Here is a 227,364-nt window from a genome sequence, read left to right on the forward strand (position 1 = left end):
GGTCTTCACCCGCTGGTACTCGAGGACATCCTCAACACCCACCAGCGGCCCAAGATCGACAACTACGGCGACTATCTGTTCTTCGTCACGCGGGTCTTCGAGTACGACCCGGACAACCGCACGCTGGTCTCGGACCAGATCAGCATCGTCCTCGGCAAGGACTTCGTGCTCAGCTTCCAGGAACGCCGCTCCGGCGTGTTCGAGCCGATCCGCGAGCGGCTGCGCTCTGATCGCGCCCCACTGCGTCGCAACGGGGTCGACTACCTTGTTCATGCGCTGCTCGATGCCGTCGTCGACCGCTACTTCGTCGTGCTCGATCAGCTCGGCAACACCGCGGAAGATCTCGAAGACGCAGCCATCGGAAATCCCACTCCCGACCTGCTCAAGACCATCAACCTGGTCAAGCACGACTGTCAGCTCATCCGCCGGGCCATCTGGCCGCTGCGCGATGTCCTCAACGGCCTGATCCGTGACGACCACGCTTTCTTCACTGCGGACAGCAAGCTCTACCTGCGGGATATCGCGGACCACACCATCCACGTCATCGAGACACTCGATACGGTGCGGGATCTGCTCAGCGACCTGATGGACATCTACCTCTCGGCAGTAAGCAACCGCCTCAACCTGCAGGTCCGGATCCTCACCGTACTGACGACGATTTTTCTTCCCGCGACGCTGATCGCCGGAATTTTCGGCATGAACTTCGAGTACATGCCGATCATTGACCGCAGCGGCGGGTTCTACATTGCACTCGGTCTGATGGCCGTGATCGCGATCACCATGGCCATCCTCTTCTGGCGGCGAAACTGGCTGAAAGCCTGAGTTGTCTCGGCTGCACCGACACCTCCCCAAGCAGCATGCGCCCCCTTGACCGCCATCTACGACAGGCGTGCTCATCGAGTGCGCCACGAGCATGATCATGAGCGGCATCCGTCTGCTCGAAAAGCTCGGCGGCAAGTCCGGCCACTGGACGGCAAGCGGCTCTGCTGCGTAGTTTGCGGGCGTGACATCCCTCCCCATGGCGTCTAGGCTGTCCAGGCTTGCTGGACCAATGACGACAGAGGGGGAGGCTGCATGGACCCGAAAGACGACAACGGAAACAGCGGCGCGGCCCCACGGCCCCGCATCCTGATCAATCCGCCGGTTTTCATCCTTTCCGGCCTCCTCACCCTGCTCTTCGTCGGCTTTGCCGCCGCGATGCCCGACACCGCAAACGCGCTGTTCGGCGCCATCCGCGACTGGACCATGCATTCGGCCGGCTGGTTCTATGTGCTGGCGGTAGCCGGCTTTCTGGTCTTCATCGTCGCGCTGGCGGCGTCCTCGTTCGGCACCATCAAGCTCGGTCGCGATCACACCTCGCCGGACTACAGCTACACCTCGTGGTTCGCGATGCTGTTCTCGGCCGGCATGGGCATCGGGTTGATGTTCTTCGGTGTCGCCGAGCCGATCATGCATTACGTCAGCCCCCCGGTCGGCGACCCGGAAACCGCCGCAGCCGCGCGCCAGGCGCTGCGCATCACCTTCTTTCACTGGGGCGTGCACGCCTGGGCGATCTACGCCGTGGTGGCGCTGTCGCTGGCCTATTTCGCGTTCCGCCATGATCTGCCGCTGACCATCCGCTCGGCGCTCTACCCGCTGATCGGCGAGCGCATCTACGGCCCCATCGGCCACGCGGTCGACATCTTCGCCGTGCTCGGCACCATTTTCGGCGTGGCCACCTCGCTCGGCTTCGGGGTCATGCAGGTCAACGCCGGCCTCGACTACCTGTTCGACGTGCCGGTGAACACGACGGTCCAGATCGTGCTGATCGCCGTCATCACGGCCATCGCCACCCTGTCGGTCGCGCTGGGCCTGGACGGCGGCATCCGTCGCGTCTCCGAGCTGAACATGGTGCTCGCCGCCGTGCTGGTGATCTTCGTGCTGGTGGCCGGACCAACCGTGTTCCTGCTGCAGACCTTCGTGCAGAACACCGGCATGTATCTGTCCAACCTGTTCTCCATGACCTTCAACCTCTACGCCTACGAGCCCACCGGCTGGATCGGCGGCTGGACGCTGTTCTACTGGGCGTGGTGGATTGCCTGGTCGCCCTTCGTCGGCATGTTCATCGCGCGCGTTTCGCGCGGGCGCACGATCCGCGAATTCGTCGTCGGCGTGCTGTTCGTGCCGGTCGGCTTTACGTTCATGTGGATGACGGTGTTCGGCGACACGGCCATCCACATGGTCATGATCCAGGGCATCCAGTCGCTCGCCGCAGCGGTTGCAGCCGACACCTCGGTGGCGCTGTTCCAGTTCTTCGAGCACCTGCCGTTCTCGTCGGTCATGTCGCTGGTGGCCACGCTGCTGGTCATCACCTTTTTCGTGACCTCATCGGACTCAGGCTCGCTGGTGGTCGACATGCTGACCAACGGCGGCCACGACGATTCGCCGGTGTGGCAGCGCGTGTTCTGGGCCGTCGTCGAGGGCATCGTCGCCGCCGCGCTGCTGGTGGCAGGCGGCCTGGGCGCGCTGCAGACCGCCACCATCGCCGCTGCCCTGCCCTTCGCCATCATCATGGTGTTGATGTGCGTGGGCCTGTTGCGTGCGCTGCGCATCGACCACGTCAAGCGGCTGAGTCTGCGCGACGCACGCGTGCGCGCAATCGGTGGCGAGGCAGCACACGACTGGCGGCGGCGGTTGCGCACGCTGGTGCACCAGCCGCGCCGCAACGAGGTGCGCCGCTTCATGCTCGAGGTCGTGCGCCCGGCTCTGGCCGAGGTCGCCGGGGAATTGCGTGAGCACGGCATCGACGCCCGTCTGGCCGAGGAGGAATCCCCCATCACGCGTACCTGGGTCGAAGTGCGCCACGGTGACGAGATCGACTTCTTCTACTCGGTACACGTGACGGCCTACGAACCACCCAGCTTCGTGATGCGCGACACCCGCCGCGAGCGGCAGGACCGCCTGCGCTACTTCCGCGCCGAGGTGCATCTGCGCGAAGGCGGTCAGGACTACGACATCATGGGCTGGAGCCACGAGGACATCATCGGCGACGTGCTCGACCAGTACGAACGCCACATGCACTTCCTCGACGCCGTGCGCTGAACCGGGGAGAAGACGTCATGACCAAGCTCACCCATCCCGCACTCGCCGCCGCCTGCCTCACGGCCCTGCCTGCTCTGGCCGAAGAGCCCGGCTGGTCCTGGGACTTCTACGCATCGCTGCGCACCCACGCCGAATACGTTGAACCGGACAACCGCGACGTGATCGATCGCTACACCGGGCTGCGCGACGCCTACTCGCGCTTCGGTGCCAACCTGGCCTATCGCTTCGACGACGGCCCACGGCTGTTCGCGCAGCTCGAAGTGCCGTTTGACTCGGCCAACTTCCGCCTGCGCGATCCCTACGACCAGGGCGGCTTCGGCCGCGACGAGGCCGAGCCGCTGCGCATCGCGCGCATCGGCGTCGAGGGGGGCTTGGGCACGCTGTCGCTGGGTCAGCAGTGGATGCCCTACTACAACGCCATCGCGGCACCCGTCGACTGGTTCAGCAGCTATTACAGCGGCTTTGCCACGTACACCACGCCACGGGTACGCAATACCGTGGCGTGGAGCAGCCCGCGCGTGGCGGGCTTTGGCGTGGCCGCATCGTGGTCGTCTGCGCACGGCAACAAGAAATCCACCGCGCGCATCGAAGATCGCCGCATCCAGGCCACCGCGAGCTGGACCGGCGGACCGTGGGTGCTGGCACTCGGCATGGATGACCGCGGCAACCCGGACGGCTACCGCGACCGCCTCTACGGTGCCACCGCGACGTGGACGCAGGGCGCGTGGTATGCCGCCTTCAAGTACGAACGCACCGACACCAACGTACCCGGCGCGTTCTACGGCGACGACCAGCAGGCCTTCAACCTGCTCGGGGCCTACACCGCCGGGCGCAACGCCTGGAAGCTGATGCTCGCGCGCGTCGAGGGCTATGGCGAGCACACCGTGCATGCCGGCGTGGATCATCGCTACAGCGAGAAACTGACGCTGTTCGCCGAGTTCTATCGCGAAGGGGCCACCTCGGGCATCACCGCACGGCGCCACGGGCTGGACCGCTTTGACGCCGCCACCAGCGGCGGCCGGGCGTTTGCGCTGGGGGTTCGTTACGATTTCTGAGACGGCCCCGAAAAGGCACAACGTATCCAGGTGTAACGACAGGCAACGAAAGCCGCGGAACCCGCCCGGCGGTTCTACACTCCATGTGTTTTCACATGAATTCAATCGTCGAGCCGCACATGCGCAGCCGAATCATGAGAATGCACAACGCTTTGACCAGGAACCCTCGCGCTTGCGGGCTTTCACTGCTGGCCGCCTGTAGCGTTGCGCTCTTTGCCCCGACAACGCAGGCCGGCACGGGCTTGAGCGTGGGCGAGGCCTCGCAATGGCGCAGCGGTGTTACCGCCTTCACCGAAATCGGGCCGTCGCCCCGGCAATGGAATGCCACCCCGCTCGACTATGGCCCTGGCCTGCGGCGCGCCGATGAAATACGCGTCACGCGCATCGGACTGCGTGGCGGCTTCGGCACCCTCTCCGTCGAACAGCAATGGCTGCCGCGCATCAACGATCCGGCGACCGCCGCATTTCACCCGCCCACGCACGATCTCCAGTACACCGGCGGCGTCACGGAACGCTCTTTGTCGTGGAGCAGCCCGCGCCGCGATGGCTGGAGCATCGGCGCAACCTACACGCATACCCCCCGGCAATGGCTTCATCGCTCCCCGGACGAGAACCGCATGCTTGGCGGCGTGAGCTACAGCCGAGGGGGATTGACCCTGTCCGGCGCCAGCGACGGCTCACGCGACTGGAATCTGCTCGGTAGCTACACCGAAGGCCGCAACACCTGGCGCCTGATGCTGACCCGCTTCGACGGCGAAGACGACACGGCGGTGCAGTTTGGCCTCGACCACCGCTACAGCCGCGCCCTGACCTTCTTCGCAGCATTCCAGCACGACGACGAAGACTACCCTTCACTGCGCCGGCGTCAGTCCGGCCTGGATGCCGGCCTGCGCAGCGGACGCGGCATCATGACCGGCTTGCGCTACGACTTCTGAGCATCCGCCGGGGCTACCACTCCATCGGTGTCGATCATGTCGTCGTGCTCGTTCATCTTCCACGGCAGAACGCCCGGTGAAATGTGCAGGAAGTGCAGGTAGTTGCCGAACTGGCTCAGGATGTCGTCGATGATCTCCTGCATGGAACTGCCATACATGTCGTAGGCCAGCCCACCGTTGCGCAGGAACACTTCGGCGCGGTAGTACAGCTCGTCACCGTCCTCGTCGCGCGCCATCTGCGGGTAGGCGAAGCTCGGGCGGGAATAGCCGCGCAAGCGGATTTCGTAGATGAAATCGATATCGGCCTCGCGCACGATCTCGATGTAGCTGCGCTGGTTGGCAACATCGAAGCACACCTCGGCCGGCCACCCCTTCTCGCGCAGGGCCGCCCCCACCGTTTGCATCGCATCGAACGCACGGGTGTTGATGAAGCGCTCGACCTCGACGCGCGACGGGAAATCGATCATTTCCGCCAGCCGCTTCTTCCAGCCTCCCGGCTCGGCGTGGCGGATGCCCTGCATGTGCGACTGCAAGCTGAATTCGCGATGGCTCTCGATGGACAGCGCACGCCACATTCCGAGCGCTGCGATGAGCAGGATCACGGCGAAGGGCAAGGCACTGGCAATGCTCATGGTCTGCAGCGCGGACAAACCACCGGCCACCAGCAGCGCCGAGGCCACGACCCCCTGCAGCGTGGCCCAGAACACGCGCTGCCACACCGGCGTTCTCGTCGCACCACCGGAAGCCAGCGAATCGATCACCAACGAGCCGGAGTCTGCAGAGGTGACGAAGAAAGTCACGATCAGCAGTACCGTCACGAACGACACGAGCGCCGACCATGGCAGCAGCTCGAACAACTTGAACAGCGCGATGGCGGTATCCGACTGCACGTCGTCGATCAGGCTGGTGTAGCCCTCGACCATGATCATGTGCAGCGCGGTGTCACCGAAGATCGAGAACCACAGGAAGGTGAACAGCGTTGGCACCAGCATCACGCCCACGACGAACTCGCGGATCGTGCGGCCACGGCTGATCTTGGCGATGAACAGGCCCACGAAGGGCGCCCAGGCGATGGTCCAGCCGAAGATGAACAGCGTCCAGTTGCCGATCCAGTCGCTGCGCGAATAGGCCTGCAGGTTGAAGGTGCGTTCGACGATGTTGGACAGGTAGCTGCCGGTGTTCTGCAGAAAGGTCTCGAGGATGAAGATGCTGGGGCCAACCAGGAACACGAACAGCATGAGCAACCCGGCCAGCCCCATGTTGAGGATCGACAGCCGCTTGACGCCCTTGTCCAGCCCGGCCGCCACCGAAAGCACGGTTAGGCCGGTAATGACTGCGATGGTGATGACCTGCACCGTCGTGCCGACCGGCACGCCCGGCCACAGGTAGTTCATGCCGGCGTTGATCTGCGCCACCGAGAGGCCCAGCGTGGTGGCAATGCCGAACAGCGTGCCGAGGATCGCGAAGACATCCACCGTATGGCCGACCGGACCATGGATGCGCTCGCCGATCAACGGATACAGCGCCGAGCGCATCGACAACGGCAGACCATGGCGGAAGGCGAAGTAGGCCAGCACCAGGCCGGTCAGGCCATAGATGGCCCAGATGTGGAAACCCCAGTGGAAGAAGGCAATCTGCATGGCCTGCTTGGCCGCATCCACGGTCTGCGCGGCGCCGACTGGCGGCGAGGCGTAATGCAATACCGGCTCGGCCACCCCGAAGAACAGCAAGGCAATGCCATAGCCGGCCGAGAACAGCATCGCGAACCAAGCCGGAAAACTGTACTGCGGCTCACCGTGGTCAGGGCCAAGGCGGGTGTTGCCCCATTTCGACATGGCCACACCAACGATAAAGATCAGAAACAGTGCAACCGCAAGCATGTAGAACCAGCCGAAGGTGCGCGTGATCCACGCCAGCGTCGCGCTGAAGGCTTCACCGGCCAGTTCCGGATTGCTCATGGTGCCGATGACCAGCAGTGCCGCAACCACCACCGCGGGCACGAAAACCGGCGCCAGCAAGGTCGATTTTTCCAGCGCCGTCCGGCCCGATTCCTGAGTGTCCATGCTCCTCTCCGGGGGCCTCCCCCCATGGCAACCCGACCCATGGTAAGCGCTCAAGGCCGCTCGTCCAAACCCGGACGCGGCGCCCGGCGCGCCATCTTGATGATTTCTTGACCTTGCCTCGACGGCCACTTGATGCGCCCCTGACTAGGCTGAGCGCATTCAAATGGCAGTGAGATCCGGGATGTCGAACAGCACTTCGAGCGTGAGCCTGCCGTTCTCGGGCAAGTACGACCGCGAACATTCGCTCAACTACTTCCGCAAGCACCAGGACGGTTTCTTCCGGCGTCTGTCGAACTGGCGGGACATGCAGATTGCGCGCCGTGCACTGGCACTGGCTGGCCAGCCCGAACTGGTACTCGACCTGCCCTGCGGCGCCGGCCGCTTCTGGCCGCTACTGGCCGAACACCCCGCGCGGGTCATCATCGGCGCCGACAACTCGACCGATATGCTGCAGGTCGCACGCACCGTACAGTCGCCCGAAGTGGTCGAACGCGTACAAACCATGCAGACATCGGCCTTCGCCATCGACCTGCCCGACGCCTCGGTGGACAGCGTGTTCTGCATGCGGCTGATGCACCACATCGGAGAAACAGAACACCGCCAGCTCATGCTGCGCGAGATGCACCGCGTCAGCCGTGACACCCTGATCCTGTCACTGTGGGTGGACGGCAACCTCAAGGCCTGGCGCCGCCGCAAGCTCGAGGAGCGGCGCGCCCGGCGCGGAGAAGCGGCCTACCAGAACCGCTTCGTGATTCCGGCCGATGTCGTCGAGGCCGAGTTCCGGCAATGCGGCTGGGACCTCGCCGCAAAGCTCGATTTCCTGCCGCGCTACGCCATGTGGCGCACCTATGTGCTGCGCAAGAGGGCAGCATGAACCACAGCATCGCCACCACCGCGCCATTCACCCGCCCCGCAGCCGCCAGCCCCTGGCGGCTGTTTGCATGGGCAGGCCCATACGCACCGCTGCTGGCGCTGTACGCGATGGGACTGGTGCTGCTGTCGCTCTCGCGCATTGCGCTGATGCTGTGGCAGTCCGAGCGCGTGGCCGACGCCGGCATCTGGATGACCATGCTGGTGCAGGGCGTGCGCGTGGACATCATCCAGCTCAGTCTGCTGGCCTTCATCCCGGTGCTGCTGCTACCGCTGTTCTCGCTGCGCCGCACCTGGCCGGCGTGGCAGGGCTTCACCCGCATTTGGGTCATCGCCAGCATCGCTGCGCTGGCCTTTCTCGAAATGGCCAGTCCGCCCTTCCTCAACGAATACGGCGTTCGCCCCAACCGTTTCTTCATCGAATACCTCAAGTACCCGCGCGAGGTGTTCGCCATGCTGTGGGGGGGCTACAAGCTGGAACTGGTGGCCGGCGTGCTCGCAACAGCGCTGTGTGGCTGGCTGGCGGCGCGTTTCATCGCGCCGTGGCGCACGCAGCCATCGCGCTGGCCGTGGTGGGCGGTGCTGCTGAGCTGGCCGCTGATGGTGCTGGTCGTGGCCTTCGGCGTACGCTCCACGCTCGACCACCGTCCCGCTAACCCGGCCCTGTTCGCGCTGACACCCGACACTCTGGTTAACAGCCTGATCCTCAACTCGGCCTGGTCGGTAACCTACGAGGCCTACCGCATGAAGGACGAGGCGATCTCCAGCGAGATCTACGGCAAGCTGCCGGAAGCCGACATTCTCGCCGAAGTCCGCACCGCCACCGACAGCTTCGGCGGCCCGCCGCGCCAGTGGCTGTCCGACGACATCCCGACGCTCAACCGCCTGACGCCCACGCGCCAGCGCGAGAAGCCGCTGAACCTCGTCATCGTGCTGCAGGAGAGCCTGGGCGCGACCTTTGTCGAATCGCTCGGCGGCGTGCCGGTGACACCCGAGCTGGAGAAGCTCAAGCACGAAGGCTGGTGGTTCGAGCAGCTGTACGCCACCGGCACGCGCTCGATCCGCGGTATCGAGGGCGTCACCACGGGTTTTCTGCCCACGCCGGCTCAGGCCGTGGTCAAGCTCTCGCTGGCCCAGCAGGGCTTCTACACGCTGGCCGAGACGCTGCGCCGCGAGGGTTTCCACACCGAGTTCATCTACGGTGGCGAATCGCACTTCGACAACATGCGCAGCTTCTTCAAGGGCAACGGCTTCGTCTCGATGGTCGACCAGAATGATTACGTGAACCCGGTGTTCATGGGCAGCTGGGGCGCTTCGGACGAGGACCTCTTCAACAAGGCGCATGAGCGTTTCAGCAAGCACCACAGCCAAGGCAAGCCCTTCTTCGGCTTGGTGTTCACCTCGTCCAACCACTCGCCCTTCGAGTTTCCGGACGGGCGCATCGAGCTGTTCGATGCCGACAAGGCCACCGACAACAACGCCGTCAAGTACGCCGACTGGGCCATGGGCCGCTTCTTCGAGCAGGCCAAGGCCAGCCCCTACTGGCAGGACACGCTGTTCCTGGTGGTGGCCGATCACGACATCCGCGTGCGCGGCAATACGCTGATCCCGGTCGAGCGTTTCCATATTCCGGGGCTGATCCTCGGCGCCGACATCGAGCCACGCCGCATCCGTACCGTCGCCAGCCAGATCGATCTGGGCCCGACCGTGCTGTCGCTGATGGGCGTGGCCACGGAAACGCCGATGATCGGCCGCGACCTCTCCGCCGAGCCGGCCGGCCATCCGGGCCGAGCCATGATGCAATACGAGCAGAACTACGGCTTCATGGAAGGCCATGAACTGACCGTTCTGCGCGCCGAGCAAGCACCGGTGGTCGCACGCTATGATCCGGTGGCCAAGCAGCTCGGCACGGATCACCCGCTCACGCAGGATGACCCTCGCGCGCGCCGCGCGCTGGCGCACGCACTGCTGCCGTCTTGGCTATACCGCGAGCAAGCCTATCGACTGCCGGACGAGAACTGACGACCATGGCGGCGGTCCATCGGCAAAGCCATGAACCGCCGCCCCATGCCCCACCACAGAACCCTTCTGCTCCCCGCCCTGCTGGTCTGCCATACGGCGCTGGCTGATGAGGCCCGGCTGCCCGAGGTCGTCGTCACCGGCACCGCGAGTGAGCAGGACCGCTTCGACACACCACTGGCCATTGACCGCATCGACGTGCAGCCCGCGCTGCGCAACCGGCCCGGTATCGATGCCTCCGAGCTGCTGTCCGGCATTCCCGGCGTGCACGTCGCCAACCGCCACAACTATGCGCAGGACCTGCAGCTTTCCATCCGCGGCTTCGGCGCACGCTCGGCCTTCGGCGTGCGCGGCGTGCGGCTGGTGGCCGACGGCGTCCCGGCAGGTACACCGGACGGCCAGGGCCAGCTCGCCACCTTCGATCTGGACAGCGCCGAGCGCATCGAGGTGCTGCGCGGCCCGTTCGCGACGCTGTACGGCAACCATTCGGGCGGCGTGGTGCAACTGTTTTCCGCCCCCGGCGACGGCTCGCCCTCACTTGGCGGCGGTTTCACGGCCGGCAGCTGGGGCACCACGCGTTCACGCGTCCGCAGCGACGGCGAGCGCGACGGTTTTGCCTGGCGCGCCAACGCCGCGCGCTTCAAGTCCGACGGTTTCCGCCGCTACAGTGCGGTACGGCGCGACCAGAGTTTCGCCCGACTGGACTTCAGCGCCACGCCCGACCGGCGCATCACGCTGCTCGCCAGCCACCTCGACCAGCCCTTCACCGAAGACCCGCAGGGCCTGAACTGGAACACCTTCCGGCGCGACCCGCGGGCGGTCGAAGACCCGGCGCGCGACTTCCGCACACGCAAGACCATCAAACACACCCAGGTCAGCCTGCGCTTCGAGCAGGATTTCGGCCCTGACCGCCTGACGCTGCAGGGCTGGACCGGGCGGCGCGCCGTGGTGCAGTTCCTGTCGATCCCGATCGCCGCGCAGGCGGCTGAGGGCAGCGCCGGTGGCGTGGTGGATTTCGACCGCGATTTCCACGGCTTGGGCGCGCGCTGGAGCCGCGTCTCGGACCTCGCAGGCGGCACGCTGACGGTTTCGACCGGGCTGGATGTGGAGCGCTCAGTAGATGAACGACGCGGCTACGAGAACTTCGTCGGCGGCACGACGGGCGTGCGCGGCGCACTGCGGCGCGACGAGCGCAACCTCGTCACCTCGACCGCGCCCTATGTGCAGGCGGTGTGGGAGCGCGGCGACTGGCAGTGGTCAGCCGGCCTGCGCCACAGCACGGTGAAGTTCCGCGTCGAGGACGACTACCTCATCGGCGCCAATGGCGACGATTCGGGCAGCGTCACCTACCGCCGCGCCACGCCGGCCGCCGCCCTGCTGTGGAAGGCTCATCCCGCGCTCAATCTGTATGCCAGCCTCGGCACCGGCTTCGAGACGCCAACGCTCGGTGAGCTGTCGTACTCCGGTGCCGGCGGCGGTTTCAACTTCGAGTTGCGCCCGGCCACCAGCCGGCAGTTCGAGCTCGGCGCCAAGGCCTTTGTCGGCGCGGCCACACGTGTGAACGCGGCGCTGTTCGCAGTGCGCACGAAGAACGAGATCGTCGTTGCGCAATCCTCGGGCGGGCGCACCAACTACGCCAACGCCGCGCGCACGCGCCGCCACGGGCTGGAACTGGCGCTGGAGTCCGAACTCACGCCCACGCTGATGCTGCGCGGCGCGCTGACCTGGATGGAGGCCGAATATGCGTCCGGTTTCACGGGCAGCGGCGGAACCGTAGCAGCCGGCAATCGCCTGCCCGGCGTGCCGCGCCTGAGCGCCTCGGCGGAACTGGCCTGGCAGGCGATGCGTGGCGTCACACTGTCGGCCGAGGCGCTGCATCGCGGCGACATGACGGTCAATGACGGCAACACCGCCCGTCGTGCCCCGGCTCACACACTGCTCAACCTCGCGCTGGCCGCCGAGCAGCGGCGCGGGCCGTGGATGTTCGAGCAGCTGCTACGGCTCGACAACGTCTTCGACCGCGAATACGTGTCGTCGGTGATCGTCGGCCAGGCGCAGGGGCGCTTCTACGAGCCCGGCCCGACACGCAGCTGGTTTGCCGGCGTGAGCCTGCGCTACGGCTTCTGAAGTTTCGGCGCGACCAGCGGCAGATCAAAGCCACTCCAGTCCGGCACGCCGCCCTCGAATGCAACCGGCACTTCACCCCCGACCAGCGGACGCAGGTAGTCCAGCGCCGCCGGCGTGACGTGCAGGCCGTCTTCGCGGATGAACGGCGCCGGCACCAGGCGCTCGCGGTTGCCGACGGCATCCGCCGGCACCGGAACGATGTCCCAGCGGTACGGCGCATCGGACAGACGCCGGATGGCCGGCATCATGCCGTCCTGCCCGGCCAGCGCATATTCCACCGCGGCCGCGCCGACCGCACGAGCCTGCGCCGCATCGGTGGCCGACACCAGATGGCCGGCCGCGCGCTGCAGGTAATCGGGAATCGCCCAATGGTGCTTGTAGCCGAACTCGGCACTGATCAGCCGGGCGATGGTCTGCCCCGCGCCACCCAGTTGCACATAGCCCTTGGCATCGACGTTCTGCTCCATCACACGCGTGCCGTCGGCCCACGACACGCCTTCGGACACGGTCACCGCGCAGTAGCCGATGCGCGCCACCGTGCGTTCGACCTCAGCGAGGAAGCGGGCACGGTCCACCGGCACCTCGGGCAGCAAGATGATGTGCGGCGGATCGTCCTCGTTGCGCCGCGCCAGCGCCGTGGCCGCTGCCAGCCAGCCGGCGTTGCGGCCCATGACTTCCAGCACGAAGGCGCGGCCGATGCGGCTGGCCATCGCGCGCAGATCCATGCCGGCTTCGAGCATCGAGGTGGCGACGTACTTGGCGGCCGAACCAAAGCCCGGGCAGCAGTCCGTGGCCTCGATATCGTTGTCGACCGTCTTCGGCACACCGACGGTGACCAGCGGAAAGCCGCGCCGCCTCGCCTCGCGCGCAATCTGCGCGACGGTGTGCATGGAGCCGTTGCCGCCGTTGTAGAGCAGCCAGCCGATGTCATGCGCGGCCAGTACCGCGAACAAGCGGTCATAGGGGGCGACATCATCCTGCGGCTCGGGCAGGTCGAAGCGGCAGGAGCCGAAGGCACCGCCCGGAGTACGGGCGAGGCGCTCGACCTCGTCGGCGGAAAGACCCGAGGTGTCGAACAGCGCTTCGTCCAGCACCCCGACCAGGCCGTGCCGCCCGGCCAGCACCCGCCCGACCTGCCCGCTCGCACGCGCGGCCTCGATGACGCCGGCGGCACTCGCGTTGATGACGGCGGTGACACCGCCGGACTGGGCGTACAGCAAATTCTTCATCGCATCGCCATCAAGAAAACGGCAGGGCTGAAGCGCCCTGCCGATTGGAACCTGCACCGCTTGCGGGTCGGGTCACAACCCGCGAAAGCGCCTTACTTCAACGCATCCATTGCGCGCCGCGTGATCTCGTCGACCGCACCAACGCCGGCGATCTTGCGCACTTTCGGCGCCGCGGCATCGCCCGAGGCTGCCCACTGGCTGTAATACTCGACCAGCGGCTTGGTCTGGGCGTGATAGACCTCAAGGCGCTTCTTGACCGTCTCTTCACGGTCGTCGTCGCGCTGGATCAGGTCTTCGCCGGTGACGTCGTCCTTGCCGGCCACTTTCGGCGGGTTGTACTTGACGTGGTAGGTGCGGCCCGAGGCCGGGTGCACGCGGCGACCGCTCATGCGCTCGACGATCTCGGAATCATCCACCTCGATCACCAACACGAAGTCGAGCGCGACCTTGGCGTCCTTCATCGCGTCGGCCTGCGGGAGGGTGCGCGGGAAGCCGTCGAACATGTAGCCGTTGGAGCAATCGTTGTGCATGAGGCGATCCTGGACCAGTCCGATGATGATGTCGTCCGACACCAGACCACCCGAATCCATGACCTTCTTGGCTTCGATGCCGAGCGGTGTGCCATCGCGCACGGCGGCGCGCAGCATGTCCCCGGTGGAAATCTGCGGAATGCCGAAGCGCTCCTTGATAAAGCTGGCCTGCGTGCCTTTGCCGGCGCCCGGCGGTCCGAGAAGAATCAGTCGCATACAACCTCCCTGTTGCGCGGTCCGCCTCTTGCGGCCGCGTTGTATTGCCGCCAGCCGCTCAAGGCGACCACCGGTTCATTGTTCCTGTGCGAAAACGGCGCGTACGCGTGCCAGATCTTCGGGGGTATCCACCCCGGCGGCCGGGGCCTCGTCGACCACGCGCACCGCGATGCGATGGCCATGCCACATCGCCCGCAGCTGCTCCAGCGCTTCCCACTGCTCCAGCGGCGAAGGCGCGAGCCGGGTATAGCGCTTCAGAAAGCCGGCGCGGTAGGCATAGATGCCGACGTGACGCAGCACCGGCAAGCCGGCCGGCAGCGCGGCCCGGCTCTGCGCAAGATCATCGCGCGCCCACGGAATCGGAGCCCGCGAAAAATACATCGCGTGGCCGCGCGCGTCGCACACCACCTTGACCACATTCGGGTTGAAGAAGCTCTCGGCGTCGTGGATGGCGTGCGCCGCGGTCGAGATCGAGGCTTCCGGATCGTCCGCCAGCGCTTCGGCCACCAGACGGATCAAGGCCACATCGATCAGCGGTTCGTCACCCTGCACGTTGACGATGATCTCGTCGTCTCCCCAGCCGCGCGCATCGACCACTTCGGCCAGCCGGTCAGTGCCGCTGGGATGGTCGGCTCGTGTCATCAGCGCCTGACCACCGGCCGCCTGCACGCTGGCGAGCACCTGCTCGTCGTCGGTGGCCACCAATACCTCGGCTGCACCGGAGGCGATGCCGCGCTCCATCACGCGCACGATCATGGGCTTTCCGCAGATGTCGGCAAGCGGCTTGCCGGGCAGGCGTGTCGAAGCGAAACGCGCCGGAATCACGACGCGAAAATGCGTCATGCGCCGCGCTTCCGCACCGCCTCGACTTCCTCGGCGGTCATGGCACGGGCTTCGTCCTCGAGCATCACGGGGATGCCGTCACGGATCGGGAAGGCCAGACGGTCGGCCTTGCACACTAATTCCTGCTCCTCGCGCAGGTTGTCGAGCGGCCCCTTGCACAGCGGGCAGACGAGGATGTCAAGCAGGCGGGATTCCATGCGTCAGCTTCTCCACGATGCGTTGCGACGCGGTCGCGTCGATGCTTGCAACCACCGGCAAAACCCACGTGTCCGATGGCGCGAATGCCGCGCATTTTACCGCATCCTTGGCAGTGAGGATTTTCGGCGCCACCTCATCGAACACGAGGTCTGCCGGCGAATAAGCGTGGTGGTCGGGAAACGCATGCGGGATGACCTCCAGCCCGGCGGCCGCGAGCTGTTCGAAGAAGCGCTGAGGGCGTCCGATCCCGGCCACGGCATGCACACGCTGGCCGGCAAACGTGGTCAGCGGACGGCATTCAGAACCATCAATGCGCTCCAGCGTTTCCCCGCTGAGCCGCATCGACGCGACAGGGACATTGCCCGCCGCAGAACGCAGGCGGGCCGAAAGCGCACCGTGGGCCAGCACCAGATCGGCCTGCGCGAGGCGGCCCAGGCCTTCACGCAGCGGCCCGGCCGGCAAAGGCAGGCGATTGCCCATGACCTGCTCGTCGACCACGACGATCTCGACATCACGCGCCAGCGCGTAATGCTGCAGGCCGTCATCGGAAATCAGCACATCCACGTCCGGATGCGCCGCCAGCAAGGCACGCCCGGCCGCCGGACGATCCCGTCCGACCGCCAGCGGGCAGCCGGTCAGGCGCGCCAGCAACACGGGTTCATCACCAAAACGCGTCGCCGCGCCATCAGCCGGTACCAGTGCCACTGATTCGACCGTGCCGCCATAGCCACGGCTGATGATGCCCGGATGAAATCCCGCTTCACGCAGCTGCTCTGCCAGCCAGACCGCCACCGGCGTCTTGCCGCTGCCGCCGACCGCGATATTGCCGACGACGATGACCGGTACCGGCAGCCGCTCGACGCGCAGCATACCGACGCGGTACATCGCGCGACGCAGCGCGGCAAGCAGCATGAAAATCAGGGAGAGCGGCACAAGCAGCAGCGCAACGCCACCGCTACAACTCCAATAAGGCGGGCGCTGGGCGCTCATGTCGACAGCAGAGATGCGCGCGGCCTCACTGCTCCGGCGTCTGGATCGCGAAGGTAATCTGCGGCAAGCCGGCGCGCTGCGCAGCCTGCATCACGTCGATCACGCTCTGGTGCGTGGCGCGGGCGTCCGCACTGATGACGACGATGGGATTTGCGTCTTCGGCCGGCACGGCCTGGCCCAGCGCCTTGGCAATCGACACCACGTCGCGCGCACCGACGGCGCGGCCGTTGACGAGGATGTCACCATCCGGCGTGACCGCCACGGAGATTTCCTTGGGCTGGATCTCGGCGGGCTCGCCGTCGCCGGTTGGCAGGTTGATCTGCAAGCCGGAGACGCGCGTGAAGGTGGTGGTCAGCATCAGGAAAATGATGATCACCAGCACCACGTCAATCAGCGGAATCAGGCTGACCTCGGGTTGCTCGTGCTGGACGCCGCGCTGGAAGTTCATGCCGGGCTCCGTCAGCGCGCCCGCTCGCCGTGCACCACTTCGACCAGACGGATGGCCTGCTGCTCCATGTCGATCACGAAGGTATCGACCAATGCACGGAAGTGACGCCAGAAAATGGTCGCCGGAATGGCGATGATGAGGCCGAAGCCGGTGGTATTGAGCGCGATCGAGATGCCCTGCGCGAGCTGCTGCGGATTGGCGCCGCCAGCCCCCTGCGAGGCAAAGATGTCGATCATGCCGATGATGGTGCCGAACAGTCCGAGCAGCGGACTGACCGCGGCGATGGTGCCCAGCGTGGTCATGTAGCGGCCCAGATCGTGGGCCACGGCGCGACCCGTTTCCTCAATGGCCTCCTTCATGATCTCGCGCGAGCTGTTGACGTTGCGCAGGCCGGCGGCCAGCACGCGGCCCAGCGGCGAATGCGCCGCCACACGGTCGGCCATGCCGGGGCTGGCGCCGTTGCGGGCGAGGTCGTCGAGCACCTTTTCGAGCAGGTCGGGCGGCACCACCTTCACGCGACGCAAGGTGATGGAGCGCTCGATGATCAACGCCACGGCGATGATGGACGTGAACAACAGCGGCCAGATCGGCCAACCGGATGCCTCGATGATCGCGATCACGCGCGCATGCTCCCCAATCGGAAAGCGGCCACTCTAGCGCCCACACCCCCGAACGGCAAGGGTGCCGGCGTCATGTCGTAACCGGATGGCGACGCGACTGCCACCAGTTGAAGCCCAGCACCAGCACCATGCCGACAAAACCGGCGACTTCAACGGTGAAGCTGGGCCAGAAGATGGCGATCACGGCCGGCACGATGAGCAGGCGCGAAACGATATCCATGGGCCCGAACAGGTACCCCTCCAGCGCTGCGGCGAATGCTGCCAGTGCGGTAAAGGCGATGATCACGGTCCACAAGACGATCGGCCAGGGCCCGCCCATGATGAGTTCGGGGTTGAACACCATGAAGCACGGGATCAGGTACAGCCCCTTGGCAAACTTCCAGGCCTGCACGCTGGTGGCCATCGGTTTGCCACCGGCGATGGCCGCCCCGGCAAAGGCCGCCAGCGCCACCGGCGGGGTAACGTTGGAATCCTGCGAATACCAGAACACCACCAGGTGCGCGATCAGCAGCGGAATGCCGAACTCGGTGGTCAGCGCGGGCCCGACCAGCACGATCAGCACGATGTAGGCCGCCGTCACCGGCAAGCCCATGCCCAGGATCAGGCTGGCGATGATGACCATCAGCAGCGCCAGCACGATGTTGCCGCCCGAAAACGCCATCATCATCGACGAGAATTTCAAGCCCAGCCCGGTCAGTCCCACGACCCCGACGATGAGGCCAGCCACCGCGCAGGCCATGCTCACCGCCACCGCGTTGCGTGCGCCCAGCGACAATGCATGGATCAGGCCCTGCCCAGCCTTGACCACCAAGCCGCCGAGCATCGCGCCGCTGACCCTCTGCCCTTGCTTCGGCCCCTGCCAGAACGCCCAGGACAGATGTCGTATGGCGGCCACCACGGCCACCGACGTCACGGCGTAAAAGCCCACCCGCATCGGCGACGTATGCAAGGCCAGCAGATAGATCAGCACCGCAAGCGGAATCAGGTAGTACCAGCCCGAACGCATTACCTCACGCACCGTAGGCAGTTCGGATGCCGGCAGGCCCTTCATGCCCTGCTTGACCGCAATCAAATGCACGAACAGATAGACCGTGGCGAAGTACATGATGGCCGGCAGGATGCTGACCTTGACGATGTCGATGTAGGGCACGCGCGTGTATTCGGCCATCAGGAAGGCGCCGGCGCCCATCAGCGGCGGCATGATCTGCCCGCCGGTGCTGGCCGCGGCCTCCACGCCGCCCGCCTGTTCCCGGCTGTAGCCCAAACGTTTCATCAACGGAATGGTGAAGGCACCGGTGGTGACGACGTTGGCGATCGAACTACCCGAAATCGAGCCCATGCCGGCCGAGGCAATCACCGCCGCCTTGGCCGGGCCGCCGCGCTGGCGCCCGGTGGCCGCATAGGCCAGATCGATGAAGAATCGCCCGGCGCCAGTCACTTCCAGAAACGCCCCGAACAGCACGAAGACGAAGATGAAGGTTGCCGCGACGCCCAGCGGCAGACCGAACAGCCCCTCCTGCCCGAGGTAGAGCTGCCCGACCACACGATCAAAGGTGTAGCCGCGATGCGCCAGGATGCCCGGCAACCACTCGCCCAGCCAGGGCAGCTCGCCTCGCGGGCCGGCAAAGGCGTACAGCACGGCAATGATGCCGATCACGGTCAGCCCCAGACCGACGGCTCGGCGACTGGCCTCCAACACCGTGACGATGGCGATGCTGCCGACCACGATATCGGTGGTGTTCCAGAAACCGGCGCGGTTGATGATGTCGTCGAGATTGATGCTCAGATAGGCGCCGGTCAGCACGGCACAGCCGAAGAACACCACGTCGATGAGCGCACCAGCCACGCCCTTGAGCGACCATTCGCGCTGGCCGAACAACGGAAACATCAGAAAGGCCAGCATCATGATCGCAGCGATATGGATGCTGCGCTGGTAGAACAGACCCAACGTCTGGAAGCCGGCGGTGTAGAGCTGGAACAAGGACAGCGCGACCGCCACCAGCGTGATCAGCCACAGGATCGGGCGCGGCTGCGGCGGACCTCCGGCGAACTCCTTGACGGGCGACGGACGCTCTTCACTCATTGCTCTGACTCCAAGACGGCGGCCGGCCCGACCACCCTTAGTTCGATTCGCTCACCGGCGTGCGCAGCACTCAGCGAATGCACGCGCCCGTCGATTTCAATTCGGTGATTCACGGCCCGCGAGCCCACCCGCAAGGGCAGCCGGTTGCCCGCCAGCGGCTGGTCGATGCCGTCAATGATGTAGCCCCCGGCGCCGTCACTGCGCTGCACGCCGCGCCCCTCGATGTGACCGAGGCCGGCAGCGAAATCAGGCTGATGACTGTCGGTCAGCAGCAATTGCGGCGGACGCCAGACGAAACAGTCACGCACGGTAAAGCCCGCTACGGAATGATTCCACAACAGACACCAGCGCTGGTCCGGCTGCAGCGCAAATCGCTGCGCCACGACGCCCGCGGAATTCGCCACCTCAAGCAAGACGGGCCCCGCCTGAGCGAAGCCCGTCCAAGACAGCAGCCACAGGGCGCAGCACCGCTTGAGCACGCGCGGCGCCCGCCCGGGCTCAGGGCTTGAGGTTGTCCGGCACCTTGTGGCCGGCACCCTCGTAGTAGCGGATGGCGCCCGGATGCAGCGGAATCGGCGAAGAACCGAGGCTGAAGTCCACCGTGGTGTCATTGGCCGCCGGGTGGATGGCAATAAGATCCGCGGTGCGCTCGAAGATCAGCTTGGTAATGGCGTGCGCCACCTCATCGGACATCTCGGCGCTGACCACCAGCACGTTGGGGATACCGATGGTCGCCACGTCGCCGACCTTGTCATAGGTACCCTTGCGCAGCGTGTACGCAGCGAAGACCGGCTCGGCCTTGCGTGCGTTGGCGATCTCCTCGGCCGTCAGCGACAGCAGCTTGATGTCACGCGTTGCGGCAAGGTTGAGGATGGAGCTGGTCGGGGGACCCACGCTCCAGAAGCCGGCGTCGATCTGGCCATCGCGCAGCGCATCGGCGGTTTCGTTGAAGTTCAGGCGCTGCACCGTCATGTCTTCGTACTTGAGGCCATTGGCTTCAAGCAGTGCCTTGGCGTTGACCTCGGTACCACTACCCGGCGCACCCACCGAAACACGCTTTCCTTTCAGATCCTTCAGCGACTTGATGTCCGAGTCGCCCAGCGTGACGATCTGTACCGCGTTCGGATACACCGCCGCAATCGCCCGCACCGGCAGTTTGCGGCCGTCGAAACGGCCCGTGCCGTTGTAGGCCTGGTAGACCGTATCGGCCAGCGCAAAGGCGACGTCAGAGTCACGGCGCGCAATCAGGCCCATGTTCTCGACCGAGGCACCGGTCACTTCCGCAACCGCCTTGTAGCCCGGCATGTGCTTGTTGATCAGCTCCGCGATGCCGCCACCGAGCGGGTAATAGGTACCGCCCGTACCGCCCGTGGCGATGGACAGCTGACTTTGCGCTGCGGCGAGCGGCGCCATCAGCGCCAGCGCCGAAGCGCACAGAATGCGACCGATTTTCATTTTTGGTTCTCCTGTCTGCGGCGGACGCGGAGGCGTCCGGTGCGTTCTTTGTCTCCTCCCGTGGCCGCCAAGCCTGCCTGCAGGCTCAAGGTCACGCGGCAACCCTAGCATACGACGGCATGCATCAAATCCGTGATATCCGCAGATCATTTCGAGCGCGGTACGGGATATCCACAGAAGCTGTGGACAAGTGTGTGGAAGATTCGGGCACAAGAACAAAAACCCCGGTTCGATCAAGCCCTTGGCTGACTCGCCTCATCTTTGCGCAACAGAAAAAACACATTATTTTTCAGTGAGTTAAACAAATCCCATTGTTTTTCATGAACTTTCATCAAACGGCGTAACGGTTCGGGGCCGTTAGAATGGCGCCATGCACGACACACCCGAGCCACCCCCGGCAGACACTCCCATCAGCGTCAGCGCCCTCAATCGCCAGGCGCGCAGCCTGCTCGAACACGGCTTTCCGCTGCTGCGGGTCGTCGGCGAGGTCTCCAACCTCGCGCGTCCGACTTCCGGCCATCTGTACTTCACGCTGAAAGACGAAAACGCCCAGGTTCGCTGCACCATGTGGCGCAATCGTGCACAAGCACTGCCGTTCCGGCTCGACAACGGCATGCGCGTCGAGGCCCGTGCCAGCGTCACGTTGTACGAGCCGCGCGGGGACTTTCAGCTGGCCATCGACGGCCTGCGTGCCGACGGCACCGGGAACCTGTTCGAAACCTTCCTGAAGCTCAAGCTCAAGCTCGAAGCCGAGGGCCTGTTCGACGTCGCCCACAAACGGCCGCTGCCACGCTACCCGCGCTGCATCGGCGTAGTCACCTCGCCCGCCGCGGCCGCCTGGCAGGATGTGCTGGCCGCCCTCGTCCGCCGCGCCCCCGGCATCGAAATCGTGCTGTACCCGGCCCAGGTACAGGGCGACAGCGCCCCGACCCAGCTCGTTCAGGCCATCGAAACCGCCTCGCGCCGCGCCGCAAGTGACGGCATCGAAGCCTTGCTGGTCGTCCGTGGCGGCGGCAGCCTGGAAGACCTTTGGGCCTTCAATGACGAGGCCCTTGCGCGCGCCATACGCCGCTGCGCGATCCCCGTGGTCAGCGGCGTCGGGCACGAAACCGATTTCACGATTGCCGACTTTGCTGCCGATCTGCGTGCCCCCACCCCGACCGCCGCAGCCGAACTGGCCAGCGCCGGTTATCACGCGGCCGCAACCGAGCTGCAGTCGCTGCAGCGCAGCCTCATGCGTAGCCTGGAGCGGCAACTGGATACGGCAACGCAACGACTCGATCGGGCCGCACTGCGTCTGGTGCACCCGCAGGAGCGGCTGGCGCGCGCCGGTGAACACGTCGGGCGACTGGAGCAGGCGCTGAGACAAGGCGTTGTCCGGTGCATTGAACGCGAACGCGGCCGCGCCGAGACGCTCGACCAGCGTCTGCGCACAGCCCGCCCGCGCGTGGCCGATGCGGCCCTGTTGCAGCGACGCCTGGCCGAACGACTGCAGCTCGCGGCAAGCCGCATCACAAGCCCACGTCAGGAACGGCTGGACGCACTGGCCGCCCGCCTCGAAGCCCTCTCGCCGGCGGCAACTCTCGCGCGCGGCTTCAGCATCACACGCGACGCGGGCGGCGCGATCGTGCGCGACGCCGCAACCGTATCAGCGGGCGCGATACTGTCGATCGAAGTCGCACAGGGACGCATCGAGGCTGAAGTGCGTGCCGCCGAGCGCGGCAAAGCGCCGGACCCGGGATTGTCTTGACGCGGCTTTCCCTACTAGAATGGTCGGGTTTTCGCGCTGACGAAATCCCTCGCAAACCCATAAGGAGAGACTCATGGAACACACGCTTCCGCCCCTTCCGTACGCCAAGAACGCCCTGGCTCCGCACATCTCCGAAGAAACGCTGGAGTTTCACTACGGCAAGCATCACCAGGCCTACGTGACCAACCTCAACAACCTGGTCAAGGGCACGGAATACGAGAACCTCGACCTCGAAGCCATCGTCAAGAAGGCTCCGGCCGGCGGCGTCTACAACAACTCCGCGCAGATCTGGAACCACACCTTCTTCTGGCACAGCATGAAGCCGAACGGCGGCGGTGAAGCTTCCGGCGCGCTGGGCGACGCCATCAAGGCCAAGTGGGGCTCCTTCGAAGACTTCAAGAAGGCCTTTGCCGCTTCGGCCGTAGGCAACTTCGGCTCGGGCTGGACGTGGCTGGTGAAGAAGGCCGACGGTTCGGTCGACATCGTCAACATGGGCGCCGCCGGCACCCCGCTGACCACCGGCGACAAGGCCCTGCTCTGTATCGACGTGTGGGAGCACGCCTACTACATCGACTTCCGCAATCGTCGCCCGGACTTCGTCGCGACCTTCCTGAACCACCTCGCCAACTGGGACTTCGCTGCGCAGAACTTCGCCAGCTGATTTCCGGCGCACTCAGGACGAATGGCCCCGCAAGGGGCCATTTTCATTTGCCCATGCTCGATATCCTGTACCAGGACGATCTGCTCGTCGCCGTGCACAAGCCCTCCGGCCTGCTGGTGCACCGCTCCATGCTGGACCGCCACGAGACACGCTTTGCGCTGCAGATGGTGCGTGACCAGACCGGGCGCCACGTGTACGCCGCGCATCGTCTTGACAAGGGCACCTCGGGCGTACTGCTGTTCGCCTTCGAGCGCGAGGTCGCCGCAAGGCTCTCCACGGCCTTCGAGCAGCGCGAGGTCGACAAGCGCTATCTCGCGGTCGTACGCGGCCACCCGGCCGAGTCCGGCTGCATCGACCACGCCCTGGTACGCCGCGACGACGAAGCCGGTTCAACGCGCACAGACGGCCCGCTGCAGGCGGCCGTCACGCACTATCGCCGGCTCGAAACCTTTGAACTGCCGGTGTTCGTGGACCGCTACCCGAGCAGCCGCTACGCACTGCTCGAACTCGAGCCGCAGACCGGCCGCCGGCACCAGATCCGACGTCACCTCAAGCACATCGCCCACCCCATCATCGGCGACAGCACCTGGGGCAAGGGGCACCACAACCGCATGATCGCGCAGCGTTACGGCAGCGCACGCATGTTGCTGGCGTGCACAGCACTGTGTTTTGCACATCCGGTAACAAGCCGGCGCGTACACATCGAAGCCCCGCCAGCGGCGGACTTCATGCGTGTGCTGGAGGGCCTGCGCGCGGAAAGCCGTCTATCGGCTGTAACGGAATCGCGGCACAATGACAGCCCCATCTCTTGCACTCCCGACGATTCATGAACCCGCTGCTCCAGCTCAAGCAACACGGCCAGCAGGCCTGGCTCGACAATCTTTCGCGCACGCTGCTCAATGATGGCCATCTCGAACGGCTGGTGATGGACGACGGCATTTCCGGCGTCACCACCAACCCGGCGATCTTCCACAAGGCCATCGCGGACGGACGCTACTACGAGGACGACCTCGCGCGGCTACGCGAACAGCCGCTGACCGCCGAAGAGCGTTACGAACAACTGGTGATCCCCGATGTGCAGCGCGCGTGTGACCTGCTGCTGCCGACCTGGCGCGAGAGCCACGCCGACGCCGGCTATGTCAGCCTGGAGGTGTCGCCCACACTGGCGCATGACGCTGCAGGCACGCTGGCGGCCGGGGAGCGCCTGCACGCCGCCGTGGCACGCCCCAACCTGCTGATCAAGGTGCCTGCCACGCAATCGGGCATTGAAGCCATCGAAAACCTCATCGCGCGCGGCATCAGCGTCAACGTCACGCTGATGTTCTCGCTCGATCATGTCGATGAAGTCGCGGCGGCCTATGAGCGCGGTATCCGCCGCTGGATCGCGGTGGGAGGCGACCCACGCATCGTGATGTCGGTGGCCAGCCTGTTCCTGTCGCGCGTCGATTCGCGCGTGGACAAGCGACTGGAGATTCTCGGTGGCGAGGCCCTGGCCCTGCGCGGCCGAACGGCGGTGTCCATCGCCAAACTCGCCTACCAAAGCTATCGCGAGCGCTTTTACGGAGCCGGCTTTGCCGACTGCGCAACACACGGCGCCCGCCCTCAGTACATGCTGTGGGCCAGCACCGGCACCAAGAACCCGGAATACAGCGACCTGCTGTATGTCGAGCCGCTGATCGGCCCTGAAACAGTCAACACGCTGCCCGATGCGACGCTGAGCGCGCTGCGCGATCATGGTCGCGTAGCAAACACGCTCGAACAGGGCGTGGACGAAGCCGAGGCCTGCCTGCGTGCCCTGTCGGCGCAGGGCATTGATCTGAGCGCGGTCGGTGAGGAGTTGCAGGAGGAAGGCCTGCGACAGTTCGACGTTGCCTTTGCCGAACTGCTCAAACTGACTGCCTGAGCATTTTTCGACCGCAATAAAAACGGGGCCTCACGAGGCCCCGTTTTTATTGCTTCAGCCCGCCTCAGCTCGCCGTTGGCGACGGCAGCTGCTTGGGCGCTGCCGCTGAAGACGACGGCGCCACCAGCAACTTGCGCGAGATGCCGCGCTGGTCGCCTGCGCTGCCAAGGAGTTCCTTCATGTCGAGGATCAGCACGATCTGACCGTTGGCCAAGGTCGTGACGCCCGCCACACCTTTCGGGCGGAAGTCATCGAGCGACTTGATCACCGCATCCTCGCGACCTGCGAAGGTATCCACGGCGAGAATGAAGGACAGCTCGGCGGTGTGCATCAGCACACCATACTGCGGGCGCTGCGACAGCGGCCAGCCCAGCAGGCCGGCCAGCGGCAGCACCGGCAGGACCTCGCCACGGATCACCATGGTTGCACGGCCGCCGACCTCGCGGATGTCGTCCCCGCTGATCGGAAGGATCTCGCGCACCATCGACAGCGGCACCGCGAAGGGTTGCTCACCCAGGCGCACCAGCAACACCGGCAGAATCGCCAGGGTCAGCGGCAGGCTGATGACGAAGGTCGTACCCTTGGCCGGCTGCGAGGTGATCTCGATGCTGCCGTTGAGCTTCTGGATGTTGGTACGCACCACGTCCATGCCGACACCGCGGCCGGACACATCGGTCAGGGTCGAGGCCGTCGAGAAACCGGGCAGGAACACCAGGTTATAGCTCTGGCGCTCATCCATGGAGTTGGCTTCCTCATCGGTGATGAGGCCCTTCTCCAGCGCCTTTGCGCGCAGACGCTCGGCGCTCATGCCACGACCGTCATCGGCCACCAGGATGACGATGTGATCGCCTTCCTGACGCGCCTCAAGCCGCACGACCGACTTGACCGGCTTGCCGTTGGCTCGGCGCTCGGCCGGGTCTTCGACGCCGTGATCGACCGCGTTGCGGATGAGGTGGATGATCGGATCGCCGAGATCCTCGATCATGGTCTTGTCGATCTCGGTTTCCTCGCCGACCAGTTCCAGCTCGACGTCCTTGCCGAGGTTGCGTGCCAGATCACGGGCAATGCGCGGGTACTTCTGGAACAAGCGCCCGATCGGCTGCATGCGGGTCTTCATCACCGCGTTCTGCAGATCGGACACCAGCAGGTCGAGCTGGCTCACGGCCAGATCAAGCGCATGCAGGGTCTCGTTGTCGGTACGGCCGGACAGGATGTCGCTGCGCAGCGCATTCAGACGGTTCTTGGTCAGGCCGATCTCGCCCGACAGGTTCAGCACCTGATCGAGGCGCGCGGTATCGACGCGGATGGAGGTATCACGCTGGCGTTCGGTCTCTCGGCGACCGACCGGTCCGCCGCCGCCGGGACGGTCCGTGGCGCGACGGCCCAGTGCCTGCTGGATGACTTCTTCCGGGGGCCGCTGTTCCTCGGATACGGTCACGGCCATTTCACCGCCGGTCGCTGCAGCATGCAGCAGCTCCCAATCAGGATCGCCCGCTGCGCCCTCAGCCTGCTTGGCCTTGGCGACCTTCTTCGGCGCTGCAGCCGCCGGCGCAGCGCCGGAACCGAGCTTGCCGTCGATGGCCATGCCCAGACGCTCCATCAGCCCCGGATCGGCCGCTGACGGCTGAACGCCCTGCGAAAGCTGGCCGAACATGTCGCGGATCGTTCCGGTCGCTTCGAGGATCGCGTCCATGATCTCGGGTTCGAGCTGGATCTCGCCGGTACGCAGCTTGTCGAACAGGTTCTCGGTGAGGTGGCACAGCGCCACCAGCTCGGTGGCATTGAGGAAGCCGGCACCGCCCTTGATGGTGTGGAAGCCCCGGAAGATATCGTTCAGCAGGCCCTTGTCGTCGGGCGTGCGTTCGAGATCGACCAGCTTGTTGTCGACACCCGACAGCAGGTCTCCCGCCTCGATCAGGAAGTCCTGCAGCAGATCTTCCATTCCCGCGAAATCACTCATGATCGTCTCGCTTCATCTGGGCGTCCGGCCCTTGCGGTCCCGGACGCATCGCCTCGGTCCGGATCAGAATCCGAGGCTGTCGAGCAGGTCATCGACCTGCTCCTGGGTATTGACGACATCCGAGCGGCTGGAATCCATCACCGGCCCGTTCATCAGCCCGTCGTTCTTGGCCGCCGGGCGCTTCTCTTCCGGCATGGTCTCAATGAGCAATTGCAGCAGCTCGGTTTCCAGCGCCTGGGCCAGATCCACCACCTTCTTGATGACCTGGCCGGTCAGATCCTGAAAATCCTGCGCCATCATGATTTCCATCAGCTGCGCGTTGGTAGCCTCGCCGGTGGAGCGAACCTGACCAAGGAAATCACGCGTCTCACCTGCCAACAGTTTGAAATCCTCAACCGACAGATCGTTGTTGAACAGACGGTTCCAGCGCGTCTCGAGCATCTCGGCATCGCTGAGCATCTTGTCCTGCAGCGGCTGGACCAGATCCGTGGCGTTGAGCACGCGCGAAGCGGCCTGTTCGGTCATGTGCGCGATGTAGCTCAGCCGCTGGCGCGCGTCAGGAATGCCCTGCACGGCATCGGTGAGGGATTCGCTGTCCAGGCCCAGGGCGCGCAAGGTGTCGTGCACCTGACGGGTCATCTGGCCGATGCGGTTGAAGACCTCCCCACCCTCTTCGGCACCTTCCCCTAGCGGAGCTTCGGCGGACGTGGATGTCTCAGGCGCGGCAACTGTCTCGAAGGTCGCCGAGACTTCGTCAAACAGCGCCTGCAGACTGTCGTCATCGCTGCCCGAAGCGGCCGCCGCCGGTGCTGCCGGGGCGGGCTTGGCTTCGGGTTCCGATACGTCCGAGGCGATGCTGTCGAACAGCGCCTGCAGGTCGTCGTTGTCGCCGATCTCGTCCGTTTTCTGTTTTCTGGTCATTCTGAGGCTCCCCTACCTTGCTCACCACCCGTCGCGGGGCGCGCTTACTGGCCCATCTTCTCGAAGATCTTCTGCAACTTCTCGGCCATCGTAGCGGCCGTGAAGGGCTTGACGATGTAGCCGCTGGCGCCCGCCTGCGCGGCCGCGATGATGTTTTCCTTCTTGGCTTCCGCCGTGATCATCAACACCGGCAGATGCTTCAGCGAATTGGTCTTGCGGATGTTCTGCAGCAGCGTCAGGCCGTCCATGTTGGGCATGTTCCAGTCGGTCACGACAAAGTCGAAACCACCGGCCTCAAGCTTCTGCAGGGCCACCAGCCCGTCTTCGGCCTCGTCCACGTTGGTGTAGCCGAGCTCTTTCAACAGGTTGCGCACGATGCGGCGCATGGTCGAAAAATCGTCTACGACGAGGAATTTCATCTTGGGGTCAGACATTCAGTTCTCCGTTATCTCGTGCTGGCCACAAGTGTTCAATGGCCCCGGACCAAAAGGGGCCGCAAGGTATCGGCCAGCGCGTCAGCGTCGAATTTTGCCACGTAGCTGTCCACCCCGACCTGCTTGCCCATCGCACGGTTGGCCTGCGAAGACAGCGAGGAGTGCATGACCACGGGAATTCCCTCGAAACGGTTGTCGGTCTTGATGCGCCGCGTCAGCACATAGCCGTCCATTTCAGGCATTTCGGCGTCGACCAGGATCACATCGACTTCATCGCCGACGTGACGTCCGACCTGCTGCGCATGCGCCGCCATGTTGTCCAGCCGGTTCCAGGCCTCGAGACCGTTGACGGCGTGCTTGTGCTTGACGCCGAGCTTGTCGAGCACTTCGGTGATCTTGCGGCGCGCCACGGCCGAGTCATCCACGAAGAAGACGTTGCGGTCATGACCGCCATGGATCGGCGCAATGGCCCCGACCACCGCCTCTCCGAAGGTGTTGGCCAGCACCGTCTCGACGTCCACGATCGACACCAGCGTGCCGTCCTGCAGTTCGGTAATGGCGGTGATGTAACTGTTGCCGGAGGAGCCGCCCATGTTGTCCGGCGCGCGTACCCGATCCCATTCGACGCGCACGATGCGGTCCACCTCGCTGACGAGGAAGCCCAGCGTGCGCTTGCTGTACTCGGTCACCATCATGGAGCTGCCGAGATCGCTGTCGGGACCAGCCAGGCCCATGATCTTGGCCAGAGACAGCACCGGAATCACGTTGCCACGCAGCGAGATCAAACCCTCCACGCCGGTCGGCATGTTGGGCGAACGCGTGATGAAAGGCGTTGCCGACACTTCACGGACCTTGAACACGTTGATGCCGAAGGTCTCCCCGGTCCCGAGCGAAAACAGCAGGATCTCCATCCGGTTGGAACCGGCAAGACTGGCCCGTGCATCGACGGCATCAAACAGGGCGCTCGGCGTACCTTTGTTTTCAGACATGATCACTCCTCATTTCCGGTCCGGACGGCTTTCGGCAATCATGCGGCGCAGGGTAGCGGCGAGCCGTTGCGGTTCGAACTTGGACACGTATTCGTCAACACCGACCGATTTACCCAACGTCTGGTTGGACATGCCGGACAGCGATGAATGCATGACGATCGGGATACCGGCAAAGCGGGAATCGGACTTGATCGTCTTGGTCAGGATGTAGCCATCCATCTCGGGCATCTCGACGTCGGTGAGGATCACGCTGACCAGCTCGCGCACGCTGCGGCCCGTGGCCTGCGCATGGGCGGCGATCTTCTGCAGTTCCTCCACCGCACGACGCCCGTTGATGGCGCTGACGTACTTGATCTCGAGCACGTTGAGGGTCTTCTCGATCTGCCCGCGCGCCACCGCCGAGTCATCGGCGAAGACCACCATGCGCTCGTCCTCGACCGGCTCGATGCCATTGAACAGCATGTCTTCGTCGTACTTGGCGGTTTCGGCCAACACCTTCTCGACGTCGAGCATCATTACCAGACGATTGTCGGGGAGTTCGGTGATGGCAGTCACCAGACCGCCCATCTTGGCCGTCAGCATTTCCGGCGGCACGCGCATCTGCGCCCAGTCCAGCCGCAGGATGGTGTCGACCGCTTCGACCAGAAAACCCTGGGTATGCCCGTTGTACTCGGTCACGATCATGATGCCGCGCGGCGTATCGGCGTTGATCCCGACGTATTTGGCCAGATCCACCACCGGCACCAGCGTACCGCGCAGGCTCACCATGCCCTCTACACAGTCGGGCATCTCGGGAGCGGACGTAATCTCCGGGGTTCGCATCACTTCGCGCACCTTGAAGACGTTGATGCCGAAGGTTTCCTTGCGCCCCGTGCGCGCGTCAAAACCCAGCGTGAACAAAAGGATTTCCAGTTTGTTCGTGCCGGCCAGACGCGTACGCGCCTCGATATTGCTGAACAGGTTTGACATTTCACTCTCCGCGCTGAGCGGTCTGATTCAAGGGGTCGGATGCCTCGCAGGCCACGCCGCGCCGTGCTTCGACCACTGTGTCTGACTACTTATCGGTCGATGGATCCGATTTCTTTAGTCGATTGTGCGCCCCAGATGAAACCGGTATGCCGCAACACGTGCGAGGCAATTTCGCCAAGCGGCAAAACCTCGTTTGCAGCCCCCAGCGCAACCGCTTCGCGGGGCATGCCGTACACCACGCTGGAGCCTTCATCCTGGGCGATGGTCCAGGCGCCGGCACGGTGCATCTGCAGCAGACCGTCAGCGCCATCCTTGCCCATGCCGGTGAGGAGCACGCCGACCGCGGCATCCCCGAACTCTCGTGCCGCCGAACGGAACAACACGTCAACCGAGGGCCGATGCCGGTTCACCGGATCGCTGCGCTCCAGCACGCACACCAACTGCCCGCCCGTTTTACGCACCGACAAATGCGAATGCCCGGGCGCGATGTAGGCCGTGCCGCGCTGCACGCGCTCGCCGTCCTCGGCCTCCTTGACGCGGATCGCGCACACGCTGTCGAGCCGTTTGGCAAAGGTGCCGGTAAACATCTCCGGCATGTGCTGCACGATCAGCACGGGTGGCATGTCTGCGGGAAAGCCCTGCAGTACCACCTTGACGGCCTCGGTTCCGCCGGTCGAAGCGCCGATGCAGACATGAGTGCGGGGCTTGGCGCGCGAGGTACTCATCTCACACCACCGGGGTATATACGGTCCGCCCGACCAGACGGAACAGGTCTGCAGCGTGCTGGAAGCTTTCGGAGTGACCGGCATACAGCGAACCATCCCGCCCGAGCAGGGGCGCGAAACGCTTGAGGATGGCGTACTGCGTCGGCTTGTCGAAATAGATCATGACGTTGCGACAGAAAATCGCATCCAGTGGGCCGCGCACCCCCCAGTTGGTCTCCAGCAGATTGATCGGGCGGAAGGTGATCAGGCGCTGCAATTCCGGTTTGACCTTGACGCAACCATCGGCCTCGCGCGTGAAGAACTGCTGCATGCGCGCCGGCGACATGCGTGCCACACGATCCTGTTCGTATATGCCGCGCCGCGCCGTCGCCAGCACCTCGGTATTCACGTCAGTCGCCAGAATGGTGACCGGCGGATTGAGCGTCTTGAAGGCCTCACAGGCCGCAATCGCCAGCGAATACGGCTCTTCGCCGGTAGACGCCGCACAGCACCAGATGCTGCTGCGACGCGCAGAACCGATGGCGCGCAACTGCTCGATCAGGATGTCGAAGTGGTGCGCCTCGCGAAAGAACGAGGTGAGGTTGGTCGTCAGCGAGTTGACGAAGGCCTCCCACTCCGGGCGATCCCGCTCCAGGCGCGCCAGATAGCCCGCAAAGGTGGTCTCGCCGCACAGACGCAGCCGTCGCGTCAGTCGGCTGTACACCATGTCCTGCTTGGCCGGCGACAGCGCAATCCCGACGTGATCGTGAATCAGCTTGCGGATACGCTCGAAGTCCTCCGAGGAAAACGCAAATTCGCGAGCTCCTCCGGCATGCGCCGATCCCGCTGCCGGCAGCGGCGATCGCGTACCGGACTGTGCCACCCCCGTCCTGCGATCCTGAATGCTCATGCGCTTGTATCCTTGATGGTCTGAGCGGGCTACCTGGCCCGTTCGATGGAGTTCAGCAAACTCTCCGGATCGGGATCCGGCGCACCTTCTCCGGAATCGTCCGCCGGGTCCGGCGCTATGCCGAGCACGGCGTCCTCGGTGCGCTTGTTCATGACGATGATGGTGATGCGCCGGTTCGACGGATCGAACGGGTCGTCGGCATTGAACGGAATGGTCTCGGCCAAGCCGACCACGCGTAGCACCTTTGCCGGATCCAGGCCTCCGGAAATCAACTCACGGCGCGAGGCATTGGCCCGGTTGGCCGACAATTCCCAGTTGGAGAAACCGCGGTCTCCACCCGGAAACGGCTTGGCATCGGTATGGCCGGACAGGCTCAAACGGTTGGGCAAGTCGTTGAGCGCGCGTCCGATGGCGCGCAACAACTCGCGCGTATGTGGACGCAACTCAGCACTCGAGAGGTCGAACATCGGCCGGTTCTGCTCGTCGACGATCTGCACGCGCAAGCCCTCCGGCGTGATGTCGATCAGGATCTGGTCGCGAAAAGCACGCAGATTGGGGTTGGCCTCGATCAGGGCCTCGATGCGCCCCTTCATGCTCACCAGTCGCGCGCGCTCGCGCGAATCCTGTCCCTCGATATCCACCGGCACGGCTTCGCGCGCGCGCGCGGCCTCGAGGTTGATCATGCGGCGCTGCGGCTCCACGTCACCGCGCTTGACCTGACCGACCGAGCGCGAAAGGTCCTCGCCTCCGCCGGGAATGATGCTGGAACTGTCACCTGCGCCGCTGCCGCCACTCTGGGAGACTTTGAGCGGACTCTGAAAGAAATCGGCAATACCCTTGAGGTCACCGTCCGCGGTGGAACCCAGCAGCCACAACAGCAGGAAGAAGGCCATCATCGCCGTCACGAAGTCGGCATACGCGATCTTCCACGCCCCGCCGTGGTGGCCTCCATGTCCGCCCTTGTTCACACGGCGGACAACGATTGGCTGCTGGGTATCGTCGCTCATCGCTCAGGCCGACGTCGCGGAAGAAGTCCGACGCACGTCGCTCATGTTCACTTCTTGCGGCTCTTGATGTCTTCCTCAAGCTCGAGGAAGCTCGGACGGTCAGCGGCAAACAGCACTTTACGGCCGAATTCCACTGCAACCTGCGGCGCATAGCCATTCATGCTGGCCAGCAGCACGACCTTGATGCACTGGTACACCTTGCCTTCCGCCTCCACGCGCTGCGCGAGCTGGCTGGAGATGGGCTGCACAAATCCGTATGAAAGCAGGATGCCGAGGAAGGTACCGACCAACGCCCCACCCAACATCTTGCCCAGTACTGCGGGGGGCTCACCCACCGAGCCCATGACGTTAACCACCCCCATCACCGCCACGACAATACCGAAGGCCGGCAGCGCGTCACCGACCTTGGCCATCACGTCGGAGGGTGCCTGTGCCTCATGGTGGTGGGTTTCAATCTCGACGTCCATCAAGGCTTCGATCTCGAAGGCATTGAGGTTGCCGCCAACCATCATGCGCAGGTAGTCGGTGAGGAACTCGACAGCGTGGTGGTCAGCCACCACGTCAGGATATTTGGAGAACAGCGTGCTCGACTCTGGATTCTCGATGTCGGCCTCGATGGCCATGAGGCCTTCCTTGCGAACCTTGGCCAGCACCTCGTACATCAACGCCAGCAGGTTCATGTACAGCGCCTTGTTGTAGCGCTGCCCCTTGAGCACGCTGGGCAGCGCTCCAAGGGTGGATTTCATGATGCGGGGCGAGTTGCCGGCGACGAAGCCACCGACCATCAGACCGAAGATGGCGATGTACTCCAGCGGCACCCATAGGGCCATCAGGCTGCCGTGCACCGCATAGGTGCCGATCGAGGACAACAGAACGATTACATATCCGACGAGTAGAAGCACCCAGACACCTCGACCGCTACATGCACAAACAAACCCCGGAGCGCACGCCTAGCCGGGAACGGTATCTTAAAGTAACGGTAGTACCCGTGGAAACTTGACCCAAAAAAAGCCGCCCGAAGGCGGCTTTTTTTAACGAACCGGCAGATGATCAGTCCACCAGCGCTGCCTGACCGCGTACGGCGCGCGCATTGATGCTGACCTTGCCCTGCTTCTTGCCCTTGCCAGCGCGTGAAGGCATGTTGCACAGACCGCAGGTGTAATCGTGCACCGGGTCATAGGCATGGGCGACGTACTTGCCGCCGCAGCTGCCGCACTGCGCGAGCTGCATCATGTCGGCATCGAAGAAGCGCACCAGCGTCCACGCCCGCGTGATACTCAACACCGGCTCCAGCGCAGCGGCGTCGATGTGATCCAGATACAGGTGGTAGGCCTTGATCACGGCATCCAGCCCGCTGAGGCCCGGACGCTGACGGAAATAAGCGTGAAAGGCCATGAACAGCGAACCATGCACGTTCGGCTGCCAGGCCATGAACCAGTCTGTAGAGAACGGCAGCATGCCCTTGGGAGGCGACATGCCGCGCACCTCCTTGTAGATCTTGAGCAAACGCTCACGACTGAGACCGGTTTCGGCCTCCAGCATCTGCATGCGAGCCCCCAGGCTCACCATCTCGACGGCCCGACGGACGTCCTCGGCATCAGCAATCACGCTCTTGTTCTTCATTTCCGGTTCCTCACGACGATTCATCCGTCGGTTTGCTGGCCGCCACGATGGCGGCGTGGATGCTCGAGCTGGCGGCATCCCTTCCTTCCCCTGCGAGCAGCCCCGCAAGCAATACGTCGTCAAAGCGAAACGCCGGCAACACCATCTGACTGCTGGCCATGCGTACCAGGCGTGCAGCCGACATCGCGATCAGCAGATCAGCCACTGCATCGCTGATACCGAGCCGGAACATTGCGGTCTCACGATCCTCACGCAGCATCTTCTGCGCGAGCATCAGATACGCAAGATTGAGTTCGCGGATTTCGTCCTGGTAATCGCTTCGCTTCAACTATGTCGGCACTTTTAAATGCGTACGGCCCGAACTTAAAGTGATTTCTCACCAAACACAACCGGATACATCCGCGCTTGGCAAAAAAGCCACAGCAGCATCAGGGTTGAGCAGCGCGGATCAGGGCTGCTGAACAGCGTGAATCGCATTGCGACCACCCTGTTTCGACACATAAGCCCCCTGGTCGGCCAGCTTGATCAAGGCCGCCGCATTCTCCACGTCAGGACGCAGTTCGGCAGCTCCGATGCTCACGCTCAAGGGCGCCAGCACCCCCGCAAAATCGAGCGGCGTTTCACGTACGGCACGACGCGCGCGCTCCGCGCCCGCCCGCACGGACTCCAGATCCGCACCGGGACAGATGACCAGAAACTCGTCGCCACCAATGCGGCAGATCACGTCATGCACGCGCAAGGCCTTGCGCAGCGTATGCGCCACATGCGTCAGAGCCGCATCGCCGGCGTCATGACCGAAGCGATCATTGATCTCCTTGAGGTAATCGACGTCGATTGCCAAGCACGACAGCGGTCGGCCGCTGCGCTCGGCTACCGCCCATTCCTGCTCAAGGCGGTTCATGGCATAGCGGCGATTGTGGAACCCCGTCAGCGGGTCGGTCAGCGCCATGTCCTGCAAGCGCCGGTTGGTGATCGCCAATTGCGCCGCAAAGCCATGCAGTTCCTGACGATCATGCTCCAGCTCACGCTGCAGGCGCACTTCGCGCAGACCTGCCCGCAGACGCGCTTGAAGCAGCCGCGGCACCACATCCATCGGCACCGCATCGTCGCCGCCAGCCTCCAGCAGCACGACCAGGGCCTCATCGCTGCGCTCGACCACCCGCAACAGCAAATGCATCACCCGACCGGCGCTGGTGCGCCGCAGCGCCCCCACCAGATCCTTGACCTCGCAACTCGCATCGGTACAGCCCAGCACCATCATGTGTGGCTGCAACTCCAGCGCGAACTCAAGCGCGTCGCTGACATCCCCGCTCTCAACCACCGAGCAATCCTCGGCCTTCAGCAACTCGACCACCTGGCGGCGGCGTCCGCTCTCACGATCAACCACCAGCACCAGCGGCTTGTCGGGTGCCACCGGAACGGCCAGGCGTTCCCGGCCGCGGTCGGATTGTGACAAGACGTGCGCCTGCGGAGCAGACACGGTGACGGGATCAGGCACCGAAATGTCGGGGAAGCGGAGTGACACCTGCGGGTCAAGCTGCAACAGCTCCATCCATTCGACCCACAGGCTGAACATGCGCGACGCATCGGCGAGCATTTCTTCCCGCAGGATACCGAGCGCCTCGCCGCGAGCCTGCATGGCTTCGAGCAGTTCGGTACGGCGCGCATCCCCGGCCAGACAGAAATCAGAAAAAATGCGCGCAAGTATCACGGACTCGAGCAGGCGGCCGCGCCGGCTGCCCAGCTCAAAACCGGCCTGCTCCGGGCAATCGGCATGGCGCAGTACCTGGCTGAAGATCGACGGCACGCCCCAATGCTCGACCATCTCGGCACCAAGTTCACCATGATGGATGGCGAAGGCCTCCTTCTCGGCCGTAAGCATCCGCTCGCGGTCCGTGAATGCCTGATCCAGCAGCCCCGCATACTCATCGGGATAGACGGTGGCAAGCGCCAGCTCTCCGACCCGCATCAGCAGACCGAGACTGAACGCTTCGTCGCTGGCCGCAGCACGCGTGTATCCCACGACGACCTGCATGCCCAGCGCCAGCGCGATCGACGATCCCCAGTAACGCTCATAGTCGAATGCCGAGCAGCGCCCCTTGCGGTGATCGGACAACAGCGCAAACCCCGTCGCCAGTGCACGCACGGCGGGCACACCGAGCACCATCAGCGCCTCGGCCACGGACAGTACCGGGCGACGCGTCCCGTTGAGCAATCCGTTGGCCGCCTTGAGCACGCGTCCGACAAATGCCGGGTCGCCGCCGATGGCACGTGCCAGCTCCGGAATGGATACCTCGTCCTGACGCGTCAGCTGAATCACGCGCGTCGCGGCCCCCCGTGGTGACGGCAGGCGCCCGGAGGCATGCAGCAGTTCGAATGCCGACTTGCCACGCCCGGCTTCGATGAGTTTGTCTACAGGCTCCATACCTTCCATATCCGGGTAAGTGGGTAAGGCACGCCACATCGACTTTATCCGATTATCCTGAGCTTGCACCCTCGCACGCAAATCAGCGTGAGGAGGGGCTAAAATCAGGCTCGCTCGTACCCTGTCGATCCAAGATGAATTTCTGTTCCCATTGCGGCGCTGGCGTGAGCCTGCGCATCCCGGCTGGCGACAGCCTGCCACGTCATGTCTGCGGCGACTGCGGCAGCATTCATTACTCCAACCCCAAGCTGGTCGTCGGCACCGTGACCGAATACGGCGATCGCATCCTGCTGTGCCGACGGGCCATCGAACCACGCCACGGTTTCTGGACGCTGCCTGCCGGTTTCATGGAAAACGGCGAGAGCACGGCTGAGGGCGCAGTCCGTGAAACCCTGGAAGAGGCCTGTGCCAACGTCGAAATCGGCGATCTGTTCACCCTCATCAGCATTCCACACATCGACCAGGTGCACCTGATGTATCGCGCGCGACTGCCCGAACCGGCTTTCGCGGCGGGCGAAGAATCGTTGGATGTCGCGCTGTTCGCCGAACACGAAATCCCCTGGTCTGCCCTGGCCTTCCGCACCATCGAAGTCACTCTGCGCCACTATTTTGAAGACCGGCGTGCGGGCCGTTTCGAGCTGCATTGCTGCGATCTTCGTCCGACCGGGCGCTGAACGCTCAAGGTGTCACAAAGCTCTCCCGCCACAAGCGTTCGAAATCCTGGACCGGCAACGCCGGCGCAAACAGGAAACCCTGCATGTGGCGGCAGCCTGCCCGCTGCAAAAAGTCCAGCTGCTCTTCATTCTCGACCCCTTCGGCGATGACCTGCAGCCGCAGGTTGCGCGCCAGCCCGATGATTGCATCGACAATGGCCGCGTCGTCCGGGTCTGTCACCACATCACGCACAAAGGTCTGGTCGATCTTCAATGCGTCGATCGGCAGACGCTTGAGGTAGGACAGCGACGAATAGCCGGTGCCGAAATCGTCGATCGAGACCCGCACTCCCATGCGCCGGACCTCGTCCAGCACCGAAATGTTGCGCTCCACCGCCTCCAGCATGACGCGCTCGGTCAGCTCAAGCTCCAGGCATTCAGCCGGCACGCCGCTGCCGGCAATGACCTGACGCAAGGATTCGACAAAGCGCGGCTGGCGAAACTGCTGCGCGGAGATATTCACGGCCACCGTCAGCGCCGGCAGACCGGCATCGCTCCACTCACGCAGCTGACGGCACACCTGCTCCAGCACCCACTGCCCGATCGACAAGATGAGCCCCGCCTCCTCAGCCACCGGTATGAAACGCGACGGCGGCACCAGCGTGCCGTCCTGGTCACGCCAGCGCAGCAGCGCCTCGGCCCCGATCATGCGCCGCGTCACGCCGTCGAACTGCGGCTGGTAGTACAGCTCGAAGGCGTCGGCATCGAGGGCGTTGCGCAGGGCACTCTCGAGCAACATGCGCTCGAACACCCGCTCGTTCATCTCGACGTGGAAGTAATGGTAGGTATTCCGGCCGGAATCCTTGCTGTGGTACATCGCCGAATCGGCATTGCGCATCAGCGTTGCGATGTCATCCCCGTCTTCGGGGTACAGACTGATGCCGATACTGGCCGTCACCAACAGCTGTCGCCCGGAGATATGGCAGGGTTCGGCCAGCGTGTTGATGAGTTTCTCGGCTACGCGCGCCGCATCTTCGGGGTCACCGATCTCCGACAGGAGCAGCGTGAACTCGTCTCCACCGGGGCGGCTGACGGTATCGCTCTCACGCACGCAGGCGACAATGCGCCCCGCCACCACCCGCAACAACTGGTCGCCGATGTGATGCCCCAGGGTGTCGTTGATGTTCTTGAAACGATCGAGGTCGACGAATAACAGCGCAAACCGCCGGTCCTCGCGACGGCAGCGGGTCAGCGCCTGATTGGCGCGATCGTTGAACAACATGCGGTTGGGCAGATCGGTCAGCGGGTCGTGCTCGGCCAGATGGCGGATACGCTCTTCGCTGAGCTTCTGCTCCGAGATGTCCTCGATCAGCATCACCGGCCCCTTCTCGGGCCGGGCGGGGTCCAGCGCCCGCACATAGACGTTGGCCCAGAACCACTGCCCGCGACTGTCGACAAAGCGCTGCTCGAAGCGCAGCACGCGCGCCTCATCCAGCCCGCTCTCGATGCGACGACACATTTCGATGAAGGCCGCCTGATCTTCGAAGTAGGCCTCCAGCGTACGCTCCATCGCGTCTGCAGCCGCACAGGCAAACATGCGTTCGAATGCCGGATTGGCCAGCTGGACACGGTGCTCGCGCAACATGACGATCGCGATCGGACTCGCATCGAGGACGGACTGCAGCTCCTCGGCGCGCGCCACGCTCTCTTCGCGTGAGCGCGACAGATCCTCGAACAGGCGGTAGAAATCGCCGGCCACCTCGCCGACCTCGCCCTCTCCGACCGGCAGTTCGTGCACGCGGCTGGGGTCGCTGCGCAAGGCCACTACGTTGTCGCGCAACGCAAACAATGGGCGCAGAAAACCGCGCATCGCGAACCACACCAGGAACCCGACGAGCACCGAGGCCACCAGCAGAAGCAGCATGGCAACGCGCTGGGATCGCACGATGGGCGCAAAGGCGTCCTCGACCGGCAGCACCACCCCGGCCACCCAGTTCAATTGCTCGACGGTACGGAAACTCATGAGCATGCGCCGCCCGGCCGGATCGATCCCCTGATCGGTACCTTCCCAGCCTTCCACGGCACGGTCGTACACCGGCATCACACCCGGCTCGGCATAGCTCGACAGCATCAGGCGGGAGGTATCGCCGACGATGGTGGTGCGGTCGCGGGTGGTCAGCACGAACTGCCCGTGCTGCTCTGAGTGGCCGCGGTTGATACCGCCCAGAAAGGCCGGACTGAGGATGTCCAGCGTGCCCGAAACGATGGCAATCAGATTGCCCACCGAGTCGTACACCGGCACCGACATGGCCAGCAACGGCTGCCCGGTGACGACGCCGACGAAGGGGCGTGAGACCACCGGCAGACCGGTGTCGATCACGCGGCGCAGATGTTCGAGCGAGGAGACGTCGGCTCCGACGCGCCCCTGCCGGGTCGGGTTGTCGGCCAGCACCGTGAGGGTCGGACTGACAATGATCAGGGCCTCGAACAGCGCCAGCGCACCCTGGTTGTCATGCAGATAGTTGCGCAGGCGGTCGGAGTCGCTGGTGTGACGGAAGTCCAGCCCGGAGGCCACGCGCTTGAGCGTACCGAGGCTGACTTCAACCCGCCCCGAGACCTCTGCCGCGAAACGCGACACCAGCGCGTACTGCTGGTCGGCAATGGTCTTCTGCAGCGAATTGCGGACAAGGTAATCCTGGATCACCATGCCCACGCCGAATACGACCAGCAGCAGGCCCACAACGGCAAGCGAGGATTTGGTTTTCAGATTCACCGGAGAGGCCCGCCGCAATTACCCTACTCTGGCCGTTTATAAGACCCGGCACAGTTCAATACAACCGTGATAACCGCAAGCAGCGCGGTCAGTCACGCCCACCACGGTCATGCCGCGCGAGCAACGGCAAGGCGCGATGCAGGTAATAGCCCATGGACCACAGGGTCAGCGCCGCCGCGACATAGATCAGCACTTCGCCCAGCAGCGCCACGGGCAGGCCGAGGGCATTCTCGTAATAGAGCAGCAGCGGGATCGCCGTCATCTGCGCAGCGGTCTTGAACTTGCCGACGGTGGCCACCGCCACACTGGCCGACTGGCCGATGCGCGCCATCCATTCGCGCAGCGCCGAGATGGTGATCTCGCGGCCGATGATGATCACCGCCACGATGGCATCCGTGCGTCCTAGCTGCACCAGCAGGATCAGCGCAGCGGCCACCATCAGCTTGTCGGCCACCGGATCGAGGAAGGCGCCAAAGGCCGAGGTCTGGCCCAGCGTGCGCGCGAGATAGCCATCCAGCCAGTCAGTCAGCGCAGCCAGCACAAACAGCACCGTGGCGATCAGGTTCATCTGCGGATCGGTGAGCCAGCTCGCCGGAAGGTAGAACACGCCCACAAACAGCGGGATCACGGCGATCCGCATCAAGGTCAGCGTATTCGGAATGTTGAAATGCATGAACGTCGTATCCGGGAGGGGCTTCAGCGCAGCGACGAGTATATCTGCTCGGCAAGCTTGCGGCTGACGCCGTCCACACGACAGAGGTCTTCCACCGTGGCAGCGCGCACGCCGTCCAGCCCGCCGAAGGCCTCGATCAGCTTGCGCCGCCGCGTCGGGCCGACGCCGGGAATATCATCGAGCTTCGAGCCGATGCGCGCCTTGCCGCGACGCGCACGGTGTCCGGTAATGGCAAAGCGGTGTGCCTCGTCGCGGATTTCCTGGATCAGGTGCAGCGCCGGCGCGTCCGACGCCAGATTCAGCGGTGCGCGTCCGTCGGCGAAGATCAAGGTCTCCAGCCCGGGCTTGCGCCCCTCACCCTTGGCCACACCGACCATTGCGACGGATTCCAGACCGATGTCGCCAAGCACCCCGAAAGCGGCACTCACCTGCCCCTTGCCACCGTCGATCAGGATCAGGTCGGGCAGCACGCCGTCGCCCTCCACCAGCTTGCCGTAGCGCCGCTCCAGCACCTGGCGCATGGCGGCGAAGTCGTCGCCGCCGGTGATGCCGGCGATGTTGTAGCGGCGGTATTCGGAATTCTTCATCGCACCATCAACGCACACCACGCAGGAGGCCACCGTGGCTTCACCCATGGTGTGGCTGATGTCGAAGCACTCGATGCGCGCCGGCACCTCAGGCAGGTCGAGTGCCTCGCGCAGCGCTTCGAGCCGCGAGCCGATGCGTCCGGCGTCCTGCAGGCGCGCGCGGATGGCGGTGTGCGCGTTGCCTTGTGCCATCTCCACCCAGGCCTTCTCGGCGGGCGAGCGCGGAGCGACTGCGCCGGCCGGCTTGTCACTGACTTCGGCCAACGCAGCGCGTACCGCATCCACACCCTGCGTCACCACAATGCGTGCCGGCATCGGATGCTCACGGTAGTGCTGATCGACAAAGGCCAGCAAAGCGTCGTCTGCGCTGACCCCCACGGCACTGCTCGGAAACAGCGGCCGGTCACCCAGATGTCGTCCGCCACGCACCATCGCCAGGTTGAGGCACACGACCCCACCCTCCTCGACCGCCGCGAGGATGTCGACATCCTCATCGCGCCCGCTGTCGACGAACTGACGGTGCAGCACCGATTGCAGCGAACGGATCTGATCGCGGCAGGCCGCCGCCTCCTCGAAGGCCAGGCGTTCGGCGGCGGCGTTCATGCGCGCACCGAGATCATCGATGACTTCGTTGGTGCGCCCGTCGAGGAAACGCGCGGCGAGCTTCACGTCCTTGGCGTAATCAGAATCCGAAATCAGACCTACACAGGGCGCGGTACAGCGCTTGATCTGGTGCAGCAGGCACGGGCGCGAACGGTTCTGGAACACCGCGTTCTCGCAGGTACGCAGGCGGAAGATCTTCTGCAGCAGGTGGATGCTCTCGCGCGCCGCACCGCCGTTCGGAAACGGCCCGAAATAACGCGCGCCCTTGGCGAAACCGCCGCGGTGATAGGCCAGACGAGGGAAGGCGTCACCGGTCAGGCAGATGTAGGGGTAGCTCTTGTCGTCGCGGAACAGGATGTTGTAGCGCGGCGCGAGCTTCTTGATGAGGTTGTTCTCGAGGATCAGCGCCTCGGCCTCGGAGCGCGTGGGCGTGATGTCCACGCGCAGGATCTGCGCCACCATCATCGCGATGCGCGGGCTCGGCTGCGTGCGCTGGAAGTAGTTTGCGACGCGCTTCTTGAGGTTCTTGGCCTTGCCGACGTAGAGCACCTTGTCGTCGGCGCCGATCATGCGATAGACGCCCGGCTGCTCGGGAACCGTCTTCAGGAAGGCGCGGGCATCGAAGGGGGCGGCTTCGCTCACAGCACCTCAGGCCTGCAAGGCCATGACCTGCTCGCGCGCGGCGTGATACGGCGCGGCAAGCTCCAGCGCCAGCGGATCCGGGAAGCGCGGCGCAGCGGCCAGTGCGGCGATGCGTGCAGTGGCTTCAGCGGACACCTGTGGCTGCCAGCGCGCCAGCAAGTCGTCGGCTAGATCAGGGCGGTTGCACACCAGCACCATGTCGCAACCGGCCTCGAAAGCCGCCGAGGCGCGCGCCACGATGTCGCCAACTACCGTGGCTCCTTCCATGGTCAGGTCGTCGCTGAAGATCACGCCGCCAAAGCCGAGACGGCCACGCAGAACATCCTGCAGCCAGAAGCGCGAAAAGCCCGCGGGTTGCGGATCGATATGCTCGAAGATGACGTGCGCCGGCATCACACCCGACAGTTGCTTGCCCAGCCGATGGCGATAGGGCGCGATGTCTTCGGCCCACACCGCGTCGAAGTCGCGCGGATCGACCGGAATCTCGACGTGCGAATCCGCCTCGACAAAGCCATGCCCCGGAAAATGCTTGCCCACGCAGCCCATGCCGGCCTCGCGCAGGCCGGTGATCAGCGCCGAGGCGAGCGAAGCCACGGCCTGCGGATCACGGTGGAAGGCACGTTCGCCGATTACACGGCTGCCGCCATAGTCCAGATCCAGCACCGGCGTGAAAGACAGATCCACGCCATGCGCCAGCAGTTCGGCCGCCAGCACGAAGCCGCAGGCGCGCGCGGCGTCCAGCGCGGCGACGTGGTCCTCGTCCCACTTGTTGCCAAGCACGCGCATCGGCGGCAGATGCGTGAAGCCGTCGGTGCGAAAACGCTGCACGCGGCCACCCTCATGGTCGACGGCAATGATCAGCGCCGGCTCACGCAGGGCGTGAATCTCGGCGGTCAGCGCAGACAGGGTCTCGGCGTCGCGGAAGTTGCGTGCAAACAGGATCACGCCACCGACCAGCGGATGGCGCAGGCGCTCACGCTCCTCATCGGTCAGTTCGCAGGCAGCAACGTCGACGAAGACCGGACCGCGCGGCAGCAGCGTTACGCTCATTGGCGTTCAAGCACCACGAAGGCCACGACGTAATCGGTCTCGTCAGTCAGTGTCAGGTGGGCGTGCAGGCCCTCCTGCTCCATGTGCGCGGCCAGCTCCGCACCGAAGCGAAAGATCGGCTTGCCGCGCACATCGTGATCGATGATCACCGCGTGCAGCGTGGCCGGCGCCGCGACGCCGGTGCCCAGCGCCTTGCCGAAGGCTTCCTTGGCAGCGAAGCGCTTGGCGAGAAAACGCTCGGGATCATTGCGCGCGGCAAACGCGGCACGCTCTTCGGGTGCGAGGATACGATTGGCAAAGCGCTCACCGTACTTGGCCAGCACGGTGCCCATGCGCGGGATGCGAACGATGTCGGCACCGACTCCGTGGATCATCGTGTGCCTCCTTCGGGCTGAGCAGCGGCTTCGCGCATCAGACGCTTCATCTCGCTCACCGCCTCACGCAGGCCGACGAAGACCGAGCGGCTGACGATGGCGTGACCGATGTGCAGCTCACGCACGCCGGCCAGACGCGCCACCGGCTGCACGTTGTAGTAGTTCAGCGCATGGCCGGCGTTGAAACGCATGCCCAGCGCGCGGATGGCTTCGCCGGCCGCACGCAGTTTGGCCAGCTCCGCCAGCACGGCGGGCGCCTCGGCATCGCGCCCGGCGTCATGAAAGGTGTGGGCATAGGGTCCGGTGTGCACCTCGCACACTTTCGCGCCAATGCGCGCAGCGGCCTCGATCTGCTCGGGAATGGCATCAATGAACACGCTGGTGACGATGCCCGCATCGGCCAGCCTCGCCACCACGTCGGCAAGGCGCGACTCGTCTGCGAGCACGTCCAGCCCGCCTTCTGTGGTGACCTCCTGCCGCCCTTCCGGCACAAGCATGGCCATGTGTGGCTTGAGCCCGCAGGCAAATCCGACCATCGCGTCGGTGGCGGCCATCTCCAGATTGAGCTTGATCTGCGTGAGTTCGGCCAAACGCCGCACGTCCGCATCCTGGATGTGGCGGCGGTCTTCGCGCAGATGCACGGTGATGCCGTCGGCCCCGCCCAGATGAGCTTCGACGGCGGCCCACTGCGGGTCCGGCTCCCAGGTGCGGCGCGCCTGACGCAAGGTCGCGACGTGGTCGATATTGACGCCGAGTTCGATCACAGCTCCTGCAACTCCTTGAATACGCGGCGCGATTGCAGATCGCGTCCGCCCAGATGATGGTTGATCAGCATGCGCAGCAGCGCCTTGGCCTCGGCCAGCGTGCGCGCACCGGAGAAATCATGGTGAGCCAACGCCAGCAGCGTTTCTCCGCTGACCGAAACGCTGCCCGACACAGCCTCGCCGCGCACCGGACCGCGTTCGATTATATAGGCGTAGCGTTGCCCGGCCTCGATGACGGCACCGCTGCCGGCTTCGTGCTCCAGCTCCACGCCATAGCCCAGTTCGCGCAGCAAAGTCAGCTCAAAGCGGCGCAGTACCGGCGCCGGCTCGGGGTCGGCGGCCAGCGCGGCAACCGCCGCAACGTAGGCTTCGAACAGGCCTGGATGCGGGTCTTCACGCGCCGACAGATGCACGACCAGCTCATTCAGGTAATAGCCGCATAGCAGCGCGCCCCCATTCAGCAGGGGCTGAAAGCCGTCGCGCTCGGCGCGGATCAGGGTCTTGACCTCGCCGCCGCCGGACCAGTCAGCGAGCAACGGCTGAAAGCCCATCAGCACGCCGCGCAACGCAGAATGCGGCCGCCGCGCGCCCTTGGCGACCACCGCCACACGGCCGTGATCGCGCGTGAGGAGTTCGACCACAAGACTGGTCTCGCGCCACGGGCGGGTATGCAGAACGAAGGCAGCTTGCTGGTCGATGCGTTGCTTGGGGTTCACGGGAACACCCGGGGGCTATTCGTAGCCGAGGCTCTTGAGCGCGCGCTCGTCGTCGGCCCAGCCGCTCTTCACCTTGACCCATACTTCCAGATAGACGCGGGCATCGAAGAGCTTTTCTAGTTCAACGCGAGCCTCGGAGGAGATGCGTTTGAGCTGCTCGCCGTTCTTGCCGATGACCATGCCCTTGTGACTGTCGCGATCGACGACGATGGCCGCGAAGATGCGGCGCAGATTGCCTTCGGTCTCGAACTTCTCGATCTCGACGGCGATGCCATAGGGCAACTCGTCGCCGAGCAGGCGGAAGAGCTTTTCACGCAGGAATTCGGAGGCGAGAAAGCGCTCACTGCGGTCAGTGATGTCGTCTTCCTCGAACACCGGCGCACCTTCAGGCAACAGCGCCTGGGAGGCCGAGATCAGGCTATCAACGTTTTTCCCGCGCTCGGCCGACAGCGGTACGATGGCAACAAAATCGCGCAATTCACTCATTTTCTGCATGAAGGGCAACAGCGCGGTCTTGTCCTTTAGGCGGTCGATCTTGTTGATGACCAGCACCACCTTGGCGTCGTCGGGCAGCAGGCTGAGCACTTTCTGATCGTCCTCGCCGAAACGCCCCGCCTCGATGACGAAAAACACCGCATCGACATCACCCAGCGCCTGTGTGACGCTGCGGTTCATCGTGCGATTGAGCGCATTGCGGTGACGCGTCTGGAAGCCCGGCGTATCCACGAAGATGAACTGCGCGTGTTCGTCGGTACGGATGCCGGTGACGCGGTGACGCGTAGTCTGCGCCTTGCGCGAGACAATGCTGATCTTCTGGCCGATCAGCTGGTTCAACAGCGTGGACTTGCCGACGTTGGGCCGCCCGACGATGGCAACAAAGCCGGTACGGAACGGGGTGGATTCTTCGTGTGCTTCGCTCATCGTTCCCTCAAGGCCACCAGCGTGCGCTCCGCGGCCTGTTGTTCGGCCGCACGTCGACTGGCGCCACGCCCGGTTGCCGATACGCCCAGCGCATCGACGCCACAGCGCACCTCGAATTCCTGCGAGTGGGCCTCGCCCAGTACCCGCACGGTTTCATATGCCGGCAATGCCAGCTTGCGCGCCTGCAGGTACTCCTGCAACGCGGTCTTGGGGTCTTTCAGCGCAATCGCCGGATCGATCTCGGCAATTGCCGACGCGTAGAGCCGGTCGATGACGGCGCGCGCCGCCTCGAAGCCGGCATCCAGGTAGACCGCCGCAAAGATGGCTTCGAGGGCATCTGCCAGAATCGACGGACGACGGAACCCCCCGCTCTTCATCTCGCCCTCGCCAAGCCTCAGCGCCGCCCCGAGATCAAGCTCTAGGGCCACGCGGTGCAGGCCCTCCTGGCGCACCAGAGAGGCGCGCAAACGCGACAGCTCACCCTCGCGCAGATCACCAAAACGCGCGCACAGCGCGATCGAGATGACGCAATTCAGGACACTGTCGCCGAGAAACTCGAGCCGCTCGTTATTGGGCAGACCGAAGCTGCGGTGGGTCAGCGCCTCTTCGAGCAGTGCGACATCGGAAAAATCGTGCCCCAGCTTCCGCTGGAGCAGGCCAAGCTCCGGGCGCACTCAGCGCCTCGACGTCACGTAGAACTCGAACAGCAGGCTGACATTACCGGCGATCGGCACCTTGCGCTCGTAGGCTGTTTCAATGACGGCAACACCGCCCGCGCGGGAAATACGCAAATCGGTACCGCGCACACTGGAAATGTCGTCGGTATACGCGAAGCGATCGAAACTGCGACGTAGGTCCGCAGGCGTTGCCCCGCCACTGGCCTCAGTTGCCATCACACTGACCACGCGCTTCAGCGCGAAATACTCATTGAATACCGGGATGCAGCGGAAGCCAATGAACAGGACAAACGCCAACAGACAACCGATGATCAGCGTACTGATCAAGGACACCCCATCCTGGCTGCGTCGCGGAGCGGATCGGTTCATCGCCATCAGTGAAATCCTCCTATGCGCTTCATGTCGCCGAAGTTGAACCAGATGAAGAAGGCGCGGCCAACGATGTTCTCTTCGGGCACGAAGCCCCACTCACGACTGTCGCTGCTCCCGTCGCGGTTGTCACCCATCATGAAGTAGTGCCCTTCCGGCACCGTGCAACGCACTCCGGCCGTAGTATAGGTACAGCGATCGCGATACGGGAAGTCGGCCACCCTGCTGACATACGGCGGCACATCGCGCTCGATCAGCACGGCATGCTCACGCTCCCCGAGCTTCTCGTCGAACATCGGTGAAAAATACATGCGCTCGGGATGCAGGTAATCGCCGGCCGGGGCCATCGGCACTTCCTCGCCGTTGATGGTAAGACGCTTGTCGATGTACTCGACGCGGTCGCCCGGGAGGCCCACCACGCGCTTGATGTAATCGAGCGACGGATCACGCGGATAGCGGAACACCATCACGTCACCGCGCTTGGGCTCCCCCAGTGACACGACTTTCTTGTTGATGACGGGCAGACGGATGCCGTAGGTGAACTTGTTCACCAGGATGAAATCACCTACCAGCAGGGTCGGAATCATCGAGCCCGAGGGAATCTTGAACGGCTCGACAATGAACGAGCGCAAGGTGAACACGATCAGGATGACCGGGAAGAAACTTGCTCCGTACTCGACCCACCACGGATTGGGCTCACCCTGAGCACGCTGTTTGCGTGCATAGAAACGATCGGCGGCCCACAGTGCGCCGGAAACCACGAGCAACACGAACAGGATCAGTGCGAAATTCACGGCGACTCCATCAGCAGGTGAAACGGGCGGGTGCGCACGGCACCCTCACTTGCCCTCGTCGGTACGCAGCACGGCAAGGAAGGCTTCCTGAGGAATCTCGACGTTGCCGACCTGCTTCATGCGCTTCTTGCCTTCTTTCTGCTTCTCGAGCAGCTTCTTCTTGCGCGTGATATCCCCGCCGTAGCACTTGGCCAGGACGTTCTTGCGCAAGGCCTTGATGGTCTCGCGCGCGATGATGTTGGAGCCGATCGCCGCTTGCACCGCCACGTCGAACATCTGGCGCGGAATCAGCCCGCGCAGCTTGGTGGCCAGTTCGCGGCCGCGGTACTGCGCGCTGGCGCGGTGCACGATGACCGACAGCGCATCGACCTTCTCGCCACCGACCATCAGGTCGAGCTTCACCAGATCGGCCGGACGGTATTCCTTGAACTCGTAATCGAGCGAGGCGTAACCACGCGAAACGGACTTGAGCCGGTCGAAGAAGTCCATCACCACTTCGTTCATCGGCATGTCATACACCAGCTGTACCTGGCGACCGTGGTAGCGCATGTCGACCTGCATGCCACGCTTCTGGTTGCACAGCGTGATCACCGGACCAACGTAGTCCTGCGGCAGGAAGATGGTCGCTGTGATGATGGGCTCGCGGATCTCGGCGTACTTGCCGACCTCGGGCAGCTTGGAGGGATTCTCGATATTGATCGTGGATCCGTCGTTGAGCACGACCTCATAGATCACGGTGGGTGCCGTGGTGATGAGGTCCATGTCGAACTCGCGCTCCAGGCGCTCCTGCACGATGTCCATGTGCAGCAAGCCAAGGAAACCGCAGCGGAAACCGAAGCCGAGCGCCTGAGACACTTCCGGCTCGTACTGCAGGGCGGCGTCGTTCAGGCGCAGCTTCTCGAGCGAATCACGCAACTGGTCGTACTCGGATGACTCGACCGGATACAGTCCGGCAAACACCTGAGGCTTGATTTCCTTGAAGCCCGGCAGTGGCTTCGGCGCGGGGCGGTTGGCCAGGGTGATGGTGTCACCGACCTTGGCAACCGCCAGCTCCTTGATGCCGGCAATCACAAAGCCAACCTCGCCCGCCGACAGTTGCTCGCGAGCCACCGATCGCGGCGTGAACACCCCGACATGGTCACACGGGTATTGCGCGCCGTTGGACATCAGCAGGATGCGGTCTTTCGGGCGCAGCACGCCGTCGATGACGCGCACCAGCATCACCACGCCGACGTAATTGTCGAACCACGAATCGATGATCAGCGCCTTGAGCGGAGCCTCGGGGTCGCCCACCGGCGTCGGCACCCGCGCGATGACCGCTTCAAGCACTTCCTCGATACCGACGCCGGTCTTGGCCGAGCACAGGATGGCCTCGGAGGCATCGACGCCGATCACGTCCTCGATCTCGCTACGCGCGTTCTCGGGGTCGGCCGCCGGCAGGTCGATCTTGTTGAGCACCGGCACGACTTCGACGCCCAGTTCGATGGCGGTGTAGCAGTTCGCCACGGTCTGGGCCTCGACGCCCTGAGAGGCATCGACCACCAGCAGCGCGCCCTCGCAGGCGGAGAGCGAACGGCTGACTTCGTAGGAGAAGTCGACGTGTCCCGGCGTGTCGATGAGGTTCAGGTTGTAGACCTTGCCGTCGCGCGCCTTGTAATGCAGCGCCGCGGTCTGGGCCTTGATGGTGATGCCACGCTCACGCTCCAGATCCATGGAGTCGAGCACCTGCTCTTCCATTTCACGGTCGGACAGGCCGCCGCAGAACTGGATCAGGCGATCGGCCAGCGTGGATTTGCCGTGATCGATGTGGGCAATGATCGAGAAGTTGCGAATATGCTGCATGGGTCAATAAAAAAGGGTGCCTAACGACACCCGTTGCGGTTGGACGACCGGACGCCGGATTCTAGCCGAAATCGCGCACATGAGCACGGATCGCCGCTTCATCAAGGTGGTAATGGCAGAGTTCGCGTTCGCCAGCCAACACCACCGGCACCAGCTCGTCCCAGCGCGCTTCCAGCGCAGGCTCGGCATCGACATCGAGCACCCGGACCGTCCAGCCAAGTTCAGTCGCCAGCGGTTCGAGCGCAGCAACCAGTTCGTGACACAGATGACACCACTCACGGCTCAGCACCGTGAACTCATGCCTGCTCACCGGCCGGCCCGCAGACTGACAAACGAAGTGCCCGAACCGCGCTCGACCAGTAGCGTCAGCGCCTGACCGTCAGACAGTTTTGCGACGATCTGCTCGAACTGCACGACCGACTCCAGTCTGGTCGTCCGCCCGCCCGCCACCACAGCAAGAATGAGATCGCCGACCTGCAGTTCCGACCTCGCGGCCGCCCCCTGAACGCCCTCGACCAGCAAACCCTGTGTAATGCCGCGAGCGCGACGCTGCTCGGCAGTCGGCTCGGACAAGGCCAGACCCAGACGTTCCGGCGCGGGCGTCGCCGGCTTCTTCGCCGCAGACAGCCCCGCTTCACTCCACTCGCCCACCGTCACGCGCAGCTCCATCAGCTTGCCCTCGCGCACCAGGCTCAGCGCCGCTGCGCTGCCGGGACGGCGCTCGGCGATGATCAGCGGCAATGCCGTCGACCCCGGAACGGCACGCCCATCAACGCGCAGGATCACGTCCCCGACTTTCACTCCGGCCCGCTCCGCGGGGCCGCCGGGTTCGACCGCGCTGACCAGCGCGCCATCCACAGACTGCAGACCAAAACTCTCGGCCAGTGCGCGCGTAACTTCCTGCACCGCCACCCCGATGCGTCCGCGTCGCACCCGCCCATCCTTGCGCAGCTGCTGGTACACGCCCATGGCCACATCGATCGGGATGGCGAAGGACAGTCCCATGAAGCCGCCTGTCTCGCTGTAAATCTGCGAGTTGATGCCAACCACCTCGCCACGCAGGTTAAACAGCGGACCGCCCGAATTGCCCGGATTGATCGCTACGTCGGTCTGGATGAAGGGCACGAAGTTCTCGTCCGGCAGCGCGCGCCCCTTGGCGCTGACGATGCCAGCCGTAACGCTGTGATCGAAACCGAACGGTGATCCGATGGCCAGAACCCACTCCCCGACCTTGAGACGGTTGGGGTTACCCAGACGCACTACCGGAAGCTGCTGTGCCTCGATGCGAATCACCGCCACATCGCTGCGGGCATCGGTGCCCACCACGCTTGCGTTGAACTCGCGCTTGTCACTCAGACGCACGATGATCTCTTCAGCACCGGCCACCACGTGGGCGTTGGTCAGGATGTAGCCGTCGTGACTGATGATGAAACCGGATCCGAGCGAACGGCTGTCGTCGTCGGGCATCTCGGGAAGCTGCGGCAGAAAGCGGCGCAGCAACTCCATCCACTCCTCACTGCCCTCCATCCCCGGCAGCGTCGGGAGCGCCGACAACGCCGAGTCGGGCGCCTGGGTGGTACTGATATTGACTACCGCCGCCCCCTGGGAGTCGACGATGGCGGAAAAATCCGGGAGATTTGCACCGGCTGCCGCAGTGGCAACACAGGCAGAACAGAACAGGACCAGAAAGGGACGCAGGCAGATCCGCAGAACGCTCATCAAACTTTACCGAAATCGTGCGCGCACACGGCGCCCGGGCGGGACATTTCCACCCGCAGCGCGCCACGCCAGCGACGACTGCGGTGCAACACACGATTGAGCACGTAAGCCGACATCAAGCCGACCAGCGCACCACTCAAAGCCCAGCCATCACTGCCGCCAAGCACCTGCCCCAGCCCTGCACCGGCGATCATCGCCACCGCGCCCAGGCCGTAACTGACCAAGGCTCCGCGCAACGAAGCTCCATCAGGCAAGACCAGGACAACCTCATCGCCCACTGCCACACCCAAGGTATCCGGAAGGGAAAACTCGGAAACCGGCGGGCGCATGGCATAGGCCAGTTTCACGGAGCGGCAGCCCCCCGGCTCGTCACAGCGCCCACAGCCTTCCTGGCGGTCAATGACCCGTACGCGCGCATGGCCGTCGGCCACACCGACCACGACCGCACGCGCCTGGATCATCGGGGCGCCATCTCCATGGCCTCGCCCAGCCCCTGCAGGGCGCGCATCGGCACCTCGCCCAAGGCGGTCAGAAGATGCCCGGAGACTTCACGGCGGTAGATGTTGATGGCGCCGCTGCTCATCGGCCCAGTCGCGCCGGCGGCCGACTCGCCCAACGGCTCGACGAAGACCGAGATGGAGGCCAGACCATCACTGAAGACCATGTGCAGCACATCACGCTGATCGCGCCCGAGCGGACGGTGCATGACCGATTCGAGCGCATAACCTGGCAGCGGCCGCGTCAGGCGCCAGCCGCTGTGCCCCACTTCAATGCTCGAACCATGCGCAGAAACGATGTTCCAACCAGCATCCCCGGCGAACGACGGACGCGAAGTATCCGCCGTCACTCCTTCGCCGATCCGCACATCGCTGAACACGAATTGCTCGATGGTCGCACCGGATTCATCGACCATGCGCGCCTTGAGCAGCAGACCGGACTTCACATCAGCCCACAGCAAGTGACCGTAGCGCAGATCATCGCGCGGCTTGAGAATCACCAGCTGGGCGTCGAAACCCGCCACGCGCGACACCGGCCCCTTGCTGACCGCGTAGCTCTCGGTGACCCGACTCAAGGCGGTAGGCAGGCGCGCCGGAAACGAACGCTGATTGCGCGAACGGTCGGAAATGACGGTCTTCTTCTCGGGGAAGACGCACCACACTTCGTCATTGTTGCGAATCACCTGGCGCGGACTGCCGTCGAGCACCTCAAGGCGTTCATGCTCGCCACTGGCGTCTACCACATGCGTGATGCGCGACGTCTCCGCAATCGGCCCGGACTGATAAATGAAGGTGCCGGAATAATTCAGTTCGCTGGCTGCCGAGGCAATCCGCCCAAGCCACGCCAGAGGATCTCCGGCCTTGTCGGCCAGGGCGGGCTGGGCGAGCGTCAGCACAAAACTCAGCGCGACGACGAGCGCCTTCATCAACGCTGATCTCCACGTGCATCCGAAACGGTACGCACGTAGTGCGCGGCACCCGGAATCGGACCGCCGCCGCTCATGGCCTGATGCACGAACAGGTATTCGCGATGCGAATCCTCACCGAGCGTCGTCACCAGCTGAACCTTGCCGCCCGTACCCAGCGCAGCTTGCCCGGCGGCAGGTGCGGTGGCGACCATGCCGGCCACCGGAATACCGTCCGACTGCGTGCTCGGAATCATCGAAAAAGCCACCAGCCCGACGGCAACCACGCCCATCACAGAGGCGGCGATGGCCATCGCCGGACGCCCCGCCCACGACATCAGCGGATTGCGTGCAGGCGGCGCCAGCACGGTCGGCTCGGCGTCCAGACCGGCCATCACCCGCGATACGAAATCCGGCTGATGATCCGGCTCGCCGCGCAAGGCATCCCCGATCAGACAATACGCGTCCCACTGGCCGCGCAGATCCTGGTCCTTGCGCAAGGCTTCGAAAAGCTGCGCGGAGCGGGCAGTGTCGATGTCACCATCGAACAGTGAGGAGAGTCTTTCCTTCATGAGTACCACCTACCAACGTTTGTCGGGAGCCGTATCGAGCAGGGGCCGCAGCCTTTCGGCAATCGCCTCGCGCGCACGGAAGATGCGCGAACGCACCGTACCGATCGGGCAATCCATGATGCCCGCGATTTCTTCGTAGCTCAGCCCTTCGAGCTCGCGCAGCATGATCGCCGTGCGCAGTTCTTCGGGCAGGGCCGCCATGGCGTCTTCGACCGTCTCGCCGATCTGCTTGGTCATCAACAGCCGTTCGGGCGTATTGACGTCTCGCAGTTGATCGGCATCCTCGAAAGTCTCGGCTTCGGTCGAGTCGAAACTGGTCGAAGTCGGAGCTCGCCGCCCTTGGGAGACCAGGAAGTTCTTCGCGGTATTGATTCCGATGCGGTACAGCCACGTATAAAAAGCACTCTCGCCACGAAACGACCCAAGCGCGCGGTAGGCCTTGATGAAGGTTTCCTGCGCGACATCCTCCACTTCGGCTGGATCACGAATCAGGCGCGACAAAAGCCTGTGCAGCTTCCGCTGGTATTTGGATACCAGCAGGCCGAATGCCTGCTTGTCGCCGCGCTGTACGCGTTCAACAAGCACCTGATCAATTTCGCGATCGCTCATGCGCGGGTCGTTATCCGGGAATCGGGGCAAAAAACCCCGGCAGTATAACGAGGCGCCATGGGGACGGCAAAACCGAAGCTTGGCAAACAGACCGGGGACCTCGCGAATAGTTCATACGCCTGCGTGGTTTTGTCTTGCCGGCAACCCGGGACACGCCAATCAACCTCACGTCGTGATACGCTAACCACGCATCCTCGCCCACTCGCGAAAGCCCCCCACGTGCTCAAGAACTACGACGTACTCATTCTCGGCAGCGGCACCGCCGGCCAGTCCATGGCCTTGCGTCTCGCAGACCACATGCGCGTCGCGCTGGTCACCAAACGCGCGCTCTCCGACAGCGCCAGCGCCTGGGCACAGGGTGGCATCGCCGCCGTGCTCGACGCCACAGACAGCACGGAAGCGCACGTCGAGGACACCTTCATTGCCGGCGCCGGCCTGTGCGACGAAGCCGCTACGCGCTTTGTTGTGGAACATGGCCGCGACGCCATCCAGTGGTTGATTGATCGTGGCGTGCCGTTCACGCGCGAAGAAGGCTCGGCGCTGGGCTACCACCTGACACGCGAGGGCGGACATTCGGCGCGACGCATCATCCACGCCGCCGACGCCACCGGCGCAGCCGTGCAGCAGACCCTGACCGAACAGGTGCGCAAGCACCCGAACATCGAAGTGCTCGAACACCATATCGGGCTCGACCTCGTCACCGGCGCCAAGCTTGGACGCCCCGCCGCAGGCTGTCTGGGCGCCTACGTGCTCGACATCCGCAGCGGCCGCGTAAGCACCATCGGTGCGCGCCATACCGTGCTGGCCACAGGCGGCGCAGGCAAGGTCTATCTGTACACCACCAACCCCGATGTGGCGACAGGCGATGGCATCGCCATGGCCTGGCGCGCGGGCTGCCGCGTGGCCAACATGGAATTCATTCAGTTCCATCCCACCTGCCTGTACCACCCGCGAGCCAAGTCCTTTCTGATTACCGAGGCCGTGCGTGGCGAAGGCGGCATCCTTCGCCTGCCTGACGGCACACGTTTCATGCCCGAGCACGACGCGCGAGCCGAACTCGCGCCACGCGATGTCGTCGCCCGCGCCATCGACTTCGAGATGAAAAAGCGCGGCCTGGACTGCGTCTATCTCGACATCTCGCACAAACCGGCCGACTGGCTGCGCGAGCATTTCCCGAACATCTTCGCGCGCTGTCTGGAACTGGGCATCGACATCTCGAAGGAAGCCATCCCGGTGGTTCCGGCGGCGCACTACACCTGCGGCGGCGTGCTCACGGATCTGGCCGCTCGCACCGATTTGCCCGGCCTGTATTGCGTTGGCGAAAGCGCTTACACCGGCCTGCACGGCGCCAACCGTCTGGCCAGCAATTCGCTGCTTGAATGCGTGGTGTTCGGCGAGGCGGCTGCGCGTGACATCCTCGCTCACCCGCGCCCGGCGCCTGGCAGCCTGCCGATATGGGACGAATCGCGCGTCACCGACGCCGACGAAGAAGTGGTGATCTCGCACAACTGGGACGAGCTGCGCCGCTTCATGTGGGACTACGTCGGCATCGTGCGCACCACCAAGCGTCTGCAGCGCGCGCAGCACCGCATCCGCCTGCTTGCACGCGAGATTCACGACTATTACTCGAACTTCCGCGTCAGCAACGACCTGATCGAACTACGCAATCTGGTCGTCACCGCCGATCTGATCGTACGTTGCGCACTGCGCCGCAAGGAAAGCCGCGGCCTGCATTTCTCGCGTGACTTTCCCGAGACACAAAGCCGCGCACGGCCGAGCGTACTCACGCCGCGTCGCTGACCCGCGACGCGGCAGGCGCGGCCTTGTGCCGCAGCCACACCCCAAAAGCCCGCCAGTCTTCCGGCGAACATTGCGCGCGCCACAACATCAGTGCGTGACGGTGACGCCCTTCCCGCCATTCCACCCAGCGCAGCGGGCCGAAATCGGCCAGCCTGCCGCAAGGCGCGCCCTCCTCGTCACGCTCCGGAAAACGCAGCAGACCGTCATCTCCGAGCTCGATGGATGCCACCGCGCGACGCCGCTCGGCGCGCCATGACATGCCCAGGCTGAGCACGAGCAGGCACAGGCCAATCACAGCCAACCAAGGCCTGAACATCAGATGCGCAAAAGAAATCGCCGCGACCAGATGGATCGCGGCGATCAGGATGAAGCTGCGTGGAGAGGCGCGCACGGCAATCAGTCGCGGATAGCGCATCTCCGGCGCGGGCGCTTACATCTTGCGGAACACCAGGGTTCCGTTGGTGCCACCGAAACCGAAGTTGTTCTTCAGCGCGACATCAATCTTCATGTCCCGCGCGGTGTTGGCGCAGTAGTCCAGATCACACTCCGGATCCTGCTCGAAGATGTTGATGGTCGGCGGGGAGACCTGGTTATGCACGGCCAGCACCGTGAACACCGACTCCAGACCGCCCGCGCCACCCAGCAGGTGACCGGTCATGGACTTGGTGGAGTTGACCACCAGGCCCTTGGCCACGTCGGCACCGACCGCCAGCTTGACCGCCTCGGTCTCGTTCTTGTCGCCCAGCGGCGTGGAAGTGCCGTGTGCATTCAGATAGTGAACCTGATCCGGATTCACGCCCGCGTTCTTCATGGCGTTGACCATGCTGCGACGCGGGCCGTCCGTATCGGGGGCAGTCATGTGATAGGCGTCACCGCTCATGCCGAAACCGGATAGTTCGGCGTAGATCTTCGCGCCGCGCGCCTTGGCGTGTTCGTACTCTTCGAGCACCAGCACGCCGGCACCTTCGCCCAGTACGAAACCGTCGCGATCCTTGTCCCACGGACGACTGGCCGTGGTCGGGTCGTCATTACGGGTGGACAGCGCCTTGGCCGATGCGAAACCACCGATCGCCAACGGCGTGACGGTGGATTCAGCGCCACCGCAGACCATCACGTCGGCGTCGCCGTATTCAATCATGCGGGCGGACAGGCCGATGGCGTGCAGGCCGGTGGTGCAGGCTGTGACCACGGCAATGTTCGGGCCACGCAGGCCGAGCATGATCGACAGGTTCCCGGAGATCATGTTGATGATCGTGCCGGGAATGAAGAAGGGGGAAATCTTGCGGTGACCGGCGTTGAGGAAGTCGCTGTGCGTATCCTCGATCATCGGCAGACCGCCGATGCCGGAACCGATGTTTACACCGATACGGTGGGTGTTGGCCTCGGTCACTTCCAGACCGGAATCACGGAAAGCCTGGACGCCCGCGGCAAGCCCGTAATGGATGAATGAATCCATGCGGCGCGCCTCTTTCGGAGAAAGATAGGCAGCCACATCGAAGCCTTTGACCTCACCGGCAATCTGCACCGGAAAGGCCGAGGCATCGAAGCGCGTGATCGCGCCAATACCGGAGCGACCATTGACGAGATTCTCCCAGGCTTCGGGAACCGTATTGCCGACCGGGGAGATCGCCCCCAGGCCAGTCACGACAACTCTGCGACGGGTCAATGTTCGCTCCGGGTGAAAAATTACTTCTTCAGATGGGCATTGACGTAGTCAATTGCCTGCTGAACGCTGGTGATCTTCTCGGCTTCTTCGTCGGGAATTTCGCACTCGAACTCCTCCTCCAGCGCCATCACCAACTCGACCGTGTCGAGCGAATCTGCGCCGAGATCGTCAACAAACGACGAATCGTTCTTGATCTCCGACTCGTTGACGCCAAGCTGCTCGGCAACGATCTTCTTGACGCGCTGTTCGATGTTCTCCATGGAGAGACTCCTTCCCTGATATGTAGAAATATGAGTGAAACCAAAGCCGCGACATTCTACCAAAAACGCCGGCTGCCGCTATCGTGACCGCTGATCAGGCCATGTACATGCCACCATTGACGTGCAAGGTGGTACCCGTGACGTAACTTGCTGCCGGCGAGGCCAGGAAGCCGACCGCCGCGGCAATCTCCTGCGGATCGCCGAGCCGGCCCAGAGCGATCTGCCCCAGCAGCCCTTCACGCGCCGACTCAGGCAATGCCTTGGTCATGTCGGTATCGATGAAACCGGGCGCCACGCAGTTGACGGTGATGCCGCGGCTGCCCAACTCACGCGCCAGCGCGCGACTCATGCCGGCAACACCGGCCTTGGCAGCAGCATAGTTGGCCTGACCGGGATTGCCTGCGCTACCCACCACCGAGGTGATGTTGATGATGCGCCCGCTGCGTGCCTTCATCATGCCGCGCATGACCAGCTTCGACATACGGTACACCGCGTCGAGGTTGGTGCTGATGACATCGGACCACTCGTCGTCCTTCATCCGCATCGCGAGGTTGTCACGCGTGATACCGGCGTTGTTGACGAGGATGGCAACCGTACCGAATTCCTTCTCGATCGCTCCGAGCAGCGCCTCACAGGCTGCGGCGTCGGTGACGTTGAGCATACGGCCCGCGCCCTTCACGCCTGCAGCGGACAGCCCGGCTGAAATATCGGCCGCCCCCGCCTCGGAAGTGGCGGTACCGATCACCGTAGCGCCCATGGCGCCGAGTTCAAGGGCGATGGCACGGCCGATGCCGCGCGACGCGCCAGTGACGAGGGCAACCTGCCCTTCCAGTGATTTGCTCATGACCTTACCTCGCCGCTGCAACGGCCTCGCCGAGGCTCGCCGCATCGTGAATGGACGCGCACGGCACTTCGCCGGCGCTGCGCTTGCTCATGCCAGCCAGCACCTTGCCCGGCCCGCATTCAAAGATATGGGATACACCACGCGCCGCAATCGCTTCAATCGTCTCGATCCAGCGCACCGGCGAATAGGCCTGACGGATCAACGCATCACGAATGCGCTCCGGATCGGTCTCGATGCCGACATCGACGTTGTTCACAACGGCAATCGAAGGCGCGGAAATCGTCACGGAGGCCAGACGCTCGGCCAGACGCTCGGCGGCGGGGCGCATCATTGCGCAGTGGAACGGCGCACTCACCGGCAGCGGCACGGCGCGCTTGGCACCGCGCTCCTTGGCCAGCGCCATGGCGCGCTCAACCGCCGCAGTCGCACCGGCGATCACGACCTGACCGGGCGCGTTGAGGTTGGCGGCGGACACCACCTGACCCTGCGCCACTTCGGCACAGACTTCGTCAATGATGGCCGGATCAAGCCCGAGCAGCGCAGCCATGGCGCCCTCACCGGCCGGCACGGCTTCCTGCATGGCCTGCGCGCGAAAGCGCACCAGAGGCACGGCATCGGCAAACGACAAAGCGCCGGCAGCCACCAAGGCGGAATACTCGCCAAGACTGTGACCGGCCACCACCGACGGCGCCGGACCACCAGCAGCCAACCAGGCGCGGTACACCGCTACGCCAGCGGTCAGCATCAGCGGCTGGGTGTTCACGGTCAGCGACAGACGCTCGGCCGGACCTTCCTCAACCATCGCCCACAGATCCTCGCCAAGCGCGGCAGAGGCTTCTGCAAAAGTATCGCGAACCACGGCGAGGTCGCCGTAGGCGGCCATCATGCCGACCGACTGCGAACCCTGCCCCGGGAAAACGAGTGCTACGGACATTCTTGGAACTCCCTTCAGAAGCGGAACAGCACCGCGCCCCAGGTGAAACCACCACCGACGCCTTCGAGCAGCACGCGCTGACCGCGACGGATACGACCGTCACGCACGGCGGCGTCGAGTGCCAGCGGGATCGACGCGGCGGAAGTATTGCCATGACGGTCGACGGTGACGACCACGTTGTCCATCGTCAGCTTCAGGCGCTTGGCGGTGGCCTGCATGATGCGGATATTGGCCTGATGCGGAATCAGCCAGTCGATGTCCTCGAGCTGCAGGTCTGCTGCATCAATGACTTCCTGTGCAACTTCGCCCAACACCTTGACCGCCAGCTTGAACACCGCCTGACCGTCCATGCGCAGGAAGGGGTCACCGATCACGCCACCAGCGGCAACCGTCCCCGGTGCGCACAGGATCGGCGAATGACTGCCGTCGGCGTGCAATGCAGTAGCCAGCACGCCCGGCTCATCGGCCGCCTCCAGCACCACGGCCCCGGCGCCGTCACCGAACAGCACACAGGTGCCGCGATCTTTCCAGTCGATGATGCGCGAGAACACCTCCGCACCCACGACCAGCGCACGACGGTTGCTGCCCGAACGGATGAATTTCTCGGCAATGGTCATGCCGTAGACGAAACCACTGCACACCGCCTGCACGTCAAAGGCCGCACAGCCGTTGTCGATACCGAGCTTGGCCTGCAGCAGTGCGGCCGTACTCGGGAAAATGCAATCAGGAGTCGACGTGGCAACGATCACCAGGTCGATGTCGTTCGGCTGCAGGCCGGCCGCTTCCAGCGCCCGGCGACATGCTTCGGCGGCCAGATCACTGGTGACCACGCCCTTCTCGGCAAGATGGCGTGCGCGGATACCGGTGCGCTCGACAATCCATTCGTCCGAGGTCTCGATGCCCTGCTCGACCAGATTCTGGTTGGTAACCGGTTCGCCCGGTACGAAACTGCCGGTTCCCGCGATGCGCGCGAATGTCATGCCTCACTCACCCCTTCCACTGCGGCCATGCGGTCGCCGATTCGTTCGATGAGGCGATTCGCTGCCGCCTCCGCTGCACGGTAGATGGCCTGCTCATAGGCAAACACATCCGCCGAACCATGACTCTTCACCACCACGCCGCGCAAACCGAGCAGCACCGCGCCATTGTAGACGCGATGATCAACACGCCCTTTGAAGCGCTTCAGCACCGGCATGGCTGCCAGCGCCGAAAGCTTCGAGAGCAGACCGCGCCCGAATTCCTCGCGCAGGAAGCTCGCCATCATCTGAGCGATGCCCTCTGAAGCCTTGAGCGCGACGTTGCCGACGAAACCGTCGCACACCACGACGTCGCTCTTGCCCTTGTAGATGTCGTCCCCTTCAACGTTGCCGATGAAGTTCAGGCCGCTGTTGCGCAGCAACTCACCCGCCTGCTTGACGACTTCGTTGCCCTTGATGACTTCCTCGCCGATGTTGAGCAGCCCCACACGCGGACGCTCGATGTGTTCGATGGCCGCCACCAGGGAGGCGCCCATCACACCGAACTGCAGCAGGTGCGCAGCCGAGCAATCAACGTTGGCACCCAGGTCCAGCACGTAGCACTTGCCTTTCATGGTCGGCAAGGCAGTAGCAATGGCCGGGCGATCGATATCGGGGAGGGTTTTCAGGACGAAGCGCGAGATCGCCATGAGCGCGCCGGTGTTGCCGGCGGACACAGCCGCATCGGCACGCCCGGACTTGACGAGCTCGATCGCGACCCGCATTGACGAGTCCTTCTTGTTCTTCATCGCGCTGACCGGAGACTCGTCCATGCCGACGACCTCGGTCGCCACTTGCGTGGAAAAGCGCTCAGCAAACTCGTTGCCAAGCTCGGCAGCAGCCGCGTCTAGCGCCTCCGGACGGCCGACCAGAATGGCCCTGGCGCCCGGATGACTACGAAGAAACGCGCGGGTGGCAGGCACGGTCACAACCGGCCCGTGATCGCCACCCATGCAATCTATTGCAACGGTGACATCCATGCGTGTGTCTTGGACCTTCCGAAGGTGGACAAGAAAACGGCGCAGTCGCGCGATGCGCTGCGCCGTTCGAGTCGGGCCAGCTTACTCGCCCTTGGTCTTTACGACCTTGCGGCCGCGGTAAAAACCATTCGGGCTGATGTGGTGACGCAGGTGCACCTCGCCCGTGGTCGACTCGACGGCCAGCGGGGGCGCGGTCAGCGCATCGTGCGCACGGTGCATGCCACGCTTGGACGGGGACTTCTTGTTTTGTTGAACGGCCATGGAAATGCTCCTGGTAACTGGCTATACGTTTATTGCAGCTTGTTCGAGCCTCGCAGCGAAGCGAGTACGTCGAACGGCGATTTTTTGTCATTCCCGCCATGCGGGCGCGGCGGCTCGCAACTTTCATGCACCGGGGCAAGCGGAAGCGCGAGCAGCATTTCTTCCTCGAGCAGCGCGATCACGTCCAGATCGGGCTGCGCCTCGATGGTGTCGTATTCGTCGTTCTCAAGATCCTCGTCACCGATCGGCGTCCCCGGCCTTACCAGCCGCAGCACCGACACATGATCGAAGTCCCATTCCAGCCCGTTCAGACAACGCTGGCAGCGAACCACCGGCTCCGCCCGGACTTCCAGCCGCAGAAACGGCTTGCCGCCGACATCGCGCTCTCCGGTCAATGTCCAGACTGCTTCGCCAACCGCCTCAACCAGCACGTCGGAAAGTCGCGCCATGTCGGCCAGCGCCACCCGCCCTTGCAGACTGCGCTCGTCTAGAGCAAAGCGGATCGGATCGGAAAGGACGCAGCGTCGCGACATAAGGGCGGGATGATACCATTTCGGACTTTCCTGTCAAAGAGCATTTCCGCAGCCCGATGAGACTCGTCCTCGCCTCGACTTCCGCCTACCGCCGCATGCTGCTCGAACGCCTGCACATCCCGTTCGAGACCGCCCGACCCGAAGTGGATGAAACCCCGCTGAACGGGGAAACGCCCGAGGCTACCGCCAACCGCCTTGCGCTCGAAAAGGCCTTGGCCGTTGCAGCGCGATTCGACGACGCACTGATCATCGGCAGCGACCAGGTCGCCCACATCGGCCGCGAAGTCTTCGGCAAGCCAGGCAGCGTCGAGCGCGCTCACGCGCAACTGCGCCGCATGAGCGGCCAGACCGTGATCTTTCACACCGCACTGGCACTGGTAAACACGCGCAGCGGCGAACGGATGACCGACAGCGTGCCGACCCAGGTGCGTTTTCGCACACTGAACGAGACCGAGATCGTGCGCTATGTAGACAAGGAAATGCCGCTCGACTGCGCCGGCAGCGCCAAATCCGAGGGCCTCGGCATTACGCTCCTCGACGCACTGTCGGGCGACGACCCCACCGCACTGGTGGGCCTGCCGCTAATCGCGCTCTCGCGCATGCTGCGCAGCCAGGGCCTGGAACTGCCTTGAGTCGCTGACTCAGGCGTTCGCGCGCAGCCAGTCTGCCAGCGCCGCGGTCGAATCCACCATCCCCAAGGGCGCCGCTTCGAGCAGCGCCTGGCGCGGATGCGCGCCGAACTCCACCGCCACAGCGTCCACCCCTGCGTTGCGCGCCATCAGCAGATCGTGCGTGGTATCGCCGATCATCAGCGTGCGTTCGGGCAACACACCGCACTCCGCCATGACCTCTTCGAGCATCTGCGGGTGCGGCTTGGAGAAACATTCATCCGCGCAACGCGTGACATGAAAGAACGGGCCAAGCCGACTGTGGCCCAATGCGCGATCAAGCCCCTTGCGGCTCTTGCCGGTGGCAACCCCGAGGAAACGCCCCGAATCCGCCAGCGACTCGACCAGTTCGAACGAACCCGGAAACAGTTCCAGTTGATGGTCGGCGGACAGATAGTGATGGCGATAACGCTCGACCATGTCGGGATAGCCCGCAGGATCGAGCTCCGGCACCGCATACGACAAGGCCTCCTGCAGGCCCAGACCAATGACGTGGCGCGCCCGCGCCTCGGACGGCTCGGGCAGGCCAAGGTCGCGCGCCGAAGCCTGGATGGCACGCACGATGGCGCCGGCCGAGTCCATCAAGGTGCCGTCCCAGTCGAACACGATCAAATCAAAGCGGCGCTTCATACCCGCCCCGCTTCCAGTCGCACGAGGAACTGTTGCAGCTCGGGCGGCAACGGCACTTCGAGATCAAGCATCTCCCCGCTCACCGGATGCGCCAGGCGCAGGCGCGCCGCGTGCAGAAACATGCGCTTGAGCCCTTCACGCTCCAGCGACTTGTTGAGCGCAAAGTCACCGTACTTGTCGTCACCCGCCAGCGGAAAGCCAAGGTGCGTCAGATGCACGCGAATCTGGTGCGTACGCCCTGTCTTCAGCTCCACTTCAACCAGACTGAAACGGTCGTAGTTCCTGACCAGCCGTACGATCGAGTGCGAGGGCTTGCCTTCGTCCGAAACACGCACGCGGCGCTCACCGTCAGCCTGCAGATACTTGTACAGCGGCAACTTCACGTGCTGCAGACGATTCTTCCACTGCCCAACGACCAGGCTGAAGTAATGCTTTTCGATGCTGCCGTTGCGCTGCATGTCATGCAGCACCTTCAGCGCGGAACGCTTCTTGGCGATGATCAGCAAGCCGGAGGTCTCACGATCCAGACGGTGCGCCAACTCCAGCATGCGGGCATCGGGGCGCTGAGCCCGCAACTGCTCGATCACCCCGTAGCTGACGCCACTACCGCCATGCACGGCCGTGCCGGCAGGCTTGTTGACCACCACCAGCGCTTCATCCTCGAACACCACGGGCAGCGGAGTGCCGACCGGAACGGGCGCATTGTTTTCACGCTGCGCGATGCGCACCGGCGGAATGCGCACTTCGTCGCCATCGGCCAGACGGTAGGTGGGGCCGATTCGCCCGCCATTCACACGCACTTCGCCGCTGCGCAGGATCCGGTAGACGTGGCTTTTGGGCACACCCTTGCACACCCGCAACAGATAGTTGTCGATGCGCTGCCCTGCGTCCCCTTCATCAATGCGCACCCGCGTCACCGCAGGCGCTGCGCCTTCAGCCACACTTCCCCCTGTCATTTTATTTCGCACCGCAACATCACGCCCATCAAACAAGCCTCTTGTTCATAAGAACTTTGCGTTGCAGCACACTGATGAAATATACTCTGCGCTGGTTTTGCCGGTGATGACCGGATTCTTTGGCACCCGAAGGTGTCGGAATCGGTCCGGAAATGAGCCCACAAGCGAGCTCCCGACAAACCACAAAGGCTTGCCTCGCGCGCGGCAAAAGCGGCGATGGTAACCCAGACGACGAACCTCGATCCACAGGATCGAGACCTTGGACCCACAAGCGTTAAGCACATGCAGGATCAAGAGTTCCGGCCTACGCGCGGGAACTCCGGAAAACGACCAGCCCGACCCATCAACGCCACAGAATCCCGGATGAAAGCAGTCTCAACAATCGGCTCCTGAACCCGTAAGCGCGATGGTGCGCGCCGTTCGTCCTGCCCGTGTGACAACGCGGGAGTACGAAATACATGAAGCGCATGCTTTTCAATGCGACGCAAGCCGAGGAACTCCGCGTCGCGATCGTCGATGGTCAGAAACTGATCGACCTCGACATCGAATCGGCATCGAAGGAAGAGCGTAAGAGCAACATCTACAAGGCGGTCATTACCCGCATCGAACCGAGTCTCGAAGCAGCTTTCGTCGACTACGGTTCGGAGCGTCATGGCTTCCTGCCCTTCAAGGAAATCTCGCGCAGTTACTTTTCCGGCGGCGGTGATGCCGGCAAGGCGCGCATCCAGGATGTGCTGTCCGTTGGCCAGGAACTCATCGTTCAGGTCGAGAAGGATGAGCGCGGCAACAAGGGCGCAGCACTCACCACCTACATTTCGCTGGCCGGCCGCTACCTGGTCCTGATGCCCAACAACCCGCGCGGCGGTGGTGTATCGCGCCGTGTCGAGGGTGACGAGCGCGCTGAACTACGCGAAGTCATGGATCAGCTTGAAGCCCCTGCCGGCATGAGCCTGATCGCGCGCACCGCGGCGATCGGCCGTTCTGCCGAAGAGCTGCAGTGGGACCTGAACTACCTGCTGCAACTGTGGCAGGCCATCGACGGCGCAGCGACCTCACAGAATGGCGCGTTCCTGATCTATCAGGAAGGCAGCCTCGTGATCCGCGCGATCCGCGACTACTTCCAGCCCGAGATCGGCGAACTGCTGATCGACACCGACGAGGTCTATGAGCAGGCGCGCCAGTTCATGGCCCACGTCATGCCCGACAACGTCGACAAGGTGAAGCGCTACAGCGACGACGTTCCGCTGTTCTCGCGCTTCCAGATCGAGCACCAGATCGAATCCGCCTACGCGCGGCAGGTCACGCTGCCCTCGGGCGGTGCGCTGGTGATCGACCACACCGAAGCGCTGGTGTCGGTCGACGTCAACTCCGGCCGCGCCACCAAGGGTGCGGACATCGAAGAGACGGCGCTGCGCACCAACTGCGAAGCCGCTGACGAGATCGCCCGCCAACTGCGCCTGCGCGACCTGGGCGGCCTGATCGTCATCGACTTCATCGACATGGAATCGCAGAAGGCCCAGCGCGAGGTAGAGAACCGCCTGCGCGACGCCCTGCACCACGACCGCGCCCGCGTTCAGACCGGCAAGATCAGCCGCTTCGGCCTGCTCGAGCTGTCGCGCCAGCGCCTGCGTCCGGCCCTGTCCGAAACCAGCTACGTGCCCTGCCCGCGCTGCCACGGCACCGGCCATATCCGCGGCACCGAATCGTCGGCCCTGCACATCCTGCGCATCCTCGAAGAGGAAGCGATGAAGGAGAACACCGGCGCCGTGCACATCCAGGTGCCGGTTGACGTTGCGACCTTCCTGCTCAACGAGAAGCGTAACGACATCGCACGCATCGAACTGCGCCACCGCATCCAGATCATCATCGTGCCGAACCGGCACATGGAGACGCCGCACCACGAGATCGTGCGCCTGCGTCACGACCAACTCGACGCCGAAGACATCGCGCTGGCGAGCTACCAGATGGCCGCTCAGCCGCCGGCCGTCGACATGCGCCTGCCCGACGAAGGCAGCAGCAAACCCGCCCGTCCAGAAGCCGCCGTCAAGGGCATCGCCCCCGGACAGCCTGCGCCGACCTCCGCAGCTACCGCAGCGGCGGCTGCGCCGGTGGTGGCCGCCGAAGGCAAAGGACTGATCACTCGCTTCTTCGGATGGCTGAGCCGCAGCAATGCACCGGTTCCGGCCCCCGCCGAACCTGCCGCCAAAACCGCCGAAAAGCCCCGTCGCCAGGAGAAGGCTCCGTCCCGCGGCGAGCGCGGTGACCGCGGTGAGCGTGGCGACAATCGTCGCAACGGCCGCAACAACCGCCGTGGTGAAGGCCAGGGCGATCGCACCGAACGCCAGGAAGAGAACCAGAACCAACGTGGCCGTCAGGCTCGCAAGCCGGAAGCCGCCGAGCGTGAAACCCCGGCAGCTCGCGAGAACACCGAATCGCAAGGCGGCCGTAACCGCCGTGGCCGTGGTCAGCGCGCCGAGCCGCGCAAGGAAACGGAGATCGCCGAGGCTGTCGAACTCGCGGAAGTTGCTGCCGCAGTGGTCGTAGCCGAAGCCGCCGTCGAGGCGCAAGCGACGGATGCCGGCGAGAACGGTGACGAAGCTGCTCCGGCACGTCGCCGTCGCCGTCGCGGTCGTCGCGGCCGTGGTGGTGCGGATCGCCAGGATTCCGCCAACGCAGGTGAAAACGAAGGCGCACTCGACAGTGAAGCTGCCCTCGATACCGAAGAATCCGTGAGCGCGGAGGCTGCGGAAGCTGCCGAAACGCAGCAGCCCGTTGCCGCAGCACCCGTAACGGAGAACGTGCCGGACGTGACGGCCATCCCGGTCGAAGAGCAGCCGGCAGCACCGGCGGCTGAGGTTCCGGCGCTGGAAGTCGCCCCGGTTGAACCGCTGCAAACGCTGGCCGAAGAGCCCATGCCGGCATCTCAAGCTGATGCACCGACGGCTGAAGTGGCTGAAATCGCTGAAGTTGTCGAAGCGCCGAAAGCCGCCGAGGCGGAAGTCGTTGCCGAACAACCTGCTGCGGTCGTTGAGGAAGTCGAGCAAGCGCAGCCCGAGCCGGTCAAGCCGGTCGAAAAAGTGGCGGCTCCGAAGTCCCGCCCGAGCGATCCGATCTCGGTGACCGTGCCGCTTGCACAAGTCGGCCTGGAGCTGGTCGAGACCAAACCGGGGGCCGCTCCGGTGGCTGAAGCTCAGCAGACGGTGCCGCTCGGCCGGACACCACGCCGCCCGAAGACCGTGCCGGACGAGCCGCTCCAGCAAGTCGAGACGCGCGACAAGTAATCCGGACCATTCCGGATTCGTATAAAGGGCCACCTTCGGGTGGCCCTTTCTTTTGGCACCCGGGTTCAAGCATGGGCACTGTGCGGACAGGTCAATCCAGCCGCATGGAATGAAAACGGGCGACCCGCAGGCCGCCCGTATCTTCTCAGAACCGTGCTTCAGAAACCCGCTACAGCTCCGTCGCTGCGGGGATCGAAGGCGCCTTCCATCATCCCGCTGGGATGATGCACCAGCGCCCCGGCATGGCCCACTGTTTCGTCGAATGCGTCGATGACATCCACCCTGTGGTGACGGCGTCGCAGCTCTTCGGCCACGCGCGGCGCAAAGCGTGACTCGATCTTGAGCGATTCGGACATGCTGCCCCAGGTACGCCCGAGCAGCCAGCGCGGCGCTGTGACGGCCTGCTGCAGGCCCATACCCATCTGCACGTAGCGCGTGAACACCGCTGCCTGCGTCTGCGGCTGGCCATCGCCCCCCATGGTGCCATAGACCATGCTTCGGCCGTCGTCGAGCAGGGCCAGCGCGGGGTTGAGGGTATGGAAAGGCTTGCGCCCCGGTTCGAGCGTGTTGAGCGCCTTCGGGTCGAGCGAGAAGCTGCAGCCGCGGTTCTGCCAGTTGATGCCCGTATCGGGCAGCACCACACCGCTACCGAACTCGTGATAGATGCTCTGGATAAAGGACACAGCGCGTCCTTCTCCGTCGATCACGCCCATCCAGATCGTGTCGCCCGGCTCCGTCGCACCGCCCCAGGCCAGCGCGCGGTTGCGGTCGACATTGCCGGCCAGGGCATCGAGCTTGTCGGCATCAAGCAGAGACTGCGCGTCGACGGTCATGTAGGCCGGGTCGGTGACGTGCTCGTCACGTACCCGGAAAGCCTGCTTGGTGGCTTCGACCGCGAGGTGGATGTAATCGGCCGACATCGGATCAACCTGTTCCACGCCAAGGCGGTCCAGCGTGCCGAGAATGGCCAGCGATATCACGCCCTGCGTCGGCGGCGTCATGTTGTAAACCTTGCCCCGCGAGTGCTTCAGCTCAACCGGCGTGCGCAGCTCGGCGCGGTGCCGCGCCAGATCTTCCGCGCGTAACGGGCTGCCCAACTGCTGCAGATCGGCGGCGATACGCTGGGCCACTTCCCCCTCGTAGAAATCGCGCAGGCCCGCGTCGGCAAGCCGTTCTAGCGTTGCCGCCATGCGCGGCTGACGGAACACGCTGCCCTCAGCCGGCGCCGAGCCCTCCACCAGAAAGGTATCCGCAAAGCCCGGCTGCCTGTGCAGCTCGCCGAACTTGGCGCTGGTGCTGGCCGCTTGGCTGCGGGTCACCGGAATCCCGTCGCGTGCATAACCGATGGCATCAGCCAGCAAACGCTGCAGCGTCAAGCTGCCGCCCCACTCGCGACTCACCTTGAAAGCCAGATCCCAACCCGAAATCGTGCCGGCCACCGTATTGGCCGCCAGCGGGCCACGCATCGGAATCGACGACATGCCCTTCTCGGCATAGAACTCCCGCGTCGCACCAGCCGCCGCGGCGCCGCAAGAGTCGATCGCGCGCGGCGCCTTGCCCGGCTCGGAGAACAACCAGAAGCTGTCACCGCCGATGCCGTTCATGTGCGGATAGACCACCGCGATCGTTGCGGCCGCCGCAATCATGGCCTCCAGCGCATTGCCCCCATCGCGCAGTACGGCCGAGGCCGACTGGGCAGCCATGGCGTGCGACGCCACCGCGATCCCGCGCGTTGCGCGGACCGGATTGATCATCTCGTCTTCTCCTTGCTTGTTGTTATTTGTGAATGCGCGGCGCTACTTCATCCAGCCGATGGCCTTGGGCAGCCAGGTGGCGATATCCGGGAAAGCCATGACCAGGCCGAGACCCAGAACCTGCAGACCGATGAAGGGGATGACGCCCTTGTAGATCTCCATCACCTTGACCTCGGGAGGCGCGCAGCCCTTCAGGAAGAACAGCGCCCACCCGAATGGTGGTGTCAGGAAGGAGGTCTGCAGGTTGATGCAGATCAGGATGCCCAACCACACCATGTCAACCCCGGCCGCCACGAAGAACGGCAGCAGCAGCGGCAGCACGATGTAGGAGATTTCGATCCATTCAAGGAAGAAGCCGAGGATGAACAGCAACACCATCATGAAGATGATGGTTCCCCACAGCCCGCCCGGCACAAGCTCCATGAACTCGGCAATCAGGTCTTCGCCGCCCAGCCCGCGGAAGGACAGGCTGAAAGCCTGCGAGGCGAGGATGATGAACATGATCATGGAGGTCGTGATCAGCGTCTGGCGCAAGGTATCGCGCAGCACGTCCATGTTCATCTTGCCCAGACCGATGACCAGCAGGATGGCGCCGAAAGCGCCCATCGCAGCCGCTTCGGTCGGCGCCGCGACGCCGCCGATGATCGAGCCAAGTACCGCACCGACCAGCGCCATCGGCGGCAGCACACCGCGCAGGAAAGCCTTGAGCAGATCCATGCGCGACATCGTGTCGAGCTCCTCCTCGGTCAGCGCCGGCGCAAGTTCGGGCTTAATCCAGGCGATGAACAGGATGTAGAGCACGTACAGGGCCGCCAGCATCAAGCCCGGCATCAGCGCCGCCGCGAACAGCGTGCCGACGGATTCACCCATCAGGTCGGACAGCAGGATCAGCACCAGACTGGGCGGGATGATCTGCCCCAGCGTGCCGGAAGCGCAGATCGCACCACTGGCCAGACCGTGGTCGTAGCCGCGCTTGAGCAGCGTCGGCAGCGCAATCAGACCCAAGGTCACGATGGTGGCGCCGACAATACCGGTGGCCGCGCCCATCATCACGCCCACGAGCACGATGGCCATGCCCATGCCGCCGCGCAGCCGGCCGGCCAGATGGCCCATGACGTCGATCATGTCCTCGGCGATGCGGGACTTCTCGAGCATCACCCCCATGAACACGAACAGCGGCACCGCCAGCAGCGTGTAGTTGGTCGCCGCCCCGTACAGACGCGACGGCAGCAGATTGAACAGCAGCGGCCCGAAACCGATCAGGCCGAAGACGATGCCTGACACTGCAATCGCGTACGCCACCCTCACGCCCAGCGTGAGCATGACGACGAAGCTGACCAGCATCAGGATGGCAAGAATTTCATTGGTCGGCATTGCGCGCTCCCGTGCGATGACCCATCACGGCTGCGAGCTTGCGCAGCGCCATGGCGATGCTCTGTATGCCGAGCAGAGTGAAGCCTGAAATCACGAAGGACTTGAGAATCCATCGGTGGGTAAGTCCGCCGGGATCGGGCGAAATCTCACCCATGTCGTGGGACTGGGTGACGAAACGTATGGCCAGCCACGCAAAGTAGAAGGACATGGGGGCCATCAGCAGTGCGGCACTGAGGAACTCCATCCAGTCCTTGGTCTTCTGGCTGAAGGTCTGATAGACGATGTCGACGCGCACATGGGCGTCGTGCTTCTGCGTGTAGGCGATGCCCCACAGCGAAATCACCGCCAGCAGGTGCCACTCCAGCTCCTGCGCCCACACGGCGCCGAAACTCATCGTGTAGCGCAGCAGCACTTCCGCCGCGATCAGCACCACCAGCGCGAGGATCAGCCAGGAAGTGAAGCGGCCAGTCCAGTCGATGAACGACTCGATCCTGTCGGCCGCTCGTTCGAGTTTTGTCATGGAAGGACTCTCTCGATGTTCGGAAAAACCGTGGCGACCGACCGCTTGCGCGTGCCGGGCGCCACGGCGGAGGCACCGCTTAGCGGACCGTCGTGGCGAAGGTCGTTTCGCTGATCTGGTTCCACTTGTCGTGCTTCGCCTTGAACGCGAAGAACGAGTCATGGACCTTCTTGACCATCGGATCCTTGGCCGCGGCGTCATTCAGGATGCTGCGGCTGGATTCGCGCAGGGCCTTGATGACGTCCTCAGGCAAGCGCGCCACCTTGACGCCGGAGTTTTCGACCAGATCGGCCAGGGCCGGACCGTTCTGCGCCTCAATCCACAGCATGCCTTCCTGGTTGGTGGCGTCTGCCGCGGCCTGCACGATGGCCTTCAGATCGTCCGGCAAGCTCGCCCAGGCCTTGTCGTTGATGACGATTTCGGAGGTCGTTGCAGGCTCATGCCAGCCGGTCGTGTAGTAGTACTTGGCTGCGTTCTGCAGGCCCAGACGCTTGTCGAGGAAGGGGCCGACCCACTCCGCGGCGTCGATCACGCCACGCTCCAGCGCCGGGAAGATCTCACCACCGGGCAGCAGCTTCACGTCCACACCCAGCGCGGCGTACATGCGACCCGCCAGACCCGGGATGCGCATCTTCAGGCCTTTGAAGTCGGCCGCACTCTCGACCGGCTTCTTGAACCAGCCCGTCATCTGCACGCCGGTACAACCGGCTGCCATCGGCACCACGTTGAAGGGCTTGTAGACCTCGCGCCACAGCTCCATACCGCCGCCGTGATAGAGCCACGAATGGTGGCCGACAAAGCTCATGCCGAAGGGAACGGTGGCGAAGTACTGTGCGGCAAAGGTCTTGCCGGCCCAGTAGTAGGACACGCCGTGGTTCATCTCGACGATGCCGGCCGAGCAGGCGTCAAAGCCCTCGAAAGCCGGCACCAGTTCGCCCGCGGCATACACCTTGATCTTGATGCGGCCGCCGGACATGGCTTCGACGCGCTTGGCGAAAGCCTCTGCGCTGCCGGGACCGGACTGGTAGTAAGGCGTACCGGCCGGCCAGGTGGTGGTCATTTTCCAGTTGAAGTTTTTCTGCGCACTCGCGATGAGGGGAAAACCTGCCGTAGCGGCTGCGCCGCTCGCGAGAAGGGTACCTTTAAGCATGCCACGTCGATTCATATCACTCTCCATTACCGAAAAGGAAAATCCGGGATCGACCGCCCACGTCCGGCGCACCCTTGCAGGCTTGCACCACTGCGGACAACACGACCGCCCCACTCGCGACTACTGCAAACTCCGTACCAGCTTTTCTAAGTCAGACAAAAAACATTCTCGGGACGTCGATGTCGGGTTGCGGACATCTCCAGCCCGTCTGCATCCTGACACATCAGATGCCCCCGCTCATTTGGAAATTTCCCCAAATGGCGATCCGCCACAACTGACATGTCAGAATGCCAATTGCCATGCAAGTTTAGGATTCGTGCGGATTGAGTCAAGCAAATTGTTGTGCCGGTGAAATCCAGCCGCGCCCCCGGGCATGCTTCTCACCACCTCACCACCATGCTCGTGAGCCGCCATAAATGGGGCTGCTGCAGGTTTGCAACGCTTGTACTGCACGGGAATACTCTTTTCCAATCAATGCACTGAATTCGTGCAAAAGCAGCTCTGAGCGCACTTTATTGGGGCGCCGTCAGAGCGCACAGAAACGTGGCGTGAATACGCCACGTCAGGAATACTTCGTGGGGAATGCCCGCAGAAAGGCAGACAGCAGCGCTCAATCTGCCATGTCAGAAATCAGGCGGGACGTCAGAGCAGCGCCCGCATGGTGCGGTAGGTGTACTGCTCGACATAGTCGACCAGACGGTCGGAAGCCTCGCGCGCGCGCTTTTCATCCTTGCGCCCGATCGCCTCGGCGATCTCGGCATGCAGACCGGATACCTGGGCCAGATCGCCGACCTGACGGAAGTAGAGATACCAGAAACGTCGCGTCTGCGCCTGCAAGGGCCGCATGGCCGCTGCAGCGTAGTCGTTGCGCGCGGTCTCGGCAACCAGCGCGTTGAACTCGGCGTCGGCAGGCAGGAAGATGGCTTCGTCGTCGTGCTCGGCCGCCTCGAAGAAACGCCCGGCCAGCTCGGCAAAACGTTTGCAGGTGGCGGGCTCGGCCAGCCGCGCGGCACGCCCGACCAGAATCCGCTCCAGCTCGCGCCGCACCTCGATGAGCTTGAAGTGTTCGGCGATATCGATCTCCGACACAACCGCACCCGAGCGCGGCAACACCTTGATGGTCCGCTCGTAGGCCAGACGCTGCAGGGCCTCGCGCACCGGCGTACGGCCGATACCGAGCTGCGCGCTGATGGATTTCTCGGAAATCCGGCTACCCGGGGGCAGCGACAGCTTGACGATCATCTCCTCGATCTGACGATACGCGTACTGCGCCTGGGTTTCGGAATCGCGCGCGACAGGCGCTCCGATGTCGTTGCGGTTGGATCGGGACATGAGCGTGGTCAGGGGCGCCGGCAGGACATGTGAATGAGTTTGTGAAAATACGCGGCGGCGAGAGGCCGGTCAACGCGAGATCAAACGCGGCCGCCCCCGGCAGCGATCCGTTCAAGCAGCCCGCGGACACCGGCTTCGCACAGATCCAGCACGTGCTCGAATCCTCCGCCATCACCGTAGTAGGGATCGGGAACCTCATCGGCTGCCGCCTGCGGCGCACAGGCCATGAACAGATCAACGCGCTGCTGCAGGTGCGGCGGGCATATTCTCTGCATCTGCTCCAGGTGCCCGCGATCCATCGCAAGCACCAGATCAAAACGCTCGAAGTCCGCCAACTCCAGACGTCGGGCACGCTGGGACGAGAGGTCGTAGCCACGTCGCGCGGCCGCCTCCCGGGTACGCGCGTCGGGCGCCTCGCCGACGTGATATCCCTGCGTGCCGGCGGAATCGAACGTCACCGCCACGGACAAGCCTCCTTCGGCAAACATGCGCCGCGCCACCCCTTCGGCGGTTGGCGAGCGACAGATGTTTCCGGTGCATACAAAGAGCACGCGCATCGAACCCTCTGCACTCATGCGTCCCCGCCTCCGTCGTGCACATCCGCGCCGAAGGCGCGCTGACGCAGGCGGAAGAGCTCGTCGCGCATCGCAGCTGCCTGCTCAAACTCAAGATTGCGCGCATGCACCTGCATGGCCTTCTCGAGCTTTTGGATCTCTTTTGCCAGCCCTTTCTCGTCCAGCAGGGCGTAGTCGATGCGGGCGCTGTCGGCTACCCGCGAGGCCTTCACATCGTCGCCGCCGCTGGCATACACGCCGTCGATGATGTCCTTGATGCGCTTGGAGACACTGCGCGGCGTCACGCCATTGGCCTCGTTGAAGGCAATCTGCTTGTTGCGGCGCCGCTCGGTCTCGTCCATGGCGGCCTTCATGGAGCGCGTGACGCGGTCGCCATACAGAATGGCCGTGCCATGCAGGTGGCGCGCGGCGCGGCCGATGGTCTGGATCAGCGAGCGCTCGGAACGCAGAAAGCCCTCCTTGTCGGCATCCAGAATCGCCACCAGCGACACTTCGGGTATGTCCAGCCCCTCGCGCAGCAGGTTGATGCCGACCAGCACGTCAAATTCGCCCAGGCGCAGGTCGCGGATGATCTCGACGCGCTCGACGGTGTCGATGTCCGAGTGCAGGTACCGCACGCGGATGCCGTTCTCCCGGAAGTACTCGGTCAGGTCCTCGGCCATGCGCTTGGTCAGCACCGTGACCAGCACGCGCTCCTCGACCGCCACGCGGCGCTTGATCTCGGACAGCAGATCATCGACCTGCGTGGTCGCCGGGCGCACCTCGATCAACGGGTCGACCAGCCCGGTGGGCCGCACCACCTGCTCGACCACCTGCCCCTGATGCTGGGCCTCGTAGTCGGACGGCGTGGCGGAAACGAACACCGTCTGCGGCATCAGACGCTCGAACTCATCAAACTTGAGCGGCCGGTTGTCCACGGCCGACGGCAGGCGGAAGCCGTACTCGACGAGGTTCTCCTTGCGCGAGCGGTCGCCCTTGTACATGCCGCCGATCTGCGGAATCGCGACGTGCGATTCGTCGACGAACAGCAGCGCGTCCGAAGCCAGGTAGTCGATCAGTGTCGGCGGCGGCTCGCCGGAGGCGCGCCCGGAGAGATGGCGGGAATAGTTCTCGATGCCCTTGCAGAAGCCCATCTCGGCCAGCATCTCGAGGTCGAACAGCGTGCGCTGCTCGATGCGCTGGGCCTCGACCAGCTTGCCGGATCGGTGAAACTGCTCGCGCCGCTCCTTCAGCTCCTGCTTGATGCCCTCGACGGCCTTGAGCACTGTCGCGCGCGGCGTCACGTAATGGCTGGACGGATACACCGTAAAGCGCGCGAGCTTGTGCTTGAGATGCCCGGTCAGCGGATCAAACAGCGTCAGATGCTCGACCTCGTCGTCGAACATCTCGACACGCACCGCCAGTTCGGCGTTCTCGGCCGGGAAGACGTCGATCACATCTCCGCGCACGCGAAAGCAGCCGCGCTGGAAATCAACGTCATTGCGCGTGTACTGCATGGCCACCAAGCGCTCGATCAGATCGCGGTGCGCCATGCGCTCGCCCTCGCGCAGGTGCAACACCATGGCGTGGTAATCGGACGGATCACCGATACCGTAAATGCACGACACGGTGGCCACGATCACCACATCACGACGCTCCAGCAGACTCTTGGTGGCCGACAGGCGCATCTGCTCGATGTGTTCGTTGATCGAGGAATCCTTCTCGATGAACATATCCCGCGACGGTACGTAGGCCTCGGGCTGGTAGTAGTCGTAGTAGCTGACGAAATACTCGACGGCGTTCTCGGGGAAGAACTCGCGAAATTCCGCATACAGCTGCGCCGCCAAGGTCTTGTTCGGGGCAAGCACCAGGGCCGGCCGACCACTGCGTGCAATCACGTTGGCCATGGTGTAGGTCTTGCCCGAACCGGTGACGCCGAGCAGGGTCTGGAACATCAGCCCGTCACCGATGCCTTCGAGCAGCTTTTCGATGGCCGCAGGCTGGTCGCCAGCAGGCGCAAACGGCTGATGCAGACGGAAGGGGCTACCTTCGTAGGTGATGACGCTGTCCGTGCCCGTGGGGCTTGTCATGGTAGACTCTTGCTCCTGTACGTGGGCTGAAAACCGGCAATTCCAGTGGGCATGCGCTGCCCGGCCCCGACCGCCAATTATTTCGCAAATCGTCGCTCAAAGCACGGCCTCATCGCCCCGCCAGGGTAAACGGCTCATGCCTCGCGGCACACCACTCAAAGGGAATGGACATGTCTGCATCGATCTTCGCCAACGTCGAAATGGCCCCGCGCGACCCCATCCTGGGGCTCACCGAAGCCTTCAACGCCGATACCCGCACCGAGAAGGTGAACCTCGGTGTCGGCGTGTACCAGGACGACAACGGCAAGATCCCGCTGCTGGCCTGCGTCAAGGCCGCCGAGAAGGCCCGCGTCGAAGCCGGCCTGCCGCGTGGCTACCAGCCCATCGAAGGCGCAGCCGCCTACAACGGCGCGGTGCAGAGCCTGCTGTTCGGCGCGGACTCCGAAGTGGTCAAGTCCGGCCGCGTGGCCACGTTCGAGACCCTGGGCGGCACCGGCGCACTCAAGGTCGGCGGTGACTACCTCAAGCAGCTGCTGCCGAACGCCACGATGTACCTTTCCGACCCGAGCTGGGAAAACCACCGCCAGGTGTTTGAATCCATCGGCTTCAAGGTCGAAACCTATCCGTACTACGACGCGGCCACCCGCGGCGCGAACTTCCCCGCCATGAAGGCCAAGCTGGCCAGCCTGCCGGCCGGCTCGGTCGTGCTGCTGCACGCCTGCTGCCACAACCCGACCGGCGCCGACATCACCGAAGCGCAGTGGGGTGAAGTGGTCGAGGCCTGCCGTGCGCAGAAACTGGTGCCCTTCCTCGACATCGCCTACCAGGGCTTCGGTGACGGCCCCGAGGCTGACACCGCTGCGGTACGCATGTTTGCCGACAGCGGCATGCAGTTCGTCGTCGCCAGCTCCTTCTCCAAGAATTTCTCTCTGTACGGCGAGCGCGTCGGCGCGCTGTCCATCGTCACCGAGAGCAAGGAAGAAGCCGGCCGCGTGCTGTCGCAGGTCAAGCGCGTGATCCGCACCAATTACTCCAACCCGCCGACCCACGGCGGCATCGTCGCCGCAGCCGTGCTCAACTCCCCCGAGCTGCGCAAGCAGTGGGAAGAAGAGCTGGCCGGCATGCGTGATCGCATCCGCGCCATGCGCACCGGCCTGGTTGAAAAGCTCAAGGCAGCCGGCGTGAAGCAGGACTTCTCCTTCGTCATCGCGCAGCGCGGCATGTTCTCCTACACCGGCCTCACCAAGGACCAGGTGGAGCGTCTGCGCGAAGAGTTCGGCATCTACGCCGTCGGCACCGGCCGCATCTGCCTGGCCGCGCTGAACAGCCGCAACATCGACTACGTTGCCAAGGCCATCGCCGCAGTCGTCCAATAAGTCGCATCGTTTCTTGACCATGAGGCGTGCGTTGCCTAGAATGCGCGCCTCTGTTCCCCGATAGCTCAGTTGGTAGAGCAACGGACTGTTAATCCGTGTGTCCCTGGTTCGAGCCCAGGTCGGGGAGCCAAACAGCGTGTCACGCCGCCTGGCGGGGCACATGCAGTACCCGGAAGTACCTCTTTATTCCCCGATAGCTCAGTTGGTAGAGCAACGGACTGTTAATCCGTGTGTCCCTGGTTCGAGCCCAGGTCGGGGAGCCAGAAACAAGCAAGACGCCGCCTCCGGGCGGCGTCTTGCTTTTGCCCCGGCAATATCCACTTTTTCGCCCACCCGAAAAGCCACTCAACAAATTCAGGCTGGTAGTGCTGCCCCTGCTCGCGCAGAATGCGCAGGATCCGGAACTGCAGAGCACGGCCGCCGCGAAGAACAAGACGCCTCGGCACTCTTCGCCAACACATCAGGGCCTTCCTCGATAAGCAATGCTGACCCGCTACACACTCCGAAAGTATGCGTCGGCCTTGCGTACCGACCCCCTCCGCAAGCTGCTGCGGCATCGACACCGCCGTGAGGACGAACTTCGCGCGGAGTACGAAAAACTGTCGGTGAGTGAGCAGCCGGACACCTACGCTCTGTACCGCATCATCGGCAACGACCTCCCCCCGCGACACACGGCCGGTCAGACCGAGAGCAATCTCCGCTTCATCCTGGAACACGAGCCCCGACTGGAGGCTTGCGAGAAGCGCTGGATCGTCAACCGCATTCACAACCCGGCCCGCGAAGAGATGGTCCTGCGGCTGCTTGATGAGTTTGAGCAGCCCTACGAGCACATCCCGTTTGTTGCCGAGGAGTATCGACAGATCGGCCTGGACTACAGCTGCCTGCCGGACCCGGACTATCTCGAAAGCGCAGCCTGCCGCCGCCTGACCGAAGATCAGCGCACCCGCCTGACCCTCGCACTCAATCGCCTCAAGACCAACTACATCATGAATGTGAACGGGGCGCGCAACCTGGCATTGAGTCTTGGCTCGCAGCGCAGCAAATGGGTGCTCCCGCTCGATGGCGGATGCTTCTTCACGGCACCTGCCTGGTCGGAGCTGACCCACGCAATCGGGCAGCGCCCGTGGTACCCGTACGTTCTGATACCAATGTGCCGTATCGAGGACAACCGCCAGTTGCTCGACCCTTGCTTTTACGCACGCCCCATCGACGAACCTCAGATGGTGTTCCGCCGCGACACTGCAGAGAGGTTCGACCCGACTTTCACCTATGGACGCCGTGACAAACTTGAGCTGTTCTGGCGTCTGGGCGTGCCGGGCCCATGGCACGACCTGCGCGACGACCCATGGGACTTGCGCCGCAACCGAGTCTCAGCCGACGAAGGAATCTTTACCGCGGCCGGCTGGATATGCCGTCTGTCCAGTGGCGAGCCCCCTCCGTCTGACCCGAAAATCTCCACGAGCAAGCGCTTTCGCCAACGCCAGATCGCAATCCTCGCAATGATCGAACAGGCCGACGCCGGTCTCGCCAAGGACTGAACGCATGCAGCTGATTCTTCATATCGGGATGCCCAAGACCGGCTCCACCGCCCTGCAGAATGCCCTGACGGCCATGAGCCCAGCTCTGCGCGAGCGTGGCATCTTGTTTCCAACGCCGACGACAGGCTTCAACAACCACAACTTCCTGTGGTTGTTGACCGAGAATCCGGACTGTCTGACAGGCATGTTTCGCGACAAGATCCGGCGAAATCCAAACTATCTGACACACACGATTCCGGCGGCATGGAACACCGTTCGTTCGGACATCCAGCAATACAGACCGCACAAACTCATACTGTCTAGCGAGATGCTGTTCTATGCGCTCTCGCATGATCATCGCGGCTTGCTGCGCGAGAAACTGCGCAGCCTGAGCGATGAAATCGTGACGATTGCCTACTTCCGGCAGCCCTCCCGTCAGTACCTCTCGGCAACACAACAGCGATTGCGCGAAGATGCCGGCAATTTCGCACCTCCTGCACCGGTTTACACCAGAAACTTCATCGAGAGTTGGGAAGAATGCATGAGCAACAAGCTGGTCGCGCTACGCTATGATCGCTCAGCATTGCTGCACGGGGACATCACCGCCGACTTCCTGTCCCGCTGCCTCGAACCCACCGAATCCGCCGGTATAGAAATCCCTCACGTTTCGGCCAATGAATCGCTCAGCGCTGAATCGATGGAGATTCTGCAAGACTATCGTCGCACCATCCATCCAAAAGGCGATGACGATCGATTCGACGACATCATTGCCTTGCGCCGTGCGCTCGTAGAGGTCGAGGCCTCGGGTGTACCCAGCAGCAAGCCAGAGCTGCATCCCGAACTTGCGGAGTACATCGATTACTCGAGTACCGATCTGTGCTGGCTACGCGAACGCTATGGCCTGACTTTCCCCAGTCTGGACTACGCACGCATCGCCGATCGGCCCATTCCTCCCTTACCAAAGAATCTGCGCGTATCGGACATCTGTCCGTTAGACCCGCGCAAGAAGGACGCGCTATACGCGCATGCACTCAAACTCATCCATGACAAGCTCACGCATCGGCTGGAAAAGCGCAAGCGCAAACAGCGCTCACTGTTCGGCTGGTTCCGTTGAAACTCATGCCCTGGACCTACAAGCTCAAGAAGCGCTTGTCCGAAATCACCGGAGACCCGTTCCGGGCTCTGCGTCGACGCAGGCATCGTCAGGATGCGTCGCTGCGCGAGGAATATGGCAGCCTGGGTATCAGCCAGGAAGCCGACACCTACGGGCTCTACCGCGTCATCGGCAATGACCTGCCGCCGCGACACCACAATGGCCAGACCCTGGAGAGCCTGCGCTTCATCCTTGAGCACGAGCCGGTGCTGGAGCGGTGCGAGAAGCGCTGGATCATCAACCGCATCTACGACCCGCAACGCCAGGCCGACATCATTGCGCTACTTGAACGCTTCGGACAACGCTACGACCTCATCCCCTTCGAGTTCGACGAGTACCGCAAGCTCGGCACTGATACGAACTGCCTGCCTCACCCCGATTACCTCGACAGCTGGGAGTATCGCCGGCTCGACGAACGTGCACGCTTGCGGCTTGAGCTCGCCCTGTTGCGCCCGAAAGTCCTGTACGCGATGAACATCAATGCAGCACGCAACCGGGCCCTGCATGACGGCAAATGCCAGTTCAAATGGGTGCTGCCCTGGGATGGAGCGACCTTCGTCACCACCAACGCATGGAACGATATCCGGCGCTCCATCGAAAGTCGCCCGCATCTCCGCTACTTTCTAGTCCCGCTGACGCGCATTGAGGAGAACCGCCTTCTTCTCAAAGCCGACTTCTACCGGACACCACAGGATGAACCGCAGATCATCGTGCGCCGCGACAGCCGGGAAGAATTCGACCCTGAGTTGCCCTACGGCAACCGCAACAAGATCGAGCTGTTCGCACGCCTGCGCGTCCCTGGCCCGTGGCTGACGCTCACCGACGACCCCTGGGATTTGCCGCGCAAGAGAATATCGCCCGAAGAAGGTCAGTTCGCGTTCGCCGGCTGGGTTGCCCGGCTTGCCAGCGGGACTTCAATCACCAGCAGTACCCACCCTCTCCGGCAAGACATGCGCAAGATTCACGACCTGCGCCTGCAGGGCATCCGAACCATGATCGAACAGATCGACCGTGATGCCGCCGTTCCCGGAACCGTCGCTCACCAGGCGCTCGGGTAAAGTGAAGCCCAATCTGCACTTGCCCACAGCCTGATGACACGAAGACGCGACAGCAAACCCGCTACTTCGGACATGGCCCTGTTCCGGCGCTCGGCGTCGTTGCTGGTGCCCTACTGGCCGCTGTTCGTGCTCAGCATCGCTGGCTTCAGCCTCTACGCTTCGGGCCAACCCGCGATGGCGTGGATCCTCAAAGGCTTTGTGGACGGCATCAACAACCCGGAGCAAGCCTTTGTGCTCGGCATGCCGATGCTCTACGGCTTCCCGCTGATCCTGATTCTTGTCACCGTCTATCAGGGCGTTGGCTCCTTCATTGGCAGCTACACCCTCACCCGGGTCTCGCAGATGATCGGCCACAACCTGCGCAAGCGCCTTTTCCGGCACTTGCTGGCGCTGCCCGAGGAGTATTTCGACGCCCACAAGAAAGGACACATCCACACGCGCGTCACGGCCAATGTCGGCACGGTTGTCAGTTCGGTCACCGAATCGCTGCAGATCCTGTTCAGAGACGGCCTCAGCGTCATTGCACTGCTGGCCTTTCTGATGTGGCAGGACTGGCGTCTGACGCTGACGCTGTTCCTCGCCGCCCCACCCCTGCTGCTGTTGGCACGAAGCGGTGCGAAGCGCTTCCGCTCCATCAGTCGCGATATCCAGAAGGCGATGGGCAACGTCACCCAGGTGCTGACCGAAGTCGTTGGCGCCCATCGCACGGTACGCAGCTTTGACGCGTCGGAGCAGGAGTATCAGCGCTTCCGCAGGACACTCAAGGAGAACATGGCACGCCAGCTGCGTCTGGTGAAGATCAGTGCCGTATTCACTCCCATCGTCCAGCTCATCACGGCCGTCGCGCTGGCCGGCGTGATGTTCATGGTGCTCTATTTCCGCGCCGAAGCCACCGCCGGAGACCTGATCGCCTACATCACCGCTGCTGCGCTGCTGCCCAAACCGATGCGTCACCTGTCCGAGCTGAGCGTCAACCTGCAGCGCGGGCTGGCAGCGGCCGAGAACGTTTTCGGATTCTTCAACGTTGCCACCGAGGGCGAGGGCGGACCCCGTCGCGTCGAGCGGGTCGCAGGCTCGATTCGCGTCGAAGGCCTTGATTTCGCCTACGCCACGTCGACATCGCCGGTGCTGCAGGGCGTGTCGTTTGGAATCCCTCCCGGCCAAACCTGTGCGCTGGTCGGCCGGTCGGGCAGCGGGAAATCGACCCTGGCGACGCTGCTCCCGCGCTATTACAGCTGTGCCGATGACCAGATCTTCATCGACGATGTCGACATCAATCAGTACAACCTCAAAGACCTGCGCCGACAGATTGCGGTGGTGTCACAGGAAGTCCAGCTTTTCAATGACACCATTCACAACAACATCGCCTATGGCGAGCTGGCCAACGCCACACCGGAAGCAGTCGCCGCGGCGGCGCAGGCTGCCCATATCGCTGAGTTCATCGAAGGCCTTGAGCACGGTTACCAGACGCTCATCGGCGCACATGGCACACAGCTGTCCGGCGGACAGCGCCAGCGTATCGCCATCGCCCGCGCTTTCCTCAAGAATGCGCCGATCCTCATCCTCGACGAGGCCACTTCGGCGCTAGACAACACCACTGAAAGTGCCATCCAGAAGGCATTGGCCGAGTTGCGCGCAGGGCGCACGACCATGATCATTTCGCATCGCCTGTCATCGGTCATGGATGCGCAGCAGATCCTCGTGCTCGAAGACGGCCGCATTGTCGAGCGTGGTACCCACGAGCAGTTGCTACGCGCCAACGGCGCCTACGCCACGCTGTTCCGACGCGAGAGCGCCGACGGCGAAGCCGCTCTGTAACCGAAACGGAAACGGCCACCGACAGGTGGCCGTTTCCGTCGCGTGAGCAGCAACAAGGCTCAGTGAAACTGCTCTTCCTCGGTCGAGCCGGTCAGCGCAGTCACGCTGGACTTGCCCCCCTGGATCACCGTGGTCACGTCGTCGAAGTATCCGGTGCCGACTTCCTGCTGATGCGACACGAAGGTATAGCCGCGATCCCGCGCGGCGAACTCGGGCTCCTGCACTTTCTCGACATAGGCGCTCATGCCGCGACGGGCATAGTCGTGCGCCAGATCGAAGGCGTTGAACCACATCGAGTGGATGCCCGCCAGCGTGATGAACTGGTACTTGTAGCCCATCGCGCCAAGCTCACGCTGGAATTTGGCGATGGTCGCGTCGTCCAGGTTCTTCTTCCAGTTGAACGACGGCGAGCAGTTGTAGGCCAGCATCTTGCCCGGGTGCGCACGCTGCACCGCCTCGGCAAAGCGCTTGGCAAAGTCCAGGTCCGGCGTGCCGGTCTCGCACCACACCATGTCAGCGTACTCGGCGTAGGCCACGGCGCGCGATACCGCCTGATCGAAGCCCTTGTAGGTGCGGTAGAAACCTTCCGGCGTGCGCTCGCCAGTGATGAAGGGTTTGTCGTTCTCGTCGTGGTCGCTGGTCACCAGATCGGCAGCCTCGGCATCGGTGCGGGCAATCACCAGCGTCGGCACACCCATCACGTCGGCCGCCAGTCGCGCCGCGATCAGCTTCTGGTTCGATTCATTGGTCGGCAACAGCACCTTGCCGCCAAGGTGGCCACACTTCTTCACGGACGACAGCTGATCCTCCCAGTGCACCCCGGCCGCACCGGCGCGGATCATCGCCTTCATCAGCTCAAAGGCATTCAGCACGCCACCGAAACCAGCCTCGGCATCCGCCACGATCGGCGCGAAGTAATCAACGTAGCCAGCATCGCCCGGATTCACGCCCTTGCTCCACTGGATCTGATCGGCGCGCTCAAAGGTGTTGTTGATGGACTGCACCACCTGCGGCACGGAATTGACCGGGTACAACGACTGGTCCGGGTACATCGCGCCATAGGTGTTGTTGTCGGCCGCCACCTGCCAGCCCGACAGGTAGATGGCCTTAACGCCGGCCTTGACCTGCTGCATGGCCTGCCCGCCGGTGAGCGAGCCCAGGCAGTTCACATACGGCGTCTCGGTGACGAGCTTCCACAGCTTTTCGGCACCGACGCGGGCAAGCGTGCTTTCAGCCTGGATGGAGCCGCGCAGACGCACGACGTCTTCTGCCGAATACGGGCGCTTGATGCCCTTCCAGCGCGGGTTGGTTGCCCAGTCGTGTTTCAGGGCGGCGATCTGCTGCTCTCGGGTCATGGTCATGGCGTACTCCGTCAGGCCGGTTATGGATCACGAAGGCCGCCGCGCCGCTGACCTGGTCACGCTTGCACGGTCTTGCCTCCTGCCCCCGCTGTCGGCATCGAAACCGGCAGCGCGTGAGAAACAGTATAGGCATCATGCGGCGGCGCAACAACAACTCTTATATAAGACATAAGATTTATATTTTTATTTATTTTCAATGCTATAGAGAGTTATTTTTGCATTACGAAACCGTATTTGACTTCATGAAATGACTCTCTCCTGCGTCGCGGCAGGAACCGGCCGCACAGACACGCCCCCGGTCCAGCTGGACGCCTCACACCCGGCAGCCCCCATGAACCAGCGACTCACGCATCAGCCGGTGTGGTCACGATGTGAATCGGCTCAACCAGCGTGCGATGCACCGGGCACTTGTCAGCAATCTCCATCAGGCGCTCACGCTGCTCACCATCCAGATCACCCGTGATACGAATCTCGCGCGTGATCTCGGTGATCTGCCCGTTTTTGTCTTCACATGCCTCACAGTCCGCCGCGTGCACGCGGCGCTGGCGCAGATGCACCGTAACCTCGTCCAGCGCCATCTTCTTGCGGCGTGCGTACATGCGCAGCGTCATCGCCGTGCAGGCGCCCAGACCCGCCAACAGGTAGTCATAGGGCGATGGCCCCAGATCCGCCCCACCCATGGCCGCCGGCTCGTCGGCAATCTGCGTGTGACGGCCCGCCCGTACCGTGCACGTGAAGCCCTCCGGATCGACTTGCGAAACCGACACCGCGCCCTCTTCCGGCGCGGCCTGCTCGGCCACCTCCGGCAGATAGCGCTCCGCCCACACGGCAATCACGCGGGCCACGTAGGTGGCGTCTGCATGCTTGCGCAGCAGGTGGTCGGCAGTATCGAGCGACACAAAGCTCTTCGGATGCAGCGCCGCCTCATAGATGCGGCGGGCCTGATCGACGTCCACGATTTCGTCACGCGGTGAGTGCATCACCAGCAACGCGCGCCCCAAATGCGAGACGCGGTCGCGGATGCGAGTGGCCTCCAGATCATCCAGAAAGGCACTGGTGATCGTGAACGGTCGCCCGCCCAGGTCGACCTCGAGCGCGCCTTGCTTGCGGATCGCCTCTTCGTGCCCTTCGAACAGATGCTTCACGTGCACCGGTTCCGCAGGCGCTCCCACTGTCACCACCGCCTTCGCTTCAGCAATGTGCTCAGCAGCTGCCAGCACAGCCGCCCCGCCCAGGCTGTGCCCCACCAGTACCGTTGGCGCCTGATGGTGCTCGCGCAGATGCTCAGCCGCACACACCAGGTCAGCCACGTTCGAGCTGAAGCTGGTGTTGGCAAACTCGCCTTCACTTGCCCCCAGCCCGGTGAAGTCAAAGCGCAGCACCGCCAGGCCGCTCTCCACCAGACCGGCGCTGATACGTGACGCCGCGAAGATGTCCTTGCCGCAGGTAAAGCAGTGCGCAAAAAGCACCCACGCGCGCGGCACCCCGGCCGGCAAGTCCAGCCGCGCCGCCAACAGGCTTCCGTCGTGACCGGGGAATTCGAGTTTCAGCGATTTCATGTCGTCACCTCGTGATGGGCCCCATCCGGACCAGATTCAACTGCAGCAGAAAACCTCTCCTTGACCAAGTGCGCACAACACCGGCCCGCGGTGGGCAACGCAGCCAGCAACACGCACCATAGCGCGCGCGTGTTTCCGAAAACGCACTTCCCGGGGCGACCAGGACATCACGGCGCTATCCTTTACGCTCTCAGCCTCGGAGGCGACCATGCAGCCAAGCACCGGCAAGTTCGAACGTATCCTCGAATCCACCATCTTCGCCAGCCGCTGGCTGCTCGCACCCTTCTTCATCGGCCTGATCCTGGCCATCGGCGTACTGCTCATCAAGTTCGCCAAGGAACTGATCGCGCTGTTTGGCGGAGCACTCGGCATCATCGAACACGACACGGTGATTTCCATCCTCACCCTGGTCGACACCGCCCTGATCGCGGTGTTGCTGCTCATCATCGTGTTCAGCGGTTACGAGAACTTCGTATCTAAACTCGCCATCGGTTCACACGAAGATCGGCCCGCCTGGATGGGCAAGGTCGGCTTTGCCGACCTGAAGATGAAACTCATCAGCGCCATCGTCGCCATCTCGGCGGTCGAACTGCTCAAGGCTTTTCTGGTGAGCACCACGCTGACAAGCGAACAACTGATGTGGAAGGTGCTGATTCACCTGACTTTCGTCGTATCGGGGCTGCTGTTTGCAGTGTCGGACTGGATCAGTGAGAGCAGGAAGCAGGGCAAATAAGCGGGAACGTGCGCTTCACCACGCATTGAGACAGTGCGCTCCCACCTCACACCCACCCCGTACTAAGATGGAGCCACACCAATCGCTACGACAATGACATGCAACCCGAAAATGCACGCCATAGCCGGATCATCAACGGGTATGTCGTTCCACCCACACACCTTGAACTGATCGCCGTCGACCACTGCAACATCACCTGTGCGGGCTGCAACCACGCCTCCCCCGCCATGCCGCCCTGGTTCGCTGACCCCGATGTCGTGCACAGGGATTTCTCGATCCTTGCGCGCATCTATCAACCAAAGTTCATCAAGCTGCTTGGAGGTGAGCCGCTGATGCACCGTGATCTGCCGGCCCTGATCGACGCAGTACGCTCTGCCGGCATGAACTGCCCGATTTCCCTCGTCACAAACGGCATGCTGCTGCACAAGGCACCGGACGCACTCTGGCAGGCCATCGACCAGATCGAGCTATCGGTCTACCCGGGTGCAGGGCCGGCGGAAAATCTCGATCTGGCTCGCGAACGGATGGCTGCAATGGGCAAGCCACTGAAGGTATTCCACTACGACACCTTCCGAGCAACGTTCACCCTCAAGGGCACGCAGGATCAAGCACTCATCCGCAGTATTTACACAGCGTGCAAGGTCGCCAATTTCTGGGGATGTCACGGTGTGCGTGACGGATTCTTCTACAAATGTCCGCAGAGCATGTACGCCGGACGGCTGACGGGCGGCATCAGCGCGCGTGACAGAATTTCGATCAGTGATCGTCCGACACTGCAGGCCGAATTGTTCGAATTCGTCAATTCCCCCGAGCCGCTTGATGCCTGTTCCCATTGCCTTGGCACCGTCGGCATCCAGGAGCGACACGCCCTGCCGCAGCGCGGGCGCTGGCGCGAATCCATTGATCGCAGCTCAGAGGAACTGACTGACTACACCTGGCTGGAGCAGTCACTCGTCCGCTTTGACGAACCGGATGATTGCAAGATCCCTGGCCCCTCGAAGTCGCCCTCCCAAAACCGCCTTCGCGCCTTGCTCGCCCGCTTGTCGGGCAGACACCCCAAGCCCACACGCGGGCGGAGGCAGAAAGTCATTCCGATCCGAGAAGAATAGCGAGCAATAGCCTCGCGCTCACCCCACCGGCAACGCCCCCCGATCCACCACCCGCCGCATCACAAAGCTCGAATGCACCCCCGTCACCCCTTCAATGCGGGTGACGCGGTTGAGCAGCAGGTTCTGGTAGTCGTCCATGTCGGTGACCACCGCCTTCAACTGGTAGTCGGCTTGCTGACCGGTGATGAGCAAGCATTCGACGATGTTGGGGATTTCGGCGATGCGCGCCTCGAAGTTGGCGAAGCGCTCGGGCGTGTGTTTATCCATGCTGATGTGGATCAGCGCCATCAGCGACAGGCCCAGCGCCTTGGGGTCGAGCACAGCGCGGTAGCCGATGATCAGGCCGGATTCTTCCAGCGCGCGCACGCGGCGCAGGCAGGGTGAGGGCGACAGGCCGATGCGGTCGGCGAGGTCCTGGTTGCTGATGCGGCCATCCTGCTGGAGGACTTCAAGAATGGCGCGGTCGTAGCGGTCTAGATTCATGCTTGCGTAGCCCGAATGCGTTTGATGGGCAATTTATACGCCTAAATTCAATTAGTGCGCAACAATCTGCCAACTCCACCCCGATTCAAAACCGGATTCGCAAGCTCATGCCTGGAGCACAGGCGTAAACTTCTCCCATCGAAGTGACGGCCATGCCCGCGGCAGATCGAGACCCGACACCCCGCGCACCGCCACCCGGCCACAAGCCAGGGGCGACAGGCAGAGCGAAGCGCCACCCGCGTTTTCGCCCCCTGCCCGGCTGCCCGGCACTCCTACACCAGCCAAAGCGAGCGCGAACATGTTGAGAGATCCGTCCACCAAGTACCACGCCTACCCGCCGGTCAATCTTCCCGACCGTACCTGGCCGAACAAGACGATCACCAAACCGCCGATCTGGATGAGTACCGATCTGCGCGACGGCAACCAGGCCCTCTTCGAGCCGATGAATGGCGAGAAGAAGCTGCGCATGTTCAAGATGCTGTGCGAGATCGGCCTGAAGGAGATCGAGGTGGCGTTCCCTTCGGCTTCGCAGACCGAGTTCGATTTCGTGCGCAAGCTCATCGAAGAAGGCCACATCCCCGAAGACGTGACCATCGAGGGCCTCACGCAGGCACGCGAGCCGCTGATCCGCCGCACCATCGAGTCGCTCGCCGGTGCACGCCGCGCCATCGTGCACGTCTACAACGCCACGTCGGACCAGTTCCGCGAGGTGGTGTTCGGCTTCAGCCGCGAAGAGGTCAAGGCCATGGCGGTGGACGCGGTCAAGCTCATCAAGGAGCTCACCGCGCAGCACCCGGAAACCGAGTGGGTGTTGCAGTACAGCCCCGAGACCTTCAGCGACACCGAGCTCGAGTTCGCCAAGGAAGTGGTCGATGCAGTCACCGCGGCCTGGGGCGCCACGCCGGACAACAAGGTCATCATCAACCTGCCGGCCTCGGTGGAAGTGGCCACGCCCAACATCTACGCCGACAAGGTCGAGTGGATGCACCGCAACCTCGCCCGCCGCGACAGCGTGATCCTCAGCCTGCATCCGCACAATGACCGCGGCACCGCCGTGGCCGCAGCCGAGCTCGGCATCATGGCCGGCGCGGATCGTGTGGAAGGCTGCCTCTTCGGCAACGGTGAGCGCACCGGCAACGTCGACCTCGTCACTTTGTCGATGAACCTGTACACCCAGGGCATCTGGCCGGGGCTGGACTTCTCCGACATCAACACCATCGCGCGCACCGCCGAGCACTGCACGCAGTTGCCGGTGCATCCGCGCCATCCGTGGGTCGGCGATCTGGTCTACACCGCCTTCTCCGGCTCGCACCAGGACGCCATCAAAAAAGGCTTCGCCAAGCAGAAGCCGGATGCGAAATGGAACGTGCCCTACATGCCGATGGACCCGGCCGACGTGGGCCGCAGCTACGACTCGGTGATCCGCGTCAACAGCCAGTCCGGCAAGGGCGGCATCGCCTTCCTGCTCGAAGCCGAGTACGGCATGGTCATGCCGCGCCGTCTGCAGGTGGAGTTCTCGGCCGAGGTGCAGCGCGTCACCGACACCGAAGGCGGCGAGATGACAGCGGAGTCGATCTGGAAGCTGTTCAACCAGACCTACCTCGACACCGCCAGCCCGGTGCGCTACGTCGAGCACCACCTGTTCGAGCAGGGCAAGGTGCAGGGCATCCGCATCACGGTGGAGAAGGACGGCGTCACGCACATGCTCACCGGCGAGGGCAACGGCCCCATCGACGCCGCCGTGCATGCCTTGCGTGCGCAGGGCTTCTCGATCGACGTACGCAGCTTCGAGGAGCGTTCGATGCCGTCGGTGGGCGAAGGCAGTCACGCCCAGGCCTGCGCCTTCATCGAAGTGACGGCGCCCGGCGTGGCCGGCGACCGCTACGGTGTGGGCATCGACCCCAACATCGTCACGGCCTCGATCAAGGCGCTGATCAGCGGTGTGAACCGCGTCACCGGCCACAGCGTGGGCGAAGCCAAGGCGGCCTGAAGCTGCTCGGCTGACAACTGCAAGGGCGACGGTGCAGACCGTCGCCCTTTTTCATATGGCCGACTGCGTCAGCACCGCCGCCAGCGCACGGGCCTCGGCCTCCAGCGCTTCATCGGGGCCGGATACCTGCGCCGCCACCGTCAGCCCTTCTCCGAGCAGGAAAAGCTGCATGCCGGTCGACTCCGGTGCGGGCAGCCCTGCCTCGCGGCACACGCTGACGAGGTAGTCACGCAGCAGCCGCTTGTGCTCGGCGGCAATGCCGTGCGCGGCATCCGACGCCGCCGGAAACTCGGCTGCGGCGTTGATGAAGGCACAGCCGTGAAAGCCGGGCTCGCGCGTCCATTCGATGACGAACTCCACATAGGCCGCCGGCCGCGCAGGCACCGGCGCGGCTTCCACACGCGTCTGCATCTTCAGCAGGAACTGCTCGTCGCGATGGCGCAGCGCCGCCTGCACCAGTTCTTCCTTGGTCGGGAAATAACGGTACAGCGTGCGCTTGGTGACATTGCCCTCGCGGCTCAGCTGATCGACACCGGTGACATGAAAGCCCTGTCGATAGAACAGCTCAAAGGCGCTCTGGACCAGATCTTCACGTTTTTTCATGGGTCGAGTATGGCGTGCGCACGTAAAAAAGTACACCGATCGGTTTACTAAGTAGACAGATCGGTGTACTTTTGCATCAGGCCATTTCCGGCCCATCTCTGGAGATCATCATGTCCAACAGCCCGCGCACGGTTTCCGCACCCGCCCCCGTCACGCTGCCGCCCGCCCCGCCGCTGCGCTTCCTCCTCATCTCGACGATTGGCGCGATTCTCGCCATCGCCATCACCGGCTGGCTGACCGAGACCTCCGGCTACATGTGGCAGATGGCACCATTCGGCGCAACCTGCGTGCTCGCCTTCGGGCTGCCCGACAGTCCGTTGGCACAACCGCGCCACATCCTCGGTGGACATCTGGTCGCCACCACCTTTGGTCTGCTCGCCCTGTGGCTGATCGGTGACGGCTGGCTCAGCATGGCCATTGCCACCGGCCTGTCTCTGGGCGCAATGCAGGCGCTGCGCGTGGTTCACCCGCCGGCGGGCGCCAACCCGATGGTCGTCATCGCCAGTCACGCGACGCCCGAATTCCTGCTCACGCCGGTACTGCTCGGCTCCCTCGCAATCATTGCCGTGGCATGGGTGGTGAACAACCTGCGCAAACGCGGCAGCTACCCGCGCTACTGGTTGTAAGTGCGTACTCCATTGAGGAACCCGAGAGCAGCGCAGCGCCTCCGACCTGCATGATCGATGTGGTCGTGAAACTGCTGAACTGGTTCTTCAACTCTTTTGAGCGCCGCTTTCTCCTGCATCTGGGACGCAAGCCGGCCCCGAAGGGACGGGTCTGCCCGAATTGCGACGGTTCAGGCCTGCTCAGCGACAGCGGAGATGTCTGCCCGGCCTGCAATGGCAGCGGGCGGGTGGATGCGTGAGACGCGGGAGATTCATTTGGCGGCGTCGTGCACCGGCAACTCGACGATCACACTCAGGCCACCCAGGGCGGAGTCGCCAAAACGCAGGCGCCCGTCGTGCAATTCCACTACACGCCGGGCGATCGACAAGCCGAGCCCCGCGCCGCCGCCCTCGTCCAGCCGACAGAAGCGCTCTGCAAGACGCACACGGTCAGCCGCGGGGACACCGGGGCCATTGTCTTCGACGCACAAACGCAATACGTGCTGCTCGCGTTCCAGACTGACCCGCACGCGCCCGCCTTGCGGCGCGTGCCGGATGGCGTTGCCGACCAGGTTCCGGACCAGAGTGCCGATGCCGGCTGCGTCGCACGCGATGCGCAGATCGAGCGCATCGTCGGCACAGTAGTCGATGTCCTGCCCGCGTGCCAACGCCAGCGGGGTCAGTTCCGCCAGCTCCTCGCGCACCAGCGCACCGAGATCATGTCGCGCATGCTGCAGCCCGGCCGCACCGGGCTCCAGCCTCGCCAAGGTCAGCAATTGCTCGACCACCCGGGTGGCACGCTCCACCCCACCACCCAGCGCATGCAGCGATTGCGCACGGTCCGCCGGATCTGCCGCCTCAACCGCGTTCTGCGCCTGGATGCGCAGCACGGCCAACGGCGTACGCAACTCGTGCGCGGCATCGGCGAGGAAGCGCTTCTCGCGGCCCAACACCGCATCAACCTGTGCCAGCAAGCGGTTGAGCGCAGCGATCACCGGCTCCAGCTCGGCGGGCAGCGGTGCCATCGACATCGGCGCGAGATTGTCGGCGTCGCGTGCGCGAATGGTGGCCACCATGCGCTGCAGCGGCGCCAGCCCCCAGCCAATGGCGAGCCACACCAGCAAGGCAATCAAGGGCAAGCCGACCGCATCGGGCAACAGGCTGCGCAGCGTGATGCTGCTGACCAGCTCCCCGCGCACGTCGTCGCGTTCCGCAACCACCACCGAGCGCGCCGTGCCCTCTTCGCCCAGTACGAACACACGCCAGCCGTGGCCAGCCAGCCGCACATCGTAGTAACCCGGCGCCCGGCCCTGAGGCAGCGCCTCGACCAGCCCTGGCGGAGCGCTGGCCGAGTCCAGCAGCACCTCTGCGTTTTCATCGAGGAGCAGGAAGGCCAGTTTGGTTTCGTAGCGGTGTCCGGCTTCCGGGCTCCCGCTGCGCGCAATCGCCGCGTCCAGTGCGCGCTGCACGGCCTGACGCCCCTGAGGATCAAAGCCGGCATCGAGCATGCCCAGAATCAGACGGGCACTGCGCGCAAGCTGGGCGTCGAACAGCTCTTCGGTTTCATGACGGGCATCGAAATAGCCCTTGGCCGAGAGCAAGGTCATGGCCACGGCGAGCAGGCCAAGCACCGAGAACATCACGCGCGAACGGATCGAACGCCTCATGCCTTGTCCGCCAGATAGCCCACGCCGCGTACGGTACGGATCAGGTCCGGGAAGAACTTGCGTCGCAGGTGATGGACGTGCACTTCGAGCGCGTTGCTCTCGACCTCTTCATCCCAGCCGTACAGCACCTGTTGCAGCTTGTCGCGCGTAAACACCCGCCCCGGCTGGCTGAGCAGCTCGTGCAGCAGCAGAAACTCCTTGCGCGTCAGCGATATGGGTTTGTCGTCGAGCGTGACGGTCTGCGCAGCCGGATCAAGCGCGATATTGCGGTACACCAACGCCGGCTGCGGACGGTTGAAGCTGCGCCGCAACAAGGCGCGCAGACGCGCCTTGAGCTCGGCCACGTCAAACGGCTTGATCAGGTAATCGTCGGCGCCGGCATCCAGCCCGGCAATACGGTCTGAGGTGGCGTCACGCGCCGTGAGCACCAGCACCGGCAAGGGATTGCCCGCTGTGCGCAAGGCGCGCAACACCTCCAGCCCGTCCATGCGTGGCAAGCCAAGGTCGAGGATGACGATATCGAAGCTCTCGGTGGTGAGGGCATGCAGCGCACTGCGGCCATCCTGCAACCAGTCGACGGTATAGCTCTCCGGCTTGAGCGCTACCCGGATACCCTCGCCCAGATCCGCGTCATCTTCGACCAGCAATACCCGCATTCACCCTCCTCTGGTTACCGAGTCAATTCAGCTTCTTGTCCAGTTTGGCCAGCAGCGCGCTGATCTCCGCGCGACGCCCTTCGTCTGCCACTTCGCGGCCCGGCCGCGCGGCCGCAGTCTGCGCTCTGAGCAAGGCCACGCGCGATTCATCATAGCGTTTCTCGCGGAACAGATAATCGCCATAGAAGTAGTTCGGGTCGATGCCATCCGGATTGAGATCGAGCGCCTTCTTCAACAGCTCCTCCGCGCGTTTGTCGTCCCCGAAGGCCACCGGCCAGCCCGGCACCTGGTAGTACAGCGAGCCCAGACTGGTATAGGCCGAGCCGTCGAGCGCCGCGGGGTCGAGGGCCAGCGCCGCCTCGAAGTTGGCACGCGCCTGCTTGACCAGATCGAGTGCCCCCAGACCACCTTTCTCACGCGCCCAACTGGCCTGGATGATGCCGTGCCAGATCAGCAGTTCGGGGGAGTCAGGCGCATCGGCCAGCGCCTGACGCGCCTGCTCGTCGAGACGTTCGAAGGCAGCTTTGCGCTCGTCCGGCGACATGCGGTAGTTGATGGCAGCCCAGCTCTGCTGGAGGTAATCGAGCCGCTGTGCACCACGCTCGTCGAGCGCGAAGGCCGACAGATTCCACAGGCAGGCGGTGAGCAGCAGGATGTTGCGGACGGTCTTTTTCATAGCGGGGTTCTCTCGGTTGCGGGGTCACGGGCAAAACGCAGGATGGTCGGCAGACGTCGGCGCAGCGCCTGGTCTACGCAGCGCGGCAACAATCCGTTGAGCCGCACGAACAGCCGCTCGGGCCAGCCGATGTAGGTCTCGTCACGGCCGCTGCGCAGCGCGGCATACACCGCAGCCGCCACGCGCTCGGGCGGATCCATGGCGACATCGAGATCGCGGTTCATGGCCACCAGACGGGCGGGATTCATGGGCGTCTGCGTGGCGCGCGGCGCAACGTACAACACGCGGATGCGCGTATCGGCCAGCTCCCGGCGCAGCGCTTCGGACAGGCCGCGCAAGGCAAACTTGCTCGCGCAGTAGGCGACAAATCCGGGGTGGCCGATGGAACCGAGCGTGGAGCCGACGTTGAGGATCACGGCCTCGTCGGCCTCGCGCAGCAGCGGCAGCAGGCGCCGGGTGAGCTGCAGTACGGCGGTGACGTTGGTGTCGATCAGCGCAGCCAGCATGGCATCGTCCTGCTCGTCGAGCAGCCCGAAACCACCGGCGCCGGCGCACTGCACCAGTCCATCCACGCCGCCCCCAGCGCGCGCCGCCGCCAGCACCGCATCACGCCCCTCGGCCGTGTTGAGATCGGCGCATACCGTCTGCACACGATCAGGCGCCTGCGCCACCAGCACATCGAGCGCAGCCTGCTGGCGCCCGACCAGCAACAGCCTTGCGCCGTCGGCACTCAGGCGTCGCACCAGTTCGCGCCCGATGCCGCCGCTCGCGCCGGTGACAACGATGCGTTTGTCTTGGATGTTCATCATCGCCGCTCAGGCCGCCAGCGCCATCTTCGCGCGCGGCAGCTCGCGCAGCATGTCGCCGTAGAGGCGATACACGACGCTTGCGGTGTGCACCACGGCTTCGCGATCTTCGGGGTGATAGAGCTTGTCCATCAGGCCACGGAAGACTTCCAGATGCCCGACATCGAGCGCACCGTGCGAGCGCAGGTAGGAAAACGCCTCAGCCGGCAACCCCAGACGCTGCTGCACCACATCTGCAGCGCGGCTGGCGAGCTGCACGCTGGTACCTTCGAGCACCAAGACCATGCCGAAGACACTGACCGGGTTGATGCGGGCGATGCGGTCATGCACATAGCTCACCAGCAACTCGATGGGCAGCGACGGACGGCCTTCGCGAACTTCGCGCACATCGGCACCGCAGGCATGGAGGTCATCGAGAATCCACTGTTCGTGACCAGCCTCTTCCTGCACGTACTCGACCACCGCCATGCCCAGCCAGTCGAGGCGCTCGGGCAAGCGGGCGCCGCAAGCCATCAGCAGCGGCACGGTGTGACGCACGTGGTGGTAGGCATTGGCGAGAAAGGCGATGTAGCTCTCGCGCGTCACCCGGCCTTCGGCCAGGTCCGCGAGGATGGGAGCCGCCAGCAGATACTCGCGGTCGGCGGCGGTGCGTTCGATCAGGCTGTCATGGAAATTCATGTCGGTTCTCCTTGCAGTACGGGGGAGTGGAATGACGCGATCACTTCGCGATAGCGCTGTGCGAGGGCGTCACGACGCAGGCGGCCGTTATCGGTCGCCAGGCCATTGGCTGGCGTGAAAGGTTCATCTGCGCGCAGCCAGCGATGCACGCGCAGGTAATCGGGTAGATCGCGATTGACGGCGGCCACGGCGGCCGCCAGCGCTTCATCGCTCACGTCGGCGCGACGCGGAACGATCAGCGCGAGGTTCTCGGGCAAGGCTTCGCCGTACAGCCAGGCCTGCGCAATCGGCGCCTGGCCGACCAGCTCGGCCTCGACCCACTCGGGCGACACGTTGCGCCCCCAAGCGGTCACGAAGAGGTGCTTCTTGCGCCCGCTCAGCGTCACCATGCCGTCCGCGTCGATGGCACCGAGATCGCCGGTCGGCAGCCATTCTCCGGACGGCGGCGCTTCGCCGAGATAGCCCAGCATGCGGGGCCCGCGCACCAGCAGTTCGCCGTCGGCGGCGACACGCAGCTCGCAGTGCGGCAAGGGCCGACCGACGGAACCGTTGCGACGCCGCTCCGGCGTGGCGAGGCACACCACCGAAGCGCATTCAGACAGACCGTAGCCTTCGAACACCGGCAACCCCACGTCCGCCGCGCGTTGCAGCAGCCCCGGCGCGGCGCACGCGCCGCCCAGCGCGACAAAACGCAGGGAATCCGGGCCGCGTGCGCCACGTTCGAGTGCCGTGACGACCTCCAGCAGCATTTGCGGCGTCAGGATGATGCTGTTGGGGCCGCGGTTGCGCAGCAGTGCGAGCAGCCGCACGGCGTCCAGACGGCTCGAACCGCTCAGGCCCACCTCGGCAAGCGGCGCGAGGTCGACCTCGATCCCCGCCAACAGCGGCGCATACAGGCCGGCAATGTTCTCGAGCAGCAAGGGCAGCGGCAGCACCGACAGATGTCGGGCCACCCCCGCACCCGCTGTGGCCAAGCGCAGGCTGTCCGCAACGGCAAGCTGTGTTGCTGCGTCCAGGCACACCCCCTTGGGGCGGCCGGTCGTGCCGGAGGTAAAAGTGATCTTGACGGTGCCGGCATGCAGACGTGGCGCATCGGGCAGTTCACGCAGCGCAAGGCGGTCATCCTCCGGCCGGAAGCCGGCCTCCTCCAGCGCATGGACTTCAGGCCCGATCACACAATCAACCCCGGCTGCGTCCAGCACATGGCGCCGTTGTTGCGCAGAGAAGAAGGTCGGCACGGGAACCGCCACGATCCCGGCATGCAGCAGCGCCAGATCCCACAAGGCCCAGTCCAGACCGTTGTCGAGTGCCAGCGCGACGCGGCGGCAGCCCAGGCGGCGCAGGCGAGCCACGCGCAGGGACACCAGCTCGGCCACCTCGGCGCCGTCGAGCCGCATGTCACCCTCAACCAGCACCGTCTGCTTGCGTCGGCGGGCAATCGCGGCGAAGAGCGCATCAGGCCGTAAGGACATGATTGCCCTCCCGCCCGGTCAGGCCCGGAGACTGCTTCTCGCCAAGGAGCGCGGCACAGCCTTCTGCGATGCGGCCAGCCATCACGCAGGGCTTGTGCGCGTAGTAGCTGCCCCAGTCTTCCCGCTCGATGCCAAGCCGCTGCGGGTCGGCCTCGGTCAGGTAGATGGGGGCGAGACCGTTGCGATGGAAGGCATTACGCAACAACTCGGTGCCGGTGAATACCACCCATTCGTAACCGGCCTCGGCAAGCCGGGCTGTCAGCGGCGCCAGCAGCAGACGCACGCCCGACGGCCCCGCCACCGCGAGATTGCCTACCTCGACAATGCGACTGCGCTCGACCTCGTGGCCCAATCTGGCCGACAACACCTGCTCGACCGGTCGGTCGAGGTAGCGCTCAAGGAACAGCGCATCGGACGCCGCCGGGCACAGCCCGACCACCGCACGCAGATTCGCATCGGTATCGACGAAGCCAAGCAGTTCCGGCATGAAGCGCGAAATGCGGGCGCCGAAACGGTCGGCAAACTGGCGCGCGACGAAACGCTCGAACGGCCTGCGCAACATCGAGCCGGGACGCGACACGATCCAGCAGCCGGAGCTTGCCTGCCGGGCATCCGGCACAAAGCGGAAAGAACTCATTGGCTTTACTCCGTTGAACACGGAAGCCATTCTCGAAGCCGATTCTTAGGGAAACCTTAAGGCGTGCGGAGCGCAGACAAAAAGGGCCCGGCGGATGCCTCCGCCGGGCCCGAACGCCGCCCCGGAGCGGGCAGCGAGGAGGGGAACGCGATTACTTGGCGCGATAGAACACGTAGTCGGCCTGATAGCGCACGGTCTGCTCGGCACCGACATTGGACTTGTCGCAGCTCGCCGCCGGGGCCACACCGCCTTTGGTGTTGAGGCGCTGGATGTAGCTCACACCCTTCATGGCGCCCATGCCTTCGGCCGGAGCGGCCTGCACCAGTTGCAGCGCGATGTTGCCGTCGCCACCGGACGCCGTACCCACTTGCTTGCCGGTGACCTTGGAGCCATCAGCCGCTTCCCAGGTCGGGCCGCCGTAGTACTTGCCGATGGCTTTCTGATCCTTGTCGAACAGGGTCGCGACCGGCGCAACGAAGGCCCATGCATACGTACCCGGCTTGTCTGCCTTTTCGCGGCAGGCGTAGGTGATGTCGCCGATGCCGGTGGACCACAGCGAGATTTCCTGGCCGGCCGGCACGCGCACCGGCTCGGGCAGTTTGGCGTTGTCGACCATGGCCATGGCCGAAGAGGCCGAGACGATCAGCGAAACAGCAACAATGGAGCGAAGTTTGGACATGTGAATCTCCTGTGAGGTCTGGACACGTCGTTTGAAAACAGGCGGTCCCGCTTGGGGTACCTGCTGGCTTTACGCAAGCAACGCCCGACCGGATGCAACACGAGATGTAAGGAAATTTTTCACGGATCGCTGCATCCGCCCGCTGATTTGCTGCGTATCAGTGAGTGAGCGGCGCCAGACCCCGGCGACCGCCATAGAATGACGGGACTCGCGCATGACAAGGCACACCGCTTGCTCACTGACGGACACGACGACACTGAAGGGCCCGCAGCCATTGCGCCGGGCGGTGCCGTCACGTCCGGTGACGACGATGCCCGCCTGCGCGACTGGATCGAGCGCATCGTCGAGCAAGACGAAGCCGCGCTCGGTGAGCTCTATGAAGCCCTGCACGGCAAGGTCTATGGGCTGGCGCTGCGCATCGCGCGCTCACGCGAGCTGGCCGAGGAAATCACCGAAGACGTGTTCTGGCAGGTGTGGCGCCAGGCCCCGCGCTTCGACCCTGCGCGCGGACTGGCCGTGGCCTGGATCATGACCATGACCCGCTCACGCGCGCTTGATACGCTGCGCCGCACCGCCTCACCGGAAATCTGTGACGACGACGCGATTGCGGCGGCAGCGGACACCGACGGCGGCGCCAACCCGTACGACCTGCTCAGTGCGGTCAACGAGCACAATCGCCTGCACGCGGCGCTGCAGACCATCGACGCACAGCCGCGCCAGCTGCTTGCGCTGGCCTTCTTCCGCGGCCTCACGCACGAGGAGATCGCGCTACATGTCGGCTTGCCGCTGGGCACCGTGAAATCGCACCTTCGGCGCAGCCTGCTGCAGTTGCGCGAAACCCTGCAAGCCACCATTACACGAGGAAGCAGCACGCCATGAACGAGCGCGACGACCACGACGCTCTGGTCGACCTGTTCGCACCGGCCCTGGGCGACCTGCCCCCGCCGGCCGGCAGCGGCATACGCGAACGCCTGATGGCGCGTGCAGCCGCGAGTCGTGCCCGCCACGCCGGACAGCGCACCGTGCGCTCAAACACCGGCGAATGGCGCACGCTCAAGGCCGGCGTACGCGCCAAAACGCTGTACGACGGCGCACACGGCAGTTCGGTCTTGATTGAACTCGCCCCCGGTGCAAGCCTGCCGCCGCACCGCCACCGCCACCTCGAAGAAGGCATCGTGCTGCGCGGCTCGATGCAGATGGGTGAACTGGATCTCGGCCCCGGCGATTACCACGTCTCCGCGCCCGGCAGCCGCCACGCCACCATCACCTCGCGCGACGGCTGCCTGACCTATCTGCGCGGCAGCTCACTGGGCAGCACGGTCGGTCTGGTGATCGAACTGCTCGGAGGACTGCTGCCCGGAGAAGGCTCTGCACCGATTACCGTCACCATTGAGGACGGCATCTGGCGACCGCTCACCGACGGCGTGGAGGAGAAGGGCTTGTGGCACGACGACACGCTGATCTCGCGCTTCCTGCGCTTCGCCCCCGGCGCGAGCCTGCCCGCCGTGACCTGCACCCAGAACACGGAAGTGCAGCTGGTATCCGGCGAGGTGTTTTGCGGTGACATCCTGTTGTGCCGCGAGGACTTCCACCTGCTTCCGGCCGGCAGCGAACTGCACGAGCTGTCGAGCGACGTCGGCGGCGTGGTGTTCATCCACGGCCGCTTCAGCTAGGGCCTGTTCACAATTGCGCTGGCGGATCGCGTGGGTCTGTATGGCTGTGCCGGCAAGGCGCGCGAAGCCGTCAATGGCCATTCCCTTGACAATGAGCGCAACGCCGCCGGCGCGGCCATACAGACCCACCCGCAGGGCTTGGTCCAAATGGCCCGCATTTCGGCGTTGCGGCTCCTTGCAAGACACCCGGTATTGCGGCGTCGCCGCGCCTTGATCTGCGAGCCATTTGGACCAAGCGCGACCGCCATGGCAAATGTGAACAGGCCCTGGCCCCTCAGGGCTCAAGCTCGACCAGCGCCTTGCACGTCTCCGGATCGAAAGGCACCGAGCAATGGTCGTGCGCGATCTTCCATTCGCCGTTCACGCGCCGGTAGCACGCCGTGCCGCGCATCCAGCCCGAATGCGTGGTGCCGTCCGGCAAGGTGGCGCCGCAATGCAGCAGGAAGCGCGAGAAGGCCACGTCTCCGCCGACCTCGACGTGAATGTCGTCGATGCGGAAATGCATGTCGCCCGGATATTGCTCCATGCAGCTCTGCCAGTGCGCGCGCCAGGCCTCGATACCACGCACCTGCAGCGGGCCGATGGCATCGAAGGACACCACGTCGGATACATACAGCGCCGTCACGCGCGGTACGTCGCGGTGCAGCGTGGCGTCCACCCAGGAGTCGATCAGGGAACGGATACGGGCTTCATCGTTGTTGGTGTTCATGCGGGTCTCCTGCGAGGTGTGACGCGGCACATGCAGCGTCTTCGATGACTGGTCGAACGGCGCACACGCAAATCGACATTCAGGCGCCCAGTTCTGCCATGCGCCGTTCGATATGTCGCCGCTCGGCGCCCTGGCGTGTCAGCGCCAGTGCCCTGCCCCAGGCGGCAAGCGCATCGTCGCGCCGTTCGAGCCGCCCGCACAGTTCGCCGCGGGCCGCATGGGCCAGCGCGTAATCAGCCAGTTCGCCGCGTTCGAGCAGCGCGTCAATCTGCAACAAGCCGGCTTGTGGCCCGTCACGCATGGCCACCGCCACGGCGCGGTTCAGTTCCACCACCGGCGAAGGCTCCACGCGCAGCAACACGTCGTACAGACCGACGATCTGGGGCCAATCGGTATCTTCTGCCCGCGCCGCCTCGGCATGCACGGCGGCGATGGCGGCTTGCAGGCAATAGGGACCAAAGCGACGCGAAGTCAGCGCGGTCTCGACCAGCAGACACCCTTCGGCAATCAGCTCGGCATTCCACAGCTCGCGGTCCTGCGCATCGAGCAACACCAGTTCGCCGGCCGCATCGGTGCGCGCGGCACGGCGCGACTCGTGCAGCAGCATCAGCGCCAACAGGCCGGCCACCTCCGGCTCGGGCAGCAGGCGCAGCAGCAGACGGGCGAGGCGGATGGCCTCGGCGCAGAGGTCGGCGCGGGTCAGCGCATCGCCGTCGGACGCGGCATAGCCTTCGTTGAACACCAGATAGATCACGCGCAGCACGCTCACCAGACGCTCGGGCAGCTCCGACGCACCCGGCACCTCGTAGGGAATGCGCGCGTCGCGGATCTTGGCCTTGGCACGCACGATGCGCTGAGCAAGCGTGGGCGCCGGCACGAGAAAGGCGCGCGCCACCTCCTCGGTAGCCAACCCGCACACTTCGCGCAGGGTCAGCGCAATCTGCGCGTCGGCCGCGATCGCGGGGTGGCAGCAGGTGAAGATCAGACGAAGCTGGTCGTCTTCGAGCAGTTCCGGTTCGGCGGGGTCGAGGCTGGCTGGATCGACCTCGGCATCGGGGTCTTCCAGCGGCTCGAAACGGCGCTGGCGGCGGATACCGTCGATGGCGCGGAATCGCCCGGCAGACACCAGCCAGGCCGCCGGATTGCCCGGCACACCGTCACGCGGCCACTGTTCCAGCGCGGCGCGAAAGGCCTCGTGCAAGGCTTCTTCGGCCAGATCAAAATCGCCCAACAGGCGGATCAAGGTGGCCAGCACGCGACGCGAGTCGGCCCGCCAGACGGACTCGATCACGTCGCGTGCGACGTCGCTCATTGCGGTTTGCAGCAGAACTCGGCACCGGCGCGCTCGATCTCCTCGGGCGACACCTCGCGCACGTGCTGGGCCATCGACCAGCGGTGACCGAAGGGGTCTACCACCACCGCGTAGCGATCACCCCAGAACATGTCCTCGGGCGGCATCTGCGCGGTGCACCCGGCATCGAGGGCGCGCTTGAAAGCGGCATCGCAGTCGCTAACCGGCAAGTTCAGCGTCACGCCACTGCCGCCCAGATCGGCCGGCGACGGGCAGCCATACTCAGGCGCAGCCTCGCCGAGGTAGAACATCGCGTCACCCAGGCGCAGCGCGGCGTGCATCAGCATGCCGTCGGGCAGCTTGTGCGCCGCCAGCACTTCGGCGCCAAAGGCCTTGCGGTAGAACTCGATCGCGTCCGTGGCCTTGCGACACGAAAGGTGGGCAATCAGGGAATGGGCGTTATCGCTCATCGGGGCTCTCCTGGTCAGTCGGGCTGCAGTTCGCGAATGGGGCGCACTTCGATGCTGCCGATCTGTGCCGGAGGGATGCCGGCCGCGACCTGGATCGCCGCATTCAGGTCGGCCGCCTCGATCAGATAAAAACCGGCCAGCTGCTCACGCGTTTCGGCAAACGGCCCGTCGGTGACCGACACCTTGCCGTTGCGCACGCGCACGGTTGTAGCCGTCTCGACCGGCTGCAGCGCCTGCCCGGCAACAAAGTGGCCGCTGGCGATGAGTTTCTCGACGTAGTCCATGCAATGGCGGTCGCGCTGCTCACGCATCGGCGCTTCTTCGCCATAAACCAGACACAGGTATTTCATGTTGTTCTCCGCTGGATCGGGGGTGTTCCCGTAAGCTTGTCGAAAAGCCTCGATCAAAATCGACACGTTTTACGTAATTTTCCGAAACCGATGAATCCCGAAGATCTCGAACTGCTGCTGACCCGCCAGATGCCCTACGGGAAATACAAGGGTCGGGTCATCGCAGACCTGCCCGGCAACTACCTCAACTGGTTTGCCCGCGAAGGCTTTCCCAAGGGCGAAATCGGCCGTCTGCTGGCACTGATGCAGGAGCTTGACCACAACGGCCTCAGCCCCCTGCTCGACCCGCTGCGCCGCTGAACCGTGCGTGCACCATGGTGCCGCGAACGGATGTCATGCGGATGAAGCCTGCGCTTCAAGCTCGGCCCGCAGGAAATCCCGGAACACCCGCACCCGTGCGGGGGCATCGCGCCCGCCAAGGCTGATCGCGAACAGGCGGGCATCGGCCACCCGCCACTCGGGCAGCACACGCTGCAAGGCCCCGGCCGCCACCCATGCAGCGGCCACCGGCCCCGGAATCGAGGCAACGCCACCGCCAGCCACGGCCAGTCGCAGCGCGCTGGCAAAGTCCGAACTGCGCACTGCCGCGGGCAGGGTGACCGCTTCGACCTTGCCCCGTCGATCAAGCAGACGCAGGCTCACCGCCGCACCGGATTCACGCGAAGCGACCAGCACATGCCGCGCCAGATCGGCCGGCGAGGCGACCTCGCCATGTGCGGCCAGATACCCCGGCGCGGCATACAGGTTTATGCTGAACGCAACCAGCTGGGATGCGCGATAACCCATGTCCGGCAACTCGCCGCCGGTGGCACGCAGCGCAAGATCGATGCGGTTGGCCGCCAGATCCAGCGAAGCGTCATTGAGCAACATCTCGATCGTGATACGCGGATGCAGTTCGCGAAAACGCACCAGCAACGGGGGCAGCACATCCATGCCGAAATCGATGGGCGCCGTCACACGCAGATGGCCTCGCGGCTCGGCCCGCGAGGCGTGCGCGGCTTCAACTGCGTCGTCGAGCAGCCGGAGCGATTCGCGCGCACTGGCAAAAAAGGCCTCGCCCTCGTCGGTGGGCGACACCGCGCGTGGGGTGCGCGCCAGCAATCCGACTCCCAGGCGCCGCTCCAGCCGGGACACGCGCCGGCTGATCGAGCCCTTGGTCTCGCCAAGCAGGCGCGCCGCGGCAGAGACCGTGCCGAACTCGACCACCGCGCAGTACGCACGCACGTCGTCCAGCGCGCCGCCGAAGGTTTCCGTTTCATCAACCATGAGTTGCATATTAGCCGTCTTCACGCAGATTCAGAACCACCGCATCATGCACTCCAGCAACACACAAGAAACATCAAACCCACGGGAGCAACCAACATGAGCACGAACAATTCCGCACTGGCCGGCATCGGCCGCAGTCTTGATGGGCTGGCGCCGCTGGCCTGGCCGATTGTCCGCATCACCACCGGCCTGCTGTTGATGCCGCACGGCGCGCAGAAGCTGTTCGGCTGGTTCGGCGGCCACGGGTTGGAAGCGACCGGCCAGTTCTTCGCCGGCAACCTCGGCCTGGAGCCGGGCATCGTGTTCGCCTTCCTCGCCGGCTTTGTCGAATTCTTCGGCGGTCTGGCGCTGGTGCTGGGCCTGCTGACCCGACCGGCCGCGCTCGGTGTGGCCGTGTTGCTGGGCGTAGCGCTGACGGTGCACCTCCCCAACGGCTACTTCTGGAACGCTGGCGGCTACGAATACCCGCTGATGTGGCTGCTGCTGGCCGTGGCGATCTTCCTGCGCGGCGGCGGTGAAGCCTCACTCGACCGCAAGCTGGGCCTGCCCTTCTGAACATCGCCTGAAAGCACAGCAAAGGCCCGGCGAGTCCGGGCCTTTTTTGTCGCCGGGCCCCAAGGCAAAGCCGGCACTCCCGACGCCGCGCAGCGACAAGCGTGGGAGCCTTCTTCATTCATGGAGTACGTCATGAGCACATCACAACGTCTGCCCACCCTGTTCATCCCGCACGGCGGCGGCCCCTGCTTCTTCATGGACTGGAACCCGCCCGACGCGTGGCATCGCATGGGCGAGTGGCTGCGCGCCGTGCCGGATCTGATCGGGCGGAAACCGCGCGCAGTGCTGGTGATCTCGGCGCACTGGGAGGCGCCGGCCTTCACCGTCAATGCGCGCGAACAGCACGAACTGCTGTTCGATTACTACGGCTTCCCGGAACACACCTACCGCCTGCAGTGGCCGGCGCGCGGCGATGCTGCGCTGGCCGAACGCGTCAATGATCTGCTGACGGACGCCGGCCTGCCGGTGGCGCGCGACGACCGCCGCGGGCTCGATCACGGCGTATTCATCCCGTTCAAGCTGATCGACCCCGAGGCTTCGGTGCCGGTGGTGCAATTGTCGCTGCGCGAGGGACTGGACCCGGCCGAACACCTGGCCGTCGGCCGCGCGCTGGCGCCGTTGCGCGACGAGGGCGTGCTGATCGTCGGCACCGGCATGAGCTTTCACAACATGCGCCGTTTCCGCCGTGACAACACTGGGCTGGACGCCGATTCGGTGGCTTTTGACGACTGGCTCACCCAAGCCGTCGCCCTGCCCGCGGCGGCGCGTATCAAGGCACTGACGGAATGGGAGCAAGCCCCTTCGGCACGGGCGTCCCACCCCGAGGAAGAGCACCTGCTGCCACTGCACGTAGTAGTTGGTGCGGCCGGCGAAGACGCCGGAAGGCAGGCGCTGTCGGACCGCGTGCTGGGCAGCGCGCAGTCGGCCTACCTCTTCGGGTGACTCAGGCCTGCTGCGTGGCGGCCACCAGATGACAGGAATGCAAGCGCGCGGCGTGGTCGAAAATGTCCGACACCACGATGAGTTCATCGGCGCCGGTTTCCGCCAGCAAGGCGTCAATACCGGCGCGCACGGTGTCGGGCGAGCCGACGATGGAGCGCTCAAGCATGCGCTGGGCGTGCATCTTCTCGGCACCATTCCAGTAGGTGTCGATGTCATCAATCGGCGGCCGGCTCAGCGCACGCGTGCCGCGCACCAGATCGGTGAAGGCCATCTGTTGCGTGGTGGCGAGCCGGCGCGCGGCAGCATCACTGTCGGCTGCGATGATGTTTACGCCGATCATCGCGTACGGGCGATCGAGCTGGCGCGAGGGCTTGAAGCGCGCGCGATAGGTTTCCAGGGCCGGCAGCAACTGCTGCGGCGCGAAGTGCGAGGCGAAGGCATACGGCAAACCCAGCTCGGCCGCCAGCATGGCACCGAACAGGCTGGAACCCAGAATCCACAAGGGCACTTCGCTACCGGTCCCCGGCACGGCCTGCACGCTGCGGCTGGCCGCCTCGCGCGACAGCAAGTGCTGCAGCTCCAGCACGTCCTGCGGGAAGTGATCGGACGCGGACGGCGTGCGCCGCAACGCGCGCAGCGTGTCCTGATCGGTCCCCGGTGCACGGCCCAGGCCCAGATCAATACGCCCCGGAAACAGCGCATCGAGCGTGCCGAACTGCTCGGCGATCAAGAGCGGCGAGTGGTTGGGCAGCATGATGCCGCCCGCACCGACGCGGATCGTGCGTGTACCGGCCGCGATGTGCTGGATCACCAGCGAGGTCGCGGCACTGGCGATGCTCGGAAAGTTGTGGTGCTCGGCCACCCAGAAGCGCCGGTAGCCCCAGCGCTCGGCGTGGCCGGCCAGATCGCGCGCATTGTCGAGCGCCGTGCGCGCATCTGCGCCGTCGGTGATGCGGACCAGATCGAGGATGGACAACGGTGTGCGTGACATGACCCGCCCTAGAACTGTTGGCTCGGCGAGTAGTACAACACCTGCCCGCACTCCCCGCAGAAGTGTTCGCGCATGTGCGTCGGGTGCGGCAAGGCGCGCGGACGCACATCCTCCTTGCGGCAATACACACAGCGCACGCGCCTGCCATGCACGAAGCCCGGATAGTGCGTGCGGTACCAGCGCAGATCGCGTTGCTGCATGTGCTGATACGCGCCCCAGCGAATGGCGATCTGCACCAGCACGGCCGCCACGCCTGCACCACACACCAGAGCGGTCAGCGCCGAAGTGTGGAACAGGTCATGCACGACCAGCAGCGAGAACGCCACGATCAGCGGAATGACGCCACACAGGGACAGCAGCAGATAGGTGTAGAACGAAGTACGGTGCACCGCAGGACCAGCGAAACGTGAATCGGATTGCGCCCTCATTCTAGCGGCAAAGCCGGCCACTGCCCCGCCTGCGTGATAGCATCGGCGCACCAACGCCGGGCAATCCGGCTCCGCAACAGCGAACGGAAACATCATGGCAAAACAGAAAAACGATTACGCCTACGTCGAAGGCGTCGGCCTGTTCAAGAGCCGCAACTCGGCAATGATCTACGACTACTTCACGCAGAATGCACAGGATGGCGTCACCGAAACCTTCGACTGGACCCGTCTGCGCGACGCGATGTTCGGCGAGCTTTCGTTCATGGAACACGACGAGTTCGTGCTGTTCGAAATCGAGGTGCTGAATCCGACCCTGTCGGAAATCCACAAGCGCACCGGCGACCTGATCGAAACCGAACTCATGGAAACCGAAGCCGGCGCCAACCAGCGTATTCGCTTCGCGCAACGCAAGGACTGAGCGCGCTTGCGTTCCTGATCGGCGGTTTGCAGGAGAAATGCCCGGCACGACAGTGACCGGGCATTTTTTGCGCCAGACAAATGATCGCCCGAACGGCATCACCCGCAGCTGCAGAGCTCAGCGCACGGAGAGCGCTGCCATCAAGCGACGCGTGACTGCGCCCGCTTCATAGTGCTTGAGCACCTTGAGGTGACCGGCCTCGCCAAGCCGGCGGCTCAGCTCGGGAGAGACGGCCAGGCGGTGCATCGCCTCGGCCAGCGCATCCACATCGCCCTCCGGCACCAGCAGACCGTCCACGCCGTCCTCGATGAGGCCGGCAACGGCGCCACACGCATAGGCCACGACCGGTTTGCGGTAAGCCCAGGCTTCGATGACTGCACGCCCAAAGGTTTCCGGCCCGCCGGAATGCGAAACCGACGGCACTACAACCGCCCGGCATTGACGCAGCAGCGCTTGCGGGTCGTCCGTGTATTCGTTGAGGCTGTAGCAATCGCCGATGCCCAGCGTATCGATAAAACGGCGCAGATGCGCGTTTAGGGCGACATCCCCGACCACGCCATGGGAGGACGCCGGGACAGTACGCCCCTGGCGCTGCAGGGTTTGCAGCGCGAGCATCAACTCCACATGGCCCTTGAAGCGGTTGACCGTGGCCAGATGCAGCACAGGGCCGTCGTAGCTCACTGCGCCGGCGGGCACTTCGACCATATCGGGGACCACACTACAGACCGCGGCCCCGGTCGGCTGCACGTAAAAAGGCGCGAGGTATCCCTTGCGCTCAAGCACCGCCGAGGACGGCACCAGCACCCGGGCTCCCGCCAGCCGACCCAGAATGAAATCAAAGTCGTGCCACGCAAAGTCACGCACATACAGATGGCAGCGCGCCCCCAGACCGGGCACCAGTCTGGCGGCCATCGCAGCCACCAGCGCCGATGCATGGGTATTGACCAACAGCACCGCACCCGGATGCCGCAGGCAATCGAAGGCCAGACGCAGCGCGGCACGGCGTCGGCCCCACGCGCTGTGCGTACTCGCAACGCGCGCCAGCCGCGCGCCGGCAGGTAAGGCGTCTAGCCGCGCAAGTTGAGCAAGGTGGAAGGGACTTTCGGCATACACCCGCAACACACTCTCCGCGGGGAGATGACGCAGGATCAGCTCCATGCTGCGCTCGGCGCCGCCGTAGCCGGTGGCCATCGACAGCACGATCAGTTTCGTCATCGGCGGGCGTAGCTCCGTGCGCACAGCGCATAGCCGGCATCGGCAATGCGACGGGCCAGTGCCGGATCATCGGCCAGGCGGGCGATGGCGCGCGCGAACTCGACGGGCGTCTCGGCCGGCAGATAGTGCTCGTCGGCCGTGACGTCGAGTCCGCGTACGCCCTGCGCCGTGGACACCACCGGCCGTCGGTAAGCAAAGGCTTCGAGGGTTTTCAGCTTGGTACCCCCACCGGCGCGGAGCGGCACCAGCACGACCTGCGCAGCGGCATAGCAGGGCGACAGCGCCTCGACGTCGGACAGAAATTCGACCCGCGGCGCAGCACGCAGCAGGGCCGATAGTTCCGGCCCGGCACGCCGCCCCACCACGCACAGCACCCAGGGCTGGCGCAGACACCGCTCCAGTTCGGGCAGCACCTTGCTCACCAGATCGCGCACGGCTTCCTCGTTGGGTGCGTAGCCGAGGGTGCCGACGAACAGCAGACGCAGCGTGCCGTCGCTCGGGGGCGGCACCTCACCATCCGGCAGAGCCACCCGGTTGGGGCGCAGCCCGCGTTGCGGTGCAAGGCGGGTACGCAGCCGTTCCACGTCCTCGGCAGCCGCCAGCCAGAGCGTGTGGTAGCGCGCTTGCAGCGTGCGTTCGAGCAAGGCGTACTGCAGCGCCGTCGCGGCACAGCGTATGGCCGCAGCACGACGGCCCATGCGCCACACCGCCCCCGCCACGCTCCAGCGGGTGTGGGACTCCAGATCGTCCATGTCGAGTTCCAGCCGGGCCTGCGGGCAGTGTTGCGCCACGCGCTGGGCCAGATCGTGCAGGTACAGACGAAACACCACGATGCGCTCGACCGGCGCAGCCGCCAGGCCGTCCAGCGCCTGCGCAAGCACCTCGCCGCCGCGCGTGCGGCGCCAGTCCGCCACCGTGCGACGCTCCAGCAGGCACACCGGCGGCAACAACCACCCCAGCGCACGCAGCCAGCGTGACGGCCGGCGGGCAGTCCGCGGCAGCGGCCAGACGGCTTCTGCCGGGTAATCCGCCGGCAGCTCGGCCGTCGGCGCCCACCCCGCCACCAGCACGTGCACGCGGTGGGTGCGCGCCAGCTCGGTCAGCCAGTCCCAGGCCCGCATGGCCGGACCGGATCCGCCAGCCAGCGGCAGAACGGGCGTCAGAAGGACCGCAACCGGTCGCGGCTGAGTCATCCCTCCCCCTGTGCGGGGCGTTCTTCGAGGAAACCGCCCGGTCCGATGTGCAGCACGCGGTCGGCAAAGCGCAGGCTGCCACTGCGATGCGTGATGAACACCACGCTCATGTCGGGCCGCTCACGCCGGATGTTGGACAGCAGCCGCGTTTCGGTGGTTTCGTCGAGCCCGGATGTGGCCTCGTCGAGTAGCAGCAGATCAGGCTTGCGATACAGCGCCCGCGCCAGCGCCAGACGCTGCCGCTCGCCACCAGACAGGCGCACGCCGTCGGCTCCGATGCGGGCCTGATGCCCGCCCGGCAACCGACCCACCACTTCGTCCACGCAGGCCAGCGTCAGGGCTTCGTCGATACGCGCCCGATCCCCGGCATCGAAGCCGAAAATCACGTTTTCGGCGACGCTGCCATCGAGCAGCGCCACGTGTTGCGGCAGGTAGGCCAGGCGCGGCGGCGTCTGCCCCGGCCATGCATGCACCACACGACCCGTTTCCGGCAAGTGGATGCCGCACAGCAATTCCATCAGGGTGCTCTTGCCGGCGCCGGAAGCGCCCGTCAGCGCAACCCAGGAAGGGTGGGCAATGCGCACGCTGGCCCGCTCGATGACCGGACCCTGGGTGGCGGCGTGTCGAAAGCTCACGTCCTCCAGCGCAAAAGCGGCCGACGCAGCCGGCTGCGGGCGGATGCCGATCCGTTCGGCATGCCTCGCCTGCGCCCAGGCGAGCTCTTGCAGCACCAGATCGATGTTGACGACCGAACCGGACAGCGCAGCGCGTGTCGCCAGCACGTTGACCATCGCAGGCATCAGCGCACGCGCCACCACGGCATAAAACACCAATTGCGGCAGCAAGTCGGCGATCGGACGTTCCAGCAGCACCCACACCGAGACCACCACCAGCAGGATCGTCAGGATGGCGAAGTCAAGCACCATGCGCGGCAGGGCCGGGAGAAAATTCAGACGTTTGTTGGCATGCGCCACGCCGTGGATGGCGCGGTCCAGATGGTCGAGGAAGAAACGCTCGAGGCCATACACCCGGATCTCGCGAAAGGACCCGAGCGCTTCGGCCATGCCGATGTTCCAGCGCTGCATGGCGGCCTCCCGCTCGTGGGCGAAGCGGTGCTGGGTGCGCCCGATCAGGCGTTGCGTCAGCACGCCCAGCAGCAGGAAGCAGGCGCCCAGCGCGAGCGCCGTCTGCCAGTCCTGCCACAGCATCAGCGCGCTGAGGAACAGCAGCATCAGCAGGGAAGAAATCAGGGTAATGCACTGCTGCACGGCAAAGGCGGCATCCACCGAGGTCGTGAAGCAGCGCCGCAGGTAATGGGCGCGGTGCTGACTCTGGAAACTGCCCCAGTCGAGATGCAGGTAGCCCTCCAGCAGACGGCTGACGGTGTCACGCTGCACCTGCTGATGGAAGCCGGCCGAACTCCACGCAAAAAAGGCCTGCACCGCCAGCTTCAGGGTAATCAACAGCAGCAAGCCGGCGCTCAGCAAGGGCACCAATGGCCACCCGCCAACCCATCCTGTCACGACCGGTGGGCATTGCCCGCCTACACACTGCACGTAGGGGATGACCGCCCCGGCCACCGCCATTTCGAGCAGCGACAGGGCGCACGCCCAGACGGAGACGAACAGCAGCCTGCGCTTCTGATCCGCCGACAGCAAACGCCCCAGCATGGTGGCCAGGTCGCGCACCTCACGCAGTGACATCAACGCGCCCAGCCCGCCGCGCATCACACCCTCAGCCAGCTGCGCAGACTGCGCAGCGGATGGCGCAGCACCGATGCGGCGGTCTGTCGCAGGTAAATTTCACGGCACCCCTGCGCATCGTCGGGCAGATGCATGCGTGCGTGGCGGGCGTAGGTGGTGTCGGCATGACGTACGTAATCAACGTTCAGCAGACCGGCATGAAAATGGCTGAAGTCGAGCCGGTCCGGCGCGAACCACAGGTGGTTCCAGAGATGCAGGCTGTAGGACTGCTGCGGCAACTGGACGTTGCGCAGGAACAGGTCGTTGATGCCGCGCGAGGTCCAGTCCAGCGCATAGAAGGCGCTTTCCGGCTCGACATCGAGGAGTTCCGGGTCTTGCTGCCACAGCCGGTACGGCAGCAGCGTGGAATGGTTGCTCCAGGTACCGTCAAAGGCCTCATGCAGGCCATCCAGCCAGCGTCGGCAGAACTGCGCGCCGGGCGCGGAGGCAATCCACGCGTTGCACAACGATCCGCCGGCACACGCAGCCGGCGGCGCCTTTTCCTGCCCGAGGATGAATTCCCGCGTCAGCCATTCATCCGGAAACGGCCGCAGGAACAGCGTGTCGATGTCGGCATAGATGCCCCCCTCTTCAAGCAGGATCTGCAGGCGCGCGAAATCGGCGAGGTGGGCATAGCGGTACTGGTTCAGCGTCGGGTCAGCGTAGCGGTAGTCGGCAATCGCCTTTTCCGGCTCGATGCGGCGCAGGGTCAGCTGCGGCTTGATGCGCTCCCACCACTCGCCCCACGGTTCATTGTGGTAATGGAAATGGACGGCATCCGGACGATTCACGTTGATGCACGAAGCCAGGCACAGGTAGTACATCAGGTGGAAGGGTTCGGTCTGCTCGCGCAGTCCGAACACGAAATGGAATACCCGCGGGATCATGCGCCGGCCTCCGCATGCAGGGCCCGCGACAGCGCCCCGGTAATCGCCTCACGCGAAAAATCGCGACCAATGCGCTGCGCGAGCCGGGCAGCGCGCGCGCGCGCCTCGTCACGCTGCTCAAACACTTCTCGCATCAGCGCAGCCGCATGCTCCACGGAAGGCTCGGCCCACCGGTCGGTCGGCCGATAAATTGCCGACCAGCCGAGCTCACGCGCCCGAATCAGGCGGTAATCGACCAGATAGGCCAGTTCCGGATCAAGGAAATCGAGCTGGCCACCGTAGCCGGTCATCACCACCGGCTTGCCCAGACGCGCGGCCTCGAACGCACCCAGGCCCCAGCCCTCCGTGCGCGTCAGGGAGACAAAGCAATCACCCATTTCGTGCAGCGCCAGCATCTGCCCGTCGGTCAGGGTTTCGTCATCGATCAGGCTGATCGACGGCGGCGCCGGATGACGCGACAACATGCGCTCCACGGCCAGGCGGGTCGGCGGGTGGTGCCGCCGGAAGCCGTTGCGCCAGTGGCGATGGGTACGGGTGATGTCCTTGGCGCTGGTCTTGACCACCAGATGCACCGGGTCATCCGCGGTGAACGCGCGCAGATACGCCTCCAGAACCAGATGGGGGGCCTTGCGATTGGACCAGAAACCGACGGTGTAGAAGGTGAAACAATCCGCGTTCGCCGACTCGGGGTGCAGCCGTTGCCGGACCGCCGCCCGGTCCGCTTCGCTCGCCCGCTCGAGCTCTTCGAACTGCGACAGATGCGGCACTACGGAAATCGGCACACGCACCCCGGAACGACGAAACACCTCGGCATTCCAGTGGCACGGCACGATCACGCCGTCGAGCTGGTTCAGGATGTCCGGCCACTCGTCGGGCAGGTCTTCAAGCTCCCACACGGTGTAGCCCAGGATGCGCCGACCCGGCTTGCGCTCGCGGTCGATCCAGTCCTGGAAATACCCGGGCACGGTGTGGATCACGACGGTGTCGTAGTCGATCGCCCGGTTGCACACCGGCGCCAGCTTCGGGCAGGGCCAATCCGCCCCATCGTAAGGCTCGTAGGCACGCCGTCCGGGCAGCATCGGAGCCCAGCTCAGATTCACTCCGGCATCCATCAGCGCACGGACATAGGCCTTGCCGGCAATGGCGTAGCCGGTCGTATCACCCCACGAAACAAACTTCAGACCGCGCATCTCAGCCCCGTCCCGAGCGCAGGCGAAAGACACGCACCCCCGCATACAGGCCCTGGAAGAACCCTCTGAAACGGGCGGCAAAAGCCGCGCCGCGCCAGCCCCGGAAAACCAGTGCCTGGACAACCGAACCGATGATGATGCGGCCTCCCCAATAGAGCATGTGCGGCGCCGGATTCTTGGCAACCAGTGCCCCTGCGCCACACGCATAGCTATGGAAGCGGGCGGCCACCCAGCGATTCCAGGGCGGAACCTTGGTCGGGTGCTGCATGCGTACGCGCGGGCTGTAGCAGGCCTCGCCATCGCCGATGCAGGCAAACAGCCGATTCATCAGATCAACGCCTTCGGCGGCCGGAAACATGGCGCCCGGACCGAAACGTTCATCGAAACCTCCGGCCTGCTGGAAGAGATCACGCCGCACGAATAGCGTCGCCTCGGTCACACGGCCAAACATCGTCCAGCGCGAGAACCTGGAGGAAGCCGGCTTCCAGCGCAGCAGATTGGGCGCGCCGGAAGCATCGACGGTCTGCCCGGTCACGACACGCACCTGCGGATCGCGGCTCAGGCACTCGACTTCGGTCAAGGTATCCGCAAACAACTGGCAGTCGTCGTCGGGAAATCCGAGCCACTCCCCTCGCGCCAGCGAAACGCCGAGATTGCGTGCCCTGCACGCGCCGCGGAACGTCACCTGCTGATGCACGATGGAGAGCCTGTCCGCATAACGCCCCAGCAGGTCGACCAAGCGGTCATCACCGTTCTGATCCACGATGATCACCTCAAATCGCGGCCGTACGTCCAGCGCTGCCAGACTCGCCAGGCAATCGCTAAGCTCGCCATCATCATGCAGGGTCGCGATCACCAGCGAGTAGCGGAAGTGCGCAGGAGGGCTGGCCGGCTGGTGATCTGCGCTCAAGGGGAAAGACATCCAGAGGAATGTGCAAGTGGCGACATTCTACTGCCTGGGCTCGCCACCTGGATGACAGCGCGGAGACCATGCCCGCCTGTAATTTCTGCAATGCAAACACCGGCGTTGGGAGACCGTGCGCTCCGACTCACCCACCCTCTATGTCCGCCGCGGCGCCAGCCCAGTGGCCGCTCACCAGGTTGTCGGGGCGGCGGCTGGCGCTCACCGATGCACTGCTTGACCAGAACTCGCGCATCACGCTAGTGCCCGCGAACACCCCGAACCCGGAGCCGGCACGGAGTTCACCGCCGGCACGAATGCTTTCACCGGCAATGATCACGCCACCGGCGAACACCCCGCCACCGGCCTGGATGCCCCAACCCGCCTCGACATGCAGACCACCGCGAATCATGTCACCGACCAGCAGCCCATGGCCGACCTTGACGGTGTCCAGCACCATGAAACTCCGATCCACCTTGACGCTCTTGGCGCACTCGACCACGCCGCTGACAACCAGGTCGTGCCCCACCGTAGTCTGTCCCGCCACGCTCAGCGCCTCGCCACAGCTCACCCCCCAACCCGCCTTCAGATCACCACCACATTGCAGGCGCCCTTGAACCTCAACGCCCCACTCCGCCCGCAGGGAGCCCTCGGTGGTGAGGCGGCTACCGCAGCTCAGGTTTCCGCCAATGACCATATCGCCTTGAACATTGATTTCACGACCGACCCTGACGCTCCCGTGAACACGTAACGAACCACCCACCCGCAGGATGCTTTCGCAGTGCAGATTTCCATGTATTTCCACATCACCAGCAAATACCAACGCATCACAATCCACTCCCTCCAGCACCAGCCTGCTATTGACCACACCGAAGTTGTCGACCAGCCAGCAGGCGTCGAGCAGACGCCCCTCGTCGACCAGCGCATCAACAAGCGACTGGTATTCGGCGCCCTCGGGGCTGTGATGAAGAAACCAGCGATAGCCGCTGGAGCAAGGCCGTTTGGCCTTGATCGCACTTTTGTTCAGATCCACATCGACCTCAATGGACGAGCTTCCGTACCGCGCAATCAGGCGGTGCGGAAATCATTCAGGGGAACGACGGACGTACGAGAGCGGCCCTCACAGGGCGAAGCTTCAACGCGTCCGTGTTGATGACGTCAGGGGCGGAGAGCCCTTACGCCGTGCGAGAGGAAATGGAGCGGAAGATCAGTCGCCGCGCCTTTCCTGTCGCACGGCGAAGGAAAGTACGGCGAGCCACCTTTGGAACTGCGGAGTAAGGAGGATCGGGCAAGTACCGGCATGCCCCAGCATCAGACTGGTCACGCTGTTGCTGCTGGCGTGAATGGCACTTTTCATTCCGGCACGGCCCAAAAGAAAAAAGCCAACCGTGAATGATTGGCTTTTTTCGTGAATCTGGTTGCGGGGGCAGGATTTGAACCTGCGACCTTCGGGTTATGAGCCCGACGAGCTGCCAGACTGCTCCACCCCGCGTCTGGAAGAACGAGACTATAGACGGTGATTCGCCTTTCGTCAAATCCGTTTCTGCGATAAGCGGCAGATCAGGTGTTCTGGATGACGATCTTCGGAAACTTGTGGGTCATGTCCTTGGCTTTTTCGGCCACGCTGACGGCAACCTTGCGGGCAATCTCGCCGTAGATCGCGGCAATGCGGCCATCCGGCTCGGCCGCCACCGTGGGCGTACCGGAATCGGCCTCGGTGCAGATCTGCATGTCGAGCGGCAGCGCGCCGAGGAAGGCGACATTGTAGTCGGCGCACATCTTCTCGCCACCGCCAGAGCCAAAGATGCGCTCTTCGTGACCGCACTTGGAGCAGATGTGCACGCTCATGTTCTCGACGATGCCGATGATCGGCACGCCGACCTTCTCGAACATCTTGAGGCCCTTGCGTGCGTCAAGCAGCGCGATGTCCTGCGGCGTGGTGACGATCACCGCGCCGGTGACCGGCACCTTCTGCGACAGCGTGAGCTGGATGTCGCCGGTGCCCGGCGGCATGTCGACGATCAGGTAATCCAGATCGTGCCAGTTGGTTTCGTTGAGCAGCTGCGTGAGTGCTTGCGTGGCCATCGGGCCGCGCCACACCATCGGCGTCTCGGTATCGATCAGGCAGCCGATGGACATGACCTGCAAGCCGTGGGCTTCCAGCGGCTCCATGCGCTTGCCGTCCTGCGACTGCGGGCGCTGGCCGGCCACGCCCAGCATCTGCGGCTGCGAGGGGCCGTAGATGTCGGCATCCAGCACGCCCACGCGCGCACCCTCTGCGGCCAGTGCCAGCGCGAGGTTGGCGGCGGTGGTGCTCTTGCCGACACCGCCCTTGCCGGAAGCCACGGCAATCACGTTCTTGACGTTCGGCAGCAACTGCACGCCCTGCTGCACGGCGTGTGCAACCACCTTCCAGCCCACCTCGACATCCACGCCGGTCACGCCGTCGAGCTTGCCAACCGCGTCGCGCACCAGCGTGGCGATGACTTCCTTCTGGCTGTTGGCCGGGTAACCGAGCTCGACGACCACGCGCACGCGGCCATCAGCCACCTGCACGTCGCGCACGGCACGCTCCGCGACCAGATCCTTGCCGGTATTGGGGTCGATAACGAACTTGAGGACTTCGGAAACGGATTCCCGGCTGACGCTCATGGCTTGCATCCTTCTGAATGGAACGGCGCCCGCACAGGCGCAAGCTGTGCATGATACCCAAGCGTTCGCCGTGACTCACCCATGGCGTGAGTACGGGAATCGCCGGTCGGCACGCGGCGCGTACCGCCGCTTTGCTAGAATCACGCCTTTATCCCGGATTTCAGTCCACATGCCGCGCAACATTCTCGTCACCAACGCCCTGCCCTACGCCAACGGCGACATTCACCTCGGCCATCTCGTAGGCTACATCCAGGCGGACGTCTGGGTGCGCTACCAGCGCATGCGGGGCAATACGGTGCATTACGTCTGCGCCGACGACACGCACGGCACCCCGGTCATGCTGCGCGCCGAGAAGGAAGGCATCACGCCCGAGGCGCTGATCAACCGCGTGCATGGCGAGCACCTGCGCGACTTCACCGGCTTCAACGTCGCCTTCGACAACTACCACTCCACGCATTCGCCCGAAAACCGCGCCTACGCCGAAGACATCTACGGCAAGCTCAAGGCCGCCGGCTTCATCGACACCCGCGCCATCGAGCAGTACTACGACCCCAAGCGCGAGATGTTCCTGCCGGATCGCTTCATCAAGGGCGAATGCCCCAAGTGCGGCGCCGAGGACCAGTACGGCGACAACTGCGAGGTGTGTGGCGCGGCCTACGCCCCCACCGACCTGAAGAACCCGCGCTCGGCAGTGTCCGGTGCCACGCCGGAACTGCGCACTTCCGAGCACTTCTTCTTCCGCCTGTCCGACCCGCGCGCGGTGGCCTTCCTGCGTGAATGGACGCGCGGCGCCAACACCGCCGGCACGCGCCGCCTGCAGCAGGAAGCTGCCAACAAGATGCGCGAATGGCTGGGCGACGAGGGCGAGAACAAGCTCTCCGACTGGGACATCTCGCGCGACGCGCCCTACTTCGGCTTCGAGATTCCGGGGGCGCCGGGCAAGTACTTCTATGTCTGGCTGGATGCGCCGATCGGCTATCTGGCGAGCTTCCGCAACTTCGCCGACAAGACCGGCGGACTGAACGTCGAGGACTACACCGACGCCGCCAAGGCCGAGGCCGCGGGCACCGAGATGGTGCACTTCATCGGCAAGGACATCCTGTATTTCCACGCCCTGTTCTGGCCGGCCATGCTGCACTTCGCCGGCTTCCGCGCGCCCACGCAGCTGGCTGTAAACGGCTTCCTGACCGTCGACGGCGCCAAGATGAGCAAGAGCCGCGGCACCTTCATCACCGCGCAGTCGTATCTGGAGCAGGGGCTCAACCCGGAGTGGCTGCGCTATTACTTCGCCACCAAGTCCAACTCCACCATGGAAGACGTGGACTTGAGCCTTGACGACATGATCGCCAAGGTCAATTCGGATCTGGTCGGCAAGTACGTGAACATCGCCAGCCGCTGCGCCGGCTTCATCGCCAAGCGCTTCGACGGCAAGCTCGCCGCCACCGAAGACGCCGCCTGCGCCGAATTCCGCGCCGCCTGCGATACCGGCACCATCGCCCGGGCCTATGAAGAACGCGACTTCGGCCGCGTCATGCGCGAAATCATGCGTCTGGCCGACATCGCCAACCAGTACGTGAATGACCACAAGCCGTGGGAACTGGCCAAGCAGGAAGGTCAGGAAGCGCGTCTGCACGAGGTGTGCTCGACCGCGCTGACGATGTTCCGCGACCTGTCGCTGTATCTGAAGCCGGTGCTGCCGGCCATGGCCGAAAAGGTCGAGGCCTTCCTCGCCATCGCCCCGCTGAGCTGGCCGCAGACCTGGCAGCCGCTGCCGGCTGGCCACACCATCACCCCCTACCAGCACATGATGACCCGAGTGGAACGCAAACAGATCGACGCCCTGATCGAGGCCAACCGTGACAGCCTCGCCCCCGCCCCCGCCGGCGTGCCGACTTCCGAGCAACGCCACGCCGAGCGCCAGCAAGCTCAGGCACAGGCGGCCGAGACGAGCGAGCCCTTCATTTCCATCGACGACTTCGTCAAGGTCGACCTGCGCGTGGCGCGCATCGCCTCCGCCGAACACGTCGAGGGCGCGGACAAGCTGATCCGCCTGTCGCTCGACATCGGCGAGACCGATGCCGAAGGCAACCCGAAGCCGCGCCAGGTCTTCGCCGGCATCAAGTCGGCCTACGACCCGGCCGCGCTGGTCGGCCGGCTCACCGTCATGGTCGCCAACCTCGCGCCGCGCAAGATGAAGTTCGGCATGAGCGAGGGCATGGTGCTGGCCGCCTCGGACGAGAACGACAAGGCTTCCGGCCTGTACATCCTGTCGCCGGACTCCGGCGCCAAACCGGGCATGCGCATCCGCTGACATCGGCGCCACAGCGGGCTTGGTAGTAGCCCGGGCAAGGGCTTGTAGCGCAGAATGAGCCTGGCGCGGCAATGAGAGCCGCGCCAGGCACTCCCTCCTCTGCCGGCGAGCGTACCGATGCAAACGCCCACAATTCCCGACGACGAGGCCGTCCGGCTTGGCGCCCTGCGCGCAACCGGCCTGCTCGATTCCCTGCCGGAAGAGCGCTTCGACCGCCTGACCCGCCTGGCGCGCCAATTCTTCGAGGTGCCGATCGCGCTGGTGTCGCTGATCGACGCAGAGCGGCAGTGGTTCAAGTCGCGACAGGGACTGGACGCCTGCGAGACCTCACGCGATCTGTCGTTCTGCGGTCACGCCATCCTCGACGACAGCATTCTGGAAGTACCCGACGCCACCCTCGACGCGCGCTTTGCCGACAACCCCCTGGTCACGGGTCCGCCCGACATCCGCTTCTATGTCGGCGCGCCGCTGCACACCCGCGACGGACATCGCATCGGCACCCTGTGCATCATCGACACCCGCCCGCGCGCCCTGAATGAGGCCCAGCGGCAGAGCCTGCGCGATCTTGCCGACTGCATCGAACGCGAAATCAACAGCGCCAACGAGGCGCAACTGCAGGCCCGCCTGACCCGCTCACTGCTGCGCAGCAAAGCCATCCTGCACAGCCTGCCCGACATGGTGTTCGTCGTAGACCGTGCCGGCACCCTGCTCGAAGTCAACGAGCATCCCGACCTGCTGCGCAGGCGTGCAGAACTGCTCGGCCGGCAGCTCGACGCCGTGCTTCCGGCACCTCTTGCGCAACGCTGCATGGCCGCCATCACCCAGACCCTGCGCGGTGGGGCGCTGGTTCACCTGGAGTACACACTGGAAGTTTCCGGCGCACCCGCCGACTTCGAGGCGCGCTTCCGGCGTCTGGACGACGGCGAGGCGCTGGTGCTGATCCGCAACGTCACGGCCGAACGGGCGGCGGTGGCCAAGCTGCGCGCCAGCGAGCAGCGCCTGGCCAGCGTGATCGATGGCACCCACATCGGCACCTGGGAATGGAATATCCAGACTGGCGAGACCGTGTTCAACGAACGCTGGGCCGAAATCGCCGGCTACTCCCTCGAAGAACTGCAGCCCGCCAGCATCCAGACCTGGCTGGATCTGGCCCACCCTGACGACCTGCTGCACTCCGGCTCGATACTGGAAAGACACTTCAGCGGTGAACTCGACCATTACGACGTCGAGTGCCGCGTGCGCCACAAGGACCGACACTGGGTGTGGGTGCACGATCGTGGCCGTGTAGTCACGCGCACGCCGGACGGGCAGCCCGAGCGCATGTTCGGCACGCATGCCGACATCACCGAACAGAAGCTGGCCGAGCAAGCCCTGCGCGACAGCGAACAGCAGTTCCGCTCGCTGGTGGACAGCATTCCCGGCATCACCTTCCGCTGCCGCCTCGACGAACACTGGACCATGCTGTTCATGAGCGCCCAGATCGATCCGCTGTCCGGCTACCCGGCCTCAGATTTCATCGACAACGCAGTGCGCAGCTACGCCAGCGTGATCCATCCGGACGACCGCGAACACACCGAGCAAACGGTATGGAACGCGCTGCGCGGCAACGGCCGATGGGTTGCCGAGTACCGCGTGCTGCATCGCGACGGCTACGTACGCTGGGTGCAGGAGCGCGGCTCCGTGATACGTGATGCACAGGGCGAAGTCGCCTATCTGGACGGCTTCATCCTCGACATTTCAGCCGAGCGCAACGCCCGTCTGGAGATCGAGCGTCAGCTTGAAGCCTTCTCCGTCCTCAACGAGATCGCTGCGGCCGAACCGCGGCCCCTGACCGAGCAGATCTCCCATGCCCTGCGGCTGGCGGCCGACTATCTGGGACTGGAATGCGGCATCGTCAGCCGTATCCGCGACGACGACTACCAGGTGCGGGCCTTCGTCGCCCCGCCGGAGATGCCGCTGCAGCTACGGCAGCATTTCCCGCTGGGGCAGACCTACTGCGCCCTCACGCTGCACAGCGACGACCTGCTCGCTATCGACCGCATGGGCAGCTCGCCCCACCGCTCGCACCCGTGCTACCGGAGCTTCGGTCTGGAATCCTATCTCGGCATCCCGCTCACAGTCGGCGGCGAAGCTTACGGAACCCTCAATTTCTCGGCGCGCGCGCCGCGTGAAACGCCTTTCCGCGAAAGCGAGAAACTTTTCCTGCGGCTGCTCGCTCGCTGGGCGAGCAGCACCATCGAACGCGAGCGCGCATTGCAATCCCTGCGCTTGGGAGAAGCGCGCCTGCGCGGGCTTTTCGAGCTGTCGCCCATCGGCATTGCGCTGAATGACTTCGCCACAGGCGCCTACCTCGAAGTCAACGACGCGCTCCTCGCGCCCACCGGCTACACCCGCGACGAGCTACTTGCGCGGACCTACTGGGACCTGACACCCCCGGAATACCGGGATCACGAGAACGAGCGACTCGTCCAGCTCGAAAAGACCGGGCGCTACGGCCCCTACGAGAAGGAATACATCCGCAAGGACGGCAGTCGCTACCCGGTGCTGCTCAACGGCACGCTGTTGCATGACCCTGACGGCCGCCGTCGCATCTGGTCGATCGTCGAGGACATCTCCGAGCGCAAGCGCATGGAGCAGATGAAGAACGAGTTCATCTCCACGGTCAGCCACGAGCTGCGCACCCCCGTCACGGCACTATCCGGCGCGCTCGGCATGCTGCGCCACGTCAGCGCACACACCCTGTCCGACTCGGCACGCGAGCTGCTCGGCATCGCCGAGAAGAACAGCCAGCGCCTGGGCCTGCTCATCAACGATCTGCTGGACATGGAGAAACTTGCCGCCGGCAAGCTGCGGCTTGATCTCCTCACCCAGCCGCTGCGCCCCATCGTCGAACAGGCAGTAAGCGACAACCAGGTCTATGCTGACCAGTTCAGTGTGGTCTTCGAGCTCGCGGCCGGCCCTCACCCGGTCACCCATGTCGACGCCAACCGGCTCCAGCAAGTGCTCGCCAACCTGCTCTCCAACGCCGCCAAGTTCTCGCCGCGCGGCGGGCGGGTCCAGGTCAGTCTCCAGACCACTGCAACGCACGCCAGCGTGAGCGTCACCGATCACGGCCCCGGCATCCCGGCGGCCTTCCGCGACCGGATCTTCCAGAAATTTTCCCAGTCTGATGCGTCCGACACCCGTCAGCGCGGCGGCACCGGCCTCGGACTGGCCATCTCGCGCGAGCTTGTCGAGCGCATGGGCGGCACCATCGGCTTCGACTCCATCGAAGGGCTCGGCGCGACGTTTCAGGTCAGCTTTCCACTGCAGGAGCCGACGTGAAGCCAAGCGACGCAAGCACGCAAACAAAGAAGCATCCGGGCCGCCTGGCGCGGCTGACGCTACCGTTGCTCATATTCTGCAGCGTCGTTATCGCGACCGAGTACGTTGCACGTCAGGCGGACCGCGAAGCGCACGCGCAAAGACACCAGCAGCTGCTGCAACAGGCCAGCAGCGTGCGAGTTGCGTTGGAGTCCGAGCTCAACGCGATCGCCTTTCTGGCGAATGGCATCGAGTCCTACGTTGTTGCCCGCAACGGCGACATCGACGGAGCAGAGATCGAACCCATGCTCGCCTTGCTGTTCGAGCGCGGCCGCCATTTCCGCAATATCGGCATCGCTCCGGCCAACGAGCTGCGCTACATCTATCCGCTCGCGGGAAATGAGGCGGCAGTGGGCCTGCGTTACGAAGACAATCCGAAGCAATGGCCGGCCGTACTCAACGTCATCCAGAGCGGCCAGCCCGTGCTGGCCGGACCGCTCGATCTCGTCCAGGGCGGCCAGGCGCTCATCTACCGGGCACCGATCTACATCAACGGCACCTACTGGGGGCTTCTGAGCACCGTCATTGATTCCGCAAGCATCCTGGAGATCACCGCACCACTCATGAACCACCCGGCTTTGCGGTTCGCGCTACGCCATGCGGAACCCATTTCAGCCGGTGAACGGGTATTCATCGGAGAGCCGGAAACATTCGAGAACGCGCCGATACTGCTGGACATCACCGTGCCTGGCGCGCATTGGCAGATGTCCGTAGCACCAATACACACCGCTGCCAGCCTATCCACAGACATCCGAGTTGCGGGCTACTTGCTGGCATCACTGGCATTCCTGCTCAGCGGACTCGCATTGCGCTACCTGCTGCAGCGGACTCAGCTGGCTCAGATGGAGATCGCCGTTGAAGACAGTTCAGAGAATCTGCTGCGCACGACCCGGATGCTGCGCTCGGTACTGGGCGCGGCAACCCGCTTCTCGATCATCGCGACCGACCAGCACGGCAGCATCACGCTGTTCAATCGCGGCGCTGAGCTGATGCTCGGCTACGACGCGGCGGAAATGATCGACGTACACACACCGGCCGTGCTGCACCTCCCGGAAGAGGTCGCAGCCCGGTCTGCGGAGCTCACACGCTCGCTGGGGCATCCGATCGACGGCTTCAGGGTATTCACCGAGCAAGCCGAACTCGCTGGTTTTGAAACGCGTGAGTGGACCTATCGGCACAAGGACGGACATTGCATTCCGGTCGTACTGACCGTAACCGTGCTGCGCGACCCGCGCGATCAGGTGACCGGCTATCTGGGCATTGCCGAGGACATTTCCGAGCGCAAACGCACACAGCGCCTGAAGGACGAATTCATTGCCACTGTCAGCCACGAACTGCGCACTCCGTTGACCGCCATTTCCGGCGCGCTGGGCCTGGTCGCGAGCGGCCGACTCGGCGCACTGACCGAACCGATGAGCGAAATGCTGATGGCAGCAGTACGCAACGGCAAACGGCTCGAACTGCTCATCAACGACCTGCTTGACATGGAAAGGCTGGCCTCCGGGAAGCTGCGCCTCGATCTGCGCCCTCAGGCATTGCGCCCGCTCCTCGAACAGGCCGTGCGCGACAACCAGGCCTACGCCGATCAGTTCAACGTCACCCTCGAACTGTTTCCGGGGACTGACGTGATTGCTGAAGTCGACGCCAACCGCTTGCAACAGGTACTCGCCAACCTGCTCTCCAACGCCACAAAGTTCTCTCCGCACGAGGCCAGCGTCGAGATCAGCCTCGAAACCCACGCCGACCACGCCCGCATCCGTATCACCGACCACGGACCCGGCATACCGGCCGCCTTCCGCGAGCACATCTTCCAGAAGTTCTCGCAGTCCGATGCCTCCGACACCCGCCAGCGTGGCGGCACCGGCCTCGGGCTGGCCATCACGCGCGAACTGGTCGAACGCATGGGCGGCATCATCGGTTTCGACTCGACGGCAGGGCTGGGTGCCAGCTTCTGGGTGGAATTCCCCCGCCAGACACAGGATCTCCACTCATGAACACGCAGGGCATTCCCGACGGCAGGCAGAACAGCGGCTTGAAGGTGTTCGGCACGGCTTTGGCCAGCCGGCGCGGGCTGATCGCCTGGAGCACGCTGCTGCTTGGACTGACACTCACGTGGCTGGTCTCGGCACACCTGCGTGAACAGGAGATGCGTGCGGCGGACCAACAGTTCAGCCTGCTGGCGCGGAAGGTGGTCAACGAGATACGCCAGCGTCTGCTCGATCACGAGCAGATCCTGCTCGGTGGCGCAGGGCTGCTCGATGCAACGGGTTCGGCAACCCGGGAGCAATGGCATGACTACGTGTCACGCCTGAAACTGAGCGAACGCTACCCCGGTATCCAGGGCGTAGGCTTCAGTCTGGCGATCCGGCCGGAAGCACTGGGCGAGCACGTAGACGAAATGCGCCGCAGCGGATTTCGCGACTATGCGATCAAGCCTGCCGGAGAGCGCGACCTGTACACCTCCATCGTTTTCCTGGAACCCTTCGCTGGCCGCAATCTGGCCGCTTTCAGCTATGACATGTTTTCGGAGCCGACCCGCCGCACGGCCATGGCCAAGGCGGTGGACGAAGCTCGTACAACCATCTCCGGCAAGGTCCGCTTGCTGCAGGAAACGCACGGGCGTGAGCAGGCCGGCATCCTGATGTACGTACCGGTGTACCGGCCCGACCAAGCGACCGATACGCCACAGGCGCGCTGGCAGGCTTTGCACGGCTTCGTGTATAGCCCCTATCGTATGGACGACCTGATGCACGGCGTGGTCGGAGAACAAAACGAACACATCGACTTCAGCCTCTATGACGGCGACGCCGCCGACGCGCAAAACCTGTTGCATCAGTCGGACGCTGATGAAGCAACGCCACACGCCCCCGCTTTTTTCCGGACCCACCGCATCGAGGCCTACGGTCGCATCTGGACCGCCGTCACCCGCAGCCGCGCAAGCTTCGAGAAAGGCTTTGACGAGACGCTTGACTGGCTCGCACCGTCACTGGGCGCCGGGATCAGCCTGTCCCTGTTTGTCGTGCTGCTTGTGCTGCTCGGCCACCGGGAGCGAGCCATGGAACTCGCGCATGAAATGGCCATGCGTCAAGCCGCCTCGGAGCGCCGCTTCCGCCACCTGTTCCTCAACATGGGCCAGGGCGTACTGATTCACGGCCCGGACGGCCGCATCGCGGAAGCCAACCCGGCGGCCGAACGCATCCTGGGCCAAGCCCGCGAGAGCCTGCTGGACAGTCCTTCGGCATTTGCAGAACGTGACACGGTGCACGAGGACAAATCGCCCTGCGCTCCCGACCAGTTTCCGGCACAGCGGGTCTCGCTGGAGGAAGGACAGGCGGTGACCGGCGCGGTGCTCGGCATCCGCCGTACGCCCGACGACGACTGGCGCTGGCTGCGCATCGACGCCTATGCCTCACGCATCAGCGAACACGACACCGCGCCGGAGATTTACGAGGTGTTCGCCGACATCACCGACCAGAAACTGATCGAGCGCATGAAGAACGAGTTCGTGTCGACCGTCAGTCATGAGCTACGCACACCACTGACCTCGATCTCCGGCGCGCTGGGCATGATCGACGGAGGCAAGGTCGGCGAGATGACTGACCAGATGCGCCAACTCGTGTCGATTGCGCTTAAGAACAGCAGACGTCTGAGCCAGCTCATCAACGATCTGCTCGACATCGAGAAGATTTCGGCCGGCGGGGTGGAATTCGCAATGTCGCCCCAGGCACTTGCGCCGCTGGTGGCGCAGGCCGTCGAGCACAACCGCCCGTTCGCGGATGAACGCGCGGTGACGCTCGAGGTGGAAGCTCATGAAGTGGACTGCACGGTACGTGTCGACAGCCAGCGACTGGCTCAGGTCATGGCCAACCTGCTCTCCAATGCCATCAAGTTCTCACCCGAAGGAAGCCGGGTGCTCGTTGCGCTGGAGCTCGACCAGGAATGTGTCAGGGTGAAGTTCACCGATCAGGGCTGCGGTGTTCCGGAGTCCTTCCGCGACCGCATTTTCCAGAAATTCTCACAAGCCGACGCATCCGACAGTCGCAGCAAGGGCGGCACCGGGCTCGGGCTGTCAATCACCCGCGAGCTGGTCGAGCGCATGGGCGGGCGCATCGGTTTCCAGTCGCAGGAAGGCCGCGGAAGCGTGTTCTGGTTCGAGCTGCCGATCCTGCGCGACGCCCCGGAAGAAGGCGGCGCGAGTACCGCCGGCAGTGCTCCGGCGGAGCACTCCGCGCGTGAATCGGCGGTATCCTCGACTAGCTCTCCGGATACGGCAGCCTCAGGGGGAAAACCGAATGGAAACGCTTGAACGGGTGTTGTATGTCGAGGACGAAGCGGATATCCGCGTCATTGCCAAACTCGCCCTGGAGACCATCGGCGGCTTCAACGTCCTGACCTGCGCCTCGGGCGAGGAAGCGCTGCGCGAGGTCGAACACTTCGCCCCCGACATCATCCTGCTCGACGTAATGATGCCCGGCATGGACGGGCCCAGTGTGCTGTATGCCCTGCGTGCCCTGCCGAGCCTGACCAAGGTACCGGTGGCGTTCATGACCGCCAAGGTGCAACCGGCCGAAGTGGAACATTTCCGCTCACTGGGCGCGCTCGACGTCATCGCCAAGCCCTTTGATCCGATGACGCTGTCAGACCATGTCCGCAGCATCTGGGAGCGCGCCTGCGATGAGTGAGGACCCTGCCCAGAAGCTGGCCGCACAGCTGGATCGCCTGCGCCAGGAGTATGCCGCCCGACTGCCGGCGCAGATCGCCGACTTGCTGGCACTGAGCGAGCGCCTGTGCGGCGCCGAGCCGGCCGACGCGGACCTTCACGAACTTCACCACGGCTTGCACAAACTCGCCGGCTCGGGAGGCACGTTCGGCTTCTCCGCACTGAGCTCTGCAGCGCGTGCGCTTGAACTGCAGACCAAGTACTGGCGCGAAGTCGGCGCCGGGAATATCGAAATCTCGACACGCCAGGCCTTGTCGAAGGCCATCTCCGGCCTCGACAAGACGGCGCAAGCCCCCCCCCCTGTCCACAACCGCCAGCACGCAACCGCGGCCTGCGGCGGCCAGCAATTCCGCGCAGCGAGCCTGGAGCCTCTGGCTGATCGAAGACGACGAGCTGATCGGGCGCGAGCTCAGTCATCAGATCGAAGCCTTCAATTTTGTGGTGCGGCATTTCACCCGCATCGAAGACGCCGAACAGGCCGCGCACAGCGCCTGCCCCGACTTGCTGATCGCGGACATCGTGCTGGAGGCGGGTAGCGACTCGACCTTGACGCTGGGAGACTTTCCGCGCCTGTCGGCCTGTGGCTGCCCGCTGATCTTCATCAGCTCGCACGACGATTTCGCCGCACGCGTGCGGGCAGTGCGCATGGGCGCCAGCGGCTATCTCCTCAAGCCCATCGACACGCCTCGCCTGATCCGCCGCATGACCCAACTTCTGGAGGCCCGCGACGCCCCGGCCGAGCGGGTACTCATCGTCGAAGACGATCAGCCTCTGGCCGAGCACTACCGACTGGTACTGCAGGCTGCCGGGACCGAAGCGCATTGCCTGCACGACCCCGAACTTCTGATCGAAACGATCGCGACCTTGCGCCCCGAGCTGATTCTCATGGACATGCACATGCCGCGCTACTCCGGCCCCGAACTGGCCGGCGTGGTGCGTCAGCACGACAACTGGGCAAGCCTGCCGATCGTCTATCTGTCGGCCGAGACCGACCTCCTTCAGCAGATTCAAGCCATGCGCCACGGCGCCGACGACTTCCTGACCAAGCCGATCTCGGACGCGCAGCTGGTTGCCACCGTGCGCAGCCGTGTCGAGCGGGCCCGCGTGCTCGAAGGCCTGATCAGTCTGGACAGTCTCACCGGCCTGCTCAAACACTCGGCCATCAAGGATGCCGCCGCCCGCATGCTGGCGCGTGCCCGGCGCAATGGCAGCACGGTCACGGTGGCGATGCTCGACATCGATCACTTCAAGCGCGTTAACGACACCTACGGCCACTCCGTGGGCGACATCGTCATTTCCTCACTCGCCACCCTGTTGCGCCAACGCCTGCGCACCACCGACATCATCGGACGCTACGGTGGCGAAGAGTTCGTCGCCGTACTGCCCGAGTGCACGTCCGAACAGGCTCGCAAGCTGATGGACGACATCCGCGAGCGCTTCTCCCAGCTGCATTTCAGTCACACCGGGAAATCCTTCAGCTGCTCGCTGACGGCCGGCCTGGCCGCCTCGGGCGACCATCCATCGCTGGACGCCGACGGGCTGATCGAAGCCGCCGACAAGGCCCTGTACGAGGGCAAGCATGGCGGTCGCAACCAGATCCGCATCGCACACGCGACGCCGCCCGGATGCCGCTGACGCCTTCCAAGCGCTGGATGGTTCGACGGCGCAGACAACGACGAACGGCCTGCCCGGCCGCCGTTGTTGTTGCGCCCTCGAACCCCGCTGGAGAAGGCCCCGATGTTTCACTTCCGTCCCAAGCTGCTCGACACCCTTCCGGGCTATGACCGGGAGACGCTGACCGGCGACCTTGCCGCCGGCATCACCGTCGGCGTGCTCGCGCTGCCACTGGCCATGGCCTTTGCCATCGCGAGCGGAATGAGCCCGGCCGCCGGCATCTGGACCGCCATTGTGGCGGGTCTGCTGGTTTCGCTGCTGGGCGGCTCGCGCGTGCAGATCGGCGGGCCGACCGGGGCTTTCATCCCCATCGTCTACGTCATCGTGCTCGACTACGGCGTGGCCAACCTGCTGGTTGCGACCATGATGTCGGGCGTGATGCTGTTCGCGATGGGCGCCTTCAAGCTCGGCACGATGATCCGCTTCATCCCGATCTCGGTCGTGATCGGCTTCACCAACGGCATCGCCGTGGTGATCTTTCTCTCGCAGATCAAGGACTTCCTCGGTCTGCGGATCGAGCAGATGCCGGGTGAGTTCTTCGGCAAGATGGAGGCGCTGACTGGCGCGCTGCACAGCGCGCATGCGCCCACCATCGCGCTGGCGGTGGCTTCCGTGGCGGTGCTGGTGGCCTGGAATCGCGCCGCAGCACACATCCGATGGATGCGCCGTGCGCCGGGGCCTCTGGCTGTACTGGTGCTGGCCACCGTCGCCAATGCGCTGTTCGTCTTCCCGGTAGACACCATCGGCAGTCGCTTCGGCGGCATTCCGCAGGGCTTGCCGGACTTCGGCCTGCCGACCATCGAACTCGGCACGCTCGGCAAGCTCATTGCGCCAGCGCTGACCATCGCCCTGCTCGGCGCCATCGAATCGCTGCTCTCGGCGCGGGTGGCCGACAACCATATCGGCGACCGCCACAACCCCAACCAGGAGCTGATGGCACAAGGCGTGGCCAACATCGCCGCACCGCTGTTCGGCGGCTTTGCCGCCACCGGCGCCATCGCGCGCACCGCCACCAACATCCGCAGCGGCGGCCGCACGCCGGTGGCCGGCATCGTGCACGCCAGCGTGTTGTTATTGATGGTGCTGGCGCTGGCGCCGCTGGCCAGCCACATCCCGCTCGCCACGCTGTCAGCCATTGTCGTCATCGTGGCGATCAACATGGGCGAATGGCACGCCTTCCGGCTGGCCGAACTGCGGCGCCACAGCCGACCGTACGCGGCCACCCTGCTGACGACCTTTGCGCTGACGGTGCTGTTCGACCTGACCTTGGCGGTACAGGCCGGACTGGTGATGTCGGCGCTGGTGTACCTCTTCCGCATGTCCGACCTGACCCGGCTGGAAGCGGTGGATCTGTCGGCGCACCTGGACACGCGTTTGCCGGACGGCAGCCCGCGCGTACTGGCCTTCCGCCTTGTCGGCAGCCTGTTCTTCGGTGCCAGCCACAAGCTTGACGCGCTGCTCGCCGACATCGGCCAGCCACAGGTGCTCGTGCTGGACCTCGACCGCATGGTGCACATCGACACCACCGGCCTCGATATCCTGCACACGCTGCATCACGATCTGGCCCGGCGCGGCATCCGCCTGATGCTTGCCGGCCTGCAGACGCAGCCCGCCCTGCTGCTGCGCCGCGCAGGCTTCGATGCCACGCTGGGCGCGGACACCATTGCACGCGACCTCGACGACGCGCTGTCACGCGTCCGGCAGAGCGCAAGCGACGTTCCCTACAACTGAGGGCGAGCCGCCCGGCGCAGGCCTCAGCCGCGCGCATCCCCCCAGCGCAAGGCGGTGTTGTCGTCGCCGACGTACAGCGTCTTGCCGGAACGATCCACGCAGTACTGCGGCGAGAGGATCTTCTCCTTGAAGACCTGCCCCTCACCCACGCGGGTGTGCTCGAACAGGATGCTCTGCTCCACCCTGGAGCCCGCGCGCAGGTGGCTGCCGTGCCCGATCCAGGTCGGCCCGATCACCGACACGCCAGGCTCGATGCGCACGTTGGAGCCAATGTAGACCGGCCCCACCACCTGCACGCTGTCCCAATCGATCGAGGTATTCAGCCCCTGCCGCACGCCCGGCTTGACCTCCTTGCCGGGCATGTCCATCTGCGCCACTTCGCCACGCAACACGCGCTGCAGCACGGCCCAGTAGTCGGACAGCCGCCCGATGTCGATCCAGTTGAAGAAGCGCGTCTGGGCGTAGAACGGCAGCTCCTTTTCGACCAGCAACGGAAACAGCTGGCTGCCGATATCGAAGACTTCTCCCGAGGGGATGAGGTCGAGCACTTCCGGTTCGAGCAGATAGATGCCGGTACTCGCGAGGGTGGATTTCGCCTCCTCGGGCTTGGGCTTTTCCTGGAACGAGCAGACCCGCCCCTTTGCGTCGGTCACGACGATGCCGTAGTTGCTGACCTGATCGCGCGGCACCTCCAGCGTCACGACACTGGCCATGGCCTTCTTCATGTGGTGTTCGTCGAGCGCAGCGCGGATGTCGAGGTCTATGATGGCGTCCCCGCAGATCACCAGCGTGGTCTCGTCAAAGAAACCGCCGAAGTCCTGGATCTTGCGCATGCCCCCGGCCGAGCCCAGCGGCTTCGGCACGATCTCGCCGTGGTCGCGCACGCCTTCGTAGGAGTAGCCGATATCCACGCCCCAACGGTGGCCATCGCCGAAGTAGTTCTCGATCTTGTAGTGGTTGTAGGCCACGTTGATCATGATCTCGCGGATGCCGTAGCGCTCGAGATGCTCGATCAGATACTCCAGCACCGGTTTTCCGAGGATGGGCACCATCGGCTTGGGCATGTTCTTTGTGAGCGGTCTGACACGCGTTCCCTGTCCCGCAGCCAGAATCATTCCCTTCGCCATATTCAATCTCCCTCGCGCGCTCGCGCAATCACACTCAAAAATGCGTTCTCACCCGGTGCAGGCACGCGCCGGATGTCCAAGAGACTCCGCCGGACGGCGGGCCCCGTTAAGCCTGCTCAGCCGGCCACACGTCCGTAGGTATCCTCGAAGCGGACAATGTCGTCCTCGCCCAGATAGCCGCCCGACTGCACCTCGATCAGCTCCAGCGGCACCTTGCCGGGGTTGGCGAGACGGTGGGTTTGCCCCAGCGGGATGTAGGTCGACTCGTTCTCGCCCAGCAGGAATACGCGCTCACCGCAGGTCACCTCGGCCGTACCCTTGACCACGATCCAGTGTTCGGCCCGGTGGTGGTGCATCTGCAGACTCAGCGACGCGCACGGATTGACGACGATGCGCTTGACCTGGAAGCGCTCGCCGAAGTCGATGGAGTCGTACCAGCCCCATGGGCGATAGACCTTGCGATGGGTCTGCGTCAGCTGCCGGCCTTCGGCCTTAAGCCGCTCCACGAGCTTCTTCACGTCCTGCGTGCAATCCTTGCGCGCGACCATCACCGCATCGGCGGTTTCGACGATCACCATGTCTTCGCAGCCCAGCGCGGCCACCAGCCGGTGGCCGGCATGCACCAAGGTATTGCGGCTGGCTTCGAGCATGACCTCGCCGCGGGCGGCATTGCCGTCGGCATCCTTGTCGGACACCGCCCACAGCGAATCCCAGGCTCCGACGTCGGACCAGCCGGCCTCCAGCGGGACGACCACGCCCTGCCCCACCTCCGGGGCGGAGCCGAGCTTTTCCATCACCGCGTAGTCGATCGAATCCGACGGGCAGGCGGCAAATGCGGCCGCCCCCACGCGCAGGAAGTCGGCGTCGACCTGACGCTGCGCGAAGGCCTCGCGGCAGGCGTCCGCAATATCGGAGCGAAAGTGCGTCAGCGCCTGCAGCCACACCGATGCCCGCATCATGAAGATGCCGCTGTTCCAGAAGTACTCGCCGCTCGCGACGTAGCGCGCGGCCGTTGTCGCATCGGGCTTCTCGACGAATTCCTCAAGCGCCCTGGCGCTGCTTGCGGCTTCATCACGCCCCGCCCGGATATAGCCATAGCCCGTTTCGGGCCGGTCCGGGACGATTCCAAAGGTCACCAACTTGCCGGCGTCGGCCTCGGCCACGCCCACGGCGATGGCCTGGCGGAAGGCCGCAAGGTCCGAAACCACATGGTCGGCAGGCATTACCAGCAAGACCGGATCGTCCCCATCGAGCATGGCCGCCAAAGCCGCCAACGCCAACGCAGGCGCCGTGTTTCTCCCTTCGGGTTCGAGCACGATCTGCGGCGAGCGGATGCCGATCTGACGCAGCTGCTCCGCCACCAGAAAACGGCACGCCTCGTTGCTGACCACCAACGGGCGCGGATCAACCACAGCCCCTTCCAGCCCGACGAGTCGCAGCGCAGTCTCCTGCAGCAGCGAGTTCTCCCCGGTGAGCGGCAGCAACTGTTTTGGATAGGACTCCCGCGAGGCCGGCCACAGCCGGGTACCCGACCCTCCCGAGAGGATGACGTTTCGGACGCTGATCATGTTCTGCCTCTGCCTATTGCGTAGTATTCGATGCCCTGTGCGCGAAGCTGCGCAGGGTCGTACATGTTCCGTCCGTCGAAGATCACGGGGTGCTTCAAGCGGCTCTTGATCGCATCGAAGTCAGGGCTGCGGAATTCCTTCCATTCCGTCGCAATGACCAATGCATCGGCGTCGTCGAGCACACTTTTCGGTCGCCCGCCGTACTTCAGCCGCGGTTCATCCCCGAAGATCCGCTCGCTCTCCTGCATGGCGACCGGATCGTAAGCCGATACCGTGGCGCCGCGCTTGAACAGCTCGGCAATGAGTACGCGACTCGGCGCATCCCGCATGTCGTCGGTATCGGGCTTGAAAGCCAGCCCCCACAGTGCGAAACAGCGGCCCGACAGATCTTCGCCGAAGCGCGCCACGATCTTGTCGATGAGCACGCACTTCTGTCGCTCGTTGGCACGCTCCACGGCCTGCAGGACCTGCAGGTCCTGCCCGTGTTCGCTGGCCGTCCGGATCAGGGCCTTCACGTCCTTCGGAAAGCACGAACCGCCGTAACCGCAGCCTGCGTACAGGAAGTGCCGGCCGATGCGCGGATCGCTGCCGATACCTTGCCTCACCAGCTCGATGTCGGCGCCGAGCACTTCGGCCAGATTGGCCAGCTCGTTCATGAAGCTGATGCGCGTCGCGAGCATCGCGTTGGCGGCGTACTTGGTCAGCTCGGCCGAGCGCACATCCATGAACACCAGACGCTCGTGACTGCGCTGGAACGGCGCGTAGAGCTCGCGCATCAAGCCGATTGCACGTTCGTCGTCGGCGCCGACGACGATGCGGTCAGGGCGCATGAAATCCTCGATCGCCGCCCCTTCCTTCAGGAACTCGGGATTCGACACGACACTGAAGGCCGCCTCGCTGCCGCGAGCCGCAAGTTCCTCCGCAACCGCTGCCTGCACGCGATCGGCGGTCCCGACGGGCACCGTCGACTTGTCGACGATCACCCGGTAACCATCCATATGCCGGCCGATGCCGCGCGCGGCGGCCACCACATACTGCAGGTCGGCCGAGCCGTCCTCGTCGGGCGGCGTACCCACCGCAATGAACTGGATGGTGCCGTGCAGCGCCCCCTTCTCCACATCGGTGGTGAAGGATAGGCGCCCGGCCTCGACGTTGCGGCGCACTACCGCGAGCAACCCGGGCTCGTGAATGGGAATGCCGCCTTCCTCGAGGATGCGGATCTTCTGCGGGTCCACATCCACGCACAACACGTCATTACCCATGTCGGCAAGACACGCGCCCGACACCAGACCGACATAGCCGGAACCAATCACCGAAATTTTCATATCACCATCAACAGGTCAGAAATTACGTGCGCGCCGCCGGACAAACCCTGCGCTTCACCGCTCGACACACCATACGAAACGAGTGCAACGCCAGAATGATCTGCGCCCTCAGAATTGAAAATAGATGAAACCCGAAACCCCCGGCGACACGGCCACCAGCCCGTAAAAGGTCGCCACCAGCATCCCCGCCTGGGCCGGCACGGGCAGGCCCATGAAGCGCTCCGCGCAGGCCGGGTACAACCCCCGAGGCAGCAGATGCAGCAGTGCCGCAACGGCCAGTGCCGCCAACCCGAGCGTCGGCAATGCCCCCGCCACCGCGGGGCTCGTCAGGATGCTCAGCAGATACTGACCTGCCTGCTCCAGATCCGGCGCCCTGAACAGCACCCGCGAGAAGGCCACAAAGTGAAACACTGCCACGATCAGCAGCACATGCGCCCACACCGGATAAACGGTGGCGGTATCGGCGTGCCGGCTGGCAGCCCGTCGCGTGCGCAGCCACCGCTCGAAGGCGACCAGCGATCCGTGCAGGAAACCGTACAGCAGGAAGTTCCAGCCCGCGCCGTGCCAGAATCCGATGGCAATGAAGGTGATGTACAGGTTCAGGTAAACATTGCCGTGACGTGAACCGCCCACCCCAAAGTACAGATAGTCGCGGAAGAAGCTCGACATCGAGATATGCCAGCGCTGCCAGAAATTCGACACGCTGGTAGCCAGGTACGGCCGGTTGAAGTTCTCGACCAGATCGAAGCCAAGCATCCTCGCCGCGCCCCGCGCGATGTCGGTGTAGCCGGAAAGATCCATGTAGATCTGAAAGCTGTAGGCATATACGGCGAGTACCAGGAACAGCGTGGAATGTTCGCCGGGAGCGGCAAACGCCGGGTTCACCAGCTGAACCGCCAGCACGTCGGCAAAGGCGACCTTCTTCACAAAGCCGCGGACCATCAACAGAAAGCCTTCGCGATACGAGGCGTCGCTCGGCACGAAGGGACGTGTCAGCTGCGGCAGGAACTGGTTGGCGCGGGTGATGGGCCCCGACAGCAGCGTCGGGAAGAACGCGACGAACAGCGCAAAGTCACGCAGGCTGCGCGTCGGCTGCTGCTTCTCGCGGTAGATGTCCAGCGGATAGGTCAGACTCTGGAAGGTGAAGAAGGAAATGCCGATCGGCAGCACGATCTGCAGCAACTGCACGTCGGCCTCGAAGCCGAGTGAGCGTGCAAATCCCGCCACACTCTCGATGAAGAAATTGGCGTACTTGAAGTACGCCAGCACCCCCAGCGATCCCGTCAGGGCGACACCCAGCCAGAGCTTGCGCCCGCCCGGCCGACGCGCCGCGGCAATCCCGGCGCCGGCCACAAAATTCACGAGCGTGACGAACAGCAACAGCAGCGCAAAGCGCCAATCCCAGCACATGTAGAAGTAGTAGCTGGCAAACAACAACATGTTCTTGCGGGCGTCGGCACGCCCCGCCAGCCAGTGATTGAGCAGGATCACGGCGGTCAGGAAGGCGAAGAAATGCAGCGACTGGAATGACATGCGCTACTCCCTGAACACCACGAGATCATTGGCGATCAGAAAATCGCGCAGATGCTGCGCGACCCGTTCCTCGCCTTCCACGGTGAAGTGCGTGGCGTCCACGAAATACCGCGGGTCTTCGGGCAACACGGCGGACAGATCGAACACCATGAAACCGTGCCGGTCGCCGGCCTGGCGGATCGCATCGTTGTGGATGTCGTACAGGTCCAGCATGCCGGCCAGATCGAAGCACGGCGTGAAGCGCAGCTGGTTGCCCGCCAGACGCATCTGCTCCTCGGGCGGATGGGCACGGCCATAGGCCTTGGCGTTGGTGAGCAAGACCAGTGAGACGCCCCGGGCCTGCGCCAGATCCGCGATCTGTTCGAGCTCGCTGCGGTAGCGGTCGAGGTCCACCTGTTCGGGCGGCAGGATCTCGGCGCTTTGCGCGGGCGGGCGCAGGAAGCGCGTGTGACGCTTGATCGCGTCGATGCTGAGCACCCAATCGGGCAGCTTCAAGGCCGGCAGCCCCTGACTCATGCGCTTCGCCGGACCACTACGGCAGTAGTCGGCAAAATCGTTGAAACCGGAATACATCACGATCAGATCCGGATCGTGATCGAGCACGGCAAACTCGATCATGCGTCGCTGATCCGCCAGACGATGCCCCGAGATGCCGGCATTGATCACGTCGATCCGCGCATCGGGGAAATCCGACCTCAGCTTGCGCTCCAGGATGTACGAGAAGGTCGCGTCGTTGGAAGCCGCCATCTCGCCCATCACGGACGACGCGCCCACCACCGCCATCCGGAAGCTGCGCGGTTGCCGCTCCAGCGCAATCTCGGGGCTGCGCAGGCCGAAGCTGTTGGTGTCGATCGTGATGTTCGAGCCGGCCAGACTACTGCTGGGACGCAGCGTCTTGACCCCCATGGCCGAATTGAACACATAGCGCGTCTGGTCGGTAAGCAGATTGAACACACTCTGGCCGTTGCGGAAATGCGATCTGACCTGCAGTGCGAACTCCAGCGACAGGATCATCAGCACCGCCAGCACCACGACCCTGCCTGCACGCCCCCGCTGCTTTCCGCCCCTCGCTTCCTGCGCCCCCGTTTCCGTCTGAAATGCCATGGCCTACATCACGTCGACAAGCGCTTCCGCCTTGTTCAGGCGGTACCAGTTCCAGCGCCGGATCGTGTCGTGCACCCGGATCTGCGGCGCCGCCGCGCCGTGCTTCATCAGGTAGATCAGCCCGAGCAATGAGGCATCCACGCTGTCGAGCTTCTCGATGCTGATCTGGCACGAAACGCCGCGCTGATCGACGCCCCCGAGCGCCCTCACCAGACCCGCCCGGGCCGAGCAGCCCCAGTGGCCGCTGATTTCCACGGTGAGCTGCCCCGCAGACTCTTCGAGCAGGGTCGAGCAGGACTGCAAGGCAGCCGCGCGCGCCCGCCGGTTCAGCAGCATCAGCGGCAGCACATTGCCAAAGCCCAGCCGCAGCAGCGCCATGCCGTCTTTCATGTAACGCTGCGCCAGCTTCGGCTCTTCCTTGATACGCCACAGCCATTCCAGACCGGTCTTCTGCATCCATCGCGGCGCCCGGCTGACCGTGCCGGCCGCAAAATTGATGACGGCACCGAGGTGACTGATCACCGGCGCGGACAACCGCGACCGGTTGTGCTCGATCCACGCCTGGCCCTTGGCCGCCCCCAGCGCAACGAGCACGAAGTCAGGCTCGCAGGCGTTGATGTGTTCGATGACCTCCGGCGCGCTCATCTCGTCGATGCTGCCGAAGCCCGGGCAATGGTGGCCCACACACTGCACGGCGCCGCCAGCTGCGTTGATGTTGGCCGCTGCCCGCTCGGCAACGCCCTCTTCCCCTCCGAACAGGAAGACCTTGATCGGGCCGGCCTCCCCGCGCATCAGCGCCTCGAAGATGTCCGAGCCGGCCACCCTCTCGGGCAGGGAGATGCCAAGCAATCGCGCAATCCACAGGATCGGCATGCCGTCGGCCACCGAGAGGTCGCTGTTGAGCACCGAGCGCTGAAAGGCCGGGTCGCGCTGGCTGGCAATCAGGAAGTTGAGGTTGGGCGTCGACAGAAAGAGCGGTGTGCGCTCCTTCACCGCCACCGCGATACGGTGCACCGCCTCGTCCAGCGTGACGGCGTCAAACGGCAGACCGAGCAGCCAGTGCACCGGGCGGTCCAGTTGGCGGGACGTCGGCGGACGTTCCGGAAGCGTTTCAATCAGCATGTTCGGCATCCCTCTTCGACCTGACCCAGGTGACCTGGCGGCGCACCAGAAAGGCCGCGTACAGCGGCAGCTTGCGCAAGGCATAGCCCACGGCCAGCACCAGCGTTGAGAACCCCACGATCTCGCGCCCGAAGCGCATCCAGGCGAGCCCCACCGCCAGCACCAGCATGGCCAGTACCAGCGTCGAGAACAGGAAAGGCCCATACGAAACCCCGACCAGCGTCACCAACCCGGCGGCCAGGAATACGGCAGCGACAAGCATCACAAGCAAGGCCAGCGGTGGCACGCACAGGTCGAGCGCGAGTGCCAGAACGGCGGGACGACGTCGGGTCACGCCTTCAACGAGCATGCTCGGCACGGCCGTCGCGATCATGCCTAGATGGCCATGCTCCCAGCGCTTGCGCTGGCTGTCGGTGCCCTCACGGTTGGCCGGGAATACGCTCTCCACCACGGCTTCCGGGCAGAACAGCGGCGCCGCACCAGCACGCGCCAGATCCACGCCCATCTGCATGTCCTCGACGATGTGGCCGGTCGCGAGCTGCGCGTTGGCAATGCACGCCCACGGAAACGCCATGCCGCTGCCTGTCAGCTGGCAGGGGCAGCCCAGGCGCAGGAAACCGAGCGGGCGCGCAAGGTTTCTCACCACCCAGGCGAATTCGGCGATGCGCGCAAAGCGGCGCCCCCCGGGCGGCGTCTTCATCAGATACAGGGCCTGCACCGGACGCCCGGTTGCACCGCTCAGGCGAACGATGCGATCCAGCGCACCGGGCAGCACGATGCAGTCGGCGTCGACGATCACGACGGTCTCGGGCGGCTCTGTGGCGAGATGGCGCACCCCGAAATCAAGCGCATAGCCCTTGCCGCGCAACACTGCGTCACTGCGCTCGATCACCTCTGCGCCGGCATTGCGCGCCACCGCAGCGGTGTCATCCGTGCAGTTGTCGGCGACCACCAGCAGCCGGTCCCCAGCCTGCAGCTGCGGCGCGAGCGCGCGCAGCGTGGCCGGCAAGCCCGCGGCTTCGTTGTGGGCCGGGATAAGCACCACGGCGTTCGGGCGCGAACCGACCGCCGTTGCGACCGCGGCACGGCGCGGCAGCGCGCAGACGATCTGCAACAGCAGTACGGACACCGGGATCAGCAACACGCCGGCCGCAAGGTACAGCAGCGCTTCGACCAACAGCATCACGAGCACGCCTCCCCGACAACAGCGCTGGCCGGGCCACGCATCAGCGCCGCCAGCCTGGCGGACTCGCGCTCGATGTCGTGCCGGGCCAGCACGCGTTGGCGTGCCCGTTCGCCCATCTCTTCGAGCTGCTCCCGCGGTGCTTCGAGGCAGGCACGCATCGCACGCACCAGTTCGGCTTCATCGCCGGCCGGAAACAGCCAGCCGTGCTCGCCTGCGTGGACCAGCTCGGGAATGCCGGCGATGTAGGTCGTCAGCACCGGCCGCCGCAAGGCCATGGCCTCCATGATCACGATCGGCAGGCCCTCGCCGAAGCTCGGCAGCACCAGCGCGCGCGCATCCAGCAGCTCGTCGCGCACCTGTGCGCTGCTGATCCAGCCGGTGATCCTGACCTTGTCGTGCAACCCGCCCGCGGCAATCTGCGCCTCGATCTGCGGCCGCATTTCGCCATCCCCGGCGAGCACCAGCTCGAAATCCACGCCGTCACGCGCCAGCACGGCCGCCGCTTCGATCAGCAGCATCTGGCCCTTCTGCTCGCACAGCCGGCCGACGCAGACCAGACGCGGGCGCGCCGGGATCGGCACATGCGGCACCTCGTGAAACGCACGCTCAAGGCCGCAATGCACCACCGCCACCTTGTGCCAGTGCTCCGCGCCAACCCATCTGAAAAGCTGGCTCCGGCAGAACGAGGTGATCGCGACCACGAAGGCCGCCCGCTGGATCTTCTCGCCCAGCCGGATGAAGCATGGCTTGTCGAACTCCTCCGGCCCATGCACCGTGAAGCTGAACGGAATGCCGGCCAGCAGGCCCGCGAGCAGCGCCACTTCGGCCGAGTTCGTGCCGAAATGCGCGTGCAGGTGCTGCACCTCGGCCTCTTCAAGCCACGTCGCCACCTGGCAGGCTTCGGCCAGATAGATCAGATGAAAGGGCAAGGCGCGGTCCGCCCGCCAGCCCATCGACAGCGCCTGCCTGAGCGCCTGCGCAAAACGGCGCGGATGGCGGATCAGGCGCTGCAGCAAGGCCCTGACCAGCCCGCGCGCGCCGTCCTTCAGCACGTAAGCCGTTTTCGTCTGCTCCTGCACGTCCTCGGGATCGACGAGCACCTCGCCCCACCCCCGTACCGACAGGCGCAGCACCTCGATCCCCTGCTGCTCCAGCGCGAGAATTTCCCTGCGGATGAAGCTGTGGCTGACCTTGGGGTACTGATTCACCAGATACGCGACGCGCATCGCCGCCTGCGGCCGCAGCGGCACCCGTTCATTCATCATGTTTCACCCCGAATGATTCGCGCCGGCGAACCGACCGCGGTTGCGCCGTCCGGCACATCGCACAGCACCACCGACAGTGCGCCGATGCGGCAGTTGTTCCCGATCCGGACACCGCCCAGCACCTGGGCATAGGCGCCGAATTCGACGTTGTTGCCGATGACCGGAGCCGGGCCGTCCTCGTAGCGATTGCCGATGGTCACGCCCTGACGCAGCGTGCAGTTCGAACCCATCACGACCTCCGGGTGGAGAAATATCCCGCCGAAGTGCCAGATGCGCAGGCCCGGGCCGATCACCGCAGACTTGGGCAGGCCGATGCCGGTGACGGTCTCGACCACACGCTGGGCCGCCCAGTACACCGCGGTCAGCCCCCTGCGTCGCCAGCCCTCGGGCCGCCCTTCCACGTAGCGTCCAAAGCGGTACACGGCGAGCGCCCAGATCGACTGTTCCTTGAGGAAGGGCCTGCGTTGTCCACAGCGGCGCAGGTCGGCCTGCCAGGGCGATTCCTCGCTGACCCTGCGTTGCGGGTTCGCGGTGTCCATGTCGTGCCTCTGCACCCTAGTCCACATGCACCAGCTCACCGGCCACCGACGATTCGCCGGCCTCACCGCTGATGGCATGCAGCACAGGCCGGACCAGGCCCTGCGGCCAGATCAGATCTGCCGTCTCCTCATCGGCCAGCGGCCCGCTGTCGAAGATCGTTTGGCCATCGTCAGGTCTCACCAGACGCAAGCGGAACAGCCCGCCTCCGGTGTTGCGGGCGCGCACCTGATAGGCCGCCCCGGCCTCGGGCACGGCCCAGCTCACGGGCTGCATGCTGCGTCCGCTGGCATTGGTCTGCTCGACGCGGCCCGCTCCGGGCGGGAACACCACGGCTTGCTGCCAGCTGTCGAAAACGCCGGCACGACCGCCCTTGGGCACGCTCCACGGGCCGCGCATCGACAACAGGTTGAAGCGCATGTCACGCTCGTAGCCGCGGCCCTCGCCGTCGATCCATCCGTCCGTGGCCACGACCTGACGCAGGCCGATGCGGATGCGCTCCAGATCGTTCGCCGCCACCGAATTCCAGCCGCCGCGGTGCAGGTTGAAGCCCGCCCCGTTTTCCACATAGATGACGTACGGCGTGCCGTGATTGCGGTCGACCACGTAGGCGCCGTACTCCATCAGCGTTGCGGCAATCTTGCGCACCGCCGGTGTGCGGATGGTCTGGAGGTCGAAGCCGGGCGGCAGCATCAGCAGCGCGCCTTGCGGAATCTCGCCGCTGTTCTTCCCGGCATCGTGGTCAGCGGACGTGGCCGGAAAGACATAGGCCGGCTCGGACGCGAGGCCATTGAAGGTCAGCGACATGGCGAGCGCGTGGTGATACATGCTCTCGCCGTCATTGACCTCGTGCTTGCGGATCAGCCCTGCCATGGTCGGAACAGCGGCCGCCCGCGCGCCCTGGAAATAGTGGGCGGGATCCCCCCAGCCCCTGCCGTCGAGGCGCGTCCACGCGTACTGCGCAGCCACCCATCCGCCGTCGCGCCACCGCAGCTTCCAGAAGGAATGGACGATGCCCGCCACCGGATCGACGATGTCTGCATGGCCGTCCGCGCCGGATGCCGGCTCCACGCCCTCCGGCCAGTGCGGAAGCGTCACGTTGCCGTGGGTCTCCGCGTCGGGCTGCCACAGCCCCTTGGTATTGGGCAGCCCCTGCACGGTCACCGGGGGATCGGACGGACCGGCTTCGAACACGCCGGTGGACCACTTGCCCTCGGCAACCGCGGGGAAGTAGTCGGACGGCGGAATGACGAAGCTCCCGAAGCGCGGATTGACCGGCTTGCTGTTCCACGGCGACGCCTTCGAGAACGGCCGGGAAGCACTGCCGAATTCGTCCTCTGCCGCCTGGACGACAGACACCGCGCCGGCGACCAGCGCCAGCATCAGCCAGTGGCGCGTACCCCGCATGAAATCACCTCCCGGAACAAAGCCGGAACGCCTGAGCCTTGAAACAAGCATGCGACCCTCACCTCCTTTAATGCTGAACAAGCTGTGCCGGCCGAGCGTGCGTGGCCGCCGTTTCAACCACCTGCGCCCTTCTTGCCACCACCGCAACCGCAGCCCCCGCGATGAACCACACGTACCAGTTGTATGCGAGGTAACTGAGCATGTTGTCGGAGCCAGAAATGATGGCGTACTGCACGATCAGCGCCGACGCGACGAAGGCGCCCAGCCGGTCCTCTTCCGCCACGCGGAAGATGGTCCGCAACAGCCCCCACAACAGCGCCAGATAGGCGACCAGGCCCACGATTCCGAGATCGAAGAACAGCTGGACGTACACGTTGTGGGCGCCGAAGCGCGTGCCCCCGGACATCGAGAAGAAGCTCGGCGAGTAGTGCGTGAAAGCGCCCACGCCATAGCCAAATGCGTAGCGCAGCGACTCCATCCAGCGCAGGCCGTCTTCCCATATGAGCTGACGCCAGGCAAAGGAATTGAGCCGCGCATAGGGGTCGAAGGGATTGCTCGCGCCAAGGTCAAGCAGGCGCTCCTGCACGGACGGCACGCACAACGCGGCCAGCGCGGCCAGCGTCAGATAGATGAGGTAGCGCCGCTCGAAGATCAGCGCATACAGCACGAACATCGCAAAGCAGGCGACCCAGGCGCTGCGCGTCTTGGTCATCAGCAGCAAGCCGGCAAGCAGCAACATGTACGCCCACAGGGCGTTGCGCATGACGGGCGTCACCTTGAAGCGCTCGGACTTCACGGCGTAGAGCACCACCGCGATGACCAGGATCAGGTAGAACGCGAAGATGTTCGGGTGGGTGAAAGTGCTCTTCAGGCGCAGGCCATGCAGGCCCATCGCCCCCTGATTCAGTGCGAGATCGACAAAGGCGTACAGCACCGGAATCACGGACGACCACAGCACGAGCCGGAAGCACTTGCTCAGGTCGTCGGCGGACTGGACATAGAAGTAGGCCGCCATGAAGACCGCGAAATAGGAGCAGATCGCCAGCGCCAGCCGGATCGCATCCCCCGGCGTCGGCGAATAGGCCACGCCGGCAAAGAACACGCACAGGAACGGCAGCCAGATCTTCACGCCGGGCCAGTTGATGCGGTCCTTGTGCTGCAGGACGATCAGCGCCGCGATGAGGCACACGCAGGCATTGATCAATCCGCCGACGCCGATGGCGTAGCCACCGACCGCAAAGCGCGTGGTTTCGAACACCACATCGCCCGATGCGCGGAACAGCAGGATCAGCGTCAGCAGCAGAAAGCGGTTGAAGATCAGCAGGAACAGCAACGCCAGCGCGGCCGGCAACACCAGCAGCCGGGACAGGCTATCGCCCATGGCCTGGCTGTAGGCCGGAATCGCCGCCCCCACCAGCACGGCCACCGCGAGGCAGGTGGCCAGCGGCAGCATGTCGGCCAGGCGCGCGGGCACGCCGCCGATGCTCGTCGCGCCTCCGTTAGCGCTCCCGTGTCGCGTCCACATGCGCATCCCCTAGCGCAGCAGCGAGCGGCTGCGCAGCACCGCCACCACGCTTTGACGGAACGCCGGCCAGACGGCGCACAGCACACCGAAGGCAGCGAGCATGCCCGCCACCCCGACCGCAAGCTGCCCCGGCAACGGCAGTGCGAACTGCGCGCTCACCAGCACCGACACCGCCCCGCAGACGCCATAGCCCACCAGCAACAGCAAGCCGTTGCGCAGCATGCCGCCCACCGGCGCGCCCGAATGGCGCAGCCAGTACAAGCCCGCCAGCCACTTGAGGCCCAGGCTGGCGGAGTAGGCCACGGCCACGCCGAATACGCCCCAACGCGAACCGACGAGGATGGCCGTGATGAGCAACAGCCGCGTCAGCATCACGTAGTGCAACTGGGAACCGGTCAGCCCCTTCGACAGGAACACCCAATAGGTGGCGTAGCTCGCCGCCTGGAAAGCTCCGCCGATTGCGAGTATCTGAAAGATCGGCACCGCGCCGGCCCACTGGGGGCCGAGCACGAGCAGGATCAGCGGCTCGGCCTGCGCGCAGGCAAACGCGAACACGGCCACGACCAGATGCAGCAGGGCCGCCTGACCATGCAGCAGGAAGTTGTCGTAGCGAGAGACATCGGTCTGCAGACGCGACAGCACCGGCAGTGCAATGGTGGTGGCCGGTGCGTTGATCTGGTTCAGCGGCAACATCAGGATCTGATAGGCGCGGTTGTACAGACCGAGCGCTTCCGCGCCGAAACGCTGGCCGATGATCAGGGCATCGACGTTGCGGCTCAGATAGGCGATCAACTGCGTGAGCATCAGGTTCGAGCCATAGCGCAGAAACGCGCCCATGCCGGCGCAGCGGCGCGGCAGGCCGGGCCGGAAGCCGGAGAGCACGGCAAAACAGACCAGCAGCATCAGGGCGTGACTCAGCTGCTGGGCAACCAGCGCCCAGTATCCGTAGCCACGGAGGGCGAGCACCACGCCGGCGACGAGCCCGACGGCCTGACCGGTAATCTCGGCGGCGGCGAGGCGCCCGAAGCGCATGTCGCGGTTGAGCTGGGCACGAAACTGGGTGGCCAGACCGTTCAGGAAAAACGTGACGGCCAGCGCCTGGGCGATCGGTTCGAGCAGAGGCTGATCGTAGAAGACGGCGATCCACGGCGCCGCCGCCACCACGGCGCAGGCCAGTGCCAGCCCGATGACGCTGTTGATCCAGAACAGGTTGCTGCGTTGCGCCTCGGACACGCTGGTGGCCTGGATGGACGCTGAGGACAGGCCGAAGTCGCGCAGCACCTCACCGATGCCGACCACAGCCACGACCATGGCCAACAGGCCGTAGTCACTGGGCGAGAGCAGGCGCGCCAGAATGATGATCCCGCCGAACTGCAGCAGGATCTTGCAGCCTTGCCCGCCCATCGTGACCAGCGCGCCGCGTGCCGCCAGACGCCCCAGAGGCTTGCGCTCGGGCATGACGACCCCGCTGTCCGGGCTTGCCGGCGTGCTCATGCGCCACCCACCGCATAGCCGCGCAGCGCAGCGATGTAGGCCTGGCAATGGCTGGCCCCGGCCTGCGCCCAGTCCCTCCGCGAAAGATCCGGCGCTGGCGTGCGCCCGGTGCTGCGTACCCGCTCAAGCGCCGAGTGCAGCGTCGCTTCGCTCAGCTCGCCGTCGTACAGATGGATCCAGTCCGGCCCGACCTCCTCGGCCAGCGCGGTATTGGCCTCATTGCGCGGCACGAGGACCGGCCGGTTCAGCGACAGCGCCAGCAGCAGCGAGCCCGAGTTGTGCATCTGGCGGAAGGGCAGCACGACCAGCTCGGCCTGGCCGATCTCGCAGGCCAGCGTCGCGTCGTCGACATATTCGAGCAAGGCGCCCACCCGTGCGTCCGCCGCGCAGGCGGCCTCGATCTGGCTGCGCAAGGCCGCTGTGGACGGCTGTCCGACAATGCGCAGCGAAATCTGTGCTACGGAGGCCGACGCCGCGCCGTCGAAACAGCCCAGCAGCGTCTCGATGCCCTTGTAGGGACGGATCAAGCCAAAGTACAGCAGACGCCCCGGCTCACTCGGCGGCACGTCGAATCCGGCAAACCAGTCACGGTAGTGCCCGTGCAGGATGGTTGCCGTCTGCGGCAGACGCGCTGGCGTCGTCTCGTTGATGCGGACCCAGACCTTGGTGCAGGCGTCCAGCATCTGCAGCAGGCGGCGCTCCAGCGCACCGACCCCCTCATGCGGCTCAAGGTTGTGCAGGGTCCGGACCGCAGGCCTTCCCGACACTTTCAGGCGCAGCACGAAGGTAAGGAACAGCAGGTATTGCACAAACCGGTTGCGGCCCTGCTCGCGCAGCAGGAACTCGGGCCAATGCACGTGAAAGACGTCATACCGCCCGAAGAGCGCCTTGCCCCACGAGAAGAACTCGACCTCCGCATGCGGCTCGATCGAGCGGATCAACTGCTTTACATAGGGGTTGTCGTTGCGCGTGGGGGGCCGCAAGGACTGCAACACCACGATCCGTGGCGGCACATGGGGTCGGATACTTTCTGCTGCGCTCATTCTGCGTCTCCGCTTCGCACCGGGCGGGCCGACTGCATCCACGACATCGCCGCCATGCACGTGATCCCGCAGTTGCGACGGCAAACTCCGTAAAAAATCATTGAACCTTCAGCTTCCTCGGCCACCGTTTAGCCAACGCTGGCGCGGGTCATGCGCAGCAGGCCCGGCAGCCACACCCCGAGGCGGAGAAACTCCAGGTAATCCCTTGCCGTCGGGCGTATGCCGTACAGCCTGGCGAAGAGCTGCAGGTAGAGCAGCTGCGTCAGCCTGCGGTCATCTCTCGCATGGGCGTCCCGCACAATCTCGAACGCCTCGCGCAGGTTCTCTTCGCTCTTCTGCGAAATGCGGTCCTGCCTGGGCGAGTTCTCGAAGTTGTAGGTCGCCTTGTCCACCAGCCGGCCCGGCCCGAACACCTTGAGCACGCGCATGAAGAACTCCAGGTCCTGCCACGCGGGCAGATCCGGGTTGAACAGGCCGGCTTCGATGAAGTGCTTTCTCGGCGCGAAGATCTGGTTGCCGACGACGTTCCCGCCAAACATGTCCTCGAAACGCGCGATTTCGGGCTTCTGGGTCCGCTGGGTGATCTTCCCGAACTCGACGACATTGAGCTGGGAGTACAGGCAGGACGGCAGCTCGCTGAAGGTGAGGACATGGGCCTGCCATTCCTCGACGAAGACCTCGAGGCGATTGGGCGTGAACACGTCGTCGTCGTCCAGCCCGGTGACGAAATCGCCTTGCGCGTCCATGATCGCGAGATTGCGCGCGGCGGCACCGCCGACCGACTTCCGGTTGTGGATCACCCGGATGCGCGCATCACGCGCACACGCATTGCTCAGCACGCTGGCCGTGTGGTCTTCCGAACCGTCATTGACCACGATCAGCTCGAACTGGGCATAGGTCTGCCTCAGTACCGATTCGATCGCGGCTTCCACCATCTCCGCCCGGTTCTTGGTGGGCATGTAAACGCTGATCAACATGTCGTACTCATCCGCCTTTCGCTTGAACACCTGTGTGGCCGGGGACGCCCCGGAAGCCTAGCGATGTGGGTTCATCACCGTGCCGACCAGCCGCGCGTTCGCCGCGCGCAAGGCTTCGGCACACGCGCGCAAGGCGCCGGCCCGGCTCACGTCCTGCTGCGCCACCATGACGCCCCCGCCGGCCAGCGCCGCCACGGTCTGCATGTCGGCAAAGCGCGAGGCCGCAGGCGTATCGATCAGGATCACGTCGTAGGCCGTGACGAAATCGCCAAGCAGACGCTGCAACTGCGGGCGCGACAGCAGTTCCTGCGGGTTGGGGGGCACGGCACCGGCGGGGAGCACCGACAAGTCCACCAGCTCGGGAATGCGCTGCACGACGGTCTGGTTGGCGCGACCGGACAGAATCGAGGACAGGCCGGCGTGCTCGTCCAGCCCGAACAGCCGGTGCTGACTCGGGTTGCGCAGATCGGCGTCGATCAGCAGCGTGCGTTCACCCAGCTGCGAGAAGACCACCGCGAGATTGGCGGCCAGCCAGGAGCGCCCTTCCCCTGCTTCGGGGCTGACGATGGCCAGCGTGTTCGGCGTGGCCGCTTCGCGGAACCAGCGCAACATGAGCTGACTGCGCAGTGCCCGCAGGGCTTCGACCTTGGGCGAAAAGGGCTGATAGGCAGCGACCACCGATGGCGCCACCCTGCTCTCGCCGGGCTGCAGATAGGGGTAATCGAACTGTCGCGACAGGGCGAACTTGATGTCGGCGTCCGCCAGCAGACCGATCTGGATGGCGGCATCACCGAAGCGCAGACCCTGGTCACGCTGCACCCGCAGAATCCGTTCGGCGTCCTCCGGCTTCAGGCGCCCGGCGTCGATCAGGATTGCCCCGATCGAACGCCCGGCCATGGGCAGAGTATTGGGAGCATTCATGGCATTGACCTCACGCGGTTGCCGGATCTGGAATTACGCCAAGCAGCGGCGCACCGGAGATCGCCGGCAGATCCTCCGGCCGACGCACCCGCGGATCGCGAAACTCGAGCAGCAGCGCCGCTGCGATGCCGAGCAGCCCGCCGACGATGCCGGCCAGCGCGAGCACGATCAGCTTGCGCGGCCCGGAGGCATGCATCGGCGCCGTCGCCCCGGTGAGCACCGACACGTTGGTCTGCTGGCTCTGGCTTTCGAGATTGGTGTAGGCCAGACGCTGCGCCACCAGGTCATGCGTGCGCTGGGCACTCTCGACATCGCGTTGCAGCACGGCAATCTGGTCCCGATGGGATTTCAGCTCGAGCACCCGGGCGTGCTGTTCCTGCACCGCCGCCGCGATCTCGGCCTCGTTCGCAGAACTGATCAGCGTCGTGGTGTCGAGCGAACGCGCGATGCGCTGGATCTCTTCGGACAGCCGCTGACGCATGGAAGCGATCTCGGCGTTGCTTCTGCCCAGTTCGGGGTGGTTGGGGCCAACCCGGCCGGCCAGCTGCTGTCGTTCGGCTTCCTTCTTGGCGAGCTCGCCCTTGAGATTGGCGATCAGCGGGTTCTGCATCACCTCGGGCAGCGCGTCTCCGGCGTCGGCCTGGCTCTGCCGCGAACGGCTGTCCGCGCCCTGCCCCTGCGCCGCCACGAGCTGCGTGGACAACTCCACCAGCCGCGCCGTCTCCAGGTCCAGCCGCCCGGCCGTCGCGACGATGCCGTGTTGCTGCTCATACTCCGAAAGGCGGCGCTGGGCCTGCTCGAGATCGTTGCGCAAGCTCTGCGTGCGCTCGTCAAACCAGGCGGCGTACTGCCGCGCCGGCTCGACCTTGAGTTCGAGCGTCGTGTCGATATAGGCCTGCGCGAAGGCGTTGGCGATCATCGCGACAAAGCCCGGATCGCGGCCCGAATACGCAATGGTGACGACGCTGCTGTCGCGCGACGGAATGACCTCGATCTGGCTCTTCAAGGCTTTCGCCAGCCAGGTCTCGATCGCCCCTTCGCCCTCGGTTGCCTCAAGCCACTGGTCCTGCACCGCCGGCAGCTCATGCATGCGCGTGCGCTCCACCACGCGCTGGGCAACCCGGTCGGAACGAATGATGTCGACCTGCGTCGCCAGGTAGCCGGGTGCCATCTGGCTTGGCAGCAAGGCGCCGCCGACCGGATCGACGGACTTGGTGTCGATGATCACGGCCGTCGAGGCGGTGTACTTCGGCGGCAGCACCAGACTGACCACCAGCGCACTGACGACAACCAGCGACGCGACGGCCACGATGATCCACATGCGGGCGCGCAGGATCGAGATGAGCTGGGGAATGGACATGCTATCGCCCCCCGATCAGAACAGGCTTTCGCGCAGATGCACGACATCGTTGGGCTGCAGCAGATCGTCTAGCCCCGGCTCGATGATCTTCAGTTCGCCGTCTGCGCCGCGACGATGAACCCGCAGCCCCCGCATCGTCCCGCGCGCGGTCAGGCCTCCGCCGGTCGCCAGCGCCTGGATGACGCTCATGTCGCGCTCTAGCCGGAAGGCGCCGGGGCTCTGGACCTCGCCGTAGATGTAGAACACCGGCGCGCGTTCGACGTAGATCATGTCGCCGCCGACCAGCGGCAGATTGCGGGTGTGCCCGCCCTCCTCGAAGATCGAAGCCAGATCAACCTCGATCCGCACCGGCTTGCCGTCGCGCACCCCGCTGAGGACCACCTGCCCGGAGCCGTGCTCGGCAACCCCGCCGGCTGCCGCCACCAGGTCGGCGAGTCGCTGATTGAAGGTCTCCAGCGGATAACGGCCCGGCCGCTCCACCTGCCCCAGCACGACCACCTGATTGCCGCGCATCTCGATGGGCAGGATGTTGACGTGGGGTTTGAGCACAAAGCCGCCGTCGCGCAAGCGCGCGGCGATGATGGCTTCGGCCCCCGACACCGACTTCCCGCCGACGCGCACCGAGCCGAGCAGCGGGAAGGTCAGCGTGCCCGATTCCGAAACCCGCGCCTCGGTCGTCAGATCCGGGTTCTGGAACACCGTGATGCGCACGACATCGCCCGGACTCAACACGTATTCCGGCCCGTCGGCCCATGCGGCTGACGAGACGAACGCGGCAAACAGGAGCGCCAGGATCGGACGGTAAAAGGAACTTGCATTCATGTTTTCCAGCCTCGAATGATTGAATCTAGGAAACCGCCGGCGCGCGCCACCGGGCGGTCGGGAATACACCAGTGCGGGGTGGCTCACTTCAGCCCCGCAACCCCGCGCTCGAAGGCGGCCTTGATCGGCTCGTTCGCCACGGGGTCGTCGCCGACAGAAGCCTTTGGAACCGCGGCGGCCACTTCTTCTCCACCCGGGCCGCCGGCCTCCTGAATGAAGTCATCGCCATAGCGGATACGCGCGGCACTGCGCAGACGGGCGAGTTCGGCACGCGCCGCCTCGACCCTCCGGTCGTTCATCAGGTAGTCCTCGATGAGGGGCCGTGCGGCAGCGAGATCCATGGGCTCGTTGCGGGCGCTGACGAGGTGGATCAACTGCGCACCGCTCGGCGCGGGCAGCAGCACCAGATCCCCGCTGCGCATACCGGAAAAACCTTCGAGGCTGTCGATCGGCAACTGCTCGGCAGCACGCACCACGTTCGCGCTCCGGAATTCCAGGCCTCGGTCGCGGAGCCAGCTCAGGACGTCTTCGACGCTACGTGCCCCGGACACCACCGCCTGCAGAGCCTCCCGATTCGGCTCATCCATCTGCACGGCGATCTGCTGCAGTTCGTAGATCCGGCGCCGCTCGAACAAGGCCGGGTTGGCCTCATAGAAGGCGCGAATCTCGTCTTCCGACGGACGCGCCGCCGCACCCACAACGCGATCGAGATACGCCCGTACCAGAATCTCGCGCCTGGACGCCTCCAGCTCGCGAGCGACATCGGGATCCCGCTCCAGATGGCGCTGCCGGGCCTTCTGGACGATCAACTCCTGATCGATCAGCCGCTCCAGCGCCACCGCATCTTCCGGCCCGCCCGACTGCGCCCCGGTCTGCTGCTGCGGTTCGAGCATCTTCTGCACCTGATGAACGCTGATCTCGGCGTTATTGACCTTTGCCGCCACAACCGGATTCGGGCTCTCGGCGTCGCCGCCGCACCCGGCCAGCACGACGGCCATGCCGAGCACACAAAATCGCTCCAGGTGAAGAACAGACTGCATGGGACACGCCTCTTCGGTGCAATGAATTTGTGCACTTGCACAAACAATCAGGCTCGCACCTTAGCATTCACAATTGACTCAATTGATCGATCGGGTGCTACCGTTTGAAACCAAAAGAAAGCCAATTCCATTCACCACGGTTTTCACTGAAATGAAATGAATCCTCGAATGAACGCGGCTTCATTCAGCTGCGCTCATTCGCTGCCGGGCCATCAGCACGACCAGTAATAGCGCTGCAAACAACATCGCATACACATCCGGCTGCCGGCTGGCCACCACGCGCGAAGCACTGCCAAGCTGATCCATGAAGGCCCGCCCCGGCGCATCCCGCATCAGGGCCAGCGGCTCCGGCGCGTCGTAACGCGCCATGAGTACCGGGTCGGATGCGTCCAAGCCTGCAAGGCCGAGGTCGCGGTCGGCAGCTGTCCGCGGCAGAAACTCGCTCTCCCAACGCCCCGGACTGGCCGCAGACTGGAAAGAATCCGGCGCAATGAGCGCGGTTGAGGCCGCACCACCCAGCGGAGGAACCGATGCCGAGAGGGCATCGGTGGCCCGCATCACGGCACCGCGCGCATCGGTCGCCCCCTGCAGGGCCACCGCAGACGCATCACCGCCGAAGCACGTCAGGACGGTCGCAAGTGCCAGCCACAACGCCGCAACCCGGACCTTCACGAAGCGCACGGCACATGGGCCTGCTCCCTGTCCCTCAAATGAAATAGGCATCATTCGGGCAGCCTCCAGAGCACATTAGAAAATTGCCATAAGGCAATACCGCATTCCGGAATCAGGAATGCATCGGCATGACTTGTGAAACACCCACCCGTGAAGCATAAGAAAAATCCGCGCGAAGTCCTCTTCCGCGACGCGGAACATGTTACGAAAATACATTTCGACGACAGTCCATTTCAGCCGGATAAAGCCGTGCTGAAAGGGAAATCATTTCGCGGCAAAACTTGTGCGTCGCAACATTTGAATTGAATTGTTATAAATCGACGCATCGGCTTACAGAGTGTCTGGCCCGCAGGCGGCCCTTGCCTCCGCGCGGGGGCGACGCCTGAAATGCGTGAAGGTGGCTGCGTGGCGGGGGCCACCACGCGGAGGTCTTGCGGAAGTTGCCGGAGAAGCCCGCGACTGCGCGGGAGTGACTCAGAACGCGAAACGCAGCGAGACGCTGGCTGAATCGGACTCGTACTCGCGGGATGCGACGCTGGCTTCACGCTCCTGATGGCGGAGCATCACGGTCAGCGTGAGGGCGTCGATGGGCTTGTAACGCAGACTGAGCCCGTAGCGCTGCGTGACGTCGTCGCGCGACGGCAGGTCTTCGGGGGCCACATCCAGACCGGAGTCACCGCGGAAATCCCGCCGCCAGCGCTGGTATTCGGCCCCCAGCGTGACTTTCTCGGAGATCTTCCAGGACGGGCTGATCTTGACCGCCCGGGTGACCGCGAAAGTCGTCACCAGATCATCTTCCGAGCCAAGCTCGCGTCTCAGCGTCAGGTTGACGGAGAGCTTTCCGGTCGGGACCCAGTCAAACTCGATCCGCCCCGTTGCCCCGCTGAAATCCCGGTTCGGCGCAAGATCATGGGTACGCCGGGTTTGCCCGACGTAACCGCTCATGCGCAGCGCTCCGGTCATCTGCCAGCGGGTGTTCAGGCGCAGCTCGCGCTGCCGGTAGTCGCGCGTGGAACCCGGCACGCCGGGGCGATTGATATACACGCCGTCGGTATCGTGGTGCGACACGCCCAGCTTGTTGCCGCTGGCCGGATGCCAGCCCAGGCTGAAGATCTTCGTGCGGGCGTCGAACTCGGCGCCGCGACGGGTATCGCCGGTGAAACGGTTGGTCGCGTCGTCCACACCCACACCGACTGACCAGCTCGGATGCCACTTGAAACGCATCTCGCCGGCCTTGCGCCGGTAGGTGTTGATGCTTCGCTCGGTATCGACGAAGTCGTCGAAGCTGGCGAGCTGTTCAATGCTGTCATAGCTGAAGCGGCCGCTCCATCGCTTGCCGAGTTCCCAGTCCCATGCCGCGCGCGCGTCATGGGCGTTGTGATTGAGATTGCGGTTCACATCGTATCGATTGCGCGCCATGCCCAGGCTGGCGCTCAGGCGTTGCCGGCTGTACGTCTGGTTGAAATCCAGACCGGCAAAGGTACTCGTGACGTTGTCGTGGCGCTTTCCGTTGGGGCCGGTTCGCCCCTCGCCGACGCGATAGAGATTGCTGTCGTAGTAGTGGCTGTATCCGATCTCGGCGCTGAGCGATTCGAAACCTTCGGCCCAGGCCGGCTGTACGAATCCCTGCCCGGCGATCAGCAATCCGGCGGCGAAAGCCGGGCCTAAGCCGGGCCCGAAGGCGTTGTTCGATGAATTCATGCGCGCTTGGTGTAACCCGAAGTCATGGGAGGTACAGGCCCCAATCATCATAGACACGCCGACCGGAACCAAAGCGCTGCGTTGCAACATGAAATGTCTGCGAGGGCTCGCAAGGCCTCATACCGCCGCTTGCGAGTAGTGATTGCTTACACAAAGCGAGGCGTCTGCAAGACCCCGTGAGTTAGTTTTTCCGCATCCCGGCACGCCCCCGCTACTAAGGTTGCGGGGCTTGGCCCACGCTCGATACAACGGAACCAGACCGTCCATGCTTTTCGCCCTGGAGAAACCGACCCGTCTGCTGCGCACCGGCTTCACGCTGACCGGCGCGATCGAGGCTTTCCTCGACCCGATGGTGGTGGTCTCCGTGCTGTTTGCCTGTGCGTATGTCGTGAGCGGGCAGCTGGCACCCCAGTATCTGATCCTCGGGCTCTTGGTTTTCGCCCTGAGCTTTCCGGGAAACATCGGCTTTCACGAGCCGGCCACGCGCATGCTGCGCAAGGTCTTCGCGAACTGGCTGTTGCTGGCGATGGCACTGGCGGCTTTCGGCTACGCCACGGGCTACACCACCTACTTCCTGCCGGATGTCCTGATCGCCTGGGGCCTGATCACGCCCTTCGCACTGGTGGCCGGCCATGGATTGGCGCGTTACACGCTGTTGCGGGTGATTTCCTCCGGCGCACACTGCCGCACGGCCGTGGTGGTGGGTGCGAACGACATCGGCCTGCGACTTGCCGCGCAGTTCCACGACAACCCTTATCTCACCACCCGCGTAACAGGCTATTTCGACGATCGCGGCAGCGAACGCCTGAGCAAGACCGACTCTCTGCCCGTGCTCGGGCGGCTCAAGGATCTGGCGCGTTACGTCAAGGCCAAGAACGTCGACGCCATCTATGTCGCGCTGCCGATGGCCACCCAACCGCGCATCCTCGCGCTGCTCGACGATCTGAAGGACACCACGGCGTCGATCTATTTCGTCCCGGACATTTTTGTAACCGACCTGATCCAGGGACGGATGCGCGGCGTGGGCGGCATGCCGGTGGTCGGTGTGTGCGAATCCCCGTTCACGGGCCTCAACGGCGTGCTCAAACGCCTGTCGGACATCGTGCTGTCGAGCGTGATCCTCGTCCTGCTGGCGCCGGTGATGGCAGGCCTGGCGCTCGGGGTGAAGCTCTCGTCACCCGGGCCGATCGTGTTCAAGCAGAAGCGCTATGGCCTCGATGGCCGGGAAATCCTGGTCTACAAATTCCGCTCGATGACCACCACCGACAACGGCCCCGAGATCAAGCAGGCCACCCGTGGCGACCAGCGCATCACCAAGTTCGGCGCGTTCATCCGGCGCACCTCACTCGACGAGCTGCCCCAGTTCGTCAACGTCATCCAGGGGCGCATGAGTATCGTCGGGCCGCGTCCGCACGCAGTCGCCCACAACGAGATGTACCGCAAGCTCATCAAGGGCTACATGGTCCGGCACAAGGTCAAGCCCGGCATCACCGGCTGGGCTCAGGTCAACGGCTACCGGGGCGAAACCGAAACCATCGACAAGATGGAGAAGCGCATCGAGTACGACCTGGAATACCTGCGCAACTGGTCGATCGTCCTGGACCTGTGGATCATCCTCAAGACCGCCATTCTGGTTGTGACGGACCGCCACGCGTACTGACCGGTGGGAGGTAGGGCCGCTGGCCGCCCCTCACCGCTTGTTACGGCTTTTCGCCCGGCGTGGGGCCAAGGTAGGCGGCCCTCTCCACACAGGAACCCGAAGCGTGTTGCCCCGACTGCTTGAACAACTCAAACGCCGCCGCGTTGTCGCGCCCCGTCTGCCCTATGCCCATGTGGACCTGTTTCACTGGTCGCCCGAAAACGGAAGCATCAACTTCGGCGACCGCCTGTCCGAAGTCATCTGCCGCCAGCTGCTGGCCCGCCACCAGTTGAGCCTGGACGATCAGGTGCCGCAGCCGGCACGACTGCTGGCCGTTGGTTCCGTGCTGCATTTCGCCGGGGAAGGCGACCATGTCTGGGGCTCCGGCTGGAACGGCAAGGTGGCCGAAGAACACTTCAAACCGGGGCAGCTCGCCGTCCATGCCGTGCGCGGGCCGCTCACCGCCGAGTTCCTGCGCAAACGCGGCATCCACGTACCCGAGGTGTTCGGCGACCCGGCCTTGCTGCTCCCGCAGCTGTTCGCCGACCGGTTCCGCCCGCAGCCGGCCGAGGACTACGTGTTCGTTCCGAACCTGCACGACATCCGCCTGGTCGAGCATCAACCCAGGGTCGTATCGCCGCTGTGGGGGTGGAACGTCGTCGTCGACGCCATCCTGAACGCCCGGCAGGTGCTGGCCAGTTCGCTGCACGGCCTGATCGTGGCCGAGGCATTCGGCGTGCCCGCCCGCTACGTCCGCCTGTCGGAGACCGAAGACCTGTTCAAGTACAAGGACTACTACTTCGGCAGCGGCCGGACCGAAGCCGAGTTCGAGTTTGCCCGCTCCATCGATGAAGGGCTGGAGATGGGCGGCGCACCGCCCCTTCGACACGACCCGGCCCCGCTGCTGCAGGCCTTTCCGGTCGAACTCTGGCGCAGCGCAACCTGAAAACATGGCCCGCAGGGCCACCCGCTGTTGATTGCCCGCACTACACTTCCGGGGTACGCCGACGCGAGTGCCTCCGCCGCCCCGCCCTGCGGCACGTCGGCCCACAGCGCCCGCACGTTCCAGGAAATCTCATCATGACTGACAGACACCGCCAAGCCGCCGCCCGCCACCTGCTCATCCACGGCAAGGTGCAGGGCGTGTATTACCGTGCCAGCGCGGAGCAGGAGGCGCAGCGCCTGGGCCTGTCCGGCTGGGTTCGCAACCGCTTCTCGGGCGAAGTCGAAGCCGTGGTGTACGGCCCCGAAGACAAGGTCGAGGCCTTCATCGACTGGGCCCACGAAGGCCCGCCGGCGGCGCAAGTGACGCGCATCGAAATCTCGTCGGCAGAAGCGCCGGAGGCCGGCTTCGGCGTACTGCCGACCGCTTGAAAGCCACGCCTTGAGCGGCCGGCGGGCACTTGCACGACAGGCCCCGTCGAGCGCTCACGGATCGGGTAAACTCCTTCGCCATGGACGCCCGCACCCCCCGCTTCGTACACCTCCGCCTTCACTCCGAATACTCGATCCAGGACGGCATCGTCCAGACCGACAAGGCCATTGAGCGGGCTGCGCAGGACGGCATGCCCGCACTGGGCATTTCCGATCTGGCCAACCTCTTCGGCATGGTCAAGTTCTACAAGGGCGCGCGTTCGGCCGGCATCAAGCCGGTCATTGGCTCCGACGTTTGGATCACCAACGAGGCCGACCGCGACAAGCCGCAGCGCGTGCTGCTGATCTGCCGCGACCGCAGCGGCTACGGCCAGCTCTCCGAACTGCTGACCCGCGCCTATCTCGAGAACAAGCACCGCGGCCGCCCCGAGCTGCGCCGCGAGTGGTTCGACGAACAGCCGGTGAGCGGCCTGCTGTGCCTGTCCGGCGCGATGTCGGGCGACATCGCCCAGGCGCTGATGAACGGCAACCGCGACACCGCCGACGTGCTCGCCAAATGGTGGGCCGCGCGCTTCCCCGGTGCCTTCTACGTCGAACTCCAACGCGCCGGGCATCCGGGCACCGAAACCTATATCGCCGAAGCCGTGCTGCTGGCCGGCCGGCTCGACCTGCCGGTGGTGGCCACCCATCCGATCCAGTTCATCGCGCCGGATGACTACATGGCGCATGAAGCGCGCGTGTGCATTGCGCAGGGTTACGTGCTGGCCGACAAGCGCCGGCCGCGCGACTTCACGCCCGAGCAGTACTTCAAGAGCCAGGACGAGATGTGCGCGCTGTTTGCGGATCTGCCCGAGGCGCTGGAAAACGCCGTCGAGATCGCACGCCGCTGCTCGCTGAGCGTCGAACTGGGCAAGAACTACCTGCCGCAGTTCCCGACGCCCGAGGGCATGACGCTGGACGATTTTCTGGTCGCCGAGGCAAAGGCAGGTCTTGAGCTGCGCCTCAAGGAGCTGTACCCCGTTGAGGCCGAGCGCGAACAACAACGCCCACGCTACGAGGCGCGGCTGCAGATCGAGACCGACACCATCATCCAGATGGGTTTCCCCGGTTACTTCCTGATCGTTGCCGACTTCATCAACTGGGCCAAGGAAAACGGCGTACCGGTGGGCCCGGGGCGTGGCTCGGGTGCCGGCTCGCTGGTGGCTTACAGCTTGCGCATCACGGATCTCGATCCGCTTGAGTACGCGCTGCTGTTCGAGCGCTTCCTGAACCCGGAACGCGTGTCGATGCCCGACTTCGACATCGACTTCTGCCAGGACAACCGCTACCGCGTCATCGAATACGTGCGCGAGCGCTACGGCAAGGAGGCGGTCAGCCAGATCGCTACCTTCGGCACCATGGCTTCGAAGGCCGTGGTGCGCGACGTCGGCCGCGTACTGGATCTGCCGTACGGCCTGTGCGACCGACTGTCCAAGCTGATCCCGGTCGAGGCCAACAAACCGGTCTCGCTCAACCGCGCCTACGAGATGGAGCCGCAGATCGGCGAGATGATGGCCGACGGCAACGACGGCGAATCGGTCAAGGAACTGTGGGAACTCGCGCTGCCGCTCGAGGGCCTGTCGCGCAACGTCGGCATGCACGCCGGCGGCGTGCTGATCGCACCGGGCAAGCTCACCGACTTCTGCCCGCTGTACATCGCCGATGGCGAAGACGCCACGCCGGTATCGCAGTTCGACAAGGATGACGTCGAAGCCGTCGGCCTGGTGAAGTTCGACTTCCTCGGCCTGCGCAACCTCACCATCATCGATCTGGCGGTGAAGTACGTCGAGCGCCTCACCGGCGAGAAACCCGACCTCAACGCACTGCCCTTCACCGACCCGGCGGCCTACAAGATCCTGAAAGACGCCAACACCACGGCGATTTTCCAGGTGGAATCGGACGGCATGAAGAAGCTTCTCAAGAAGCTCGGCCCTGACCGTTTCGAAGACATCATCGCCGTGCTGGCGCTGTATCGCCCTGGTCCGCTCGGCTCGGGCATGGTGGATGACTTCATCCTGCGCAAGAAGGGCCAACAGGCCATCGACTATTTCCACCCCGATCTCAAGCCCTGCCTGGAGCCGACCTACGGCGTCATCGTGTACCAGGAACAGGTCATGCAGATCTCCCAGATCATCGGGGGCTACACGCTGGGCGGCGCCGACATGCTGCGCCGCGCGATGGGCAAGAAGAAGGCCGAGGAGATGGCCAAGCACCGCGAGACCATCGCGGATGGCGCCGCCAAGAAGGGCTACGACCCGGAACTGGCGGTCCAGCTCTTCGAGCTGATGACCAAGTTCGCGGAGTACGGCTTCAACAAGTCGCACACCGCCGCCTATGCCGTGGTCACCTACCACACGGCCTGGCTCAAGGCTCACCACTGCGCGGCCTTCATGGCGGCGACCATGTCGGCGGACCTGGACAACACCGACACCATCCGCATCTTCTTCGAAGACACGGTGGCCAACGGCGTGAAGGTGCTGCCACCGGACGTGAACGAATCCGACTACCGCTTTGTGCCAACGGATTCCAAGACCATCCGCTATGGCCTCGGCGCGGTGAAAGGCTGCGGCGAACCGGCCGTGCGCTCCATCGTCGCCGCGCGCGAAGCGGCCGGGCCGTTCCGCGATCTGTTCGACTTCTGCGAGCGCGTGGATCGTCGCATGGTGAACAAGCGCGTGGTCGAGGCGCTGATCCGCGCAGGCGCCATGGATACGCTGCCGGGCCACGCCGGACGCGACCGGTCTGAGCTCATCGCCACAGTGGGCCTGGCCATGGATGCCGCCGACCAGGCGGCCGCGAATGCCATGCAGGGCGGGCTGTTCGACATGATGCCGGAGGCCGCAGGCGCGGCGCCGCAATTCGTGTCGGTACGCCCGTGGAGCGAGCGCGAACGCCTCAAGGAAGAAAAGACCGCCATCGGCTTCTTCCTGTCCGGCCACCCGTTCAACTGCTTCAAGCCCGAAGTGCGTCGCTTCATCCGCCGTACGCTGGCCGACCTGGAGCCGTCGCGCGAGCTGGTTACCCTCGTCGGCGTGGTCATGGAAGTACGTACCAAGGTCGGCAACCGCGGCAAGATGGCCTTCATCCAGCTCGACGACGGCACCACACCTCGCGAAGTGGCGGTGTACTCCGAAGTGCTCGACGCCAGCCGCGGCAAGATCGTTACCGACGAAATCCTCATCGTCGAAGGCAAGGTCAGCCGTGACGACTTCAACGGCGAAGGCGGACTGCGCATCATTGCCGACAAGCTGATGACGCTCGGCGAGGCGCGCAGCCGCTTCGCCACCGCACTGCAGCTGAAGCTCAACGGAGAAGTCGGTGAAGTCGGCGGCGCCATCGCCGCCGTCGAACGCCTGCAATCCCTGCTCGGCCCCTTCCGCGACGGCGCCTGCCCGGTACGCCTGCGTTATCGCAACGCCGTAGCCGAGGTCGACCTGCCTTTCGGTGAGTCCTGGCGTATCCGGCCCGAGGATGCCCTGCTGGAGAACCTGCGCGAATGGTTGCCGGCAGATGCGGTGGAGTTGCTGTACCGGAGTTGAGGCTAGCTGCGCAGCTACCGCCGCATTCAGGGCGAGTCGGTGACTCAGCCCTCGACCGGCCGTGATTTCGCCCCGGCGGGCGACCTACTTTCTTGTCGTGCAACAAGAAAGTAGGCAAAGAAATGCACCCTCCTCACCGCCCCTTCGGGGTTCCTTCGCTGCGAGCACTCCCGGCGGCCGGCCTTGCGAACTCGCTTCGCTCAAACAGCAAGGCCGGAAAGCCCCGCCGTGAGCACTCTCCGCTCAGCGGCTCAGAAGGGGGGATGCTCTCCAGAATGGCCGTGCCATTCCCGTAGGGCGGACTAGCGCGGCGTAATCCGCCGGACGCTTGGCCCATCTACCCCTGTAGGGCTCGTCAGTAAAGTTGCCCGCGCTTAGCCTGTGCCCTCCTTCCATCGGAGCACACGCATGTTCACCATTCCTGTTAAATGCAAAGAGATTGAACCCGGAATTTTCTACTTCGAAACGCTTGGGCGTAAGAATGAATTCCAAGCCATGTACAGCCGTTCACCATCATGTCAGCAAGCATTTCGAGAATTCAGCCAGTACTGCGGCGGGCAAAATAACCTTCATTGCATCCCTCTGAAAACAGAGGAATGTGTTGTCTTCGTCATAAAACCCAAGAACATAAGAATTCCAACCTTGGTAATGGAGCGCGCCATCTCGGCTTACGAAGACATGCTGGAGGAAGAGGAGATCCGCAACCTCGGTCGCCGAATCTCGCAAGCCCAATCAGGCTTAGACGACCTCCCCTCTGACTCGCCGAGCGCAGGGTGATTTTTCCGGGGAAGTCCGGCTCTGCTGTTTGAGCGAAGCGAGTTCAGAGCCGGCCGGGAAAATCACCCGGAGCGAGGGAAGCCCGAAGGGCCGAGACGGCGGGGCACGTTTCTTTGCTTCCTTTCTTGTCGTGCAACAAGAAAGGAAGTCGCCCGCCGGGGCGAAATCCCGGCCGGTCGAGGCCCAACGCACCGACTCCCGCCAAACAACCACAATCACGGCAGCAACACACTCGCCCCCGTCGTACGCCGCCCCTCCAGCGCCCGATGCGCCTCAGCCGCATCACGCAGCGCGAAGCGCTGGTTGACGTCGATGCGCACTTTGCCGGTCAGCACGGCATCGAACAGATCCGCCGCCATCTCGTCGAGCTCCGCACGCGTGGCGATGTATTGCGCAAGAATCGGACGCGTCAGGAACAGGCCACCCTTCTGCGCCAGCAGAAGCGGGTCGAAGGGAGCCACCGCGCCCGATGCGTTGCCGAACAGCGCGACCAGCCCAAGGCGCTGCATGCAGTCGAGCGTGCGCAGGAAGGTGTCCTTGCCGACCGAGTCATAGGCCACGCGCACACCACGCCCGCCGGTGATCTCCTTCACGCGGGCAACGAAATCCTCGCGCGAATAGACGATGACGTGATCGCAACCCAGGGCCTTCACGCGCTCGGCCTTCTCGTCCGAACCGACCGTACCGATCACGGTGGCGCCCAGCGCCTTGCCCCACTGCACGAGGATGGAACCTACGCCGCCGGCGGCGGCATGCACCAGGATGGTTTCTCCCGCCTGGACACGATGGGTGCGCCGCAACAAATACTGTGCAGTCAGCCCCTGCAGCATCATTGCCGCGCCCTGCTCGAAGCTCAGCGCATCGGGCAGTTTCACGGCGCGATCGGCCGGCAGGTTGCGCAGCTCGGCGTAGGCGCCGAGCGGGCCATGGGCGTAAGCCACGCGATCGCCAACGCTGAATCCGGTCACGCCTTCGCCCACGGCTTCGACTACGCCGGCGCCCTCCAGCCCGATACCCGAGGGCAGGCTCGGCACCGGGTACAGGCCGCCGCGGTGATAGGTATCGATGTAGTTCAGGCCTACGGCGTGCTGACGCAGACGAAGCTCACCCGCAGCAGGGGCGGAAACTTCGACTTCGTCCCAGCGCAGGACTTCGGGACCGCCGGTTTGATGGAAGCGGATGGCATACGACATGGGGCTCTCCTGATCGGTGGCTGCAGATGAATGCCGGCAACGCTAGAACGCCTGTTCGGCCGTGCCAATGCGGAATGTCCGCAAGCGGGCTGCACGTGATCGCGCTTGCTGATATGCTGCAGTGCAATATTCATTTGCACGAGGCCGGCCATGCGCAGAGTCATCTTCAACCAGAAAGGTGGGGTTGGAAAATCCACCATCGCCTGCAATCTCGCGGCCATCGGAGCGCATCGCGGCAAGAAGACACTGCTGATCGACCTGGACTCCCAAGGCAATTCCACGCATTACCTGCTGGGCGGCGGAAACTCGCGCCCGGAAGGCTCGGTTGCGGACTTCTTCGAGCAGACCCTGAGTTTTCAGCTCGAAGCGCGCCCGACCTCAGCCTTTGTGCTGCCGACGCCCTTTCCCCGGCTGTCGGTCATGCCCTCGCATCCGACGCTGGAAGACCTGCACGGCAAGCTCGAGTCGCGCTACAAGATCTACAAGCTGCGCGAAGCACTCGAAGAATTGACGGAACAGTTTGACGAGATCTGGATCGACACGCCGCCAGCGCTGAATTTCTACACACGCTCGGCGCTGATCGCAGCCGATGGCTGCCTGATTCCGTTCGATTGCGACGAGTTCTCGCGCCGCGCCTTGTATGCCCTGCTCGGCAACGTGCGCGAGATCCACGCCGACCACAACCCTGCTCTGCGCGTCGAAGGCATTGTGGTCAACCAGTTCCAGGCCCGTGCGGCCCTGCCCCGCAAACTCGTGGCCGAACTGCTGGGCGAGGGCCTGCCCTTGCTGGCGCCGTATCTGTCGGCTTCGGTGAAGATTCGCGAATCACACGAACAATCGCGCCCGATGATCCATCTGGACGCCCGGCACAAGCTCACCGGGGAATTCGAGGCGCTCTATACAGCGCTCGCGACCGGCATCAGCGCACCCGCCACTTGACCCGGTTACGCCCGGCGAACTTGGAGGCGTACAGCGCCGCATCAGCACGCGCCATCGGCATGTCGACATTCTCGTCATCGGCATGCAACAGGGTCACACCGAAACTCGCCGAGAAGCGCAGGGTTTCGGCGTCTATCGGGATGGCGGCTTCGGTCACGGCAATGCGCAAACGCTCGGCCAGATTGAGCGCGGCCTGAAGATCGGTTTCAGGCAACAGCACACCGAATTCCTCGCCACCAAGCCGCCCGACCAGATCGGTCTCACGCACCGCCTCCCCCAGCACCAGCGCCATGCGACGCAGCACCGCATCCCCGGTGGCATGTCCCCAAGTGTCGTTGATGTTCTTGAAGTGATCGATGTCGAGCATGATGAAGGCCGACGGCGTGTCATAGCGCCGCACGCGACCCAGCTCCTGCTCAGCACGCTCGAGGAAATGACGGCGGTTGGCGAGGCCGGTCAGCGCATCGGTGGTGGCCAGCCGGCGCAGATCGGCCTCGGCGCGTTTCTGCTCGGTGACGTCGACGGACAGACCGACGATCATCTCGACCCGCCCGTCGTCGCCAAACACCGGCGCGAGCGAAGTGGCCCAGTAGCGGGTCCCGGCGGGTAGCGTCAGCTCCTCTTCGTAGCGGATGGTCTGTCGCTCGGCCACGCAGCGCCGATAGTTGGCGGATACGGGCTCTACCAATTCGGGCGGCAGGATATCCTGCGGACGCGCCCCGCGCAGGCGCTCGGCAGTCAGGCCGGTCGTTTGCTCATGACGCGGATTGTTGCCGACATAGATGAAGTCATCTCCCTCGACCCGCACGAGGAAAATGGCCTCCTGCACGTTGTCGTGAATGCTGCGGTACAGACGTTCGCTGGCCGTCAGCGCACGTTCCATGTCGTGACGCTCGCTGATGTCGCGCTGAAAGGACACGAAGTGCGTGATTTTGCCGTCACGGCCGGTCACCGGCACGACTGCATGCGCCTCCCAGTAGAACGAACCGTCCTTGCGGCGGTTCTGCAGGTCGCCGCGCCACTCCTCGCCGGCGGTCAACGCCCCCCACATGCCGCGATACACCTCGTCCGGCGTGTTGCCCGACTGCAGCATGCGCGCGTTGCGCCCGACCACCTCCTCGGGCTGATAACCCGTGACCTCACAGAAACGCGGATTGACCTCGACGATGGTGCCTTGCGCATCGGTCACCAATACCGAATCGGGCGACAGCGAGAACAAGGCGCTGCGGAAACGCTGCTCGGCCGCGAGCGCCTCTTCCGTCGCCGCAACCCGCCGGAGCACCCGCCAGGCGATCAACAGTGAGATGCCATAGGCGAAGACCAGCCCGACGGCCAAACGCATGCGCTGGCTGCGATATTTCGCCACCAGATCCGTGCGGTCGAAGAACACGAACACGCTGCTCTCGAAAGACCGCATCTCACTCGTGCTCAGCGCCTCGCCCAGCCCCGACAGCAGCACCCGGGCGACACCGAACCAGCGTCCGTCGACCGACACCAGACGATAGGCCTCGGGCCGGACCGAGGCCAGATTGCCCAATGCGCCGAGCAAAGGCACGGCAGCTTCGGAGCCGAACACGTCCACATAGCAGCCGCAGGATTCGCTCCAGTTCAGCAGCGCGCGAATATCGTCGGGGCTCATGACGTCCTCGACCATGCGACGGTCGAGCGCCATCACGTATTCGGCGCCAAAGCGCGCGCCGGCGCCTGAAAGAAGATCGCGCATCGACACGCCGACCTCGACACTGCCGATGGTCACCAGCTCACCGGGCCTCAGATTCTCGACACGCAGCGGATACACGCCACGCACGCCGGCATAGGTACGCCCTACCTCGAAACCGGAAATCGGGATGTCGAACTCATGTGCCGTCGCAACCATCGGGCGCAGCTTGCCCACCGGATCGCCAAACAGCCGGGGATCGTCGGTGCGCAGAAAGTTGTCCCCATCCGGCAGCAGATGAAAGGCAATCATCCGGGACGAGAATTCGTTCGACCACACGCTTGAGCGACGCTCTCGCAGATTCTCCGCCAGCGTATCGCGGATGGCCGCAGTGCGCGGCCCGCCCGTCCCGCCACCTTCCGCATCCCTGGCGACGTAGGCCTCCCGCATTTTCTCGCGCAGCACAGGCTCGGAGCCGATCAGGGCTGCAAGATGCACCATTTCGTTGGCGGTCACCCCAAGCGTGGTGCGCAACCCGACCTGCAGGCTTTGTGCGGACTCGGTCATCTCGCGCTCGAAGACAATTCGTTCGCGATAGGACTCGACAATTGCCACCAACACGAATGCCACAGCCAGCAGAAGGCCCAGCGCGGTCAAGCGCCAACGCACGCTCTGGCCGGCAACCCTGGTCCAACGCCTCTTCGGTTCCGTCATCACGGTTACCCTTGTCCGCCGGACTTTCTGCACACCGAGGCCGACGCCTCAGCACACCTCGAGTTTCGCCACCGACAGCAGCAGCCACTTCATACCCGCAGTGCCGAAATTGACTTGCACGCGAGCGTCCGAGCCAGAGCCCTCGGTCGCCACGATGACACCTTGCCCGAACTTTGCATGCTCGACCACCTGCCCCACCCGCAGACCGCCTTCATCACTGCGACGCGGCGGCACAGGCGCCCGCACAGGTGTGGACGACGGGCGGAAGTAGGCGTTCCCGGGCATCTGCGGAATCCGCTTGGGCGTGAGCCATTTCACCAGCGTCTCGGGGATTTCCTCGAGGAAGCGCGACTTCAGGTTGTAACGCGACTGCCCGTGCAACATGCGGCTCTGCGCAAACGACAGGTACAGGCGCTGCCGCGCCCGCGTGACGGCCACATACATCAGGCGCCGCTCTTCTTCGAGCCCGTCGGCTTCGAGAATGCTGTTCTCGTGCGGAAACAGCCCTTCCTCCAGCCCGGTCACAAAAACCACGTCGAACTCCAGCCCCTTGGCCGAATGCACGGTCATCAGCTGGATCGCGTCGGCGCCGGCCTCGGCCTGATGGTCGCCCGCTTCGAGCGAGGCATGGGATAGGAAGTCTGCCAGCAGCGCATGATCAGTCGGCTCTTCAGGCGCGCCGAACTCGGCCAGGAAATTGGTGGCGGCGCTGACCAGTTCGTCGAGGTTCTCGAGCCGGTCCTGCCCTTCCTTCTCGTTGCGGTAATGGTTGCGCAGCCCCGAGGTGTCGAGCACGTGATCCACCAGCTCGGGCAGGCTCAACTTGACCGTGTCGCGGCGCATGTCCTCGATCATGCGCACGAAGCCGGCCAGCACCGTGCCGGGCTTGCCGGACAGATGCGGCACGGTGGCGTAGAGGCTGCCGTTGTAGGTGCGCGCCGCATCGGTCAGCCCCTCCAGCGAACGCGCGCCGATGCCGCGCGTCGGGAAGTTCACCACGCGCGAGAACGAGGTGTCGTCGTCCGGGTTGGCGATCAGGCGCAGGTAGGCCAGCGCGTGCTTGATCTCCTGGCGCTCGAAAAAGCGCAGGCCGCCATACACGCGGTAGGCGATGCCGCTGGAAAACAGCTGGTGTTCGAGCACACGCGACTGCGCATTCGAGCGGTACAGCAGCGCGATGTCGGAGCGGCTCATGCCCTCGCGCACCAGTTGCTGGATCTCTTCGACCAGCCAGCGCGCCTCGTCCAGATCGGCAAAACCTTCGTACACGCGAATCGGCTCGCCCTCGCCCTGCTCGGTCCACAGGTTCTTGCCCAGCCGGTTGGCGTTGTTGCGGATGATGGCGTTGGCGGCATCCAGGATGTTGCCGTGCGAGCGGTAGTTCTGCTCCAGCCGGATCACGTTGGCGACGCGGAACTCGCGCTCGAAATCACGCATGTTGCCGACGTCCGCACCGCGAAAGCGGTAGATCGACTGGTCGTCGTCTCCCACACAGAACATCGCCCCACCACCTTCACGCCCCTCGTCCGCAAACTGCTTGAGCCAGCGGTACTGCAGGCTATTGGTGTCCTGGAACTCGTCCACCAGGATGTGACGGAAACGCCGCTGATAGTGCTTGCGCAGCGGCTCGTTGCGCTCCAGCAGCTCATAGCTGCGCAGCAGCAGTTCAGCGAAATCCACCACGCCCTCGCGCTGGCACTGCGCCTCGTACTCCTGATACAGCGCCACGCGCCGACGCGTGTAGTCATCCCACGCCTCGACCGCCTGCGGACGCAGACCGGCTTCCTTCTGGCCATTGATGAAGTGCTGCAGCTCGCGCGGCGGAAACTTCTCGTCGTCGACGTTGAGCACTTTCAACATGCGCTTGATCGCCGCCAGCTGATCCGCCGAATCGAGAATCTGGAACAGCTGCGGCAGGTTGGCATCCCGCCAGTGCGCGCGTAGCAGCCGGTTGGCCAGCCCGTGAAAGGTGCCGATCCACATGCCGCGCGTATTGATCGGCAGCATCCCGCCCAGCCGCGCCAGCATCTCGCGCGCCGCCTTGTTGGTAAAGGTCACTGCCAGCACGCCCTGCTGTTCGAGCTGCCCGGTCTGCAGCAGCCACGCAATGCGCGTGGTCAGCACGCGTGTCTTGCCCGAGCCGGCGCCGGCGAGGATCAACGCGTGTTGCGGCGGCAACGTAACTGCCTGGAGTTGTTCGTTATTGAGATTGGCGAGGAGGTCGGACATGCAGGGCACCTATGGTTGGGTGCATTGTACCTGCGCAGCGCCGCCCCTCCGGCGCCTGGAGCGCCCGTCCTGCACCGCGCCGGGGTGCGCGCCAAAACGCCTGTTATTGCGAGCGCTGCAAAGCAATCTCTGGCTTGCTGCACGCCCGACCGCTTGCGGCTGTATTGGCCTCGACCGGCCGGGATTTCGCCCCGGCGGGCGACCTACTTTCTTGTCCCGCGACAAGAAAGTAGGCAAAGAAACGCGCCCCGCCGTCTCGGCCCTTCGGGCTTCCCTCGCTCCGGGCGGTTTCACCGGCCGGTCCTGAACTCGCTTCGCTCAGACAGCAGGACCGGACTTCCCCGGCGAAACCACCCTGCACTCGGCGAGCCAGAGGGGGACTTGGGTGGCTACGGTTGGCACTGTGACATACACTTTGGGCCGTCATTCGGCGCAATTCGCTTCACTTATTGCGCCCTACGCGAACTATTGACGCGAAGTCTTGCGCAACCCCCTGCCGGGGAACGGAATGATTGATCGCCTTCTGCACTTGCTGTTTGCGCGCAGAGCCCCCTCGGCCGATTCGACCGAGGCTGTACTCCTCAACTACGCCCTGAACCTATCTCAGGAGTGGGGTCCGAATTGGGTGAAGTCCACACACGAAAGACTGAAGTGGGCGTATCCGCACATGTCAGACGTCGAGGCAGATCGTCTGGACTCAGTCGCGAGGAACGCCATGAATGCCGGTCACGACCTCGTCTATTCAATGGCCGACAAAAAGGGGCGGAAGAGCGTGGATCAACGGCAATGGAGGAAGGAATACACGGCAAGATTCCCGTGGGTGGATGAAAGGAACCTCAAACGCCTTTTTTCGACGGGCATGTATTACGCAATGAAAGACTTGGGGTAGCCGATTCTCGTCAGCCGATCAGCAACCGTAGGGCGAAATAACAGAATGGCACCCGCCTTATGTACCAAACATTCGACGGATTGCGCTGCGCCACTCCGCCCTACGATTTGACCCTTGTGCCTGCCAGCACCGCACAGGCTCCGATTTGGCCTCCCCTCTGGCTCGCCGAGCGGAGGGTGGTTTCGCCGGGGTAGTCCGGTCCTGCTGTCCGAGCGAAGCGAGTTCAGGACCGGCCGGTGAAACCACCCGGAGCGAGGGAAGCCCGAAGGGCCGAGACGGCGGGGCGCGTTTCTTTGCTTCCTTTCTTGCCGCGCAGCAAGAAAGGAAGTCGCCCGCCGGGGCGAACTCCCGGCCGGTCGAGGCCAACACAACGCCAAGCGGTGGAAGAACCGCCAAGAGGCGCCCGGCTGACGCCGGAAGCCCCCTCCTTCACGCTATAATCCGCCGCTTGATTCAGCCCATCAGGCCACGCATTCCATGCAGGAAAAATACACGCCCGCCGAGATCGAAACCGCCGCCCAGACCGATTGGGAGGCCAGCGATGCGTTCCGCGTCGTCGAAGACGCGAACAAGCCCAAGTACTACTGCCTGAGCATGTTCCCGTACCCGTCGGGAAAGCTGCACATGGGCCATGTGCGCAACTACACCATCGGCGACGTGCTGGCGCGGCAACACCGCATGAAGGGCTTCAACGTGCTGCAGCCGATGGGCTGGGACGCCTTCGGCATGCCGGCCGAGAACGCGGCCATCCAGAACAACGTGCCGCCGGCCAAGTGGACCTACGCCAACATCGAGTACATGAAGGCGCAGCTCAAGCGCCTGGGCTTTGCCATCGACTGGTCGCGCGAGATCGCCACCTGCACGCCCGAGTACTACCGCTGGGAGCAATGGCTGTTCAAGCGCCTGTACGACAAGGGCCTGATCTACAAGCGCCTCGGCACCGTGAACTGGGACCCCGTGGACGACACCGTGCTGGCCAACGAGCAGGTCATCGACGGGCGCGGCTGGCGCTCGGGTGCGCTGGTGGAAAAGCGCGAGATCCCGATGTACTACATGAAGATCACGGCCTACGCCGATGAACTGCTGGACGGGCTCGACGACCTGACGGAATGGCCCGAGCAGGTGCGCACGATGCAGAAGAACTGGATCGGCCGCTCCGAGGGCGTGGAGATTTCCTTCCCGTACGACGAAGCCAGCATCGGCAAGGCCGGCGCGCTCAAGGTCTTCACCACCCGCGCCGACACGCTGATGGGTGCGACCTACGTGGCCGTGGCCGCCGAGCACCCGCTGGCCGAACAGGCTGCCGCGAATGATCCGGCGCTGGCCGCCTTCATCGAGGAATGCAAGAAGGGCGGTGTCTCCGAGGCCGACATGGCCACGATGGAGAAGAAGGGCATGGCCACAACGCTGCGTGTGCGCCATCCGCTGACCAGCAAATTGCTGCCGGTGTGGGTCGCCAACTACGTGCTGATGGGCTACGGCGAAGGCGCCGTGATGGCCGTACCGGCGCACGACGAGCGCGACTTTGCCTTCGCCCACAAGTACGACCTGCCGGTGAAGATGGTGGTCGGCTCGGACAAGTACGCGGACGTTGCCGCACCGTGGCAGGACGCCTACGCCGCACACGGCACGCTCGTTAATTCCGGCAAGTACGACGGCCTGGATTTCCAGGGCGCGGTAGATGCCATCGCCGCCGACCTCGCAGCCAAGAACCTCGGCAACAAACGCGTGCAGTACCGCCTCCGCGACTGGGGCATTTCGCGCCAGCGCTACTGGGGTTGCCCGATTCCGATGATCCGCTGCGAATCCTGCGGCGATGTACCGGTGCCGGACGAAGACCTGCCGGTGGTGCTGCCGGAGAACGTCGAGATCACCGGCCGCGGCTCGCCGCTGGCCAAGATGCCCGAGTTCTACGACTGCACCTGCCCGTCCTGCGGCAAGCCCGCGCGGCGCGAGACGGACACGATGGACACCTTCGTCGAGTCGTCCTGGTACTTCCTGCGCTACGCCTGCCCGGACGCCAACGCCATGGTGGACGAGCGCGCCAACTACTGGGCGCCGGTCGACCAGTACATCGGCGGCATCGAGCACGCCATCCTGCACCTGCTGTATTCGCGCTTCTTCACGCGTGCGATGCGCGACTGCGGGCTGGTGAATGTGTCCGAGCCCTTCACCCGCCTGCTCACGCAGGGCATGGTGGTGGCCGACACCTATTACCGCGAGGACGCGGCCGGCCGCAAGCAGTGGTTCAACCCGGCCGATGTCGCGGTGGAACGTGACGACAAGGGCCGCGTAACGGCCGCCCGCGCGCCGGATGGCGCAGCGGTGGTGGTCGGCGGCACCGAGAAGATGTCGAAGTCCAAGAACAACGGCGTCGACCCGCAGGCGCTGATCGACCGCTATGGCGCCGACACGGCGCGCTTCTTCATCATCTTTGCCGCCCCACCCGACCAGCAGCTGGAATGGTCGGATTCGGGCGTTGAAGGCGCCTTCCGCTTCCTGCGCCGGGTGTGGAATTTCGGTCATGCCTACGCCACGCAATACCGTGCACAGCGTCCGGGCAAGGCGGTCGAGGCCTCCGGCGCACTGGCCGAGACGCGTCGCGAGATCCACCTGAACCTCAAGCAGGCCAACTTCGACTTCGGCAAGCATCAGTTCAACACCGTGGCTTCGGCCACGATGAAGATGCTCAACGCACTGGAGAAGGCGCCGCAAGACGATGCTGCCGCGCACGCGGCCATCGCGGCCGAAGGCTTCTCCATCCTGCTGCGCGTGCTGGCGCCGATCACGCCGCACCTGGCGCACGCGTTGTGGACGGAATGCGGCTTCGAGGGCAAGCTGCAGGATGCCGCGTGGCCGGAAACGGACGAAAATGCGCTGCGTCAGGACGAAATCGAGCTGATGGTGCAGGTCAATGGCAAACTGCGTGGCAGCATCAAGGTTGCCGCAGAAACCGATCAGGCCAGCATCGAGCAGATGGCGCTGGCTTCGGAGGCCGCGCAGAAATTCATGGATGGCAAACCGCCGCGCAAGGTCGTGGTGGTCAAAGGCCGTCTGGTCAATATCGTCGTGTGAGGACAGAGTCGATGCCCGCAACGAACACCCGTCGCAGTCTGATCCTGGCCGGCCTGTCGGCGCTCACGCTGTCGGCCTGCGGCTTCAAGTTGCGCGGCCCGCAGCCGCTGCCGTTCAAGACCATCCATGTCGGCGAGCTTTACAACGTGCTGGGGGGTGAATTGCGCCGCCAGATCGAGTTCAGCGGTACGACCACGGTGGTGCAGAACCCGGCTGAAGCCGAGGTTCGACTCGACATCCTGCGCAACGATCGTAACCGTGAAATTCTCTCGCTGAGAGCCGACGGCGCCGTGCGCGAATACGAGATCGAACGCTCACTGATCTTCCGCGTGCTCGACAAGGCCGGCAACGAACGGCTGCCGGCCAGCATCATCCGCGCCCGCCGCGAATACAGCTTTGACGACTCCCTCATTCTTTCGGCCAACCGGGAAGAGGCGCTGCTGTTCGAAGACATGGAACGCGACATCATCAACCAGCTCGTGCGTCGACTCGCCGTCGTCCGTCCGTGATCCTGCGTCCGGACCAGCTTCACGCTCACCTCGAACGCCCGCTCGCCCCGCTCTACATCCTGCACGGCGACGAGCCGCTGCTGGTGCTCGAAGCCGCCGATGCAATCCGCGCCGCGGCCCGCTCACAGGGTTTCGACGAGCGCGAGACCCTGGTCGTCGGCCACGGCTTCAAATGGGACCAGCTCACACTGGCGGCCGGCAACCTGTCGCTGTTCGGCGGCCGCAAGCTGATTGATCTGCGCATTCCCACCGGCAAGCCCGGCCGCGACGGGGGCGACGCGCTGCAACGCTACGTAGCCGGACTCGACGGCGGCACAGTGACGCTGATCACGCTGCCCGAACTCGACTGGGCCACCCGCAAGACGGCCTGGTTCAAGGCCCTGGAGGCCTCGGGCGTGGCGCTTGAACTCAACGCCCCGGAACGCGAACGCCTGCCAGCCTGGATCGCGGCGCGGCTCGACCGTCAGCAGCAGAGGGGCAGCCGCGACGCGCTCGACTTCATTGCCGAGCACGTCGAAGGCAATCTGCTGGCCGCTCACCAGGAAATCCTCAAGCTCGGCCTGCTGCATCCACCGGGCGAATTGACGCTGGAAGACGTGCGTGCCGCCGTGCTGTCGGTCGCCCGCTACGACCTCGACGCCCTGCGCGAGGCCATGCTCGACGGCGACCCCACGCGTTGCGTGCGCCTGATCGAAGGCCTGCGTGCTGAAGGCGCCGCGCCGCCACTGGTGCTGTGGGCCATCACCACCGAAATCCGCACTCTGGCCGCGCTGCGCGCTGCGCAGGACGCCGGGCAACCGCTGAACGCGGCGATGAAGGCTGAACGCGTTTTCGACGACCGTCGACGCGGCTCCCTGCAGCGCGCCCTGCCCAGACTGCGGCTGGCCACCCTGCGCACCGCGCTGCTGGCTGCAGCGCGTATCGACCGCATGATCAAAGGCATTGCCGACGGCGAGGTGTGGGACGAGTTCCAGCAACTGGTGCTGCGACTTGCGCGTCGTTGATGCAGTGCGTCAACAACCTGCCGATCTGCTAATGTCTTCGAATTGAACACCCGAACAGAATCATGAACACCGCCCAATACATGCAAGACCTCGGCCGCCAGGCCCGCGCCGCCTCACGCATCGTCGCGGCCGCCTCGACCGGCACCAAGAACGCCGCGCTGTCCGCCATGGCCGAGGCCATCCGTACCCAACGCGACACCCTGCTGGCCGCCAATGCGCGCGACCTCGAAGCGGCGCGCGCTGCGGGGCTCGAAGACGCCATGGTTGACCGTCTGACGCTGACAGCCAAGGGCGTGGAGGCCATGGCTGCCGGCATCGAACAGGTCGCCGCGCTGCCCGATCCGGTCGGCGAGATCACCGACGTACGCCGCCGCCCGAGCGGCATCGAGGTCGGCAAGATGCGTGTGCCGCTGGGCGTGGTCGGCATCATTTATGAGGCGCGCCCCAACGTCACGGCCGACGCGGCCGCGCTGTGCCTGAAATCCGGCAACGCCGCCATCCTGCGCGGCGGCAAGGAAGCCCTGCACTGCAACCAGGCGATTGCCGCCTGCGTGCGGACGGGACTCGCGGCCGCCGGCTTGCCGGAAACGGCCGTGCAGGTGGTCGAAACCACCGACCGCGAAGCGGTGGGCCAACTCATCACCATGCCCGAGTTCGTCGACGTCATCGTGCCGCGCGGCGGCAAGGGGCTGATCGAGCGCATCTCGAAGGACGCGCGCGTACCGGTCATCAAGCATCTGGACGGCAATTGCCACGTGTATGTGGACGACGCGGCGGATCCGGCCAAGGCCGTGCCCATCGTCGAAAACGCCAAGACCCAGCGTTACGGCACCTGCAACACCGCCGAATCGCTGCTCGTCGCACGCGATGTGGCCGAGCGTTTTCTGCCCGACATCGGACGGATGCTGGCGACGCACCGCGTCGAGATGCGTTGCTGCGCCGAATCGCTGACCATCCTGACGCAGGCCGGTATCGACGTCACTCTGCTGAAAGCGGCGCAGGAGTCCGACTGGAGCGAGGAATACCTCGCGCCGATCATCGCCGTGAAGGTCGTGAGTGGCCTCGATGAAGCCATCGCCCACATCAACAGCTACAGCTCCGGCCACACCGAAGCCATCGTCAGCGAGCACTACACCCGCGCGATGCGTTTCCTGCGCGAGGTCGATTCGGCCTCTGTGATGATCAACGCCTCGACACGCTTTGCCGACGGCTTCGAGTACGGTCTGGGCGCGGAAATCGGCATCTCGACCGACAAGATCCACGCCCGCGGCCCGGTCGGCCTCGAAGGCCTCACCAGCCAGAAGTGGATCGTCTTCGGCAATGGCGAAATCCGCCGCTGACCCACCCCTGCATGCCGGAGGGCTGCATGGTCACCCCCAGCCTTGATCAGTACAGTGCCATCACCCATCTGCCCTTCGGGCCGATGGGTGTGCTGTGCGATGCACACACCATCAAGGAACTGGTCTTCCTGCCGCCCGCAGCTCGCGAAACCCCTGCGGCCAACGCCCTTGCCGCTCAAGCCGTGGCTGCGCTGCACGCGTGGATCATGGCGCCCGACCAGCCGCCCGGCCTGCCCCTACTGACGCAAGGCACCCCGTTCCAGCGCCGCGTATGGGCTGCCATCGCAGCCATTCCCCTCGGGCAAACACGCCGCTACGGCGAGCTTGCGCGTGAGCTCGACAGCGCGGCACGCGCAGTCGGCGGTGCTTGCGGCGCCAATCCCTATCCGCTGATCGTGCCCTGCCATCGCGTTGTCAGCAGCCAGGGCCTGGGCGGCTTTGCCGGCAACACCGATGGCCACCTTATTCGCGTCAAGCAATGGCTGCTCGCCCACGAAGCCCGACTGACGACGTGAGCGACGCGCTGCCGCTGTCCGTGCAGACCATCGCCACGCTCGACGCATTCGGCGACTTCCTGTGGCTGGAGCATGGCCTCGCGCGCAATACGATCTCGGGCTATCGCAGCGATCTCGAGCACTTCGCGCGCTGGCTGGCACAACGTGAACGCAGCCCGCTTGAGGCCACGGACGCGGATCTCGCCGCCTACCTCGCCGAGTTCAGCCAACGCGCCCGCCCCGCCAGCCAACGCCGGCTGCTGTCGACCTGGCGGCGCTTCTATCGGCATCTGGTCGAATGCGGGCAGATCAAACGCGACCCGAGCGCACTGATCGACCCGCCAATGCCGTCGACCCGCTTCCCGAAATCACTCACGGAAGCCGAGGTCGAACGTCTGCTCAACGCCCCCGACCTCGATACACCGCAAGGCCTGCGGGACCGCTGCATGCTTGAAGTGCTGTACGCCACCGGCTTGCGGGTCTCCGAACTGGTCGAGCTCAAACCTTTTTCCGTGGCATTGCGCGAGGGGTTGGTGAAAGTCATCGGCAAAGGCGACAAGGAGCGCCTCGTGCCGCTCGGCGAGACCGCCCTGGATTGGCTGGAACGGTACACGCGGGAAGCACGCCCTGCCATTCTCAAGGGACGCCACAGCGACCATGTATTCGTCACTCGACTCGGCGCAGGAATGACACGCCAGATGTTCTGGCGCATCATCAAACAGCACGCACAAACTGCAGGCATTCCGGCACAAAGGCTTTCACCTCACACCTTGCGTCACGCCTTCGCCACCCACCTGATCAACCACGGCGCAGATTTGCGGGTCGTGCAGATGCTGCTCGGTCATGCTGACATTTCGACCACCCAGATCTACACGCACGTTGCACGCGAACGCCTCAAATCACTACACGCCATGCACCATCCGCGTGCCTGATGCCGCTCCGCAATTACATTCCTCATGAGCAAAAACGACCGAAACGCCCCCGAAACGCCGGCAACCAGATACTTGCGCCAACATCGCATCGCCCATTCCACTCATTTGTATGAATATGAGGAACACGGCGGCACAGCAGTATCGGCACGCGCACTGAATGTGGCCGAGCATGCTGTAGTGAAGACCCTGATCATGCAGGATGAAAACGCCCATCCACTGATTGTCCTGATGCATGGCGACATGCAGGTATCCACCAAGGAGCTGGCGCGCCAGAGTGGCCGAAAACGCATCGAAATCTGCCAGCCAGCCGTTGCTAACCGTCACTCCGGCTACCTGGTGGGCGGCACCTCACCGTTTGCGACAAAGCGCTCCATGCCGGTCTTCATGGAGAGAAGCATTCTTGATCTGCCGCTCATCTATATCAATGGCGGCCGACGCGGATTCCTCGTTGGCATTCACCCGCACGATGTGCTGAATGCATTGAGTCCACAACTTGTCGAAGCGGGACATAAAAATGAATAAGCTTTGAATTTCAATTGACTGGTGGCAGAATCGCAGTGCAGCAATCCGCAATGGCGGGTTTCCATGTTTTTTGCATTCACCTAAAAGGATGAACCATGAATCTGTCGTCGATGACCCTTCCGGAATTGAACAAACTCCAGACTCAGGTTGCAAAGGAAATCGCCAAGCGCAACGACTCTGCCAAACGTGAGCTGCTCAAAGAGATCAAGAAGCTTGCCGACCAGAAAGGCGTATCGCTGGACGACATCATGAAGGAAGCCGGCATGGCGCCGACGCGCACGCGCGGCCCTGCCAAGAAGAAAACCGCTGGCGCCAAGAAAACGGGTGGCAAGCTGCCGGTCAAGTACCGCAACCCGGCCAATACGGCCCAGGGCTGGAGCGGCCACGGTCGTCGCCCGCAGTGGGTGCTGGACTGGCTGGCTGCCGGCAAGCCGCTCGACGCACTGGCAAAAGGCTGAGCCCGGTCCTTGAGTGCAAAGAGGCCATTTCCGCATCTGCGAAAATGGCCTCTTGTCCATCTGACACACGCTTATTCCGGCAGTGAATTTCCGCTGCGGCCGCGCTGGATGAAAACACCGACACGGCGCACATCCTTCATCACGCCGATTTTGGCAATGCGCAGCTTGACCCAAGGCGCACCGAATTCGTCGAACAGCAACTTCACGACAAATTCGCCAAGCGTCTCGATCAGATTGAAATGACGCTGCTGCAACTCGCTGCGGATGCGTGCAACCACTTCGGCGTAGTCAATGGTGTCGCTGATGTCGTCATGCTCGGCCGCCGCATCGGGCACACCAAAGGTCAGATTGAGTTCGAGCATCTGCGGCGCAGCCTTTTCGCGCGGGTAGATACCCACCCACGCCTGCACCCGTAACTCCTCAATGAATATGAAGTCCATGCTTTTTTCCGATTAGAATCGCGCCGATTCTAGCCCGGAATGCGACGCCACACCGCCCGCTCAAACCAAGCCACTCATGAACCTGCTCATTCTTGTCATCTCAGCCTACCTGATCGGATCAATCCCGTTCGCTGTTGTTTCGTCACGCCTGTTCGGCCTGGCCGACCCGCGCAGCTACGGCTCCGGCAACCCGGGGGCGACCAACGTACTGCGCAGTGGCAACAAAGCCGCGGCGGCGGTCACGCTGCTGGGCGATTGCCTCAAGGGCTGGGTAGTCGTCTGCGCCGCAACCGCACTCGGCTTCGAACCGGGCGCTGCGGCGCTGGCCGGACTGGCCGCGTTTTTTGGCCACGTATTCAGCGTATTCCTGCGCTTCAAGGGCGGCAAGGGCGTAGCCACTGCGCTGGGAGTGCTCGCAGGCATCAGCCTGCCGATAGCCGGCGTGGCACTGCTGGTCTGGGTCGCCGTCGCGGGCGGCACCCGCTATTCATCAGCTGCGGCACTGGCGGCCGCGGCTTCGGCACCATTCACGGGCTTTCTGCTAATGGATGATGCCTTGGTGATTGGCGTGCTGATGGCGATGACGGCAACGCTGGTATGGCGTCACGCCGAGAACATCCGACGCCTGAAGAACGGCACCGAATCAAGGATCGGATCGAAGAAGTAAATCAAGCCGCCGGCCGGGTCAGTTCCCACAATGGCCAGCGTGGACGCACCCCTACAGCCACACCGGACGCCGGACGCTGCCCGCCCGACAGCCTGAGGGCTCCGGCAAAAGCAATCATCGCGCCGTTGTCGGTGCACAAGGCCGGCTCCGGGTAGTACACCTTCCAGCCGCGCCTTGCTGCAGTCTCCGAAAGTACCGCTCGCAGCTTGTGATTCGCACCCACTCCGCCGGCAACCACCAGACGCCCGACCCCGGTCTGCTTGAGCGCCTTGAGTGCCTTTGCGCATAACACGTCAACGACCGCATCCTGAAAATCAGCAGCCAGATCTGCTGCGTCGTCAGAATTCCAGCCCGCAGCACCCACTACGTGCAGCACCGCCGTTTTCAGCCCGGAGAAGCTGAAATCGAGATCAGCCGAGCGCAGCATCGGGCGCGGCAGAGCAAAGCGTCCGGGCACACCCTGGCCGGCCAACGCAGCAAGCTGCGGTCCGCCCGGATACCCCAGCCCCATGAGTTTGGCGGTCTTGTCGAAAGCCTCGCCTGCCGCATCGTCCAGCGTCTCACCGAGCAAGGTGTATTCACCGACTCCGGCCACATGCATCAGCTGGGTATGACCGCCCGACACCAGCAGCGCAATGAACGGAAACTCCGGCGGATCAGCTGACAGCAACGGTGAGAGCAAATGACCCTCAAGGTGGTGGATGGGCAAGGCCGGAATGCCCAGCGTCATTGCATATGACTGAGCAAAGCTTGCACCGACCAACAACGCGCCGGCCAGCCCTGGACCCGCCGTGTAGGCCACGGCATCCAGGTCGCCCGTCGCGCATCCGGCCGCATCGAGGGCCTGCCGCACCAGCACCGGCAGCAAACGGATATGGTCACGCGAGGCCAGCTCAGGCACGACGCCGCCGTAGGCCGCATGCAGGTCAACCTGACTGTGCACGAGATGCGAACGCAGGCCGGCAGCGGTGTCGTATACGGCTACGCCGGTTTCGTCGCAGGAGCTTTCGATGCCGAGAACGTTCATGAATCAAGCCGTTGGCGAAAAGGTGCGCAGTCTAGCGCGGATGACACGCGCACTCCACACGACAGACGTCGACACCCTTGCGCTCCGACCTTTTGCCCCGTTATAATTCGCGCCTTTCTGCACCAGACACACAAGGACGTCCGTTCATGCCGGGTATTCGCGTCAAGGAAAACGAGCCGTTTGAAGTTGCGATTCGCCGCTTCAAGCGCACCATCGAAAAGACCGGTTTGCTGACCGAGCTGCGTTCGCGCGAGTTCTACGAGAAGCCGACTGCCGAGCGCAAGCGCAAGCTTGCCGCCGCGGTGAAGCGCAATCACAAGCGCCTGCGCAGCCAGATGCTGCCGCCGAAACTGTACTGATCGAAGCTTCCTCTCGAACAGACACCCACGCCGGGGCGGCCCTCAGGTCGCGCCGGCGTGGTTTTTTCGTTCAGGCCAACGGAGTTTCAGGCATGTCGCTCAAGACACAAGTCCAGGATGACATGAAAGCCGCCATGCGTGCCCGCGATACGGCGCGCCTGTCGGCTGTTCGTTTGCTGCTCGCCGCAATCAAGCAGCGCGAAGTGGACGAGCGCATCGAGCTGGACGACGCCGGCGTAATGACGGTCGTCGAAAAGCTGGTCAAGCAGCGCCGCGACGCAGCTGAGCAGTATGACAAGGCCGATCGCGCCGAACTCGCTGCCGCCGAGCGCTTCGAGATCGAAGTGCTGTCAGCCTATCTTCCCGCCGCTCTCGATGAGAGCGAGCTCAGCGCCGCAATCCAGACCGCCATCGCCGAGACCGGCGCGAGCGGTGCAGCCGACATGGGCAAGGTCATGGGCCTGCTGAAAACGCAGCTGGCCGGCCGCGCCGACATGTCCGAAGTCTCGCGCCGCGTGCGCGCCCAACTGGCCGGCTGACGCCGGCCGGCGCCGGCGCGCAACATGATTCCGCGCTCCTTCATCCAGGACCTGCTCGCCAGGGTCGACATCGTCGACGTCATCGAGCGCTATCTCCCGCTCAAGAAGGGCGGGATCAACTACTTCGCCTGCTGCCCCTTTCACGGGGAGAAAACGCCCTCGTTCTCGATCAGCCCCAGCAAGCAGTTCTATCACTGCTTCGGCTGCGGCGTGCACGGCAACGCGATTGGATTCCTGATGGAGTACAACGGTCTGTCCTTCGTTGAGGCCGTACGCGACCTCGCGCAACAGGTCGGCATGGAGGTACCGCAGGAACAGGCCGACCCGTCGCAAGCACAGCGCGCGGGTGAACACGAAGCCCTCCTCACCGCGATGGACAAGGCCACCCAGTTCTACCGGGACCAGCTCAAGGCCAGCCCGCAGGCGATCGAGTATCTCAAGCGGCGCGGACTGACCGGCGAAGTCGCCGCCCGCTTCGGCATCGGCTTCGCACCAACCGGCTGGCAGGGACTCGAAGCCGTGTTCCCGAACTACCAGGACAAGATCCTGCTCGACGCTGGCCTGGTCATCGTCAATGAACAGGGGCGGCGCTACGACCGTTTTCGGGAGCGCATCATGTTCCCGATCCAGGATCGACGCGGACGCGTAATCGCGTTTGGCGGACGCGTGCTGGATTCGGGCGAACCCAAGTACCTGAATTCGCCCGAGACCCCCCTGTTCGAGAAGGGCCGCGAACTCTACGGTATCCGTCAGGCCATGCAGGCAATCCGCGACGATCGCTTCGCGCTGGTCGTCGAGGGCTACATGGATGTTGTCGCCCTGGCGCAGTTCGGCATCTGCAATGCCGTCGCTACGCTCGGCACGGCCACCACACCGCATCACATTCAGTCCTTGCTGCGCTACGCAGACCGCATCGTGTTCTGCTTCGATGGCGACAAGGCTGGCCGCAAAGCCGCACGCCGCGCGCTCGAGAACTCGCTCGAAGCCTTGCGTGACGATGCGACCCTGGCCTTTCTCTTCCTGCCAGAAGAGCACGATCCGGACTCCTTCGTGCGCGCTCAAGGCCCTGATGCGCTGCGTACCGCCGCCCGCAACGCGATGCCGCTGGCGACCTTCCTGATGAACGAGATGACGGCAGACTGCGACCTCGAAACCGCCGAGGGCCGGGCGCGCCTGGTGCACGAGGCCGGCCCGCTGGTGAATCGCATCGCCGCGCCACTCCTCAAGTTGCAACTGATCAAGGCCGTAGCAGAGGCTGGCGGCTTGAACCAGAACGAGGTCGAACAAGCCTGGGGCATACCCGCCGCACGCGGCACCTCGGGACGAAACAGCCCGGACCGGCGCCCGTCACGCAACGCCCGACCGTCACGCGGGACTCGCCGCCCTCCCACCACCCCGGCGGCGACCCTGCTGCGGCTGGTACTGCAGCATCCGGCCTGGATTGCGCGCATTCCGGTGGACCTGGTCCCGCACGACGAACCGCAAGGACTCGCACTGACGGCCCTGTGCGACGCCGTCAGCATCGGCGAGCTCGAAACTGGCGGTGGACTGGCGCAAGTTGTCGAGCACTTTCGCGACATGCCGCATTACGAGGTGCTGGCCGCAACCGCCGCGGAGCTGGTTGGCGCGGACTACGATGAAGCGGTGATCGAGCGGATGTTCGACGACACGCTCGACAGCCTGGCGACACGCAACATCGAGCAGGAAATTCTGGCGCTGACCGCCCGGGAGCGCGAACAGGGACTCGACACAGGCGACAGAAGACGCCTGGCCGAGCTGATCGCCGAAAAACACCGAAGCCGCAGTCCGGGCAAATGACAACTTTTGTTCTATAATTAACGGTTTCCTTCAAACCATCCAACCGCGATTCAAGGAGTGCCATGGCCCGCGAAAATTCCAAGGGTTCTCCCAAGGGACGCACCCCCCGAGCCAGGAAGAAAGTCGAGGCTACGGTCGAAAGCAACGCTGCCGCCGTGGCCGCGCTCGACCCGGAAGTTCGCCGCACCCAGCTCAAGGCGCTGATTGCCCTGGGCAAGGAGCGCGGCTATCTGACCTACGCGGAGATCAGCGACCATCTGCCCGATGACGTCGCCGACGCAGAGCAGATCGAAGGCATCATCGGCACCTTCAACAACATGGGCATCCAGGTGTTCGACGAGGCTCCGGCCGCCGAAGATCTGCTGATGTCCGACAACGTTCCGACCTCGGTCGACGAAGACACGGCTGAAGAGGAAGCCGAGCAGGCGCTGTCCTCGGTGGACTCCGAATTCGGCCGCACGACCGACCCGGTCCGCATGTACATGCGTGAAATGGGCACGGTCGAGCTGCTGACGCGTGAAGGCGAAATCGAGATTGCCAAGCGCATCGAGGAAGGCCTCAAGCACATGGTGCTGGCGATCTCCGCCTGCCCCAGCACGATCGTCGAGATGCTGGACGCCGCCACGCGCATCGAGAAGGAAGAGATGCGCATCGACGAGCTCATCGACGGGCTGGTCGAACCTCACTCCGGCGAGGACGAGTCTGCCGCAGAGGAAGAAGACGACAGCGACGACTCCAACGACAGCGACGACTCGGACGACAATGATTCGGACGACAACGACTCGGACGATGGCGATTCCGACGACGAGGACGACGAGGAAACCGCCGCCGAGAAGGAAGCCAGCGCGAATGCCGCAAACCTGCTGAAGCTGAAGCTCGATTCACTGGAGCGCTTCGAGGCCATTCGCGAGATTCACGAGCGCCAGCAAAAGATTTTGGCCGCCGGCAAGGGCAAGACCAAGGAGTACGAAGCGCTGCAGCAGCAGATTTCGGACATCCTGCTGACCATCCGCTTCACTGCCAAGACCATCGAGCGCCTGTGCGATTCGGTACGCCGCATGGTGGATCAGGTGCGTACGCATGAACGTCAGATCCTGCGTCTGTGCGTCGACCGGGCCGGGATGTCGCGCCAGCACTTCATCAAGACTTTCCCTGGTCACGAAACCGATCTGGACTGGCTGAAAGGCGAAATTGGCGTTGCCAAGAGCCACGCCGAAGGGCTGATGCGCGTGCACCCCGCCGTGCTCGAAGAGCAACAAAAGCTCATCGACATGCAGGAGAGCACCGGGATTTCCCTGCGTGACATCAAGGACATCAACCGTCAGATGTCCACCGGCGAAGCCAAGATGCGCCGCGCCAAACGCGAAATGACCGAGGCCAACCTGCGTCTGGTGATCTCGATTGCCAAGAAGTACACCAACCGCGGTCTGCAGTTCCTCGACCTGATCCAGGAAGGCAACATCGGCCTGATGAAGGCGGTGGACAAGTTCGAATACCGTCGCGGCTACAAGTTCTCGACCTATGCCACGTGGTGGATCCGCCAGGCCATCACGCGCTCGATCGCCGACCAGGCGCGCACCATCCGTATCCCGGTGCACATGATCGAGACCATCAACAAGATGAATCGCATCTCGCGTCAGATCCTGCAGGAAACCGGCCTTGAGCCCGATCCGGCAACGCTGGCCGAGAAGATGGAGATGCCCGAGGAGAAGATCCGCAAGATCATGAAGATCTCCAAGGAGCCTATCTCGATGGAAACGCCGATCGGCGACGACGACGATTCTCATCTTGGCGACTTCATCGAGGACACCGCCACGCTGGCTCCGGCCGATGCGGCGATGGTTTCGAGCCTGCGCGAAGCAACCGCCGACATCCTGGATTCGCTCACCGTGCGCGAAGCCAAGGTACTGCGTATGCGCTTCGGCATCGAGATGAACACCGACCACACGCTGGAGGAGGTCGGCAAGCAGTTTGACGTCACGCGCGAGCGCATCCGTCAGATCGAAGCCAAGGCCCTGCGCAAGCTGCGTCACCCGAGCCGCTCGGAACGGCTGCGCAGCTTCCTCGACAGCGACAGCTGATCCAGACGCCGCCCGACCGGGCGGCGTTTTTTCACCCGGGGCCGTTAGCTCAGTTGGTCAGAGCAGGCGACTCATAATCGCTTGGTCGCAGGTTCAAGTCCTGCACGGCCCACCACCCCCCGGATTTTCTCCCCGCACGGCCGCACTGCGCCGTCCGACGCACTTACAATCCACGCAATCCACAACCCCGGGTTGAAGCCTGCATGAAGAACTTTCTGATCGGAATCCTGTTGCTGCCGGCACTGGTCGGCGCCGTCACCATTCACCACACCCTGATCGACGAAAAGCCCGACATGCGCGGCGAACCGCTGACCAATCGCATCGCGCGGGCCGAACTGGTCTGGCTGGCAATGAACAAGCCCAAGCTGTTCGTTGAACAATTCCCGCAATTGGCCATGGACGTCGAGGCACGGCACGGGCTGGACGAGCAGCAACTGCTCACCTCCGGAGTGTTCGACCGCGAATTCTTCGTTGCGCGCAACCCGGACGTGCTCGACGAGATGCGCGGAGAACCAGCACTGATCGAGCAGTACTGGCTGACGCACCAGGACGAGTGCCGTCAGAGTGCCCCGGACTTTGACGTCAAGACCTATCTGGAACGCTACCCGGACGTCGCCAACGCCTATGACGGCGATTGCCGCATGGCAACGCTGCACTGGATCAAATGGGGCAAGGCCGAGGGGCGCAACGCCACACCAGCCACCAGCAATACGCAGAAGGCACCCGACCCCGTCATGCAGCCGAGCGCTTGAGCCGGATTCCTAGCGCAACCCCTGCCCGCTTTGCCGGTCGTCCTTGCGCTCGATCAGCTCGATCTTGTAACCGTCCGGATCGGTGATGAAGGCAATCACGGTGGAACCGCCCTTTACCGGACCGGGTTCTCGCGTGATGTTGCCGCCAGCGGAACGAATGCGCTCACAGGTGGCATGGATGTCCTCCACCCCGAGCGCAATGTGACCATAGGCCGTGCCCAGGTCGTACTCGCTCTGTCCCCAGTTGTAGGTCAGCTCGATCTCGGCCTGCTCCGGGTTCCCACTGCCAAAGCCGACAAAGGCCAGCGAGTACTTGTACTCGGGGTTCTCGGAAGTGCGCAGCAGCTTCATGCCGAGCACATTGGTGTAAAAGCCGACGGAACGATCCAGATCGCCGACGCGCAACATGGTGTGAAGAAGTCGCATGGATGGAACTCCTGTCAGTCTTCGGCCTGCGGGGCAGCCCCCATGCCGGGTTGAATGATCGGCAAGGTGCGCGCCAGCACATGCAGTTGGCGACGCGACGCCTGCCAGTCGGGATGCAGCGTTTCGACGACTTTCCAGAAACGCGGCGAATGGTTCATTTCAACGAGATGCGCCACTTCATGCGCCACCACGTAATCGATCAGCTCTGGGGGCAGATGCAGCAATCTCCAGTGCAGGCGGATCCCGCTGCGGGCGCTGCAACTTCCCCAACGCGTGCGCGCCGAGGTGAGGCGCACCGCTGGCACTGGGACCCCCAGGCGGCGACAGTGTTCCGCGACACGCGCAGCGTAATGCGGCAACGCCCTTCTGCCCATTGCCCGGACCATGGCCCCCGCCGGATCGGCCCCTCCAACCTTCAGCACGTCACCGCCGTCGTTCATTTCCCAGCGACTGCGGGCGGACGCAGCGCCGACGCGCAGCACACATTCCTTACCAAACAGCGGGAAGCGCGCGCCATCGACGGCAGCGAAAGACTGCACGGCAAGCGCCTCTTCGCGCTCTGAAAACCGCTTCAACAGCCAATCGCGATGCTGCAATACAAAGCGCTCGGCCTCGACAGTCGAGGCCGTCAATGGCGCCGATACGCGCAGGCCGGACATGTCGAGCCGCATGCTCAAGGTACGCCGCGCGGAACGACGCAGCTCGTAAGACACCTCGCGCCCATCCAACTCGATCGTGCGCAACTCGGAGGCCGGCAGTCGCGAGCGCAAGCGCCGCAACAAGCCGATCATGCCTTCGCCTGCCACTCAAGGCCGCGAGCGCTGACTTCGGCCTCGATCTCGCTCATGGCGGCGGCAACATCCGCCGCCGGCCCCTTCATACCCAACTCGACCGAGCGGCGCTCACCGGCCAACGCCACCGTTGGCAGACTGAACAGGCTCGCCCGTGGGTAATCGGCCGTAATGCGCTCCATCAGGTCGACCAGACCACCTTCGTGAGCGTCGAGCACGAGAATGGCCCGCTCGATGTAATCCGCCGCGTGATGCAGGTGGGCAAAGCGTTCGTCGAGCACCCACTCGATCATCGGCCAGGCCATGACCGGAAAACCCGGCACGAAGTAGTGATCGGCGATGGAGAAGCCCGGAATGTTGTTGAACGGGTTCGGAATGATCTCAGCCCCGACCGGAAACACGCCCATCTGCAAACGGTGCGGCGTGATCTGATCGCCGAAGCGTTCGCGGATCGCGGCCTCGGCCTGCGGATGCAGGGCAATCTCGAGACCCAGTGCGGCCGCGGCGGACTGCCGCGTACGATCATCGGGCGTCGCGCCGATGCCACCGAAGCTGAAGACCACGTCTCCGGTAGCGAAGGTTTCCCGCAGGGTGTTGATCAATCGACCCGCGTCATCTCCCGCATAGCGCGCCCAGGACAACTGCAGCCCGCGCGCTCCGAGCAGTTCGATGAGCTTGGCGAGATGCTTGTCGGCACGTCGCCCAGACAGGATTTCATCGCCGATGATGAGCGCGCCGAACGCCATGTCTGCCCTTAAGTACGCTCCGCCACCGGCGGATCGATGATGGTGACGCCACGCACTTCACGCTCGCGTGCCAACGCGCCAAGCATGAAATGCACGAAAGCCAGCGCGCTGAAGGCCGGCGCGACGAGGTTTACGAAAGGCACATGCGCCAGCAAGGCACAGACCCCGCCGAGCAGCAACATGCGCTCGCGGCGCGCTCGCGGCAGCGCCTTGAGTTCCTCGCGGTCGGCGTGCTGCATCAAGGCGTCATACCCGAAAGAGCTCGCGTTGAGCCAGGCGGTAAGGCCGATCGACACCAGCAGACCAGCCCCCGGAATCAACCACAGCGGCAGGCTCAGCACCAACCACAGCAGAAACAGCGCACTCACCCAGACGGTATTTGCAAGGCTGCCAAGGTTGCTGCCGCCGCGCCGGGACTCCAGCGCGGCGTATTCATCGCGCGAAACCCGCTCGATCATCATCGGCAACGCAAACACGGCCACCAGGAAAGCCGCAGTCAGGTAGATCAGCGGCAGCATGGCCAGCACCAGTGCGATCTTGACCAGCACCAGCGCGGTGGCCGCTGCGATCTCGGAGGTTTGCACCCACTCGCCCGCGAACGGCCAGCCCTCGATCCATTCAATCGCAGCGCCTACCAGCACCGACCACGAAAAGATCGCACCGACGACCCACAGCACCAGCGCCACCAGCGCCGGCCAGATCATATGCCACAACATGCCGGGCGCACGCAGGCTGCGCAGCGCACGTCCGAAAGCGGTCATGACCTCGCCCATGCCGGCCTCAGCGCATCATGCCGGGCAGCATGCCCTTCATGTTGCGCATCATCTTGGCCATTCCACCCTTGGAAAACTGCTTCATCATCTTCTGGGTTTGCTCGAATTGTTTGAGCAGCCGGTTGACCTCCTGCACCGGCACGCCGGCGCCCGCGGCAATCCGGCGCTTGCGGCTGGCCTTCAGGATCTCGGGCTTGGAACGCTCTTGAGGAGTCATCGAGTTGATGATGCCTTCGATACGTCCGATCGACTTGTCCTCGGCCCCGCCCTGCATCTTGCCGGCCGCGGCTGCGAACTGGGCCGGCAGCTTGTCCATCATGGAACTCAGGCCACCCATCTTGCGCATCTGACCGATCTGCGCCTTGAAGTCTTCCAGATCGAAGCCTTTGCCGGTCTTGAGCTTCTGCGCCAGGGCGCGCGCTTCATCTTCATCAACGCCACGACGCGCCTCTTCGACCAGCCCGAGGATGTCGCCCATGCCGAGGATACGGCTGGCCATGCGCTGCGGATGGAACTCCTCGAGCCCGCTGAGCTTCTCGCCGACACCCGCAAACTTGAGCGGCTTGCCGGTGACATGGCGCACCGACAGCGCCGCACCACCGCGCGAATCACCGTCGAGCTTGGTCAACACCACGCCAGTCAGCGGCAGCGCTTCGTTGAAGGCGCGCGCGGTGTTCACGGCATCCTGGCCGAGCATCGCATCGACCACGAACAAGGTTTCGATCGGCTTTGCGGCCGCATGCAACGCGCGGATCTCGGCCATCATGGCTTCGTCGATCGCCAGACGACCCGCGGTATCGAGCAGCACTACGTCGTAGTAATGACGGCGGGCGTAATCGAGCGCGGCGAGCGCGATATCCACCGGCTTCTGCTCGGACGAGGACGGGAAGAAGTCGATTCCGGCCTGCGCCGACACGGTCTTGAGCTGCTCGATGGCCGCCGGGCGATACACGTCCGCCGAAACGGCCAGCACCTTCTTCTTCATGCGCTCGACGAGCAACTTGCCGAGCTTGCCGGTCGTCGTGGTTTTGCCCGCACCCTGCAGACCGGCCATGAGGATGACCGCCGGAGGCTGCGTGGCCAGATTCAAACCAACGTGAGCCCCGCCCATCAAGGCCGTCAGCTCGTCGTGCACGACACCGACCAGCGCCTGACCCGGCGTGAGCGATCCGACGACCTCCTGCCCGACGGCCTTCTCACGCACCCGCGCGATGAAATCCTTCACCACCGGCAAGGCAACGTCGGCCTCCAGTAGCGCCATACGCACTTCGCGCATGGCCTCCTGGATGTTTTCTTCGGTCAGACGGGCCTGTCCGCGCAGCGTTTTGACGACGCGAGAAAGGCGTTGGGTAAGATTGTCCAGCATGAATTCAGAACTCCGCAGAAGGCCGGCCAGAGGGGCGCAAAAACTACGAACGAAAGACCCGCGCCGCGCTGTGCAGCCAAAGTCATCCAGCCGTCAGCGCCATGGAGTAAACTCGGCCCGAAATGGCTTCCATTCTACTTCATCTGTTTGCTGCCTCGCTCTACGGCGCCCTTACGATATGGCTGCGCCGCGGACAGACCGGAGGTGCCGCTCCACGCACCATGACGCCGATAGTGCGTGGCGTCCTGTTGCTGGCGATCATCGTGCACGGCTTGGCCCTGCACACCGCGATGTTTGCCGACACCAGCATGCGCTTCGGCTTCGGGCCGGCCATCTCGATGATGGTCTGGCTGGCAATCTGCTTTTACTGGATCGAGACCTTTTACGCTTCACTGCACGGCCTGCAGGCGCTGGCCCTGCCGGTCGGCCTGGTTGCCAGCCTGATGCCGCTGCTGCTGCCGGGCCAGCAGATCCTGACGAATGTCGACTCGCCGGCCTTCCGCGCGCACTTCATCGTCGCCATGCTGGCCTACAGCCTGTTCACGCTGGCGGCACTCCACGCCATTCTGATGGCCGTAGCCGAGCGTCAGCTGCATAGCGGACGCATCAGCCGCAGCATTGCAAGCCTGCCCCCACTGATGACGATGGAGGCCTTGCTGTTCCGCCTGATCGGGATCGCCTTCATTTTGCTGACCCTGACACTTGGCTCGGGCGTGCTGTTTTCCGAATCACTGTTCGGTCAGGCTGTAAGACTGGATCACAAGACGCTGTTTGCCTTTATCTCCTGGGGCCTCTTCGGCACCCTCCTGATCGGCCGCAAGGTGCGTGGCTGGCGCGGCCGGGTTGCCCTGCGCTGGACGCTCGCCGGCTTTGTCGCCTTGATTCTGGCCTATGTCGGCAGCCGCTTCGTGATCGAGGTCTTGCTCAGCCGGCCGGTCTGACGCCACGCACGCTTGACACCCTCTACCCCTGCCTGAATACTCGGCCGACTTCTCCCCCATTCCTGCCAAGTGCAAAACTTTTCCTCCGGCGTGCAGTTCGCGGCGCTCGCTTTCCTGCTCATCCTCTCCGCAATGTGTTCGATGACCGAGACGGTCATGATGGCGTCGAACCGCTACCGCCTGCGCTCCCTCGCCAGCGCGGGGCACCGCGGCGCCAGACTCGCAGTAGACCTGCTGAACAAGACGGATCGCCTGCTCGGCGTGATCCTGCTGTTCAACAACCTCGTAAACGTCGCCGCCGCCACCCTCGCCAGCGTGATCACCATCCATCTGTTCGGAGAGGAAAGCTGGGCGCTCGCAACGGGTACGCTGCTGCTGACCTTCTTCATCCTGGTCTTCGCCGAAATCACCCCGAAGGTCATCGGCGCTCATCATGCCGACCGGCTGGCGCTGGTGGTGAGCTACCCGCTGACCTTTCTGTTGAAAGTTTCCTACCCGGCGGTGTGGTTCGTGAACCTCTTCGTTGCCGGGCTGCTAAAGCTGTTACGACTGCAACCGGTCGGCGACGCGGCTGACAGCAAGCTGTCGGTCGAGGAATTGCGCTCGATGGTGCTCGAATCGGGCCAGTACATCCCGCAAAAGAACCGCGACATGCTGATCAATCTCTTCGACCTGGAGCACATCACGGTCGAAGATGTGATGACGCCGCGGGGCATGATCGAGTGCCTCGATCTGCGGCAAGCCCCCGATGTACTGCGCGGACAGATCGCCACCAGCTATCACACCCGCCTGCCGGTACTCGAAGGCGACAACGAGCGCGTCGTCGGTGTACTGCACCTGCGCCGAGTGGCCTCGCGCGCACTCGAATCGGGCTTCGATTCGGACGAAATCCGTGAACTCGTAGCAAAACCGTACTTCATCCCCGCCGATACGCACGTCTATACCCAGTTGCAGTTTTTCCAGGAAAACCGCCAGCGTATGGCGTTGGTCGTCGACGAATACGGAGAGCTGCTCGGACTGGTTACTGTTGACGACATCATCGAAGAGATCATCGGCAAGTTCACCACCAGTCAGCCGGAAACCCATGTCCGCATCGATTGGGACGAGGCCGGATCGGCCCTGGTAGATGGCAGCCAGAATCTGCGCGAACTCAACCGCCGCCTAGGCATTGATCTCCCGCTCGACGGCCCCAAAACCTTAAACGGGTTGATCATTGAACACCTTCAGGACATCCCCGAGTCAGACCTGTCACTGCGCATCAACGGCGTGGCAATCGAGGTCGTGCAGGCTGAAGATCGCATGGTACGCATGGCCCGCATCTTCCGCCCGACGCCACCCAGCCCCACAGACGGCGATGGCTAGGACGCCACACATTCGGATGGAATAGCAGGGCTGGGCTTTACAACGCCAATGACGGCGGGCAAGATCAGACGTCGGCATGAATCGAGCACCCATGGCAGCGAACCCCCAGACTCCTCTCAGTGGCCTCGCGAGAGCACTGATCCAGCAGGGACGGGTCTCCGAGGCAGACGCAATTTCCTGTGCGGAGGCCGGCAAGACCACGCCCAACGGGTTCATCCTCGAACTCGACAAGCGCGGTCTCCTGAGCGGCATTGAAACCGCCCGCTTTGCGGCAGAAACCTTTGGCTACCCCTTGCTCGACATCGCGGCGCTCGATGCAGCATCGATCCAGCGCGAGGGCGTGGATCGCAAGCTGCTGTCCAAGCATCAGGTCATTCCGCTGGCCAAACGCCAGAACCGCCTGATCATTGCCACAGCCGACCCCTCAAACATGCGCGCGCTGGATGAAATTCGCTTCCAGAGCGGCATGCAGGTCGACCTCGTGGTCACGGAAGCGGCAAAACTGGCCAAGGTCGTCGATAAACTGGCCGAGTCCACCGAACAGACACTGCGCGACCTGACCGGTGACGGCCTTGATGTAGACCTTCTCGAAGGTGTCGGGGCGCCCGCAGACCTCGAAGGCGATGACGCCAACCAGGAGGTCGATGACGCACCGGTCGTCCGATACATCCAGAAGATCCTGATCGACGCCATCAACGAAGGTGCCTCGGACATCCACTTCGAGCCCTACGAGAAAATGTACCGAATCCGGGTGCGAACCGACGGGATGCTGCGCGAGGTTGCACAACCTCCGTTGGTACTGAAAGACAAGATTGCCGCGCGCATCAAGGTGATCTCCCGCCTCGACATCTCCGAGAAGCGGGTTCCACAGGACGGCCGCATGAAGCTTGTGCTGTCCAAGAACAAATCGATCGACTTCCGCGTCTCGTCCCTGCCGACCATTCACGGCGAGAAGATCGTGATGCGTATCCTCGACTCTTCGTCGGCGATGCTCGGCATTGAAGCGCTCGGCTATGAGCCGGACCAGAAGGCGGCTCTGATGGAAGCCATTCAGCGCCCCTACGGCATGATCCTCGTTACCGGCCCGACCGGCTCGGGCAAGACGGTGTCTCTGTATACCTGCCTCAACATCCTGAACACGGCCGGGACCAACATCTCGACGGCAGAAGACCCTGCCGAAATCAACCTTGCAGGCATCAATCAGGTCAACATCAACGAGAAGGCCGGGCTGACCTTTGCCGGCGCGCTTCGCGCGTTCCTGCGCCAGGATCCGGACATCATCATGGTGGGCGAGATCCGCGACCTGGAAACCGCCGAAATTTCCATCAAGGCCGCCCAGACCGGCCACCTGATGCTGTCGACATTGCATACCAATGACGCCCCGACGACGCTGGAGCGCTTGCGCAACATGGGCGTCGCACCGTTCAACATCGCCTCATCGGTGATCATGATCACCGCCCAGCGTCTTGCTCGCCGCTTGTGCTCATGCAAGAAACCGATGGACATCCCGGTGGAAGCACTGCTTCAAGCCGGCTTTTCCGCCGAAGAAATTGACGGCAGTTGGCAGCCCTATGGCCCGGTCGGATGCGAAAAATGCAGCGGATCCGGCTACAAGGGACGTGTCGGCATCTATCAGGTCATGCCGATTTCCGACGAGATGGCGCGCATCATCATGACCAATGGCAATTCGATCGACATCGCCGAACAGGCCCGCGCCGAAGGCGTGCGCGACCTGCGGGCCTCCGGCCTGCTGAAGGTCAAGCAGGGCATGACGTCGCTCGAGGAAGTCCTCGCCAACACCAACGACTGAACGGATACCCGCTTCGATGGCCACCACGACCTCCGCACGACGCACCGCGCTCACCCGCCCGAAGGACGACCTCTATCAGTGGGAAGGCAAGGACAAGAACGGCAGGATCGTCCGTGGAGAAATACGCTGCAGCGGCGAAAACATCGTGCACGTCACGATGCGCCGGCAGGGTGTGGTCGTCACCAAAGTCCGCAAGCAAAAACTGTCGCGCGGACGGCGCATCACCGACAAGGATATTGCCCTGTTCACCCGCCAGCTCGCCACCATGATGCGTTCTGGCGTACCAATGCTTCAGGCATTTGACATCGGCATCAAGGGGTCAACCAACCCGAGCTTCGCCCGCATGCTTAACGACATCCGCACTGATGTTGCCAGCGGCTCAAACCTGTCTGCCGCGTTCGGCAAGCACCCGGTGCATTTTGACCGGTTGTTCTGCAATCTCGTCGCAGCGGGAGAACAGGCCGGTATTCTTGATGATCTACTTGAACGCCTTGCGACCTACAAAGAAAAAATCATCGCGATCAAAAGCAAGATCAAATCTGCGATGTTCTACCCTACCGCGGTTGTTGTTGTCGCCGGGCTAGTAATTTCAGTGATGATGTTGTTTGTTGTTCCCGAATTCAAGAAGGTGTTTGAAGGCTTTGGTGCCGACTTGCCCGCCCCGACATTGGTCGTAATGGGTATTTCAGATTTCTTCGTGCAATGGTGGTACGTTATCTTCGGAATACTGATTGGCACAGTTGTGACCACGGCCTATCTGTACAAGCGCTCTCCACGCATGCAAAACCTGCTGGACCGGGCGATCCTCAAGATGCCTGTGATTGGCGACATCGTACTCAAAGCAACCGTCGCTCGCTGGTCGCGTACACTTTCCACCATGTTTGCCGCCGGCGTCCCACTCGTAGAGGCCCTGGATTCGGTTGGGGGGGCGTCGGGAAACCAGGTTTTCCTGAAGGCCACGAACGAAATCCAGACGGACGTATCGACGGGCACCAGCCTCACCGTCTCCATGCAGAACGCCAACGTATTCCCGGTCATGGTCGTGCAGATGGTCTCCATCGGCGAAGAGTCCGGGGAGCTTGACGCCATGCTTAGTAAAGTCGCCGACTTCTACGAGCAGGAAGTCGATGACGCCGTAGCCGGTCTGTCGCAACTGCTCGAGCCAATGATCATGGTCTTCCTCGGCGTCGTCATCGGTGGTCTCGTGGTTGCGATGTACCTGCCGATCTTCAAGCTCGGCGGCGTAGTCTGATGCGCTTCCGCTCCGCGGTGCACGGTATCGCGGAGCGCTCATTGCCATGATTTCCTTGATGCACGACTCGTTCTTTGCTGTGTCCGTCTGCGCGTTGCTAGGGCTATTCGTCGGCAGTTTTCTCAATGTGGTCATTCACCGTCTGCCCCGCATGATGGAGCGCGAGTGGCATGCTCAGGCTGCGGAGTTGCGTGGTGAGGCGCCGCCCGAGGGTGAGCGCTACAACCTCGCCACACCGGCATCCGCATGCCCGCATTGCGGCCACCGCATCACTGCAATCGAAAACATTCCGTTGCTCAGTTATGCGGTTCTGCGCGGGCGTTGCGCGCATTGCGCGGCTCCGATCAGCACGCGCTACCCCATCATTGAAGGGCTGTCCGCCGTTGCGGCCGGCTATGCAGCGCTGCATTTTGGTTTCGGGCTGGCGCTGATCGGAGCGCTGCTGTTCCTGTGGGCCATGATCGCCTTGGCTGCAATAGATATCGACACCCAGCTGCTGCCGGATCAGATCACCCTGCCGCTGCTGTGGCTCGGCCTGCTGCTTAACCTCAACGGTAGCTTTGTGCCGCTGCCCGACGCCGTTATCGGCGCCGCGGCAGGATATCTGGCGTTGTGGTCAGTGTATTGGCTGTTCAAGCTGATCACCGGCAAGGAAGGCATGGGTTACGGCGATTTCAAGCTGCTCGCCGCGATCGGAGCATGGCTCGGCTGGCAGGTCTTGCCCGTGGTCATCCTGCTGTCCTCGCTGGTCGGCGCCGTCGTCGGTATTTCGCTCATCGTGCTGCGCCGTCACGAAAACGGCACGCCGATTCCTTTTGGCCCCTACCTTGCCGCAGCAGGTGTCATCGCCCTGTTCTGGGGAACCGACATCATTCACCTCTGGCTGAATACGCTCTGAAGGCTTGAAACCCCGGGAAACGCCCTCATTCCAGGTACGGCTATCTGTTAAAATTCCCGGCTTGACTGCGGAGGTTGCCATGCCGATCTACGAATATCGATGCACTGCTTGTGGCGCGCTCAAGGAGCACATCCAGAAAATGAGCGACGCGCCACTCACGACCTGCCCGGCCTGCGGCGCGGGCGGTTACGCCAAGCAGATTTCTGCAGCGGGTTTTCAGCTCAAGGGTAACGGCTGGTACGCAACCGATTTCAAGAACAGCGGCAGCGCGCCGACCAAACCGGCAACCGAAGCATCGGCGCCGGCCTCGGCATCGGCCTGCAGCACCGGCTGCGGCTGCCACTAACCCACCAGATACAGCACCTGCCGTCGGCTCACTCAGGCGCCGACGGTGGTTTTCAAACTTCGGAACACATCATGCGTACTCACTACTGCGGCCAGGTGACGGCTGCCGACCTCGATCAGAATGTCACGCTGTGCGGCTGGGTGCATCGTCGCCGCGACCACGGCGGGGTCATCTTCATCGACCTGCGTGATCGCGAAGGTCTGGTTCAGGTCGTGTGCGATCCGGATCGCGCGGATACTTTTGCCATCGCCGAGTCGGTACGCAGCGAGTTCGTGCTGAAGATCACCGGCAAGGTGCGTCGCCGCCCGGCCGGCACCGAGAACAGCGCGCTGACCTCGGGCGAGATCGAAGTACTGAGCCACGACATTGAAGTACTCAACAGTGCCGTCACTCCGCCGTTCCAGCTCGACGAGGACAACCTCTCGGAGAACGTGCGCCTGACCCACCGCGTGGTCGACCTGCGCCGTCCGCAGATGCAGAACAACCTGATGCTGCGCTACCGCGTGGCACGTGCCTTCCGCCGCTTCCTCGACGACAACGGTTTCGTCGATATCGAAACGCCGATGCTGACCAAAAGCACGCCGGAAGGCGCGCGCGACTACCTCGTGCCGTCTCGCGTGCATGCGGGCCAGTTCTTTGCGCTGCCGCAGTCCCCGCAGTTGTTCAAGCAGATGCTGATGGTGGCCGGCTTCGACCGCTATTACCAGATCACCAAGTGCTTCCGCGACGAGGATCTGCGTGCCGACCGCCAGCCCGAGTTCACCCAGGTCGATATCGAGACCTCGTTCATGGACGAGACCGCCATCACCGGCCTGATCGAAGAGTTGATTCGTTACGTCTTCAAGGACGCAATGGAAGTCGAGCTGCCCTCGCCCTTCCCGCGCATGAGCTACGCCGAGGCAATGCGCCGCTACGGCTCGGACAAGCCCGACCTGCGCGTGACGCTGGAGCTCGTGGATGTCACGGACGCGGTTGCCGACGTGGCCTTCAAGGTTTTCTCCGGCCCGGCCACCAGTGGTGGCCGTGTCGCCGCCTTGCGCGTGCCCGGCGGCGGCCAGCTCACCCGTGGCGAGATCGACGAGTACACCAAGTTCGTCGGCATCTACGGCGCCCGCGGCCTGGCCTATATCAAGGTCAATGACGCGGCTCAGCCCAATGAACAGGGTCTGCAGTCGCCCATCGTCAAGAACCTGCACGAGCAGGCGCTCAAGACCATTCTCGAGCGTACTGGCGCCGAGTCCGGCGACCTGATCTTCTTCGGCGCCGACAAGGCCAAAGTGGTCAACGACGCGCTCGGCGCCCTGCGCGTCAAACTCGGCCACGAGAAAGGCTATCTCAATGGCGAGGCCTGGACTCCGGTGTGGGTCGTCGACTTCCCGATGTTCGAGTACGACGACGAAGACAAGCGCTGGACCGCCTGCCACCATCCCTTCACTGCCCCGAAGGACGAGCACATCGACCTGCTCGAAACGGATCCGGGTGCATGCCTCGCCAAGGCCTACGACCTGGCCCTCAATGGCTGGGAAATCGGGGGCGGCTCGGTACGTATCCACCGCGCTGACATGCAGAGCAAGGTCTTCCGCGCACTCAACATCAACGATGAGGAAGCTCGCCTGAAGTTCGGCTTCCTGCTCGACGCACTGCGCTATGGCGCGCCGCCGCACGGCGGCCTGGCGTTCGGCCTCGATCGCATCGTCACGCTGATGAGCGGCGCTGAATCGATCCGCGACGTCATCGCCTTCCCGAAGACGCAGCGTGCCCAGTGCCTGCTGACCGACGCCCCGAGCGACGTCGACGAAAAGCAGCTGCGTGAGCTGCACATCCGTCTGCGTCAGAAGGTCGAGACCCAGGTCGAAGTCGCCAAGAGCTAAATCCTGTTACACGGCACGCGGCTTCAGTTGAGAGCCCGCGTGCCGTAAGCTCTGGTAGCACTTCCCCTTCGGCCGACTTTCTTCCTGCGGGGCCTGCCCCGTCGTGACTCATGGCAAAGCTCGAACAACTCGCCGTCATGGTCGTCTCGGCCAACCAGACCATGCGCGCGCATCTGCGCACCATGCTCGACAGTTTTGGCATGCATGAGGTGCAGTTCGCCACATCCGCGGCAACCGCCATCCGCAAGCTGCGCGAAGAGCATTACGACCTCATCCTGAGCGAGCACGATCTCGGCGACGACGCCCAGGATGGTCAGCACCTGCTCGAGGACCTGCGCACGCGAGGCATCATCCCGCGCTCGACCGTGTTCATCATGATCTCCGGTGAGCGCAGCTATGAGCGAGTGGTCGGCACCGCCGAGTTTGCACCCGACGATTACGTCCTCAAACCCTTCACGCCGGGCATCCTGCAGGCACGCATCAACCGCGCAATCAACCGTCGCGATGCCTTCCTGCCTGTCTTCCGACTGCTGCAAGACGGGCGTATCGAGGAAGCCATGGCTTCGTGCCTGCAGGCCGAAGACCGTCACCCCGCGTGGCGCAACGACTTCATGCGTCTGCGCGCCGACACCGCCATCGAACGCGGAGAGCTGGATCTTGCTGCCGCCATCTACCGCGAGGCCCTTGAAGGCGGCGGCGCGCCATGGGCCAGACTCGGGCATGCCCGTGTGCTGATCGCCTCCGGCCTGCATGACCAGGCCGTACCGGCGCTGGAGCAACTCGTCAGCGAGAGTGAGCACTACCTGGAAGCCTACGACCTGCTCGCGCAATGTCGTGAGCGCGCGGGGCAGGCCAGCGAAGCCTGCGAAACGCTGAACGAAGCCGTACGCCGCTCACCTCGCCGCCTCGGCCGCTTGCGTCAGTTCAGCACGCTGGCCACCCGCAGCGGCGACTACCCGCAGGCCGAGCAGGCCTTGCGTCAGGTCGTGCATCTGGGCAAACGTTCGGAGTTCCGCGACCCGGCCGATCACGTCGAGCTGGCCCGGGTTCAGATCCTGCAGCAGCATGTCGAAGATGCAGCGAGCACCGTGCAAGATCTGGAGCGCAGCATGGGCAGCCTGCCCGCCGGTAAAGTCTGCTCGGCGCTGAGCAAGGCCATGCTGTTCGGCCATACGGGCGACGAGGCTGCAGCGCGCACTTCAGCGGCAGCCGCTGCGGCCGCCCTGGGTGAGGCCGGTGATCTGCCGTTGGCCATCAAGCACGAAATCGTCCGCGCCTGTCTTGCCAACGGGCTTGACGTCGAAGGCGGACAGATCGTCAGCGAAATCCTGCGTCATGCTCCCGACGAACAGACCATTCGCGAGACACGTGCCCTGCTCGCCGAACAAGGGCGCAACGACCTCTCTCAGCAAGTCGACGAGAAGCTTCACACAGAGGTACGCAACTACGTTGCCGCTGGCGCGCAGAAGGCCCAGGCCGGCGACCACGATGGGGCCGTCAGCGAGATGATGGGTGCAGTGCGCAAGATGCCAGGCAATCCGCTGGTGCTGTTCAACGCCGCGCTCGCGGTACTGCGCCACATCGAACACACCGGCTGGAACGACCGCATGGCCGAAGAGGCCCGCAGCTTGATCGCCCGCACGCGCAAGGTCGACCCTGCCAATCCGAAACTTGAGGCCCTGAGCACCTTCATGGCAGGGCTCGAACGCAAGTACGGCATGCAACCCCATCTGCAGGCCAGCGCCCCGAAAACGCCGGGGGGCGCTGCGGCGCCGCGCGCGTAGTGCTGCGCGACTTCACCCGCTGGGCGCTGCTTGCGGCGCTCACATTGCTGTTGATGCCGGCCTGCGCGCCGGGCAGCGACACGGATGACTTCCCGCCAGAGGCATGGCAGACACTGCAGCTCATCCAGCACGGGGGCCCTTTCCCCTACCGCAAGGACGGCTCCCGTTTCTTCAACCGGGAGGGGCTGTTGCCGGAGCGAGCCCGAGACTTCTACCGCGAATACACCGTACCGACACCCGGCGCACACGACCGCGGCGCGCGGCGTATCGTCAGCGGCGGCAACCCGCCCGAAGTGTTCTACTACACGGCCGACCACTACCGCAGCTTTCGCCGCATGGAGCCCCGGCAATGATCGTGACGCTGCCCACCCTGCCCGAAGGCTTCCCGCTGACCAAGGCGCCAGGCGTCTTTCGCGCTGAGGCAGCCCGCCTGGAGGCCATCGTTGCCGCCGCAAAGCAGGCCGGTTGCGAAGTGCGCCAGATCAATCTGCACGCGTGCCGGGACAAGACCGAGATTCTGCAGCGCATCGCCGGCGCGCTCGACTTTCCCGACTGGTTCGGGCTCAACTGGGATGCCTTGGCGGACTGTCTGTCCGACCTCAGCTGGTTGCCGCAGAGTCCAAACTACGTATTCGTCTTCGACGGCTGCAGCGGACATGAAGAAGCCCTGCCGATACTCATCGGGATCCTGCAGCAAAGCAGCCTCGACTGGCGCGAATGCACAGTCGACATGACCTGTGTCTTCGCACTCGACGGAATCGATCAATGAACAGCGGCGACTTCAAACTCCCGGTTTCGGTGCTGGTGGTGATCCACACGCCCGATCTGCAGGTATTGCTGATCGAGCGCGTACGCCCTTCCGGGCAGTGGCAATCCGTTACCGGCAGCCTGGAACCGGGCGAAACGCCACTGCATGCGGCCGTGCGGGAGGTCGAGGAAGAAACCGGGCTGCGCTGCGAGGCCGCGGATTTCCGCGATTGGCGTCACACCAACCGCTTCCGTATTCGCGGGCCGTGGCGGCCGATGTATGCACCGGACGTCACCCACAACACCGAACACGTCTTCAGTCTGTGCCTGCCAGTGCCGGTCGCCGTATGCCTTGCTCCAGGAGAGCATATCGCCCAGCAATGGCTGCCCTGGCGCGACGCGGCCGAGGCAGCATTCTCCTGGTCCAATCGCGATGCCATCCTGCGCTTGCCCGAAATCAGTCCGCAGCCCATCGGCACGGACTGAGCGCAGCTCACTCCGAGCGCAACGAATCCGCACGACCAACGGCGTAGTACATCAAACCAGCCCCCTTGACCTGGCGCGGATCGAACAGGTTGCGTCCATCCACCAGCACCGGCGTGGCAAGCTGCGACTTGAGCCGACGGAAATCAACGGTACGGAACTGCTTCCATTCCGTGCAGATCACCAGCGCATCCGCACCGGCAAGCGCATCGTCCTGATGCGGCACAAACAACAGGTCGTCACGCGCTCCATAAATGCGAGCCGCCTCTTCCATGGCCTGCGGGTCATAGGCACGGACACGCGCCCCCGCCGCCCATAGCGCCTCCATCAGCACGCGGCTGGGAGCCTCGCGCATGTCGTCTGTATCAGGCTTGAACGACAGCCCCCACAACGCAATCGTGCGCCCCTGCAGATCACCGTCAAACGCCTGCCGCAGCTTGTCGAAGAGCACGCGCTTCTGACGCAGGTTCACGGCTTCAACCGCGTCGAGCAACTCCGCCTCATAGCCAACCTCTCGTGCCGTGCGGGCCAGCGCCTGTACGTCTTTGGGAAAGCACGATCCACCGTAGCCGCAACCCGGATAGATGAAGTGGTAGCCGATGCGCGGATCCGAGCCAATACCCAGCCGCACCTGCTCTACATCCGCCCCCAGGCGTTCAGCGAGATTGGCGATCTCGTTCATGAAGCTGATCTTGGTCGCCAACATTGCATTCGCGGCGTACTTGGTCAGCTCGGCCGCGCGCGCATCCATGAACATGATCTTGTCGTGGTTGCGGCTGTACGGAGCGTAGCACTCGCGCATCAGTGCGCGGACACGCTCCGAGTCGGTGCCGACAACAATGCGCGCGCTCTTGGTGAAGTCCTCAATGGCCGCGCCTTCTTTCAGAAACTCCGGGTTGGAACACACATCGAACGGAACCTCGATGCCACGCGCCGACAACTCCGCAGCAACGGCCGCATGCACCTTGCCTGCCGTGCCGACCGGAACCGTAGACTTGTCGATGAGCACCTTGTAGTCCGTCATGTGCTGCCCGACGGTGCGGGCCACGGCGAGCACATATTGCAAGTCAGCCGAACCGTCCTCGTCCGGCGGCGTACCCACGGCGATGAAGATCAACTGCCCGAACTCGATGGCCCTGGCCGCATCGGTAGTGAAATCCAGGCGACCTTCCGCGTAATTGCTGCGCACAATGGCTTCCAGACCGGGCTCGTAGATCGGGATGTGGCCCTCATGCAAGCCACGAATCTTGGCTTCATCGACATCGACACACATCACTTCGTGGCCGACATCGGCCAGACACGCGCCGCTGACCAACCCGACATAACCTGTTCCGAAAACCGCAATCCGCATGGGGGTGAGTCCTTGTTCAAGAATGACGAGACAGATTGCACTGTGAGTGCATGCAGGCTGATTCTGAAGGCACTGATTTTCGCCGATATTGCAGCTGCCCGCCCCGTCCAATTCGACGCAGCGCCCTCCGATCCCCTACAATCGGCCAAATTTCCGGCGAACCGATGATGACCGAAACCACTCCTCCCCGCGTCGCACCCGCACTCAAGGCCGAGATCCTGGCCGAAGCCCTGCCCTACATCCAGCGCTTCTTCGACAAGACCATCGTCATCAAGTACGGCGGCAACGCCATGACCGACCCCAAGCTCAAGGATTGCTTTGCGCGCGACGTCGTGCTGCTCAAGCTGGTCGGCATGAACCCGGTGGTCGTACATGGCGGCGGACCGCAGATCGAAAGCCTGCTCAACCGGGTCGGCAAGAAGGGCGAGTTCATCCAGGGCATGCGCGTCACTGACGCCGAGACCATGGATCTGGTGGAAATGGTGCTGGGTGGCCAGGTCAACAAGGAAATCGTCAATCTGATCAACCAGCACGGCGGCAAGGCCGTCGGCCTGACCGGCAAGGACGCCGGCTTCATCCGCGCCAAGAAGCTGCTGATGCCGAAGAAGGACGCACCGGGCGATGTCATCGACGTCGGTCAGGTCGGCGAGATCACGGGAATCGACCCCAGCCTGATTTCCTTCCTCGACAAAGGCGACTTCATTCCGGTGATCGCGCCGATCGGCGTCGGCTCAGGCGGTGAAACCTACAATATCAACGCAGATGTGGTCGCCGGCAAACTCGCCGAAATCCTGCACGCGGAAAAACTGGTACTGCTGACCAACACTCCGGGCGTGCTCGACGAGAACGGCAAGCTGCTCACCGGCCTCACGCCGCGCGAAATCGACGAGCTCGTCGACAACGGCACGCTGTCCGGCGGCATGCTGCCGAAGATCGGCTCTGCGCTTGATGCTGCGCGTAGCGGCGTGAAATCGGTGCACGTCATCGACGGCCGCGTCGAACACTGCCTGCTGCTCGAAATCCTGACCGACCACGGCGTCGGCACGATGATCAAGAGCAAGTAAAGCTGTGGGCCTCAGGCCCGCAGCAGTTGCATCCTGCGCATCACGTCGATCACCTGGTCGGCGGCTTCTTCCGGCGTCATGTTGGCCGCATCGAGCCGTATCTCGGGTGCTTCGGGCACTTCATAGGGCGAATCGATGCCGGTGAAGTTCTTCAGCTCGCCCCGCCGCGCCTTGCGGTACAGCCCTTTCACGTCGCGGGCCTCGGCGACCTCCAGCGGAGTGTCGACGAACACTTCAAGGAACTCGCCATCGGGCAGCAGCCCGCGCGCCATGCGCCGCTCGGAGCGGAACGGCGAGATGAAGGCCGTAATCACGATCAGGCCTGCATCGGCCATCAGCCGTGCCACTTCAGCGACGCGGCGGATATTCTCGACACGGTCGGCGTCGGTGAAGCCCAGGTCCTTGTTCAAACCATGGCGCACGTTGTCGCCGTCGAGCAAGTAGGTGTGATATCCCTGCGCGTGCAGGCGCTTCTCGACCAGGTTGGCAATCGTGGACTTGCCGGCCCCGGAAAGACCTGTGAGCCACAGCACGCACGGCTTTTGCCCCTTGCTGGCGGCGCGGGCAAGCTTGTCCACATCGACGTGCTGCAGGTGGATGTTGTGTGCGCGACGCAGCGCAAAATTGAGCATGCCGGCACCGACCGTGGCGTTGCTCAGACGGTCGATGAGAATGAAGCCGCCGGTGTCACGGTTACGCGCATAGGCATCGAACGCAATCGCTCGATCGAGACCAAGGTTGCATTCCGCAATGCCGTTGAGCTCCAGCTTGCGTGCAGCAATATGCTCCAGCGTGTTGACGTTGACCTGATGCTTGATCGCAGTCACCGTCGCCGTCACCGTGCGCGCGCCGATCTTCATCAGATAGGGACGCCCGGGCAACATCGGCTCGTCGGACATCCACACCAGCGTGCATTCGAACTGGTCAGCGACCTCAGCGGGAGCGTCGGTACCCGACAGCATGTCGCCACGCGAGATATCGATTTCGTCCGCTAGCGTCAGCGTCACCGACTGGCCAGCCACCGCCTGCTGCAGGTCTCCATCGCGCGTGACGATGCGCGCCACCGTGCTCTCCTTGCCTGAAGGTTGCACACGGACGCGATCACCGGGGCGCAGCGAGCCGCCTGCAATTGTGCCGGCAAAGCCGCGGAAATCCAGATCCGGCCGGTTCACCCATTGCACCGGCATACGGAACGAGCCGCGTTGGGCACGTTCGTCGTCGACCTCGATGGTTTCGAGGTAGCCCATCAAGGTCGTGCCGTGATACCAGGGCATCGCCGCTGACGGCTCGATAATATTGTCGCCCTTGTAGGCGGACAGCGGGATGAAGGTCACTTCACTGATGCCGAGCTGCGCTGCAAAGGCACTGTAGTTGTCGACAATGCTCAGAAAGATATTCTCTGCGTAATCAACAAGATCCATCTTGTTGATGGCGACGACGATGTGGCGAATGCCGAGCAGGTTCACCAGAAAGCTGTGGCGCCGCGTCTGCGTCAGAACACCTTTGCGCGCATCCACCATCAACACGGCTGCGTCAGCAGTAGAAGCGCCGGTGACCATGTTGCGTGTGTACTGCTCGTGTCCCGGTGTGTCGGCGACGATGAACTTGCGCTTGTCGGTCGAAAAGAAGCGATAGGCCACATCGATGGTGATGCCCTGTTCGCGCTCGGCAGCCAAACCGTCGACGAGCAGTGCAAAATCGATGGAATCGCCCTGCGTACCCCACTTCCTGGAATCAGCCTCGACCGCTGCGAGCTGGTCCTCGAACAGCATCTTGGACTCGAACAGCAAGCGCCCGATCAGCGTGCTCTTGCCGTCGTCCACGCTGCCGCAGGTAATGAAACGCAGCAGGCTCTTGTGCTGATGCGTCTCGAGGTATTGATCGATGTCGGTGGCAATGAGGTCCGATACGTGAGCCATCAGAAGTACCCCTCCTGCTTCTTCTTCTCCATCGATCCGGCCGAATCGTGGTCGATGGCCCGCCCCTGCCGCTCGGACGTGCGCGTCAGCAACATCTCCTGAATGATCGCGGGCAGCGTGTCGGCCTCGGACTCCACGGCCCCGGTCAGCGGATAGCAGCCCAATGTGCGGAAACGCACCTTCTTCATCATCGGCTTCTCGCCCGGCTTGAGCGGCATGCGCTCGTCGTCGACCATGATCAGCGTACCGTCGCGCTCGACCACCGGGCGCTCAGCCGCGTAATACAGCGGCACGATGGGAACGTTTTCGAGGTGGATGTACTGCCAGATGTCGAGCTCGGTCCAGTTCGAAATCGGGAACACGCGCATCGACTCGCCCTTGTGCTTGCGTGCGTTATAGAGTTTCCACAGTTCCGGGCGCTGGACTTTCGGATCCCAACGGTGCTGCGCGCTGCGGAACGAAAAGATGCGCTCCTTGGCACGACTTTTCTCCTCATCGCGGCGCGCACCACCGAAGGCCGCGTCGAACCCGAACTGGTCGAGCGCCTGCTTGAGCCCCTCGGTCTTCATGATGTCGGTATGGATGGCCGAGCCGTGCGTAAAGGGGTTGATGTCCTTCTCGACACCTTCCGGGTTGATATGCACGATCAGCTCCATGCCGGTCTCGCGCGCCATGCGCTCGCGGAAGGCATACATGTCGCGAAATTTCCAGCGCGTATCGACATGCAGCAGCGGAAACGGCGGCACGGCCGGGTAAAAGGCCTTCATCGCCAGATGCAGCATGACGGCGCTGTCCTTGCCGATCGAATACAGCATCACGGGATTGTCGGCCTCGGCCACCACCTCACGAAGGATGTGGATGCTCTCGGCTTCGAGGCGTTGAAGATGGGTCAGCGTCATCGGCAAGTCCAGTTGCAAAGGCGCCGACAGACGGTCACCGGCGGGCCCTTATAATATGCGACTTCAGGACCACTTCTTGTGACCAAAGGATACCGATGCCACTGTCTCCCGCCGGGCGCGCCGCACTGCTCGAACGCCTGATTCCGGTCGCACGCGACGCCGGACAGGCCATCCTCGATATCTACGAGACCGATTTCGAAGTACGCGGCAAGGACGACGCCTCACCGGTAACGCAAGCGGACGAGATGGCCGAGCAGATCATCGTGCAGGCGCTCGCAACGATCTCGCCTGGCGTCCCGGTGGTCGCAGAGGAAGCCGTCGCGGCGGGCAATATCCCGACAGTAGGTAACCGCTTCTGGCTGGTCGACCCGCTCGACGGCACGAAGGAATTCATCTCGCGCAACGGCGAATTCACCGTCAACATCGCACTCATCGAAGACGGCACGCCCACGCTTGGCGTCGTACTGGCGCCCGCGCTGGATCGCCTGTTCGTCGGCGCTACGGGCGTCGGAGCCTTCGTTGAGGAGGCGGGGCAGCGGCACACGATCTCGGCACGCAAACCGCCTCAGGAAGGCCTCACCGTCGTCGCCAGCCGCTCGCACGGCGACCCGGCAGCCCTGTCGGACTTTCTGCAGGGGCGCCCCATCGCCGAGTTGAAGAATGCCGGTTCATCGCTGAAGCTGTGCCTCATCGCAGCGGGAGAGGCGGATCTCTACCCGCGCCTCGGCCGCACCATGGAATGGGATATCGCTGCCGGCCACGCCGTTCTCGCGGCTGCGGGCGGCAGTGTACGCACCGTTGCGGGCCCGCCCCTCGCCTACGGCAAAGCCGGTTTCGACAATCCGCATTTCGTTGCCAGCGGCCTCGCCGGCTGATCAGGCCCGCCGATCGTGGACACCGGAGCTCTTGTCCTCGCATCGCTTGGCCTGCTCGTCGCGCTACTGGCCAGCGGACGCATCCCTCCGGCCGTGCTGTTCACGGGCTTTGCCGGGGCGTACTATCTGGCCGGGCTGGTTGACCAGCGAACTCTGCTCGCGAGCTACACCAACCCGGCGCTGGCCACCCTGATCCTGCTGCTCTGCGTATCGCTGGTCCTGGAGCGCTCGCCCTGGATCCAGCGCCTGTCCAATGCCCTGCTGAACGGCCGCCCCGCCGTCGCAACCTGGCGTCTGGGGGGCTTCGCGGCACTGTGCTCCGCCTTTCTCAACAACACCGCAGTGGTCAGCGCTCTGCTCGGGGCAGTATCGCGCCAGCGCCGGATTCCCGCCTCAAGACTGCTGCTGCCGCTGTCCTATGCATCGATCCTGGGCGGTATCACCACGCTGGTCGGCACTTCGACCAATCTGGTGGTCAATTCCTTCGTCATCGGTGCAGGCATGCCGGCGCTGGGCATGTTCTCGTTTGCGGCAGTCGGCATCCCGGTGGCCCTGCTATGCCTGTTGGCACTGCCGTTGTCTGCGCGAATGCTGCCGCAACGTCATCCGCAAACCGACGAAAATCCCCAATCCTATTTCCTGGAAGCCCGCGTCAGTCCGGAATCCCCGCTGTCCGGACGCAGCATCGAGGACAACCAGCTACGCAATCTTGACGGATTGTTCCTGCTGGAGATCGCCCGTAACGACCGGCTCATCTCGCCGGTCGGACCGGACGAAATCCTGCGTGAAGGCGACGTACTGGTGTTCACCGGAGCCATCGCCAACATCCAGACCTTGCAGCGCTTTCCGGGCCTGGAGCTGTTCGGCCACCACGCGGATGACCTGCTTGGCTCAAACCTGGTCGAAGTGGTGGTCTCGCATGAATCCGAACTCGGCGGCAAAACCTTGCGTGACGTGGATTTCCGCAGCATGTTCGATGCGGGGGTGGTCGGCATCCGGCGTGGAGAGAAGAGGCTCGAAGGCCAGCTCGGCCGCATTCCGCTGCGCGCCGGAGATTCGCTTTTGTTGGCGGTCGGCAGTGATTTCGCCCAGCACCGCAACCTCGACCGCAATTTCCGCGTCGTTGCAGGGCCACCGCTGCGTCCACCGTTGACCGGCGCCCAGAGCCGCATCGCGCTGGGTGGGTTCGCCGCCGTGCTGGCTGCATCGACGCTTGGCTGGCTGCCGCTGTTTGACGGCCTGTTGGTGCTGCTTGCCGTGCTGCTGGTGCAGAAGCTCACGACACTGGCCGAACTGCGTCGCCGTTTTCCGTTCGAGCTGCTGATGGTGATCGGGTCCGCCCTGGCCATCGCGCAGGTCATCGAGGGCAGCGGCGCCAGCACACTCATCGCCCAGGCCATGCGGACGGGCTTTGACGGCTTCGGCGTGTGGGGTGCGCTGGTTGGCGTCTACCTGATCACGCTGATCCTGACCGAACTGGTCACCAACAACGCAGCCGCAGCGCTGGCCTTCCCGGTCGCGCTGTCGACGGCGCAGGCTTTTGGCGCAGACGCCATGCCCTTCGTGATGGTGGTTGCCTACGGTGCAAGTGCGTGCTTTCTGATGCCCTCGGGCTATCAGACGCATCTGATGGTGTATTCGCCGGGGCGTTACCGGCTGACGGACTTTCTGCGGGCGGGTCTGCCGATCAGCGTGCTGTATTCAGCGGGAGTATTGCTGCTGGTGCCGCAGGTTTTCCCGTTTGCGGGCTGAAGCAAGCTCAGGCGCGGGACAGACGGTCGACGAACTCGACCACGGTGCCCACCGTTTCAAAGGAACTGCCGTCGACCTCGTCGTCGGGCACTTCGATGCCAAAGCGGATCTCGATTTCCTGAATCACGGCCAGCACGGCCATCGAGTCCAGTTCCGGCACACTGCCCAGCAACGGCGTGTCGGGCGTGAAACGCAAGCCGCGCCCATCGAGGGCCAGCACTTCGTCGAGCAGTTGCAACACATTCTGCAGGGTGTTCAAGTCATCGACCTCATTACTCATTCGCGGACTGCCGGACGCGGCGCCCAGGCGACGGCAAATCGCGCATTATACTTGCAAGTTCGCGCGCGGCCGGCTCCGCGCCCAGACCAGCCCGACGGAACCGCATGAACAGCACGACCCTGCTGCACGATCTGGTGTTCGCCGCCGCAATGCGCGCAGGCGACGCCCCTGCCCTGACGAGCGGCGCGCACACCTTGCGCTACGCCGAACTCGCTGCCTTGTGCGAGAGCGTTGCCGGCGGCCTGGCGGCGTTTGGACTGGCACGCGGCGAACGCGTCGCAATCTATCTCGACAAGCGCCCCGAGTTTGTTGCGGCGGCCTTTGGCGCCACGGCGGCAAGCGGCACCTTTGTACCGCTCAATCCGCTGCTCAAGCCCGAACAGGTCGGCTACATCCTGCGCGACTGCAACGTGCGTGTACTCATCACCAGCGCCGAGCGCCTGCCGCTGCTGGAAGCCACACTCGCCGGCTGTCATGACTTGAGGCAAGTCGTCGTCACCGGATCAATCGATGAGCTGCCGCACTTCGAAGGCGTCAGCACGCACCGCTGGCAGGAACTGCTTGACGCGGTGCCCCGCCGCACCGACAGCCGCATCATCGACAGCGACATGGCCGCCATCCTGTACACCTCGGGCAGCACGGGGCGTCCGAAAGGCGTGGTGCTGTCGCATCGCAACCTGATTGCCGGCGCGCAGAGCGTTGCCCAGTACCTCGACAACCAGCCCGACGACGTACTGCTGGCCGCACTGCCGCTGTCCTTCGACGCCGGCTTCTCTCAGCTCACCACGGCCTTCCATGTCGGTGCCCGCGTCGTGTTGCTCAACTACCTGTTGCCGCGCGACGTGCTCAAGGCCGTCACGCGCGAACGCGTGACCGGCCTCACTGCCGTACCCCCACTGTGGATCCAGCTCGCACGCCTGGACTGGCCAGACGGCACGGACGAGCATCTGCGCTATTTCGCCACCACCGGCGGGCGCATGCCACTCGACGCCTTGCGCACCCTGCGCAGCAAACTGCCGCGCACCCGTCCGTTCCTGATGTACGGCCTGACCGAAGCCTTCCGCGCCACCTATCTTCCACCCGAGCAGGCCGAGACCCGCCCCAACTCGATCGGCAAGGCCATTCCCAATGCCGAGGTACTGGTCCTGCGGGAGGATGGCTCGGAATGCGCGCCGCACGAGCCGGGCGAACTCGTACAGCGTGGTCCGCTGGTCGCCATGGGCTACTGGAACGACACCGAGAAGACGGCCGAACGCTTCCGCCCGTTGCCCACGCATCTGTCCTGTCGCTGCGACGGTCTGGTGCTGCCGGAAATCGCCGTATTCTCGGGCGACACCGTACGCCGCGACGAAGAAGGCTACTTCTACTTCATCGGGCGGCGCGACGAGATGATCAAGACCTCGGGCTATCGCGTCAGTCCGACCGAGATCGAAGAGGTGCTGTACGCCATACGCATGGTCGGTGAATGCGTTGCGTTCGGCATGCCCGATGCCACACTCGGCCAGGTCATCCACGCCGTGGTTACGCCCGCCGGCGACGAGCCGGTGGACTGCGAAGCATTGCTTGCCGAATGCCGCACACGCATGCCGGCCTATATGGTGCCGAATCGCATTGAAGTGCGCACAGGCCCGCTGCCGCGCAACCCCAATGGCAAGATCGACCGCAAGGCGCTGGCCGCCGTGGCCGGAGAGGAATCCTGATGAACGAACCCCGCCCGGCGCCCGTACACGCGCCGATGAACCAGTTTGCCCGCTCCGGCAACGAACTGCTGATCGGCGGCATCCCGCTCTCGCGGCTGGCCGAACGCGCTGGCGGAACGCCCTTTTTCGCCTACGACCGCAGCCTGCTCGACGCGCGCGTGGCCGAATTGCGCACGGCGCTGCCAACGGCCGTCGAACTGCACTACGCGATCAAATCCAACCCCATGCCGGCGCTGGTGCAACATCTCGCCACGCAGGTCGACGGCCTGGACGTCGCTTCTGCGGGCGAACTCGGCGTCGCGCTCAACGCTGGCTGTGCTCCCGGCAACATCAGCTTTGCCGGCCCGGGAAAATCGCGCGCAGAACTGCAACAAGCCGTTGCCGCTGGCGTCTTGCTGAACATCGAATCACTGCGTGAAACACGCGAACTGGCCGACATCTCCGCCGCCACCGGCTGGCCGGCGCGCGTTGCGGTACGCGTCAATCCCGACTTCGAGCTGAAAAGCTCCGGCATGCGCATGGGCGGCGGCGCCAAACAGTTCGGCGTGGATGCCGAAGAAGTGCCGCAACTGCTCGCCGAGATCGGCGCGCTGGGGCTGGCCTTCGAGGGTTTCCATATCTTCGCCGGTTCGCAGAATCTGCGCGCCGAGGCTATTGTCGAAGCCCAACATCTGTCTTTTGAGCTGGCGCTACGCCTCAGCGAAAAGGCGCCGGCGCCACCCCGCCTCATCAACCTCGGCGGGGGCTTCGGCATTCCGTATTTTCCAGGCGACACCCGGCTGGATCTCGCACCCGTCGGCGACAACCTCGCTGCCCTTGCGGAAGAAGCCACCCGGCGCATGCCCGGCGCACGTCTCGCACTGGAGCTCGGGCGTTATCTGGTTGGTGAAGCGGGCATTTACGTGTGCCGCGTAGTCGACCGCAAGGTGTCGCGCGGCCAGACGTTCCTGATCTGCGACGGCGGCCTCAACCACCACCTCGCCGCTTCCGGAAATTTCGGTCAGGTGCTGCGCAAGAATTTTCCGGTCGCCATCGGCAACCGCATGAACGCACCTGCCGGAGAGCCGGTCAACGTCGTCGGGCCGCTATGCACGCCGCTCGATCTGCTGGCCGACCGCATGCTGCTTCCGGACGCGGGGCCGGGCGATTTCGTAGTGGTGTTCCAGTCCGGTGCCTACGGCGCGACCGCCAGTCCGCAGGCCTTCCTCGGGCATCCGGTACCGCGCGAGATTCTGGTCTAGCCTACTTCACGCGGCGGCCTGTGCCGCCGCGCACACCGCGCAGTCGGGATCACGCACGATACCGATGCTACGCCACTCCATGCGCAGACCGTCGAGCAACAGCAGACGGCCTGACAGCGAAGTGCCACAGCCGATGATGAGCTTGAGCGCCTCGGCCGCCTGTGTCGCGCCGACGATGCCGGTGAGCGGCGCGAAGACCCCCATCACCGCACAACGCACCTCCTCGACATCCTCGCCTTCCGGGAACAGGCAGTGATAGCAGGGCCCGTCGCTGCGCAGGTCGAACACCGAGATCTGTCCGTCAAAGCGAATGGCCGCCCCCGATACCAGCGGCACGCGATGGCGCACACAGGCACGATTGACGGCATGTCGGGTCACGAAGTTGTCGGAACAGTCGAGCACCACGTCCGCCAGCGCGACCTGCTCATCGAGCGCATTGCCCTCCAGGCGCATGGCCAGCGTCTCGATCCGCGCTTCGGGATTGATGCGGTGCAAGGTGCGTTCGCCCGAGGCCACCTTGAAGTCGCCCACACTGTCCGCCGTGTGCAGGATCTGTCGCTGCAGATTGGTGAGATCGACGGTATCGTGGTCCGCCAGGACCAGGGTGCCGACGCCAGCGCTGGCCAGATACATCGACGCGGGCGAGCCCAGCCCGCCCGCGCCAAGCACCAGAACGCGTGCGGCAAGCAGCGCCTCCTGCCCCTCCACACCAATTTCAGGCAGCAGGATGTGGCGGCTGTAGCGCAGGAGTTGATCGTCGTTCATGGGCTGTGGAGCAATGCAGTGGCCGCGCCGAAGCGACGGCGAAAGCCTACTTGTAGTCGCGCAGCTCCACCGGCGTATCGTCGTGATCGCCGTGCGGATGCTGGTCGTAGACCTTGATGTAGACCTCGTTGGATTTCTTGATCAGGCGCTCGGGCGATAGCAGGTTGTGGCGCTGGGTCTCTTCGCAGAAATACACGATGGCCCGCACCAGCTTGGCATAGAGGCTGTTGTCGAGGTGGTAGCCGGCGTCACGCAGCGCCTCCTCAAGCAGTTCCAGCGAGTAGTCGAGGATTGAATAGCGCACACACAGCGAACGGGCCGAGGGCCCGTCCGAAACGAATACACCCTTGAGCGTGAGCAGGGCTTCGCGCGCACGCTCCAGCTGTCCGGCGGGCGATGCGGCAAAACGCAGCTCGCGCTCTTTCTCAAGGCCCGCGCCGGGCGACGGGTGGTCGTGATTCCTGCCCGCCAGCTTGTATGCCGTTTCCCGTCGCATTGCCCCTGCCCCCGTGCGCCCGATCAGTTTTTATTCTGGACGATCTGCTCACCCTTGAGAAGCTTGATGGCCTGTGCAAGCTGGTAATCGTCCGCGCCACCCAGCTCAAAGCGCGGTGACGGAGTCTCGTCTTCGGGCTGTGCGGTGGCATTTTCAGCGCTGCCTTCAACCGGCGGCTTTTCGTCAGCCCCGATCAGGTGGCCCAGCAGATCGGCCTCGCGCACTCGGCGTGCAGAGCCATTCTCCGTTTCCTCGATCACGATATCGGGCTCGATACCCTTGGCCTGAATCGAGCGCCCGCTGGGCGTGTAATAGCGCGCCGTGGTCAGCTTGATGGCGGACTGGCTGTTGAGCGGCAGGATGGTCTGTACCGAACCCTTGCCGAAAGTCTGGGTGCCGACCACCTTAGCCCGGCCGTGATCCTGCAGCGCACCGGCCACGATCTCGCTGGCCGAAGCCGAGCCGGCGTTAACCAGTACGACCATCGGCACGTTGCGGGCGTAATCGGGCAGCTGGCGCAGGAAGTCGTCGCGACGTCCGCGCAGATAGTCTTCTGGCGTTGCCAGATACTCGCGACGCGCGTCCGGCGCACGGCCGTCGGTCGACACCACCAGCGTCTCGCGCGGCAGGAAAGCCGCTGACACGCCGATCGCACCGTGCAGCAGACCACCCGGATCGTTACGCAGATCCAGCACCAGCCCGGTCAGCGGGCCGTCCTTGGCGATGCGATTGAGGTGTTCGACCACTGATTCGGCAGTGTTTTCCTGGAACTGCGCGACCCGCAAGTAACCGAAACCCGGCTCAAGCACCTTGGAACGCACGCTCTGCACGCGGATGACCTCGCGCGTGATCTTCACGACGATCGGGGCCGAATCGCCCTTGCGCATGATGGTCAGGGTGATGCTGGTGTTCGGCTTGCCGCGCATGCGCTTGACCGCGTCGCTGAGCGTCATGCCTTTGACAGGGGTTTCGTCGAGCTTGACGATCAGATCGCCCGCCTGCACCCCGGCACGGAAGGCCGGCGTGTCCTCGATCGGGGAAACAACCTTGACGAAACCGTCTTCCATGCCGACTTCGATGCCAAGGCCGCCGAACTCGCCCTGCGTACCTTCGCGCAATTCCTTGAAGGCCTCGGCGTCGAGGTAGGCAGAGTGCGGATCAAGGTTGCTGAGCATGCCGCTGATCGCGTGATTGATCAGCGTCTTGTCCTCGACCGGCTCGACATAGCCCTGCTTGATGGCGTTGAAGACGTCCGCGAAGGCGCGCAACTCCTCAACCGGCAAGGGTGCCGGCGAAGTACGGTCGGCGACCGCCGAAAAATTCAAACTGATCAACACGCCGGCCACCAGCCCGGTAAAGATCAGCCCCAGTTTCTGCAGCTTGCTACGCATGACGACTCCATGAATTCGGATTGCACCGGATCAGCGACGACGCATCCAGCCCAGCGGATCGACCGGCTCGCCCTTGTGCCTGAGCTCGAAGTATAAGCCCGAATCAGGCACCCCTCCGCTTGCACCAACGTAAGCAATGGCATCCCCGCCGGCGACGCGCTCCCCGACGACGCGCAAGACGGCATCGTTGTAGCCGTAGATCGTCAGGTAGTCGTCGCCGTGGTCAACGATGATGAGATTGCCATAACCACGCAGCCAGTCCGAGAAGACCACCTCGCCCCCGGCCACCGCACGCACTTCGTCGCCATCGTTGGCCCGGATGAACAGGCCACGCCAGCGGGTGCCACCATCATCCCTCTGAGCACCAAAGCGGCCGGCAAGTTCGCCTTGCACGGGAAAACCCAGACGCCCGCGCAAACTGCCAAAGGGCGCGGCCGGAGCGGATTGGGCCAGTGGCCCGGTGTCGATGTTGGTCACGGGCGCCGACGGCGGGCGCGGCGCGGCGCGGCGCTCGGCCTGGAACTTCAGCAGATCGATGACGCGCCCGAGCTGCAGGCGGTCTTCGCGCAAGGCCCCGATCTGGCCTTCCTGCCCGCGCAACTCGCCGGACAGTTCGGCCACCACAGCCGCACGGCGAGCCAGCACTTTTTCCAGTTGCGCCTGTTCCTGCCGCTGCGCGCCCTCAAGCTCGACCATCCGGTCACGCCGCTGCGAGGCTTCGGCAGCCAACCGCTCCTGCTCTCGCAGATCGGCTCGCAAACCATCGAGCAGCTCAAGCCGGGCGCGGCCAACGTGTTCCAGATAGCGTGCATCGCGCGCGATCTGGTTGGGATCACCACCAGACAGGAAGGGCGCAACATCACTGCCACCATGCATGTAATGCCGGCGCAGCAGCGAGGCCAGTTCCTCACGGCGCGTCTCGATCCGCTGCGCGACCTTTTCGCCCTCGGACTCGGCTGCGGCCAGCTCGCGCTCGGCCACGCTGCGCTGCTGCCGGAGACTACGCAGTTTGCGACGCGCAGCCGACACCGCCCGCTCGGCCTCGGCCATGGCCTCGGCTTCCTTGCCGTGCGAAGCACGAGTGCGCGCAATCTCGGCCTCCAGGCCGCGAATGCGCGACTGCACTTCCTCCAGTTCGGCGCGCCGCTGCTCGATCGAGGGCTCCGCCCCGAGCGGAGCACCCGCCAGCATCAGGCAGGCCACCAGCGCAACACGCGGCAAAAAAGACGGGAGGCGGGCCCTCACGGCCGTCGGTCAGCCCTGCGGGCCGCCGTGACGCGCCACCTCGGCCTCGGCCTTGCGGATGGTTTCCTCGTCGGCGAGGTAGTAGCTGCGGATCGGACGCAGATCGGCATCAAGCTCATACACCAGCGGTTGGCCGGTAGGGATGTTGAGCTTGACGATGTCGCTGTCCGAAATGCTGTCGAGATACTTGATCAGCGCACGCAGACTGTTGCCGTGGGCCACGATCAGCACGCGCTTGCCGGACAGGATCTCGGGAATTATGGTGGTTTCCCAATACGGCACGAAGCGCGCGACCGTGTCTTTCAGGCATTCCGCTCGCGGGAAGCGGGCACGCGGCATGGAGGCATAGCGCTGGTCATCGCAGTTCAGACGCTCATCGCCATCTTCGAGCGGTGGCGGCGAGGTCTCGTACGAGCGCCGCCAGACCAACACCTGATCATCGCCAAAACGCGTCGCTGTTTCGGCCTTGTTGAGGCCTTGCAGCGCACCGTAGTGACGTTCGTTGAGGCGCCAGGAATGCTTCACCGGCAACCACAACTGATCGAGCTCCTCGAGCACGACGTTGAGGGTCTTGATGGCGCGCTTGAGCACCGACGTATAGGCACGGTCAAAAGAGTAGCCTTCCCTGCGGAGCAGCTGGCCGGCTGAATGGGCCTCCGCCAGCCCCTTTTCGCTGAGATCCACGTCGGTCCAACCGGTAAACCGGTTTTCCTTGTTCCAGAGGGATTCGCCGTGGCGCAGCAGAACGATCTTGTACATGAAGTCTCGGGACGGTGAATTGCAAAAATCCCGGGCGCTCCGGCGAGAACAAGCTGCCTGAGTCCGGTGCGGTATTTTATACTAGTCTCCCTGTCTCGACGCTGACATGCCATGCCAACCGTGAACAACCCATCCATATTCGAGTTGATCGACAAGCACGAGCACATCGAGACTGCTGCGCGCGCCCTCAAGGCCATCGCACATCCCTTGCGCCTGAAAATCCTTTGCGTGCTCGGCGAGGGAGAAGTCTGCGTGCAGGATATCGTTGACGCGGTCGGTACATCGCAAAGCAACATTTCCCAACATCTTGCCATCCTGCGAGACAAGGGCGTGCTGCAGACCCGCAAGGACGCAAACCGCGTGTATTACCGCGTCGTCGACCAGCGCACGCTGCAGCTGATCGGGCTGATGCGCGAAGTCTTCTGCAGTCGCGACGACTGACATCTCACACCCGCAACGGAGTCTCTCCAATTGGAAGCCGAATTTCTGCAACGCAATATCCACTGGGTGGCGCTGGCCTTGGCCGCCGTCACCTTCATCATCGTCGACACCATCCGTACGCTGGGTAACAAGTCGATCATTTCGCCGCTCGAAGCCACGTTGAAGATCAACCGCGACGACGCCGTGGTGATCGACATCCGCGAACAGGGTGAATACGCCCAGGGCCACATCCCCAATGCTCGCCACATCCCGATGGGCGAGCTGGAGCGTCGCATGCCCGAGCTCGAGAAGCTCAAGCCGGCGCCGATCATCCTGTGCTGCGCCAGCGGTTCGCGCTCGCGCAGTGCCTCCTCCAAACTGCAGAAGGCCGGCTTCGATCAGGTGTTCAACCTGCAGGGCGGCCTGGCGGAGTGGGAGAAAGCCGGCAACCCGCTGACCACCGGACGCAAGCCCAAAGGCAAGAAGGCATGATGGCGCACATCCGCATGTACACCAGCGCGGTATGCCCCTACTGCGTACGCGCCGAACAGCTGCTCAACAGTCGCGGTGTGACCGCACTGGAAAAGATTCGCGTCGATCTCGACCCTTCGCTGCGCGACGAGATGATGAAAATCACCGGCCGGCGCACGGTTCCGCAGATCTTCATTGGCGATTACCATGTGGGTGGCTGCGACGACCTGATCGACCTTGATCGCTCCGGACGTCTCGATACCCTGCTCGCCCGCACGGCTGACTGACACACTCACCCTTCAAGACCAGGACAATGACCGAACAAGCCCAACCCGTCTTCTCGATCGAAAAGATCTACGTCAAGGACCTCTCGCTCGAGATCCCGCACGCCCCGCAGATCTACCTGCAACTCGACAACACCAAGCTCAACATCGAGTTCAGCACCAGCGGCAAGAACATCGAAGAAGGCATCTACGAGGTCTCGCTGGTGGTCAATGTTTCGGCCAGCGTGCCCGACGGGCGTACCGTGTTCCTGGTTGAAGTGGCGCAGGCCGGCATCTTCCAGCTGCGCAACATCCCCGAAGCCGAACTCGAGCCGGTGATGATGATCGGCTGCGCCAATGTGCTCTTCCCGTATGCGCGCGAGACCGTGTCCGACACGATCACCCGCGCTGGCTTCCAGCCGGTGCTGCTGCAGCCGGTCAACTTCGAGGCGCTGTACCAGTCGCAAAAGCAGCAAGGCGCCGCCTCCACCGACGAACAGGATCAGTAATCATGAACAATCGCCCCCTCCGCAGTCTGGTCCTCGCCTCCGTGCTGGCTCTGTCTGCAGCGGGCGCGCAGGCGGCCCTCAAGTTCAACTCCGTTGCCGAGCCGGCGGTGCTGTATGAAACGCCCTCGGAACAGGGTCGCAAACTGTTCATCGCCTCCCCCGGCACGCCCGTGGAAGTCGTCGTCGAGCTTGACCAGTGGGTCAAGGTGCGCGATCCGAGCGGCTCGATCAACTGGATCCAGCGCAGCGCGCTGCGCAAGGAGCGCACCGTGCTGATCACCGCCGAAAAAGCCTCGGCCCGACAGTCACCGGAAACCGGCGCGGGGATCAGCTTTGAAGCGGTCCGCAACGTAGTGCTGGACCTGGTCGGCGAGCCGAACGACGGCTGGATCCAGGTGCGACACAAATCCGGCATCGTCGGCTACCTCAGGGTCACCGAAGTCTGGGGGCTGTGATCTGATGCGTATCGGCGTATTTGGCGCCGGCTCGTGGGGCACGGCGCTGGCCGTGGCGTTTGCCCGCGAGCACGACGTCGTGATGTGGTCGCGCGAAACCGACCAGATCGAGCTGATGGGGAGTACGCGCCGCAACGAGGCCTATCTTCCCGGCGTCGATTTCCCCGCGCGCCTGCACGTCACACCCGATTTCGATACGGCCGCCCGCGACGCCGACCTTCATCTCATCGCCACACCGCTGGCCGGCCTGCGCAGCACAGCCAAGGCCTTGCGCGCCAGCTACCCGGATGCCCCCATGATCTGGGCCTGCAAGGGTCTGGAGGCGGACACCGGCCGCATGCCGCATGAAATCGTGTTCGAGGAAATCGGCGCGGACGCCCCTTGCGGCGTACTCACCGGCCCCAGCTTTGCGGCCGAAGTCGGCGCCGGCATGCCGACCGCCGTAACGCTGGCCTCGGCCAGCCGCGACTTCGCCGACTTCTGGGCACGCACACTGCACCAGCCGCGTTTTCGCATCTACGCCGGCACCGACTTGATCGGCGCCGAGATCGGCGGCGGGCTGAAAAACGTCATCGCCATCGCCGCCGGCGTTTCCGACGGCATGGGCTTCGGCCTCAACGCCCGCGCCGCGCTGATCACCCGCGGGCTGGCCGAAATCACCCGCCTTGGCGTTGCGCTCGGCGCCCGCCCGGAAACCCTCACCGGTCTGGCCGGCATGGGCGACCTGATCCTGACCTGCACCGGGGACCTGTCGCGCAACCGCCGCGTCGGCCTCGCGCTGGCGCGCGGCGAAGGTCTGACGGACATCCTGAAGAACCTCGGCCACGTTGCCGAAGGCGTGCCGACGGCCCGCTCAGCCGCCAGTCTGGCGGCCCGTATGGGCATCGAAATGCCCATCACCGAAGCCATCGACGCCCTGCTCCACTCTGACCACATCGGCCCGCGCGAAGCCGTCGAAAGCCTGCTCGGACGCGAACCCAAGCACGAACATGGCTGAAACGAGCTGACGCCTCACCCCGCGCCCGCAAACCCCTGCTGACGCCACGCCTCAAACACCAGCACCGCAGCGGTATTGGCCAGATTCATGCTGCGGTTCGACGGCATCATCGGAACGCGCAACACCGCGTCCGGCCCCAGCTCGTCCAACAGTTCCTGCGGCAGTCCGCGCGTTTCCGGCCCGAACACGAACACGTCATCCGGCGCAAATGCTACCTCGGCGTAGCTGCGCGTACCCCGCACGCTCAAGGCGAACATGCGCCGTCCGACCAACGCAGCGCAGCAGGCCGCCCAGTCGCGATGCACGGCCACCCGGGCCAGATCGTGATAGTCCAGCCCGGCACGTTGCAGCTGCTTGTCGGACAGATCGAACCCCAAGGGCTCGACCAGATGCAGGCGAATGCCGGTATTCGCCGCGAGACGGATCAGGTTGCCGGTATTGGGGGGAATTTCAGGCTGGTACAGCACAACATCGAACATCGGGGCTCCGCAAACTCCGCGCGCTCAAGGCGTGCGCGCAACGACGACATTTTCCACGCGAACGGCCCCAGCGCGCTTGAGTTCTCGCGCCAGCGCTTCCAGCGTCGCCCCCGTCGTCATCACGTCATCAACCACCAGCACCGAGCGCCCGACGAAACAATCCGGGTCGGCTGCAAAGGCGCCGCGCACATTGCGCCGCCGTGCCAAACCGTTGAGCGCGGCCTGCGGCGGCCCGTCCCGCGTGCGCTGCACCGCATCCAGCCACAGCGGCAATTGCCAGGCTTGTGCCAGCGGCCGCGCCAGCTCGACCGCCTGATTGAAGCCGCGCTCACGCAGGCCGCGCGGATGCATCGGCAACGGCACGACACAATCCACCCCTTCCGGCCGCCCAGTCTGAAGCAGAAGCCCGCTAAAATACGCGGCAAGACCGAGGCGGTGCCGATACTTCAGCGCCTGCACCAGGCGATTCACCGGAAACGAATACGCCAGCGCTGCACGGCTGGCGTCGAATGCCGGCGGCCGCTTCAGGCAGCGCCCGCACACACCGGGTACTGGCAGGGACAAGGCACACACGACACACGCGGGGGCGGCAGCGCACGGCAGATCGGCCACGCAATCGACACAGACGGGGTCGTTCCCGCAACGCGCACCGCACACCTCGCAGGCTTGCGGCAACACAAGGCCGCTCAGGGATCGCAGCAATCGTCGCAGGTTTGACAAGCGCACCCCCTGACCGGAACATGCGCCACTCGCGCAGAATTGGCAAAGGATACTGAAATGACAACGGGATTGGCAGAACAAACTGGCGCAAGCCCCACCGCAGCCCAGGCCGCCCCCGCCCGCCGCTGGAGCACCGCTGAAGTCGCCGCGCTGTTCGAGCGCCCCTTCCTCGACCTCGTCTTCGAGGCGCAGCGCGTGCATCGCGAGCACTTCCCGGCCAACGCCGTACAGCGCTCCACCCTGCTTTCAATCAAGACCGGCGGCTGCTCGGAAGACTGCGGCTACTGCTCGCAGTCCTCGCGCTATGACACCGGGCTGGAGAAGGAAAGCCTGATGCCGCTCGACGAAGTGCTGGAACACGCCCGCGCCGCCAAGGCCAAGGGCGCCTCGCGCTTCTGCATGGGCGCGGCCTGGCGCGGCCCGAAAGACCGCGACCTGGAGCCCGTGCTGGACATGGTGCGCGAGGTCAAGAAGCTCGGATTGGAAACCTGCGTCACGCTCGGCATGCTGCGCGACGGTCAGGCCGAGAAGCTCGCCGACGCTGGCCTCGATTACTACAACCACAACATCGACACCGCACCCGAGTTCTACGGCAACGTGATCACCACGCACAAGATGTCCGACCGCCTCGACACCCTCGACAAGGTGCGCGATGCCGGCATCAATGTTTGCTGCGGCGGCATCGTCGGCATGGGCGAAGGTCGCCGCGGTCGCGCCAGCATGATCGCCCAGCTCGCCAACATGCACCCGGCGCCTGATTCCGTGCCCATCAACAACCTCGTGCCCATCCCCGGCACGCCGATGGCCGGCAACGAAGACATCGACCCCTTCGAGTTCGTACGCACCATCGCCGTAGCCCGCATCACCATGCCCGGCAGCGTCGTGCGCCTGTCGGCCGGCCGCCAGCAGATGAGCGACGAGATGCAGGCCCTGAGCTTCATGGCCGGCGCGAATTCCATCTTCTACGGCGACCGCCTGCTCACCACCGACAATCCCGAGGCCAACCACGACGAGCAGCTGTTCCAGCGACTCGGCCTGCAGGCCATCTGACCGGTTTCACGCGGGCCGCAAGGCCCGCGCCCCTCCGCATGCACCCCGTCTGGCTGTTCGACCTCGACAACACGCTGCATAACGCCAGCGCCCACATCTTTCCGCACATCAACCGCAGCATGACGGCCTACCTGGCCGAGCATCTGGGCGTACCCGAGGACGAAGCCAACGCCCTGCGCCTGGCCTACTGGCAACGCTACGGCGCCACGCTGACCGGCCTGATGCGCCACCACGGCACCGACCCGCACCACTTCCTCGCCGAGACACATCGCTTCGACCGCCTGCACGAAATGATGGTGTTCGACCGCGCCCTGTCCGCCATGCTGCGTCGTCTGCCCGGCCGCAAAATCGTGTTCTCCAACGGCCCCGCGCTGTACGTCGAGGCTATCGTCCGCGCCATGGGCATTCGCCGCCACTTCGACGACGTGTTTGCCGTCGAACACATGCGCTTCGAGCCCAAACCCGGCGTGCGCGCCTTCCGCCACCTGTTGCGGGAATACCGCCTGCGGCCGGAGCGCTGCATTCTGGTAGAGGATTCGCCGGCTAACCTGCGTACCGCCAAGCGACTGGGCATGAAGACCGTGCTGGTCAGTCGCGGGCAGAAACAGCCCGCCTATGCCGACATGAAGATCGGCTCGGTACTGGAATTGCGCCGAACCTTCCGAAGATTGGTCGGACCTTAATCTGCGCCGCGCAACCAGCGCGCCGCATCCAACGCGAAGTAGGTCAGGATGCCGTCGGCACCCGCCCGCTTGAAGGACAACAGGGCTTCTAGCACGCAGGCGCGCTCGGCGAGCCAGCCGTTGGCAGCGGCGGCTTTCAACATCGCGTATTCGCCGCTGACCTGATAGACGTAGGTCGGCACCTGCAGCTCGTGCTTTACGCGACGCACGATGTCCAGATACGGCATGCCGGGTTTGACCATGAACATGTCGGCGCCCTCGGCGATGTCGAGCGCGACTTCGCGCACGGCTTCATCGGAGTTGGCCGGGTCCATCTGGTAGGTGTGCTTGTCGCCTTTGCCTAGGTTGCCGGCGGAGCCGACGGCGTCACGAAAGGGGCCGTAGAAGCTCGATGCGTACTTGGCCGAGTAGGCGAGGATGCGGGTGTGGATGAAGCGTTCGGCGTCCAGCGCAGAGCGGATGCGCGCGACGCGGCCGTCCATCATGTCGGACGGAGCAACTACGTCGGCGCCGGCGCGGGCATGGCACAGGGCCTGTTTAGCCAGCGCTTCGAGCGTCTCGTCGTTCATGACATAGCCGCGCGGGTCGGCCGGGTCGATGAGGCCGTCCTGACCGTGGCTGGTGTAGGGGTCGAGCGCGACGTCGGTAATGACGCCGAGGTCGGGATACGCGGCCTTCAGGGCGCGCACGGTACGCGGCACGAGGCCGTCGGGGTTCCAGGCTTCTTCGGCCTCGGGTGTCTTGCCGGAGGCATCAATGACCGGGAACAGCGCGATGGCCGGGACACCCAGCTCTACGGCTTCGCCGGCCACCTTGAGCAGGCGGTCGATGCTCACGCGCTCGACGCCGGGCATGGACGGCACGGCCTCGACGCGGTCTTCACCGTCAAGCACGAACACCGGATAGATCAGGTCGTCCGCCGACAGACGATGCTCGCACATGAGGCGGCGCGAGAAGTCGTCGCGACGCATGCGGCGCATGCGGATGGCGGGGAATGCTGGACCAGATCTCATCTGGAACCTCCTTTTGAAACAACGTGATGTGAAAATCTCACGACACGAGGGAACCGATCGACGCGGTGGCACTCAGAACACACGGATGCGTAACTGGCATCCCCCGCTTCCCTCCCTGAGCGGGAGCCTTCAGCGAAGGCGTTCACCCCGGGCTTACGTCTCTTCGGCCCGGGGTTTTTCTTTTATGGCGGGCTCATCCTGCGGCAAGCCAAGCCAGCCCGCGACGACATGCTCGACCTCTTCGATGCCGGTTTTCTTGAGGCTCGAGAAGAGCTGCACGCTCACCTGCCCGGCCAGATGGCCCAGCTCGCGACGCACCAGCGCGAGCGAGGCGGCTGCCTGGTTCTTGGAAAGCTTGTCGGACTTGGTGAGCAGGATGTGGATGGGACGACGGCTCGGGGCGAACCAGCCGATCATCTGCAGATCAAGCGGCGTGATCGGATGACGTGAATCCATGATCAGCACCATCCCGATCAGGTTCTCGCGCTTGCTCAGGTAACGCTCGAGCAGCCCCTGCCATTGCTTGCGAATCTCGGGGGGAACCTTGGCGTAGCCATAACCCGGCAGATCGACCAATGCCGCGCCGCAGTTGAGGCGGAAGAAGTTGATGAGCTGGGTGCGGCCGGGCGTCTTGGAGACGTAGGCCAGTCGGACATGGCCAGCCAGCGTATTGATTGCACTGGACTTTCCGGCGTTTGACCGCCCGGCAAAGGCTACCTCAGCCCCCACCGGAGGTGGCAGACCCGAGGTCTTGGCAATGGAAATTTCAAACTGAGCGTTACGGAATATGGGCATCTGGAGTGGACACCGCGCGAGGCCCGGCATCGGGAAAAATTCGGGGCTTCGCGCAGAGGCGACGAGTTAATATAGAATACCGCGTTTGTGTATCCGCTCACAGCTTTCAGAGGACACCCATGATCAAGCGTTCCCTTCTGCTTTCGCTGCTTCTGGCCACCGGTGGGCTGCATGCTCAGGCCCCCGATCTTGATCGCGCCAAGCAGCTTGCTGATTCCATCTGTGTCGGCTGTCACGCGGCCGACGGCAACAGCACGATCGCGGACAACCCCAAACTCGCCGGCCAGATCCCCGAGTACACCTACAAGCAGTTGCGGAATTTCTCTTCGATCAACGGCAATCCGCCGGCTCGCGCCAACGCGATCATGGGCTCGATGGTTGCCGCGCTGTCGGATGACGACAAGCTCTCGCTGGCCTACTACTACGCGCAGCAGACGCTGCAACCGGAAGTGGCACAGAACGCCGACACCGTCGAACAAGGCCGCCAGATCTGGCGCGCAGGCATCGCTTCCAAGGGCGTTCCGGCCTGTGCGGGCTGTCATGGCCCGAGCGGCTCGGGCATGCCGGCACAGTACCCGCGCATCGCCGGTCAGCACGCCAAGTACACGCTGACTCAGCTGCAAGCCTTCCGCGACGGCAATCGCGCCAACGATCCGGCGGAAATGATGCGCAGCATCGCGCTGAAGATGACCGACAAGGAAATGGCTGCGGTGGCCGATTACGCTGCCGGCCTGCGCTGAGCGCACACGGCTTCGACAGGAATGGCGGCTCC

The 227,364-nt window shown here is 64.3% G+C and carries 212 protein-coding genes, 4 tRNA genes and 1 pseudogene (1 of these 217 only partly in view); 87 read left to right on the plus strand and 130 right to left on the minus strand.

What is annotated here, in order from left to right:
• The 4 genes from corA to AC6H0R_RS01100 form a co-directional block, all read left to right on the plus strand.
• Positions 1-822, plus strand: the 3' portion of a protein-coding gene (gene corA / locus AC6H0R_RS01085; RefSeq protein WP_497579488.1) for a magnesium/cobalt transporter CorA. It extends 282 nt beyond the left edge of the window; only the last 822 of its 1,104 coding nucleotides appear in the window; the start codon falls outside the window, past its left edge; its stop codon occupies positions 820-822.
• Between the two features lie 252 nt (positions 823-1,074).
• Entirely contained in the window at positions 1,075-3,081 is a 2,007-nt protein-coding gene (locus AC6H0R_RS01090) for a BCCT family transporter (protein ID WP_497579489.1), read from the plus strand.
• Between the two features lie 17 nt (positions 3,082-3,098).
• Entirely contained in the window at positions 3,099-4,136 is a 1,038-nt protein-coding gene (locus AC6H0R_RS01095; protein WP_497579490.1) for a porin, read from the plus strand.
• 152 nt (positions 4,137-4,288) lie between these two features.
• On the plus strand, positions 4,289-5,071 hold the full coding sequence (locus AC6H0R_RS01100) for a hypothetical protein (RefSeq protein ID WP_497579491.1): 783 nt from the start codon (positions 4,289-4,291) through the stop codon (positions 5,069-5,071).
• On the opposite strand, the gene AC6H0R_RS01105 is transcribed toward AC6H0R_RS01100, so the two are convergent.
• Positions 5,059-7,134: a BCCT family transporter gene (locus tag AC6H0R_RS01105; RefSeq protein ID WP_497579492.1), complete on the minus strand. Its 2,076-nt coding sequence runs from the start codon at positions 7,132-7,134 to the stop codon at positions 5,059-5,061. The two genes, AC6H0R_RS01100 and AC6H0R_RS01105, sit on opposite strands and share 13 nt — an antisense overlap.
• A gap of 181 nt (positions 7,135-7,315) precedes the next feature.
• On the opposite strand from AC6H0R_RS01105, the gene AC6H0R_RS01110 reads away from it, so the two are divergent.
• The 3 genes from AC6H0R_RS01110 to AC6H0R_RS01120 are packed head-to-tail and all read left to right on the plus strand — an operon-like array spanning position 7,316 to position 12,150.
• Entirely contained in the window at positions 7,316-8,008 is a 693-nt protein-coding gene (locus AC6H0R_RS01110; RefSeq protein WP_497579493.1) for a class I SAM-dependent methyltransferase, read from the plus strand.
• Positions 8,005-10,026: an LTA synthase family protein gene (locus tag AC6H0R_RS01115; protein ID WP_497579494.1), complete on the plus strand. Its 2,022-nt coding sequence runs from the start codon at positions 8,005-8,007 to the stop codon at positions 10,024-10,026. The genes AC6H0R_RS01110 and AC6H0R_RS01115 overlap by 4 nt, the downstream gene beginning before the upstream one ends.
• A gap of 45 nt (positions 10,027-10,071) precedes the next feature.
• The gene (locus AC6H0R_RS01120; RefSeq protein ID WP_497579495.1) at positions 10,072-12,150 is read left to right on the plus strand and encodes a TonB-dependent receptor family protein; all 2,079 of its coding nucleotides are present in this window, start codon (positions 10,072-10,074) and stop codon (positions 12,148-12,150) included.
• On the opposite strand, the gene AC6H0R_RS01125 is transcribed toward AC6H0R_RS01120, so the two are convergent.
• The 10 genes from AC6H0R_RS01125 to AC6H0R_RS01170 form a co-directional block, all read right to left on the minus strand.
• Positions 12,138-13,379: a 6-phosphofructokinase gene (locus AC6H0R_RS01125; RefSeq protein WP_497579496.1), complete on the minus strand. Its 1,242-nt coding sequence runs from the start codon at positions 13,377-13,379 to the stop codon at positions 12,138-12,140. The genes AC6H0R_RS01120 and AC6H0R_RS01125 overlap by 13 nt on opposite strands.
• A 92-nt stretch (positions 13,380-13,471) precedes the next feature.
• Complete coding sequence (gene adk / locus AC6H0R_RS01130; protein WP_497579497.1) at positions 13,472-14,125, minus strand: adenylate kinase; 654 nt, start codon at positions 14,123-14,125, stop codon at positions 13,472-13,474.
• Between the two features lie 75 nt (positions 14,126-14,200).
• A complete protein-coding gene (gene kdsB, locus AC6H0R_RS01135) occupies positions 14,201-14,968 on the minus strand; it encodes a 3-deoxy-manno-octulosonate cytidylyltransferase (protein ID WP_497579498.1) in 768 nt (255 codons plus the stop codon).
• The gene (locus AC6H0R_RS01140) at positions 14,965-15,165 is read right to left on the minus strand and encodes a Trm112 family protein (RefSeq protein WP_497579499.1); all 201 of its coding nucleotides are present in this window, start codon (positions 15,163-15,165) and stop codon (positions 14,965-14,967) included. Before AC6H0R_RS01140 ends, kdsB begins: the two co-directional genes overlap by 4 nt.
• Positions 15,146-16,156 carry a tetraacyldisaccharide 4'-kinase gene (lpxK, locus tag AC6H0R_RS01145; protein WP_497579500.1) on the minus strand — a complete coding sequence of 337 codons (1,011 nt, stop codon included), beginning with the start codon at positions 16,154-16,156 and terminating at the stop codon, positions 15,146-15,148. Before lpxK ends, AC6H0R_RS01140 begins: the two co-directional genes overlap by 20 nt.
• Before the next feature lie 25 nt (positions 16,157-16,181).
• A complete protein-coding gene (locus tag AC6H0R_RS01150) occupies positions 16,182-16,604 on the minus strand; it encodes an ExbD/TolR family protein (protein ID WP_497579501.1) in 423 nt (140 codons plus the stop codon).
• Between the two features lie 11 nt (positions 16,605-16,615).
• Positions 16,616-17,224, minus strand: coding sequence for a MotA/TolQ/ExbB proton channel family protein (locus tag AC6H0R_RS01155; protein WP_497579502.1), 609 nt, complete (start codon positions 17,222-17,224; stop codon positions 16,616-16,618).
• 70 nt (positions 17,225-17,294) lie between these two features.
• Positions 17,295-19,307 carry a TRAP transporter permease gene (locus AC6H0R_RS01160; RefSeq protein ID WP_497579503.1) on the minus strand — a complete coding sequence of 671 codons (2,013 nt, stop codon included), beginning with the start codon at positions 19,305-19,307 and terminating at the stop codon, positions 17,295-17,297.
• Positions 19,304-19,711 carry a DUF1850 domain-containing protein gene (locus AC6H0R_RS01165; protein ID WP_497579504.1) on the minus strand — a complete coding sequence of 136 codons (408 nt, stop codon included), beginning with the start codon at positions 19,709-19,711 and terminating at the stop codon, positions 19,304-19,306. The genes AC6H0R_RS01160 and AC6H0R_RS01165 overlap by 4 nt, the downstream gene beginning before the upstream one ends.
• 94 nt (positions 19,712-19,805) lie before the next feature.
• The gene (locus tag AC6H0R_RS01170) at positions 19,806-20,762 is read right to left on the minus strand and encodes a TAXI family TRAP transporter solute-binding subunit (RefSeq protein ID WP_497579505.1); all 957 of its coding nucleotides are present in this window, start codon (positions 20,760-20,762) and stop codon (positions 19,806-19,808) included.
• Positions 20,763-21,132: 370 nt separating this feature from the next.
• Here AC6H0R_RS01170 and xseA point away from each other — a divergent pair, with 370 nt between their 5' ends.
• The 4 genes from xseA to tal all read left to right on the plus strand — a co-directional run bounded on the left by xseA (position 21,133) and on the right by tal (position 25,076).
• Positions 21,133-22,512 (plus strand): exodeoxyribonuclease VII large subunit, encoded by a 1,380-nt coding sequence (gene xseA / locus AC6H0R_RS01175; RefSeq protein WP_497579506.1) that lies wholly within the window; start codon positions 21,133-21,135, stop codon positions 22,510-22,512.
• A 73-nt stretch (positions 22,513-22,585) separates the two neighbouring features.
• Positions 22,586-23,173 (plus strand): superoxide dismutase, encoded by a 588-nt coding sequence (locus AC6H0R_RS01180; protein ID WP_497579507.1) that lies wholly within the window; start codon positions 22,586-22,588, stop codon positions 23,171-23,173.
• Between the two features lie 53 nt (positions 23,174-23,226).
• Entirely contained in the window at positions 23,227-24,003 is a 777-nt protein-coding gene (locus AC6H0R_RS01185) for a pseudouridine synthase (RefSeq protein WP_497579508.1), read from the plus strand.
• A complete protein-coding gene (tal, locus tag AC6H0R_RS01190; protein WP_497579509.1) occupies positions 24,000-25,076 on the plus strand; it encodes a transaldolase in 1,077 nt (358 codons plus the stop codon). The genes AC6H0R_RS01185 and tal overlap by 4 nt, the downstream gene beginning before the upstream one ends.
• Before the next feature lie 64 nt (positions 25,077-25,140).
• On the opposite strand, the gene AC6H0R_RS01195 is transcribed toward tal, so the two are convergent.
• The 12 genes from AC6H0R_RS01195 to AC6H0R_RS01250 form a co-directional block, all read right to left on the minus strand.
• Positions 25,141-27,036, minus strand: coding sequence for a chemotaxis protein CheA (locus AC6H0R_RS01195; RefSeq protein ID WP_497579510.1), 1,896 nt, complete (start codon positions 27,034-27,036; stop codon positions 25,141-25,143).
• 63 nt (positions 27,037-27,099) lie between these two features.
• Positions 27,100-27,957, minus strand: coding sequence for a protein phosphatase CheZ (gene cheZ, locus AC6H0R_RS01200; RefSeq protein ID WP_497579511.1), 858 nt, complete (start codon positions 27,955-27,957; stop codon positions 27,100-27,102).
• A 44-nt stretch (positions 27,958-28,001) separates the two neighbouring features.
• Positions 28,002-28,391, minus strand: a complete 390-nt coding sequence (gene cheY, locus AC6H0R_RS01205; protein WP_497579512.1) for a chemotaxis response regulator CheY — start codon at positions 28,389-28,391, stop codon at positions 28,002-28,004.
• A 35-nt stretch (positions 28,392-28,426) separates the two neighbouring features.
• Positions 28,427-29,380 carry a chemotaxis protein gene (locus AC6H0R_RS01210; RefSeq protein WP_497579513.1) on the minus strand — a complete coding sequence of 318 codons (954 nt, stop codon included), beginning with the start codon at positions 29,378-29,380 and terminating at the stop codon, positions 28,427-28,429.
• Between the two features lie 9 nt (positions 29,381-29,389).
• On the minus strand, positions 29,390-30,349 hold the full coding sequence (locus AC6H0R_RS01215) for a chemotaxis protein (protein WP_497579514.1): 960 nt from the start codon (positions 30,347-30,349) through the stop codon (positions 29,390-29,392).
• A gap of 89 nt (positions 30,350-30,438) precedes the next feature.
• Positions 30,439-31,074, minus strand: a complete 636-nt coding sequence (locus tag AC6H0R_RS01220; protein ID WP_497579515.1) for a CheB methylesterase domain-containing protein — start codon at positions 31,072-31,074, stop codon at positions 30,439-30,441.
• Between the two features lies 1 nt (position 31,075).
• On the minus strand, positions 31,076-31,963 hold the full coding sequence (locus tag AC6H0R_RS01225; protein WP_497579516.1) for a CheR family methyltransferase: 888 nt from the start codon (positions 31,961-31,963) through the stop codon (positions 31,076-31,078).
• Positions 31,964-31,992: 29 nt separating this feature from the next.
• Positions 31,993-32,970 carry a flagellar motor protein MotB gene (gene motB / locus AC6H0R_RS01230; protein ID WP_497579517.1) on the minus strand — a complete coding sequence of 326 codons (978 nt, stop codon included), beginning with the start codon at positions 32,968-32,970 and terminating at the stop codon, positions 31,993-31,995.
• Positions 32,971-33,017: 47 nt separating this feature from the next.
• Entirely contained in the window at positions 33,018-33,872 is an 855-nt protein-coding gene (motA, locus tag AC6H0R_RS01235; RefSeq protein ID WP_497579518.1) for a flagellar motor stator protein MotA, read from the minus strand.
• Between the two features lie 148 nt (positions 33,873-34,020).
• On the minus strand, positions 34,021-34,593 hold the full coding sequence (gene flhC, locus AC6H0R_RS01240) for a flagellar transcriptional regulator FlhC (protein ID WP_497579519.1): 573 nt from the start codon (positions 34,591-34,593) through the stop codon (positions 34,021-34,023).
• 10 nt (positions 34,594-34,603) lie between these two features.
• Positions 34,604-34,921: a flagellar transcriptional regulator FlhD gene (gene flhD / locus AC6H0R_RS01245; protein ID WP_497579520.1), complete on the minus strand. Its 318-nt coding sequence runs from the start codon at positions 34,919-34,921 to the stop codon at positions 34,604-34,606.
• A gap of 120 nt (positions 34,922-35,041) precedes the next feature.
• Entirely contained in the window at positions 35,042-37,018 is a 1,977-nt protein-coding gene (locus AC6H0R_RS01250) for a sensor domain-containing diguanylate cyclase (RefSeq protein ID WP_497579521.1), read from the minus strand.
• 134 nt (positions 37,019-37,152) lie between these two features.
• Here AC6H0R_RS01250 and AC6H0R_RS01255 point away from each other — a divergent pair, with 134 nt between their 5' ends.
• Positions 37,153-37,692 carry an NUDIX hydrolase gene (locus AC6H0R_RS01255; protein ID WP_497579522.1) on the plus strand — a complete coding sequence of 180 codons (540 nt, stop codon included), beginning with the start codon at positions 37,153-37,155 and terminating at the stop codon, positions 37,690-37,692.
• 4 nt (positions 37,693-37,696) lie between these two features.
• On the opposite strand, the gene AC6H0R_RS01260 is transcribed toward AC6H0R_RS01255, so the two are convergent.
• The 18 genes from AC6H0R_RS01260 to rpoE all read right to left on the minus strand — a co-directional run bounded on the left by AC6H0R_RS01260 (position 37,697) and on the right by rpoE (position 54,758).
• Entirely contained in the window at positions 37,697-40,444 is a 2,748-nt protein-coding gene (locus AC6H0R_RS01260) for a bifunctional diguanylate cyclase/phosphodiesterase (protein WP_497579523.1), read from the minus strand.
• An 88-nt stretch (positions 40,445-40,532) separates the two neighbouring features.
• Complete coding sequence (gene pgsA, locus AC6H0R_RS01265) at positions 40,533-41,117, minus strand: CDP-diacylglycerol--glycerol-3-phosphate 3-phosphatidyltransferase (RefSeq protein ID WP_497579524.1); 585 nt, start codon at positions 41,115-41,117, stop codon at positions 40,533-40,535.
• Positions 41,118-41,140: 23 nt separating this feature from the next.
• Positions 41,141-42,949 (minus strand): excinuclease ABC subunit UvrC, encoded by a 1,809-nt coding sequence (uvrC, locus tag AC6H0R_RS01270; RefSeq protein WP_497579525.1) that lies wholly within the window; start codon positions 42,947-42,949, stop codon positions 41,141-41,143.
• Between the two features lie 6 nt (positions 42,950-42,955).
• Entirely contained in the window at positions 42,956-43,999 is a 1,044-nt protein-coding gene (gene nagZ, locus AC6H0R_RS01275; protein WP_497579526.1) for a beta-N-acetylhexosaminidase, read from the minus strand.
• The gene (gene acpS / locus AC6H0R_RS01280) at positions 43,996-44,373 is read right to left on the minus strand and encodes a holo-ACP synthase (RefSeq protein WP_497579527.1); all 378 of its coding nucleotides are present in this window, start codon (positions 44,371-44,373) and stop codon (positions 43,996-43,998) included. The genes nagZ and acpS overlap by 4 nt, the downstream gene beginning before the upstream one ends.
• A complete protein-coding gene (locus tag AC6H0R_RS01285; RefSeq protein WP_497579528.1) occupies positions 44,370-45,137 on the minus strand; it encodes a pyridoxine 5'-phosphate synthase in 768 nt (255 codons plus the stop codon). The genes acpS and AC6H0R_RS01285 overlap by 4 nt, the downstream gene beginning before the upstream one ends.
• A complete protein-coding gene (recO, locus tag AC6H0R_RS01290; protein ID WP_497579529.1) occupies positions 45,134-45,853 on the minus strand; it encodes a DNA repair protein RecO in 720 nt (239 codons plus the stop codon). Before recO ends, AC6H0R_RS01285 begins: the two co-directional genes overlap by 4 nt.
• Positions 45,854-45,868: 15 nt before the next feature.
• Positions 45,869-46,774, minus strand: coding sequence for a GTPase Era (gene era / locus AC6H0R_RS01295; RefSeq protein WP_497579530.1), 906 nt, complete (start codon positions 46,772-46,774; stop codon positions 45,869-45,871).
• Positions 46,771-47,448 (minus strand): ribonuclease III, encoded by a 678-nt coding sequence (rnc, locus tag AC6H0R_RS01300; protein WP_497579531.1) that lies wholly within the window; start codon positions 47,446-47,448, stop codon positions 46,771-46,773. Before rnc ends, era begins: the two co-directional genes overlap by 4 nt.
• Positions 47,449-47,826: a DUF4845 domain-containing protein gene (locus AC6H0R_RS01305; protein WP_497579532.1), complete on the minus strand. Its 378-nt coding sequence runs from the start codon at positions 47,824-47,826 to the stop codon at positions 47,449-47,451.
• A complete protein-coding gene (gene lepB / locus AC6H0R_RS01310) occupies positions 47,826-48,614 on the minus strand; it encodes a signal peptidase I (RefSeq protein ID WP_497579533.1) in 789 nt (262 codons plus the stop codon). Before lepB ends, AC6H0R_RS01305 begins: the two co-directional genes overlap by 1 nt.
• A gap of 45 nt (positions 48,615-48,659) precedes the next feature.
• Entirely contained in the window at positions 48,660-50,456 is a 1,797-nt protein-coding gene (lepA, locus tag AC6H0R_RS01315) for a translation elongation factor 4 (protein ID WP_497579534.1), read from the minus strand.
• Between the two features lie 61 nt (positions 50,457-50,517).
• Complete coding sequence (locus tag AC6H0R_RS01320; protein WP_497579535.1) at positions 50,518-50,766, minus strand: glutaredoxin family protein; 249 nt, start codon at positions 50,764-50,766, stop codon at positions 50,518-50,520.
• Complete coding sequence (locus tag AC6H0R_RS01325) at positions 50,763-52,175, minus strand: Do family serine endopeptidase (RefSeq protein WP_497579536.1); 1,413 nt, start codon at positions 52,173-52,175, stop codon at positions 50,763-50,765. The genes AC6H0R_RS01320 and AC6H0R_RS01325 overlap by 4 nt, the downstream gene beginning before the upstream one ends.
• Positions 52,175-52,636, minus strand: a complete 462-nt coding sequence (locus AC6H0R_RS01330) for a SoxR reducing system RseC family protein (RefSeq protein ID WP_497579537.1) — start codon at positions 52,634-52,636, stop codon at positions 52,175-52,177. The genes AC6H0R_RS01325 and AC6H0R_RS01330 overlap by 1 nt, the downstream gene beginning before the upstream one ends.
• Positions 52,633-53,598, minus strand: coding sequence for a MucB/RseB C-terminal domain-containing protein (locus AC6H0R_RS01335; RefSeq protein WP_497579538.1), 966 nt, complete (start codon positions 53,596-53,598; stop codon positions 52,633-52,635). The genes AC6H0R_RS01330 and AC6H0R_RS01335 overlap by 4 nt, the downstream gene beginning before the upstream one ends.
• Positions 53,598-54,149 carry a sigma-E factor negative regulatory protein gene (locus AC6H0R_RS01340; RefSeq protein ID WP_497579539.1) on the minus strand — a complete coding sequence of 184 codons (552 nt, stop codon included), beginning with the start codon at positions 54,147-54,149 and terminating at the stop codon, positions 53,598-53,600. The genes AC6H0R_RS01335 and AC6H0R_RS01340 overlap by 1 nt, the downstream gene beginning before the upstream one ends.
• A gap of 9 nt (positions 54,150-54,158) precedes the next feature.
• On the minus strand, positions 54,159-54,758 hold the full coding sequence (rpoE, locus tag AC6H0R_RS01345; protein WP_497579540.1) for an RNA polymerase sigma factor RpoE: 600 nt from the start codon (positions 54,756-54,758) through the stop codon (positions 54,159-54,161).
• Between the two features lie 219 nt (positions 54,759-54,977).
• On the opposite strand from rpoE, the gene nadB reads away from it, so the two are divergent.
• The gene (gene nadB / locus AC6H0R_RS01350) at positions 54,978-56,558 is read left to right on the plus strand and encodes an L-aspartate oxidase (protein ID WP_497579541.1); all 1,581 of its coding nucleotides are present in this window, start codon (positions 54,978-54,980) and stop codon (positions 56,556-56,558) included.
• Here the strand turns inward: nadB and AC6H0R_RS01355 are convergent.
• The 9 genes from AC6H0R_RS01355 to AC6H0R_RS01395 form a co-directional block, all read right to left on the minus strand.
• Entirely contained in the window at positions 56,542-56,973 is a 432-nt protein-coding gene (locus tag AC6H0R_RS01355) for a protein YgfX (RefSeq protein ID WP_497579542.1), read from the minus strand. The genes nadB and AC6H0R_RS01355 overlap by 17 nt on opposite strands.
• Positions 56,974-56,988: 15 nt before the next feature.
• On the minus strand, positions 56,989-58,224 hold the full coding sequence (gene fabF, locus AC6H0R_RS01360) for a beta-ketoacyl-ACP synthase II (protein WP_497579543.1): 1,236 nt from the start codon (positions 58,222-58,224) through the stop codon (positions 56,989-56,991).
• A gap of 20 nt (positions 58,225-58,244) precedes the next feature.
• A complete protein-coding gene (gene acpP / locus AC6H0R_RS01365) occupies positions 58,245-58,484 on the minus strand; it encodes an acyl carrier protein (RefSeq protein WP_497574250.1) in 240 nt (79 codons plus the stop codon).
• 94 nt (positions 58,485-58,578) lie between these two features.
• Complete coding sequence (gene fabG, locus AC6H0R_RS01370; RefSeq protein ID WP_497579544.1) at positions 58,579-59,328, minus strand: 3-oxoacyl-ACP reductase FabG; 750 nt, start codon at positions 59,326-59,328, stop codon at positions 58,579-58,581.
• Positions 59,329-59,332: 4 nt separating this feature from the next.
• Positions 59,333-60,262, minus strand: a complete 930-nt coding sequence (gene fabD, locus AC6H0R_RS01375; protein ID WP_497579545.1) for an ACP S-malonyltransferase — start codon at positions 60,260-60,262, stop codon at positions 59,333-59,335.
• A gap of 14 nt (positions 60,263-60,276) precedes the next feature.
• On the minus strand, positions 60,277-61,242 hold the full coding sequence (locus AC6H0R_RS01380) for a beta-ketoacyl-ACP synthase III (RefSeq protein WP_497579546.1): 966 nt from the start codon (positions 61,240-61,242) through the stop codon (positions 60,277-60,279).
• Positions 61,239-62,258, minus strand: a complete 1,020-nt coding sequence (plsX, locus tag AC6H0R_RS01385) for a phosphate acyltransferase PlsX (RefSeq protein WP_497579547.1) — start codon at positions 62,256-62,258, stop codon at positions 61,239-61,241. The genes AC6H0R_RS01380 and plsX overlap by 4 nt, the downstream gene beginning before the upstream one ends.
• 81 nt (positions 62,259-62,339) lie before the next feature.
• Positions 62,340-62,519 carry a 50S ribosomal protein L32 gene (rpmF, locus tag AC6H0R_RS01390; RefSeq protein ID WP_497574255.1) on the minus strand — a complete coding sequence of 60 codons (180 nt, stop codon included), beginning with the start codon at positions 62,517-62,519 and terminating at the stop codon, positions 62,340-62,342.
• Between the two features lie 29 nt (positions 62,520-62,548).
• Positions 62,549-62,983 (minus strand): YceD family protein, encoded by a 435-nt coding sequence (locus AC6H0R_RS01395; protein ID WP_497579548.1) that lies wholly within the window; start codon positions 62,981-62,983, stop codon positions 62,549-62,551.
• Between the two features lie 125 nt (positions 62,984-63,108).
• On the opposite strand from AC6H0R_RS01395, the gene AC6H0R_RS01400 reads away from it, so the two are divergent.
• Positions 63,109-63,684 (plus strand): Maf family protein, encoded by a 576-nt coding sequence (locus AC6H0R_RS01400; protein WP_497579549.1) that lies wholly within the window; start codon positions 63,109-63,111, stop codon positions 63,682-63,684.
• 9 nt (positions 63,685-63,693) lie between these two features.
• Here the strand turns inward: AC6H0R_RS01400 and AC6H0R_RS01405 are convergent, their stop codons facing one another.
• A complete protein-coding gene (locus AC6H0R_RS01405; RefSeq protein ID WP_497579550.1) occupies positions 63,694-64,350 on the minus strand; it encodes an HAD-IA family hydrolase in 657 nt (218 codons plus the stop codon).
• Positions 64,347-65,306 carry an RluA family pseudouridine synthase gene (locus tag AC6H0R_RS01410; RefSeq protein WP_497579551.1) on the minus strand — a complete coding sequence of 320 codons (960 nt, stop codon included), beginning with the start codon at positions 65,304-65,306 and terminating at the stop codon, positions 64,347-64,349. The genes AC6H0R_RS01405 and AC6H0R_RS01410 overlap by 4 nt, the downstream gene beginning before the upstream one ends.
• A gap of 458 nt (positions 65,307-65,764) precedes the next feature.
• On the opposite strand from AC6H0R_RS01410, the gene AC6H0R_RS01415 reads away from it, so the two are divergent.
• Positions 65,765-68,587 carry an Rne/Rng family ribonuclease gene (locus AC6H0R_RS01415; RefSeq protein ID WP_497579552.1) on the plus strand — a complete coding sequence of 941 codons (2,823 nt, stop codon included), beginning with the start codon at positions 65,765-65,767 and terminating at the stop codon, positions 68,585-68,587.
• 158 nt (positions 68,588-68,745) lie between these two features.
• Here the strand turns inward: AC6H0R_RS01415 and AC6H0R_RS01420 are convergent, their stop codons facing one another.
• From AC6H0R_RS01420 to uvrB, 7 genes are all read right to left on the minus strand, one after another.
• On the minus strand, positions 68,746-70,341 hold the full coding sequence (locus AC6H0R_RS01420; protein ID WP_497579553.1) for a gamma-glutamyltransferase family protein: 1,596 nt from the start codon (positions 70,339-70,341) through the stop codon (positions 68,746-68,748).
• Between the two features lie 42 nt (positions 70,342-70,383).
• On the minus strand, positions 70,384-71,715 hold the full coding sequence (locus AC6H0R_RS01425; protein ID WP_497579554.1) for a TRAP transporter large permease: 1,332 nt from the start codon (positions 71,713-71,715) through the stop codon (positions 70,384-70,386).
• Positions 71,702-72,235: a TRAP transporter small permease subunit gene (locus tag AC6H0R_RS01430; protein WP_497579555.1), complete on the minus strand. Its 534-nt coding sequence runs from the start codon at positions 72,233-72,235 to the stop codon at positions 71,702-71,704. Before AC6H0R_RS01430 ends, AC6H0R_RS01425 begins: the two co-directional genes overlap by 14 nt.
• 79 nt (positions 72,236-72,314) lie before the next feature.
• Positions 72,315-73,295: a TRAP transporter substrate-binding protein gene (locus tag AC6H0R_RS01435; RefSeq protein ID WP_497579556.1), complete on the minus strand. Its 981-nt coding sequence runs from the start codon at positions 73,293-73,295 to the stop codon at positions 72,315-72,317.
• 732 nt (positions 73,296-74,027) lie between these two features.
• Positions 74,028-74,717, minus strand: a complete 690-nt coding sequence (locus tag AC6H0R_RS01440) for a GntR family transcriptional regulator (protein WP_497579557.1) — start codon at positions 74,715-74,717, stop codon at positions 74,028-74,030.
• Positions 74,718-74,797: 80 nt separating this feature from the next.
• Entirely contained in the window at positions 74,798-75,292 is a 495-nt protein-coding gene (locus tag AC6H0R_RS01445) for a low molecular weight protein-tyrosine-phosphatase (protein ID WP_497579558.1), read from the minus strand.
• On the minus strand, positions 75,289-77,361 hold the full coding sequence (uvrB, locus tag AC6H0R_RS01450; RefSeq protein ID WP_497579559.1) for an excinuclease ABC subunit UvrB: 2,073 nt from the start codon (positions 77,359-77,361) through the stop codon (positions 75,289-75,291). Before uvrB ends, AC6H0R_RS01445 begins: the two co-directional genes overlap by 4 nt.
• Positions 77,362-77,531: 170 nt before the next feature.
• Between uvrB and AC6H0R_RS01455 the strand changes: the two genes are divergently transcribed.
• From AC6H0R_RS01455 to msbA, 7 genes are all read left to right on the plus strand, one after another.
• Positions 77,532-78,737 (plus strand): amino acid aminotransferase, encoded by a 1,206-nt coding sequence (locus AC6H0R_RS01455; protein WP_497579560.1) that lies wholly within the window; start codon positions 77,532-77,534, stop codon positions 78,735-78,737.
• Between the two features lie 54 nt (positions 78,738-78,791).
• Positions 78,792-78,867, plus strand: a tRNA-Asn gene (locus AC6H0R_RS01460).
• Between the two features lie 57 nt (positions 78,868-78,924).
• Positions 78,925-79,000, plus strand: a tRNA-Asn gene (locus AC6H0R_RS01465).
• A gap of 219 nt (positions 79,001-79,219) precedes the next feature.
• Entirely contained in the window at positions 79,220-80,275 is a 1,056-nt protein-coding gene (locus AC6H0R_RS01470) for a hypothetical protein (RefSeq protein ID WP_497579561.1), read from the plus strand.
• Positions 80,276-80,279: 4 nt separating this feature from the next.
• Positions 80,280-81,368 (plus strand): hypothetical protein, encoded by a 1,089-nt coding sequence (locus tag AC6H0R_RS01475; RefSeq protein ID WP_497579562.1) that lies wholly within the window; start codon positions 80,280-80,282, stop codon positions 81,366-81,368.
• The gene (locus tag AC6H0R_RS01480; RefSeq protein WP_497579563.1) at positions 81,365-82,465 is read left to right on the plus strand and encodes a hypothetical protein; all 1,101 of its coding nucleotides are present in this window, start codon (positions 81,365-81,367) and stop codon (positions 82,463-82,465) included. The genes AC6H0R_RS01475 and AC6H0R_RS01480 overlap by 4 nt, the downstream gene beginning before the upstream one ends.
• Before the next feature lie 33 nt (positions 82,466-82,498).
• The gene (gene msbA / locus AC6H0R_RS01485; protein WP_497579564.1) at positions 82,499-84,283 is read left to right on the plus strand and encodes a lipid A export permease/ATP-binding protein MsbA; all 1,785 of its coding nucleotides are present in this window, start codon (positions 82,499-82,501) and stop codon (positions 84,281-84,283) included.
• 59 nt (positions 84,284-84,342) lie between these two features.
• Here msbA and aceA read toward each other — a convergent pair whose 3' ends face one another.
• Positions 84,343-85,644 (minus strand): isocitrate lyase, encoded by a 1,302-nt coding sequence (aceA, locus tag AC6H0R_RS01490; protein ID WP_497579565.1) that lies wholly within the window; start codon positions 85,642-85,644, stop codon positions 84,343-84,345.
• Between the two features lie 344 nt (positions 85,645-85,988).
• Entirely contained in the window at positions 85,989-87,203 is a 1,215-nt protein-coding gene (locus AC6H0R_RS01495) for a bifunctional alpha/beta hydrolase/OsmC family protein (RefSeq protein WP_497579566.1), read from the minus strand.
• A gap of 208 nt (positions 87,204-87,411) precedes the next feature.
• Here AC6H0R_RS01495 and AC6H0R_RS01500 point away from each other — a divergent pair, with 208 nt between their 5' ends.
• Entirely contained in the window at positions 87,412-87,936 is a 525-nt protein-coding gene (locus AC6H0R_RS01500) for a TIGR00645 family protein (protein WP_497579567.1), read from the plus strand.
• 98 nt (positions 87,937-88,034) lie between these two features.
• Positions 88,035-89,045, plus strand: a complete 1,011-nt coding sequence (locus tag AC6H0R_RS01505) for a radical SAM protein (protein WP_497579568.1) — start codon at positions 88,035-88,037, stop codon at positions 89,043-89,045.
• Positions 89,046-89,063: 18 nt separating this feature from the next.
• On the opposite strand, the gene AC6H0R_RS01510 is transcribed toward AC6H0R_RS01505, so the two are convergent.
• Positions 89,064-89,528, minus strand: a complete 465-nt coding sequence (locus tag AC6H0R_RS01510; protein ID WP_497579569.1) for an Lrp/AsnC family transcriptional regulator — start codon at positions 89,526-89,528, stop codon at positions 89,064-89,066.
• A 298-nt stretch (positions 89,529-89,826) separates the two neighbouring features.
• On the opposite strand from AC6H0R_RS01510, the gene leuA reads away from it, so the two are divergent.
• Entirely contained in the window at positions 89,827-91,518 is a 1,692-nt protein-coding gene (leuA, locus tag AC6H0R_RS01515) for a 2-isopropylmalate synthase (protein ID WP_497579570.1), read from the plus strand.
• Between the two features lie 51 nt (positions 91,519-91,569).
• On the opposite strand, the gene AC6H0R_RS01520 is transcribed toward leuA, so the two are convergent.
• Entirely contained in the window at positions 91,570-92,121 is a 552-nt protein-coding gene (locus tag AC6H0R_RS01520) for a TetR/AcrR family transcriptional regulator (protein WP_497579571.1), read from the minus strand.
• A 110-nt stretch (positions 92,122-92,231) separates the two neighbouring features.
• On the opposite strand from AC6H0R_RS01520, the gene AC6H0R_RS01525 reads away from it, so the two are divergent.
• Positions 92,232-92,747 (plus strand): HPP family protein, encoded by a 516-nt coding sequence (locus tag AC6H0R_RS01525; protein ID WP_497579572.1) that lies wholly within the window; start codon positions 92,232-92,234, stop codon positions 92,745-92,747.
• Positions 92,748-92,797: 50 nt separating this feature from the next.
• The gene (locus AC6H0R_RS01530) at positions 92,798-92,986 is read left to right on the plus strand and encodes a hypothetical protein (protein WP_497579573.1); all 189 of its coding nucleotides are present in this window, start codon (positions 92,798-92,800) and stop codon (positions 92,984-92,986) included.
• A 12-nt stretch (positions 92,987-92,998) separates the two neighbouring features.
• Here AC6H0R_RS01530 and AC6H0R_RS01535 read toward each other — a convergent pair whose 3' ends face one another.
• The 8 genes from AC6H0R_RS01535 to AC6H0R_RS01570 all read right to left on the minus strand — a co-directional run bounded on the left by AC6H0R_RS01535 (position 92,999) and on the right by AC6H0R_RS01570 (position 99,997).
• Complete coding sequence (locus AC6H0R_RS01535; protein WP_497579574.1) at positions 92,999-94,393, minus strand: ATP-binding protein; 1,395 nt, start codon at positions 94,391-94,393, stop codon at positions 92,999-93,001.
• Positions 94,390-95,049 (minus strand): response regulator, encoded by a 660-nt coding sequence (locus AC6H0R_RS01540; protein WP_497579575.1) that lies wholly within the window; start codon positions 95,047-95,049, stop codon positions 94,390-94,392. The genes AC6H0R_RS01535 and AC6H0R_RS01540 overlap by 4 nt, the downstream gene beginning before the upstream one ends.
• Before the next feature lie 22 nt (positions 95,050-95,071).
• A complete protein-coding gene (locus AC6H0R_RS01545; RefSeq protein ID WP_497579576.1) occupies positions 95,072-95,725 on the minus strand; it encodes a hypothetical protein in 654 nt (217 codons plus the stop codon).
• Entirely contained in the window at positions 95,722-96,531 is an 810-nt protein-coding gene (locus AC6H0R_RS01550) for an SDR family oxidoreductase (RefSeq protein ID WP_497579577.1), read from the minus strand. The genes AC6H0R_RS01545 and AC6H0R_RS01550 overlap by 4 nt, the downstream gene beginning before the upstream one ends.
• A 9-nt stretch (positions 96,532-96,540) precedes the next feature.
• Positions 96,541-97,209: an iron-containing redox enzyme family protein gene (locus AC6H0R_RS01555; protein ID WP_497579578.1), complete on the minus strand. Its 669-nt coding sequence runs from the start codon at positions 97,207-97,209 to the stop codon at positions 96,541-96,543.
• Entirely contained in the window at positions 97,206-98,681 is a 1,476-nt protein-coding gene (locus AC6H0R_RS01560; RefSeq protein WP_497579579.1) for an AMP-binding protein, read from the minus strand. The genes AC6H0R_RS01555 and AC6H0R_RS01560 overlap by 4 nt, the downstream gene beginning before the upstream one ends.
• The gene (locus tag AC6H0R_RS01565; RefSeq protein WP_497579580.1) at positions 98,665-99,318 is read right to left on the minus strand and encodes a thermostable hemolysin; all 654 of its coding nucleotides are present in this window, start codon (positions 99,316-99,318) and stop codon (positions 98,665-98,667) included. The genes AC6H0R_RS01560 and AC6H0R_RS01565 overlap by 17 nt, the downstream gene beginning before the upstream one ends.
• A gap of 151 nt (positions 99,319-99,469) precedes the next feature.
• The gene (locus AC6H0R_RS01570) at positions 99,470-99,997 is read right to left on the minus strand and encodes a DUF3455 domain-containing protein (protein WP_497579581.1); all 528 of its coding nucleotides are present in this window, start codon (positions 99,995-99,997) and stop codon (positions 99,470-99,472) included.
• Between the two features lie 198 nt (positions 99,998-100,195).
• Between AC6H0R_RS01570 and AC6H0R_RS01575 the strand changes: the two genes are divergently transcribed.
• Positions 100,196-100,876 (plus strand): sigma-70 family RNA polymerase sigma factor, encoded by a 681-nt coding sequence (locus AC6H0R_RS01575; protein ID WP_497579582.1) that lies wholly within the window; start codon positions 100,196-100,198, stop codon positions 100,874-100,876.
• Entirely contained in the window at positions 100,873-101,670 is a 798-nt protein-coding gene (locus AC6H0R_RS01580) for a cupin domain-containing protein (RefSeq protein WP_497579583.1), read from the plus strand. Before AC6H0R_RS01575 ends, AC6H0R_RS01580 begins: the two co-directional genes overlap by 4 nt.
• A 274-nt stretch (positions 101,671-101,944) precedes the next feature.
• Here AC6H0R_RS01580 and AC6H0R_RS01585 read toward each other — a convergent pair whose 3' ends face one another.
• From AC6H0R_RS01585 to AC6H0R_RS01600, 4 genes are all read right to left on the minus strand, one after another.
• On the minus strand, positions 101,945-102,379 hold the full coding sequence (locus tag AC6H0R_RS01585) for a YybH family protein (RefSeq protein WP_497579584.1): 435 nt from the start codon (positions 102,377-102,379) through the stop codon (positions 101,945-101,947).
• A 79-nt stretch (positions 102,380-102,458) separates the two neighbouring features.
• Positions 102,459-103,691, minus strand: a complete 1,233-nt coding sequence (locus AC6H0R_RS01590) for an RNA polymerase sigma factor (protein WP_497579585.1) — start codon at positions 103,689-103,691, stop codon at positions 102,459-102,461.
• Entirely contained in the window at positions 103,688-104,140 is a 453-nt protein-coding gene (locus AC6H0R_RS01595; RefSeq protein ID WP_497579586.1) for a VOC family protein, read from the minus strand. The genes AC6H0R_RS01590 and AC6H0R_RS01595 overlap by 4 nt, the downstream gene beginning before the upstream one ends.
• A 14-nt stretch (positions 104,141-104,154) precedes the next feature.
• Positions 104,155-104,490, minus strand: coding sequence for a YciI family protein (locus AC6H0R_RS01600; protein ID WP_497574296.1), 336 nt, complete (start codon positions 104,488-104,490; stop codon positions 104,155-104,157).
• A gap of 90 nt (positions 104,491-104,580) precedes the next feature.
• Here AC6H0R_RS01600 and AC6H0R_RS01605 point away from each other — a divergent pair, with 90 nt between their 5' ends.
• Positions 104,581-104,790, plus strand: coding sequence for a DUF3820 family protein (locus tag AC6H0R_RS01605; protein ID WP_497574297.1), 210 nt, complete (start codon positions 104,581-104,583; stop codon positions 104,788-104,790).
• Positions 104,791-104,823: 33 nt separating this feature from the next.
• Here the strand turns inward: AC6H0R_RS01605 and AC6H0R_RS01610 are convergent, their stop codons facing one another.
• The gene (locus tag AC6H0R_RS01610; protein ID WP_497579587.1) at positions 104,824-105,780 is read right to left on the minus strand and encodes a LysR family transcriptional regulator; all 957 of its coding nucleotides are present in this window, start codon (positions 105,778-105,780) and stop codon (positions 104,824-104,826) included.
• Positions 105,781-105,852: 72 nt separating this feature from the next.
• Here AC6H0R_RS01610 and AC6H0R_RS01615 point away from each other — a divergent pair, with 72 nt between their 5' ends.
• Together AC6H0R_RS01615 and AC6H0R_RS01620 are read left to right on the plus strand one after the other, a co-directional pair.
• Positions 105,853-106,311, plus strand: coding sequence for a DoxX family protein (locus AC6H0R_RS01615; protein ID WP_497579588.1), 459 nt, complete (start codon positions 105,853-105,855; stop codon positions 106,309-106,311).
• 132 nt (positions 106,312-106,443) lie between these two features.
• Positions 106,444-107,253 (plus strand): DODA-type extradiol aromatic ring-opening family dioxygenase, encoded by an 810-nt coding sequence (locus AC6H0R_RS01620; RefSeq protein WP_497579589.1) that lies wholly within the window; start codon positions 106,444-106,446, stop codon positions 107,251-107,253.
• Position 107,254: 1 nt separating this feature from the next.
• Here the strand turns inward: AC6H0R_RS01620 and AC6H0R_RS01625 are convergent, their stop codons facing one another.
• A complete protein-coding gene (locus AC6H0R_RS01625) occupies positions 107,255-108,244 on the minus strand; it encodes an LLM class flavin-dependent oxidoreductase (protein WP_497579590.1) in 990 nt (329 codons plus the stop codon).
• 8 nt (positions 108,245-108,252) lie between these two features.
• A complete protein-coding gene (locus AC6H0R_RS01630) occupies positions 108,253-108,633 on the minus strand; it encodes a hypothetical protein (RefSeq protein ID WP_497579591.1) in 381 nt (126 codons plus the stop codon).
• Positions 108,634-108,766: 133 nt separating this feature from the next.
• Between AC6H0R_RS01630 and AC6H0R_RS01635 the strand changes: the two genes are divergently transcribed.
• Entirely contained in the window at positions 108,767-109,090 is a 324-nt protein-coding gene (locus AC6H0R_RS01635; RefSeq protein WP_497579592.1) for a hypothetical protein, read from the plus strand.
• Positions 109,091-109,207: 117 nt separating this feature from the next.
• Here AC6H0R_RS01635 and AC6H0R_RS01640 read toward each other — a convergent pair whose 3' ends face one another.
• The 9 genes from AC6H0R_RS01640 to apbC form a co-directional block, all read right to left on the minus strand.
• The gene (locus AC6H0R_RS01640) at positions 109,208-110,305 is read right to left on the minus strand and encodes a glycosyltransferase family 4 protein (RefSeq protein ID WP_497579593.1); all 1,098 of its coding nucleotides are present in this window, start codon (positions 110,303-110,305) and stop codon (positions 109,208-109,210) included.
• Positions 110,302-111,426: a glycosyltransferase family 4 protein gene (locus tag AC6H0R_RS01645; RefSeq protein WP_497579594.1), complete on the minus strand. Its 1,125-nt coding sequence runs from the start codon at positions 111,424-111,426 to the stop codon at positions 110,302-110,304. Before AC6H0R_RS01645 ends, AC6H0R_RS01640 begins: the two co-directional genes overlap by 4 nt.
• A gap of 68 nt (positions 111,427-111,494) precedes the next feature.
• Positions 111,495-113,225, minus strand: coding sequence for an ATP-binding cassette domain-containing protein (locus AC6H0R_RS01650; protein WP_497579595.1), 1,731 nt, complete (start codon positions 113,223-113,225; stop codon positions 111,495-111,497).
• Positions 113,225-114,127 (minus strand): glycosyltransferase, encoded by a 903-nt coding sequence (locus tag AC6H0R_RS01655; protein ID WP_497579596.1) that lies wholly within the window; start codon positions 114,125-114,127, stop codon positions 113,225-113,227. Before AC6H0R_RS01655 ends, AC6H0R_RS01650 begins: the two co-directional genes overlap by 1 nt.
• Positions 114,124-115,317, minus strand: coding sequence for a glycosyltransferase family protein (locus tag AC6H0R_RS01660; RefSeq protein WP_497579597.1), 1,194 nt, complete (start codon positions 115,315-115,317; stop codon positions 114,124-114,126). The genes AC6H0R_RS01655 and AC6H0R_RS01660 overlap by 4 nt, the downstream gene beginning before the upstream one ends.
• Position 115,318: 1 nt before the next feature.
• Positions 115,319-116,173, minus strand: coding sequence for a glycosyltransferase (locus AC6H0R_RS01665; protein ID WP_497579598.1), 855 nt, complete (start codon positions 116,171-116,173; stop codon positions 115,319-115,321).
• A gap of 193 nt (positions 116,174-116,366) precedes the next feature.
• A complete protein-coding gene (locus AC6H0R_RS01670; protein ID WP_497579599.1) occupies positions 116,367-117,251 on the minus strand; it encodes a hypothetical protein in 885 nt (294 codons plus the stop codon).
• A gap of 382 nt (positions 117,252-117,633) precedes the next feature.
• Positions 117,634-117,710 (minus strand) — tRNA-Met (locus AC6H0R_RS01675).
• A gap of 68 nt (positions 117,711-117,778) precedes the next feature.
• Positions 117,779-118,870, minus strand: coding sequence for an iron-sulfur cluster carrier protein ApbC (apbC, locus tag AC6H0R_RS01680; protein WP_497579600.1), 1,092 nt, complete (start codon positions 118,868-118,870; stop codon positions 117,779-117,781).
• Positions 118,871-119,039: 169 nt separating this feature from the next.
• On the opposite strand from apbC, the gene metG reads away from it, so the two are divergent.
• The 8 genes and pseudogenes from metG (at position 119,040) to AC6H0R_RS01720 (ending at position 132,669) form a co-directional block, all read left to right on the plus strand.
• Positions 119,040-121,181 (plus strand): methionine--tRNA ligase, encoded by a 2,142-nt coding sequence (gene metG / locus AC6H0R_RS01685; RefSeq protein ID WP_497579601.1) that lies wholly within the window; start codon positions 119,040-119,042, stop codon positions 121,179-121,181.
• Between the two features lie 117 nt (positions 121,182-121,298).
• Positions 121,299-124,505 (plus strand): PAS domain S-box protein, encoded by a 3,207-nt coding sequence (locus AC6H0R_RS01690; protein ID WP_497579602.1) that lies wholly within the window; start codon positions 121,299-121,301, stop codon positions 124,503-124,505.
• Positions 124,502-126,538 carry an ATP-binding protein gene (locus AC6H0R_RS01695; protein ID WP_497579603.1) on the plus strand — a complete coding sequence of 679 codons (2,037 nt, stop codon included), beginning with the start codon at positions 124,502-124,504 and terminating at the stop codon, positions 126,536-126,538. The genes AC6H0R_RS01690 and AC6H0R_RS01695 overlap by 4 nt, the downstream gene beginning before the upstream one ends.
• Entirely contained in the window at positions 126,535-128,850 is a 2,316-nt protein-coding gene (locus AC6H0R_RS01700; RefSeq protein ID WP_497579604.1) for a CHASE domain-containing protein, read from the plus strand. Before AC6H0R_RS01695 ends, AC6H0R_RS01700 begins: the two co-directional genes overlap by 4 nt.
• Complete coding sequence (locus tag AC6H0R_RS01705) at positions 128,837-129,226, plus strand: response regulator (RefSeq protein WP_497579605.1); 390 nt, start codon at positions 128,837-128,839, stop codon at positions 129,224-129,226. The genes AC6H0R_RS01700 and AC6H0R_RS01705 overlap by 14 nt, the downstream gene beginning before the upstream one ends.
• A pseudogene (locus AC6H0R_RS01710) lies at positions 129,219-129,449 on the plus strand (Hpt domain-containing protein); the annotation flags it as partial. The gene AC6H0R_RS01705 and the pseudogene AC6H0R_RS01710, both read left to right, overlap by 8 nt.
• Positions 129,442-130,899 carry a diguanylate cyclase domain-containing protein gene (locus AC6H0R_RS01715; protein ID WP_497579606.1) on the plus strand — a complete coding sequence of 486 codons (1,458 nt, stop codon included), beginning with the start codon at positions 129,442-129,444 and terminating at the stop codon, positions 130,897-130,899. The pseudogene AC6H0R_RS01710 and the gene AC6H0R_RS01715, both read left to right, overlap by 8 nt.
• A 102-nt stretch (positions 130,900-131,001) precedes the next feature.
• Positions 131,002-132,669 carry a SulP family inorganic anion transporter gene (locus AC6H0R_RS01720; RefSeq protein ID WP_497579607.1) on the plus strand — a complete coding sequence of 556 codons (1,668 nt, stop codon included), beginning with the start codon at positions 131,002-131,004 and terminating at the stop codon, positions 132,667-132,669.
• 23 nt (positions 132,670-132,692) lie between these two features.
• Here AC6H0R_RS01720 and AC6H0R_RS01725 read toward each other — a convergent pair whose 3' ends face one another.
• The 20 genes from AC6H0R_RS01725 to epsL form a co-directional block, all read right to left on the minus strand.
• On the minus strand, positions 132,693-133,796 hold the full coding sequence (locus tag AC6H0R_RS01725; protein WP_497579608.1) for a nucleotidyltransferase family protein: 1,104 nt from the start codon (positions 133,794-133,796) through the stop codon (positions 132,693-132,695).
• Between the two features lie 116 nt (positions 133,797-133,912).
• Positions 133,913-135,364, minus strand: a complete 1,452-nt coding sequence (locus AC6H0R_RS01730) for a mannose-1-phosphate guanylyltransferase/mannose-6-phosphate isomerase (protein ID WP_497579609.1) — start codon at positions 135,362-135,364, stop codon at positions 133,913-133,915.
• Positions 135,361-136,689, minus strand: a complete 1,329-nt coding sequence (locus AC6H0R_RS01735) for a UDP-glucose dehydrogenase family protein (RefSeq protein WP_497579610.1) — start codon at positions 136,687-136,689, stop codon at positions 135,361-135,363. The genes AC6H0R_RS01730 and AC6H0R_RS01735 overlap by 4 nt, the downstream gene beginning before the upstream one ends.
• Before the next feature lie 108 nt (positions 136,690-136,797).
• Positions 136,798-138,222 (minus strand): MBOAT family O-acyltransferase, encoded by a 1,425-nt coding sequence (locus AC6H0R_RS01740; protein WP_497579611.1) that lies wholly within the window; start codon positions 138,220-138,222, stop codon positions 136,798-136,800.
• A 3-nt stretch (positions 138,223-138,225) separates the two neighbouring features.
• Positions 138,226-139,326 (minus strand): SGNH/GDSL hydrolase family protein, encoded by a 1,101-nt coding sequence (locus AC6H0R_RS01745; RefSeq protein ID WP_497579612.1) that lies wholly within the window; start codon positions 139,324-139,326, stop codon positions 138,226-138,228.
• A 3-nt stretch (positions 139,327-139,329) separates the two neighbouring features.
• Positions 139,330-140,448: a WecB/TagA/CpsF family glycosyltransferase gene (locus tag AC6H0R_RS01750; protein ID WP_497579613.1), complete on the minus strand. Its 1,119-nt coding sequence runs from the start codon at positions 140,446-140,448 to the stop codon at positions 139,330-139,332.
• Positions 140,438-141,631, minus strand: a complete 1,194-nt coding sequence (locus AC6H0R_RS01755) for a glycosyltransferase family 2 protein (RefSeq protein ID WP_497579866.1) — start codon at positions 141,629-141,631, stop codon at positions 140,438-140,440. Before AC6H0R_RS01755 ends, AC6H0R_RS01750 begins: the two co-directional genes overlap by 11 nt.
• Positions 141,631-142,899, minus strand: coding sequence for a glycosyltransferase family 4 protein (locus tag AC6H0R_RS01760; protein WP_497579614.1), 1,269 nt, complete (start codon positions 142,897-142,899; stop codon positions 141,631-141,633). The genes AC6H0R_RS01755 and AC6H0R_RS01760 overlap by 1 nt, the downstream gene beginning before the upstream one ends.
• Positions 142,896-143,438: a serine O-acetyltransferase gene (locus AC6H0R_RS01765; RefSeq protein WP_497579615.1), complete on the minus strand. Its 543-nt coding sequence runs from the start codon at positions 143,436-143,438 to the stop codon at positions 142,896-142,898. Before AC6H0R_RS01765 ends, AC6H0R_RS01760 begins: the two co-directional genes overlap by 4 nt.
• A gap of 16 nt (positions 143,439-143,454) precedes the next feature.
• The gene (locus AC6H0R_RS01770) at positions 143,455-144,843 is read right to left on the minus strand and encodes an Atrophin-1 multi-domain protein (protein ID WP_497579616.1); all 1,389 of its coding nucleotides are present in this window, start codon (positions 144,841-144,843) and stop codon (positions 143,455-143,457) included.
• A 67-nt stretch (positions 144,844-144,910) separates the two neighbouring features.
• On the minus strand, positions 144,911-146,368 hold the full coding sequence (locus AC6H0R_RS01775) for an O-antigen ligase family protein (RefSeq protein WP_497579617.1): 1,458 nt from the start codon (positions 146,366-146,368) through the stop codon (positions 144,911-144,913).
• A 9-nt stretch (positions 146,369-146,377) separates the two neighbouring features.
• On the minus strand, positions 146,378-147,862 hold the full coding sequence (locus tag AC6H0R_RS01780; protein ID WP_497579618.1) for a lipopolysaccharide biosynthesis protein: 1,485 nt from the start codon (positions 147,860-147,862) through the stop codon (positions 146,378-146,380).
• The gene (locus AC6H0R_RS01785; protein WP_497579619.1) at positions 147,859-148,905 is read right to left on the minus strand and encodes a glycosyltransferase family protein; all 1,047 of its coding nucleotides are present in this window, start codon (positions 148,903-148,905) and stop codon (positions 147,859-147,861) included. The genes AC6H0R_RS01780 and AC6H0R_RS01785 overlap by 4 nt, the downstream gene beginning before the upstream one ends.
• A gap of 128 nt (positions 148,906-149,033) precedes the next feature.
• Positions 149,034-149,882 carry a glycosyltransferase family 2 protein gene (locus AC6H0R_RS01790; RefSeq protein WP_497579620.1) on the minus strand — a complete coding sequence of 283 codons (849 nt, stop codon included), beginning with the start codon at positions 149,880-149,882 and terminating at the stop codon, positions 149,034-149,036.
• Between the two features lie 57 nt (positions 149,883-149,939).
• Positions 149,940-150,803, minus strand: a complete 864-nt coding sequence (epsG, locus tag AC6H0R_RS01795; RefSeq protein WP_497579621.1) for a chain length determinant protein tyrosine kinase EpsG — start codon at positions 150,801-150,803, stop codon at positions 149,940-149,942.
• A gap of 10 nt (positions 150,804-150,813) precedes the next feature.
• Positions 150,814-152,163 carry a chain length determinant protein EpsF gene (gene epsF, locus AC6H0R_RS01800; RefSeq protein ID WP_497579622.1) on the minus strand — a complete coding sequence of 450 codons (1,350 nt, stop codon included), beginning with the start codon at positions 152,161-152,163 and terminating at the stop codon, positions 150,814-150,816.
• Positions 152,164-152,178: 15 nt separating this feature from the next.
• The gene (gene epsE / locus AC6H0R_RS01805) at positions 152,179-152,985 is read right to left on the minus strand and encodes a polysaccharide export protein EpsE (RefSeq protein ID WP_497579623.1); all 807 of its coding nucleotides are present in this window, start codon (positions 152,983-152,985) and stop codon (positions 152,179-152,181) included.
• An 83-nt stretch (positions 152,986-153,068) separates the two neighbouring features.
• A complete protein-coding gene (locus AC6H0R_RS01810; RefSeq protein ID WP_497579624.1) occupies positions 153,069-153,983 on the minus strand; it encodes an EpsD family peptidyl-prolyl cis-trans isomerase in 915 nt (304 codons plus the stop codon).
• Positions 153,984-154,205: 222 nt separating this feature from the next.
• Positions 154,206-154,706, minus strand: coding sequence for a hypothetical protein (locus AC6H0R_RS01815; RefSeq protein ID WP_497579625.1), 501 nt, complete (start codon positions 154,704-154,706; stop codon positions 154,206-154,208).
• Positions 154,707-155,171: 465 nt separating this feature from the next.
• Positions 155,172-156,398, minus strand: a complete 1,227-nt coding sequence (gene epsL, locus AC6H0R_RS01820; RefSeq protein ID WP_497579626.1) for an XrtB/PEP-CTERM-associated polysaccharide biosynthesis outer membrane protein EpsL — start codon at positions 156,396-156,398, stop codon at positions 155,172-155,174.
• 265 nt (positions 156,399-156,663) lie between these two features.
• Here epsL and AC6H0R_RS01825 point away from each other — a divergent pair, with 265 nt between their 5' ends.
• The 5 genes from AC6H0R_RS01825 (at position 156,664) to AC6H0R_RS01845 (ending at position 163,766) form a co-directional block, all read left to right on the plus strand.
• Positions 156,664-158,058 (plus strand): undecaprenyl-phosphate glucose phosphotransferase, encoded by a 1,395-nt coding sequence (locus AC6H0R_RS01825; RefSeq protein WP_497579627.1) that lies wholly within the window; start codon positions 156,664-156,666, stop codon positions 158,056-158,058.
• A gap of 103 nt (positions 158,059-158,161) precedes the next feature.
• A complete protein-coding gene (locus AC6H0R_RS01830) occupies positions 158,162-158,983 on the plus strand; it encodes a polysaccharide pyruvyl transferase family protein (protein WP_497579628.1) in 822 nt (273 codons plus the stop codon).
• A gap of 134 nt (positions 158,984-159,117) precedes the next feature.
• A complete protein-coding gene (locus AC6H0R_RS01835) occupies positions 159,118-159,411 on the plus strand; it encodes an acylphosphatase (protein WP_497579629.1) in 294 nt (97 codons plus the stop codon).
• An 80-nt stretch (positions 159,412-159,491) separates the two neighbouring features.
• On the plus strand, positions 159,492-162,989 hold the full coding sequence (gene dnaE / locus AC6H0R_RS01840) for a DNA polymerase III subunit alpha (RefSeq protein ID WP_497579630.1): 3,498 nt from the start codon (positions 159,492-159,494) through the stop codon (positions 162,987-162,989).
• Positions 162,990-163,397: 408 nt separating this feature from the next.
• Positions 163,398-163,766: a hypothetical protein gene (locus tag AC6H0R_RS01845; protein WP_497579631.1), complete on the plus strand. Its 369-nt coding sequence runs from the start codon at positions 163,398-163,400 to the stop codon at positions 163,764-163,766.
• 215 nt (positions 163,767-163,981) lie between these two features.
• Here AC6H0R_RS01845 and AC6H0R_RS01850 read toward each other — a convergent pair whose 3' ends face one another.
• Positions 163,982-164,959 carry a quinone oxidoreductase family protein gene (locus AC6H0R_RS01850; RefSeq protein WP_497579632.1) on the minus strand — a complete coding sequence of 326 codons (978 nt, stop codon included), beginning with the start codon at positions 164,957-164,959 and terminating at the stop codon, positions 163,982-163,984.
• A gap of 150 nt (positions 164,960-165,109) precedes the next feature.
• Between AC6H0R_RS01850 and AC6H0R_RS01855 the strand changes: the two genes are divergently transcribed.
• The gene (locus AC6H0R_RS01855; RefSeq protein WP_497579633.1) at positions 165,110-165,898 is read left to right on the plus strand and encodes a ParA family protein; all 789 of its coding nucleotides are present in this window, start codon (positions 165,110-165,112) and stop codon (positions 165,896-165,898) included.
• Here AC6H0R_RS01855 and AC6H0R_RS01860 read toward each other — a convergent pair.
• Both AC6H0R_RS01860 and AC6H0R_RS01865 read right to left on the minus strand, forming a co-directional pair.
• Entirely contained in the window at positions 165,879-168,224 is a 2,346-nt protein-coding gene (locus AC6H0R_RS01860; RefSeq protein WP_497579634.1) for a sensor domain-containing diguanylate cyclase, read from the minus strand. The genes AC6H0R_RS01855 and AC6H0R_RS01860 overlap by 20 nt on opposite strands.
• 93 nt (positions 168,225-168,317) lie before the next feature.
• The gene (locus tag AC6H0R_RS01865; RefSeq protein WP_497579635.1) at positions 168,318-170,498 is read right to left on the minus strand and encodes a UvrD-helicase domain-containing protein; all 2,181 of its coding nucleotides are present in this window, start codon (positions 170,496-170,498) and stop codon (positions 168,318-168,320) included.
• Between the two features lie 1,366 nt (positions 170,499-171,864).
• Between AC6H0R_RS01865 and leuS the strand changes: the two genes are divergently transcribed.
• The 8 genes from leuS to AC6H0R_RS01905 all read left to right on the plus strand — a co-directional run bounded on the left by leuS (position 171,865) and on the right by AC6H0R_RS01905 (position 179,721).
• Positions 171,865-174,462, plus strand: a complete 2,598-nt coding sequence (gene leuS, locus AC6H0R_RS01870) for a leucine--tRNA ligase (RefSeq protein ID WP_497579636.1) — start codon at positions 171,865-171,867, stop codon at positions 174,460-174,462.
• An 11-nt stretch (positions 174,463-174,473) separates the two neighbouring features.
• A complete protein-coding gene (locus tag AC6H0R_RS01875; RefSeq protein WP_497579637.1) occupies positions 174,474-174,971 on the plus strand; it encodes an LPS-assembly lipoprotein LptE in 498 nt (165 codons plus the stop codon).
• Positions 174,968-175,975 (plus strand): DNA polymerase III subunit delta, encoded by a 1,008-nt coding sequence (gene holA, locus AC6H0R_RS01880; protein WP_497579638.1) that lies wholly within the window; start codon positions 174,968-174,970, stop codon positions 175,973-175,975. The genes AC6H0R_RS01875 and holA overlap by 4 nt, the downstream gene beginning before the upstream one ends.
• A 62-nt stretch (positions 175,976-176,037) precedes the next feature.
• A complete protein-coding gene (locus AC6H0R_RS01885) occupies positions 176,038-177,315 on the plus strand; it encodes a glutamate-5-semialdehyde dehydrogenase (protein WP_497579639.1) in 1,278 nt (425 codons plus the stop codon).
• Positions 177,316-177,341: 26 nt separating this feature from the next.
• Positions 177,342-177,830, plus strand: coding sequence for a methylated-DNA--[protein]-cysteine S-methyltransferase (locus AC6H0R_RS01890; protein WP_497579640.1), 489 nt, complete (start codon positions 177,342-177,344; stop codon positions 177,828-177,830).
• On the plus strand, positions 177,827-178,741 hold the full coding sequence (gene xerD, locus AC6H0R_RS01895; RefSeq protein ID WP_497579641.1) for a site-specific tyrosine recombinase XerD: 915 nt from the start codon (positions 177,827-177,829) through the stop codon (positions 178,739-178,741). Before AC6H0R_RS01890 ends, xerD begins: the two co-directional genes overlap by 4 nt.
• Positions 178,742-178,765: 24 nt before the next feature.
• Positions 178,766-179,263, plus strand: a complete 498-nt coding sequence (gene ybaK, locus AC6H0R_RS01900; protein WP_497579642.1) for a Cys-tRNA(Pro) deacylase — start codon at positions 178,766-178,768, stop codon at positions 179,261-179,263.
• Positions 179,264-179,358: 95 nt separating this feature from the next.
• On the plus strand, positions 179,359-179,721 hold the full coding sequence (locus AC6H0R_RS01905) for an H-NS histone family protein (protein WP_497579643.1): 363 nt from the start codon (positions 179,359-179,361) through the stop codon (positions 179,719-179,721).
• 71 nt (positions 179,722-179,792) lie between these two features.
• Here AC6H0R_RS01905 and AC6H0R_RS01910 read toward each other — a convergent pair whose 3' ends face one another.
• On the minus strand, positions 179,793-180,161 hold the full coding sequence (locus AC6H0R_RS01910) for a dihydroneopterin aldolase (RefSeq protein WP_497579644.1): 369 nt from the start codon (positions 180,159-180,161) through the stop codon (positions 179,793-179,795).
• 76 nt (positions 180,162-180,237) lie between these two features.
• On the opposite strand from AC6H0R_RS01910, the gene plsY reads away from it, so the two are divergent.
• Entirely contained in the window at positions 180,238-180,828 is a 591-nt protein-coding gene (gene plsY / locus AC6H0R_RS01915) for a glycerol-3-phosphate 1-O-acyltransferase PlsY (protein ID WP_497579645.1), read from the plus strand.
• Between the two features lies 1 nt (position 180,829).
• Here plsY and tsaD read toward each other — a convergent pair whose 3' ends face one another.
• Positions 180,830-181,855, minus strand: coding sequence for a tRNA (adenosine(37)-N6)-threonylcarbamoyltransferase complex transferase subunit TsaD (tsaD, locus tag AC6H0R_RS01920; protein ID WP_497579646.1), 1,026 nt, complete (start codon positions 181,853-181,855; stop codon positions 180,830-180,832).
• 146 nt (positions 181,856-182,001) lie between these two features.
• On the opposite strand from tsaD, the gene rpsU reads away from it, so the two are divergent.
• The 6 genes from rpsU (at position 182,002) to AC6H0R_RS01950 (ending at position 187,404) form a co-directional block, all read left to right on the plus strand.
• On the plus strand, positions 182,002-182,214 hold the full coding sequence (gene rpsU, locus AC6H0R_RS01925) for a 30S ribosomal protein S21 (RefSeq protein ID WP_473216645.1): 213 nt from the start codon (positions 182,002-182,004) through the stop codon (positions 182,212-182,214).
• Positions 182,215-182,306: 92 nt separating this feature from the next.
• Entirely contained in the window at positions 182,307-182,753 is a 447-nt protein-coding gene (locus AC6H0R_RS01930; RefSeq protein ID WP_497579647.1) for a GatB/YqeY domain-containing protein, read from the plus strand.
• A gap of 24 nt (positions 182,754-182,777) precedes the next feature.
• Complete coding sequence (gene dnaG / locus AC6H0R_RS01935; RefSeq protein WP_497579648.1) at positions 182,778-184,571, plus strand: DNA primase; 1,794 nt, start codon at positions 182,778-182,780, stop codon at positions 184,569-184,571.
• A 62-nt stretch (positions 184,572-184,633) separates the two neighbouring features.
• Complete coding sequence (gene rpoD, locus AC6H0R_RS01940) at positions 184,634-186,652, plus strand: RNA polymerase sigma factor RpoD (RefSeq protein ID WP_497579649.1); 2,019 nt, start codon at positions 184,634-184,636, stop codon at positions 186,650-186,652.
• 38 nt (positions 186,653-186,690) lie between these two features.
• Positions 186,691-186,767: transfer RNA gene (locus AC6H0R_RS01945), tRNA-Ile, on the plus strand.
• Between the two features lie 88 nt (positions 186,768-186,855).
• Positions 186,856-187,404 (plus strand): hypothetical protein, encoded by a 549-nt coding sequence (locus AC6H0R_RS01950; RefSeq protein WP_497579650.1) that lies wholly within the window; start codon positions 186,856-186,858, stop codon positions 187,402-187,404.
• Between the two features lie 9 nt (positions 187,405-187,413).
• Here the strand turns inward: AC6H0R_RS01950 and gloA are convergent, their stop codons facing one another.
• From gloA to ffh, 5 genes are read right to left on the minus strand one after another with little or no spacing between them, the layout of a single operon-like run.
• A complete protein-coding gene (gloA, locus tag AC6H0R_RS01955) occupies positions 187,414-187,830 on the minus strand; it encodes a lactoylglutathione lyase (protein ID WP_497579651.1) in 417 nt (138 codons plus the stop codon).
• 14 nt (positions 187,831-187,844) lie between these two features.
• Positions 187,845-188,621 (minus strand): M48 family metallopeptidase, encoded by a 777-nt coding sequence (locus AC6H0R_RS01960; protein ID WP_497579652.1) that lies wholly within the window; start codon positions 188,619-188,621, stop codon positions 187,845-187,847.
• The gene (locus AC6H0R_RS01965) at positions 188,618-189,367 is read right to left on the minus strand and encodes a competence/damage-inducible protein A (protein WP_497579653.1); all 750 of its coding nucleotides are present in this window, start codon (positions 189,365-189,367) and stop codon (positions 188,618-188,620) included. The genes AC6H0R_RS01960 and AC6H0R_RS01965 overlap by 4 nt, the downstream gene beginning before the upstream one ends.
• A gap of 8 nt (positions 189,368-189,375) precedes the next feature.
• Positions 189,376-190,128, minus strand: a complete 753-nt coding sequence (locus AC6H0R_RS01970; protein WP_497579654.1) for an EI24 domain-containing protein — start codon at positions 190,126-190,128, stop codon at positions 189,376-189,378.
• A gap of 19 nt (positions 190,129-190,147) precedes the next feature.
• Positions 190,148-191,506 carry a signal recognition particle protein gene (gene ffh / locus AC6H0R_RS01975; RefSeq protein WP_497579655.1) on the minus strand — a complete coding sequence of 453 codons (1,359 nt, stop codon included), beginning with the start codon at positions 191,504-191,506 and terminating at the stop codon, positions 190,148-190,150.
• Between the two features lie 122 nt (positions 191,507-191,628).
• Between ffh and AC6H0R_RS01980 the strand changes: the two genes are divergently transcribed.
• The 11 genes from AC6H0R_RS01980 (at position 191,629) to nudB (ending at position 203,003) form a co-directional block, all read left to right on the plus strand.
• Entirely contained in the window at positions 191,629-192,447 is an 819-nt protein-coding gene (locus tag AC6H0R_RS01980) for a cytochrome C assembly family protein (protein WP_497579656.1), read from the plus strand.
• Between the two features lie 69 nt (positions 192,448-192,516).
• Positions 192,517-193,809: an HlyC/CorC family transporter gene (locus AC6H0R_RS01985; RefSeq protein WP_497579657.1), complete on the plus strand. Its 1,293-nt coding sequence runs from the start codon at positions 192,517-192,519 to the stop codon at positions 193,807-193,809.
• A gap of 91 nt (positions 193,810-193,900) precedes the next feature.
• Entirely contained in the window at positions 193,901-195,619 is a 1,719-nt protein-coding gene (gene pilB, locus AC6H0R_RS01990) for a type IV-A pilus assembly ATPase PilB (protein ID WP_497579658.1), read from the plus strand.
• 16 nt (positions 195,620-195,635) lie between these two features.
• Positions 195,636-196,871 carry a type II secretion system F family protein gene (locus AC6H0R_RS01995; RefSeq protein WP_497579659.1) on the plus strand — a complete coding sequence of 412 codons (1,236 nt, stop codon included), beginning with the start codon at positions 195,636-195,638 and terminating at the stop codon, positions 196,869-196,871.
• A 46-nt stretch (positions 196,872-196,917) separates the two neighbouring features.
• Positions 196,918-197,769 carry a prepilin peptidase gene (locus AC6H0R_RS02000; RefSeq protein WP_497579660.1) on the plus strand — a complete coding sequence of 284 codons (852 nt, stop codon included), beginning with the start codon at positions 196,918-196,920 and terminating at the stop codon, positions 197,767-197,769.
• A gap of 79 nt (positions 197,770-197,848) precedes the next feature.
• Positions 197,849-198,115 (plus strand): FmdB family zinc ribbon protein, encoded by a 267-nt coding sequence (locus AC6H0R_RS02005; protein ID WP_497579661.1) that lies wholly within the window; start codon positions 197,849-197,851, stop codon positions 198,113-198,115.
• A gap of 71 nt (positions 198,116-198,186) precedes the next feature.
• On the plus strand, positions 198,187-199,986 hold the full coding sequence (aspS, locus tag AC6H0R_RS02010) for an aspartate--tRNA ligase (protein ID WP_497579662.1): 1,800 nt from the start codon (positions 198,187-198,189) through the stop codon (positions 199,984-199,986).
• A 110-nt stretch (positions 199,987-200,096) separates the two neighbouring features.
• On the plus strand, positions 200,097-201,770 hold the full coding sequence (locus AC6H0R_RS02015) for a response regulator (RefSeq protein ID WP_497579663.1): 1,674 nt from the start codon (positions 200,097-200,099) through the stop codon (positions 201,768-201,770).
• Between the two features lie 53 nt (positions 201,771-201,823).
• On the plus strand, positions 201,824-202,123 hold the full coding sequence (locus AC6H0R_RS02020) for a guanyl-specific ribonuclease (RefSeq protein ID WP_497579867.1): 300 nt from the start codon (positions 201,824-201,826) through the stop codon (positions 202,121-202,123).
• On the plus strand, positions 202,120-202,539 hold the full coding sequence (locus tag AC6H0R_RS02025) for a barstar family protein (protein ID WP_497579664.1): 420 nt from the start codon (positions 202,120-202,122) through the stop codon (positions 202,537-202,539). The genes AC6H0R_RS02020 and AC6H0R_RS02025 overlap by 4 nt, the downstream gene beginning before the upstream one ends.
• Positions 202,536-203,003 carry a dihydroneopterin triphosphate diphosphatase gene (gene nudB / locus AC6H0R_RS02030; RefSeq protein WP_497579665.1) on the plus strand — a complete coding sequence of 156 codons (468 nt, stop codon included), beginning with the start codon at positions 202,536-202,538 and terminating at the stop codon, positions 203,001-203,003. Before AC6H0R_RS02025 ends, nudB begins: the two co-directional genes overlap by 4 nt.
• A 7-nt stretch (positions 203,004-203,010) precedes the next feature.
• Here the strand turns inward: nudB and AC6H0R_RS02035 are convergent, their stop codons facing one another.
• The gene (locus AC6H0R_RS02035) at positions 203,011-204,351 is read right to left on the minus strand and encodes a UDP-glucose dehydrogenase family protein (RefSeq protein ID WP_497579666.1); all 1,341 of its coding nucleotides are present in this window, start codon (positions 204,349-204,351) and stop codon (positions 203,011-203,013) included.
• A gap of 167 nt (positions 204,352-204,518) precedes the next feature.
• Between AC6H0R_RS02035 and argB the strand changes: the two genes are divergently transcribed.
• Positions 204,519-205,415 (plus strand): acetylglutamate kinase, encoded by an 897-nt coding sequence (gene argB, locus AC6H0R_RS02040; protein ID WP_497579667.1) that lies wholly within the window; start codon positions 204,519-204,521, stop codon positions 205,413-205,415.
• An 11-nt stretch (positions 205,416-205,426) separates the two neighbouring features.
• On the opposite strand, the gene cysN is transcribed toward argB, so the two are convergent.
• Together cysN and cysD are read right to left on the minus strand one after the other, a co-directional pair.
• Positions 205,427-207,334 carry a sulfate adenylyltransferase subunit CysN gene (cysN, locus tag AC6H0R_RS02045; RefSeq protein ID WP_497579668.1) on the minus strand — a complete coding sequence of 636 codons (1,908 nt, stop codon included), beginning with the start codon at positions 207,332-207,334 and terminating at the stop codon, positions 205,427-205,429.
• Positions 207,334-208,233 (minus strand): sulfate adenylyltransferase subunit CysD, encoded by a 900-nt coding sequence (gene cysD, locus AC6H0R_RS02050; protein ID WP_497579669.1) that lies wholly within the window; start codon positions 208,231-208,233, stop codon positions 207,334-207,336. Before cysD ends, cysN begins: the two co-directional genes overlap by 1 nt.
• A gap of 95 nt (positions 208,234-208,328) precedes the next feature.
• Between cysD and cysQ the strand changes: the two genes are divergently transcribed.
• Both cysQ and AC6H0R_RS02060 read left to right on the plus strand, forming a co-directional pair.
• Positions 208,329-209,108, plus strand: a complete 780-nt coding sequence (cysQ, locus tag AC6H0R_RS02055) for a 3'(2'),5'-bisphosphate nucleotidase CysQ (RefSeq protein ID WP_497579670.1) — start codon at positions 208,329-208,331, stop codon at positions 209,106-209,108.
• 15 nt (positions 209,109-209,123) lie between these two features.
• The gene (locus AC6H0R_RS02060) at positions 209,124-210,860 is read left to right on the plus strand and encodes an SLC13 family permease (RefSeq protein WP_497579671.1); all 1,737 of its coding nucleotides are present in this window, start codon (positions 209,124-209,126) and stop codon (positions 210,858-210,860) included.
• A 7-nt stretch (positions 210,861-210,867) separates the two neighbouring features.
• On the opposite strand, the gene AC6H0R_RS02065 is transcribed toward AC6H0R_RS02060, so the two are convergent.
• Positions 210,868-211,140, minus strand: coding sequence for a phosphopantetheine-binding protein (locus AC6H0R_RS02065; protein WP_497579672.1), 273 nt, complete (start codon positions 211,138-211,140; stop codon positions 210,868-210,870).
• Positions 211,141-211,244: 104 nt separating this feature from the next.
• Between AC6H0R_RS02065 and AC6H0R_RS02070 the strand changes: the two genes are divergently transcribed.
• Together AC6H0R_RS02070 and AC6H0R_RS02075 are read left to right on the plus strand one after the other, a co-directional pair.
• Entirely contained in the window at positions 211,245-212,840 is a 1,596-nt protein-coding gene (locus tag AC6H0R_RS02070) for an acyl-CoA ligase (AMP-forming), exosortase A system-associated (RefSeq protein ID WP_497579673.1), read from the plus strand.
• A complete protein-coding gene (locus tag AC6H0R_RS02075; RefSeq protein ID WP_497579674.1) occupies positions 212,840-214,081 on the plus strand; it encodes a pyridoxal-dependent decarboxylase, exosortase A system-associated in 1,242 nt (413 codons plus the stop codon). The genes AC6H0R_RS02070 and AC6H0R_RS02075 overlap by 1 nt, the downstream gene beginning before the upstream one ends.
• A 6-nt stretch (positions 214,082-214,087) precedes the next feature.
• Here the strand turns inward: AC6H0R_RS02075 and AC6H0R_RS02080 are convergent, their stop codons facing one another.
• Genes AC6H0R_RS02080 through gpmA form a run of 5 tightly spaced genes read right to left on the minus strand, consistent with a single transcriptional unit; the run spans position 214,088 to position 218,737 of the window.
• A complete protein-coding gene (locus AC6H0R_RS02080) occupies positions 214,088-214,846 on the minus strand; it encodes a HesA/MoeB/ThiF family protein (RefSeq protein ID WP_497579675.1) in 759 nt (252 codons plus the stop codon).
• A gap of 46 nt (positions 214,847-214,892) precedes the next feature.
• Positions 214,893-215,342: a hypothetical protein gene (locus tag AC6H0R_RS02085; RefSeq protein ID WP_497579676.1), complete on the minus strand. Its 450-nt coding sequence runs from the start codon at positions 215,340-215,342 to the stop codon at positions 214,893-214,895.
• A 23-nt stretch (positions 215,343-215,365) separates the two neighbouring features.
• Positions 215,366-216,733: a S41 family peptidase gene (locus AC6H0R_RS02090; protein ID WP_497579677.1), complete on the minus strand. Its 1,368-nt coding sequence runs from the start codon at positions 216,731-216,733 to the stop codon at positions 215,366-215,368.
• A gap of 30 nt (positions 216,734-216,763) precedes the next feature.
• Positions 216,764-217,978 carry a murein hydrolase activator EnvC family protein gene (locus AC6H0R_RS02095; RefSeq protein ID WP_497579678.1) on the minus strand — a complete coding sequence of 405 codons (1,215 nt, stop codon included), beginning with the start codon at positions 217,976-217,978 and terminating at the stop codon, positions 216,764-216,766.
• A gap of 9 nt (positions 217,979-217,987) precedes the next feature.
• On the minus strand, positions 217,988-218,737 hold the full coding sequence (gene gpmA / locus AC6H0R_RS02100) for a 2,3-diphosphoglycerate-dependent phosphoglycerate mutase (protein WP_497579679.1): 750 nt from the start codon (positions 218,735-218,737) through the stop codon (positions 217,988-217,990).
• A 120-nt stretch (positions 218,738-218,857) separates the two neighbouring features.
• On the opposite strand from gpmA, the gene AC6H0R_RS02105 reads away from it, so the two are divergent.
• The 6 genes from AC6H0R_RS02105 to AC6H0R_RS02130 are packed head-to-tail and all read left to right on the plus strand — an operon-like array spanning position 218,858 to position 221,852.
• Positions 218,858-219,178 carry an ArsR/SmtB family transcription factor gene (locus AC6H0R_RS02105; protein ID WP_497579680.1) on the plus strand — a complete coding sequence of 107 codons (321 nt, stop codon included), beginning with the start codon at positions 218,858-218,860 and terminating at the stop codon, positions 219,176-219,178.
• Between the two features lie 30 nt (positions 219,179-219,208).
• Entirely contained in the window at positions 219,209-219,649 is a 441-nt protein-coding gene (locus tag AC6H0R_RS02110) for a rhodanese-like domain-containing protein (protein ID WP_497579681.1), read from the plus strand.
• Complete coding sequence (gene grxC, locus AC6H0R_RS02115) at positions 219,646-219,915, plus strand: glutaredoxin 3 (RefSeq protein ID WP_497579682.1); 270 nt, start codon at positions 219,646-219,648, stop codon at positions 219,913-219,915. The genes AC6H0R_RS02110 and grxC overlap by 4 nt, the downstream gene beginning before the upstream one ends.
• Positions 219,916-219,941: 26 nt before the next feature.
• Positions 219,942-220,400 carry a protein-export chaperone SecB gene (gene secB, locus AC6H0R_RS02120; protein ID WP_497579683.1) on the plus strand — a complete coding sequence of 153 codons (459 nt, stop codon included), beginning with the start codon at positions 219,942-219,944 and terminating at the stop codon, positions 220,398-220,400.
• A gap of 2 nt (positions 220,401-220,402) precedes the next feature.
• On the plus strand, positions 220,403-220,855 hold the full coding sequence (locus tag AC6H0R_RS02125; RefSeq protein ID WP_497579684.1) for an SH3 domain-containing protein: 453 nt from the start codon (positions 220,403-220,405) through the stop codon (positions 220,853-220,855).
• Positions 220,856-220,859: 4 nt separating this feature from the next.
• Complete coding sequence (locus AC6H0R_RS02130) at positions 220,860-221,852, plus strand: NAD(P)H-dependent glycerol-3-phosphate dehydrogenase (RefSeq protein ID WP_497579685.1); 993 nt, start codon at positions 220,860-220,862, stop codon at positions 221,850-221,852.
• Between the two features lie 14 nt (positions 221,853-221,866).
• Here AC6H0R_RS02130 and AC6H0R_RS02135 read toward each other — a convergent pair whose 3' ends face one another.
• Both AC6H0R_RS02135 and AC6H0R_RS02140 read right to left on the minus strand, forming a co-directional pair.
• The gene (locus AC6H0R_RS02135; RefSeq protein WP_497579686.1) at positions 221,867-222,331 is read right to left on the minus strand and encodes a tRNA (cytidine(34)-2'-O)-methyltransferase; all 465 of its coding nucleotides are present in this window, start codon (positions 222,329-222,331) and stop codon (positions 221,867-221,869) included.
• 24 nt (positions 222,332-222,355) lie between these two features.
• A complete protein-coding gene (locus AC6H0R_RS02140; RefSeq protein ID WP_497579687.1) occupies positions 222,356-222,790 on the minus strand; it encodes a ComF family protein in 435 nt (144 codons plus the stop codon).
• Positions 222,791-223,108: 318 nt separating this feature from the next.
• On the opposite strand from AC6H0R_RS02140, the gene bioB reads away from it, so the two are divergent.
• Positions 223,109-224,101 carry a biotin synthase BioB gene (bioB, locus tag AC6H0R_RS02145; RefSeq protein ID WP_497579688.1) on the plus strand — a complete coding sequence of 331 codons (993 nt, stop codon included), beginning with the start codon at positions 223,109-223,111 and terminating at the stop codon, positions 224,099-224,101.
• 38 nt (positions 224,102-224,139) lie between these two features.
• Positions 224,140-224,784 (plus strand): pyrimidine 5'-nucleotidase, encoded by a 645-nt coding sequence (locus tag AC6H0R_RS02150; protein WP_497579689.1) that lies wholly within the window; start codon positions 224,140-224,142, stop codon positions 224,782-224,784.
• Here AC6H0R_RS02150 and hemB read toward each other — a convergent pair.
• Positions 224,781-225,797, minus strand: a complete 1,017-nt coding sequence (gene hemB / locus AC6H0R_RS02155; protein ID WP_497579690.1) for a porphobilinogen synthase — start codon at positions 225,795-225,797, stop codon at positions 224,781-224,783. The two genes, AC6H0R_RS02150 and hemB, sit on opposite strands and share 4 nt — an antisense overlap.
• Positions 225,798-225,950: 153 nt before the next feature.
• The gene (yihA, locus tag AC6H0R_RS02160) at positions 225,951-226,592 is read right to left on the minus strand and encodes a ribosome biogenesis GTP-binding protein YihA/YsxC (protein ID WP_497579691.1); all 642 of its coding nucleotides are present in this window, start codon (positions 226,590-226,592) and stop codon (positions 225,951-225,953) included.
• Between the two features lie 119 nt (positions 226,593-226,711).
• Between yihA and AC6H0R_RS02165 the strand changes: the two genes are divergently transcribed.
• Complete coding sequence (locus AC6H0R_RS02165) at positions 226,712-227,332, plus strand: c-type cytochrome (protein ID WP_497579692.1); 621 nt, start codon at positions 226,712-226,714, stop codon at positions 227,330-227,332.
• Positions 227,333-227,364: the final 32 nt, after the last annotated feature.

This window comes from Pseudazoarcus sp. NS36, from assembly GCF_059703705.1.

What these genes read in the sequence shown, in the direction of transcription:
- AC6H0R_RS01090 (WP_497579489.1), top strand. Translation starts at nt 1,075, where the DNA reads ATGGACCCGAAAGACGACAACGGAAACAGCGGCGCGGCCCCACGGCCC.
- AC6H0R_RS01095 (WP_497579490.1), top strand. Translation starts at nt 3,099, where the DNA reads ATGACCAAGCTCACCCATCCCGCACTCGCCGCCGCCTGCCTCACGGCC.
- AC6H0R_RS01105 (WP_497579492.1), bottom strand. Translation starts at nt 7,134, where the DNA reads ATGGACACTCAGGAATCGGGCCGGACGGCGCTGGAAAAATCGACCTTG.
- AC6H0R_RS01110 (WP_497579493.1), top strand. Translation starts at nt 7,316, where the DNA reads ATGTCGAACAGCACTTCGAGCGTGAGCCTGCCGTTCTCGGGCAAGTAC.
- AC6H0R_RS01115 (WP_497579494.1), top strand. Translation starts at nt 8,005, where the DNA reads ATGAACCACAGCATCGCCACCACCGCGCCATTCACCCGCCCCGCAGCC.
- AC6H0R_RS01120 (WP_497579495.1), top strand. Translation starts at nt 10,072, where the DNA reads ATGCCCCACCACAGAACCCTTCTGCTCCCCGCCCTGCTGGTCTGCCAT.
- AC6H0R_RS01125 (WP_497579496.1), bottom strand. Translation starts at nt 13,379, where the DNA reads ATGAAGAATTTGCTGTACGCCCAGTCCGGCGGTGTCACCGCCGTCATC.
- adk (WP_497579497.1), bottom strand. Translation starts at nt 14,125, where the DNA reads ATGCGACTGATTCTTCTCGGACCGCCGGGCGCCGGCAAAGGCACGCAG.
- kdsB (WP_497579498.1), bottom strand. Translation starts at nt 14,968, where the DNA reads ATGACGCATTTTCGCGTCGTGATTCCGGCGCGTTTCGCTTCGACACGC.
- AC6H0R_RS01140 (WP_497579499.1), bottom strand. Translation starts at nt 15,165, where the DNA reads ATGGAATCCCGCCTGCTTGACATCCTCGTCTGCCCGCTGTGCAAGGGG.
- lpxK (WP_497579500.1), bottom strand. Translation starts at nt 16,156, where the DNA reads ATGAGCGCCCAGCGCCCGCCTTATTGGAGTTGTAGCGGTGGCGTTGCG.
- AC6H0R_RS01150 (WP_497579501.1), bottom strand. Translation starts at nt 16,604, where the DNA reads ATGAACTTCCAGCGCGGCGTCCAGCACGAGCAACCCGAGGTCAGCCTG.
- AC6H0R_RS01160 (WP_497579503.1), bottom strand. Translation starts at nt 19,307, where the DNA reads ATGAGTGAAGAGCGTCCGTCGCCCGTCAAGGAGTTCGCCGGAGGTCCG.
- AC6H0R_RS01170 (WP_497579505.1), bottom strand. Translation starts at nt 20,762, where the DNA reads ATGAAAATCGGTCGCATTCTGTGCGCTTCGGCGCTGGCGCTGATGGCG.
- xseA (WP_497579506.1), top strand. Translation starts at nt 21,133, where the DNA reads ATGCACGACACACCCGAGCCACCCCCGGCAGACACTCCCATCAGCGTC.
- AC6H0R_RS01180 (WP_497579507.1), top strand. Translation starts at nt 22,586, where the DNA reads ATGGAACACACGCTTCCGCCCCTTCCGTACGCCAAGAACGCCCTGGCT.
- AC6H0R_RS01185 (WP_497579508.1), top strand. Translation starts at nt 23,227, where the DNA reads ATGCTCGATATCCTGTACCAGGACGATCTGCTCGTCGCCGTGCACAAG.
- tal (WP_497579509.1), top strand. Translation starts at nt 24,000, where the DNA reads ATGAACCCGCTGCTCCAGCTCAAGCAACACGGCCAGCAGGCCTGGCTC.
- AC6H0R_RS01195 (WP_497579510.1), bottom strand. Translation starts at nt 27,036, where the DNA reads ATGAGTGATTTCGCGGGAATGGAAGATCTGCTGCAGGACTTCCTGATC.
- cheZ (WP_497579511.1), bottom strand. Translation starts at nt 27,957, where the DNA reads ATGACCAGAAAACAGAAAACGGACGAGATCGGCGACAACGACGACCTG.
- cheY (WP_497579512.1), bottom strand. Translation starts at nt 28,391, where the DNA reads ATGTCTGACCCCAAGATGAAATTCCTCGTCGTAGACGATTTTTCGACC.
- AC6H0R_RS01210 (WP_497579513.1), bottom strand. Translation starts at nt 29,380, where the DNA reads ATGTCTGAAAACAAAGGTACGCCGAGCGCCCTGTTTGATGCCGTCGAT.
- AC6H0R_RS01215 (WP_497579514.1), bottom strand. Translation starts at nt 30,349, where the DNA reads ATGTCAAACCTGTTCAGCAATATCGAGGCGCGTACGCGTCTGGCCGGC.
- AC6H0R_RS01220 (WP_497579515.1), bottom strand. Translation starts at nt 31,074, where the DNA reads ATGAGTACCTCGCGCGCCAAGCCCCGCACTCATGTCTGCATCGGCGCT.
- AC6H0R_RS01225 (WP_497579516.1), bottom strand. Translation starts at nt 31,963, where the DNA reads ATGAGCATTCAGGATCGCAGGACGGGGGTGGCACAGTCCGGTACGCGA.
- motB (WP_497579517.1), bottom strand. Translation starts at nt 32,970, where the DNA reads ATGAGCGACGATACCCAGCAGCCAATCGTTGTCCGCCGTGTGAACAAG.
- flhC (WP_497579519.1), bottom strand. Translation starts at nt 34,593, where the DNA reads ATGAAGAACAAGAGCGTGATTGCTGATGCCGAGGACGTCCGTCGGGCC.
- AC6H0R_RS01250 (WP_497579521.1), bottom strand. Translation starts at nt 37,018, where the DNA reads ATGGAGCCTGTAGACAAACTCATCGAAGCCGGGCGTGGCAAGTCGGCA.
- AC6H0R_RS01255 (WP_497579522.1), top strand. Translation starts at nt 37,153, where the DNA reads ATGAATTTCTGTTCCCATTGCGGCGCTGGCGTGAGCCTGCGCATCCCG.
- pgsA (WP_497579524.1), bottom strand. Translation starts at nt 41,117, where the DNA reads ATGCATTTCAACATTCCGAATACGCTGACCTTGATGCGGATCGCCGTG.
- nagZ (WP_497579526.1), bottom strand. Translation starts at nt 43,999, where the DNA reads ATGAGCGTAACGCTGCTGCCGCGCGGTCCGGTCTTCGTCGACGTTGCT.
- acpS (WP_497579527.1), bottom strand. Translation starts at nt 44,373, where the DNA reads ATGATCCACGGAGTCGGTGCCGACATCGTTCGCATCCCGCGCATGGGC.
- era (WP_497579530.1), bottom strand. Translation starts at nt 46,774, where the DNA reads ATGAGCGAAGCACACGAAGAATCCACCCCGTTCCGTACCGGCTTTGTT.
- AC6H0R_RS01305 (WP_497579532.1), bottom strand. Translation starts at nt 47,826, where the DNA reads ATGGCGATGAACCGATCCGCTCCGCGACGCAGCCAGGATGGGGTGTCC.
- lepA (WP_497579534.1), bottom strand. Translation starts at nt 50,456, where the DNA reads ATGCAGCATATTCGCAACTTCTCGATCATTGCCCACATCGATCACGGC.
- AC6H0R_RS01325 (WP_497579536.1), bottom strand. Translation starts at nt 52,175, where the DNA reads ATGAGCGTTCTGCGGATCTGCCTGCGTCCCTTTCTGGTCCTGTTCTGT.
- AC6H0R_RS01330 (WP_497579537.1), bottom strand. Translation starts at nt 52,636, where the DNA reads ATGATCCAGGCGCGTGCGGTCGTGGTCGGTGTGGCCGACGGCCATGCG.
- AC6H0R_RS01335 (WP_497579538.1), bottom strand. Translation starts at nt 53,598, where the DNA reads ATGAAGGCGCTCGTCGTCGCGCTGAGTTTTGTGCTGACGCTCGCCCAG.
- AC6H0R_RS01340 (WP_497579539.1), bottom strand. Translation starts at nt 54,149, where the DNA reads ATGAAGGAAAGACTCTCCTCACTGTTCGATGGTGACATCGACACTGCC.
- rpoE (WP_497579540.1), bottom strand. Translation starts at nt 54,758, where the DNA reads ATGAGCGATCGCGAAATTGATCAGGTGCTTGTTGAACGCGTACAGCGC.
- AC6H0R_RS01355 (WP_497579542.1), bottom strand. Translation starts at nt 56,973, where the DNA reads ATGCGCTATCCGCGACTGATTGCCGTGCGCGCCTCTCCACGCAGCTTC.
- acpP (WP_497574250.1), bottom strand. Translation starts at nt 58,484, where the DNA reads ATGGAGAACATCGAACAGCGCGTCAAGAAGATCGTTGCCGAGCAGCTT.
- fabG (WP_497579544.1), bottom strand. Translation starts at nt 59,328, where the DNA reads ATGAGCAAATCACTGGAAGGGCAGGTTGCCCTCGTCACTGGCGCGTCG.
- fabD (WP_497579545.1), bottom strand. Translation starts at nt 60,262, where the DNA reads ATGTCCGTAGCACTCGTTTTCCCGGGGCAGGGTTCGCAGTCGGTCGGC.
- AC6H0R_RS01380 (WP_497579546.1), bottom strand. Translation starts at nt 61,242, where the DNA reads ATGACATTCGCGCGCATCGCGGGAACCGGCAGTTTCGTACCGGGCGAA.
- plsX (WP_497579547.1), bottom strand. Translation starts at nt 62,258, where the DNA reads ATGGATGTCACCGTTGCAATAGATTGCATGGGTGGCGATCACGGGCCG.
- rpmF (WP_497574255.1), bottom strand. Translation starts at nt 62,519, where the DNA reads ATGGCCGTTCAACAAAACAAGAAGTCCCCGTCCAAGCGTGGCATGCAC.
- AC6H0R_RS01400 (WP_497579549.1), top strand. Translation starts at nt 63,109, where the DNA reads ATGAGACTCGTCCTCGCCTCGACTTCCGCCTACCGCCGCATGCTGCTC.
- AC6H0R_RS01405 (WP_497579550.1), bottom strand. Translation starts at nt 64,350, where the DNA reads ATGAAGCGCCGCTTTGATTTGATCGTGTTCGACTGGGACGGCACCTTG.
- AC6H0R_RS01410 (WP_497579551.1), bottom strand. Translation starts at nt 65,306, where the DNA reads ATGACAGGGGGAAGTGTGGCTGAAGGCGCAGCGCCTGCGGTGACGCGG.
- AC6H0R_RS01415 (WP_497579552.1), top strand. Translation starts at nt 65,765, where the DNA reads ATGAAGCGCATGCTTTTCAATGCGACGCAAGCCGAGGAACTCCGCGTC.
- AC6H0R_RS01420 (WP_497579553.1), bottom strand. Translation starts at nt 70,341, where the DNA reads ATGATCAATCCGGTCCGCGCAACGCGCGGGATCGCGGTGGCGTCGCAC.
- AC6H0R_RS01425 (WP_497579554.1), bottom strand. Translation starts at nt 71,715, where the DNA reads ATGCCGACCAATGAAATTCTTGCCATCCTGATGCTGGTCAGCTTCGTC.
- AC6H0R_RS01430 (WP_497579555.1), bottom strand. Translation starts at nt 72,235, where the DNA reads ATGACAAAACTCGAACGAGCGGCCGACAGGATCGAGTCGTTCATCGAC.
- AC6H0R_RS01435 (WP_497579556.1), bottom strand. Translation starts at nt 73,295, where the DNA reads ATGACCACCACCTGGCCGGCCGGTACGCCTTACTACCAGTCCGGTCCC.
- AC6H0R_RS01440 (WP_497579557.1), bottom strand. Translation starts at nt 74,717, where the DNA reads ATGTCCCGATCCAACCGCAACGACATCGGAGCGCCTGTCGCGCGCGAT.
- AC6H0R_RS01445 (WP_497579558.1), bottom strand. Translation starts at nt 75,292, where the DNA reads ATGAGTGCAGAGGGTTCGATGCGCGTGCTCTTTGTATGCACCGGAAAC.
- uvrB (WP_497579559.1), bottom strand. Translation starts at nt 77,361, where the DNA reads ATGACAAGCCCCACGGGCACGGACAGCGTCATCACCTACGAAGGTAGC.
- AC6H0R_RS01455 (WP_497579560.1), top strand. Translation starts at nt 77,532, where the DNA reads ATGTCTGCATCGATCTTCGCCAACGTCGAAATGGCCCCGCGCGACCCC.
- AC6H0R_RS01470 (WP_497579561.1), top strand. Translation starts at nt 79,220, where the DNA reads ATGCTGACCCGCTACACACTCCGAAAGTATGCGTCGGCCTTGCGTACC.
- AC6H0R_RS01475 (WP_497579562.1), top strand. Translation starts at nt 80,280, where the DNA reads ATGCAGCTGATTCTTCATATCGGGATGCCCAAGACCGGCTCCACCGCC.
- msbA (WP_497579564.1), top strand. Translation starts at nt 82,499, where the DNA reads ATGACACGAAGACGCGACAGCAAACCCGCTACTTCGGACATGGCCCTG.
- aceA (WP_497579565.1), bottom strand. Translation starts at nt 85,644, where the DNA reads ATGACCATGACCCGAGAGCAGCAGATCGCCGCCCTGAAACACGACTGG.
- AC6H0R_RS01495 (WP_497579566.1), bottom strand. Translation starts at nt 87,203, where the DNA reads ATGAAATCGCTGAAACTCGAATTCCCCGGTCACGACGGAAGCCTGTTG.
- AC6H0R_RS01500 (WP_497579567.1), top strand. Translation starts at nt 87,412, where the DNA reads ATGCAGCCAAGCACCGGCAAGTTCGAACGTATCCTCGAATCCACCATC.
- AC6H0R_RS01505 (WP_497579568.1), top strand. Translation starts at nt 88,035, where the DNA reads ATGCAACCCGAAAATGCACGCCATAGCCGGATCATCAACGGGTATGTC.
- AC6H0R_RS01510 (WP_497579569.1), bottom strand. Translation starts at nt 89,528, where the DNA reads ATGAATCTAGACCGCTACGACCGCGCCATTCTTGAAGTCCTCCAGCAG.
- leuA (WP_497579570.1), top strand. Translation starts at nt 89,827, where the DNA reads ATGTTGAGAGATCCGTCCACCAAGTACCACGCCTACCCGCCGGTCAAT.
- AC6H0R_RS01520 (WP_497579571.1), bottom strand. Translation starts at nt 92,121, where the DNA reads ATGAAAAAACGTGAAGATCTGGTCCAGAGCGCCTTTGAGCTGTTCTAT.
- AC6H0R_RS01525 (WP_497579572.1), top strand. Translation starts at nt 92,232, where the DNA reads ATGTCCAACAGCCCGCGCACGGTTTCCGCACCCGCCCCCGTCACGCTG.
- AC6H0R_RS01530 (WP_497579573.1), top strand. Translation starts at nt 92,798, where the DNA reads ATGATCGATGTGGTCGTGAAACTGCTGAACTGGTTCTTCAACTCTTTT.
- AC6H0R_RS01535 (WP_497579574.1), bottom strand. Translation starts at nt 94,393, where the DNA reads ATGAGGCGTTCGATCCGTTCGCGCGTGATGTTCTCGGTGCTTGGCCTG.
- AC6H0R_RS01540 (WP_497579575.1), bottom strand. Translation starts at nt 95,049, where the DNA reads ATGCGGGTATTGCTGGTCGAAGATGACGCGGATCTGGGCGAGGGTATC.
- AC6H0R_RS01545 (WP_497579576.1), bottom strand. Translation starts at nt 95,725, where the DNA reads ATGAAAAAGACCGTCCGCAACATCCTGCTGCTCACCGCCTGCCTGTGG.
- AC6H0R_RS01550 (WP_497579577.1), bottom strand. Translation starts at nt 96,531, where the DNA reads ATGAACATCCAAGACAAACGCATCGTTGTCACCGGCGCGAGCGGCGGC.
- AC6H0R_RS01555 (WP_497579578.1), bottom strand. Translation starts at nt 97,209, where the DNA reads ATGAATTTCCATGACAGCCTGATCGAACGCACCGCCGCCGACCGCGAG.
- AC6H0R_RS01560 (WP_497579579.1), bottom strand. Translation starts at nt 98,681, where the DNA reads ATGTCCTTACGGCCTGATGCGCTCTTCGCCGCGATTGCCCGCCGACGC.
- AC6H0R_RS01565 (WP_497579580.1), bottom strand. Translation starts at nt 99,318, where the DNA reads ATGAGTTCTTTCCGCTTTGTGCCGGATGCCCGGCAGGCAAGCTCCGGC.
- AC6H0R_RS01570 (WP_497579581.1), bottom strand. Translation starts at nt 99,997, where the DNA reads ATGTCCAAACTTCGCTCCATTGTTGCTGTTTCGCTGATCGTCTCGGCC.
- AC6H0R_RS01575 (WP_497579582.1), top strand. Translation starts at nt 100,196, where the DNA reads ATGACGGGACTCGCGCATGACAAGGCACACCGCTTGCTCACTGACGGA.
- AC6H0R_RS01580 (WP_497579583.1), top strand. Translation starts at nt 100,873, where the DNA reads ATGAACGAGCGCGACGACCACGACGCTCTGGTCGACCTGTTCGCACCG.
- AC6H0R_RS01585 (WP_497579584.1), bottom strand. Translation starts at nt 102,379, where the DNA reads ATGAACACCAACAACGATGAAGCCCGTATCCGTTCCCTGATCGACTCC.
- AC6H0R_RS01590 (WP_497579585.1), bottom strand. Translation starts at nt 103,691, where the DNA reads ATGAGCGACGTCGCACGCGACGTGATCGAGTCCGTCTGGCGGGCCGAC.
- AC6H0R_RS01595 (WP_497579586.1), bottom strand. Translation starts at nt 104,140, where the DNA reads ATGAGCGATAACGCCCATTCCCTGATTGCCCACCTTTCGTGTCGCAAG.
- AC6H0R_RS01600 (WP_497574296.1), bottom strand. Translation starts at nt 104,490, where the DNA reads ATGAAATACCTGTGTCTGGTTTATGGCGAAGAAGCGCCGATGCGTGAG.
- AC6H0R_RS01605 (WP_497574297.1), top strand. Translation starts at nt 104,581, where the DNA reads ATGAATCCCGAAGATCTCGAACTGCTGCTGACCCGCCAGATGCCCTAC.
- AC6H0R_RS01615 (WP_497579588.1), top strand. Translation starts at nt 105,853, where the DNA reads ATGAGCACGAACAATTCCGCACTGGCCGGCATCGGCCGCAGTCTTGAT.
- AC6H0R_RS01620 (WP_497579589.1), top strand. Translation starts at nt 106,444, where the DNA reads ATGAGCACATCACAACGTCTGCCCACCCTGTTCATCCCGCACGGCGGC.
- AC6H0R_RS01625 (WP_497579590.1), bottom strand. Translation starts at nt 108,244, where the DNA reads ATGTCACGCACACCGTTGTCCATCCTCGATCTGGTCCGCATCACCGAC.
- AC6H0R_RS01635 (WP_497579592.1), top strand. Translation starts at nt 108,767, where the DNA reads ATGGCAAAACAGAAAAACGATTACGCCTACGTCGAAGGCGTCGGCCTG.
- AC6H0R_RS01640 (WP_497579593.1), bottom strand. Translation starts at nt 110,305, where the DNA reads ATGACGAAACTGATCGTGCTGTCGATGGCCACCGGCTACGGCGGCGCC.
- AC6H0R_RS01645 (WP_497579594.1), bottom strand. Translation starts at nt 111,426, where the DNA reads ATGCGGGCCTGGGACTGGCTGACCGAGCTGGCGCGCACCCACCGCGTG.
- AC6H0R_RS01650 (WP_497579595.1), bottom strand. Translation starts at nt 113,225, where the DNA reads ATGCGCGGCGGGCTGGGCGCGTTGATGTCACTGCGTGAGGTGCGCGAC.
- AC6H0R_RS01655 (WP_497579596.1), bottom strand. Translation starts at nt 114,127, where the DNA reads ATGATCCCGCGGGTATTCCATTTCGTGTTCGGACTGCGCGAGCAGACC.
- AC6H0R_RS01660 (WP_497579597.1), bottom strand. Translation starts at nt 115,317, where the DNA reads ATGCGCGGTCTGAAGTTTGTTTCGTGGGGTGATACGACCGGCTACGCC.
- apbC (WP_497579600.1), bottom strand. Translation starts at nt 118,870, where the DNA reads ATGAGCGTCAGCCGGGAATCCGTTTCCGAAGTCCTCAAGTTCGTTATC.
- metG (WP_497579601.1), top strand. Translation starts at nt 119,040, where the DNA reads ATGCCGCGCAACATTCTCGTCACCAACGCCCTGCCCTACGCCAACGGC.
- AC6H0R_RS01690 (WP_497579602.1), top strand. Translation starts at nt 121,299, where the DNA reads ATGCAAACGCCCACAATTCCCGACGACGAGGCCGTCCGGCTTGGCGCC.
- AC6H0R_RS01700 (WP_497579604.1), top strand. Translation starts at nt 126,535, where the DNA reads ATGAACACGCAGGGCATTCCCGACGGCAGGCAGAACAGCGGCTTGAAG.
- AC6H0R_RS01705 (WP_497579605.1), top strand. Translation starts at nt 128,837, where the DNA reads ATGGAAACGCTTGAACGGGTGTTGTATGTCGAGGACGAAGCGGATATC.
- AC6H0R_RS01720 (WP_497579607.1), top strand. Translation starts at nt 131,002, where the DNA reads ATGTTTCACTTCCGTCCCAAGCTGCTCGACACCCTTCCGGGCTATGAC.
- AC6H0R_RS01725 (WP_497579608.1), bottom strand. Translation starts at nt 133,796, where the DNA reads ATGGCGAAGGGAATGATTCTGGCTGCGGGACAGGGAACGCGTGTCAGA.
- AC6H0R_RS01730 (WP_497579609.1), bottom strand. Translation starts at nt 135,364, where the DNA reads ATGATCAGCGTCCGAAACGTCATCCTCTCGGGAGGGTCGGGTACCCGG.
- AC6H0R_RS01735 (WP_497579610.1), bottom strand. Translation starts at nt 136,689, where the DNA reads ATGAAAATTTCGGTGATTGGTTCCGGCTATGTCGGTCTGGTGTCGGGC.
- AC6H0R_RS01740 (WP_497579611.1), bottom strand. Translation starts at nt 138,222, where the DNA reads ATGTCATTCCAGTCGCTGCATTTCTTCGCCTTCCTGACCGCCGTGATC.
- AC6H0R_RS01745 (WP_497579612.1), bottom strand. Translation starts at nt 139,326, where the DNA reads ATGGCATTTCAGACGGAAACGGGGGCGCAGGAAGCGAGGGGCGGAAAG.
- AC6H0R_RS01750 (WP_497579613.1), bottom strand. Translation starts at nt 140,448, where the DNA reads ATGCTGATTGAAACGCTTCCGGAACGTCCGCCGACGTCCCGCCAACTG.
- AC6H0R_RS01755 (WP_497579866.1), bottom strand. Translation starts at nt 141,631, where the DNA reads ATGCTGTTGGTCGAAGCGCTGCTGTACCTTGCGGCCGGCGTGTTGCTG.
- AC6H0R_RS01760 (WP_497579614.1), bottom strand. Translation starts at nt 142,899, where the DNA reads ATGATGAATGAACGGGTGCCGCTGCGGCCGCAGGCGGCGATGCGCGTC.
- AC6H0R_RS01765 (WP_497579615.1), bottom strand. Translation starts at nt 143,438, where the DNA reads ATGGACACCGCGAACCCGCAACGCAGGGTCAGCGAGGAATCGCCCTGG.
- AC6H0R_RS01770 (WP_497579616.1), bottom strand. Translation starts at nt 144,843, where the DNA reads ATGCGGGGTACGCGCCACTGGCTGATGCTGGCGCTGGTCGCCGGCGCG.
- AC6H0R_RS01775 (WP_497579617.1), bottom strand. Translation starts at nt 146,368, where the DNA reads ATGTGGACGCGACACGGGAGCGCTAACGGAGGCGCGACGAGCATCGGC.
- AC6H0R_RS01780 (WP_497579618.1), bottom strand. Translation starts at nt 147,862, where the DNA reads ATGAGCACGCCGGCAAGCCCGGACAGCGGGGTCGTCATGCCCGAGCGC.
- AC6H0R_RS01785 (WP_497579619.1), bottom strand. Translation starts at nt 148,905, where the DNA reads ATGAGCGCAGCAGAAAGTATCCGACCCCATGTGCCGCCACGGATCGTG.
- AC6H0R_RS01790 (WP_497579620.1), bottom strand. Translation starts at nt 149,882, where the DNA reads ATGTTGATCAGCGTTTACATGCCCACCAAGAACCGGGCGGAGATGGTG.
- epsG (WP_497579621.1), bottom strand. Translation starts at nt 150,803, where the DNA reads ATGAATGCTCCCAATACTCTGCCCATGGCCGGGCGTTCGATCGGGGCA.
- epsF (WP_497579622.1), bottom strand. Translation starts at nt 152,163, where the DNA reads ATGTCCATTCCCCAGCTCATCTCGATCCTGCGCGCCCGCATGTGGATC.
- epsE (WP_497579623.1), bottom strand. Translation starts at nt 152,985, where the DNA reads ATGAATGCAAGTTCCTTTTACCGTCCGATCCTGGCGCTCCTGTTTGCC.
- AC6H0R_RS01810 (WP_497579624.1), bottom strand. Translation starts at nt 153,983, where the DNA reads ATGGCCGTCGTGCTGGCCGGGTGCGGCGGCGACGCCGAGAGCCCGAAT.
- epsL (WP_497579626.1), bottom strand. Translation starts at nt 156,398, where the DNA reads ATGAATTCATCGAACAACGCCTTCGGGCCCGGCTTAGGCCCGGCTTTC.
- AC6H0R_RS01825 (WP_497579627.1), top strand. Translation starts at nt 156,664, where the DNA reads ATGCTTTTCGCCCTGGAGAAACCGACCCGTCTGCTGCGCACCGGCTTC.
- AC6H0R_RS01835 (WP_497579629.1), top strand. Translation starts at nt 159,118, where the DNA reads ATGACTGACAGACACCGCCAAGCCGCCGCCCGCCACCTGCTCATCCAC.
- dnaE (WP_497579630.1), top strand. Translation starts at nt 159,492, where the DNA reads ATGGACGCCCGCACCCCCCGCTTCGTACACCTCCGCCTTCACTCCGAA.
- AC6H0R_RS01845 (WP_497579631.1), top strand. Translation starts at nt 163,398, where the DNA reads ATGTTCACCATTCCTGTTAAATGCAAAGAGATTGAACCCGGAATTTTC.
- AC6H0R_RS01850 (WP_497579632.1), bottom strand. Translation starts at nt 164,959, where the DNA reads ATGTCGTATGCCATCCGCTTCCATCAAACCGGCGGTCCCGAAGTCCTG.
- AC6H0R_RS01855 (WP_497579633.1), top strand. Translation starts at nt 165,110, where the DNA reads ATGCGCAGAGTCATCTTCAACCAGAAAGGTGGGGTTGGAAAATCCACC.
- AC6H0R_RS01865 (WP_497579635.1), bottom strand. Translation starts at nt 170,498, where the DNA reads ATGTCCGACCTCCTCGCCAATCTCAATAACGAACAACTCCAGGCAGTT.
- leuS (WP_497579636.1), top strand. Translation starts at nt 171,865, where the DNA reads ATGCAGGAAAAATACACGCCCGCCGAGATCGAAACCGCCGCCCAGACC.
- AC6H0R_RS01875 (WP_497579637.1), top strand. Translation starts at nt 174,474, where the DNA reads ATGCCCGCAACGAACACCCGTCGCAGTCTGATCCTGGCCGGCCTGTCG.
- AC6H0R_RS01885 (WP_497579639.1), top strand. Translation starts at nt 176,038, where the DNA reads ATGAACACCGCCCAATACATGCAAGACCTCGGCCGCCAGGCCCGCGCC.
- AC6H0R_RS01890 (WP_497579640.1), top strand. Translation starts at nt 177,342, where the DNA reads ATGGTCACCCCCAGCCTTGATCAGTACAGTGCCATCACCCATCTGCCC.
- ybaK (WP_497579642.1), top strand. Translation starts at nt 178,766, where the DNA reads ATGAGCAAAAACGACCGAAACGCCCCCGAAACGCCGGCAACCAGATAC.
- AC6H0R_RS01905 (WP_497579643.1), top strand. Translation starts at nt 179,359, where the DNA reads ATGAATCTGTCGTCGATGACCCTTCCGGAATTGAACAAACTCCAGACT.
- AC6H0R_RS01910 (WP_497579644.1), bottom strand. Translation starts at nt 180,161, where the DNA reads ATGGACTTCATATTCATTGAGGAGTTACGGGTGCAGGCGTGGGTGGGT.
- plsY (WP_497579645.1), top strand. Translation starts at nt 180,238, where the DNA reads ATGAACCTGCTCATTCTTGTCATCTCAGCCTACCTGATCGGATCAATC.
- tsaD (WP_497579646.1), bottom strand. Translation starts at nt 181,855, where the DNA reads ATGAACGTTCTCGGCATCGAAAGCTCCTGCGACGAAACCGGCGTAGCC.
- rpsU (WP_473216645.1), top strand. Translation starts at nt 182,002, where the DNA reads ATGCCGGGTATTCGCGTCAAGGAAAACGAGCCGTTTGAAGTTGCGATT.
- AC6H0R_RS01930 (WP_497579647.1), top strand. Translation starts at nt 182,307, where the DNA reads ATGTCGCTCAAGACACAAGTCCAGGATGACATGAAAGCCGCCATGCGT.
- dnaG (WP_497579648.1), top strand. Translation starts at nt 182,778, where the DNA reads ATGATTCCGCGCTCCTTCATCCAGGACCTGCTCGCCAGGGTCGACATC.
- rpoD (WP_497579649.1), top strand. Translation starts at nt 184,634, where the DNA reads ATGGCCCGCGAAAATTCCAAGGGTTCTCCCAAGGGACGCACCCCCCGA.
- AC6H0R_RS01950 (WP_497579650.1), top strand. Translation starts at nt 186,856, where the DNA reads ATGAAGAACTTTCTGATCGGAATCCTGTTGCTGCCGGCACTGGTCGGC.
- gloA (WP_497579651.1), bottom strand. Translation starts at nt 187,830, where the DNA reads ATGCGACTTCTTCACACCATGTTGCGCGTCGGCGATCTGGATCGTTCC.
- AC6H0R_RS01960 (WP_497579652.1), bottom strand. Translation starts at nt 188,621, where the DNA reads ATGATCGGCTTGTTGCGGCGCTTGCGCTCGCGACTGCCGGCCTCCGAG.
- AC6H0R_RS01965 (WP_497579653.1), bottom strand. Translation starts at nt 189,367, where the DNA reads ATGGCGTTCGGCGCGCTCATCATCGGCGATGAAATCCTGTCTGGGCGA.
- AC6H0R_RS01970 (WP_497579654.1), bottom strand. Translation starts at nt 190,128, where the DNA reads ATGACCGCTTTCGGACGTGCGCTGCGCAGCCTGCGTGCGCCCGGCATG.
- ffh (WP_497579655.1), bottom strand. Translation starts at nt 191,506, where the DNA reads ATGCTGGACAATCTTACCCAACGCCTTTCTCGCGTCGTCAAAACGCTG.
- AC6H0R_RS01980 (WP_497579656.1), top strand. Translation starts at nt 191,629, where the DNA reads ATGGCTTCCATTCTACTTCATCTGTTTGCTGCCTCGCTCTACGGCGCC.
- pilB (WP_497579658.1), top strand. Translation starts at nt 193,901, where the DNA reads ATGGCAGCGAACCCCCAGACTCCTCTCAGTGGCCTCGCGAGAGCACTG.
- AC6H0R_RS01995 (WP_497579659.1), top strand. Translation starts at nt 195,636, where the DNA reads ATGGCCACCACGACCTCCGCACGACGCACCGCGCTCACCCGCCCGAAG.
- AC6H0R_RS02000 (WP_497579660.1), top strand. Translation starts at nt 196,918, where the DNA reads ATGATTTCCTTGATGCACGACTCGTTCTTTGCTGTGTCCGTCTGCGCG.
- AC6H0R_RS02005 (WP_497579661.1), top strand. Translation starts at nt 197,849, where the DNA reads ATGCCGATCTACGAATATCGATGCACTGCTTGTGGCGCGCTCAAGGAG.
- aspS (WP_497579662.1), top strand. Translation starts at nt 198,187, where the DNA reads ATGCGTACTCACTACTGCGGCCAGGTGACGGCTGCCGACCTCGATCAG.
- AC6H0R_RS02015 (WP_497579663.1), top strand. Translation starts at nt 200,097, where the DNA reads ATGGCAAAGCTCGAACAACTCGCCGTCATGGTCGTCTCGGCCAACCAG.
- AC6H0R_RS02020 (WP_497579867.1), top strand. Translation starts at nt 201,824, where the DNA reads ATGCCGGCCTGCGCGCCGGGCAGCGACACGGATGACTTCCCGCCAGAG.
- AC6H0R_RS02025 (WP_497579664.1), top strand. Translation starts at nt 202,120, where the DNA reads ATGATCGTGACGCTGCCCACCCTGCCCGAAGGCTTCCCGCTGACCAAG.
- nudB (WP_497579665.1), top strand. Translation starts at nt 202,536, where the DNA reads ATGAACAGCGGCGACTTCAAACTCCCGGTTTCGGTGCTGGTGGTGATC.
- AC6H0R_RS02035 (WP_497579666.1), bottom strand. Translation starts at nt 204,351, where the DNA reads ATGCGGATTGCGGTTTTCGGAACAGGTTATGTCGGGTTGGTCAGCGGC.
- argB (WP_497579667.1), top strand. Translation starts at nt 204,519, where the DNA reads ATGACCGAAACCACTCCTCCCCGCGTCGCACCCGCACTCAAGGCCGAG.
- cysN (WP_497579668.1), bottom strand. Translation starts at nt 207,334, where the DNA reads ATGGCTCACGTATCGGACCTCATTGCCACCGACATCGATCAATACCTC.
- cysD (WP_497579669.1), bottom strand. Translation starts at nt 208,233, where the DNA reads ATGACGCTGACCCATCTTCAACGCCTCGAAGCCGAGAGCATCCACATC.
- cysQ (WP_497579670.1), top strand. Translation starts at nt 208,329, where the DNA reads ATGCCACTGTCTCCCGCCGGGCGCGCCGCACTGCTCGAACGCCTGATT.
- AC6H0R_RS02065 (WP_497579672.1), bottom strand. Translation starts at nt 211,140, where the DNA reads ATGAGTAATGAGGTCGATGACTTGAACACCCTGCAGAATGTGTTGCAA.
- AC6H0R_RS02070 (WP_497579673.1), top strand. Translation starts at nt 211,245, where the DNA reads ATGAACAGCACGACCCTGCTGCACGATCTGGTGTTCGCCGCCGCAATG.
- AC6H0R_RS02075 (WP_497579674.1), top strand. Translation starts at nt 212,840, where the DNA reads ATGAACGAACCCCGCCCGGCGCCCGTACACGCGCCGATGAACCAGTTT.
- AC6H0R_RS02080 (WP_497579675.1), bottom strand. Translation starts at nt 214,846, where the DNA reads ATGAACGACGATCAACTCCTGCGCTACAGCCGCCACATCCTGCTGCCT.
- AC6H0R_RS02085 (WP_497579676.1), bottom strand. Translation starts at nt 215,342, where the DNA reads ATGCGACGGGAAACGGCATACAAGCTGGCGGGCAGGAATCACGACCAC.
- AC6H0R_RS02090 (WP_497579677.1), bottom strand. Translation starts at nt 216,733, where the DNA reads ATGCGTAGCAAGCTGCAGAAACTGGGGCTGATCTTTACCGGGCTGGTG.
- gpmA (WP_497579679.1), bottom strand. Translation starts at nt 218,737, where the DNA reads ATGTACAAGATCGTTCTGCTGCGCCACGGCGAATCCCTCTGGAACAAG.
- grxC (WP_497579682.1), top strand. Translation starts at nt 219,646, where the DNA reads ATGATGGCGCACATCCGCATGTACACCAGCGCGGTATGCCCCTACTGC.
- secB (WP_497579683.1), top strand. Translation starts at nt 219,942, where the DNA reads ATGACCGAACAAGCCCAACCCGTCTTCTCGATCGAAAAGATCTACGTC.
- AC6H0R_RS02125 (WP_497579684.1), top strand. Translation starts at nt 220,403, where the DNA reads ATGAACAATCGCCCCCTCCGCAGTCTGGTCCTCGCCTCCGTGCTGGCT.
- AC6H0R_RS02130 (WP_497579685.1), top strand. Translation starts at nt 220,860, where the DNA reads ATGCGTATCGGCGTATTTGGCGCCGGCTCGTGGGGCACGGCGCTGGCC.
- AC6H0R_RS02135 (WP_497579686.1), bottom strand. Translation starts at nt 222,331, where the DNA reads ATGTTCGATGTTGTGCTGTACCAGCCTGAAATTCCCCCCAATACCGGC.
- bioB (WP_497579688.1), top strand. Translation starts at nt 223,109, where the DNA reads ATGACAACGGGATTGGCAGAACAAACTGGCGCAAGCCCCACCGCAGCC.
- AC6H0R_RS02150 (WP_497579689.1), top strand. Translation starts at nt 224,140, where the DNA reads ATGCACCCCGTCTGGCTGTTCGACCTCGACAACACGCTGCATAACGCC.
- hemB (WP_497579690.1), bottom strand. Translation starts at nt 225,797, where the DNA reads ATGAGATCTGGTCCAGCATTCCCCGCCATCCGCATGCGCCGCATGCGT.
- yihA (WP_497579691.1), bottom strand. Translation starts at nt 226,592, where the DNA reads ATGCCCATATTCCGTAACGCTCAGTTTGAAATTTCCATTGCCAAGACC.
- AC6H0R_RS02165 (WP_497579692.1), top strand. Translation starts at nt 226,712, where the DNA reads ATGATCAAGCGTTCCCTTCTGCTTTCGCTGCTTCTGGCCACCGGTGGG.